194 protein-coding genes and 5 pseudogenes (1 of these 199 cut by a window edge) are annotated in these 230,686 nt (G+C 58.0%); 115 read left to right on the forward strand and 84 right to left on the reverse strand.

Going from position 1 to position 230,686, the window contains the following annotated elements:
• The 3 genes from HBO23_RS06745 to HBO23_RS06755 form a co-directional block, all read left to right on the forward strand.
• Positions 1 to 1,179, forward strand: a 1,179-nt coding sequence (locus HBO23_RS06745; RefSeq protein ID WP_170037079.1) for a HAMP domain-containing methyl-accepting chemotaxis protein, incomplete at its 5' end; no start/stop codon positions are given.
• Between the two features lie 34 nt (positions 1,180 to 1,213).
• Complete coding sequence (locus HBO23_RS06750) at positions 1,214 to 2,371, forward strand: hypothetical protein (protein WP_096143104.1); 1,158 nt, start codon at positions 1,214 to 1,216, stop codon at positions 2,369 to 2,371.
• A gap of 10 nt (positions 2,372 to 2,381) precedes the next feature.
• Positions 2,382 to 2,786 (forward strand): phosphate ABC transporter substrate-binding protein, encoded by a 405-nt coding sequence (locus HBO23_RS06755; RefSeq protein ID WP_096143105.1) that lies wholly within the window; start codon positions 2,382 to 2,384, stop codon positions 2,784 to 2,786.
• A 338-nt stretch (positions 2,787 to 3,124) separates the two neighbouring features.
• Here HBO23_RS06755 and HBO23_RS06760 read toward each other — a convergent pair whose 3' ends face one another.
• Positions 3,125 to 3,739 carry a TetR family transcriptional regulator C-terminal domain-containing protein gene (locus tag HBO23_RS06760; RefSeq protein WP_096143106.1) on the reverse strand — a complete coding sequence of 205 codons (615 nt, stop codon included), beginning with the start codon at positions 3,737 to 3,739 and terminating at the stop codon, positions 3,125 to 3,127.
• Between the two features lie 498 nt (positions 3,740 to 4,237).
• Here HBO23_RS06760 and HBO23_RS06765 point away from each other — a divergent pair, with 498 nt between their 5' ends.
• The 3 genes from HBO23_RS06765 to HBO23_RS06775 all read left to right on the forward strand — a co-directional run bounded on the left by HBO23_RS06765 (position 4,238) and on the right by HBO23_RS06775 (position 6,791).
• Positions 4,238 to 5,290, forward strand: a complete 1,053-nt coding sequence (locus HBO23_RS06765; protein WP_096143107.1) for an LLM class flavin-dependent oxidoreductase — start codon at positions 4,238 to 4,240, stop codon at positions 5,288 to 5,290.
• A 305-nt stretch (positions 5,291 to 5,595) separates the two neighbouring features.
• Positions 5,596 to 5,910, forward strand: a complete 315-nt coding sequence (locus HBO23_RS06770) for an EthD family reductase (protein ID WP_054895773.1) — start codon at positions 5,596 to 5,598, stop codon at positions 5,908 to 5,910.
• Positions 5,911 to 6,077: 167 nt separating this feature from the next.
• The gene (locus HBO23_RS06775) at positions 6,078 to 6,791 is read left to right on the forward strand and encodes a histidine phosphatase family protein (protein WP_096143108.1); all 714 of its coding nucleotides are present in this window, start codon (positions 6,078 to 6,080) and stop codon (positions 6,789 to 6,791) included.
• 113 nt (positions 6,792 to 6,904) lie between these two features.
• On the opposite strand, the pseudogene HBO23_RS06780 reads toward HBO23_RS06775, so the two are convergent.
• Positions 6,905 to 7,479, reverse strand: a pseudogene (locus HBO23_RS06780) (DNA/RNA non-specific endonuclease); the annotation flags it as partial.
• Positions 7,480 to 7,589: 110 nt separating this feature from the next.
• Here HBO23_RS06780 and HBO23_RS06785 point away from each other — a divergent pair.
• Positions 7,590 to 8,408: a CHAD domain-containing protein gene (locus HBO23_RS06785; protein WP_096143109.1), complete on the forward strand. Its 819-nt coding sequence runs from the start codon at positions 7,590 to 7,592 to the stop codon at positions 8,406 to 8,408.
• A gap of 64 nt (positions 8,409 to 8,472) precedes the next feature.
• Here HBO23_RS06785 and HBO23_RS06790 read toward each other — a convergent pair whose 3' ends face one another.
• Positions 8,473 to 8,655, reverse strand: a complete 183-nt coding sequence (locus tag HBO23_RS06790) for a hypothetical protein (RefSeq protein WP_096143110.1) — start codon at positions 8,653 to 8,655, stop codon at positions 8,473 to 8,475.
• A gap of 61 nt (positions 8,656 to 8,716) precedes the next feature.
• Positions 8,717 to 8,929, reverse strand: a complete 213-nt coding sequence (locus HBO23_RS06795) for a hypothetical protein (RefSeq protein WP_070413572.1) — start codon at positions 8,927 to 8,929, stop codon at positions 8,717 to 8,719.
• A 275-nt stretch (positions 8,930 to 9,204) separates the two neighbouring features.
• Here HBO23_RS06795 and HBO23_RS06800 point away from each other — a divergent pair, with 275 nt between their 5' ends.
• Together HBO23_RS06800 and namA are read left to right on the forward strand one after the other, a co-directional pair.
• Positions 9,205 to 9,555 (forward strand): winged helix-turn-helix transcriptional regulator, encoded by a 351-nt coding sequence (locus HBO23_RS06800; RefSeq protein ID WP_153332835.1) that lies wholly within the window; start codon positions 9,205 to 9,207, stop codon positions 9,553 to 9,555.
• A 168-nt stretch (positions 9,556 to 9,723) separates the two neighbouring features.
• Entirely contained in the window at positions 9,724 to 10,791 is a 1,068-nt protein-coding gene (gene namA / locus HBO23_RS06805; RefSeq protein WP_096143111.1) for an NADPH dehydrogenase NamA, read from the forward strand.
• A gap of 181 nt (positions 10,792 to 10,972) precedes the next feature.
• On the opposite strand, the gene HBO23_RS06810 is transcribed toward namA, so the two are convergent.
• The 3 genes from HBO23_RS06810 to HBO23_RS06820 all read right to left on the reverse strand — a co-directional run bounded on the left by HBO23_RS06810 (position 10,973) and on the right by HBO23_RS06820 (position 13,918).
• On the reverse strand, positions 10,973 to 11,410 hold the full coding sequence (locus tag HBO23_RS06810) for a LysR substrate-binding domain-containing protein (RefSeq protein WP_096143112.1): 438 nt from the start codon (positions 11,408 to 11,410) through the stop codon (positions 10,973 to 10,975).
• 159 nt (positions 11,411 to 11,569) lie between these two features.
• Entirely contained in the window at positions 11,570 to 12,838 is a 1,269-nt protein-coding gene (locus tag HBO23_RS06815; RefSeq protein ID WP_096143113.1) for a site-specific integrase, read from the reverse strand.
• 165 nt (positions 12,839 to 13,003) lie between these two features.
• Positions 13,004 to 13,918 (reverse strand): LysR family transcriptional regulator, encoded by a 915-nt coding sequence (locus HBO23_RS06820; protein WP_244972951.1) that lies wholly within the window; start codon positions 13,916 to 13,918, stop codon positions 13,004 to 13,006.
• A gap of 247 nt (positions 13,919 to 14,165) precedes the next feature.
• Here HBO23_RS06820 and HBO23_RS06825 point away from each other — a divergent pair, with 247 nt between their 5' ends.
• The 4 genes from HBO23_RS06825 to pgm all read left to right on the forward strand — a co-directional run bounded on the left by HBO23_RS06825 (position 14,166) and on the right by pgm (position 20,495).
• The gene (locus HBO23_RS06825) at positions 14,166 to 15,188 is read left to right on the forward strand and encodes a zinc-dependent alcohol dehydrogenase family protein (RefSeq protein ID WP_017135574.1); all 1,023 of its coding nucleotides are present in this window, start codon (positions 14,166 to 14,168) and stop codon (positions 15,186 to 15,188) included.
• Between the two features lie 720 nt (positions 15,189 to 15,908).
• Entirely contained in the window at positions 15,909 to 17,339 is a 1,431-nt protein-coding gene (locus tag HBO23_RS06830; protein ID WP_099549800.1) for a hypothetical protein, read from the forward strand.
• Positions 17,336 to 18,742, forward strand: a complete 1,407-nt coding sequence (locus tag HBO23_RS06835; RefSeq protein ID WP_170037082.1) for a PLP-dependent aminotransferase family protein — start codon at positions 17,336 to 17,338, stop codon at positions 18,740 to 18,742. Before HBO23_RS06830 ends, HBO23_RS06835 begins: the two co-directional genes overlap by 4 nt.
• A gap of 106 nt (positions 18,743 to 18,848) precedes the next feature.
• Positions 18,849 to 20,495: a phosphoglucomutase (alpha-D-glucose-1,6-bisphosphate-dependent) gene (gene pgm / locus HBO23_RS06840; RefSeq protein ID WP_099549798.1), complete on the forward strand. Its 1,647-nt coding sequence runs from the start codon at positions 18,849 to 18,851 to the stop codon at positions 20,493 to 20,495.
• Between the two features lie 115 nt (positions 20,496 to 20,610).
• Here the strand turns inward: pgm and HBO23_RS06845 are convergent, their stop codons facing one another.
• A complete protein-coding gene (locus HBO23_RS06845; protein WP_169985964.1) occupies positions 20,611 to 21,306 on the reverse strand; it encodes a pirin family protein in 696 nt (231 codons plus the stop codon).
• 220 nt (positions 21,307 to 21,526) lie between these two features.
• Between HBO23_RS06845 and HBO23_RS06850 the strand changes: the two genes are divergently transcribed.
• Positions 21,527 to 23,974 (forward strand): UvrD-helicase domain-containing protein, encoded by a 2,448-nt coding sequence (locus HBO23_RS06850; protein ID WP_170037084.1) that lies wholly within the window; start codon positions 21,527 to 21,529, stop codon positions 23,972 to 23,974.
• Between the two features lie 139 nt (positions 23,975 to 24,113).
• Here HBO23_RS06850 and HBO23_RS06855 read toward each other — a convergent pair whose 3' ends face one another.
• Entirely contained in the window at positions 24,114 to 24,386 is a 273-nt protein-coding gene (locus tag HBO23_RS06855) for a DUF1652 domain-containing protein (protein ID WP_026013572.1), read from the reverse strand.
• Between the two features lie 256 nt (positions 24,387 to 24,642).
• Between HBO23_RS06855 and HBO23_RS06860 the strand changes: the two genes are divergently transcribed.
• Genes HBO23_RS06860 through HBO23_RS06875 form a run of 4 tightly spaced genes read left to right on the forward strand, consistent with a single transcriptional unit; the run spans position 24,643 to position 28,413 of the window.
• Positions 24,643 to 25,449 (forward strand): helix-turn-helix domain-containing protein, encoded by an 807-nt coding sequence (locus HBO23_RS06860; protein ID WP_170037087.1) that lies wholly within the window; start codon positions 24,643 to 24,645, stop codon positions 25,447 to 25,449.
• Between the two features lie 49 nt (positions 25,450 to 25,498).
• Positions 25,499 to 26,905 carry an FAD-dependent oxidoreductase gene (locus HBO23_RS06865; protein ID WP_170037090.1) on the forward strand — a complete coding sequence of 469 codons (1,407 nt, stop codon included), beginning with the start codon at positions 25,499 to 25,501 and terminating at the stop codon, positions 26,903 to 26,905.
• Between the two features lie 26 nt (positions 26,906 to 26,931).
• Positions 26,932 to 27,273 (forward strand): cupin domain-containing protein, encoded by a 342-nt coding sequence (locus HBO23_RS06870; RefSeq protein ID WP_170037093.1) that lies wholly within the window; start codon positions 26,932 to 26,934, stop codon positions 27,271 to 27,273.
• A gap of 60 nt (positions 27,274 to 27,333) precedes the next feature.
• On the forward strand, positions 27,334 to 28,413 hold the full coding sequence (locus HBO23_RS06875; protein WP_170037096.1) for a polyamine ABC transporter substrate-binding protein: 1,080 nt from the start codon (positions 27,334 to 27,336) through the stop codon (positions 28,411 to 28,413).
• Between the two features lie 129 nt (positions 28,414 to 28,542).
• Here the strand turns inward: HBO23_RS06875 and HBO23_RS06880 are convergent, their stop codons facing one another.
• On the reverse strand, positions 28,543 to 29,328 hold the full coding sequence (locus HBO23_RS06880) for a helix-turn-helix transcriptional regulator (protein ID WP_017135586.1): 786 nt from the start codon (positions 29,326 to 29,328) through the stop codon (positions 28,543 to 28,545).
• A gap of 200 nt (positions 29,329 to 29,528) precedes the next feature.
• Between HBO23_RS06880 and HBO23_RS06885 the strand changes: the two genes are divergently transcribed.
• The 10 genes from HBO23_RS06885 to HBO23_RS06930 all read left to right on the forward strand — a co-directional run bounded on the left by HBO23_RS06885 (position 29,529) and on the right by HBO23_RS06930 (position 46,638).
• Positions 29,529 to 30,893, forward strand: a complete 1,365-nt coding sequence (locus tag HBO23_RS06885; RefSeq protein WP_170037099.1) for an APC family permease — start codon at positions 29,529 to 29,531, stop codon at positions 30,891 to 30,893.
• Between the two features lie 9 nt (positions 30,894 to 30,902).
• Positions 30,903 to 32,006 carry a P1 family peptidase gene (locus HBO23_RS06890; RefSeq protein WP_170037102.1) on the forward strand — a complete coding sequence of 368 codons (1,104 nt, stop codon included), beginning with the start codon at positions 30,903 to 30,905 and terminating at the stop codon, positions 32,004 to 32,006.
• A 370-nt stretch (positions 32,007 to 32,376) separates the two neighbouring features.
• Complete coding sequence (locus HBO23_RS06895) at positions 32,377 to 33,825, forward strand: serralysin family metalloprotease (protein WP_170037105.1); 1,449 nt, start codon at positions 32,377 to 32,379, stop codon at positions 33,823 to 33,825.
• Positions 33,826 to 33,874: 49 nt separating this feature from the next.
• Positions 33,875 to 34,243 (forward strand): protease inhibitor Inh/omp19 family protein, encoded by a 369-nt coding sequence (locus HBO23_RS06900; protein ID WP_170037108.1) that lies wholly within the window; start codon positions 33,875 to 33,877, stop codon positions 34,241 to 34,243.
• Between the two features lie 102 nt (positions 34,244 to 34,345).
• A complete protein-coding gene (locus HBO23_RS06905; RefSeq protein WP_138450830.1) occupies positions 34,346 to 36,103 on the forward strand; it encodes a type I secretion system permease/ATPase in 1,758 nt (585 codons plus the stop codon).
• Positions 36,100 to 37,413, forward strand: a complete 1,314-nt coding sequence (locus HBO23_RS06910; RefSeq protein ID WP_170037111.1) for an HlyD family type I secretion periplasmic adaptor subunit — start codon at positions 36,100 to 36,102, stop codon at positions 37,411 to 37,413. The genes HBO23_RS06905 and HBO23_RS06910 overlap by 4 nt, the downstream gene beginning before the upstream one ends.
• Positions 37,414 to 37,415: 2 nt before the next feature.
• A complete protein-coding gene (locus HBO23_RS06915; protein ID WP_170037114.1) occupies positions 37,416 to 38,750 on the forward strand; it encodes a TolC family outer membrane protein in 1,335 nt (444 codons plus the stop codon).
• Positions 38,751 to 38,780: 30 nt separating this feature from the next.
• Positions 38,781 to 41,738, forward strand: coding sequence for an autotransporter serine protease (locus tag HBO23_RS06920; RefSeq protein ID WP_170037135.1), 2,958 nt, complete (start codon positions 38,781 to 38,783; stop codon positions 41,736 to 41,738).
• 169 nt (positions 41,739 to 41,907) lie between these two features.
• A complete protein-coding gene (locus tag HBO23_RS06925; protein ID WP_170037154.1) occupies positions 41,908 to 45,015 on the forward strand; it encodes an autotransporter serine protease in 3,108 nt (1,035 codons plus the stop codon).
• A gap of 192 nt (positions 45,016 to 45,207) precedes the next feature.
• Positions 45,208 to 46,638, forward strand: a complete 1,431-nt coding sequence (locus tag HBO23_RS06930; RefSeq protein ID WP_169985975.1) for a lipase — start codon at positions 45,208 to 45,210, stop codon at positions 46,636 to 46,638.
• Here the strand turns inward: HBO23_RS06930 and HBO23_RS06935 are convergent, their stop codons facing one another.
• Positions 46,639 to 46,911: a hypothetical protein gene (locus tag HBO23_RS06935; RefSeq protein ID WP_017135597.1), complete on the reverse strand. Its 273-nt coding sequence runs from the start codon at positions 46,909 to 46,911 to the stop codon at positions 46,639 to 46,641. It abuts the gene before it with no gap.
• Between the two features lie 189 nt (positions 46,912 to 47,100).
• On the opposite strand from HBO23_RS06935, the gene HBO23_RS06940 reads away from it, so the two are divergent.
• Positions 47,101 to 47,265, forward strand: coding sequence for a hypothetical protein (locus HBO23_RS06940; protein ID WP_164487936.1), 165 nt, complete (start codon positions 47,101 to 47,103; stop codon positions 47,263 to 47,265).
• A gap of 127 nt (positions 47,266 to 47,392) precedes the next feature.
• Here the strand turns inward: HBO23_RS06940 and HBO23_RS06945 are convergent, their stop codons facing one another.
• Positions 47,393 to 47,617 (reverse strand): YgdI/YgdR family lipoprotein, encoded by a 225-nt coding sequence (locus tag HBO23_RS06945; RefSeq protein WP_017135598.1) that lies wholly within the window; start codon positions 47,615 to 47,617, stop codon positions 47,393 to 47,395.
• A 187-nt stretch (positions 47,618 to 47,804) separates the two neighbouring features.
• Here HBO23_RS06945 and HBO23_RS06950 point away from each other — a divergent pair, with 187 nt between their 5' ends.
• Together HBO23_RS06950 and HBO23_RS06955 are read left to right on the forward strand one after the other, a co-directional pair.
• Positions 47,805 to 49,448, forward strand: a complete 1,644-nt coding sequence (locus tag HBO23_RS06950) for a VRR-NUC domain-containing protein (RefSeq protein WP_170037157.1) — start codon at positions 47,805 to 47,807, stop codon at positions 49,446 to 49,448.
• The gene (locus tag HBO23_RS06955; RefSeq protein ID WP_170037160.1) at positions 49,445 to 51,706 is read left to right on the forward strand and encodes an ATP-dependent DNA helicase; all 2,262 of its coding nucleotides are present in this window, start codon (positions 49,445 to 49,447) and stop codon (positions 51,704 to 51,706) included. Before HBO23_RS06950 ends, HBO23_RS06955 begins: the two co-directional genes overlap by 4 nt.
• A 151-nt stretch (positions 51,707 to 51,857) precedes the next feature.
• Here HBO23_RS06955 and HBO23_RS06960 read toward each other — a convergent pair whose 3' ends face one another.
• The gene (locus HBO23_RS06960; protein ID WP_170037163.1) at positions 51,858 to 53,168 is read right to left on the reverse strand and encodes an MFS transporter; all 1,311 of its coding nucleotides are present in this window, start codon (positions 53,166 to 53,168) and stop codon (positions 51,858 to 51,860) included.
• A 196-nt stretch (positions 53,169 to 53,364) separates the two neighbouring features.
• Between HBO23_RS06960 and HBO23_RS06965 the strand changes: the two genes are divergently transcribed.
• The 3 genes from HBO23_RS06965 (at position 53,365) to HBO23_RS06975 (ending at position 56,302) form a co-directional block, all read left to right on the forward strand.
• The gene (locus HBO23_RS06965; RefSeq protein WP_170037166.1) at positions 53,365 to 54,471 is read left to right on the forward strand and encodes a sugar diacid recognition domain-containing protein; all 1,107 of its coding nucleotides are present in this window, start codon (positions 53,365 to 53,367) and stop codon (positions 54,469 to 54,471) included.
• 91 nt (positions 54,472 to 54,562) lie between these two features.
• Positions 54,563 to 55,708, forward strand: coding sequence for a glycerate kinase (locus HBO23_RS06970; protein ID WP_170037169.1), 1,146 nt, complete (start codon positions 54,563 to 54,565; stop codon positions 55,706 to 55,708).
• Between the two features lie 81 nt (positions 55,709 to 55,789).
• Positions 55,790 to 56,302: a GNAT family N-acetyltransferase gene (locus tag HBO23_RS06975; protein WP_017135604.1), complete on the forward strand. Its 513-nt coding sequence runs from the start codon at positions 55,790 to 55,792 to the stop codon at positions 56,300 to 56,302.
• On the opposite strand, the gene HBO23_RS06980 is transcribed toward HBO23_RS06975, so the two are convergent.
• Positions 56,299 to 56,991 carry an aspartate/glutamate racemase family protein gene (locus HBO23_RS06980; protein ID WP_170037172.1) on the reverse strand — a complete coding sequence of 231 codons (693 nt, stop codon included), beginning with the start codon at positions 56,989 to 56,991 and terminating at the stop codon, positions 56,299 to 56,301. The genes HBO23_RS06975 and HBO23_RS06980 overlap by 4 nt on opposite strands.
• Positions 56,992 to 57,162: 171 nt before the next feature.
• On the opposite strand from HBO23_RS06980, the gene HBO23_RS06985 reads away from it, so the two are divergent.
• The 6 genes from HBO23_RS06985 to xylB all read left to right on the forward strand — a co-directional run bounded on the left by HBO23_RS06985 (position 57,163) and on the right by xylB (position 63,823).
• Positions 57,163 to 57,657 (forward strand): hypothetical protein, encoded by a 495-nt coding sequence (locus HBO23_RS06985; protein WP_169985987.1) that lies wholly within the window; start codon positions 57,163 to 57,165, stop codon positions 57,655 to 57,657.
• Positions 57,658 to 57,872: 215 nt separating this feature from the next.
• Complete coding sequence (locus tag HBO23_RS06990; RefSeq protein WP_170037175.1) at positions 57,873 to 59,405, forward strand: sugar ABC transporter ATP-binding protein; 1,533 nt, start codon at positions 57,873 to 57,875, stop codon at positions 59,403 to 59,405.
• Positions 59,398 to 60,375, forward strand: coding sequence for a sugar ABC transporter permease (locus HBO23_RS06995; RefSeq protein WP_017135608.1), 978 nt, complete (start codon positions 59,398 to 59,400; stop codon positions 60,373 to 60,375). Before HBO23_RS06990 ends, HBO23_RS06995 begins: the two co-directional genes overlap by 8 nt.
• Before the next feature lie 33 nt (positions 60,376 to 60,408).
• Positions 60,409 to 61,341: an ABC transporter substrate-binding protein gene (locus HBO23_RS07000; protein WP_170037178.1), complete on the forward strand. Its 933-nt coding sequence runs from the start codon at positions 60,409 to 60,411 to the stop codon at positions 61,339 to 61,341.
• Between the two features lie 18 nt (positions 61,342 to 61,359).
• Entirely contained in the window at positions 61,360 to 62,361 is a 1,002-nt protein-coding gene (locus tag HBO23_RS07005) for a LacI family DNA-binding transcriptional regulator (protein ID WP_170037181.1), read from the forward strand.
• Positions 62,362 to 62,368: 7 nt separating this feature from the next.
• On the forward strand, positions 62,369 to 63,823 hold the full coding sequence (xylB, locus tag HBO23_RS07010) for a xylulokinase (RefSeq protein WP_170037184.1): 1,455 nt from the start codon (positions 62,369 to 62,371) through the stop codon (positions 63,821 to 63,823).
• A gap of 214 nt (positions 63,824 to 64,037) precedes the next feature.
• Here xylB and HBO23_RS07015 read toward each other — a convergent pair whose 3' ends face one another.
• From HBO23_RS07015 to HBO23_RS07025, 3 genes are all read right to left on the reverse strand, one after another.
• Positions 64,038 to 64,496: a transposase gene (locus tag HBO23_RS07015; protein WP_170037187.1), complete on the reverse strand. Its 459-nt coding sequence runs from the start codon at positions 64,494 to 64,496 to the stop codon at positions 64,038 to 64,040.
• A 270-nt stretch (positions 64,497 to 64,766) separates the two neighbouring features.
• Positions 64,767 to 65,624 carry an NmrA family NAD(P)-binding protein gene (locus tag HBO23_RS07020; protein ID WP_170037190.1) on the reverse strand — a complete coding sequence of 286 codons (858 nt, stop codon included), beginning with the start codon at positions 65,622 to 65,624 and terminating at the stop codon, positions 64,767 to 64,769.
• A gap of 101 nt (positions 65,625 to 65,725) precedes the next feature.
• Complete coding sequence (locus HBO23_RS07025) at positions 65,726 to 66,166, reverse strand: Lrp/AsnC family transcriptional regulator (RefSeq protein ID WP_170037193.1); 441 nt, start codon at positions 66,164 to 66,166, stop codon at positions 65,726 to 65,728.
• Between the two features lie 109 nt (positions 66,167 to 66,275).
• On the opposite strand from HBO23_RS07025, the gene HBO23_RS07030 reads away from it, so the two are divergent.
• Positions 66,276 to 67,181 (forward strand): DMT family transporter, encoded by a 906-nt coding sequence (locus HBO23_RS07030; RefSeq protein ID WP_138449487.1) that lies wholly within the window; start codon positions 66,276 to 66,278, stop codon positions 67,179 to 67,181.
• On the opposite strand, the gene HBO23_RS07035 is transcribed toward HBO23_RS07030, so the two are convergent.
• Both HBO23_RS07035 and HBO23_RS07040 read right to left on the reverse strand, forming a co-directional pair.
• On the reverse strand, positions 67,159 to 69,138 hold the full coding sequence (locus HBO23_RS07035) for a U32 family peptidase (RefSeq protein ID WP_170037196.1): 1,980 nt from the start codon (positions 69,136 to 69,138) through the stop codon (positions 67,159 to 67,161). The two genes, HBO23_RS07030 and HBO23_RS07035, sit on opposite strands and share 23 nt — an antisense overlap.
• A 195-nt stretch (positions 69,139 to 69,333) precedes the next feature.
• Positions 69,334 to 69,714: a RidA family protein gene (locus HBO23_RS07040; protein WP_017135617.1), complete on the reverse strand. Its 381-nt coding sequence runs from the start codon at positions 69,712 to 69,714 to the stop codon at positions 69,334 to 69,336.
• Between the two features lie 148 nt (positions 69,715 to 69,862).
• Between HBO23_RS07040 and HBO23_RS07045 the strand changes: the two genes are divergently transcribed.
• Positions 69,863 to 70,660, forward strand: coding sequence for a hypothetical protein (locus HBO23_RS07045; protein ID WP_170037199.1), 798 nt, complete (start codon positions 69,863 to 69,865; stop codon positions 70,658 to 70,660).
• Positions 70,661 to 70,738: 78 nt separating this feature from the next.
• On the opposite strand, the gene HBO23_RS07050 is transcribed toward HBO23_RS07045, so the two are convergent.
• Positions 70,739 to 72,061, reverse strand: a complete 1,323-nt coding sequence (locus HBO23_RS07050; RefSeq protein WP_170037202.1) for an OprD family porin — start codon at positions 72,059 to 72,061, stop codon at positions 70,739 to 70,741.
• Positions 72,062 to 72,762: 701 nt separating this feature from the next.
• Here HBO23_RS07050 and HBO23_RS07055 point away from each other — a divergent pair.
• Positions 72,763 to 73,398, forward strand: a complete 636-nt coding sequence (locus HBO23_RS07055) for a hypothetical protein (protein ID WP_017135622.1) — start codon at positions 72,763 to 72,765, stop codon at positions 73,396 to 73,398.
• A gap of 58 nt (positions 73,399 to 73,456) precedes the next feature.
• Here the strand turns inward: HBO23_RS07055 and HBO23_RS07060 are convergent, their stop codons facing one another.
• Complete coding sequence (locus HBO23_RS07060; protein WP_017135623.1) at positions 73,457 to 74,326, reverse strand: oxaloacetate decarboxylase; 870 nt, start codon at positions 74,324 to 74,326, stop codon at positions 73,457 to 73,459.
• A gap of 280 nt (positions 74,327 to 74,606) precedes the next feature.
• Here HBO23_RS07060 and HBO23_RS07065 point away from each other — a divergent pair, with 280 nt between their 5' ends.
• Positions 74,607 to 75,548, forward strand: coding sequence for a cupin (locus HBO23_RS07065; protein ID WP_170037205.1), 942 nt, complete (start codon positions 74,607 to 74,609; stop codon positions 75,546 to 75,548).
• Positions 75,549 to 75,685: 137 nt separating this feature from the next.
• Here HBO23_RS07065 and HBO23_RS07070 read toward each other — a convergent pair whose 3' ends face one another.
• From HBO23_RS07070 to HBO23_RS07085, 4 genes are all read right to left on the reverse strand, one after another.
• Positions 75,686 to 76,582 carry a LysR family transcriptional regulator gene (locus HBO23_RS07070; RefSeq protein ID WP_170037208.1) on the reverse strand — a complete coding sequence of 299 codons (897 nt, stop codon included), beginning with the start codon at positions 76,580 to 76,582 and terminating at the stop codon, positions 75,686 to 75,688.
• Positions 76,583 to 76,619: 37 nt separating this feature from the next.
• Positions 76,620 to 79,694: an efflux RND transporter permease subunit gene (locus tag HBO23_RS07075; RefSeq protein WP_099549768.1), complete on the reverse strand. Its 3,075-nt coding sequence runs from the start codon at positions 79,692 to 79,694 to the stop codon at positions 76,620 to 76,622.
• Positions 79,695 to 79,703: 9 nt separating this feature from the next.
• Positions 79,704 to 80,816, reverse strand: a complete 1,113-nt coding sequence (locus HBO23_RS07080; protein WP_170037736.1) for an efflux RND transporter periplasmic adaptor subunit — start codon at positions 80,814 to 80,816, stop codon at positions 79,704 to 79,706.
• A gap of 94 nt (positions 80,817 to 80,910) precedes the next feature.
• A complete protein-coding gene (locus HBO23_RS07085) occupies positions 80,911 to 82,491 on the reverse strand; it encodes an efflux transporter outer membrane subunit (RefSeq protein WP_170037211.1) in 1,581 nt (526 codons plus the stop codon).
• Between the two features lie 258 nt (positions 82,492 to 82,749).
• On the opposite strand from HBO23_RS07085, the gene HBO23_RS07090 reads away from it, so the two are divergent.
• From HBO23_RS07090 to HBO23_RS07120, 7 genes are all read left to right on the forward strand, one after another.
• Positions 82,750 to 83,721 (forward strand): ABC transporter substrate-binding protein, encoded by a 972-nt coding sequence (locus HBO23_RS07090; RefSeq protein ID WP_170037214.1) that lies wholly within the window; start codon positions 82,750 to 82,752, stop codon positions 83,719 to 83,721.
• The gene (locus tag HBO23_RS07095; RefSeq protein ID WP_170037217.1) at positions 83,718 to 85,025 is read left to right on the forward strand and encodes an LLM class flavin-dependent oxidoreductase; all 1,308 of its coding nucleotides are present in this window, start codon (positions 83,718 to 83,720) and stop codon (positions 85,023 to 85,025) included. The genes HBO23_RS07090 and HBO23_RS07095 overlap by 4 nt, the downstream gene beginning before the upstream one ends.
• A 172-nt stretch (positions 85,026 to 85,197) precedes the next feature.
• Positions 85,198 to 85,596, forward strand: coding sequence for a cytidine deaminase (locus HBO23_RS07100; RefSeq protein ID WP_026013575.1), 399 nt, complete (start codon positions 85,198 to 85,200; stop codon positions 85,594 to 85,596).
• Positions 85,597 to 85,650: 54 nt separating this feature from the next.
• Positions 85,651 to 86,916, forward strand: coding sequence for a NupC/NupG family nucleoside CNT transporter (locus tag HBO23_RS07105; protein WP_017135630.1), 1,266 nt, complete (start codon positions 85,651 to 85,653; stop codon positions 86,914 to 86,916).
• Between the two features lie 10 nt (positions 86,917 to 86,926).
• Positions 86,927 to 88,234, forward strand: coding sequence for a thymidine phosphorylase (gene deoA / locus HBO23_RS07110; protein ID WP_017135631.1), 1,308 nt, complete (start codon positions 86,927 to 86,929; stop codon positions 88,232 to 88,234).
• On the forward strand, positions 88,231 to 89,460 hold the full coding sequence (locus tag HBO23_RS07115) for a phosphopentomutase (protein WP_170037220.1): 1,230 nt from the start codon (positions 88,231 to 88,233) through the stop codon (positions 89,458 to 89,460). Before deoA ends, HBO23_RS07115 begins: the two co-directional genes overlap by 4 nt.
• A gap of 68 nt (positions 89,461 to 89,528) precedes the next feature.
• Complete coding sequence (locus HBO23_RS07120) at positions 89,529 to 90,137, forward strand: dTMP kinase (RefSeq protein WP_170037223.1); 609 nt, start codon at positions 89,529 to 89,531, stop codon at positions 90,135 to 90,137.
• Between the two features lie 97 nt (positions 90,138 to 90,234).
• On the opposite strand, the gene HBO23_RS07125 is transcribed toward HBO23_RS07120, so the two are convergent.
• From HBO23_RS07125 to HBO23_RS07145, 5 genes and pseudogenes are all read right to left on the reverse strand, one after another.
• A complete protein-coding gene (locus HBO23_RS07125; protein WP_346274608.1) occupies positions 90,235 to 91,278 on the reverse strand; it encodes a hypothetical protein in 1,044 nt (347 codons plus the stop codon).
• A 166-nt stretch (positions 91,279 to 91,444) separates the two neighbouring features.
• Positions 91,445 to 92,332 (reverse strand): nitrilase family protein, encoded by an 888-nt coding sequence (locus HBO23_RS07130; protein ID WP_138453791.1) that lies wholly within the window; start codon positions 92,330 to 92,332, stop codon positions 91,445 to 91,447.
• A gap of 95 nt (positions 92,333 to 92,427) precedes the next feature.
• On the reverse strand, positions 92,428 to 94,389 hold the full coding sequence (locus HBO23_RS07135) for an FAD-dependent oxidoreductase (protein WP_170037229.1): 1,962 nt from the start codon (positions 94,387 to 94,389) through the stop codon (positions 92,428 to 92,430).
• Positions 94,390 to 94,902: 513 nt separating this feature from the next.
• Entirely contained in the window at positions 94,903 to 95,604 is a 702-nt protein-coding gene (locus tag HBO23_RS07140; RefSeq protein WP_138453478.1) for a VIT family protein, read from the reverse strand.
• Positions 95,601 to 96,023 (reverse strand): annotated as a pseudogene (locus HBO23_RS07145) (FAD:protein FMN transferase); the annotation flags it as partial. The pseudogene HBO23_RS07145 and the gene HBO23_RS07140, both read right to left, overlap by 4 nt.
• 75 nt (positions 96,024 to 96,098) lie before the next feature.
• On the opposite strand from HBO23_RS07145, the gene HBO23_RS07150 reads away from it, so the two are divergent.
• Both HBO23_RS07150 and HBO23_RS07155 read left to right on the forward strand, forming a co-directional pair.
• A complete protein-coding gene (locus HBO23_RS07150; RefSeq protein WP_225932986.1) occupies positions 96,099 to 96,710 on the forward strand; it encodes a hypothetical protein in 612 nt (203 codons plus the stop codon).
• 96 nt (positions 96,711 to 96,806) lie between these two features.
• Positions 96,807 to 97,730 (forward strand): annotated as a pseudogene (locus HBO23_RS07155) (universal stress protein).
• 117 nt (positions 97,731 to 97,847) lie between these two features.
• On the opposite strand, the gene HBO23_RS07160 reads toward HBO23_RS07155, so the two are convergent.
• On the reverse strand, positions 97,848 to 98,417 hold the full coding sequence (locus HBO23_RS07160; RefSeq protein ID WP_128589179.1) for a GNAT family N-acetyltransferase: 570 nt from the start codon (positions 98,415 to 98,417) through the stop codon (positions 97,848 to 97,850).
• Positions 98,418 to 98,611: 194 nt separating this feature from the next.
• Here HBO23_RS07160 and HBO23_RS07165 point away from each other — a divergent pair, with 194 nt between their 5' ends.
• Positions 98,612 to 99,820 (forward strand): acetate/propionate family kinase, encoded by a 1,209-nt coding sequence (locus HBO23_RS07165; RefSeq protein WP_170037232.1) that lies wholly within the window; start codon positions 98,612 to 98,614, stop codon positions 99,818 to 99,820.
• A gap of 948 nt (positions 99,821 to 100,768) precedes the next feature.
• Here the strand turns inward: HBO23_RS07165 and HBO23_RS07170 are convergent.
• Positions 100,769 to 101,419 (reverse strand): response regulator transcription factor, encoded by a 651-nt coding sequence (locus HBO23_RS07170; RefSeq protein ID WP_170037235.1) that lies wholly within the window; start codon positions 101,417 to 101,419, stop codon positions 100,769 to 100,771.
• 311 nt (positions 101,420 to 101,730) lie between these two features.
• On the opposite strand from HBO23_RS07170, the gene HBO23_RS07175 reads away from it, so the two are divergent.
• From HBO23_RS07175 to HBO23_RS07205, 7 genes are all read left to right on the forward strand, one after another.
• Complete coding sequence (locus HBO23_RS07175) at positions 101,731 to 102,291, forward strand: fimbrial protein (RefSeq protein WP_133714348.1); 561 nt, start codon at positions 101,731 to 101,733, stop codon at positions 102,289 to 102,291.
• Between the two features lie 25 nt (positions 102,292 to 102,316).
• Positions 102,317 to 103,063, forward strand: a complete 747-nt coding sequence (locus HBO23_RS07180; RefSeq protein ID WP_138451070.1) for a fimbria/pilus periplasmic chaperone — start codon at positions 102,317 to 102,319, stop codon at positions 103,061 to 103,063.
• A 260-nt stretch (positions 103,064 to 103,323) separates the two neighbouring features.
• Positions 103,324 to 105,816 (forward strand): fimbria/pilus outer membrane usher protein, encoded by a 2,493-nt coding sequence (locus HBO23_RS07185; protein WP_225932987.1) that lies wholly within the window; start codon positions 103,324 to 103,326, stop codon positions 105,814 to 105,816.
• Positions 105,813 to 106,514 (forward strand): fimbria/pilus periplasmic chaperone, encoded by a 702-nt coding sequence (locus HBO23_RS07190; protein ID WP_138451073.1) that lies wholly within the window; start codon positions 105,813 to 105,815, stop codon positions 106,512 to 106,514. The genes HBO23_RS07185 and HBO23_RS07190 overlap by 4 nt, the downstream gene beginning before the upstream one ends.
• 97 nt (positions 106,515 to 106,611) lie before the next feature.
• Entirely contained in the window at positions 106,612 to 108,183 is a 1,572-nt protein-coding gene (locus HBO23_RS07195; protein WP_225933060.1) for a ShlB/FhaC/HecB family hemolysin secretion/activation protein, read from the forward strand.
• A 72-nt stretch (positions 108,184 to 108,255) separates the two neighbouring features.
• Positions 108,256 to 111,273, forward strand: coding sequence for a filamentous hemagglutinin N-terminal domain-containing protein (locus tag HBO23_RS07200; RefSeq protein ID WP_170037244.1), 3,018 nt, complete (start codon positions 108,256 to 108,258; stop codon positions 111,271 to 111,273).
• 239 nt (positions 111,274 to 111,512) lie between these two features.
• Positions 111,513 to 112,505: a fimbrial protein gene (locus HBO23_RS07205; RefSeq protein ID WP_225933061.1), complete on the forward strand. Its 993-nt coding sequence runs from the start codon at positions 111,513 to 111,515 to the stop codon at positions 112,503 to 112,505.
• Positions 112,506 to 112,574: 69 nt separating this feature from the next.
• Here the strand turns inward: HBO23_RS07205 and HBO23_RS07210 are convergent, their stop codons facing one another.
• Positions 112,575 to 113,336, reverse strand: coding sequence for a hypothetical protein (locus HBO23_RS07210; RefSeq protein ID WP_170037247.1), 762 nt, complete (start codon positions 113,334 to 113,336; stop codon positions 112,575 to 112,577).
• Positions 113,337 to 113,572: 236 nt separating this feature from the next.
• Here HBO23_RS07210 and HBO23_RS07215 point away from each other — a divergent pair, with 236 nt between their 5' ends.
• From HBO23_RS07215 to HBO23_RS07230, 4 genes are all read left to right on the forward strand, one after another.
• Positions 113,573 to 114,496, forward strand: a complete 924-nt coding sequence (locus tag HBO23_RS07215; RefSeq protein ID WP_170037250.1) for an ABC transporter ATP-binding protein — start codon at positions 113,573 to 113,575, stop codon at positions 114,494 to 114,496.
• Positions 114,493 to 115,227 (forward strand): ABC transporter permease subunit, encoded by a 735-nt coding sequence (locus HBO23_RS07220; RefSeq protein WP_170037253.1) that lies wholly within the window; start codon positions 114,493 to 114,495, stop codon positions 115,225 to 115,227. Before HBO23_RS07215 ends, HBO23_RS07220 begins: the two co-directional genes overlap by 4 nt.
• 4 nt (positions 115,228 to 115,231) lie before the next feature.
• Positions 115,232 to 117,049 carry a Gldg family protein gene (locus tag HBO23_RS07225; protein WP_170037256.1) on the forward strand — a complete coding sequence of 606 codons (1,818 nt, stop codon included), beginning with the start codon at positions 115,232 to 115,234 and terminating at the stop codon, positions 117,047 to 117,049.
• Positions 117,050 to 117,161: 112 nt separating this feature from the next.
• The gene (locus HBO23_RS07230) at positions 117,162 to 117,911 is read left to right on the forward strand and encodes a glucose 1-dehydrogenase (RefSeq protein ID WP_104912356.1); all 750 of its coding nucleotides are present in this window, start codon (positions 117,162 to 117,164) and stop codon (positions 117,909 to 117,911) included.
• Here HBO23_RS07230 and HBO23_RS07235 read toward each other — a convergent pair.
• Positions 117,908 to 118,828: an AraC family transcriptional regulator gene (locus tag HBO23_RS07235; protein ID WP_138450855.1), complete on the reverse strand. Its 921-nt coding sequence runs from the start codon at positions 118,826 to 118,828 to the stop codon at positions 117,908 to 117,910. The genes HBO23_RS07230 and HBO23_RS07235 overlap by 4 nt on opposite strands.
• A gap of 86 nt (positions 118,829 to 118,914) precedes the next feature.
• Between HBO23_RS07235 and HBO23_RS07240 the strand changes: the two genes are divergently transcribed.
• Positions 118,915 to 120,390, forward strand: a complete 1,476-nt coding sequence (locus HBO23_RS07240; RefSeq protein ID WP_138450857.1) for an aldehyde dehydrogenase family protein — start codon at positions 118,915 to 118,917, stop codon at positions 120,388 to 120,390.
• 449 nt (positions 120,391 to 120,839) lie between these two features.
• Positions 120,840 to 121,469 carry a response regulator transcription factor gene (locus tag HBO23_RS07245; protein ID WP_186354667.1) on the forward strand — a complete coding sequence of 210 codons (630 nt, stop codon included), beginning with the start codon at positions 120,840 to 120,842 and terminating at the stop codon, positions 121,467 to 121,469.
• Positions 121,470 to 121,480: 11 nt separating this feature from the next.
• Here the strand turns inward: HBO23_RS07245 and HBO23_RS07250 are convergent, their stop codons facing one another.
• Both HBO23_RS07250 and HBO23_RS07255 read right to left on the reverse strand, forming a co-directional pair.
• Positions 121,481 to 125,113: a transporter substrate-binding domain-containing protein gene (locus HBO23_RS07250; protein ID WP_170037259.1), complete on the reverse strand. Its 3,633-nt coding sequence runs from the start codon at positions 125,111 to 125,113 to the stop codon at positions 121,481 to 121,483.
• Positions 125,114 to 125,214: 101 nt separating this feature from the next.
• Positions 125,215 to 126,060 (reverse strand): EAL domain-containing protein, encoded by an 846-nt coding sequence (locus HBO23_RS07255; protein ID WP_138453511.1) that lies wholly within the window; start codon positions 126,058 to 126,060, stop codon positions 125,215 to 125,217.
• 294 nt (positions 126,061 to 126,354) lie between these two features.
• On the opposite strand from HBO23_RS07255, the gene HBO23_RS07260 reads away from it, so the two are divergent.
• Positions 126,355 to 129,492: a hybrid sensor histidine kinase/response regulator gene (locus HBO23_RS07260; protein WP_225933062.1), complete on the forward strand. Its 3,138-nt coding sequence runs from the start codon at positions 126,355 to 126,357 to the stop codon at positions 129,490 to 129,492.
• A gap of 1,486 nt (positions 129,493 to 130,978) precedes the next feature.
• Positions 130,979 to 131,857, forward strand: a complete 879-nt coding sequence (locus HBO23_RS07265; RefSeq protein WP_170037265.1) for a fimbrial protein — start codon at positions 130,979 to 130,981, stop codon at positions 131,855 to 131,857.
• 151 nt (positions 131,858 to 132,008) lie between these two features.
• Here the strand turns inward: HBO23_RS07265 and HBO23_RS07270 are convergent, their stop codons facing one another.
• From HBO23_RS07270 to HBO23_RS07295, 6 genes are all read right to left on the reverse strand, one after another.
• Positions 132,009 to 133,442, reverse strand: a complete 1,434-nt coding sequence (locus HBO23_RS07270; RefSeq protein ID WP_170037268.1) for an efflux transporter outer membrane subunit — start codon at positions 133,440 to 133,442, stop codon at positions 132,009 to 132,011.
• Between the two features lie 19 nt (positions 133,443 to 133,461).
• The gene (locus HBO23_RS07275; protein ID WP_170037272.1) at positions 133,462 to 136,554 is read right to left on the reverse strand and encodes a MexW/MexI family multidrug efflux RND transporter permease subunit; all 3,093 of its coding nucleotides are present in this window, start codon (positions 136,552 to 136,554) and stop codon (positions 133,462 to 133,464) included.
• A gap of 18 nt (positions 136,555 to 136,572) precedes the next feature.
• The gene (locus tag HBO23_RS07280; protein WP_170037275.1) at positions 136,573 to 137,688 is read right to left on the reverse strand and encodes an efflux RND transporter periplasmic adaptor subunit; all 1,116 of its coding nucleotides are present in this window, start codon (positions 137,686 to 137,688) and stop codon (positions 136,573 to 136,575) included.
• A 62-nt stretch (positions 137,689 to 137,750) separates the two neighbouring features.
• On the reverse strand, positions 137,751 to 138,968 hold the full coding sequence (locus HBO23_RS07285; RefSeq protein WP_170037278.1) for an MFS transporter: 1,218 nt from the start codon (positions 138,966 to 138,968) through the stop codon (positions 137,751 to 137,753).
• A gap of 223 nt (positions 138,969 to 139,191) precedes the next feature.
• Entirely contained in the window at positions 139,192 to 140,484 is a 1,293-nt protein-coding gene (locus HBO23_RS07290; RefSeq protein WP_170037281.1) for a filamentous hemagglutinin N-terminal domain-containing protein, read from the reverse strand.
• A 111-nt stretch (positions 140,485 to 140,595) separates the two neighbouring features.
• Positions 140,596 to 142,305, reverse strand: coding sequence for a ShlB/FhaC/HecB family hemolysin secretion/activation protein (locus HBO23_RS07295; protein ID WP_170037284.1), 1,710 nt, complete (start codon positions 142,303 to 142,305; stop codon positions 140,596 to 140,598).
• A gap of 91 nt (positions 142,306 to 142,396) precedes the next feature.
• Between HBO23_RS07295 and HBO23_RS33775 the strand changes: the two genes are divergently transcribed.
• On the forward strand, positions 142,397 to 142,798 hold the full coding sequence (locus HBO23_RS33775; RefSeq protein WP_262378164.1) for a P1 family peptidase: 402 nt from the start codon (positions 142,397 to 142,399) through the stop codon (positions 142,796 to 142,798).
• On the forward strand, positions 142,752 to 142,997 hold the full coding sequence (locus HBO23_RS33780; protein ID WP_253201687.1) for a P1 family peptidase: 246 nt from the start codon (positions 142,752 to 142,754) through the stop codon (positions 142,995 to 142,997). The genes HBO23_RS33775 and HBO23_RS33780 overlap by 47 nt, the downstream gene beginning before the upstream one ends.
• 34 nt (positions 142,998 to 143,031) lie before the next feature.
• Here HBO23_RS33780 and HBO23_RS07305 read toward each other — a convergent pair whose 3' ends face one another.
• Positions 143,032 to 143,244 (reverse strand): hypothetical protein, encoded by a 213-nt coding sequence (locus HBO23_RS07305; protein WP_170037287.1) that lies wholly within the window; start codon positions 143,242 to 143,244, stop codon positions 143,032 to 143,034.
• A gap of 222 nt (positions 143,245 to 143,466) precedes the next feature.
• Complete coding sequence (locus HBO23_RS07310) at positions 143,467 to 143,778, reverse strand: hypothetical protein (protein ID WP_170037290.1); 312 nt, start codon at positions 143,776 to 143,778, stop codon at positions 143,467 to 143,469.
• A gap of 878 nt (positions 143,779 to 144,656) precedes the next feature.
• On the opposite strand from HBO23_RS07310, the gene HBO23_RS07315 reads away from it, so the two are divergent.
• The 10 genes and pseudogenes from HBO23_RS07315 to HBO23_RS07360 all read left to right on the forward strand — a co-directional run bounded on the left by HBO23_RS07315 (position 144,657) and on the right by HBO23_RS07360 (position 153,485).
• Positions 144,657 to 144,953 (forward strand): response regulator, encoded by a 297-nt coding sequence (locus tag HBO23_RS07315; protein WP_170037293.1) that lies wholly within the window; start codon positions 144,657 to 144,659, stop codon positions 144,951 to 144,953.
• A 30-nt stretch (positions 144,954 to 144,983) separates the two neighbouring features.
• Entirely contained in the window at positions 144,984 to 145,979 is a 996-nt protein-coding gene (locus tag HBO23_RS07320) for a fimbrial protein (protein WP_170037296.1), read from the forward strand.
• Positions 145,980 to 146,257: 278 nt separating this feature from the next.
• Positions 146,258 to 146,794: a CS1 type fimbrial major subunit gene (locus HBO23_RS07325; RefSeq protein ID WP_170037299.1), complete on the forward strand. Its 537-nt coding sequence runs from the start codon at positions 146,258 to 146,260 to the stop codon at positions 146,792 to 146,794.
• A gap of 155 nt (positions 146,795 to 146,949) precedes the next feature.
• Positions 146,950 to 149,127 (forward strand): TcfC E-set like domain-containing protein, encoded by a 2,178-nt coding sequence (locus tag HBO23_RS07330; protein WP_222938105.1) that lies wholly within the window; start codon positions 146,950 to 146,952, stop codon positions 149,125 to 149,127.
• Positions 149,128 to 149,152: 25 nt separating this feature from the next.
• Positions 149,153 to 149,827 carry a pilus assembly protein gene (locus HBO23_RS07335; RefSeq protein WP_170037302.1) on the forward strand — a complete coding sequence of 225 codons (675 nt, stop codon included), beginning with the start codon at positions 149,153 to 149,155 and terminating at the stop codon, positions 149,825 to 149,827.
• Positions 149,827 to 150,876: a hypothetical protein gene (locus HBO23_RS07340; RefSeq protein WP_170037305.1), complete on the forward strand. Its 1,050-nt coding sequence runs from the start codon at positions 149,827 to 149,829 to the stop codon at positions 150,874 to 150,876. The genes HBO23_RS07335 and HBO23_RS07340 overlap by 1 nt, the downstream gene beginning before the upstream one ends.
• Positions 150,877 to 150,889: 13 nt before the next feature.
• A complete protein-coding gene (locus tag HBO23_RS07345; protein ID WP_170037308.1) occupies positions 150,890 to 151,378 on the forward strand; it encodes a hypothetical protein in 489 nt (162 codons plus the stop codon).
• A gap of 3 nt (positions 151,379 to 151,381) precedes the next feature.
• A complete protein-coding gene (locus tag HBO23_RS07350) occupies positions 151,382 to 151,927 on the forward strand; it encodes a hypothetical protein (protein WP_170037311.1) in 546 nt (181 codons plus the stop codon).
• 10 nt (positions 151,928 to 151,937) lie between these two features.
• Positions 151,938 to 152,660: a hypothetical protein gene (locus HBO23_RS07355; protein ID WP_202884311.1), complete on the forward strand. Its 723-nt coding sequence runs from the start codon at positions 151,938 to 151,940 to the stop codon at positions 152,658 to 152,660.
• A gap of 107 nt (positions 152,661 to 152,767) precedes the next feature.
• A pseudogene (locus HBO23_RS07360) lies at positions 152,768 to 153,485 on the forward strand (SDR family oxidoreductase).
• Here the strand turns inward: HBO23_RS07360 and HBO23_RS34090 are convergent.
• The 3 genes from HBO23_RS34090 to HBO23_RS07370 form a co-directional block, all read right to left on the reverse strand.
• Positions 153,482 to 153,721, reverse strand: coding sequence for a helix-turn-helix domain-containing protein (locus tag HBO23_RS34090; RefSeq protein WP_346274579.1), 240 nt, complete (start codon positions 153,719 to 153,721; stop codon positions 153,482 to 153,484). The pseudogene HBO23_RS07360 and the gene HBO23_RS34090 overlap by 4 nt on opposite strands.
• Positions 153,682 to 154,311, reverse strand: coding sequence for a cupin domain-containing protein (locus HBO23_RS07365; protein ID WP_346274580.1), 630 nt, complete (start codon positions 154,309 to 154,311; stop codon positions 153,682 to 153,684). The genes HBO23_RS34090 and HBO23_RS07365 overlap by 40 nt, the downstream gene beginning before the upstream one ends.
• Positions 154,312 to 154,372: 61 nt before the next feature.
• A complete protein-coding gene (locus tag HBO23_RS07370; RefSeq protein ID WP_170037314.1) occupies positions 154,373 to 154,699 on the reverse strand; it encodes a hypothetical protein in 327 nt (108 codons plus the stop codon).
• A 123-nt stretch (positions 154,700 to 154,822) separates the two neighbouring features.
• On the opposite strand from HBO23_RS07370, the gene HBO23_RS07375 reads away from it, so the two are divergent.
• Positions 154,823 to 155,932 (forward strand): P1 family peptidase, encoded by a 1,110-nt coding sequence (locus HBO23_RS07375; protein ID WP_170037317.1) that lies wholly within the window; start codon positions 154,823 to 154,825, stop codon positions 155,930 to 155,932.
• Here HBO23_RS07375 and HBO23_RS07380 read toward each other — a convergent pair.
• A complete protein-coding gene (locus tag HBO23_RS07380) occupies positions 155,923 to 156,705 on the reverse strand; it encodes a helix-turn-helix transcriptional regulator (RefSeq protein ID WP_170037748.1) in 783 nt (260 codons plus the stop codon). The genes HBO23_RS07375 and HBO23_RS07380 overlap by 10 nt on opposite strands.
• Before the next feature lie 307 nt (positions 156,706 to 157,012).
• On the opposite strand from HBO23_RS07380, the gene HBO23_RS07385 reads away from it, so the two are divergent.
• The 6 genes from HBO23_RS07385 to HBO23_RS07410 all read left to right on the forward strand — a co-directional run bounded on the left by HBO23_RS07385 (position 157,013) and on the right by HBO23_RS07410 (position 164,341).
• The gene (locus tag HBO23_RS07385; RefSeq protein WP_170037320.1) at positions 157,013 to 157,606 is read left to right on the forward strand and encodes a fimbrial protein; all 594 of its coding nucleotides are present in this window, start codon (positions 157,013 to 157,015) and stop codon (positions 157,604 to 157,606) included.
• A gap of 54 nt (positions 157,607 to 157,660) precedes the next feature.
• On the forward strand, positions 157,661 to 158,380 hold the full coding sequence (locus tag HBO23_RS07390; RefSeq protein WP_170037323.1) for a molecular chaperone: 720 nt from the start codon (positions 157,661 to 157,663) through the stop codon (positions 158,378 to 158,380).
• Positions 158,381 to 158,569: 189 nt separating this feature from the next.
• A complete protein-coding gene (locus tag HBO23_RS07395; protein WP_225932988.1) occupies positions 158,570 to 160,960 on the forward strand; it encodes a fimbria/pilus outer membrane usher protein in 2,391 nt (796 codons plus the stop codon).
• A gap of 3 nt (positions 160,961 to 160,963) precedes the next feature.
• Positions 160,964 to 161,989 (forward strand): fimbrial protein, encoded by a 1,026-nt coding sequence (locus tag HBO23_RS07400; RefSeq protein ID WP_170037329.1) that lies wholly within the window; start codon positions 160,964 to 160,966, stop codon positions 161,987 to 161,989.
• 372 nt (positions 161,990 to 162,361) lie between these two features.
• A complete protein-coding gene (locus HBO23_RS07405) occupies positions 162,362 to 163,177 on the forward strand; it encodes a carbon-nitrogen hydrolase family protein (protein ID WP_170037332.1) in 816 nt (271 codons plus the stop codon).
• 63 nt (positions 163,178 to 163,240) lie between these two features.
• A complete protein-coding gene (locus tag HBO23_RS07410) occupies positions 163,241 to 164,341 on the forward strand; it encodes a polyamine ABC transporter substrate-binding protein (protein WP_170037335.1) in 1,101 nt (366 codons plus the stop codon).
• A gap of 134 nt (positions 164,342 to 164,475) precedes the next feature.
• Here HBO23_RS07410 and HBO23_RS07415 read toward each other — a convergent pair whose 3' ends face one another.
• The 11 genes from HBO23_RS07415 to HBO23_RS07465 all read right to left on the reverse strand — a co-directional run bounded on the left by HBO23_RS07415 (position 164,476) and on the right by HBO23_RS07465 (position 174,343).
• Positions 164,476 to 165,474, reverse strand: coding sequence for a fimbrial protein (locus HBO23_RS07415; RefSeq protein ID WP_170037338.1), 999 nt, complete (start codon positions 165,472 to 165,474; stop codon positions 164,476 to 164,478).
• Positions 165,475 to 166,837: 1,363 nt separating this feature from the next.
• On the reverse strand, positions 166,838 to 167,443 hold the full coding sequence (locus HBO23_RS07420) for a hypothetical protein (RefSeq protein ID WP_262378166.1): 606 nt from the start codon (positions 167,441 to 167,443) through the stop codon (positions 166,838 to 166,840).
• A gap of 401 nt (positions 167,444 to 167,844) precedes the next feature.
• Entirely contained in the window at positions 167,845 to 169,065 is a 1,221-nt protein-coding gene (locus HBO23_RS07425) for a hypothetical protein (protein ID WP_170037341.1), read from the reverse strand.
• Positions 169,062 to 170,117: a zonular occludens toxin domain-containing protein gene (locus HBO23_RS07430; RefSeq protein ID WP_170037344.1), complete on the reverse strand. Its 1,056-nt coding sequence runs from the start codon at positions 170,115 to 170,117 to the stop codon at positions 169,062 to 169,064. Before HBO23_RS07430 ends, HBO23_RS07425 begins: the two co-directional genes overlap by 4 nt.
• The gene (locus tag HBO23_RS07435) at positions 170,117 to 170,404 is read right to left on the reverse strand and encodes a DUF2523 family protein (RefSeq protein ID WP_170037347.1); all 288 of its coding nucleotides are present in this window, start codon (positions 170,402 to 170,404) and stop codon (positions 170,117 to 170,119) included. Before HBO23_RS07435 ends, HBO23_RS07430 begins: the two co-directional genes overlap by 1 nt.
• A gap of 8 nt (positions 170,405 to 170,412) precedes the next feature.
• Positions 170,413 to 171,723 carry a hypothetical protein gene (locus tag HBO23_RS07440; protein ID WP_170037350.1) on the reverse strand — a complete coding sequence of 437 codons (1,311 nt, stop codon included), beginning with the start codon at positions 171,721 to 171,723 and terminating at the stop codon, positions 170,413 to 170,415.
• 179 nt (positions 171,724 to 171,902) lie between these two features.
• Positions 171,903 to 172,127: a hypothetical protein gene (locus HBO23_RS07445; RefSeq protein WP_170037353.1), complete on the reverse strand. Its 225-nt coding sequence runs from the start codon at positions 172,125 to 172,127 to the stop codon at positions 171,903 to 171,905.
• Positions 172,128 to 172,418: 291 nt separating this feature from the next.
• On the reverse strand, positions 172,419 to 172,712 hold the full coding sequence (locus tag HBO23_RS07450) for a propanediol utilization protein (protein ID WP_170037356.1): 294 nt from the start codon (positions 172,710 to 172,712) through the stop codon (positions 172,419 to 172,421).
• 13 nt (positions 172,713 to 172,725) lie between these two features.
• Positions 172,726 to 172,980 carry a hypothetical protein gene (locus HBO23_RS07455; protein ID WP_170037359.1) on the reverse strand — a complete coding sequence of 85 codons (255 nt, stop codon included), beginning with the start codon at positions 172,978 to 172,980 and terminating at the stop codon, positions 172,726 to 172,728.
• Positions 172,980 to 173,213 (reverse strand): hypothetical protein, encoded by a 234-nt coding sequence (locus tag HBO23_RS07460; protein WP_170037362.1) that lies wholly within the window; start codon positions 173,211 to 173,213, stop codon positions 172,980 to 172,982. The genes HBO23_RS07455 and HBO23_RS07460 overlap by 1 nt, the downstream gene beginning before the upstream one ends.
• On the reverse strand, positions 173,210 to 174,343 hold the full coding sequence (locus HBO23_RS07465; protein ID WP_170037365.1) for a phage/plasmid replication protein: 1,134 nt from the start codon (positions 174,341 to 174,343) through the stop codon (positions 173,210 to 173,212). The genes HBO23_RS07460 and HBO23_RS07465 overlap by 4 nt, the downstream gene beginning before the upstream one ends.
• A 129-nt stretch (positions 174,344 to 174,472) precedes the next feature.
• Here HBO23_RS07465 and HBO23_RS07470 point away from each other — a divergent pair, with 129 nt between their 5' ends.
• The 4 genes from HBO23_RS07470 (at position 174,473) to HBO23_RS07485 (ending at position 176,343) form a co-directional block, all read left to right on the forward strand.
• Complete coding sequence (locus HBO23_RS07470) at positions 174,473 to 174,856, forward strand: helix-turn-helix transcriptional regulator (protein WP_262378167.1); 384 nt, start codon at positions 174,473 to 174,475, stop codon at positions 174,854 to 174,856.
• 144 nt (positions 174,857 to 175,000) lie between these two features.
• Positions 175,001 to 175,213 (forward strand): type II toxin-antitoxin system MqsA family antitoxin, encoded by a 213-nt coding sequence (locus tag HBO23_RS07475; protein ID WP_170037369.1) that lies wholly within the window; start codon positions 175,001 to 175,003, stop codon positions 175,211 to 175,213.
• Between the two features lie 86 nt (positions 175,214 to 175,299).
• Positions 175,300 to 175,677, forward strand: a complete 378-nt coding sequence (locus tag HBO23_RS07480; RefSeq protein ID WP_170037372.1) for a hypothetical protein — start codon at positions 175,300 to 175,302, stop codon at positions 175,675 to 175,677.
• 504 nt (positions 175,678 to 176,181) lie between these two features.
• Positions 176,182 to 176,343: a hypothetical protein gene (locus tag HBO23_RS07485; protein WP_170037375.1), complete on the forward strand. Its 162-nt coding sequence runs from the start codon at positions 176,182 to 176,184 to the stop codon at positions 176,341 to 176,343.
• A 312-nt stretch (positions 176,344 to 176,655) separates the two neighbouring features.
• Here HBO23_RS07485 and HBO23_RS07490 read toward each other — a convergent pair whose 3' ends face one another.
• From HBO23_RS07490 to deoC, 3 genes are all read right to left on the reverse strand, one after another.
• Positions 176,656 to 176,910 carry a hypothetical protein gene (locus HBO23_RS07490; RefSeq protein WP_170037378.1) on the reverse strand — a complete coding sequence of 85 codons (255 nt, stop codon included), beginning with the start codon at positions 176,908 to 176,910 and terminating at the stop codon, positions 176,656 to 176,658.
• Positions 176,911 to 177,148: 238 nt separating this feature from the next.
• Complete coding sequence (locus HBO23_RS07495) at positions 177,149 to 177,664, reverse strand: cupin domain-containing protein (RefSeq protein WP_170037381.1); 516 nt, start codon at positions 177,662 to 177,664, stop codon at positions 177,149 to 177,151.
• Between the two features lie 78 nt (positions 177,665 to 177,742).
• Positions 177,743 to 178,426, reverse strand: coding sequence for a deoxyribose-phosphate aldolase (gene deoC, locus HBO23_RS07500; protein WP_170037384.1), 684 nt, complete (start codon positions 178,424 to 178,426; stop codon positions 177,743 to 177,745).
• A 127-nt stretch (positions 178,427 to 178,553) separates the two neighbouring features.
• Here deoC and deoR point away from each other — a divergent pair, with 127 nt between their 5' ends.
• Complete coding sequence (gene deoR / locus HBO23_RS07505) at positions 178,554 to 179,312, forward strand: DNA-binding transcriptional repressor DeoR (protein ID WP_017135707.1); 759 nt, start codon at positions 178,554 to 178,556, stop codon at positions 179,310 to 179,312.
• Here the strand turns inward: deoR and HBO23_RS07510 are convergent.
• From HBO23_RS07510 to rbsK, 3 genes are read right to left on the reverse strand one after another with little or no spacing between them, the layout of a single operon-like run.
• Positions 179,309 to 180,355 carry an aldose 1-epimerase family protein gene (locus HBO23_RS07510; RefSeq protein ID WP_138451775.1) on the reverse strand — a complete coding sequence of 349 codons (1,047 nt, stop codon included), beginning with the start codon at positions 180,353 to 180,355 and terminating at the stop codon, positions 179,309 to 179,311. The genes deoR and HBO23_RS07510 overlap by 4 nt on opposite strands.
• The gene (gene fucP / locus HBO23_RS07515) at positions 180,352 to 181,680 is read right to left on the reverse strand and encodes an L-fucose:H+ symporter permease (RefSeq protein ID WP_017135709.1); all 1,329 of its coding nucleotides are present in this window, start codon (positions 181,678 to 181,680) and stop codon (positions 180,352 to 180,354) included. The genes HBO23_RS07510 and fucP overlap by 4 nt, the downstream gene beginning before the upstream one ends.
• 28 nt (positions 181,681 to 181,708) lie before the next feature.
• Positions 181,709 to 182,629: a ribokinase gene (gene rbsK, locus HBO23_RS07520; RefSeq protein ID WP_170037387.1), complete on the reverse strand. Its 921-nt coding sequence runs from the start codon at positions 182,627 to 182,629 to the stop codon at positions 181,709 to 181,711.
• Between the two features lie 207 nt (positions 182,630 to 182,836).
• On the opposite strand from rbsK, the gene HBO23_RS07525 reads away from it, so the two are divergent.
• Both HBO23_RS07525 and HBO23_RS07530 read left to right on the forward strand, forming a co-directional pair.
• Positions 182,837 to 184,033 carry a multidrug effflux MFS transporter gene (locus HBO23_RS07525; RefSeq protein ID WP_017135711.1) on the forward strand — a complete coding sequence of 399 codons (1,197 nt, stop codon included), beginning with the start codon at positions 182,837 to 182,839 and terminating at the stop codon, positions 184,031 to 184,033.
• Between the two features lie 95 nt (positions 184,034 to 184,128).
• Complete coding sequence (locus HBO23_RS07530) at positions 184,129 to 184,986, forward strand: SDR family oxidoreductase (RefSeq protein ID WP_017135712.1); 858 nt, start codon at positions 184,129 to 184,131, stop codon at positions 184,984 to 184,986.
• A 196-nt stretch (positions 184,987 to 185,182) separates the two neighbouring features.
• Here HBO23_RS07530 and HBO23_RS07535 read toward each other — a convergent pair whose 3' ends face one another.
• Positions 185,183 to 186,097 carry a tyrosine-type recombinase/integrase gene (locus tag HBO23_RS07535; protein ID WP_099549753.1) on the reverse strand — a complete coding sequence of 305 codons (915 nt, stop codon included), beginning with the start codon at positions 186,095 to 186,097 and terminating at the stop codon, positions 185,183 to 185,185.
• 121 nt (positions 186,098 to 186,218) lie between these two features.
• Positions 186,219 to 187,037, reverse strand: a complete 819-nt coding sequence (locus HBO23_RS07540) for a hypothetical protein (protein ID WP_170037390.1) — start codon at positions 187,035 to 187,037, stop codon at positions 186,219 to 186,221.
• Between the two features lie 468 nt (positions 187,038 to 187,505).
• Between HBO23_RS07540 and arnC the strand changes: the two genes are divergently transcribed.
• The 12 genes from arnC (at position 187,506) to HBO23_RS07600 (ending at position 200,531) form a co-directional block, all read left to right on the forward strand.
• A complete protein-coding gene (gene arnC, locus HBO23_RS07545) occupies positions 187,506 to 188,540 on the forward strand; it encodes an undecaprenyl-phosphate 4-deoxy-4-formamido-L-arabinose transferase (RefSeq protein WP_099549751.1) in 1,035 nt (344 codons plus the stop codon).
• Complete coding sequence (gene arnA, locus HBO23_RS07550; protein ID WP_170037393.1) at positions 188,537 to 190,528, forward strand: bifunctional UDP-4-amino-4-deoxy-L-arabinose formyltransferase/UDP-glucuronic acid oxidase ArnA; 1,992 nt, start codon at positions 188,537 to 188,539, stop codon at positions 190,526 to 190,528. Before arnC ends, arnA begins: the two co-directional genes overlap by 4 nt.
• Positions 190,528 to 191,412 (forward strand): 4-deoxy-4-formamido-L-arabinose-phosphoundecaprenol deformylase, encoded by an 885-nt coding sequence (arnD, locus tag HBO23_RS07555; RefSeq protein WP_099549750.1) that lies wholly within the window; start codon positions 190,528 to 190,530, stop codon positions 191,410 to 191,412. Before arnA ends, arnD begins: the two co-directional genes overlap by 1 nt.
• Positions 191,409 to 193,064 carry a lipid IV(A) 4-amino-4-deoxy-L-arabinosyltransferase gene (arnT, locus tag HBO23_RS07560; protein WP_017135716.1) on the forward strand — a complete coding sequence of 552 codons (1,656 nt, stop codon included), beginning with the start codon at positions 191,409 to 191,411 and terminating at the stop codon, positions 193,062 to 193,064. Before arnD ends, arnT begins: the two co-directional genes overlap by 4 nt.
• A complete protein-coding gene (gene arnE, locus HBO23_RS07565) occupies positions 193,061 to 193,408 on the forward strand; it encodes a 4-amino-4-deoxy-L-arabinose-phosphoundecaprenol flippase subunit ArnE (protein WP_017135717.1) in 348 nt (115 codons plus the stop codon). Before arnT ends, arnE begins: the two co-directional genes overlap by 4 nt.
• Positions 193,405 to 193,818 carry a 4-amino-4-deoxy-L-arabinose-phosphoundecaprenol flippase subunit ArnF gene (gene arnF, locus HBO23_RS07570; protein ID WP_017135718.1) on the forward strand — a complete coding sequence of 138 codons (414 nt, stop codon included), beginning with the start codon at positions 193,405 to 193,407 and terminating at the stop codon, positions 193,816 to 193,818. The genes arnE and arnF overlap by 4 nt, the downstream gene beginning before the upstream one ends.
• Complete coding sequence (locus tag HBO23_RS07575; protein WP_017135719.1) at positions 193,815 to 195,194, forward strand: UDP-glucose/GDP-mannose dehydrogenase family protein; 1,380 nt, start codon at positions 193,815 to 193,817, stop codon at positions 195,192 to 195,194. Before arnF ends, HBO23_RS07575 begins: the two co-directional genes overlap by 4 nt.
• 4 nt (positions 195,195 to 195,198) lie before the next feature.
• A complete protein-coding gene (locus HBO23_RS07580; protein ID WP_170037413.1) occupies positions 195,199 to 196,821 on the forward strand; it encodes a phospholipid carrier-dependent glycosyltransferase in 1,623 nt (540 codons plus the stop codon).
• Positions 196,822 to 197,088: 267 nt separating this feature from the next.
• Positions 197,089 to 197,277 carry a type VI secretion system contractile sheath small subunit gene (locus HBO23_RS07585; protein WP_256349256.1) on the forward strand — a complete coding sequence of 63 codons (189 nt, stop codon included), beginning with the start codon at positions 197,089 to 197,091 and terminating at the stop codon, positions 197,275 to 197,277.
• A 164-nt stretch (positions 197,278 to 197,441) separates the two neighbouring features.
• Positions 197,442 to 198,155, forward strand: a complete 714-nt coding sequence (locus tag HBO23_RS07590) for an HPP family protein (RefSeq protein ID WP_170037416.1) — start codon at positions 197,442 to 197,444, stop codon at positions 198,153 to 198,155.
• A gap of 117 nt (positions 198,156 to 198,272) precedes the next feature.
• Positions 198,273 to 199,376: an enoyl-CoA hydratase/isomerase family protein gene (locus tag HBO23_RS07595; RefSeq protein WP_170037419.1), complete on the forward strand. Its 1,104-nt coding sequence runs from the start codon at positions 198,273 to 198,275 to the stop codon at positions 199,374 to 199,376.
• Between the two features lie 3 nt (positions 199,377 to 199,379).
• Positions 199,380 to 200,531 (forward strand): acyl-CoA dehydrogenase family protein, encoded by a 1,152-nt coding sequence (locus HBO23_RS07600; RefSeq protein ID WP_099549746.1) that lies wholly within the window; start codon positions 199,380 to 199,382, stop codon positions 200,529 to 200,531.
• A gap of 146 nt (positions 200,532 to 200,677) precedes the next feature.
• On the opposite strand, the gene HBO23_RS07605 is transcribed toward HBO23_RS07600, so the two are convergent.
• Genes HBO23_RS07605 through HBO23_RS07625 form a run of 5 tightly spaced genes read right to left on the reverse strand, consistent with a single transcriptional unit; the run spans position 200,678 to position 206,232 of the window.
• Positions 200,678 to 201,451, reverse strand: a complete 774-nt coding sequence (locus HBO23_RS07605; RefSeq protein WP_017138783.1) for an enoyl-CoA hydratase — start codon at positions 201,449 to 201,451, stop codon at positions 200,678 to 200,680.
• A gap of 11 nt (positions 201,452 to 201,462) precedes the next feature.
• A complete protein-coding gene (locus HBO23_RS07610) occupies positions 201,463 to 202,590 on the reverse strand; it encodes an acyl-CoA dehydrogenase (RefSeq protein WP_017138784.1) in 1,128 nt (375 codons plus the stop codon).
• 9 nt (positions 202,591 to 202,599) lie between these two features.
• On the reverse strand, positions 202,600 to 203,784 hold the full coding sequence (locus HBO23_RS07615; protein WP_138450501.1) for an acetyl-CoA C-acyltransferase: 1,185 nt from the start codon (positions 203,782 to 203,784) through the stop codon (positions 202,600 to 202,602).
• A 12-nt stretch (positions 203,785 to 203,796) separates the two neighbouring features.
• Complete coding sequence (locus tag HBO23_RS07620) at positions 203,797 to 204,564, reverse strand: SDR family NAD(P)-dependent oxidoreductase (protein ID WP_099549743.1); 768 nt, start codon at positions 204,562 to 204,564, stop codon at positions 203,797 to 203,799.
• A gap of 21 nt (positions 204,565 to 204,585) precedes the next feature.
• Positions 204,586 to 206,232: an AMP-binding protein gene (locus HBO23_RS07625; RefSeq protein WP_017138788.1), complete on the reverse strand. Its 1,647-nt coding sequence runs from the start codon at positions 206,230 to 206,232 to the stop codon at positions 204,586 to 204,588.
• Between the two features lie 227 nt (positions 206,233 to 206,459).
• Between HBO23_RS07625 and HBO23_RS07630 the strand changes: the two genes are divergently transcribed.
• The 4 genes from HBO23_RS07630 (at position 206,460) to HBO23_RS07645 (ending at position 211,903) form a co-directional block, all read left to right on the forward strand.
• Positions 206,460 to 207,353 carry a bestrophin family protein gene (locus tag HBO23_RS07630; RefSeq protein ID WP_170037422.1) on the forward strand — a complete coding sequence of 298 codons (894 nt, stop codon included), beginning with the start codon at positions 206,460 to 206,462 and terminating at the stop codon, positions 207,351 to 207,353.
• A 78-nt stretch (positions 207,354 to 207,431) separates the two neighbouring features.
• Positions 207,432 to 208,490, forward strand: a complete 1,059-nt coding sequence (locus HBO23_RS07635) for a HEAT repeat domain-containing protein (protein WP_017138790.1) — start codon at positions 207,432 to 207,434, stop codon at positions 208,488 to 208,490.
• 243 nt (positions 208,491 to 208,733) lie between these two features.
• The gene (locus tag HBO23_RS07640) at positions 208,734 to 210,236 is read left to right on the forward strand and encodes an ATPase domain-containing protein (RefSeq protein WP_017138791.1); all 1,503 of its coding nucleotides are present in this window, start codon (positions 208,734 to 208,736) and stop codon (positions 210,234 to 210,236) included.
• On the forward strand, positions 210,233 to 211,903 hold the full coding sequence (locus HBO23_RS07645; RefSeq protein ID WP_170037425.1) for an ATP-binding protein: 1,671 nt from the start codon (positions 210,233 to 210,235) through the stop codon (positions 211,901 to 211,903). The genes HBO23_RS07640 and HBO23_RS07645 overlap by 4 nt, the downstream gene beginning before the upstream one ends.
• Positions 211,904 to 211,929: 26 nt before the next feature.
• Here the strand turns inward: HBO23_RS07645 and HBO23_RS07650 are convergent, their stop codons facing one another.
• The 5 genes from HBO23_RS07650 to HBO23_RS07670 all read right to left on the reverse strand — a co-directional run bounded on the left by HBO23_RS07650 (position 211,930) and on the right by HBO23_RS07670 (position 218,497).
• Complete coding sequence (locus HBO23_RS07650; protein ID WP_003217591.1) at positions 211,930 to 212,307, reverse strand: response regulator; 378 nt, start codon at positions 212,305 to 212,307, stop codon at positions 211,930 to 211,932.
• A 78-nt stretch (positions 212,308 to 212,385) separates the two neighbouring features.
• A complete protein-coding gene (locus HBO23_RS07655; protein WP_017138793.1) occupies positions 212,386 to 213,579 on the reverse strand; it encodes a hybrid sensor histidine kinase/response regulator in 1,194 nt (397 codons plus the stop codon).
• Positions 213,573 to 214,172: a chemotaxis protein CheB gene (locus HBO23_RS07660; RefSeq protein ID WP_017138794.1), complete on the reverse strand. Its 600-nt coding sequence runs from the start codon at positions 214,170 to 214,172 to the stop codon at positions 213,573 to 213,575. The genes HBO23_RS07655 and HBO23_RS07660 overlap by 7 nt, the downstream gene beginning before the upstream one ends.
• Positions 214,169 to 214,984, reverse strand: a complete 816-nt coding sequence (locus tag HBO23_RS07665) for a protein-glutamate O-methyltransferase CheR (protein ID WP_026013819.1) — start codon at positions 214,982 to 214,984, stop codon at positions 214,169 to 214,171. The genes HBO23_RS07660 and HBO23_RS07665 overlap by 4 nt, the downstream gene beginning before the upstream one ends.
• A gap of 15 nt (positions 214,985 to 214,999) precedes the next feature.
• Positions 215,000 to 218,497 carry a response regulator gene (locus tag HBO23_RS07670; protein ID WP_170037428.1) on the reverse strand — a complete coding sequence of 1,166 codons (3,498 nt, stop codon included), beginning with the start codon at positions 218,495 to 218,497 and terminating at the stop codon, positions 215,000 to 215,002.
• Positions 218,498 to 218,762: 265 nt separating this feature from the next.
• Here HBO23_RS07670 and HBO23_RS07675 point away from each other — a divergent pair, with 265 nt between their 5' ends.
• The 3 genes from HBO23_RS07675 to HBO23_RS07685 all read left to right on the forward strand — a co-directional run bounded on the left by HBO23_RS07675 (position 218,763) and on the right by HBO23_RS07685 (position 224,541).
• Positions 218,763 to 222,278 (forward strand): hypothetical protein, encoded by a 3,516-nt coding sequence (locus tag HBO23_RS07675; RefSeq protein ID WP_170037431.1) that lies wholly within the window; start codon positions 218,763 to 218,765, stop codon positions 222,276 to 222,278.
• A 212-nt stretch (positions 222,279 to 222,490) separates the two neighbouring features.
• Positions 222,491 to 222,856, forward strand: coding sequence for a response regulator (locus tag HBO23_RS07680; protein ID WP_170037434.1), 366 nt, complete (start codon positions 222,491 to 222,493; stop codon positions 222,854 to 222,856).
• Between the two features lie 284 nt (positions 222,857 to 223,140).
• Positions 223,141 to 224,541, forward strand: a complete 1,401-nt coding sequence (locus HBO23_RS07685; RefSeq protein ID WP_099549738.1) for a DUF1254 domain-containing protein — start codon at positions 223,141 to 223,143, stop codon at positions 224,539 to 224,541.
• A 97-nt stretch (positions 224,542 to 224,638) separates the two neighbouring features.
• Here the strand turns inward: HBO23_RS07685 and HBO23_RS07690 are convergent, their stop codons facing one another.
• Both HBO23_RS07690 and HBO23_RS07695 read right to left on the reverse strand, forming a co-directional pair.
• The gene (locus tag HBO23_RS07690; RefSeq protein WP_099549737.1) at positions 224,639 to 225,307 is read right to left on the reverse strand and encodes a DUF3313 domain-containing protein; all 669 of its coding nucleotides are present in this window, start codon (positions 225,305 to 225,307) and stop codon (positions 224,639 to 224,641) included.
• A gap of 216 nt (positions 225,308 to 225,523) precedes the next feature.
• The gene (locus HBO23_RS07695) at positions 225,524 to 226,522 is read right to left on the reverse strand and encodes a succinylglutamate desuccinylase/aspartoacylase family protein (protein ID WP_170037437.1); all 999 of its coding nucleotides are present in this window, start codon (positions 226,520 to 226,522) and stop codon (positions 225,524 to 225,526) included.
• Positions 226,523 to 226,606: 84 nt separating this feature from the next.
• On the opposite strand from HBO23_RS07695, the pseudogene HBO23_RS07700 reads away from it, so the two are divergent.
• Positions 226,607 to 227,152, forward strand: a pseudogene (locus tag HBO23_RS07700) (TetR family transcriptional regulator C-terminal domain-containing protein); the annotation flags it as partial.
• Here HBO23_RS07700 and HBO23_RS33785 read toward each other — a convergent pair.
• The 5 genes in view from HBO23_RS33785 to HBO23_RS34045 are tightly spaced (at most 24 nt apart) and all read right to left on the reverse strand, a layout consistent with a single transcriptional unit that may run on beyond the window.
• Positions 227,108 to 228,106 (reverse strand): DMT family transporter, encoded by a 999-nt coding sequence (locus HBO23_RS33785; RefSeq protein WP_186616871.1) that lies wholly within the window; start codon positions 228,104 to 228,106, stop codon positions 227,108 to 227,110. The pseudogene HBO23_RS07700 and the gene HBO23_RS33785 overlap by 45 nt on opposite strands.
• Complete coding sequence (locus HBO23_RS07705; RefSeq protein WP_017138806.1) at positions 228,103 to 228,801, reverse strand: ABC transporter permease subunit; 699 nt, start codon at positions 228,799 to 228,801, stop codon at positions 228,103 to 228,105. The genes HBO23_RS33785 and HBO23_RS07705 overlap by 4 nt, the downstream gene beginning before the upstream one ends.
• A gap of 7 nt (positions 228,802 to 228,808) precedes the next feature.
• A complete protein-coding gene (locus HBO23_RS07710; protein WP_170037440.1) occupies positions 228,809 to 229,513 on the reverse strand; it encodes an ABC transporter permease subunit in 705 nt (234 codons plus the stop codon).
• Positions 229,513 to 230,367 carry a transporter substrate-binding domain-containing protein gene (locus HBO23_RS07715; RefSeq protein WP_170037443.1) on the reverse strand — a complete coding sequence of 285 codons (855 nt, stop codon included), beginning with the start codon at positions 230,365 to 230,367 and terminating at the stop codon, positions 229,513 to 229,515. The genes HBO23_RS07710 and HBO23_RS07715 overlap by 1 nt, the downstream gene beginning before the upstream one ends.
• Before the next feature lie 24 nt (positions 230,368 to 230,391).
• A protein-coding gene (locus HBO23_RS34045) for an aminotransferase class I/II-fold pyridoxal phosphate-dependent enzyme (protein ID WP_026013822.1) crosses the window boundary here: on the reverse strand, positions 230,392 to 230,686 show its 3' end. 1,700 nt of this gene lie beyond the right edge of the window; only the last 295 of its 1,995 coding nucleotides appear in the window; its start codon lies beyond the right edge, outside the window; its stop codon occupies positions 230,392 to 230,394.

The following is a 230,686-nucleotide window of genomic DNA, read 5'->3' on the forward strand; positions in this document are numbered from 1 at the left end:
CCGAAAAAAAGCCGAGGAACAAGCCGCATCGTGACCGATGCGATTACAATCCAGAACCCGCGCAACCGGGGTGGAAGCACCGGTCACGTATTAGCGAAACGCTCGGTCACGTTCACCGAAATCCGCAGTCTGAGCATAATCCTGGCTTTATTGGTAAGCATTGGTTCGGCAATGGTGATTCACCGAGTCATGAGCAACGTTCATGGCGTGATCACATCCCTTCGATCTATTGCCAGCGGAGACGGCGACCTCACTCGCCGCGTCAACGTCGAAACACACGACGAAATAGGAGTGATGATCAAGCTTTTCAACAGTTTCCTCGATAAGTTGCAGGTCACCATGCGGCAAATCATTGATGCTGCCGGTCCGTTGGAGCAAATGTCCAAAGACTTGTATCACCTGACCCAGGACACTGAAGAAAACGCACGCTCGCAAGAAGGCCACACCGACTCTATCAGCCGCGACATTTCTGCAATGACGCAAAGCATTCAGGAAGTGGCTCACCGCTCTCAGCAAGCCTCAGAAGTGGCGGCCGCTGCCTCCAAACAAGCAGAAACTGCACGGCAGAATATAGATAATTTGTCTTCCAGCATCAGTGACTTGGGCGGTAGTGTTTTGGGATCGGTGCAAGCGATGCAGCAGCTGGAAGAGGAGACGCAGCAGGTAGGCTCGGTACTAACAGTGATACGCAGCATTGCTGAACAAACAAATTTGCTGGCGCTCAACGCCGCTATCGAAGCTGCCCGGGCTGGCGAGCAGGGTCGTGGATTTGCCGTGGTGGCTGATGAGGTGCGCAATTTGGCCCAAAAAACAGCCATTTCAACGGCAGAAATTCAAACGATCATTCAGCGTTTGCAACTCAGTGCAAATGGTGTTTTGAACGTCATGACGCTCAACGGGGAAAAAGCTGAAGCGAGTATTGAGCGTTCCGTTGAGGCTACTCATACCCTTGAAGTCATCGCTAAATCCGTTCGTCAGATCGATGTGCTCAACGCAGGTATCGCTCAATTTACCCAAGAGCAGATCAGTCTATCTAAGTCGATTCAGAACGATACCGAAGTTCTTCAGACAGACACCCAAACAACCACCCATGGGGCCGACGCAATCGCGCGTTTAGGCGAGCAGTTAGTCAGCACCGGAAATGATTTGCGCGCGTCAACAGCGCAATTTCGTGTCTAACCTAACCCTTGCAATTAAAAAGAGCACCACGAGAATGAAAAGATTTCGGCTCCTCAACCTTGTAGCGTGTCTAGTGACTACTTCTTCCTACGCGCTGGAACAAGGTGAGTATCGACTAAACGGGTTTGGTAGCGCAGGTATCACCCATCTTGGCGGAGAGGAAAATGGACGTACTTATGGTGTCGCCGGGCAGACAAATGACTCGTGGCGCGGTGATCAATTGTCCAAATTAGGCGGCCAGATTCAATACGGCGTTACTGATACTATCGGATTGACTTTTCAAGCCACCGTCAAGCCCGAACAAGATAACTGGAAAGCTAATCTAGAATGGGCGTATATATCTTGGCAAGCGAATGACCGTTTGATTTTACGCGCTGGTCGCCTTCGTAACCCTGTGTATATGTACTCGGAAACGCTGGATGTTGGTTTTACCTATCCGTGGCTGCGTCTGCCGGACGAAGTCTATAGCCAAGTCCAGCTAAGCAACTACGAAGGTGCTGATGCCGTCTATACAATCCCGTTATCATTCGGGGCGCTGACTTTTCAAGTCGCGGGAGGGCAAGCCGTCAACCGTAATATTTTTGGGCTAGATAAACTTTTTGACATCGATTACAAAAAGATTTTCGCCTCCAATGTCAGTCTTGCTACTAATGGTTTTGGAACATTGCGTGTCGGCTATACTGAAGCAGATATTGACTCGGACTATAATGCCGTTGTTACGACTTCACCTGATGAGCGCTCAAATGTCAGCTTTGGCAGCTTAAATAAGCAAAAAGGTAAGTTTACGTCTGTTGGCTATCAATATGACAACGGCACCTGGTTAACCTCGAATGAGCTTACACGTCGCGTTATCGAAGCGGATGGTGAGGACGCCAGTAAAGCATTTTATTTAATGGGCGGGCGCCGTTTTGGCGATTTTCTGGTGCACACCACCTACGCACAATTGGACGAAGGTAAGGGGCGTCAGAGTTCTTGGACATATGGTTTGAATTACAACATCACACCTAGCGTTATTGTAAAAGGGGAGTATAAGCGAGTCGATACCAGCGGAAAATTCAATGGGGTTTTTAACGAAAGTGCTCAAGAGAGCTACGATCATGCGGCCTATGCCGCAACTAATGGGGTTTCGGGTAGCCCGTCACGAAACTATGATGGTGATATTATCAGCGTCGGTGTGGATTTTGTATTTTAAGGAGAGCTTCATGAAACTTTCTGTTATTGCTCTCAGCGTTTACAGCGTTATATTCGCTGCCAGTTCAGTATGGGCCGACGTCGCGGTCATCGTAAATCCAAACGTCATTACCGCGCCCTCTCAATCGGACGTGGCGAACGTTTTCTTGGGGAAAGACAAGACCCTAAAGGGTGTCGACCAAAAAGACTGGGGCCCCATCAAAGAAAAGTTCTACAGCGCTGTCACCAGTAAAAATGAATCGCAGTTGAAGTCATACTGGTCAGGCCTGGTGTTCACTGGAAAAGGTCAACCATTGACAAGCGTCTCTGACGACGCAGCTGTAATTGCAAAAGTTAGCGTGGAACCTGATACCATTGGTTATGTCGACAATACTTCTGTCACAGATAAAGTTAAAGTATTGTTCACGCTTCCCTAGACAGATTGATCCTGGCAATGTGGGCGGTTAAGTAAAGATCTTTGCCAACCATGTTGTCAGTTTTTACATTACTTCAGTATCGTGTGCCGTCATAAATCGCCAATGTGGAATCTTAAATTCAGGTTTGAGAATGCACCTGACGCACATACTTATTCCCTTGTTGCGAAACATATTGGAAAGGTGTTGATTAAGTTTTGAAGTTAAAGTTTGGGTTGTTGCGCCGCTATTTTGTTCTCTTTTGATCTGAACAAGGTGTGTGCATGCCACCGCCGCTATCTAGGTAGCGGTGCAATGCCATGTACACAAGTGAGCGGTCCTTGTTTTCACCTTTAACCCAGTCAAGAGCTTTCAATGAGCTGATAATCTTGCAGGATTTTTCCCATATGGGAGGCCACGACTTTCTTGAGTCGTGGTGTATTAAAATACTCTGGTTCAAGCACTGCTTGCAGACCTAATCCGTCGATAAGGCTGATCGTAAGGTCCGTCCACAGTCGCACATCCAGCTGAGGAGGTATCTCTTGGCTGCGCTGAGCCGCTCGCAAAAGACCATTAATAAGATTGCGCCACTCCGCGTAGCGGTTATGAAGCTCTTGGGCCAATGCTGTTTTGCCCAATGACTGCCCCCAGAATGCTATCCAGACGCGCCACTCGAGCCTGCGCTCATCATCTAGCGGCAATACTTCAAGGAGAACCGCATGTAGTGTCTTTAGCTGGGATCCGCTAGACAAATGCGATGCCATCCTTTTCGCTGCGGCAATATGTACCTGACGCAATGCCGCCACCAGGATGTCATCCTTGCTAGCGAAGTGATGCGTCACGAGGCCGGCAGTACAACCTACTTCTATCGCAATTCTGCGAATTGTCGCCGCTTCCAAACCCTCCGTTGCCACGACCTGCCAAGTGGCTGCCAGCACCTCGCTACGACGTTCCTCGTGATCAATTACCCTTGGCATGAATTACTCCAATCTGGTTTCGCAGAATTCTTCTTAAGATAAAAATTTGTATTCGACCACGCAGTGGCATGACCATATAACGCGAAAAGCGTGAAATTGATATTTTCGCTCAATTCAACAGTGATCACAAAAAGGCGTACCAAGGGGGCGGGTGCGCAAAATTTTGTCGTCGCAGCATACTGCATCCCCCGAGTTAGACGCTATCGCCCCTGTTCCTAGATCTCCACCCGGCAGCACTTCTGACACATTTTGGCCATTATACCTTTATGCGTTTTTAACAAAACAGATGTTGCGCAAAAAAAAGCACTGTGCAAGGATGCATAACAGGTGTTTTGCAAAAACAGCCGATTTCGGCGTTGTTATCTCACCTCCGCGTATTGGGGCAGAGGTGGGCCGCGATTTTGCGATTAGCCATTTTTTCTGCCCCGCGCTGGTGCGGCGGCCGCGTTAAGCAATTTTGGTCATCTCGACCTAAACCTAACAGTGCGAGGAACGTAAATGAAAATCGGCATACTCTCCGACGGTGCGTTGGCTGGTACACCGCCACAACAAAAAATGCATGACATGATCCGCGAGGCGGTACGTGCGGACGAGCTAGGTTTTTATTGCTGGGGCACCTCTGAAGCCCACTTCATTGATGGTCCGACCATCTCAGCCCCCGACGCGCTCTATGGCGCTGTTGCAGCGCTTACCAAAGACATCATTATTCGGTACATGGCTGTAACGATCCCATTCCACAATCCAATTACAGTAGCAGAGCGCCTGGCCACGCTTGACATATTGTCGAAAGGGCGGGCTGAGCTTTGTACGGCGCGCGGTAACAACAAGCTCGTAATGCAAGCATTCGGTGTCAAGCCGTCCGAGACTAGGGATCGGTGGAAAGAGGCCATAACCATTATTGGCCAGGCTTTGACAAAAGGCGTTGTGTCAAACTCTGATGGTCAGTATTGGCCTTTTGAAGAGGTTAAGGTTAACCCGAGGGCGTTGCAAAAACCTTCTCCCCATCTGTTCTCCGTAAGTTCTGGCCCCGAGTCTCACAAATTGGCAGCTGAGTACGGTGTTGGAATTCTTACCTTTGACAATTTTTTCGGGTGGGACTACGTGGACGAATGCATCGGTGCTTACCGCGATTCAATCGGAAGTGCTAAACCCGTGAATGGCCAAGTAAACAATTCTTATGGCTATTATGTACCAATCGTTCATTGCGCAAAAGATCGGGCGACCGCGATGGCGGAAGTACGGATGAGGGCTTACGGCTATGTCCAGTTCATTCTGGATATCTACTTGCCTCTGGCGAAAGAATCTTCATACGAATACTTTGGTGGTATCCAGAAGATTGAGGAATATAAGCGCAATCTTGAGAAGCTTATAGAACTTAGTCCATCCATTATGGTGGGCACGCCTGATGATATTATTGAATCTCTGAAGGCGCTCGAGAGACGCGGAGTGGATGAGGTCATTTTGACTGTTGATGCGATGACCCACGAACAGCACATGCAGACTCTCAATCTTCTGGGAGAGCACGTTCTTCCTCATTTTCATAAGAATTGAGTAGACCCCATCAGGTAAGAAAGTCTCGCGCCTGTTATTGGGGGACCTAGTTGCCACATCGATTTTCGAGTCAAGCTAAAGAGCTGAAATTTCTGGCTGCGTGCGCGGTTGTGTATAGGGTTCGCAGCGCTGTAAGGCAATGAGGTCGATGTGGAGTAAAGCGGTGATGTTATAAGGCGAAACTGGGCAGTTGACGGTCTTGAACAGTGCACGGGTAAGCGTTTATGCCCGAATACTGACTGTCAATGATCTTAAGGGAGCCGTTGTCATATAAAGATCTACCATTAATAGAGCGAGGATAATCCATGTACCAAATTATAGTGCTTTATGGCGTTCCAACGGATTCAGAAGCGTTCGATCAGTATTACAAAGATGTTCATATTCCACTGGTCCAGAAAATGCCGCATCTGAAAAGCTTCTCTGTTAGTGAGGGCCCTATAACCATCATTGGTGGCGGAGGTCCTTACTATCGTATCGCCTTGCTAGGTTATGAAGATCTCAAGTCGTTAGAAGACTCTCAGTACTCGTCTGAGGGGATGAAGGCATCAATGGACGCGGCCAATTTCGCAACCGGGGGCATGACTGCGTTGGTAATGGAAGTCAAAGATAGCCTTCAGTAACGAGCCAGACCGTGACCGCACTGAGCTTCTCTTCGGTGCGGTCATGTATTGGTGACTTTATTGCCGCTGCAATGTCCGATAGCGGTCAAACGTGGATCATGACCTGATGAGGGTTCAACGCGATCGGCGTTCTTGTCTCTAAGCATAAGCAATCACAGGGTGGCGCTATGAAAATCGACGCACATGCAGCCGAACATACTCCGGTCTACCCGGCGAATCTTCGCAGGAGACGTTGTTATCTAGTCATTAGCGGGGATGTGAAGCGGCTAAGCGATGACGGTATGGCGCTGGATCCTCGGAGTGTCGACCTGTCTGATAAAGGAGTTCGTCAGGCCCGAGAGCTCTCGGTGATGATGCAACATGTGGCTTTCGATCGGGCTGTGTGCTCCGATTATTCTTGTGCTCGACAAACCGCAAATATCTTGCTGGACGAGCAGGAAAGCATGCTTGAGCAAGCTAAAGCGTTTAGCGATATAAAAGCAGGTTGCTTCAGTAAAATCACCCCACAGCACCCTGATGACCGAGTATGCCAGGCCTACGAAACCATAGGCGAAGGTGATGGCACATTTTTGGGGGGAGAGCATTGGGACAGCTTTGAAAATCGGGTGCTTGAGCAATTTTTTCGGCTCATTGGCGAGCCAGCATGGAGATCGCTTCTACTCGTCAGCCACGACGCGGTTGGCCGTGTGTTGCTGGCCTGGGCTATGGGTTCAGATCGTCATATCATGAGTTCTCTGAAGCAGGACTCTGCATGCCTCAATATCATTGACCTCGACGTAGTGGGTACTCAGGTATTGAAGCGACTGGTGCGAGGAATCAACATAACGCCCTACGACCTTTGCAAAATCGCCGACTCACAGACGGTATTGACGGTTAGCTGACCACACCCGCGTTACTTATTGACGTCCGGTTCAAACTTGGCCCAAGCACCGTTCTAAGGCAAGTAGCCTGCATCACAGCACAGATAAGCTTTGTCCACCTGCGGCTATGTTGCTCAAAGCCGGATATCCTCTGTTCCTTGGATAAGCGCTTCAATGTGCGTGCCCGTCGCGCGTTCTTCGTTGCTGAACCCGTCATAGTCGGCCAAGTTGGCAAGACGAATACAGGCCATTTGCTCGATTTGCAACACGCTGCGGCGGTAGGTTCTGAGTTGGCCAAACACCGAGTCCAACTGATCGAGGTGACGGCTCTGGTCGATCATATAAGCGCTAGCGGAAGGTTTGCCGTCATCCCCCAAATAGGCCACCACTTTCCAGAATGCTTTGGGGATTTTGACACCACGGTAAACACGGTCATCTTCAGCCAGCACCGGGCTTGTAAATACAGTGGCTCGGGCCTTCCAGCGCCGTGTATTGTCGAGAATGTACTCCTCAAGTTCCAACCAGGTCTTCTGGTTGAACGCGCTCATCTGCGGCGAGCAGTTAGTGAAGTGAAAAGTGTCGAGGTTGGCGATGGTCGCTTCTTCGCCCCTATAGGGTCTTGCCTGCGCACCAAATGGCCACGGTCCAGGCCGTTGCTCGCGTAGAGCTCGTTGCCCACCTGGGCGCTTATAGGCACACGACCATCATAGCATTCAGGCTAGGTCATTGATGGCCTTATCAAATCGCGAGCAGGATCAATATTTGACGACTTGCGCTTCTGCTAAGCTCGTATCCATAACGCTTCAAAGAGATGACTGCATGTCCTTCGTTGACGAGTTCGTTGCTGAGATACTGACCCTTCAGATCGCCCTGTATCACTCCCGTGCACGGTTGGAAGCGAGGACTGACAGCGAGGCTTTGCATGACCTCAGAATATCTGTGAGGCGCATCCGGAGCCTACTCCGACCGATGCGTTCGATTAGCGAAGTCATGGCGCTGAATAATGTTGCGGCGGAAGTCGGAAGGCTAACCACGCCGGCGCGCGATCTTGAGGTGTTGATTGAGGAGCTAGAGGAAAGGGGCTTTCCTGACCTTGCGCAGTTCCGCAAAGCGCACTTGGATTATGACTATTCAAAGATTCTAAAAAGCCCGGCCCTCAAGAATCTGTTCACTCAGTTGGATGAGTGGCCTTCAATCTTTCGCTTGGCTGAGATCAACGGCGGTTTGCAGCACGTCCAGTCTCAAATTGAAAAATCACTGACTAAGCAGATCGACCGATTGCATGCGGCGGTAGATGACGCTGAATCTGATCGGCACGAGTTGAGAATCCTGGTCAAGCGAACTCGCTACCTGACAGAGGCTTTTCCCAAGCTGTCACCGCTTTCGGGTAAGGCGGCAAGCTCTCTCAAGGCCCTTCAATCGGCCCTGGGTGCCTGGCACGACCATTATCAGTGGTGTCAAAAAGCATTGGTCGAATCAGATCTACACCAGCTGGAAGAGGTCTGGCGGCGATGCGCCGCGACGGCGCTCGAGAAAGCTGACGCTCAGTTAGCTGACCTGGAGAAATTGCTGCCAAAGTCCTCAGGCAAAAAAAAGCCGCCTAATGTGGCAGCAGAAAAAACAGCAGGCGTTGAATAGACGCAGTATTACGGCTGGAGGGTTACAAAGCGATGACGTTTTTTGATCTGGCAACGAATTCTCTTCAAGACACTTCAGCCATAGGTCTACTTATGCTGATAGGTAAAGGGTGGGCTGCATTTATGCGACCCTCCAGCCTTTTGACGAAGGCTTCGGCTTCGGCATAACTGTGAAACTTAACGCGCCATGCATTCATCCACACGAGCCAGTCTTCGGGCGTCTCTGCCTCTTCGATTTTGATCAGCATCACGAGAATCCTTTCATGAGGTATCGATTCTCAAGCGATACAGAGAATGAGTAACTAGGTTTCATTTGGCGGTTTCTCTCGGTGGTTCAATGCCCTTTCTGACGGACTCGGCATTCAATTCGAGCGTGGTGATACCACCGAGGGCGGTGCTGGAAACGCCGATGGATCCCCTCTGATCTATCCACATTGCTATCGACTCAATGGCGTCGGCAAGCGCGAGTTCGTTTTCGTGGAGGGTTTCAAGTATGTCCGGTAATTGGGGAGGGGCTGACATGTCGACATTTCCTCGGAGTGAACTGGAAGACTAGCAGCGTCAGGTAGGGTGTGCTTAATCATCAACCTATCCCTTGTAGGTGGTGCAGCCGAGAGTAATCGGCCCAAGACGTGTTGGCCACTTCGGACGTGGTACAGTCACTGGGTCTTGTTAGAAAAACGCCATAAATTTGTAGGTAGTGCCATAAAGCGTACTGCCCTTTGGAGACCGTTGTGACCAAGCTTCGTAATTATGATGGTGCCCCTGGGTGCTCTATAGAGGCCGCACTGCACATCATGGGTGGAAAGTGGAAGGGCGTAATCCTTTATCACCTGCTACTGGATGGCACACACCGTTTCAACCAATTGCAGCGACGTCTCACTGGAGTGCCGCCTAGGTTGCTGATCAAGCAGCTTCGGGATATGGAAGAAGACGGTCTCCTAGTGCGAACTGTCTACCCAGTAGTACCGCCCAAGGTCGAATACGCACTTAGTGATGAGGGCCGAAGCCTTGAGCCTTTTATCCTGGGACTATGTGACTGGGGAGATGCGTGGTTGAAGCGTCGGGGCATGACCACTGCCGCTCAGATGAGGGCGGACGAGCAGCCACCTGGCGGAAAGTCCGACATCGCCCCCATGATTAGCTAGAAGCTTAAGGCCAGTTGCTCGGCCTCTTGCAGTACGCTTAAGCGTACTATATGCAAATTTTTGCAGTATTTACGTTTTTATTATCTTCGATAGCCTTGTTCAAAACGCGTAGAGAGCAGAAGCACGTGCCCCGCGCATTCTTGAGCAAACTATTGGAGTATCTGAATTTTGGCCGCAAAACTTTTTGAACCCGTAACCATTGGTGGGTTAACACTTCGCAACCGAATTGCAATGTCTCCAATGTGCATGCACTCGGCAAGCGAAGACGGATGCGTCACTGATTTTCATACCGTGCATTACGGTGCTCGAGCATTGGGCGGCGCAGGGCTCGTTTTTTTGGAAACCACAGCCATCCTTTGCAACGGCGTTATTGGCCCCGGCGATATCGGTATCTGGGACGATGCACAAGTTGAGGGGCTGGCAAGGCTGGTCAAAACCATTCAACGCTTTGACGCCAAGGCAGGCTGTCAGCTGGGCCACGCAGGTCGTCAGTTGGGCGTTCCGGGGCCGTCTATTGCCCCATCGGCTATTCCGTTTACCAAGGATTCGCAAGTACCTCAGGCGCTCGACCTATACGGCATCAAAGGCGTCGTTGAGGCATTCCGCCAAGGCGCACGTCGCGCCCGCGAAGCTGGTTTCGATGTTGTAGAAGTACATACCGCACATGGCTACCTCCTGAACGAGTTTCTCTCTCCGCTGGCTAACCATCGCACCGACGAATATGGCGGCAGTCACGAGAATCGTTATCGTATCGTCCGAGAAGTAATTGACGCTGTTCGCTCCGAATGGAAAGGCCCGTTGTTTGTCCGTATTTCTTCGACCGATTACACCGAAGGCGGCAATACTCCTGAAGATTTCCTGATCTACGGCAAGTGGATGAAAGAGCAGGGAGTTGACCTCATCGACTGTTCATCGGGTGGCATTGCAATGGTCAAAGTGAACGCTTTTCCTGCCTACCAGGTTCCTGCGGCTGAATTGCTGCGTCGTGAACTGGGCATCATGACGGGGGCGGTGGGCCTGATCGAAAGTGGTCGTCAGGCGGAAGAGATCGTCCAGAACGGTAGGGCAGACATAGTGCTGGTTGGCCGAGATATGTTGCGAGATCCCTTCTGGGCTCGCACTGCCGCCGATGAGTTGCGCACAGCTATCCCTGTGCCTCCGCAATACACCCGCTACGGTTCGGTGTGGCAGCGCAGTCAGCCGCCGTTGCCAGCAGCTCCTTTGACCGAAAACTGATGCGCCTAAAAACATAAAGGCTTGTTAAATTTACCCCTGATGCGCCACGCAGCGTCAGGGGTTTTACGATCCGTTTCTGCTCAGGCGAGGCGGTCAATCTTAGTCTGTTCAGTTTTACTGGGTATAGCGCCATCTTCGAGATCGGGCTCCAGGGATATTCAGTGTTTGAGGCTGTCAGCAATTACAGGCGTACGGATTTTGACGTGTGGGTAAGAAAGTCCATCACAGCTCTGATAGGAACCGAGCGTTTCAAATCGTGGTGAACCACTAGCCAGACGTCCCTTGAAAAGGGTGCGCCGTCATATTCGATGCGTTTCAGTCCTGGTTGTGCATCGCCGAGAAATCTTGGTGATCCAGCAATCCCAGCTCCAGAGCATGCAACCACCAATTGACTACTAACATCGCTTAGATCACATCCAATTCGACGCTCGCCAGCAATGTTCAGAAGCCACTGCTGTTGCGGCAGATCCACAAATTGTGCGTCGTAAACGATGAATGCCCACCTGTCTGGACTATCAAAGAATGTGTAGTTGGGACTGGCATGCAAGGCATACGGAATATGGCCAATTTTGCGCACAACATCATTGGGTTCTTCGGGACGGGTCAGGCGTAATGCCACCTAGCTTCGCGTCGGCTCAACGATACCTGTTGAGGCTGTGCAGACATCTAAAGTGTGATTTCTGGATATTTGGCCCGGAATTCAGGCAAGCGATGGGCGAGCAAATGGGCTATCAATATCGTTTCCAGCTCAAATCTTTTGATTGTTTTCGCTGTGTCGTCAGTCTTTCCTCACTTGAGCTGCGTTGTGCCGCAGTTGGTCTAGGTAGTCAGCCCATTGTTGAGCCGCCTCCCGGCGCTGTACCAGCAGTTGCGCGCGCGCATACACAGCTCCCAACGCGCCTGGCATACGGTGGGATAACGACAGTTCGAGCACGATGGGGTCTATACCCAAGTGCTCGTGGGCAATGGTCCGGTAGGTAGCGCGAAAGCCGTGGGCAGTGATGTCGTACTCAGGCCAGATACGCTGGAAGGACTTGAGCATGGAGGTAGGATTAATGGGGCGGCCTGGATAGACCGGCGAGACGAACACCCAGCCTTTGCCGTCTTCATCCACCACGCGGGTTTTATGTAGCTCTCGTAACAGGACCAACGCTTGCTCAGGCAGCGGCACGATGTGTTTGCTCTTGTCCAGGTGCTTGGTCTTGCTCACCACATAACGCCAATCGGCGCCCACCAAGTCGACATCTTCCCAGCGCATCTGCACCAGTTCGCCTGGGCGAACCGGCAACATGACCAGCAGCCGCATTGCTGCGGCTACGCTGCCGTCGTTGCAGTCATCAAGGCGTAGAAGAAACCTGCCTAGGTCGGACGGCCTTTCGATCGCCGGGTTGCTGGTCACGATGTGGCGAATCTTCAACTCCTCAATGTTGCTGAGCGCCACGTTGCGCTCCACCCAGCCGCGACCTTCGGCAAATCCCAGAACGGCACGTATGATGGTGCGCACGCGCCGGGCCATGGCCATGGTCCGCTGGCGGCGCAACTCAGTGATGATCGTAGTGATGTGCTCCAACTTGATCTCGCTGATCGGTTTTTTGCCAATGGCAGGCAAGATGTGGTTGTTCAGCGCTCCGGTAAAGCCCGAGATGGATTTGGTCACCAGTTCGGCAGACTTGAATGCCAACCATTGCTCGGCCACGTAAGCGAAGGTGCGCTCTTCATTGAGCAACTGTGCCTCGATCTTGGCGGTCTTGGCCTTGAGCGGAGCGGTGTGGTTAGCCACGTCGCGGCGTGCGCCGCGGGCAATGTCGCGCGCCTCCTTGAGGCTAATCTCGGGGTAAGCGCCGATGGAGAAGCGGTTTTCCTTCCCATGCAGCCGATACTTCAATCGCCAAACCTTGGAAGGAGATTTGCCGACCTTACTCGACGCCCTCACCTCCAAGTAGAGGCCAGGAACTTCGCCATCGGCGTGTTTGCCAGGTTCGGTCAGTGACCGGATCAAGGCATCGCTGAGTTTTCGTTTGAAAACAACCGCATTATCTGGGCGCATCGGTGGGGGCATCGGTGGGGGCATCCTTTTTAAGGAACCGAAATTTGCCCCCAATTATGCCCCCATGAGTCGTGGAATCCATTGGATTTAGACAGGCGGCTATGGACTTAAATAACCAATAACTTTTTGTTATTAAACGGTTTTATGGAATTTAGTGGAATTCCGTTACAGGCTATCGGGGTCCCCAAAAAACATCTGAATCCTCGACCTCAACCACCGCTCCCCCGGATCATTATCCTGCGACCCACGCCACGCCATATGCAGCTCAAACGTGCGCACCGGCAACGGTGGGTCCTCGGCGCGCAAACCGCCCGCCGAGGTCAGTGCTTCGGCGGCGTAATCCGGCACGGTGGCGAGGATGTCGGTGCCGGCCAGCAGTGTGCCCAGCCCGTTGAATTGCGGCACGGCCAATACCACGTGGCGTTTGCGATCGAGTTTTTCCAGCTCTTCATCAATAAACCCGCTCAGGTCGCCTGCGAAGGACACGAGGGCGTGAGGGCGGGCGCAGAAGTCGTCCAGGCTCAGGGAGCCGGGCACGCTGTCGGCGCGCAGCAGTTTTGGCAGGCTGCGGCGCAGCACTTTGCGCTTGGCGTTGGCCGGCAGGTCGGCGGTGTAGCTGACGCCGATGGAAATTTCCCCGGAGGCCAGCAGGCCCGGCATCAGGATGTAGTTGACGCGGCGCACCACCAGCACGATGCCAGGCGCCTCGGCGCGCAGGCGTTTGAGCAGTTGCGGCAGCAAGGCGAATTCAACGTCGTCGGACAGGCCGATACGGAACACGGCGGTGCTGGTGGCGGGGTCGAACTCGGCGGCGCGGCTCACCGCGGTGGAGATCGAGTCCAGGGCCGGGGAGAGCAGGGCGAAGATTTCCACGGCACGTGCCGTCGGCTCCATGCTGCGCCCGGTACGTACAAACAGCGGGTCATCGAACAGCCCACGCAGACGCGACAACGCCGCGCTGATGGCCGGCTGGCCAAGGAACAATTTCTCGGCAGCGCGGGTCACACTGCGCTCATGCATCAAGGTTTCGAATACGATCAAGAGGTTAAGGTCGACACGACGCAGGTCGTTACGGTTCATCTTGTGTCCTGGAAGAGTCAGCAAACTTGACGTGAGCGGCCACATGTAAACAATGACCGGCATGAATCTTACGGGGAAAGGCTGGTACTCTGCACCGGATAATTGAGTTTTCCTACGATACTTGAGGCAACTGCCTCAGTTGCGGAATCAATGACAGACATGTCGACTATTAATGGCGACCGGTGGCCTTACCTGGAAAGCCCAGATAGAGTTCATGGCATTAGAGGTTACTTTGACGAGGTTTGCGATGTCCCGCACGATCCGTTTTCACAAGTTTGGTCCGGCCGAGGTGCTCAAATGCGAAGAGCATGCAGCCGCGCAGCCCGCACCGGGCGAAGTGCAGGTGCGTGTCGAAGCGATTGGCATCAGCTGGTATGACATTCTGTGGCGCCAGAACCTGGCGTCCTCCCATGCACGCTTGCCGTCCGGCCTTGGCCATGAGATGGCCGGTGTGGTGGTGGCCCTCGGTGAGGGCGTGGATGACTTGGCGGTAGGCGATAAGGTGGCCAGTTTTCCGGCCGAAAGCCCCAATGATTACCCGGTATATGGCGAGCAAATCGTATTGCCGCGCTCGGCGCTGACCCGTTATCCGGATGTGCTGAGCCCGATTGAAGCCAGCGTGCATTACACGCCGCTGTTGATCGCCTACTTTGCCTATATGGACCTGGCGCGGGTCAAACCCGGCCAATTTGCCCTGGTGACTGACGCCAGCCACTGTGCCGGCCCTTCGTTCGTACAACTGGGCAAGGCGCTGGGCGTGCGCGTGATCGCCGCCACCAAGGACAGCGCCGAGCGTGAATACCTGCTGTCGCTGGGGGCCGAGAAGGTCATCGTCACCGAAGAGCAGGACCTGCTGATGCAAATCAACAAGTTCACCGATAACCGCGGCGTGGATGTGGTGTTCGATGGCTTGGGCGGCCCGCAGATGTCATTGCTCGGTGATGTGCTGGCGCCCCGTGGCAGCCTGGTGCTCTACGGTTTGCAAGGCGGTAACCAGACGCCGTTCCCGGCCTGTGCAGCGTTCCAGAAGAACATCCAGTTCTTTGTGCACTGTATCGGTAACTTCACCGGTAAGCCGGAACTGGGCATCATTCAGGACCACGTCGCCTTGCAACGCGCATTGCGTGACATCAACCAACTGACGGCCGATCGCGTGCTTGTGCCGCTGAAAACCACCGTGTTTGCGTTCAACCAGTTTGTAGAAGCACACCGTTACATGGACGAATGCCCGTGCCGCGAGCGCGTTGCGTTGCAGGTTGAGGCTGTTTGAGGTGTAGGAAGATTCGTAAATGAGTTTTACAAACCCTCGGCGCATGGGGCAAATGCGCCATTTGAAAGGGTTGAATCCGCGCGTTGTCTGAAACGCGCAACGGCCGTCCGGTCCCGCAAACGATGCCCTTTTTCCCGCCGCCGCCCTGAAATTCAGCGCGGCGTTGTTGTGTCTGCGCCCTGCGTATTTGGCCCGGCAACTATCTGAACTGGTTTTCGGCCAGCTTCTGTATCTGTTAATCATTATTTCAGCCCTGATAATTGGTACTTCACTTTCAACTCAAGGACTGAGTAATGAATGATTGTCTGATTCGTCAGCAGGTACTTCCTGCAACTACGCGTGACGCCATTGCTATCAGGACGCGAGGTGATCGGCACGCCAAGGACTGGTTCCGATCGATGCATGACCGGAGATTGAAAATTGACAAGTTTTATTTGTCAGATGGATCTTTAAATTCGAGGTTAAAGAGTTGTAGGAGCTTGTCTGAATATTCCTAGGAGCGCTGCTGAAAATCGCTGGGATGCTTGTGGTACGGCTGTTCGACGCCAGCGCTGCCGTGCAAGGAGCCCCCTACGCGGTCCTTATCGATTTGTTACCGGGTGCTAGTGTTTATCTGTCGCACACACTGCGCCGCAGGCAACGTTCTTACACATGCAATAGATCGGACAACTACGCTCGGTAGTTGTTTTGAACTGATATTTCAACTCAGGTAGTAGAACTATGAGCGCTATTCACGAGCAGGCCATGAATTATGTTTACCAGCAAGTTCAACAACGCTTGGTTGGGTATTTCACACGCGCGGAGCGCACCGCACTTCAATTATTGATTCAGCGTATTGTCGTGGCCGCCGGCGGCATGGAACAAGTAGGCGATTACAAAGTGCTGGTGGCCCATGGCGGTGGCGAAGTCAGCAGCTACACCTTGGCGCTACTGCGTGCCGCACAGTTGAGTATTGCCGCACGTGCGCCCAGGACCTTCCAGTTACGGGTGGCAACGTTACGCCACGCGGGTATGACGCAAGAAACCCTCGACGCGATTCATCGCGGTTATAGCCGGCTGTTTTTCCATGATGACGAGCGGGTCGAGTTGTTGATGGTCGAAAACGAACAGGTGTTGCCCTTCAACCATCAGCGTCCGGCCTCCAGCCGTGGCTGTGAAGCTCACCAGCGCAACATGTTGATGGTGGGGCACCTGACCTCCGGCGATGTTCGCGCCACGCTGTGTAACGATGCCTACCTGGCACTGGGGGACTTTTATCAGCGTGTCACCGCCTGGAACGGTGGCGTGCACGCGCTGGTCAGCGGCGATTCCGCGCGCAAACAGAGCCAGCTGCTGGCCTGGCTGAAAAAAGCCGCCCAGGCCAAAAGCGTCAAGGCTGCCAAGGGTATACCGACGTCGCTTGGCGGGTTGTTCACGCGCATGGATGAGTGGAGCGGCGACTTCTACCGTGACCTGTACGGCGAGCACTATGTGCCCAAAGCTGACGTCAGCCCAGGCGGGTATCGCCACCTGGCCTATATCGGCATTGCCGACTTGCTCGAAGGCATCGACCGCGCGACTGCGCCGTTGCTCATCGACTTCATGGCTTACACGCCAGATCCGTTGGGCTTTCACTTTAGCCACCCAAGCTTTGCCAACCCACCGTTGATGGCGCACCTGCGCGGCCTGCAGGCCGAATGCCTGCGCGAGTTGCATTACGAGGAGGGCGTGGAGGAGTTCCTCGGGCAGGCGCGCAATTACCTGCGGCGTCGGCAGGTGCCCGAAGAGCTGGTGAACCAGGTCGCCAATCGCGGGGAGCGTGCGTTGTCGAGCAGCCTTGCCCAACAATTTTTCGGTCTGGACGAGAACCAGTTGGTCTGCCTGCTGTTTTCGCCTTTCATTCATCATGGCGAACGGCTGGAAGGCTATTTGCGTCAGTGCCACCCTGGCATGCTGGTGGCGTTGCCCGAGTTGCACAAGGTTTTGCAGGGTAAACCGGCAGCCGAGATGCTGCAGCAATGGGTCGCCGATGCCAGTGGGTTGCCGTTGCCTTTGCTCCAGCATCTGTACCGCAAGCGGCCGATGAACCTGGCCCTCGGCGGTGCCCGCAGCGCGCCTGTGCAAAGGTCTCAAGCCCGTGATGGCATGGCCTTTCAGCTGTCTGGGCGATGACGCTGCGGGGCGCACGGCAGGCTGACTTTGCTTATCAGGCGGTCTACCGCTACATGATCAGCCTGATTAACGAGGTGAGCACGGATACGCGCGTAAAGCTGCCGTCATTGCGCCAGTTATCCCAGCGACTCAACGTGTCGATCTCCACCATTCAATATGCGTATTCGTTGCTGGAAAAGGAGGGCAGGGTGTATTCGGTGGCCAAGTCGGGGTACTACGCCTGGCCGCTCGCCGGTGGACCCGTGGCGTGTCCCAGCGGGGATCTGCTCGAGCGTCTCTATGTGGCGTCCCGGCGCCCGGGCATGACAGTGCTCAGCGGCGATGAACCGGCCTTGCTGGCATCATTGGACGGCACCTTGCTGCGCCTGGAGCGCGAGTTGGTGCGCCAGTATCCTGGGCATCTGCAGCCTTGGTCACAGCCCTGCGGGGTGTGGGAACTAAGAGCCGCACTGGCGGCTCGCTACACCTCATCACCCACCCGCTGCTGGCATGCTGATGACGTGTACATCGGCGCGGACTTGCGCGGTGTGCTCGACATCCTTATCGAGGTATTGGGCTTGCGCGGTGCCTCGGTGGTGGTCGAGTCACCCTGCGAGTGGTCGATCCTGCGCCTGCTGCAGGATGCCGGGGTACGTGTCCTTGAACTGCCCTGGGGCGAGGATGGCCGCCTGGAACTGGCATTGCTTGAAGGGATGCTGCGTCACGAATCAGTGCAATTGGTCGTGCTGTCGTCGTCGATCAGCTTGCCGTCAGCCTTTGCCTTGCAGCCCCAAGACCGCCTCGAGGTGGCGCAACTGCTCGATCGGTACGATTGCTGGCTATTGGAAAACGATACCTGCGGCGAACTGGGATTCAAGCCGGCACCGGTTACCCTGCGCGATCTGGTCAACCCTGAGCGGTTGGTGGTGTTTGCCTCTTTCGAGAAAATACTCGGGCCAGAGGCGCCGTTTGGCTACGCATTGTCGCGGCACTTAAGCGGTGAGTTGCAGCGCCAGTTCTTGCTGCGCTCGTTCCGGCTATCCTCAATTCGCCAGCGCGCGATTGCGCGCCTGTACCACAGCGGCAAGATCGACCAGCACTTGCACCACTTACGCCTTCTGCTGCGTGAGCAGGCGCGCGAAATGGGCGAACTTGTGGGTCGGCACCTGGGTGATCAAGTGACTTACCGAATGCCGGCGGGCGGGGCCACCTTTTGGTTGGGCGCCTCCCGGGCGGTGGACATGCGCAAGGCTTTCCACGCCTTGCTGGCCCGTCAGGTAGTCGTGGCGCCCGGTGAGTTGTTCAGCCTGTGCGGCTTGCATCACCAGCATCTGCGGTTGAGCAGCACCTTCCATGGGCAGCCCAACCTGGACATTGCCCTGGCCTTGGTGGGCGAGGCGCTGCGTGATGCACAGATCAGCTAGATGCATGAAATTTCTCTGTGTCTTGTAGGATCAATACCGTCGCGCAGTAGTCCAACTCTCAGTAAACTGTCATTTTTTCCGAATCCTTCTTTCTCGAGGTTTATGCATGACAATCAGTCCTTTTGCGGGCAAGCCGGCGCCAGCTCAGTTGCTGGTGGATATCCCGCGACTGGTCACGGCCTATTACACCGGCCAGCCTGATGCAGCGATCTCCACCCAGCGCGTGGCCTTTGGTACTTCCGGTCACCGTGGCAGCTCGTTCGAGCTGAGTTTCAACGAATGGCACGTACTTGCTATCAGCCAGGCTATTTGCCTGTACCGTGAAGCCCAGGGCATCAATGGTCCCTTGTTCGTCGGCCTGGACACCCACGCACTGTCGACTCCAGCGGGCGCGAGTGCCCTGGAAGTGCTGGCTGCCAACGGCGTGCATGTGATGCTGGCTGAAGGCGATGAATACACGCCGACCCCGGCCATTTCCCACGCCATCATTTGCTACAACCGTGGCCGTACCAGCGGCCTGGCAGACGGCATCGTGATTACGCCGTCGCACAACCCGCCACAAAGTGGCGGTTACAAGTACAACCCGCCCAATGGCGGCCCGGCCGATACCCACGTTACCAAGTGGATCGAAGCCAAGGCCAACGAGCTGCTGGCCAACAAACTGGCCGGGGTTAAACGCATTACCCATGCCCAGGCACTCAAGGCCGACACCACCCATCGCCATGACTACCTCAACAGCTATGTGGCCGACCTGGTCAATGTGATCGATATGGACGCCATCCGCAGCGCCGACCTGCGCCTGGGCGTGGATCCGTTGGGCGGAGCAGGGGTGCGCTACTGGTCGGCGATTGCCGAGCACTACCGTTTGAACCTGGACGTGGTGAACACCGAGGTCGACTCGACTTTCCGCTTCATGAGCGTCGACTGGGACGGCCAGATCCGCATGGACCCGTCCTCCAGCTATGCGATGCAAGGCTTGATCGGCCTCAAGGACCGTTTCGACGTCGCCTTCGCCTGTGACCCGGACCACGACCGCCACGGCATCGTTACGCCCTCGGGTGGCCTGCTGGCACCGAACAACTACCTCGCCGTGTCGATTGATTACCTGTTCCAGAACCGTGCGCAGTGGCGCGCCGATGCTGCGGTGGGCAAGACCGTGGTCAGCAGCGGCTTGATTGATCGCGTTGCAGCGCGTATCGGCCGTCGCCTGTTTGAGGTGCCAGTGGGCTTCAAGTGGTTTGCCGATGGCCTGTTCGAAGGCTCACTGGGCTTTGGCGGCGAAGAAAGCGCCGGCGCGTCGTTCCTGCGCAAGGACGGCACGGTGTGGAGCACCGACAAAGATGGCCTGATCCCGGCCTTGCTGGCCGCCGAAATGACCTCGCGCAAAGGCCAGGACCCAAGCCAGATCTACCGTGGCCTGACTGACGCGCTGGGCGAGCCGTTCGCGATTCGTGTCGACGCCAAGGCGACCCCGGCGCAGAAAGCGTTGCTGGGCAAGCTGTCGCCTGCGCAGGTCACCTCCACGCAACTGGCCGGGGAGAGCATCGAGCAGATCCTCAGCCACGCGCCGGGTAATAACCAGGCAATCGGCGGCTTGAAAGTGATGACCAAAAACGGCTGGTTCGCCGCACGGCCATCGGGCACCGAGGACATCTACAAGATCTACGCTGAAAGCTTTGTGGGTGAAGACCACCTCAAGCAGTTGGTGGAAGAGGCGCAGGTGCTGGTAGACGGCGCCATCAGTTCTAACTGACGCAATGTGGGAGCTGGCTTGCCTGCGATTGCATCAACTCTGTGTACCTGATGTACCGAGTTGTGCGCATCGCAGGCAAGCCAGCTGCCACAGTTGATTGGGTTCAGTCTGTAGGTCAGGCCAGGTCTACCAGGACGATTTCACTGTCTTCAACCGCGGTTACCCGCAACACCTGCTCATCTTCAACCGCCACACCGTCTCGCGCTTGCGCACGCAGGCCATTGACTTCAATCACCCCCGTCGCCGGCACCAGATACGCCCGACGCCCGCTGTCCAGCCGATATTCGGCGCTTTCCCCAGCTTTCAGGTTAGCCGCTACCAGGCGTGCGTCCGCCCGAATGCGCAAGCTTTCAGTGTCACCGGCCTTGCCGCTGGCCAGGGTCACAAAACCCTCGCGATTGCCCTTGGGAAACGGCTTGGCACCCCATGATGGCGGCAGCCCGGCTTCATTCGGGATGATCCAGATCTGGAAAATCTTGGCGGGCATGGCTTCCAGGTTGTATTCGCTGTGGGCAATCCCGGTGCCGGCACTCATGACCTGTACGTCGCCCGCTTCGGTGCGGCCTTTATTGCCAAGGTTGTCGGCATGGCTGATGGCACCTTCACGCACATAGGTGATGATTTCCATGTCGCGATGCGGGTGCTGCGGGAAGCCCGTGCCGGGCGCAATGATGTCGTCGTTCCACACCCGCAGGTTGCCCCAGTGCATGCGCTTGGGGTCGTGGTACTCGGCGAAGGAAAAGTGATGATGGGCGTCGAGCCAGCCATGATGGGCGCCGCCCAGGGTAGTGAAAGGTCGAAGTTCAAGCATGATGGGTCTCCTGTGGATGGTGGCTATCATCCAGCAGTACATGATCGATAAAAAGCGTAAAAAATGCCGGATTCCAATCTGTTTATTCGATTGATTGCTGGCGTTTTGACTTTTACTTCATCGCCTAACTGCATGACAACAAAGCAATTGGCTGGAACTGCGCGCCGATTCCGGCGACCATGGCACCTTCGCCAGAACCAACCTCATCGCTGGAGTCCGCGTGCCGCAACAAACCCCCGATCTGCCCCCCGAACTGCGTCCCCTGGCAGAAATGCCCCTGCTGAAACGGCTCGCCGCCCGTTTGTTTGGCCATGGCCTGACGCGTTTGCGTGCCCAGCATCGGTTTTCCTGGCTGCACGGCCAGGCGGACGGCTTTCGCAGCGGGCACGAAGCCGGCGTGGAATATGGCTATCGCGAAGGCAAGGCCGACGGCCTCGAGGAAGGTCGGCAGGTGTTGCTGATCCGCGACTTTCGCCCCGACGAGCACCGCGCACCGGGGGTGGATGACAGCTTGTTCGACGATTGGCGCTTGCCACTCACGGCCGACGTGAAGAAGCGCATGAAGGCTGACGTAGCACGTCTGCTACCGGCCCACGCCCAGCCCAGTGCCGCGCAATGGAAGATGATCTTCAGTGACACCCCATCGACCTCAGTGATTGCCGGTGCCGGGGCGGGTAAGTCCACCTCGCTGGTGCTGCGCATCCTCTTGCTTAACCACTATCTGGGCTTTGAGCTGAGTTCGATGACCGTGGTGACCTTCACCCGCGAATCGCGCAAAGACTTCATCAACAAGCTCATGGAAATTCTCGGCCTGTGGGGCCAGCCCCTTGGTTTCAAAGAAGCCCAGGCCGTGGTGCGTACCTTTCATTCGCGCATTCTGCCGATGGTGCGCAGCCTGCCGGGCTTCGAGCGGCTGCAAGCGTTTGAAAACCTCAGCAGCGGTTTCGACGATGCCGACAGCAACCCCTTCGACCTGCGTATCAGCGACGCCCAGCGCCAACAGATGAACACTTGTTATCACCGGCTGCATGGCCGCCATGCGCGCTTTCGCGAGCTGATCGCACCACTGGCCCGTCATGGCCTGCAACTCAAGGAACTGGAGCGCGACCACCCCGACGTGCAGAAACGCATCGCCGTCACCGAGTTGGCAGCCAAGCGCGATGAAGAACTTTGTGACGTGATCGAGGACCTGTGGTTTCGCGCCGGCGCCTGGCCGATCAAAGGCATAGAGCCCAGTCGCCAGACCTTCGAAATCAATGGTGCGCAATTTCACTGCCACGGCTACATCGCGGAACTGGATGCCTGGGTAGTACTGGGTTTTGATCCGCGGGAAAACGCTCAGACCAGCCGGCCGAATGCAAAGCTTTCGGTGCGGGCCGAATGGGCGGTAAAGCGCACCTTGTTTCAAGCTTTCTGTCGCAAGCCACTGATATGGCTAGATAACTACGAATCATCAAAGCGCCTTTTAAGCAGCCTGGCGGGCGATGCCAGCGCCGGGCCTGGCTTTGATTACAAGGTCAAGGGCGAGCTGGCCTCGGCGCCGCTGTTGGACAGTTTCGTGATGGCGGCCGGGTTTATCGAGAATCTCGGGTTGGATGTGCCAACGGCTGTGGGTCAAATGAGCTTCGCCAAGGACGACCCGGACCGGGGCTACTTTGAAGCCTTGAGCATTTTCTGGAAGGCGCTGGAAGATCATTTGCTCGATCAATCGCCGCCGATCATGACCTATAACCGCATGTTTTCGCTGTTCGGTGAGAACACCCCGGAGAACCTCAAGCTGCTCAGCGATCCACTGCTACGGCCGATGTCGCACCTGATGATCGACGAGTTCCAGGACGTATCGCCGCAGATCGTCTCGTGGATCCGCGCCAGCCTGCGCGAGATTCGCAGCCGTGGCCCGGCGATGCACGTAGGGCGCGGGGCGCAACGCTCGTCGTTGCTGTGCGTGGGTGATGACTGGCAGTCGATCTACGGCTGGCGCGGCAGTTCACCCAAGTACTTCATGGCGTTCAACCAGGAATTCCCGTCACCCAGCACCACCCGCGTGATGCTCAGCGAGAACTACCGCAGCCACCAGCACATCATCGACGCCGCCGAACATGTGGTGCGCGCAGCCCCGGCGATTCCCGGCAAGAAGGCCAAGGCCAGTGGCGAGCCCAAGGATTTGGAACCCGTCGTGGTACTGGAACGGGACGACGCCGCACTGGGGCGGCAGTTGCTGGAGCACTATCAGCGCGGTAATACAGTGCTAATGCTTTATCGAAAAAGTAGCGATAAGTTATTGATACAGGAGCATATTCAATCTGTAATTAATGTGGATTCTAGCTTGCAGCCACAGGATCGCCGACTCAAACAGCTGACTTATCACAGTGCCAAGGGCCTGCAAGCAGACGCGGTATTCCTGCTCGGGGATTGCCAGCACGTCACCAGCTCGCCTTACAAAAACCAGGTTTACCGCATGGCGGGCCTGGGCAAGGACGGCGACAGCGAGCCCTACGACAGCGCGCAGAAAGACGAAGTGCTGCGCCTGGCGTATGTCGGGATTACCCGGGCGGTGAGCCATTGCTATTGGTATGTGGAGAAGCCGGAAGGCCAGGGGGTGAACGTGCCAAGGGCTTCGGAGCGGGTTGATGGGCGCAAGGCGTTTTTTGATGACCGACGCAGCTAGCAGCTAAACACAGTACCCAATGTGTGGGCGGGCTTGCCCGCGATAGCAGTAGATCAGTTGGCAACTTTGCAAACTGACACTCCGCCATCGCGGGCAAGCCCGCTCCCATATTGGTTAAGATTTACCTGTTAAATCGGGTTCACGCCCGCAACGACAGCGGCGGCACAAAACACTCCAGCTCATCCTCCACCGCTTCGATGATGCGCTCCACATCGGCCGCATTCATCACCGTGGCGCAAGGAATGCCGGCAATCGCGATCAACGTCTCGCCGCTGGCCCGGTCGAACAGGCGCGCAACCATACTGCCGGGGGCGTCCATACTCCCCTCGAAGCCCATCGGATGAAAATGCCAGCGCATCAGCTGGCAGGCGTTGGGAAATGTCACTTTGTTCATGTTGCCCACCTTGTTCATTGAGCGCTTCCTTTAGCTCGCGGCAGGGGGCCATGGCCTTCACTGGTCGTGGCATCAAGACCTTCAAAATAGCATTCGTTCGCAAGCGCGCGGTGACTTTTTAGGGGCCGTTCGGCAGTTCTTTAGCGATCATATGACGTGGATCATTTCTTACTCAAAACCAGGCAAAAGGCCATTAGTCAGAAGTTCCAATTGACCATTGAATGCCGCCGGCAAATTCGGCAATCTCCCAGGCATTCCCGCCGCAGAGCCTTCCATGCAGCCCGTCTTGAGTGAAGAGTACGAACAAACCCAAGCCACCGGCGATCTGGTGTTGCGCCATCACCTGTGCTGGCGCCATCGCGACCTGGATGGCGTGATGTCCTACTACCACCCCGACATTCAGTACCACGACTTTTTCCAAAACCGCGTGGTGGGTCAGGCCGAGTTGCGCGAGTACCTGCAAGCCAGCATGCCGCGTGGCGCCGACGAGGCGATTGAGCACATCGACCGTATTCGCGCCGACGGCGATACCGCGTTTATCCAGTACCGCATTACGCTGCGCGGCGGCCAGGGCCTGGTGTCATTTCGCACCAGTGAGGCGATTACCGTGCGCGATGGGTTGATCTGGCGCGTCAACGAGTACGCCTCCCTGGTGCATGAGCAGCAGACCCAAACCCTGCGCCCTACAGTCAGCCGCCTGGGCCTGTCGCCCCAACAATTGGGGCATATGGCCAAAGATCTGCAGCAGTACTTCGAACTCAAGCAACCCTATCTCGACCCGGAGCTGGACCTGCAACGTGTGGCCAATGAGTGTGGCTACAGCCGCAACCAGATTTCCTACCTGCTCAACCAGGTGCTGGGGCAGAGCTTCTACCGTTACGTCAACCAGGCCCGGCTCCAACACCTGCTGGCTGCGCTGGACAAGGCTGTGCCGCCGATAAAGGTCGATGACCTGGCCTTTGCCGCCGGTTTTAATTCGCTGTCGGCGTTCTACAGCGCGTTCCGCCAGCACACCGGGCAATCGCCCAAGGCCTACGTCAAACAAATTTCTCTGCGTGCACGCGCGCAAGACAGCCCATAACGCCGCGCTCTAGGATCCAGCCTATCGAAATGAGGTTGGGGAGCTTGGCATGCCGGCATGGCGCAACATCAGTTTATGGATGGACCAGTTGGACGACCCGCTGGTGGCGCGGCCGTCCCTTGCGCACGACCTGGACGTCAATGTGGCGATTATCGGCGCCGGCTACACCGGGTTGTGGACCGCCTACTACCTCAAGCGCCAGGCTCCGGAGCTGAAGATTGCGATTATCGAAGCGCAGACAGCAGGCTTCGGTGCGTCTGGCCGCAATGGCGGCTGGCTGATGGGCAACCTGTTGGGCGAAGACCGCCTGCTGGCCGGCCTGTCAGCGCAACAACGGCGCGCCTCGTTTGACCTGTTGCATGGCATCCCCGACGAGGTCGCCCGGGTGCTGGCCCGTGAACGCATCGACTGCGACTACCGCAAAGGCGGCGTGCTGTACTGCGCGGCGCGTTACCCGGAGCAGGAAGGCAGCCTGCGCCGTTACCTGGACACGCTCCACGCCCAGGGCCTTACCGAAGCGGACTACCGCTGGCTGAGCCCGCAACAGCTGGCCGAGCAAATCCGCATCGCCAAGCCGTATGGCGGTATCTATGCGCCCCATGTCGCAACCATCAACCCCGCCAAACTGGTACGCGGCCTGGCGCGGGTGGTGGAGAGCATGGGCGTGACGATCTATGAGAACAGCCCGGTCACCCATTGGCAGTCAGGCAGCGTGCGCACGGCCAATGCCAGCGTGCGCGCCGCGTGGGTAGTGCCGGCGGTTGAGGGCTACGCCACCACGTTGCCGCCGCTGGGGCGCTATCAGTTACCGGTGCAAAGCCTGATTGTCGCCACTGAGCCGTTGCCGGCCAGCACCTGGGATGAAATTGGCTTGAGCCGAGGCCAGGCTTTTGGCGAAAGCAGCCGCCAGGTCACCTACGGCCAGCGTTCGGCGGATGACCGCCTGATATTCGGCGCCCGTGGCGGCTATCAGTTTGCCGGCAAGCTGCGCCACAACTTCGACCTGACCACCAGCGAAGTGGAGCTGCGACGCTACCTGTTCAGCGAACTCTTCCCACAGCTTAAACACGTCAGGATTACCCACTCCTGGGGCGGCAACCTCGGCATGTCGCGCAACTTCCGGCCGCACATGCTCTGCGATCACACCACCGGCATCGCGCTGTCCGGTGGTTATGGCGGGGAGGGCGTAGGTGCCACCAACCTCGGAGGCCGCACCCTGGCCGACATGATACTCGGCCTCGATACGCCGCTGACCATCCAGCCCTGGGTGATCCGCGAGCGTGGCCTGGACGCGCTCAAGGCCTGGGAGCCCGAACCCTGCCGCTGGCTGGGTTACAACGCGATCATTCGCAGTTTTGTCCATGAAGACCAGGTGCTCGCCAACCCCAACAGCGCGCCGTGGCGGCGCAAATTGGCGACCGGCGTGGCCGGGTTCATGGAAGGTTTCATGCATTAGGCCGTTTCACTCACACGGGAAAACCCATGAGCATCACTCACTTCAAAGACGCGCTGAATGCCCACCTGCCGGACTCGTCACCGGTGGCCGTGCCCTTGGGCGAGCCCATCGCCGTGGCCTCGACCTTAAGTGTTGAGCGCAACGATGGCGTCGAAACCGGCATCTGGCAATGCACCCCAGGCCGCTGGCGCCGACAGATCAAATCCCAGGAGTTTTGCCACTTCATCCAGGGCCGCTGCACCTTCACCCCCGACAACGGTGAAGTCGTTCACCTACAAGCCGGCGATGCACTGATGTTGCCGGCCAACAGCACCGGTATCTGGGACATCCAAGAGACCGTGCGCAAGACCTACGTGTTGATGCTGTAACGCTTTGATCCTTGATCGCCTGCCATAAAAACAGCCCTAAAACCGCCAGGAAATCGAACCATGAAAGCCATTGCCCTGTTGCCCTTGATGTTGGTGGCCGCTATCAGCCAGGCCGCCGAGACGGTGAAGATCTACAACTGGTCGGACTACATCGCGCCGGACACCACCAAGAACTTCCAGAAAGAAACCGGTATCGGTTTCACCTACGACGTGTACGACAGCAACGAAACCCTCGACGGCAAGCTGATGACCGGCAAATCCGGCTATGACGTGGTGTTTCCGTCCAACCACTTCATGGCCCGGCAGATCCAGGGCGGCGCGCTTAAAAAACTCGACAAGAGCCAGTTGCCCAACTGGAAAAACCTCAACCCGGTGCTGCTCAAGGCCCTGCAAAACAACGACCCGGGCAACGAGCATGGTTTCCCATACCTGTGGGGCAGCACCGGCATCGGCTACAACATCGACAAGGTCAAGGCGGTGCTCGGCGACAACGCGCCGGTGGATTCCTGGGACTTGATCTTCAAACCCGAGAACATGGCCAAGCTGCAAAAATGTGGCGTGGCGATTCTCGACAACGGCCCGGAACTGCTGCCGGCGGCGCTTAATTACCTGGGCCTGCCGCCCCACAGCAAGAAGGCCGAGGACTACAAAAAGGCTGAAGGCCTGTTGATGAAAGTGCGTCCGTATGTGGCCTACTTCCATTCCTCGAAGTACACCGCCGACCTGGCCAATGGCGACATCTGCGTGGCTGTCGGCTTCTCCGGCGACATCCTGCAGGCCGAAAGCCGCGCCAAGGAAGCCAGGAACGGTGTGAATATCGGCTACAACATTCCCAAGGAAGGCGCCGCGATCTGGTTCGATATGGTCGCCATGCCGGCCGATGCCCCGGATGAAAAAGCCGGTTACGCGTTCATGAACTACCTGCTGCGCCCGGAGGTGATGGCCAGCATCACCAACTACGTGCACTACGCCAACGGCAACGCGGCGGCTGACAGCCTGGTAGACCCTGCAATCAAGGCCGACACCAAGGTGTACCCAAGCCCGGAAATGATGGGCAAGTTGTTCGCCCTGGAAGCAATGCCGCTGAACATCGACCGGATTCGCACGCGGGTGTGGAACACCATTCGTACCGGACGCTAGGGGTTACACCGAGCCCCTGTAGGAGCTGGCTTGCCTGCGATTGCGACCTGTCCGTCGGCTAGTGGGTGACTGACACACCGCTATCGCGGGCAAGCCCGCTCCCACATTTTGACTGTGCAATGCCGGTTTTCAGGGGTTTTCCAGATCATGCCCCAACGACTGGATAAACAACGAAAACAGCTCCGGCTGCGACGAAATATCCAGCTTTGCGTACAGGTGCCGCCGATGCACCTTGACCGTGTCCGGCGAGATTTTCAAACGCTCGGCCATGGCCTTGGATGAGAACCCACGCAGCACCAGGCGCGCCACTTCCAGCTCGCGCTCCGACAGTACACCGCTGCCAAAATGGCTCAGCGCATCGCGAATCTGCGTGTCCATCGCCGGTACACGCTGGGTGCTTTGCTGCCAGTGCTGCTGCATCAGCGGCAGCACCCAGGCCGCCAGTGTGGTCATCAACCCGGTCTCTTCAAAGTTGAAGCGTCGCTGCATGCCCAGCGACAAAGACAGCGTGCCTGTACCCGGTAACTGCAGAATGAATTGCACCTCGTCTTCCAACACGTTGTCGTGGAAGTAGTTGAGGAAGTATTCACTCTGGCGAAAATGGTCCGGTGCCACTTCCTCCAGGCGATACACGCCGCTGGCATAACCTTCGCGGTACGCCTGGTAAAACGGGTCGATCAGGTACAGGCCATTGAGGTACACCAGCATCGAGGCCGGTTTACTGCTGGGCTGGGCGTCGTATTCTTCCAGGGCCACGGGCGGGCCATCGAGGGGGTAAAAAATCGCCAGGGCGTTATCGAACGGCAGGCATTGGTGCAGCAACAGCACCAACTGCTTCCAGAAGTGCTCGGTGCCCAGGTGTGCGACGGTGCGGCCCAGGCCTGCGTGCATGCCGACCTCTCTGAACAGGCTCATAAACACGGCTCCAGCCCTCAATAGATCAGCCAAGGGTTCGGCTTTTGCCGAGTATCGTCAAGGGGAGTACGCCAATAGGGGAATTGGCCCGCATAAACACAGCGTTTACTTTGCCGTCATCCAGCGAGAAACATATCTCGCAACCGCCCGACTTTTTTCGTTTCTGCCTCCTACCAAAAATAACGACAGAGGATAACGATATGAGTGCTTCCCCCGCGCCAGACGGCGTGCTCAAGCCAACGCTGAGTGTTTTCGATGTGGTGGCCATTACGGTTTCGGCGGTCACGCCGGCCAGCTCTGTATTCGTGATTGCACCGTTTGCCATCCAGCAAGCGGGCAGTGGCGTGTTCCTGGCGTTTGTGATGGCGGCCTTGCTCGCGCTGATGTTCGCCTTCTGTTACGCCGAACTCGGTCGCGCCCATAACAGCGCCGGTGGTGAATATGTGTATGCCAAGCGAGTGTTTGGCGGCATGGCCGGTTATGCGACGTTTCTGACGGTGCTGGTGATGCTGTTGTTTATCCCGCCGGTCTTGGCCACAGGGGCCGCGACGTACCTGAATAACGCCCTGGGCACAAAATTCGACTCGCAAACCGTCGCCCTGGTGATCGTGGTGTGCAGCTACGCCCTGGGCATCCTCAATATCAAGCTCAATGCCTGGATTACCGGCACCTGCCTGCTGTTGGAAGTGGCGGCGTTGCTGGTGATCGTGTTCATCGGCTTTGGTAATCCCGTGCAGCCCGCCAGCGTGCTGTTCCAGCCGCAGATCGTCGAAAACGGCGTGCTGCACCTGGCGCCCTGGGCCCTGGTAATTGGCGCCGTCGGCATCGGCCTGTTCTCGTTCAATGGGTATGGTCCTGCGGTATTGCTGGCCGAAGACATGAAGTGCGGTGGCAAAGGCGTGCACAAAGCGGTGCTGTGGTCGCTGGGGTTGGTGGTGGTGATCGAGCTGGTGCCGATCACGGCATTGCTGATCGGCGCGCCGTCGCTGAGCGCGATGATCAGCAGCCCTGACCCGATTGGCTATCTGCTGACCAGCCACGGCAATGAAACCCTGTCACGCCTGGTCAGTGCCGGGATCTTCCTGTCGGTGTTCAACGCGATTGTCGCCATCGTCATCCAGATTGGTCGAGTGGTGTTCAGCAGCGGTCGCGATGCGCTGTGGACGCCGCGCATCAACGCGCTGTTCACGCGTATTCACCCGCGCTGGGATTCCCCATGGCTGGCGACGCTGTTCCTGGCGGTGCCTTCGGCGCTGTTGAGTTTCAGCTCGAACCTGGCGGACCTGACGTCCTTCAGTGTATTGCTGATCATCCTGGTGTACCTGGTGGTGGCGTTGAGCGCGCTGATGAGCCGGGTGCTGCTGCGTGATCGCGAGCACCCTTATCGCATGCCGTTATGGCCGCTGCCGGCAGTGCTGGCGGTACTGGGCGCCGGTTACCTGCTGGTGACCCTGATCGCCGCGGCGTCGGTGCGCGACATCATGATCATCATCGGCTTGCTGGCCTTGTCGGTGATTTTGTATTGCATCACTGGCCGGACGAGTCCGGCGTTTCAGAAATTGTAAGGAGTGGGTATGCGAGCACGTCAACTGGGCATTACGTTAGGGCTGGGCACGCCCGGGAAATTGAATGCCATCACCGATGTTCCCGGTGTCCGGGTGGGGCACGCCACGCTCAAGACCAGCATCGGCGGCAAGCAGGTGCGCACCGGCGTCAGCGTGATCCAGCCGCGCGCCGGGGAGGCGCGACAGCAACCGTGTTTCGCCGGCTACCACGTGCTCAACGGCAATGGCGACGCCACCGGCCTTGAGTGGATCAGCGAAGCGGGGCTGCTGACCACACCCATCGCTATCACCAACACCCACAGCATCGGGATTGTGCGTGACAGCCTGATCGCCCTGGAGCGCGAGCGCCTGGCGGACCCGGCGGTGTACTGGTGCATGCCGGTGGTGATGGAAACCTACGACGGCCTGCTCAACGATATCTGGGGCCAGCACGTCAAGCCTGAACATGTGCGCCAGGCGCTGGACGCGGCCGAGGGCGGGCCGGTGCAAGAGGGCGCCGTCGGCGGCGGCACCGGTATGATCTGCCATGAGTTCAAGGGCGGCATCGGCACGGCATCCCGGCGTGTGCCAGAGGAGCAGGGCGGTTGGACCGTCGGCGTGCTGGTGCAGGCCAACCATGGCAAGCGCCAGGAGCTGCGCGTGGATGGCTACCCGGTCGGGCGCCAGTTGATGGACATTCCATCACCCTTCGCCGAGCGCGGCACGCCGGGCATGGGTTCGATCGTGGTGATCATCGCCACCGACGCGCCGTTGCTGCCCCATCAATGCCAGCGCCTGGCGCAACGCGCCTCCATCGGTATCGCGCGCACCGGCGGCGGCACCGAGGATTCCAGTGGCGACCTGTTCCTGGCCTTCGCCACCGGCAATCACGGCCTGCCACCGGCAGATTACGGGCGCAAGGACCTGGCACTCAGCAGCGTATTGCGCATGGTCAACAACGACCATATTTCGCCCTTGTTCAGTGCCGCCGCAGAGGCGGTGGAGGAGGCGATTATCAACGCGATCCTCGCGGGCGAGGACATGACGACGGAAGACGGCATCACGGTGCCCGGACTTGCCGACGAAGTATTAATCGGCGCGTTAAACAAGTGCGGCTGGAGTCTGTCCCGGTAATGGGGGGGGCACGCACTTTAATAGTGCGAGTGGTGGCTCTTTAATATTGAACTATGACACCGTGTCAATATATTGGATCCATTATTAAAGAGGGCCGCTCAGCAAGAGCGGCTTTACCGCTATTTAATATTTAAATAACAGTCGGCGGCGATTTGCGGCGCAAGCGCAATTACCCCCAGCAAACGCTGTGTGCGACTTCCTCAAGTTGAATCTACGTCACATTTTTGTTGCGGAAATATTTGTAGACGAAAGATTTCAAGTTGTGTCAGTTTCGATACGCCTTCAAAAGAGGCGAGTGATAGGACGATCCTCGCCCGCGAGGTTCCTATCGAACAAAGACTGATGCACTTGCAAACAAGGAAGTACGTTTATGTCAAAAGTAAAAGACAAAGCTATTGTATCTGCCGCGCAAGCCAGCACTGCTTACTCGCAAATCGATAGCTTCAGCCATCTGTATGACCGTGGCGGTAACCTCACGGTCAATGGAAAGCCCTCGTTCACAGTGGACCAGGCCGCCGACCACCTGTTGCGCGAGAATGCTGCGTATCGGGACATTGATGGCAACGGCAAGATCGATCTCACCTACACCTTCCTGACCTCGGCTTCCTCGGCCACCATGAACAAACATGGCATCTCCGGGTTCAGCCAGTTCAACACCCAGCAGAAAGCACAGGCCGCATTGGCCATGCAATCCTGGGCGGATGTGGCCAACGTCACCTTCACCGAGAAATCCTCGGGCGGTGACTTCCACATGACCTTTGGCAACTACAGCAGCGGCCAGGATGGCGCAGCGGCCTTCGCTTACCTGCCTGGCACCAATGCCAAGTACAACGAGAGCGGGCTGGACGGTACTTCCTGGTACCTGACCAACAACAGTTACACACCGAACAAGACCCCGGACCTGAACAACTATGGCCGGCAGACCCTGACCCACGAAATCGGGCACACCCTGGGCCTGGATCACCCTGGCGACTACAACGCCGGGACCGGCAACCCTTCGTACAAAGACGCGGACTATGGACAGGACACGCGTGGCTACAGCGTCATGAGTTACTGGAGCGAGAGCAACACCAACCAGAACTTCAGTAAAGGCGGGGTCGAAGCCTATTCGTCCGGCCCGCTGATCGACGACATTGCCGCGATCCAGAAGCTCTACGGCGCCAACTACGCCACCCGCGCCGGCGACACCACCTACGGTTTCAACTCCAACACCGGGCGTGACTTCCTCAGCGCCACGTCCAATGCCGACAAGCTGGTGTTCTCGGTATGGGACGGTGGCGGCAACGACACCCTGGACTTCTCCGGTTTTACCCAAAACCAGAAGATCAACCTCAATGAGGCCTCGTTCTCCGACGTTGGCGGCCTGGTGGGCAACGTGTCCATCGCCAAGGGCGTTACCATCGAGAACGCGTTTGGCGGTTCGGGCAATGACCTGATCATCGGCAACAACGCCGCCAACATCATCAAAGGCGGTGCCGGCAACGACATCATCTACGGCGGTGGCGGTGCGGACCAACTGTGGGGCGGCGCCGGCAACGACACCTTTGTGTACGGTGCCAGTTCCGACTCCAAGCCGGGTGCGGCGGACAAGATCTTTGACTTCACCTCCGGTTCGGACAAGATCGACCTGTCCGGGATCACCAAAGGTGCAGGCTTGAGCTTCGTCAATGCATTCACCGGGCATGCCGGCGATGCTGTACTGAGCTATGCCTCGGGTACCAACCTGGGCACCTTGGCGGTGGACTTCTCCGGGCACGGCGTGGCGGATTTCCTCGTCACCACCGTCGGCCAGGCAGTGGCCAGCGACATCGTAGCCTGATGTAAAGCGCGCGGCGCCCCGGCGCCGCGCTCTCAGGATGGAGCAGCAGATGCCGCGTTTTTCCCATTTGATCGCCTGTGCTTCACAGGTGTTGTTCGTTTCGGCAGGAGCCCACGTCATGGCGAGCAGTCTGGTTTTACCCACCACCGCGCAATTGGCCGGCCATTGGCAATTGCAGCAACAGGACCAAGTGTGTGCGCTCGACCTGTTGGATGAGCCCAACGCCGTGGCCGGTGATGTCGCCTGCGCCGAGCTATGGCTGAGGGAAAAGCCCCTGACTTGGTTGCCGACCCCGGACGGTATCTGGCTGTTTAATGCAGAGGGCAGCGGGATTATTCATTTGAATCGCGAGAAAGACGGTGAATACAAAGGGCGCACGCCTTCAATACCGGAAGTTGTGCTGCAACGAACACCCTAATTAAAAAGTTATAAGCTTATAACAAGAGTTTAATAGTTGGCCGCCCACTTCAGGGCACGGGCAACTATTGCGCGTCATTGGCTTCGGGGAAGAACAGACACTATGGCGAAGTCCAATGTGGTTGCGCCCTTATTCAGGGCGCTGGGTGAATACAAGGGTATTTTGATCAGCATCGGCTGCTTTACCGCCTTGATTAACCTGTTGATGCTGGTGCCGTCGATTTACATGCTGCAAGTGTACGACCGTGTGTTGTCCTCCCAGAATGAAACCACCCTGGTGATGTTGACGCTGATGGTCGTGGGTTTCTTTGTCTTCATCGGCACGCTGGAAGTGCTGCGCAGTTTTGTCGTGATTCGCATCGGCAGCCAGTTGGAGCGGCGCTTCAACTTGCGCGTGTACAAAGCCGCGTTTGAACGCAACCTGCAACGCGGGCAGGGGCATGCCGGGCAATCGCTGGGCGATTTGACCGTGATTCGCCAATTCATCACCGGGCCTGCGTTGTTCGCGTTCTTCGATGCGCCGTGGTTTCCCATCTACCTGTTTGTGATTTTCCTGTTCAACGTGTGGCTGGGCGTGTTGGCCACGGCGGGCGCTGTGTTGTTGATCGCGCTGGCGTGCCTGAATGAATACCTGACCAAAAAACCACTGGGCGAGGCGGGTGTTTTTTCCCAACAATCAACCCAGCTGGCTACCAGCCACCTGCACAACGCCGAGACCATTCAGGCCATGGGCATGCTCGGCGCGTTGCGTAAACGCTGGTTCGCCGTGCATTCGCAGTTCCTAGGGTTTCAGAACCGGGCCAGCGACACCGGCTCGGTGATTACCTCGCTGAGCAAATCCCTGCGCCTGTGCCTGCAATCCTTGGTGCTGGGCCTGGGCGCCTTTTTGGTGATCAAAGGCGAGATGACCGCCGGGATGATGATCGCCGGGTCCATCCTGATGGGCCGTGTACTCAGCCCTATCGACCAATTGATTGCGGTGTGGAAGCAGTGGAGTTCGGCCAAGCTGGCTTACCAACGCCTTGACGACCTGCTGCGTGAATTCCCACCCGAAGCCGAGCAAATGGCGTTGCCGGCGCCCAAGGGCCAGGTGAGTTTCGAACACGTCAGCGCCGGCCCGCCGGGGCGGCGTGTGGCGACCTTGCAACAGGTCAGTTTCAACCTCGGCGCCGGTGAAGTGCTGGGCGTGCTCGGTGCTTCGGGTTCGGGCAAATCGACCCTGGCCCGCGTGCTGGTTGGCGTGTGGCCAACCCTGGCCGGCACCGTGCGCCTGGACGGCGCGGATATCCATCGCTGGAACCGCGACGACCTCGGCCCGCATATCGGCTACTTGCCCCAGGACATCGAACTGTTCAGCGGCAGCATCGCCGACAACATTGCGCGCTTTTGTGAAGCCGACCCGGAGCTGGTGGTGAAAGCCGCGCAACAGGCCGGTGTGCATGAGTTGATCCTGCGTCTGCCGCAAGGCTACGACACCGTGTTGGGCGACAACGGTGGCGGCCTCTCCGGCGGCCAGAAGCAGCGGGTGGCCCTGGCGCGTGCGCTGTATGGCGCGCCGCGTTTGATCGTGCTGGATGAACCCAACTCCAACCTCGACACCGTGGGCGAGGCCGCCCTGGCCAGCGCCATCGTGCAGATGAAAGCCCAGGGCAGCAGCGTGGTGCTGGTCACCCATCGCTCCTCGGCGTTGGCCCAGGCCGACAAGTTGCTGGTGCTCAGCGAAGGTCAATTGCAGGCCTTCGGCCCCAGCCAGGAAGTGCTGCGCGCGTTGTCGGGCCAGCAACAGCAGGAAGCGCCACGGGAAAAGGCCGGTGTGAGCCTTAGCCGTCAGTACCAGACCGGAAGGAATCCAGGCGCATGAGCAGCCTTACTGTAGAGCCCCGCTTTAAAGAACGTGATGCCGGTTTTTTCGTAAAGATGGGCTGGTGGTTGACGATTGTCGGCGCCGGTGGTTTTTTCCTTTGGGCCAGCCTCGCGCCCTTGGACCAGGGCATCCCGGTGCAAGGCACGGTGGTGGTCTCGGGCAAGCGCAAGGCCGTGCAAACCTTCAGCCCTGGGGTGGTCAGCCGGATCCTGGTGAAGGAGGGCGAGTTGGTCAAACAGGGCCAACCGCTGTTTCGCCTCGACCAGACCCAGAACCAGGCCGACGTGCAGTCGCTGCAAGCCCAGTACCGCATGGCCTGGGCCAGCGTGGCACGCTGGCAGAGCGAGCGTGACAACCAAGCGGCGATTACCTTTCCCGCTGAGCTGAGCGCCAACCCCGACCCGGCCCTGGCCCTGGTGCTGGAAGGCCAACGCCAGCTGTTCAGCAGCCGCCGTGAAGCCTTTGCCCGTGAACAAGCCGGTATTCGCGCCAACATCGACGGTGCCACCTCGCAACTGAGCGGCATGCGCCGCGCCCGTACCGACCTGTCCGCCCAGGCGCAATCGCTGCGTGATCAACTCGCCAACCTGCAACCGTTGGCCGACAACGGCTATATCCCGCGCAACCGCTTGCTGGACTACCAGCGCCAACTGTCCCAGGTGCAACAGGACCTGGCGCAGAACAGCGGAGAAAGCGGACGCGTGGAGCAGGGCATTCTCGAATCACGCCTCAAATTGCAGCAGCACAGTGAGGAGTATCAGAAAGAAGTGCGCAGCCAGTTGGCCGACGCGCAACTGCGCAGCCTGACCCTGGAACAGCAACTGACCTCGGCGGGTTTTGATTTGCAGCACAGCGAGATCAATGCGCCAGCCGATGGCATTGCAGTCAACCTCAGTGTCCACACCGAGGGCGCCGTGGTGCGCGCCGGTGAGACTCTGCTGGAGATCGTGCCACAAGGCACGCGGCTGGAAGTGGAAGGGCATTTGCCGGTGCACCTGGTCGACAAGGTGGGTACGCACTTACCCGTCGACATTCTGTTTACCGCCTTCAACCAGAGCCGCACCCCGCGTGTACCGGGCGAAGTCAGCCTGATCTCGGCCGACCAGATGCTCGATGAAAAGACCGGCCAGCCTTACTACGTGCTGCGCACCACGGTCAGCGAGGCTGCATTGGAAAAACTTCACGGCCTGGTGATCAAGCCGGGCATGCCCGCCGAGATGTTTGTACGCACCGGCGAACGCTCCTTGCTCAACTACCTGTTCAAACCGCTGCTCGATCGCGCCGGTTCTGCGTTGACTGAGGAATGAGCATGCGCGTTGTGTTCATCACCTTATTATTGAGCTGCACCAGTGCCCACGCCGCCATGGGCCCGTTTGATGTGTACGAGCAGGCATTGCGTAACGATCCGGTGTTTCTCGGCGCCATCAAGGAGCGTGACGCCGGCCTGGAAAACCGCACCATCGGCCGTGCCGGGCTGCTGCCGCGGCTTTCGTACAACTACAACAAGGGCCGCAACAACTCCGAAGCGCACCTGCCGGACGGGCGCGGCGGCAGTTATCGCGACGACCGCAACTACAACAGCTATGGCTCGACCTTCAGCTTGCAACAGCCGTTGTTCGACTACGAAGCCTATGCCAACTACCGCAAGGGCGTGGCCCAGGCGCTGTTCGCCGATGAAAGCTTTCGCGACAAGAGCCAGGCGTTGCTGGTGCGGGTGCTGAGCTATTACACCCAGGCGCTGTTTGCCCAGGACCAGATCGACATCGCCCGCGCCAAGAAAAAGGCCTACGAGCAGCAGTTCCAGCAGAACCAGCACCTGTTCCAGCAGGGCGAAGGCACGCGCACCGATATTCTCGAGGCCGAGTCGCGCTATGAGCTGGCCACCGCCGAAGAGATCCAGGCGCTGGACGAGCAGGACGCGTCGTTGCGCGAACTGGGGGCTTTGATCGGCGTGCAAAGCGTCGACATCCACGACCTGGCGCCGCTGAACCAGAGCTTTGCTGCCTTCACCCTGACCCCGGCCAACTACGACACCTGGCATGAACTGGCGCTGAGCAATAACCCCACGCTGGCGTCCCAGCGCCAGGCCGTGGAAGTGGCGCGTTATGAAGTGGAGCGCAACCGCGCCGGGCATTTGCCCAAGATCACCGCGTATGCCAGCTCGCGCAAACAGGAGTCCGACAGCGGCAACACCTACAACCAGCACTACGACACCAACACCATCGGCGTTGAAGTCAGCCTGCCGCTGTATGCCGGTGGCGGGATCTCCGCCTCCACTCGCCAGGCCAGCCGTGGCATGGAACAGGCCGAGTACGAGCTGGAAGGCAAGACCCGCGAAACCCTGATCGAACTGCGCCGCCAGTTCAGTGCGTGCCTGTCGGGCGTGAGCAAATTGCGTGCGTACCAAAAGGCACTGACCTCGGCCGAAGCGCTGGTGGTGTCGACCAAGCAAAGCATCCTCGGTGGCGAGCGGGTCAACCTCGATGCACTGAACGCCGAGCAGCAGCTGTACAGCACCCGTCGCGACCTGGCGCAGGCGCGTTACGACTACCTGATGGCCTGGACCAAATTGCACTACTACGCGGGCAACTTGCGCGACACCGACCTGGCGAAAGTCGATGAGGCTTTCGGCCCGGTGAAATGAGCATCCATAAGAAGAATAAGGAGGGGTTAGATGATCACCCATTCACCACGTTTCAAACCGTTTACCGCAGGCTCGTTACTCCTGTTGTCCGTTGCGGCACAGGCGGCCTATACCGAAAACGGCCAAGCGGGTAACCCCGCCAGTTGGCGCTCCGCCGAGTTCCAGAGCGACTGGGGCCTGGGGCGCATGAAGGCGGATGAAGCCTATGCGGCCGGTATCACCGGCAGCGGGGTCAAAGTCGGCGCGCTGGATTCGGGTTTTGACCCCAACCACCCTGAAGCTTCCAAAGACCGCTACCACGCTGTCACCGCCAGCGGCACCTACGTCGATGGCAAGCCGTTCAGCACCACCGGCGCACTCAACCCCAACAATGATTCCCACGGCACCCATGTCACCGGCACCATGGGCGCAGCCCGTGATGGCGTGGGCATGCACGGTGTGGCCTACAACGCGCAAATCTACGTGGGCAACACCAACGCCAACGACAGCTTCCTGTTTGGCCCGACCCCGGACTCCAAGTATTTCAAGGCGGTGTACACCGCGCTGGTGGATTCCGGCGTGCGCGCCATCAACAACAGCTGGGGCAGCCAGCCCAAGGATGTCAGCTACCAGACCCTCGGCGACCTGCACGCCGCCTATGCCCAGCATTACAACCAGGGCACCTGGCTGGATGCCGCGGCGGATGTGGCCAAGGCCGGGGTGATCAACGTGTTCAGCGCCGGCAACAGCGGGTATGCGAATGCCAGCGTGCGCTCGGCCTTGCCGTATTTCCAGCCGGAACTGGAAGGCCACTGGCTGGCGGTGTCCGGCCTGGATAAAGCCAATAACCAGAAATACAACAAGTGCGGAATCGCCAAATACTGGTGCATCTCTACGCCTGGCGCGCTGATCAACAGCACCATTCCCGATGGCGGTTATGGGGTCAAGTCCGGCACCTCGATGTCGGCACCGCATGCCACCGGCGCGCTGGCGCTGGTGATGGAGCGCTACCCGTACATGACCAATGAGCAGGCGTTGCAGGTACTGTTGACCACTGCCACGCAACTCGACGGCTCTGTCACTCAAGCACCGAATACCATCGTCGGCTGGGGCGTGCCGGACCTTGGCCGAGCGATGCATGGCCCGGGGCAATTGCTTGGCAACATGAACGTCAACCTCGCGGCCGGGCAGGGCGATGTGTGGAGCAACGGCATCTCTGACCAGGCCTTGGTTCAACGCCAGGCCGAAGACCGCGCCGAGCACAGTGCCTGGCAGCAAACCCTGATCGACAAGGGGTGGCAGAACGGCGTGGGCGCGAATGCCAGCCAGCAGGACCAGACCGATTACGCCGTTGGCACTGCCCGTGATCAGGCCGCAGCCAACCGCGTGTATGAAGGCAGCCTGATCAAATCCGGCGCCGGCAGCCTGGTGCTCAGCGGCGACAGCACGTATCGCGGTGCCACCAGCGTGAATGGCGGCCTGTTGGCAGTCAACGGTTCGCTGACCTCGGCGGTGACCGTCAACAACAGCGGCACCCTCGGCGGCTCCGGGCGCATCGGCGCCTTGAGCGTCAACAGCGGCGGCACCGTGGCACCGGGTAATTCGGTAGGCACCTTGCAGGTAGCCGGTGATGTGAACCTGGGCGCAGGCTCCACCTATGCGGTGGAACTCACGCCCACCAGCAGCGACCGCATCGTCGCAGGCGGCAAAGCCGTGCTGGGCGGCGGCACCGTGACCCTGGCGCTGGAAAACAGCCCCACACTGCTCAGCCAGAGCCAAGTGCAAAGCCTGATCGGCCGCCAGTACACCATCCTCCAGGCGGCGGGCGGCGTTCAGGGCCAGTTTGGCCAGGTGCTGCCGAACTACCTGTTCCTCGGCGGCACCCTTGATTACGCCGCCAACGGCGTGCAGTTGGATTTGGGGCGCAATAACGCTGCGTTCGCCAGCGTTGCCGCCACGCGCAACCAGCGCAGTGTCGCGGCGGCGGCCGAGCAGTTGGGCGCCGGCAACCCGGTGTATGAAAGCCTGTTGCAGTCGGACTCGGTGGCCACGGCCCGCCAGGGCTTGCAGCAACTGTCGGGTGAGATCTACCCGGCGATTGGCGCGATGCTGATCAACGACAGCCTGCAACTGCGCGATGCTGTAGGTGAACGCCTGCGCCATGTGCCCGTGAACGGCGAAAGCAACCTGTGGATCAAGGCCCTTGGCGCCTGGGGCAAGACCGACAGCCGCAGCGAAACGGCAGGCTCGACCACCTCGATTGGCGGTTTGCTCGCCGGTGTGGACGGCGCGCTGGACGAGCAGACCCGCGTGGGTGTGGTTGCCGGCTACAGCGACAGTTCGCTGAACATGGGCAGTGGCACGCACTCGTCGGCGTCCATCGACAGTTACCACTTCGGCGCGTATGCCGGGCGTGAACTGGGCGACTGGCGCGTCAGCGTGGGTGGTGCCTACAGCTGGCATCGCGGCGACGTAAAGCGTGACCTGCAGTACGGCGAAGTCAGCGGCAAGCAAAAGACCAAGCTGGATGCGCGCACGGCGCAGTTGTTCACTGATGCTGCGTACCGCATTCACCTGCAACCGCTGGCGCTGGAGCCGTTCGCCAACCTGGCCTATGTACACCTGGACAGTGATTCCTTTCATGAAAAAGGCGCTGCGGCGGCGCTGGAACGTGGCAGCGATCGGCGCGATGCGGTGCTCAGCACCCTCGGTGTGCGGGCCTTGAAAACCCTGCCTCTGAATGACCATCAGCAGCTCGAACTGTCCGGTTCGCTGGGCTGGCAGCACAGCCTGACGGCGGTTGAATCCGAAGAACACTTGGCGTTTGTCGCCGGCGGGCCGTCCTTTGCCGTGCGCAGTTCGCCGTTGTTGCGTGATGCCGCGCTGGTCGGTGTGCAGGCCAGCCTGGCGCTGAGCAAGGCCACGCGGGTCAACCTGGATTACAACGGCCAGTTGGGTGGGCGTGCGAAAACCCAAGGCGTGGGGATGAGCCTGAACTGGCAGTTCTAAACACGCCGCAGCGATGATCGTTCCCACGCTTTGCGTGGGAATGCCTCTTGTGACGCTCTGCGTCACGCTTTGGACGCAGAGCGTCCTGGGCTGCATTCCCACGCGGAGCGTGGGAACGATCAGGTTGGATTTCCAAAAAAGTGCAATAAGAAAACTAAGGAAGGTCACCGTGAACAAACGCAAACCAGGGTTAAATACCGCCACTCACACAGGCCCGGGCTACCCGCTCAAGGCTTTGAGCTGCGTGCCATACGGCGCGTTGCTGTGCTGCCTGGCAAGTCTGGGGACCGCCCAGGCCGCACCCTATGTGGAAACCGGCAAACTGGGCGATGCCGCCAGTTGGCGCAGCAACGAGTTCAAGGCCGATTGGGGGCTGGGCGCCATCCATTCAGACACTGCGTATGCCGCCGGCTACACCGGCAAAGGCGTCAAGCTGGGCATCTTTGACCAGCCGGTGTATGCGCAGCACCCGGAGTTCGCCAGCCCCAACAAGGTGGTGACGATTGTCACCGAAGGCATCCGCCAATACACCGACCCGTATATCCCGGTGAAGGCCGGCGATGCGTTCCGCTATGACGGCACGCCGTCCAAGGACTCCAACGGCAAGCTGGGTAACCACGGCACCCACGTCGGCGGGATTGCCGCCGGTAACCGTGACGGCGGGCCGATGCATGGCGTGGCGTTCAATGCGCAGATCCTCAGCGCCGAAAACGGCGACCCAGGCCCGGAAGACGGGATCATCCTCGGCAACGACGGCGCGGTGTACAAGGCCGGTTGGGATGGGCTGGTGGCCAGCGGCGCACGCATCATTAACAACAGCTGGGGCATCGGCATTGGCGATCAATACGCCAAGGGCGGCCGCGATCCGGCGTACCCCAACTTCACGGTCAATGAAGCCCAGGCGCAGTTCAACAACATCCGGCCGATCCTCGGCACGCTTGCCGGCGGCGCCTACCAAGGCGCAATCGATGCCGCCCGCAGCGGCGTGCTGACCATCTTTGCCGCCGGTAACGACTACAACCGCAACAACCCGGACGCGATGTCGGGTCTTGCGTACTTTGTGCCGGAAATTGCACCGAACTGGCTGTCGGTAGCCGCCTTGCAGCAAAACCCGGACACCGCGAGTGCCAACCCGTATGTGATCAGCACCTTCTCGTCACGTTGCGGTTATGCGGCGAGCTTCTGTGTGTCGGCACCCGGTACCAAAATCTTCAGTTCGATCATCAACGGCACCGACCTGAGCAACCTGACCACCGACTGGGCCAACAAAAACGGCACCTCCATGGCTGCGCCCCATGTGGCCGGCGCAGCGGCGGTGCTGATGGAGCGCTTCCCGTACATGAGCGGCGAGCAGGTCGCCACCGTGCTCAAAACCACCGCCACCGACCTTGGCGCGCCGGGCATCGACGCGCTGTATGGCTGGGGCATGATCAACCTGGGCAAAGCAGTCAACGGGCCAGGGATGTTCGTGACCGCTGAGGATATTCCTGCTGAGTTCCGTATCGACGGCGCCTATGGCAGCAGCCAGTTTGTCGCCGACCTGCCAGGCATTGGTGCGGTGGTGGATGCCGGTAAACCGACCCAGCGTCTGTGCACCGACGTGCATTGCGGCCTGGATGTGTGGAGCAATGACATTTCCGGCCATGGCGGCCTGACCAAGCAGGGCATCGGTACGCTGGTGCTGAGCGGCACCAACACCTACAGCGGGCCGACCCTGGTCAACCAGGGCTTGCTGGCGATTAATGGTTCGGTCACTTCCGACGTCACCGTCAGCCAGGCCGGCGTGCTCGGTGGCTCGGGCCGTATCGGCTCGCTGACTGCCAAAAGCGGCGGCACCGTGGCGCCGGGCAACTCCATCGGCACCTTGAATGTGGCAGGCAATGTCACCTTTGATGCGGGTTCGACCTACGCGGTTGAGCTGTCGCCCACCAGCAGCGACCGCATTGTGGCCGGCGGCACCGCCACGCTCAATGGCGGTACTGTGACCCTGGCCCTGGAGAACAGCCCGACGCTGCTAACCAACGCCCAGGCGCAAAGCCTGATTGGCCGCCAGTACAACATCCTGCAAGCCGCAGGCGGTATTACCGGCAGCTTCGGCGCGGTGCTGCCGAACTACCTGTTTATCGGCGGCACGCTGAACTATGCCGCCAACGGCGTGCAACTGGACGTGGCACGCACCAACAGCTTCGCCAGTGTGGCGGTCACGCCGAACCAGCGTGCGGTCGCGGCGGCGGCGGACCAATTGGGCGCCGGCAATGCGGTGTATGAAAGCCTGTTGCTGGCGCCCAATGCGGCCTCGGCCCAAGGCGCGTTCCAGCAGCTCTCCGGCGAAATCTACCCGGCGCTGCAAAGTGCGTTAATCAACGACAGCCGTTACGTGCGCGAAGCCGTTGGCGAACGCCTGCGCAATGGCGAGATGGGCGCCAGCAGCGAAACCATCGACAGCCGTGGCAACGTGTGGGTCAAGGCCTTGGGCGCGTGGGGCAAGACCGACAGCCGCAGCGACACCGCGGGCTACACCACGTCGCTGGGCGGCATGCTCGCCGGTGTGGATGGCGCACTGGATGACTCGACGCGTATCGGTTTGGTCGCTGGCTACAGTGACACCTCCTTGAACATGGGCAACGACACCCATTCCCGTGCCTCGGTCGACAGCTACCACTTCGGTGCCTATGCCGGGCATGAAATCGGTGCCTTGCGCCTGAGCGGTGGGGCGACCTACAGCTGGCATCGCGCCGATGTGAAGCGTGACCTGCAATACGGTGATGTGGCCGGCAAGCAGAAGGTCAAAGTGGACGCGAGCAGCACCCAGGTGTTTGGTGAGGCGGCTTACCGCGTCAACCTGCAACCGCTGGCCCTGGAGCCATTCGCCAACCTGGCCTATGTGCATCTGGACACTGATGGGTTCACCGAAAAGGGTGACGCCGCCGCGCTCAAAGGCCATGACGACACCCGCGATGTGGTGCTGAGCACCCTGGGCGTGCGCGCCTTGAAGACCTTTAACGTGAACGATCACCAGCAACTGGAAGTGTCCGGCACCCTGGGCTGGCAGCACAACCTGAGCAGCACCGATTCCGAGCAGCACCTGGCGTTCGCCTCGGGCGGCCCTGCGTTCGCAGTGGAAAGTGCGCCGATGGTGCGCGACGCCGCGTTGGTCGGTGCGCGGGTCAGCCTGGCGCTGAGCAAGGATGCGCGGGTCAATTTTGATTACAACGGCCTGTTGGCCAGCAAGGACAAGGTCCACGGGGTGGGGTTGAGCCTCGACTGGGCGTTCTAAAAGGCTTCACACCTTGTATGGGTTTGGGCTTATGTGGGAGCCGGGCTTGCCCGCGATGCAGACACCTCGGTCGGTCAGTTGTACCGAGGTGAGGCTATCGCAGGCAAGCCAGCTCCCACATAGGCTCACTCACTACGAGGGCCACACGTGTTTTCGCTTTCTCTACAAATCCAACAACAGAGAGGCACTACCATGGGTATCTTTGACTATAAAAACCTCGGCACCGAGGGCTCCAAAACACTGTTCGCCGATGCCATGGCGATCACGCTGTATTCCTACCACAACCTGGACAACGGCTTTGCCGTGGGTTATCAGCACAACGGCCTGGGGCTTGGCTTGCCGGCCACGCTGGTGGGGGCGTTGCTGGGCAGTACTAATTCGCAAGGGGTGATCCCGGGGATACCCTGGAACCCTGACTCGGAAAAAGCCGCGCTTGAGGCGGTGCAAAAAGCCGGCTGGACGCCTATCAGCGCCAGTGACCTGGGCTATGGCGGCAAGGTCGATGCGCGCGGCACCTTCTTTGGCGAAAAGGCCGGTTACACCACCGCCCAGGTCGAGGTGCTGGGCAAGTACGATGACGCCGGCAAACTGCTCGAAATCGGCATCGGCTTTCGTGGCACGTCGGGGCCACGGGAAAGCTTGATCACAGATTCCATCGGCGACGTGATCAGCGACCTGCTGGCGGCCTTCGGCCCCAAGGATTATGCAAAGAACTATGCGGGCGAAGCCTTTGGCGGCTTGCTCAAGAATGTCGCCGACTATGCCGGTGCGCATGGCCTGAGCGGCAAGGACGTGGTGGTCAGCGGCCACAGCCTGGGCGGGCTGGCGGTCAACAGCATGGCGGATTTAAGCAACAACAAATGGTCGGGGTTCTACAAGGACGCCAACTACGTGGCCTATGCCTCACCGACCCAGAGCGCGGGCGATAAAGTGCTCAATATCGGCTACGAAAACGACCCGGTGTTCCGCGCGCTCGACGGCTCATCCTTCAACCTGTCGTCCCTGGGCGTGCACGACAAACCCCACGAGTCGACCACCGACAATATCGTCAGCTTCAACGACCACTACGCCTCGACGTTGTGGAATATCCTGCCGTTTTCGATCGTCAACCTGCCGACCTGGGTCTCACATTTGCCCACCGGTTATGGCGACGGCATGACGCGCATCCTCGAGTCCGGCTTTTACGACCAGATGACCCGCGACTCCACAGTGATTGTCGCCAACCTGTCCGACCCGGCACGGGCCACTACCTGGGTGCAGGACCTTAACCGCAATGCCGAACCGCACAAGGGCAACACCTTCATTATCGGCAGCCACGGCAATGACCTGATCCAGGGCGGCAAGGGCGCAGACTTTATCGAAGGTGGCAAAGGCAATGACACAATCCGCGACAACAGCGGGCATAACACCTTCCTGTTCAGCGGCCATTTTGGCAATGATCGGGTGATTGGCTACCAAACCACGGACAAGCTGGTGTTCCAGAATGTGGAGGGCAGCACCGACCTGCGTGACCATGCCAAAGTGGTCGGCGCAGACACGGTGCTGACCTTTGGCGCCGACTCGGTGACCCTGGTCGGCGTCGGGCACGGCGGCCTGTGGGCGGATGGCGTCAGCATCGGCTGATCAGTGCCAGTGTTGCCCCCGCCAGCCACCGCCCCAATACGGCCGGTGGGGGTAGCCGTAGCCATAGCTGTAAACATGATGTGGGTAGTAATAAGGCCGTGGGGCGTAACCCCAATGCCCGTAATAAACCGGCGGCGGCGGGGGAGCAACCACGATGACCCGCGGCGGCTGACGAATGATGATGGTATCGGCAAACGCCGGCGCGCTGGCCAGCGCCGCCAGGCTCAGGGGGATGAGTAACAGCGCGCGTACCGTCCGGGACATGAGTGCCATGGCCGTCTTTCTCCGTTCTACCGTCTTCGAAGATGAAGGCGGCTTATCGGTTGAACGCCGGGTTGGCGAAAATCCTTCGGTAAATAAATCTTCACCGACCAGCGGCGCAACGCTGCGACGGGTCCGGCAGGCCTCACGCGTTTAATCACTACCCGCGAGCTGTTTCGCGCGTCATGTGAGGAACCGAACATGTCCCGACTTCGATTGCTGCTGTGCGCCTTGGTGCTACTGGGCTTGGGCGGGTGCGCGGTGTACCCGGCCTATCCTGGCCCATGCTGCTACCGGCCGTACTACCACTCGTATTACTACCATCCCTACTATCACCCGTATTACCACCCGTACTACCGGTACTGATCGTTCCCATGCTCTGCGTCACGCTTTGGGACGCGAAGCGTCCTGGGCTGCATTCCCACGCGGAGCGTGGGAACGATCAAACAAAAAGCCCCGCATTGCGGGGCTTTTTATGTTCAGGCGATTGCTTTCACTTTTCGCTGCGTACCGTCGCAACGTCATCAGCCTTGATGCGGATGTGCTTGCCGGCGATGTCGGTGAATTCATAGAACCCATCGGCTGTCTTGGTCTTGGGGGTGTCCTTGGTCAAATACTGCGTGCCATTTTGCAATGTCACTACGGTTTGCGTGGAGCAACCGGCCATTAGCAGAAAAGTGAGTGCAACCAGCGGCAGACCCAAATTCTTCATGTTCATTACCCTTACCTTTAACCCTGAAAAGTCCCGCGCCTAAGGCTTCGGGCCACAAATGTTACGCCATCAACTGTCCTATCTGATCACTTTTATACAAAAAGTTGCGTGGGCCATTTATCTATTACTGATTGCAACAGCCCGCCGCTGGCGGCACTCTGTATGCATAACCAGTATTTGATCAGTGCGCGACATGGCCAATCCCCTCGACGATCCCTTGTATTACCTGCATAACTTCCGCCAAGTCCTGCTGTGGCTGGGGCAGCGTTATGCCGATTTGCTCGACCCGGATGAAATGCAGTTTATTCAGCAATTTGACAGGTTACCGCAGCCGTCCCAGGCGTTATTGGTGCGCATGGTGATGCGCAAGGGCGCGCATTTTCGTGCGAGCAAACTCAATTACCTCGAAATTGGCTGCACTCACGCGGCGGCGCTTGCACTGGTGCAGCAGGGCTGGGTGGCTCAGCAGAGCCAACTGGGTTTTGATGAGCTGTTCGCACTGCTGCAAAAAGGCGAAATCCTCGCCGCCTTCGCGCCGTGGATTGACCAGCCCAAAGGCAAGAAGGCCGACTGGCTGGAAGGGCTGGCGGCGCAGTTCACTGAGTCACGCAGCTTTGCCCAGTGGTGCCCCGAACTGAGCGACACGCTCTACAGCCTCACCGTGATGGACCTGTGCGACCGCCTGCGGCTGATGTTCTTCGGCAACCTGCACCAGGACTGGTCGGAGTTCGTGCTGGCTGACCTGGGCATCTACACCTACGAAAAAGTCGAGTTCTGCGCCGAATCCCGTGGCCTGCGCAGCCGTGACGATGTGCACGGTTTTCTGTTCCTGCACCAATGCCAGCAGGCCTTCGAAGCCGGCCAGGCGTTGGACGAGGTACTGGCGCAGATCGTGCTGCTTGCCACCGATAACCCGTGGCTGGAAAAACGTCGGGCCAAGTTACTGTTCCAGATCGGCCACTATTGCGAACGCAGTGCCGAGCTGGAATTGGCGGCGCAGATCTACCGTGATTGCACCTATCCCGGCGCGCGCTCGCGGTTGATTCGCGTGCTCGAACGCCAGGAGGATTACGCTCAAGCCATGGCCCTGGCGTGCGCGGCGCAGCAAGCACCGCAAAGCGCTGCCGAACAGCAACACCTGCTGCGCGTGCTGCCACGCCTGCGGCGCAAGCTCGGTGAACCGGCGCTGCCCAAGGTTAAGCCGCGTGAGGTCTCGCGCCTGGACCTGGCGCTGGTGCAGGCGCCGCTGATGTCGGTGGAATCCTGCGTGCAGGCGCACCTGAGCGCGCCCGATGCGCCGGTGCATTACGTCGAAAACGGGCTGATCAATTCGCTGTTCGGGCTGTTGTGCTGGGAGGCGATTTTCGCGCCGCTGCCAGGGTCGTTTTTCCACCCGTTCCAGCGCGGGCCGGTGGACCTGCACAGCGAAGACTTTCATCAACGTCGGGCTGTGTTGTTCGCCGCGTGCTTCGAACAGCTTACGGATGAGCGTTACAAAACCACCATCCGCCAGCGCTACGTGGACAAATGGGGCATCCAGTCGCCGTTCGTGTTCTGGAACCTGCTCAGCGAAGAGCTGCTGGAGCAAGCCCTGACGTGCCTGCCGGCCGAACACCTGCGTTACTGGTTTGAACGCCTGCTGCTGGATATCCGCGCCAACCGCGCCGGCATGCCGGACCTGATCCAGTTCTGGCCGGCGCAAAAGACCTACCGCATGATCGAAGTCAAAGGCCCTGGTGACCGACTGCAGGACAACCAGCTGCGCTGGCTGGAGTTCTGCGGCGAATACCAGATGCCGGTGACTGTCTGTTATGTGCGCTGGGCGCAAACCGCTTGAGCTACAGCGTTGCGGTGCGCGCGCTGTGCGAGTTCACGGCCAAGGTCGGCGACCTGGACCTGCGCTTTACGCCATCGCCCAGCGCCCAGGAAGGCATTATCGGCCATCGCACGGTGGCCTCACGACGCAGTGCCCATTACCAGAATGAAGTGGCCCTGGAAGGCGAATACCAGCAGCTCAAAGTGCGGGGCAGGGCAGACGGCTACGACCCGGACAGCAATCGCCTGGAAGAAGTCAAAACCTATCGCGGCGACCTCGACGCGCAACCCGCCAACCATCGCCAATTGCATTGGGCGCAGGTCAAGGTGTACGGCTGGCTGATGTGCCACAAACTCGGCCTGCAAGAGATCGACCTGGCGTTGGTGTACTTCGATATTGTTGGCGAAGGTGAAACCTTGCTGAACCAGCGCTTTCAAGCGGCCGACCTTGAGCAGTTCTTTAACCAGCAATGTGCGCTGTTCCTCGGCTGGGCACGCCAGGAAATGCAGCACCGCGCGGCGCGCAACGACGCCGCGCGGGCGCTGGCGTTTCCCCATGCGCAGTTTCGCACCGGCCAGCGTGCGTTGGCCGAGTCGGTCTACAAGGCCGTCAGCACGGGCCGCTGCCTGATGGCCCAGGCGCCTACCGGCATTGGCAAGACCGTCGGCACGATCTTCCCGCTGCTCAAGGCGTTGGCGCCGCAGCAGCTGGACAAGGTGTTCTTCCTCACCGCCAAGACGCCCGGGCGCAAGTTGGCCCTCGACGCCGCGCACGTGCTCTACACCAGCAGCCCCGATTTGCCGCTGCGCGTGCTCGAACTGGTGGCGCGTGACAAGGCCTGCGAGCACCTGGACAAAGCCTGTCACGGTGATTCCTGCCCGTTGGCCAAGGGCTTTTATGATCGCTTGCCGGCGGCACGCGTGGCGGCGTCCAAGGTGCGCCTGTTGGACCAGCGCAACCTGCGCGAGGTGGCGTTGGCCCATGACGTCTGCCCGTATTACCTGAGCCAGGAAATGGCGCGCTGGGCCGACCTGGTGGTCGCCGACTACAACTACTATTTCGACTTCGGCGCCATGCTGTTCGGCCTGGCCCAGTTGAACCAATGGCGCGCCGCCGTGCTGGTGGACGAAGCCCACAACCTGGTGGAGCGCGCCCGCTCGATGTACAGCGCCAGCCTTGATCAGTACAGCCTCAAGACCCTGCGCGACAGCGCGCCTGAGCCGTTGAAAAAACCGTTGCAGCGCCTGAACCGCGAATGGAATGCCGTGCACAAGGACCAAGTCGCACCGTACCAGGCCTACGCCAGCAAACCCGACAAGCTGCTGCAGGCCTTAAGCCTGTGCACCAGCGCCATGGGCGATTACTTCAACGACCACCCCGAGGCCCTCAGCGGCGACCTGCAAACCTTCTATTTCGAGGCGTTGCAGTTTGCCAAGGTGGCGGAGCTGTTCAATGAACACTTCATCTTCGATATCAGCCAGCGCCAGTTCGGCAAGCGCAGCGCCTCGACCCTGTGCCTGCGCAACGTGGTGCCCGCCGAATTCATCCGCCCCAGGCTGACCGCCGCCCGCAGCAGCGTGCTGTTCTCCGCCACCCTGAGCCCGCGCCACTATTACGCCGACTTGCTCGGATTGCCTGCCGATACTGCGTGGGTCGATGTGGAATCACCGTTCCAGGCCGAGCAACTGCAGGTGCGCATCGTCGATGCGATCTCCACGCGTTTTGTGCATCGCCAAGCCTCCTTGGCGCCGATTGTCGAGCTGATTGCCGAGCAATTTGCCACGCAACCGGGCAACTACCTGGCGTTTTTCTCAAGTTTTGATTACCTGCAACAAGTGGCGCAGTTGATGGCCGAGCGGCACCCGCAGATTGTGCTGTGGTTGCAGTCACGCGGCATGGCCGAAGCCGAACGCCAAGGGTTTCTGGACCAGTTCACCCAGCACAGCCGGGGCATTGGCTTTGCCGTGCTGGGTGGCGCGTTTGGCGAAGGCATCGATTTGCCCGGCACGCGCTTGATTGGCGCTTTTATCGCCACACTGGGCTTGCCGCAACTGAACCCGGTCAACGAGCAAATGAAAGCGCGCATGGGCGCGATTTTCGGCGCGGGCTATGACTACACCTATTTGTATCCGGGTATCCAGAAGGTCGTACAGGCGGCGGGACGGGTGATCCGCAGCCAGCAGGACCAAGGCGTGGTGATGTTGATCGATGACCGCTTTGGCGAAGCCCGTGTGCGGCAGTTGTTGCCGCGCTGGTGGGCGGTTGGGCGAGGCGCATAACTGGTATTGGGGTAACCGCGGCGTAGAGTTGCGCCATCACCCCAATAACGGTTATGCCTCCCACTCTTGCGATAGAGCAGCCCAGCCGAGGCCAAGACTTACCTAGATACCCACGCGCATCCCAGGCAAGCCAGCCCTCAAAGAGACCGCGTTATGCCTTCAAGGTACGGGTCATGCGCAACGCCAACACACTGCCGGCCACAATCACCGCCGCCAGCAGGTACAGCGCCATGTCCGTGGACCCGGTGGCATCCTTCACAAAGCCGACGATATACGGGCTCAAGAACCCTGCCATCTGCCCCATGGAGTTGATCAGCGCCAGGCCGCCAGCCGCTGCACCCGCGCTGAGCAGGGCAGTGGGTACTGGCCAGAACATCGGCAGGCCGGTAAGGGCACCCATGGTGGCGATGGTCAGGCCGAGAATCGCAAGCGCCGGGGTGGTGGCGAAGTTCACCGCAATCACCAAGCCAATCGCACCCATCAACATCGGCACCACCAAGTGCCAGCGACGTTCCTTGCGCAAGTCGGCGGAGCGGCCCACCAACAGCATGAACACGGCGGCCAGCAGGTACGGAATCGCACTCAGCCAGCCAATCACCAGGTTATCGCTGAAGCCCAGGTTCTTGATGATGGATGGCAGCCAGAAGTTGATGGCGTACACGCCGCTCTGGATACAGAAGTAGATCAGGCCGAACGCCCAGATCGCTGGGTTCTTGAACACTTCGCCGAGCGAATCGGTGGTGGTTTTCGGTTTGTTGGCCAAGTCCGTCGCCTGATCGGCTTCCAGCACTGCACGTTCATGGGGCGTGAGCCACTTGGCGTTGGCAAAGCTGTCGCTGAGCAGGAAGTAGGCGAGGGCGCCCAGGATCACCGTGGGAATGCCTTGCAGCAGGAACATCCACTGCCAGCCCGCAAGGCCGCCCTGGCCGGCGGCGAAGTGGTTGAGGATCCAGCCGGAAAATGGGCTGCCCAGCAGGCCGGACACCGGAATTGCCGACATGAACAACGCCATGATCCGCCCACGGCGAAAGGTCGGGAACCACTGCGAGAGGTACAGCACCACGCCGGGGAAGAACCCGGCTTCTGCGGCACCGGTCAACAGGCGCAAGCCGTAGAAGTGGCTGGGAGTGGTGACGAACAGCAGGCAGGTGGAAAGAGTGCCCCAGACGATCATCATCAGTGCAATCCAGCGCCGAGGGCCGAACCTGGTCAGCGCCAGGTTGCTCGGTACACCACACAGCACGTAGCCGATAAAGAAGATCCCGGCCCCCAGGCCGTACACGGTCTCGCTGAATTTCAACGCATCGAGCATCTGCAACTTGGCAAAGCCAACGTTCACCCGGTCCAGGTAGTTGAACAAGTAGCAGATAAAAATGAAGGGGATCAGGCGCAGGGTAATGCGCTTGTAGATGGCGTTTTTATCGTCATCGGTGGCCAGTGTGGCAGCGGCGCTCTGTGACATGGCAGTCTCTCTTTATTATGATTTTTCGCGATGCGAGGGTAACGTTGATCGCCCAAAGAGTCTCGGCCACCTTGCTGGGTGCTGTCTTTGTGCCCGCGCACAGTCAAGCAGGCTTTGCGCTGTGCCTCTGAACAACAGCATGAACAACAGCATGAACACCCCATGAACAACCGCGCCTTTCAAGGAACTTAGCCTCATGTTCGAGCTCGATCATGACCTGGCGCAGGATATCGTCAATCGCACCATGGCGATCCTGCCCTATAACGTCAACGTCATGGACAGCCAGGGGCTGATTCTGGGCAGTGGCGAGCCGGAGCGAATCAACACTCGCCATGAAGGTGCGCAGTTAGTGCTGGCCAATGGTCGCGTAGTGGAGATCGACGGCCAGACCGCCAAACACCTGAAGGGCGTGCAGCCCGGTATCAACTTGCCGTTGATGCACGACCAGCGCCTGATCGGCGTGCTGGGCATTACCGGCGAGCCGGCGTTGCTGCGCACCTACGCGCAACTGGTGCGCATGACCGCCGAAATGCTGGTGAGCCATCGCCATCAGCAAGCCGAGCAGCAATGGCGGCGCCAACGCTGTGATGACCTGCTGGCCTTGCTGCTGGCCGACAGCGGTAACTCGCCGCGCCTGGTGGATGAAGCCCAGCAGTTGGGGCTCAAGCCTCAGCTGGCCCGCACGCCCTACCTGTTCGAGTTGGGCGCAGGCCAATCGGCGGAGGCATTGAGTGCCTGGCTGACCAGCCGTTACCCGGACAGCTGGTGCGTGAGTTCCGCACAATTCTCGTTGTTGTGGTGCCGGCCTGCGTTGGCTCAAGTGGATAACCCAAGGCTGCTGGAAAAGCTTCAGGGTCTGGGCTGGAATATCTTGCGGGTCGCCGTCGGCGGGCAGGCCGATGGCCTCGCCGGGCTGCGTCGTTGTTACCGGCGTGTGGGGGATTTGCTGGCCTATGGTCGCGATATCCTGCCGCAATCGCAGCTGTTAACCCTCAATCGCTACCGCCTGCCGGTGATGCTCTGGCGTCATCGCAACGACGATGCCTTGGACGAACTGCTCAACCCCTTGCGCAAAGTCCTGGCCAAGGACACCAACGGCCAGCTGTTGGCTACTTTGCGCAGTTGGTGCGAACACGATGGTCAAAGCCAGGCCTGTGCCGATGCCCTGGGCATTCATCGCAACAGCCTGCGCTACCGCATGGAACGCATTGCCGAACTCAGCGGCGTCGACCCACTGACCCTCGACGGCATGCTTTCGTTGTACCTCGGCGTACAGCTATTGCCCCAGGCTTTGTCGCAATGAACAACAAACCTCACCCGTACTTGTGCATCGGACCGGCGTCATTGCCGATGGCAACTGGCAGCATGGGCGTTATAAAAACCGGAGAAAGCCCATGAAAATCATCATCGCCCCCGACTCATTCAAGGACAGCCTGAGTGCCGAAGGCGTAGCCCAGGCGATTGCCGACGGGCTCGCGCAGGTGTGGCCGGATGCACAGGTAGTCCAGTGCCCGATGGCCGACGGCGGTGAAGGCACGGTGGACTCGGTTCTCGCCGCCTGCCATGGCGAGCTGCGTCGCGAAACGGTGAGCGGGCCACTGGGCGAGGCGGTGGAGGCACGCTGGGGCTGGCTTGCCGACAGCCATACCGCGATGATCGAAATGGCCGAAGCCAGTGGCTTGCAACGTGTACCGACGGGCCAGCGTGATGCTTGCATCAGCAGCACATTCGGCACCGGCGAGCTGATCCGCGCCGCCCTGGATGCCGGTGCGCAGCGCATCATCCTGGCGATTGGCGGCAGCGCCACCAACGACGGCGGCGCGGGTGCGATGCAGGCGCTTGGCGTGCAGCTGCTTGACGCCCAAGGCCAGGCACTTGCACCGGGCGGGTTGGCTCTCGCAGGCCTGGCGCGGATCAGCCTGGAGCAACTGGACCCACGTTTGGCCCAGGTGCGTTTTGAAATCGCGGCCGACGTCAACAATCCACTGTGCGGGCCGCAGGGCGCCTCTGCCATTTTCGGCCCACAAAAAGGCGCCAACCCACAGCAAGTCGAACAGCTTGACGCAGCGCTTGGGCACTTTGCCGATCACTGCGCCCAGGTGCTGCCCAAAGACGTGCGCGATGAACCGGGCAGCGGCGCGGCAGGCGGTTTGGGGTTTGCCGCCAAGGCCTTTCTCGGCGCACAGTTTCGTGCGGGCGTGGAGGTGGTCGCCGAGCTGGTCGGCCTGGACTCGGCCGTGCGTGGTGCGGACCTGGTCATCACTGGCGAAGGCCGCTTCGACGCCCAGACCTTGCGCGGCAAAACACCTTTTGGTGTGGCACGGATTGCTCAACGTCATGGCGTGCCGGTCATCGTGATTGCCGGCACCTTGGGCGAAGGCTATGAGCAAATGTACGCCCATGGTGTGGACGCCGCCTTCGCCTTGCCATCAGGCCCGATGAGCCTGGAACAGGCCTGCAGCGAGGCGCCGCGTCTGTTGCGCGAGCGCGCGGCGGACATAGCGCGGGTATGGCGCACAGCGTTCAGCCAGCGCAGTTAACAAGCCAGCTCCCACCCTAGCCAGCATGCAACCTTGCCGCCTACACTGGCCGGCCACTTGTCTTTCATAGGATGAAACGCAATGCACACACCTGAACCCCATATCGTGATCCAGCGCTTTACCGAAGCCCACCTCGAAGGCGTCGCTGCGCTCTATAACGAACCGGCCGTGTGCCGTCAGGTGCTGCAAATGCCTTACCAATCGGTGGAGGCCTGGCGCAACAAGCTGGCGTTGGATAATGAGCGGCGGCTACAGCTGGTGGCGGTGCATGGCGGCGAGGTCATCGGCCAGCTTGGCCTGGAGCAGACCCTGCGGGTGCGGCGCAGCCATGTCGGCTCGTTCGGCATGGGCGTGGCCACGGCCTGGCAGGGCAAGGGTGTAGGTTCCAGGTTGTTGGCGGCCGCGCTGGACGTGGCGGACAACTGGATGAACCTGCACCGCGTGGAACTCACGGTGTACGCCGACAATCAAGCCGCGCAAGGCCTGTACCGAAAGTTCGGCTTCGAAGTCGAAGGCCTGTTGCGCGATTACGCTTTGCGTGATGGCAAGTTTGTCGACACCGTCAGCATGGCGCGCCTGCGCCAATCGGCCTAATCCGCCAGTGCAAACGCCACCGCAGCCTGCGCATGCAGCTCGGTGGTGTCCAGCAACGGCAGGTGGCTGTGTTGTGGCTTGATCAGCAGGCCGATTTCCGTACAGCCAAGAATGATCGCCTGGGCACCCTGTGCCGCCAATGACTCGATCACGCGTTGATAAACCTGGCGCGAAGCCTCGCTGATCACCCCGACACACAACTCCTCATAAATGATCCGGTGCACGGCCTCACGCTCGCGCGCGTCGGGCACGAGTACGGTCAAGCCCTGCGCGGCCAGACGGGCCTTGAGAAAGTCCTGTTCCATGGTGAACGCGGTGCCCAGCAAGCCGACCGTCAGGGTGCCGGCTTCGACCGCTGCCGCTCCCGCCGCATCGGCAATATGCAGGAACGGAATCGACACCGCCGCCTCGATACGCGGCGCCACCAAATGCATGGTGTTGGTACACAGCACCACACAGTCGGCGCCACCCGCTTGCAGGCGGCGCGCGGCGTCTTCAAGGATCAGCGCGGTGTCATCCCAGCGCCCGGCGTGCTGGGCTTGTTCCACCGGACCGAAGTCCACGCTGTACATCAACAGTTGCGCCGAGCGCAGCGACCCGAGCTGGTCGCGCACGCGCTGGTTGATGATGCGGTAATACTCGGCGCTGGACTCCCAGCTCATGCCGCCGATAAGGCCGATGGTGCGCATGCGATGCTCCGGAACAGAAATGTTGCCTCACCTTACCCACAGGCCACGGATTAGTCATACGCAGTTGCCGGCGAAATCACCGGTGCAGTTGCGCAGGCGTTAATCAAACGGTCAGCCGCCGCATCTGCCATGATCACCGCTCGCAACCTGGTTAACCCAAGGAAAATGGCAATGGACGATGTACAGCAACTGGGCGAGATGCTTCGTCATTACGCCGACAGCGAAGCGCATAAAAAACAGCAATTTGACCTGCAGTCAGCGCGCTGGGCACAAAAGCTCGGTGAGTTGTTCGGGCAGATCGAACAGTGGCTGGAACCGGTCAAGCGCGTTGGTTTGCTCGAGGTTCAGCGTGAAGCCTACGTCGCCAGCGGCCCGGGCCTGCCGGCCGAGAGTTCGACCTTCAAGACCGAAAAACTCACCGTGCATATCACCGGCAAGCCCGTGGAGTTTGTCCCGGAAGTGATGGGGGCCGGTGGTTTGATATCGGTGTCGGTGATGGGCCTTACCGCTGCTCGGCACGGCAGTGTGTCGCTGGTGCTGCCGGCCGATAAAAACGATTGGCTGTGGAAGAAAACCAATGGTTTGAAAGACCCGGACACCTTTGCCTTCGATGCCAACTTCCTGGCCACGCAACTGCAGAGCCTGATCCCGCGTGAGCGCGGCTGAAGGCTATTGGCTCGAGCCGGTCAAATGTGGGCGTGGAGCGCCGGCGTGATCGGGTAATCATTTTCGGGCGCGCAGGGCGAATTTCTTCGTTTTGCGCTTGATGAAACGTTTAATCAAACAAAAAAATGCACGCGCAAGCGCTTGCGTACGGAAATGCATCTGGCATAGAGTCGGGAACACTCGATTACAAAAATAATAAATCCAGGAGCTCATCCATGAGCCTTGAACTCTTGCTTGAGATGCAGGGCATCAGCAAAACCTTTAATGGTTTGCGCGTGCTCAAGAATGTCGGCCTGAAGGTTTACCCCGGTGAAATCCACGCCTTGATGGGTGAGAACGGCGCCGGTAAGTCAACCTTGATGAAAATCCTTTCCGGCGCTTACCAGGCCGACCCCGGCGGCGAAATCCGCATCGACGGCCAGCCCGTCGCCACCTTCGACCCCGCCACAGCCAAGACCCTCGGCATCGCCGTGATCTACCAGGAACTGAGCCTGTGCCCAAACCTAAGCGTGGCCGAGAACATCTACCTGGGCCGCGAACTGCGGCGTGGCTGGACCATCGACCGCAAAGGTATGCAGGAAGGTTGCATCGAAGTGTTGCAACGCCTGGGCGCCGAGTTCAAACCCGCCACGCCCGTCAGCAACCTGTCGATTGCCGAGCGCCAATTGGTTGAAATCGCCCGCGCCCTGCATGCCCACGCACGCATTCTGGTGATGGACGAGCCGACCACGCCGCTGTCATCGCGCGAAACCGACCGCCTGTTTGCCTTGATCAAACAACTGCGCAGCCAGGGCCTGGCGATCATCTATATCAGCCACCGCATGGCCGAGATCTACGAGTTGTCGGACCGGGTCTCGGTGCTGCGCGACGGCCAGTACATCGGCGAACTGACTCGCGATGCGCTGTCGGCCGAAGTGCTGGTGAAGATGATGGTCGGCCGCGATCTGTCAGGCTTCTACAAGAAGGAACACGCCCCGTACAACCCCGGCAACGTGGTGATGCGTGTGCGCGACATGGCCGACGGCAAACGCGTGCGCCAGTGCAGTTTTGACCTGCATGCCGGTGAAGTGCTGGGCATTGCCGGGCTGGTCGGGGCAGGGCGCACGGAACTGGCACGGCTGATCTTCGGCGCCGACCCGCGCACTTGCGGGACCCTGGAAGTGGTCGGCAAGACCGTCACCCAACTGCGAAACCCGGCGGATGCGATTCGCGCAGGTGTCGTCTACCTCACCGAAGACCGCAAGGCTCAAGGCCTGTTCCTGGACATGAGCGTGGCCGACAACATCAACGTGTGCGCCTGTGTGCCGGATGCGCATGCCGGTGGCGTGCTGGACCGTGGGCACGCGGCGCAACGTGCCAATGATGCGATCAAGTCACTGTCGATTCGCGTGGCGTCGGGCAAGGTCAATGTCGGCGCACTGTCCGGCGGCAATCAACAAAAGGTGCTGTTGGCGCGGCTGCTGGAGGTCAAGCCGCATGTGCTGATCCTCGACGAGCCGACTCGCGGCGTGGACATCGGCTCCAAGTCCGAGATCTACCGCATCATCAATCAACTGGCGCTGGCCGGTGTGGGCATTGTGGTGATCTCCAGCGAGCTGCCGGAAATCATCGGCACCTGCGACCGTGTGCTGATCATGCGCGAAGGCCAGTTAGTGGCCGAAGTCGGCGGGGCTTCGGGCCACGTCATTTCCCAGGAACGAATTATCGACCTCGCCACTGGTGGCGATCAGGTGGCTGCCCATGGCTGATTCAATGATTGCAACAACTGGCAAGGCCGAACGCGTGCGTGAGCTGATGCGCACCGTCGGCATGCTGCCCGTGCTGGTCTTGCTGCTGGTGGGCTTTGCCCTGGCCAGCGAAAACTTCCTCACGGTGCAGAACCTGTCGATCATCACCCAGCAAGCCTCGGTGAATGTGGTGTTGGCGGCGGGCATGACCTTTGTGATCCTGACGGCGGGTATTGACCTGTCGGTGGGCGCGATTCTGGCGGCGTCTGCAGTGGTGGCCTTGCAGGCATCGATGTCGCCGCAGTTCGGCATGTTCGGGATTGCGGCGGGCATTGGTTTTGGCCTGTTGCTGGGCTTGGTCAACGGCGGGCTGATCGCTTTCATGCGGCTGCCGCCGTTTATCGTCACCCTGGGGGCGCTGACCGCCATGCGTGGCCTGGCGCGGTTATTGGCCGATGACAAGACCGTGTTCAACCCCGACCTGCCGTTTGCGTTTATCGGCAATGACTCCGTGCTCGGCGTGCCGTGGCTGGTGATCATCGCCGTGGCTGTGGTGCTGCTGTCCTGGTTCATATTGCGCCGCACCGTGATGGGTGTGCAGATCTATTCGGTGGGCGGCAACCCGGAGGCGGCGCGGCTGTCGGGCATCAAGGTGTGGAAAGTGCTGCTGTTTGTGTATGCCATGTCCGGCGCTTTGGCCGGGCTTGGCGCCGTGATGAGCGCCTCGCGCCTGTTCGCCGCCAACGGCCTGCAACTGGGGCAATCCTATGAGCTGGATGCCATTGCGGCGGTGATCCTGGGTGGCACCAGTTTTACCGGCGGCGTGGGCACCATCGGTGGCACGCTGATCGGCGCACTGATTATCGCGGTACTCACCAACGGCCTGGTGCTGCTGGGGGTATCGGATATCTGGCAGTACATCATCAAGGGCATCGTGATCATCGGCGCGGTGGCGCTGGATCGCTATCGCCAGTCCGGCGCACGAACCTGATTCACCTCAACAACAATCCCAAGAGAGACCGGTATGAACTTCAAACGTATCTTTCCCGTTATGGCCTTGGCTGCCCTGATGTCCCATGGCGTCGAAGCCCGCGAACTCAAAGCCCTGGGCATCAGCATGGGCTCGCTCGGCAACCCGTATTTCGTGACCCTGGCCGACGGCGCCACTGCGCGGGCCAAAGAGCTGAACCCTGCTGTGAAGGTCACCTCGGTGTCGGCCGACTATGACTTGAGCAAGCAGTTTTCCCAGATCGACAACTTCATCTCATCCAAGGTTGACCTGATCCTGCTTAATGCCGTCGACCCATCGGCCATGGCCTCGGCGATCAAGAAAGCCAGGGATGCCGGCATTGTGGTAGTGGCGGTGGATGTGGACGCCAAAGGCGTAAACGCCACGGTGCAAACCGACAATGTCGAAGCTGGCAAGCTGGCCTGCCAGTTCCTGGTGGACAAGCTGGCGGGCAAGGGCAATGTGATTATCCAGAACGGCCCGCAAGTGACCGCCGTGACCGACCGCGTCAAAGGCTGCAAGGCGGCATTGGCCGGTGCACCGGACATCAAGGTGCTGTCCGATGACCAGGACGGCAAAGGCTCACGCGAAGGTGGCTTGAATGTGATGCAGGGTTACCTCACGCGTTTCCCGAAAATCGACGGCTTGTTCGCGATCAATGACCCACAAGCCATCGGCAGCGACCTGGCGGCCAAACAGCTCAAGCGCAGCGGCATCATTATTACTTCGGTGGACGGTGCGCCGGATATCGAAAACGCGCTGAAGACCGACACCCAGATCCAGGCCTCTGCCAGCCAGGACCCTTGGGCCATGGCCCAGACTGCCGTCAACGTCGGCAATGACATTCTCAATGACAGAGCCCCGGCCGAAGCGGTTACCCTGCTCACGCCAAAACTGATCACCCGCGACAACGTTGCGACGTACAGCGGCTGGTCGAGTAAACATTGAGTTAAAGGGGAAAGCGTCGTGGTCACCATGGATGACGTGGCAAGCCGGGCCGGGGTGTCCACCTCGACCGTGTCCCACGTGTTGAACGGCACCCGCAAGGTCAGCCCGGCCACGGTGCAGGCGGTGCAGCGCGCGATTCAGGCGTTGGGCTATATCCCCAATACCCTGGCGCGCTCGCTGGCGCGTTCGAGCACCAATACCATTGGCGTGGCGATCTCGGCGCTGTCCAATCATTACTTCAGCGAAACCGTGCAAGCGATTGAAACCGAGTGCGTGCGCCACGGCTACATGATGCTGTTTGCCGACCCGCACGACGACCCGGAGCAGGAATTGCGGGTGGTCACGGCGCTGCATCACCGGCGGGTCGACGGGATTTTATTGGCGCCGTCGACCGGCTCCAGCGCGTTGGAATATCTGCAGGCCAACGAGATGCCGACGGTGCTGGTGGACCGCATGATGAGCGAGCAGTTTGATCAGGTTGGGGTGGAGAACACCCAGTCCACCCAGGCGCTGGTCGCACACTTGATTGAACATGGGCACCGGCGCATCGGCTTTATTGCCGGGCGCGAAGGGCTGAGCACTACCGATGAACGCGTGGCCGGTTACCGTGCGGCTTTACAAGCAGCGGGGCTGGTGTTCGACCCACAGTTACTGGTCAACGGTGGTTCCAACAGCGAGCCTGCGCGACAAGCAACCGCGCAGTTGTTGGCGTTACCGGTGCCACCCACGGCAATCATGGCCGGCAATAACCTGATGACGCTCGGCGCCATGCACGCCCTGCGTGATGCACGCATTGAGGTGCCCGGCCAGATGGGCCTGGTGGGGTTTGATGATTTTGACTGGGCGGATTTCTTCGTGCCACGCCTGACTTTGATCGCCCAGCCGGTCAAGGAACTGGGCGCCCGCGCGGTGCATATGCTGCTGCAACGCATGGCCACGCCCGGCGCACCCACCCAAAGCGTGCGCCTGGCGCCGAGCCTGCAACGGCGTGACTCCTGTGGCTGTATTGAAGTGGAATAACTGACGTATGCGCAACCCTGTTTCCCTCGGCATTGACCTCGGCACGTCAGAGCTCAAGGCGATTTTGATGGACGTCGACGGCAGCGTGCTGGCCCACGTCGGTGTGCGCCTTGGCGTTTCACGGCGCCACAGCGGCTGGTCCGAACAGGCCCCCGAAGACTGGTGGCAAGCCTGTTTGCAAGCGCTGGCGCAGCTGCGCGAGCATGCGGCGTTTGCCCGTGTGGCGTGCATCGGCCTGTCCGGGCAGATGCATGGCGCGGTATTGCTGGGCAAATATGACCGCGTGTTGTACCCGGCCATCCTGTGGGATGACGCGCGCGCGGTGGCCCAGGCCGCGCAACTGGGTAGCGGGTTTGCCGAAACCACCGGCAGCCTGCCAATGGCCGGGCTGACGGCGCCCAAACTGCTGTGGCTGCAACAGCATGAACCCGAGGTATTCAAGGCGATTGAGTGTGTGCTGTCGCCCAAGGATTACCTGCGGTTACGCCTGACAGGCGAGCGCATCAGCGATATGTCGGATGCCGCCGGCACCCTGTGGCTGGACGTCGCGCAGCGCGAATGGTTTGCGCCGATGCTCCACGCCACCGGCCTGACGTTGGCACACATGCCCCGGCTGGTGGAAGGCGGTGCGGCGAGCGGTGTACTGAATGTAAGCGGGTTGGGCCTGTTGCCCGAGGTGGTGATTGCCGGTGGTGGTGGCGATAACCCGGTGGCGGCGGTCGGCATCGGTGCGGTCAATGCCGGTGACGGCTTTATCACCTTGGGCACCAGCGCGGCTATCGTCGCCATCACCGACCACGCCGCCGGCAACCCGGCCAGTGCCGTGCACAGTTTCTGCCACGCCTTGCCCAACCGCTGGTACACCATGGGCGCCATGCTCGCCGGGGCCAGTTGCTTGCGCTGGGTGACGCGCTTGACCGGCCAGCCGGATGAACAAACATTGCTGGATCAGGTGCAGGCGCAGTTGCCCATCGAGCAGCCGGTGCCGCTGTCGACGCCGTTGTTTCTGCCGTACCTGGCCGGTGAACGCACGCCGCACAACGACCCGTTATTGCGCGGTGGGTTTATGAACCTGGGGCATGACTGCACCCCGGCGATGCTCGGTTATGCGGTGATGGAGGGCGTAGGTTTCGGCTTGCTCGATGCGCTGCGTGCGGTGCAATCGACCGGTGCCGACGTGACCGCCTGCGCCTTGGTCGGCGGCGGGGCCCGGAGTGCGTATTGGGCGCAGTTGCTGGCCAATATCCTCCAGCGGGAGATCTTCACGCTGCACGGCAGTGAATTGAGCGCGTCTGTGGGGGCGGCGAAGCTGGGGTTTATGGCGATTGGCATAGACCTGTTGGCGGCAGGGATGAGGGTGAAAATGCGCTACATCCCGGATACCCGGCAACAAATGACGCTGAAGGCCCGATACTGCAAATTCCAAGGCTTGCTGACTGCTGCAAAAGCGTTGCACGACTAACACGACGAACACAGCTCTTGTGGCGAGCAGGCTTGCCCTGCGCTGGGGCGCGAAGCGGCCCCTATACCTGACGATGCAATACACCTGGAAATACGCGGTGACTGTTTTGGGGCTGCTGCGCAGCCCAACGCAGGGCAAGCCTGCTCGCCACAACAAGCCTGCTCGCCACAGGGAGCCTGTTTGCTAGAACAGGTCGGTGCATCCAGTAAGCTTTTTATAACCAGGCCGCATCCCATAACGGATAATCGCCAATGTGTTCCACCAGCCCGGCTCTTAGCGGGTTAGCAATGATATAGCGGGCCATTTTCAGAACATCTTCATCGGCTCGAACGGCGCGGTCATGGTAACCACGCTGCCAGAATCTTTCTCGACTGCCTCGGGCTCGATTGATGCTGAGTGTGCTGCGCGACTTGGTCTGGCGCATCACATCGCGCAGAGTTGAGTTGTTCAGGTCGAACAACCAATGAAAATGATCCGGCATCACCACCCACGCCAGTGAGTTGACCTGGCCCGCTTCGTGAGTTCGTTTAAATTCTGCGACCAACAAACGGCCTAGCTGGAAATCCCGAAACAAGGGCAGACGCTGATGTACCACGGCAGTGACCAAATAAGCACGACCGGTTTCTGAATAGCGGCCACGACGTAACAGATGGGAGTTGGGTTGAGGAGACACGCCGTTGTTCCTTGCATGAATAAGAGACTTTGACGCTAGCAGCGCAATTGGCCCAGCCCGGGAGACTTGCGTGTCCCGATATTTCTACCCCCATCCCCCTGTGTTGAATTGGCGTGTTGTGGCGAGCAGGCTTGCCCTGCGTTGGGGCGCGAAGCGGCCCCTGCATCTGACGATGCAATACACCTGGAAATACGCGGTGACTGTTTTAGGGCTGCTGCGCAGCCCAACGCAGGGCAAGCCTGCTCGCCACGGGAAGCCTGTTTGCAATACTCAGTGGGTGTTATCCACCAGCTCGCGCAGTACGGTCAGCAACGATGTTTCCCCCTTAAGCACCTGCTCATGCTCAAAACAGATCCAGCCTTCATTGAACCCATCGACCATGCGCATACGTGGCAGTGGGTTCTGAGCGCCCTGGGCGCGCAACAAGGCTTCCCAGGTGTCACGCGCCACCCCTTCAGCGTGCACGTCGCGGCCGAGCACCTGTGACAAGCCTTGGGCGATGTCGTTGGGGCTGACCCATTGGCCTTCCAGTTCAACCACCCGATGGCCGGCCCACGCCTGTTGCAGCAACTGCGCGGCGAGGGTGCCGATATCCGCCGTGGCGATCATCGGCACCGACTTGTCCAGAGGTTGCAGAAAGCTGTGGATCACGCCGGTTTCACGCGCGGTGATCACGTCGTACAGCGCATTTTCCATAAACCACGCGGGGCGCAGGAAGGTGACCGGGAGGTCCAGTGCGCTCAGGGCCTGTTCCATCAGGGTACGCTGGGTCAGCAAGTTGACCTCAGTAGCCTGGGCACCGATGGTCGAGAGGCACAGCACCTTGTTCGGCGCAGCTGCCTGCAGCGCTTGGCTGACTGCGGCAATCACCGCACGGGCTTCGGGAAAACCCGGCTGCGGATCAAACCCGGGAGGCGGCAGGATAAACACGCCGGTTGCGCCCATGAACGCTTCGGTTAATGCCTGTGCGTCGTCCATCTGCGCAAACACTACTTCGCAACCTTGATCGGCCCAAAAAGCTGCTTTGCCCGCATCGCGAATCACCGCGCGCACCGGCTGGCCAGCTTTGATGAGGTTACGCGCGAGTGCGCCGCCGACTTTGCCGGTAATACCCGTAATCACATACATGAGCTTTATACCTGTGGTTTCCATTGAGTGGAGCCCAGCATAAAGATCGGCCAGTGATGACAGAATAGCGACTGCGTCACTGCTTTAATGACGCAAAATCACTAATCGGCGAGAGGCGGCAAACGGCGTTTTACCGGGGTTTTCTTGACGATGGCCGTGTTGGTTTCGGCATACACGTTAAGGCGGTCGAGCAGGCTGTCGAGCTGGTCCATGGTGCGCACATGCAAGCGTGCGATAAAGCAGTCGTCGCCGGTGACCTTGTCACACTCGGTGAATTCGGGGATTGCCTGGATCTGGCGCTCCACCTCCTGCAACTTGCCGGGCAGGGGGCGGATACGCACGATGGCTTGCAGCAGGTAGCCGAAGTGTTTGGGGTCAATATCTACCGTGTAGTGGGTGAGCACGCCGCGCTCTTCAAGGCGCCGCAAGCGCTCGCCGACACTGGGCGATGACAGCCCGGTAATGCCCGCCAAGGTCTTGAGCGACAGGCGCGAGTCGTCCATCAAGGCGCTGATCAGTTGCTGGTCGATGGTGTCAATCATGCTGCCTGCCTAATAACAAAAGGTGAATAAAGGGTTTTGCCTTTTTTAGTCGCTGGAGCCGCTGACCAGCAGATTGCCATAATTGCGCCTCACTTGAGGAGCTTTCATCGTGGACACATCTATCCGTCGCGGGTCGTGGGAAATGGTCGCCGCCATGCTGATCTCGGGCACCATTGGCTGGTTTGTATTGGTCTCTGGTGTATCGGTGATCGAGGTGGTGTTCTGGCGCTGCGTGATCGGCGCACTGGCCTTGTTGCTGGTCTGCGCATTGTTGGGTTATCTGCGCCTGGAATTGCTCACCTGGGCCAAGTTCGGCTTGGCGATGCTCAGTGGCGTGGCCATCGTCGGCAACTGGCTGCTGTTGTTCGAATCCTATTCCCACGCCTCAATTGCCATCAGCACGGCGGTCTACAACGTGCAGCCGTTTATGTTGGTGATGCTGGCCGCGGTATTTCTCGGTGAGAAAATCACCGTGCAGAAAATGGCGTGGTTGAGCGTCGCGTTCCTCGGCATGTTGGCGATTGTCACCGCCCATGGTGAGCAGCAAAGCGGTGGCGAGGCTTACCTTGCGGGTATTGCGCTGGCCTTGGGGGCGGCATTTTTGTATGCGATTGCCGCGCTGATCATCAAGCGCCTGAAGGAAGTGCCGCCGCATTTGATGGCGTTGATCCAGGTGACAACCGGCGCACTGTTACTCGCGCCGCTGGTGCCCTGGAACAGCCTGCCTGTGTCAACCAATGCGTGGGCTGCACTGGTGACGCTTGGGGTGGTACACACCGGTTTGATGTACGTGTTGTTGTACGGCGCGATCCAGAAACTGCCCACCGCCATCACCGGGGCACTGTCGTTTATCTATCCGATTGCGGCGATTTTTGTTGACTGGATTGCGTTCGGCCATCGCCTGGGCTGGCTGCAATGGCTGGGCGTGGCCGCAATCCTGCTGGCGGCAGCGGGGTTGCAGCGGGGCTGGTGGTGGCCCCGCGCCCCAAGGGCTAGTGCGTGCCCTGAAAGATGATGTTTTCCGGGTTGAAATGCTCCACCTTACTGCCCGGCTGCGGCAGCCCAAGGATATGCCCCTTGATCTTGCCCACCACGTGCATCTCGCATGGCTTGCAGTCGAACTTGAGGGTCAGCACTTCGTCGCCGTGAATCAACTGCATCGGCGCCACCTTGGTTTTCACGCCGGTCACACCCTTGGCCTGTTTAGGGCACAGGTTGAACGAGAAACGCAGGCAGTGCTTGGTGATCATCACCGGCACCTCGCCGGTTTCTTCGTGGGCTTCGAAGGCCGCGTCGATCAGCTTGACGCCGTGACGGTGATAAAAATCACGGGCCTTCTGGTTGTAGACGTTGGCCAGGAACGACAGGTGCGCTTCCGGGTAGACCGGCGGCGGTGAGGTTTCAGCTTTGCGCCCGCCACGCGGGTGCGCGGCAACGCGTGCGGCAGTCAGTGCTTCGATCACTTCACGGCGCAAGGCCTTGAGCTGCGAGTTGGGGATGAAGAACGCCTGCGGCGCATCCAGCTCGATGTGCGTGGCGTGGTATTCGGTGGTGCCGAGTTGGCCGAGCAGATCGCGCAGGGTGTCGAGCGCCTGTTCCGGCTTGTTGGCCACGCCAAACGGGCCGGGCAGGATGACGCTGGCGCTGATGCCTTCTTCGCTGGTGGCGGTGACTTCAAGCTGGTCTTCACGCAGGCGTGCCACCCAGGCCAGGCCGATGCGGCGCTCGGCGGAGGTTTTGAGCAGCGCTTGTTGCCAGTTATGGTCGAGGTTGCGGTTCAGCGGATGGTTCGGGCGCAGTTGATGCAGGCCGGCCGGCATTTCATTTGGCTCGACGCGGTAGCGATAGCGCTTCTGGCCGTCTTCCTCGAACTCGCCCTTGGCTTCGGCGATGTTGGCACGGAAGCCCACCACTTCACGCTTGATCAGCACATTGAGACCGTCGCCATTGGACAGCGGCTCATGGGTGACCACCTGCAAGTCGCGCTTGCCGGCTTTTTCCACCACACCCACCGGCAGGCCGGTAAAGGTTGGGGTGTCGAAGGCGCCGATGTCGATCTTGCGGTCGCTGACGAAATAGTCGGTGCTGCCACGGTGGAAGGTTTTTTCCGGGTCGGGCAGGAAGAAGTGCGCGGTACGGCCGCTGGAGGCACGGGCCAGGTCCGTGCGGTCTTCGAGCACATCATCAAGGCGCTGGCGGTAATAGGCGGTGATGTTCTTCACATAGCCCATGTCTTTGTAGCGACCTTCGATCTTGAACGAACGCACGCCGGCTTCGACCAGGGCGCGGATGTTGGCGCTCTGGTTATTGTCTTTCATCGACAGCAGGTGCTTTTCAAAGGCCACGACGCGGCCCTGGTCATCTTTCAAGGTGTACGGCAGGCGGCAGGCCTGGGAGCAGTCGCCACGGTTGGCGCTGCGGCCATTTTGTGCGTGGGAGATATTGCACTGCCCGGAGAACGCCACGCACAGCGCACCGTGAATGAAGAACTCGATGGCGGCATCGGTCTCGTCAGCGATGGCGCGGATCTCTTGCAGGTTCAGCTCACGGGCCAATACCAACTGCGAGAAACCGGCCTGGTCGAGAAACTTGGCGCGGGCCAGGGTGCGGATATCGGTCTGGGTGCTGGCGTGCAACTCGATGGGCGGAATATCCAGCTCCATCACGCCCAGGTCTTGCACGATCAAGGCATCGACACCAGCGTCGTAGAGCTGATGGATCAGCTTGCGCGCAGGTTCCAGCTCGTTGTCATGCAGGATGGTGTTGATGGTGGTGAACACGCGGGCGTGGTAACGGCGGGCGAATTCCACCAGTTGAGCGATATCGCTCACCTCGTTGCACGCATTATGGCGCGCGCCGAAGCTTGGGCCGCCGATGTAGATGGCGTCGGCGCCATGCAAGATAGCCTCGCGCGCAATGGCGACATCACGGGCAGGGCTGAGCAATTCCAGGTGGTGCTTGGGCAAGGACATAGTTTTTTTAGTCAGGCTTGTCACGGTTGAGGCGCGCATTGTAGCTGTGAAATGCCTGACCGGCATCTACCGCAGGGCTGTCATGTAGGAACTGGCTTGCCTGCGATGCAGGCAACCCGGTACATCAGGCATACCGAGGTGATGCCATCGCAGGCAAGCCAGCTCCCACAGTGGATGTGTGCTGAGGCTTGGAACTCAGGCTTTGGCGGCCATCGCGGTGACTTCCACGCGCATGCCTTCTACCGCCAAGGCAGCCACGCCAACGGCGGCACGAACGGGCCAGGGCTTGGCGAAAAAGCGTTTGTAGACTTCGTTGAATGCCGCGCGGTCAGCCATGTCGGTGAGGTAGATGGTCAGGTGCATCACCCGGTCCATGGAGCTGCCGGCTTTCTCCAGCGCGACCTTCAGCGCTTGCAGGGTGCATTCGCTTTGCAGGGTGATATCGCCCAGTTCCAGGCTGCCGTCGGCGTGCGTCGGGATTTGGGTGGAAACCAGGATGCCATTGAAGCCGATGACGTCGCTGGAGATGGAGTCGGCATCCGGGTCGGGGGTGAAGGACAGGTCGTGGTTGGCCATGGGCGCCTCATAAAAGTTTGAACGAACGTTGGCGCGCAGTTTAAACACAGGGGACGGCAAGGTCACGGCGTCCGTTGCGGTGGTCGTTCACAACGTTGATGGGTAAGCTGGTGTGCTAAACAACGTTAAGTGAACGGAAGCACACCTAATGGCAAAAGAACTGATGACGGTGGCAGTGTGTTGGGACATGGATGCGAAGGTGTCAGCCAGCTTTGCCCATAGCGACAGAGAACTCTTCTATTTTTGCGATTGTTGCCTCGAAGAAGTTGTAGCTTCAATTTCGAAAAGGAATAACTTTTTTTTCAAAGCCCTGAATTCACACGAGCCGGGCTGCGCCCACGAAAAGGAGAAAACTCAAGCGTCCGACGTTCCTGTGCAACTCACTCCAAGACCTGCCCATATAGCGCCGCCGTTGATTCCCAGTCATCTGGGCAAACTGGCCAAGCGACGTAAAGGAGCCAAGCCTTCGCAGATGCAAAAGCAGGCTTTGGTAGCGCAGGTAAGTAAGGCGCCTGCCATGCACCCGGGCACATTGGCCGAAGTGGTCGACGCATGGTCCGCAATGTCAGTGAGTAAACATCAGCAAGTGCCGTTATCGATCGCCGGGCAACAACTGACTTACTTCGATGCTTTCGCTCAGATGAACGCATCCCAAAAGAACATTGCGCTGCTGGGATGTGATCAGAAGGTCATGTATGCCCAAGCGACTGCCACTGTCCTGGACAAAGCCATCTTGGTCGTGACTTGGCTGAAGTTCGAGACAGCCAATAAGCCCGTGCCCATCCGTGTGAAAATCAAACCCAATGACCCTGTGGCTGAAGGCTGGACCAGTGGCCAGCACGTGAGATTATTCCTGCATGGTCCTGTTCCTACGCTCAATGCTCAGCAGACTTACTATGAAATGCAGCCGTCCACCGATTACAGCGGGTTCATTGTCAGGTCGTGAGACGTTTGAAAACGTGCTGCACAGCCCCAGACCGGTCTGCGCGGGCCACGAAACCATCGGCCCGCGCATCCAAGTCACTTACAACAGAGTAAACGGATAGTCGACGATCACCCGCAGCTCATTCAACTTGCCGTCGCGTTGGTCGGCGTTGGATGAAACCATGGCGTCACGCACACGAAACGACAGGTTCTTCGCCGGGCCGCTTTGCAGCACGTATTTGGCTTCCACATCGGTCTCGTGGTGGTCGCCGCCGGCGCCATAGTCGCCGGCGTAGGCACTGTTGGTCGGGGTGTGGGTGCCATTGATGTCCGAGCCGTTGACGTAGCGGGTCATGAAGCTCAGGCCCGGTACGCCGTAGCTGGCCATGTTCAGGTCATAACGAATGCCCCACGACTGTTCACCCGGCCCGTTGAAGTCGCCCCACTGGATCGAGTTGGCCAGGAACACCGAGTCGCCGCCTTCGCCCGCGCCATTGTTGCCGGTGCCGATGTAGTCGAACGGCGTGTCGCCGTGGACTTTCTGGAACGACAGCGTCAGGGTATGCGCCGCCAGGAACGAGTAGGCCGCCGCCACCGAGTAGGTGGTGTTGTTGATGGCCCCGGCCTTGGCGCTGCCGGTGTCGAGGGTGCGGTACAGGTTGCCGTCCAGCGCGAGTGACTGGTCATGCCCCAGTGGGATCACGTAGTTGAGGTTGGTGTAGTACTGGCGCCAGATGTCTTCCAGCTCACCGGCATACAGGGTCGCGCTCAACGATGGGGTAAAGGTGTATTTGCCGCCGACAAAACTTGCGCTGTTGGCCGCCACGTTGGCGTAGGTCGCGTAGATATCGTGGTCATGGTTGCTGGTCATGCCGCTGTTGGTGCTGGTGAAGTGCCCGGCTTCCAGGTCCAGGCCTGCGATTTCGCTGCTGGTCAGGTCAAACCCGGTGGCGGTCTGCGGCAGAATGCGCGTGCCGCCGGTGGCGAATACCGGCGCGGTGGGTTGCATGTCACCGAATTTAAGCTGGGTCTTGGAAACCTTGATCTTTACCGCAGCGCCCACTGAGCCATAGCCATTTTCCGGGTCGCCATTGCGGTTGGTCGGTAATTCACCGGTGCCGGCATCGGCGTGGGTGGCGTCGAGTTTCATCGCGCCGTAGGCGTAGGCATCCACGCCAAAACCGATGGTGCCCTGGGTAAAGCCCGAGGCGTAGTTGAGCATCGCGCCTTGGGTCCAGTCGCGGTTGTCGGCCTTGCCACTTTGGCGGTCGCGGTCGAAGTAATAGTTGCGCAACAGCCCGGTAATGCTGCTGCCGTCGATAAAACCTTTGGAATCGGCCTGGTCACTGACTGACTCGGCGAGGGCCGCTTGGCTGATACTGGCGCACACCGCCAGCGTTAACAGGCTCCACTGTTTGATCATGTTGTTAGTTCCCCGGAATAATTAACGCGTGCACAGAAACACCGCATGCTTGGATTGCGCTTAAGGTTGTATGGCAGATGTTTCAGGTGAGCGTAATGCTGTTTTTATTGTGCTCGACGTGGTTGTCGAAGCTGATTTTTATCATATTTTTCGAGGGCAGCAGCGGTGCCGAGGATTAAACTCGATTAATTAAACTTCACCTCTTTTAATGTCCCATGGGTGTAGCGTTGACAGGGTCTTAGCCGCTCTGCTTCGACAAAACCTTTGGTTTGCCGCCGCAGGCTCTGCGGCGGATTTTTTAAGCTGATATCAATAAATATATATCCATGTTGATACTTTTAAGTCGCCATCAGTAGTGGCGATTTGCTTGCGCGCGCCTAATTATTTGTTTGTAACAAGACAGTTTCAGTTGCGCTCCAATAATCCTTCCCAGAGTGGCGTGAAAGACACACTGCGCGAAGGTGGACGTGGGAAATCCCAACGCCAATTACTGACTCAAGGCGCAACACCATCACTGTGGCGAGGGAGCTTGCTCCCGCTGGACTGCGCAGCAGGCCCGTTTTTCAGGGACGCTTAGCGCCCCAGCGGGAGCAAGCTCCCTCGCCACAATGGTTGCCTGTTTTACTTGGGTTGCAGTTGCGGCGCAGAACCCATGCCCTATCATGGCGCCCATCATCCTCTCTGAAAGGACCAGAGGCCTCATGAAAAAAGCGTCATGTATCCTGCTTGCTACCGTTTTATTGGGGCTTAGTGCCTCAGCGCTGGCGGCCGAAGGTTTTATTGGCACCGGCATCAATACAGGGAACGGTTATGAGCCGGACGGCCACGGCGGCCTTAGAGGTACCGGGGGAAACCTGGGCGGTGACTACGCGTTGCAAGAAGATGGATCACTCAGGGGCACTGGTAAAAATATCGGCAAAGGCTATATTCCCGCTGATGACGGTGGTCTCAGAGGCATCGGCTACAACAATGGCCGCGGGTTCAGCCCGGACGGTTCGGGCGGGTACAAGGGCACAGGTTTTAACTCAGGTGAGGATTACCGGTCTGACGGCAAAGGCTATTTCCGTGGCGACGGCAAGGCCTCAGGCGCCAGTTGGCGCTCCGATGGCAACGGCGGGTATGAGGGCACCGGCGAGTACCGCAAGCGTGGGTACAAGTCCGATGGTCGGGGCGGCTATGTAGGCACCGGCAAGAACGAGGGCAGGGGGCTTGAGTCCGATGGTCGCGGTGGCTTTATCGGCACCGGCTTGAATGCGGGGGGCGGCTGGGAGCCGGATGGAGACGGCGGCTACAAAGGCACGGGTAATAATCGCGGGGAACGCTGGAGGATTGATTGAAGCAGCCCTCACCGTGAGTATCCGGTGCTGATTGCAACAATCAGCACCGTTGCGGCAATTACTCTTTAACGTCCATGAACTCTTCAGCCCACGCCACATAGCTTTCCGGCAACGTGTAGGTATGGGTCAGCTCCGTAGCGCTGAGGTTGGACGTGCTGCTGGTCAGTTTGCGCTGGGCGCGCAGGCTGTCGTAAGTGGCCTTGATCGACGCAAAGTAGGCGCCGTGGCCGGCCACCACGATGCGCACGCCCAGGGCCGCCAGACGCTCACTGTCATTGAGCTGCGGGTTGCCGTAGGTCACCAGCATCAACGGCACCGTCAGGTTGGCGGCGATCTGCTCAAGGTGGTCGAAGTCTTTGACGCCAACCATGCAGATGCCGTCGGCGCCGGCTTTCTCATAGGCCTTGGTGCGTGCGATCACATCTTCGGTCGGCAGCACACCGGCGTTGGTGCGCGCGATGATCGACAGTTCAGGGTCGACACGCGCTTCAAGCGCCGCCTTCACTTTGCCGATCCCTTCTTCGACGGAAATCAGGTCGGTGGATTTGCGCCCGAACTGCGCCGGCAACAGCGTGTCTTCAATGGTCAGCGCGGCCACACCGGCACGCTCAAGCTCTTCGACGGTGCGCATCACGTTCAAAGCGTTGCCGTAACCGTGGTCGGCGTCGGCAATAAACGGCAGTTGGGCGACGCGGCCGATGCGGGTGGCCTGTTCAACGAACTCACTCAGTGTGATCAACGCAAAATCGGGGGCTGCAAGTACCTGCAACGAGGCGACCGAACCACCGAGGATACCGACTTCAAAGCCCAGGTCGGCGGCGATGCGCGCGGACATGGGGTCGAAGACGGAGGCGGTTTCAACGCAGATTTGTTTTGCAAGCAGTTCACGGAAGTTGCGGCGCAACGCTGAGTGAGAAATCTTTGGCATGTTCTTTCCTGGCTTTGGTCATCGTCATGTGACGATCAATGTCTATTCGTGGTGGCGCCAAGATTACCACGCAGAGGAACCTGGGATTATGACGTTTGAGCATGAGACAGGCGCCGAACACATGGATCATCGGTTCACGCTCAGGCGCTGGACAGGCCGATTGCACCGTCGCGGGGCAAAGCCGCCCCATCCTGCACAACTGCTGTGCCGGCGGAGTGCTTAATCCCCGCAAGCGCAATGCCTATAGTGGATTCAAACCCGCCCAAGCCTGAGGTGAACCATGAACAGCGAGTTCAAACCCGACCTGACCGATACAGTGCCAAACGAGCAAGTGGACGCCGAGTACTTCGAGTACAGCAAGGCGGCCAACCCGATCAGCGCCAACCTGATTACCCGGATTCCCTACCACAGCTTCCCGGCCTCGCTCTACGACAGCGGCGCCTCGCGGGTGGTCGCGCTGGACCTCAGCCAAGCGCTGGGCTGTGAAGGCCCGGCGACCGGGCCAGGGTTGTGCGCAAATTTTATCCGGTTGAACGCCGGTGACGCCCTGGACCTGCACCCCAATGCGACCTCACAGGTGTTTTATGTCATCGCAGGCGAAGGCCGCGTGGTGCAGGGCGAACATGAGATCCAATGGTCCAGCGGTTGCTTTATCGCGCTGCCTGGCCTGCAGCCCGCGCGTTTCAGCGCTTCACAGGATGCACGCCTGTACTACGTGCATGATGAACCGCTGTTGCGCTACCTGGGCGTGACCCGCAGCACTGATCGCTTCGTGCCGACGTTGTATCCCGCCGCGCTGGCCAACCAGAAGCTGCGGGAAGCAGCGGATGACCCCCGCGCCCAGGACCGCAGCCGCATCAGCATTTTGCTGGGCAACCGCAATTTCCCCCAAACCCGAACCGTCACGCATGTGCTCTGGGCCATGTACGGCATTCTGCCGGCGGGCTCGATCCAGAAGCCGCACCGGCACCAGTCGATTGCGCTGGACTTTATCATCAACTGCCCCGAGGGTTGCTATTCGCTGGTGGGCACGGAGCTGGACGCTGATGGCCAGATCCGTAATCCGGTGCGGGTGGACTGGTCGCCGGGGCTGGCGTTCGTGACACCGCCGGGTTACTGGCATGCGCACTTCAATGAGTCAGACACCGAGGCATTCCTGATCCCTATCCAGGACGCCGGGCTGCAAACCTACCTGCGGGCGCTGGATATCCGCTTCAGCTGACAGTATTCGGTCAAAATGTGGGAGCTGGCTTGCCTGCGATTGCATCAACTCGGTATGCCTGATGTACCGAGGTGCTTGCATCGCAGGCAAGCCAGCTCCCACAGGTTTTGCTTTAGTGCCAGCCGCTCAGGTCGGCCTTATTTCCAATAGGGCGTTTCACCCAGTTGCTCGACGACAAAGTCGATAAAACAGCGCACCTTGGACGACACGATCCGCTTGGGCGGGTAGACAAACCACACCGCAAACGCCTGTTCAGCCCCCAGAATGCTCCAGTGCGGCAACCAGACCTGCAACTCACCCGCCTCAACGCTTTTGCTCACCAGCCAATCAGGCAGCAAGGCAAAGCCCAAGCCTTGGCGTGCAGCGAGCAACTGCGCGTCCAGGTCGTTGATGCGGATACAGTCGCCGTATACCAGCGGCAGGACTTCACCACCGGCCTCGAAGGCAACATCATGCGTGCTCAGGATGGCGGGCAGGCCGGCCAGGTCTGCCGGAGTCGACGGGGCCGCGTGCTGCGCACAAAACCCCGGGCTGGCCACCAGCAGGTACTTTCCCGCGCAGATCTTGCGCGCCTTGAGCGTGGAGTCGGGCAGGGCGCCAATCCGAATGGCCAGGTCAACGCCTGAATGAATCAGGTTGACTTGGGCGTTATCCAGCACCAATTCCAGCTTGATTTGCGGGTAGCGCGCCAGGAACACGTTCAAGACCGGCAGGATATGGTGCCGGGCAAACGCCGGTGGCAAATTGAGCTTGAGTACCCCTCGAGGTTGCTGGTTGAGCGCCGAAGTGGCTGCCTTGGCTTGCTCCAGCTCATCCAGCACACGGCGGGCGTGCAGCAGAAACGTCTGGCCGCCTTCGGTCAGGTGCAGCGTGCGTGTCGAGCGATTGAACAGGGCGATGCCCAAGTCCTGCTCAAGATCCTTCACATAGCGCGAGACGGTAGACGCCTTGATGCCCAGTCGCTCAGCCGCCCGGGAGAAATTATTGCCTTCGGCGGCCTCGACAAAGGCGGTTAGCGCAGCGAAATAATCCAAGTGCCGCCTCGGTGGTCAGCGTGGGTGAGCGCTCAGGTTACCGGCTGTGGTCAGGCACCGCCACGGGCACGGATCCCGGTTGTTCGACGTCCTTATGATGGGTTTCACCAATAAACATATACATCGCCGGCACCATAAACAGCGTCAGCAACGTGCCGATCGACAGCCCGCTGAAGATCACCAGGCCCATATCATGCCGCCCCGCAGCGCCAGCGCCCGACGCCCACACCAAGGGCACCACGCCCAACACCATGGCGGCGGTGGTCATCAGGATCGGCCGCAGCCGCACCGCCGCCGCTTCTTCAATCGCCTCACGCTTGCTGTGACCAGCGCGCTGCAATTCGTTGGCAAACTGCACGATCAGGATGCCGTGCTTGGTGATCAGCCCCAGCAACGTCACCAAACCGACCTGGGTGTACACGTTGATCGAGGCGTAGCCCATGGTGATAAAGGCCAGGGCGCCGAACAGGGCAGGCGGCACCGAGAACAGAATCACCACCGGGTCGCGAAAGCTCTCGAACTGGAACGCCAGCGCCAGGTAAACGATCAGGATCGAAAACAACAACAGCCCGACGAAGCCGCCAGACTCCTGAATGAACTGGCGCGACTCGCCGGAGAAATCCGAGGTGTAGCCCGACGGTGCCACGTTGGTGAGGATGGTATTGAGCTTGGCCAGCAACTCGCCCTGGGCCACGCCGCTGACGCCCGATAGCGTTGCCGAGTTGAGTTGCTGGAAGTGGTTGATCGATTCCGGCTGGGTCGAGGTCTCGATGTGCGCCACCGTGCGCGCCTGGATCATGCTGCCCGATGGCGTGCGGATGTAGTAATCGAGAATCTGGTCCGGGTTGAGGCGGTCGACTTGCAGCACCTGGGGAATGACTTTGTAGGAGCGCCCGGCGGTGGAGAAGTAGTTCACATAATTGCCACCCAGTGCCGCCGACAGCGCGGCACCTACATCGGCCTGGGTCATGCCCAACGCGGCGATTTTTTCGCGGTCCACCACCAGCTTGGCTTGAGGTTTGTCGAGTTTCAAATCCATGTCGGAGAACCAGAACAGCTGCTGTTTCTGTGCCTCGGCCATCACCGCCTGCGCCACTTCGTTGAGGTTTTCCACCGAATCGGTGGTGGTGATCACAAACTGCACCGGCAGCCCTTGGGCGCCCGGCAGCGAGGGCAGCGGGAAGGCGGCAATGGTGGCGCCCGGCACCTGGTTCCACTTTTGCTGCAAATCCAGAATCAGTTGGGCCTGGGAGCGTGTGCGCTCATCCCAGGTTTTAAGCAGCACGCCGCCCAGGCCCTGGTTGAGCGCGGGCAGGCCGGTGAGCTGGAACATCTGCGCGTATTCCGGCTCTTTATTGGCGATCTGGAAGGCCTGGTCGGCAATCCGCTCCATCTGCTGCGGTGAGGCGGTGGGTGGGCCTTTGATCTGCATAAACACCAGCCCTTGGTCCTCGGTGGGCGACAGCTCACTCTTGGCCGTCATGCCACTGGCGGCCACCAGCAAGAACAGCACAAAACCGAAGGTCACCAGCACCGGCCAGATATTCAGGCCGCCCGCCAGCACGCGGTGGTAACGCTTGCGCAACCAATCAAAATAGTCATCGAGCTTGCGCGCGAAACGACCTTCTTCCTGCCCTGGTTTGAACAACTTGGAGGTCATCATCGGTGAAAGGGTCAACGCCACCACGGCCGACACGGTCACAGCGCCCGCCAGCGAGAAACAGAACTCCTTGAACAATGCGCCCGTCAGCCCGCTGCGCAGCCCGATCGGCACATAGGCGGCAATCAGCACCACAGTCATCGCGATGATCGGCCCGCCCAACTCCCGCGCCGCCACCAGCGCGGCCTCCAGCACGCCTTTGCCTTCTTCCTTGATGTGCCGGTCGACGTTTTCCACCACGATAATCGCGTCGTCCACCACCAGGCCGATGGCCAATACCAGTGCGAGCAAGGTCAGCAGGTTGATCGAATAGCCCAGCAGGTACATCACAAAGAAGGTGCCGACCAACGACAACGGGATCGCCACCAACGGCACGATCACCGCGCGGAACGAGCCGAGGAACAGGTAGATCACCACCGACACAATGATCATGGCCTCGACCAGGGTCTTCACCACCTCGTAAATCGAGGTGTTAATAAACGCGGTGGAGTCATACACAATTTCGCCGCGCACGCCGGCCGGCAGTTGCGATTGCAACTCGGGGAAGGCTTCGCGCACGCTGCTGGCGACGGTGAGGATATTGGCGGTGGGCGCCGCCTTGATGCCAATAAACACCGAGCGCTTGCCGGAAAACGCCACGCTGCTGTCATAGTTCTCGGCGCCAAGGGTGACGGTGGCCACATCCTCCAGGTACACCAGCGCATCGCCTTTCTGCTTGATCACCAGCCGCTTGAACTCATCCACCGTGTGCAAATCGGTGCCGGCGGTGAGGTCGACCGTCACGGTTTGCCCGCGTGTCGAACCAACGGCCGACAGGTAGTTATTGTTGGCCAGCGCCGTGGACACGTCCTGCGCGGTGACGTTATGCGCCGCCAGTTTGTCCGGGTCCAGCCAGGCGCGCAGGGCGAACTGGCGCCCACCGAGGATCTCGGCGGTTTGCACGCCCTGGATCGAGTCCAGCTTGGGCTTGACTACCCGCACCAGGTAGTCGGTGATGTTATTGGTCGGCAGCGTGTCGCTGTAAAAACCCAGGTACATGGCGTCGGTGGTCTGCCCCACGGCAATGGTCAGCACCGGCTCCTGGGCTTGCGCCGGCAACTGGTTCTTGACCGAATTGACCTGTGTGTTGATCTCGGTAAGGGCTTTGCTGGCGTCGTAGTTCAGCCGCAGCGTGGCGGTGATGGTGGAGATGCCGGTGATGCTCGACGAAGCCAGGTAGTCGATGCCCTGGGCCTGGGCAATCGCCGATTCCAGCGGCTGGGTAATAAAACCGGCGACCGTGGAGGCGTCGGCGCCGTAGTAGGAGGTGGTGATGGTGACCACGGTATTTTCGGTGCGCGGCCATTGATTCACCGGCAGTTCAAAAATCGAGCGCAGCCCCAGGATCAGAATGAACAGCGAGACGACGATGGCCCACACCGGTCGCTGGATAAAGGTATCGGTAAGCTTCATGGGACACCTTTAATGTTCTTGGGGCGTCGGCGCCGGGTCGTTCAGCGGCGCGGCGCTGTTGTCGACCTTCACCGGCGAGCCGTTCTTGAGCTTCATCTGGCCGCTGGTGATCAACAGATCGCCTTCCTTGACGCCCGACAGGATCGCGACCTGATCGCCACGGGTCGGCCCGGTCTTGATAAAGGTCTGTTGCGCGGTGAGCACCTCGTCACCCTTGTCATTCTTGCTCGAGGTTGCAATGAACACCGTGGTGCCATACGGGTTGTAGGTCACCGACGTTTGCGGGACGGTGAGGTAGCGTTGGGTGGCGCCCGAGCTGACCACGGCACGGGCAAACATGCCGGGCACCAGGTTTTGCTTGGGGTTCTCCACGGTTGCTTCAACGGTAATGTTGCGCGTGGTGGCATCGAACTGGGTGTCGATGGTGCTGATACGGCCCTTGAACGTCTGGTTGGACAGGCCGTCAGCCGTTACCGCGACGCTTTGGCCAATGGCGATGGCTTCCATCTGCGTCTGCGGTACGCTGAAGTCGATATAGACAGGATCAAATGTCTGCAACGTGGCGATCTTGTCGCCGGGGTTGAGGTATTGGCCGGGGTTGACGCTGGTGATACCGATGCGCCCGGCAAACGGTGCGCGAATGGTCTTTTTCGCCACCAGCGCACGCTGCTGCTCGGCGGCGGCAAGCTTGGCCTTCAAGTCGGCGGTGTCGCTGTCGACCTGGGCCTGAGAGATTGCGTTGACCGCCAGTTGCGCCTTGTCACGCTTGAGCACGATGACGGCGAGGTCGGCTGTGGCCTCGAGCGAGTGCAGTTGCGCGATGTCGGAGTCGGCATTCAACTGCACCAGCAGTGCCTGGGCTTCGACATCCTGGCCGGGTTTGAACCCGATGGTGCGCACGATGCCGCCCACTTCCGTGGTCACATCCACGCCGCGCACTGCCTTCATCGAGCCCACCGCCGAGACGCTGGGTTGCCAATCGCTGAATGGCACTTGCATCGCCGTCACCACCGCTGCAGGCAAGGGCTGTTTGGACTGGGCGATCAGCGCCGAAATCTGCACGAACTTCACCCCGGCAATGATCGCGACAATCACCAGCACCACCACGATCATGATCAGCATCGGCCGCCACAGTCGCCGCTTGCGCGGACCATTGGGGGCCGGTGGTGGGGCAGACACAGGGGTGACTTCAGCCATGGGGTTTCTCACTGTTGATTCAGTTGAGCCGCGCGGCATCGGCCGGCGCGGCTTTGCTCTTGGCCGGCATGATTTCCTGCCACGACGGCAGGCCGAAGCGATCCGGGCTGCCCTTGGTGTCCGGGTTTACATCCGCACGGTTCCACCAACCGCCACCCAGGGCCTGGAAGAGGGCGGTGGTGTCGCTGTAGCGGGCGGCCTGGGCCTTCACGCGTGACAGTGCAGTGTTTTGATAGGTCTGCTGGGCCGTGAGCAGGTTGATATAGGCCACCGCGCCGAGACGGAACTGGGCCTGGACCAGATCCAGGTTGGCCTGCGCGGAGCGCTCTGCCACGACCTGCTGGTTGAGCGCGTCGGCGTCGGCTTCCAGCGCCCGCAGTGCGTTGGCCACGTCCTGGAAGGCGGTCACCACCGTGCCGCGATAACGCGCCGCCGACTCGTCGTAAGCGGCCACGGCTGCGCGTTTGCGGTGTTCGAGTGCGCCAGCGTCAAAGATCGGCTGGGTGATTGAACCCGCCAGGCTCCACACGCCGGAGCCCGATGAAAACAGCTTGGTGCCGCTTGCCACCGTGGAACCCAGCGAGCCGGTAATGCTGAACTGCGGCAACTGGTTGGCGACGGCCACGCCGATATTGGCGCTGGCCTGATGCAATTGAGCCTCGGCTGAACGCACATCCGGCCGCTGGCCAACAATGGCCGAGGGCAGGCTCACCGGCAGTTCTTCGGGCAGCCGTAAAGACGCCAGGTTGAAGCGTTCGCCCTGGTCCTGATTCGGGAAGCGCCCCAGGTAGGCCATCAACTGATTGCGTGTCTGCGCCAATTGCTTTTGCAACGGCGGCAAGGTCGCACGGGTTTGCGCCAGTGCGGTTTGCTGGGTCAGCACGTCGGAATCGCCAATCGCCCCCAAACGCCGCTGGGCTTGCAGCAGGTCAAGCTGGCCGCCCTGCAGGCGGATGATTTCCTCGGTAGACGCGATTTGATCGCGTACAGACGCGAGGCTGATGGCGGTATTGACCACATTGGCAGTCAGGGTCAGGTAAGTCGCCTCCAGCTGGAAGCGCTGGTATTCGGCCTGCGCCGTGGTCGACTCGATTTGCCGGCGCGTACCGCCAAACACATCCGGGGCATAGGAGACGCTCAGCGACGCTGAACTGACGGTCAGTATTGGCGATTGCGGCACGCCGGAGGTGACCCCCGAGACTTTCTCACGGGCCTTCTGCACATTGCCGCTCACCGACGGGAACAACGAAGCTTGATCGGCATAGATCAGCTCGTTGGCCTGGCGCAACGCGGCTTGCGCGGCGCTCACATCCGGGTTGGCCTTCAAGGCTTCTTCGACCAATGCGTTCAAGGCGGGCGAACGAAACAGTGTCCACCATTGCCCGGGAATATCCATCCCGGCGATCAGCCGCTGCGCGGCGCCACCGGTGTCGATATCGGCGTGGGCGGTGGTGGTGAGTTTTTCTTTTGAATAGTCGGCGTTCGCGGCCACATCGGGTCGGGCGAAATCCGGCCCGACGGTGCAGCCGGCGAGGGCCAGGCACAGGAGGCTAAGCGGAGCGAGAACGTGTGATACACGCTGCCGAGGCTGCTCTTTCATGTTGACTCTATTAATCAGTTGGCTAACTGTTTTTTTGTTGAGCAATGACTGCAGGTACATCAGGGACGCTGGACTCAAACCAGTGTAGGTGGTGCCGGGCGCTATGCAATGTCGCCCCCTGAGTTTCCGATGCACTGATGGCTATAAAATGCATATCCCGCATTCTTGTAGAATTAGGATATGCATAATCAGTATTTTACACTGGATGATCAGTCCCTCATCTTCTCCCTCCTTATAAACAGGCTTCTGGAGAAAAACGTGCGTTACCTGACAACACTGACGGCCGGGATGACCGCCGCCTTGCTATGCCTGACTGCGCACGCGCAAACGCTGGTGGTAGGCGACCAAAGCTACAACGCCCAGGCCGTGATGGAAGCAGCGGGGGTGCTCAACGACCTGCCCTACACCCTGGAATGGAAACAATTCACCGCCGGCTCGCCCGTCGCCGAAGCGCTGAATGCCAACAGCCTGGACATCGGCCTGCTGGGGGATGCGCCGGTGTTGTTCCTGGGGGCACTCGGCGCGCCGATCAAAGTGATTGGCATCAGCCGACAGAACCTCGAAGGCGTGGCGATTCTGGTTAGAAAAGACTCCTCGATCCACAGCCTTGCCGACCTTGCCGGCAAGCGCGCGGCCATCTGGAAAGGCTCCTGGAGCCAGCAACTGCTGCTGACGGCGCTGGACAAAGCCGGCGTGCCACATGACTCGCTGGAGCTGCGTTACCTCAGCGCTCTGGATGCTTCCCATGCGTTGGAAGGCGGCTCGGTTGATGTGATCGCCACCTGGGAACCCTACGTTACCCAGCAGGAACGCCAAGGCGCACGGGTGCTGGCAACGGCTGAGGGGTTGATACCTGCGCAGAGCTTTATTGCCGCCAACACCAAGGCCTTGGAGAGCAAACGCGCACCCATCAGCGACTTTCTGCAGCGCTTGAAGAAGGCCCGCGACTGGACACGCCAAAGCCCGGCCAATGCCGATGCGTATGCGGATGCCTGGGCCAAACGTACCCGCGCCGATGCCGACATCGCCCGCGCCTGGTTTGCCCGCGCGCGCACCACGGTTGAGCCGGTCACGGCCCAGTCACCGGTGGAAGCGCAAAAGACCGTGGACTTTTTTGCCAGCCAAGGCCTGGTCAAGTCCTATTCGGCGGCCAGCCTGTTCGACGATTCATTCGCGGCCGCCTTGCAACCCGCCGTGGCCAAAACGCTTCAAGGAACACTGAACAAATGACTAAAAGACAGCTGAAACTTGGCGCCCTGACGATGGGCTGCGGCGGCCCCGGCCGCCATAACCTATGGCTTGACCCCGAGTTACCGGCCGATGCCAGCGTCAACGTCGACTGGTACATCGACATTGCCCGCCAGGCGGAGGCCGCACTGTTCGACTTGATGTTCATCGTCGACAGCCAGTTCATCACGCCCGGCTCGCCGTCCCACTACCTCAATCGCCTGGAGCCGCTGACCCTGTTATCGGCATTGGCCGTCAGCACACGGCATATCGGTTTGGTCGGCACACTGACAACGTCCTACAACTCGCCCTACAACGTGGCACGGCGCTTGGCCTCCCTGGACCTGATCAGCAAAGGCCGCGCCGGCTGGAACGTGGTCACCAGCGGTGACGCTGGCACCGCCGGCAACTACAGCCGTGACGAGCATTACGACTACGACACCCGCTACGGCCGCGCCGCCGAACATGTTCAGGTGGTACAGGGCTTGTGGAGTTCCTATGAGGATGACGCCTTCGTGCGCGACCGTGCGACGGGCCAGTTTCTCGACCCCAGCAAACTGCACAGCCTGAACCACAAGGGCGAGCACTTTTCAGTGGTCGGCCCGCTGAATATCCAGCGCTCGCCCCAAGGCCAGCCGGTGATCTTCCAGGCCGGTGACTCGGAACAAGGCCGCCACCTGGGCGCCGCCACCGCCGATGTGATCTTCACTCACGCCGCCAGCATCGAGCAGGGCCGGGCGTTTTACCGGGATATAAAGGGCAGGGCGCTGCAACACGGGCGCGACCCGGAGCAGTTACTGGTGATGCCCGGCGCGGAAATCTATGTAGGCGATACCGACGAGCATGCGCGTGAAATCGAGCAGTATTACCATCAGGCTGACCATAGTTTTGAGCTGGCACTGAAGGAGTTTGGGCGTAATTTCGGCTGGCATGATTTCAGCCAATACGACCTGGATGCGCCGTTTCCGCAGGAGAGTCTGGAGGCTGCACGCAGCAGCTTTTTTACCAATGCCAAGCGCATTGCTGATCAGGCGCGGGAGAAGGGGTTTACCTTGCGTCAGACGGTTGAATTTGGCCGGCAACTGCGGCCGGGGGCGTTTGTGGGGACGGCGGATACTGTCGCGAAAAAAATGGCCGATTGGCTCCAGGCGCGGGCGGTGGATGGGTTCAATATTTATATTGGGCATCCGGGGCAGTTCACGCGGTTTACGCAGGAAGTCATACCGTTGTTGCAAGAGCGCGGGGTTTATCGCGCGGCGTATGAAGGCACGACGTTGCGCGAGAGTTTGGGGTTGGGAGTTGCATAGAGGGCGTTTGGCGCGTGTGGCCTGTTGCAACTATCGGCGCAGGCCAAGCCCACTTTCGCTCACGGCTAAAAATAAAGATTGAGTATTCACATCAAATGTTATTTTAATAACACCCATAAGAGCGTCACGACCTTCCTGGACGTGCTCGCAAGAAAATGGGATGCCCCTGTAAATGACAATTGAACAGCGTTTGATGGAAGAGGCCAAGCGGGCGGCCGAGCGTACGTATTCACCTTATTCCAGGTTTCCGGTCGGCGCGGCATTGCTGACCGCCGATGGTGAGGTCGTACTGGGCTGCAACGTGGAGAACATCTCCTACGGGCTGACCAATTGTGCCGAACGCAGCGCCTTGTTCAGTGCCATCAGCCAGGGCCATGCGCCGGGCAGTTTCAGGGCCATCGCGGTTTACGCACCCAACGTTTCACTGATAAGCCCTTGCGGTGCCTGCCGCCAGGTGATGCTGGAGTTGATGGCCAAGGATGCAGTGGTGATTTGCCAGGGCAGTGACCCTGCCACCACGCGTACCTGGACCCTGGCGCAATTGTTGCCGGGCGCCTTCGACGCTTTCTAACCCTGGGCAGGCCAATTGGCCTGTGTCCGCTCGGTCCATTATTGAGACGCCTGCATGATCAGTCTTGTCGGAATAGCGACCCTTATTGTCATTGCCATTGCTTTATCCCACCAGCGACGCTCGATCAACTGGCGCACGGTTTCGGTCGCCTTTGTGATCCAGGTCCTGATCGGCGCTTTTGCGCTGTACGTGCCCTGGGGCCAGACGGTGCTCGCCGCGCTGTCGGGCGCGGTAGCCTCCCTGCAGCTCTACGCCAACAAAGGCATCGAGTTTCTGTTCGGCGGTTTGAGTTCTCCGCATATGTTTGAAGTGTTCGGAAATGGCGGGTTTGTATTCGCTATCCGGGTGTTGCCGATGATTGTGTTCTTCGGCAGCTTTATCTCGGTGCTGTATTACATCGGCGTGATGGGCTGGATTATCCGGTTGGTGGGCGGCGGCCTGCGTCTGCTGCTGGGCACCAGTCGCGTCGAGTCGATGGTGGTGACGTCGGCGATTTTCATCGGCCAGTCGGAGGTGCCGCTGGTGGTACGGCCGTTCATTGCCAAGCTGACGCGCTCTGAGTTGTTCGCGGTGATGGTCGGCGGTTTTGCCGCGGTAGCAGGTTCGGTGCTGCTCGGTTACGCCGGGCTTGGGGTGGAACTCAAATACCTGATCGCCGCATGTTTCATGTCGGCGCCGGGGGCGTTGTTGATGGCCAAGCTTATGGAGCCTGAAACCGAAGCGGCGCGCACCGACGAGGTGATTGAAGAGCTGGGGCAGGCCGAGAATCGGCCGACCAATATCATCGACGCGGCTGCCGAGGGCGCGCAGGTCGGCTTGCGCCTGGCGTTGGCGGTGGGCGCGATGCTGCTTTCGTTTATCGCGCTGATCGCCTTGTTCAACGGGCTGCTCGGTTGGGCGGGCAACTGGTTTGGCTACCCGCAGCTGACCTTGCAACTGGTGCTCGGGCACGTGTTGGCGCCGATCGCTTTTCTGCTCGGGGTGCCGTGGCATGAGGCAGTGCTGGCCGGCGGTTTTATCGGGGAAAAACTGGTGCTCAACGAGTTCGTCGCCTATGCCGACCTGGCCAACTACCTGACCGCGGACAAGGCCGCCGCAGCCGGGGTGCCGCTGTTGTCGGCACACACCCAAGTGATCGTCACCTTCGCCCTGTGCGGTTTTGCCAACCTGTCCTCGATTGCCATCCAACTGGGCGGCCTCACGGGTATCGCCCCGCAAAGGCGTCAAGAACTGGCGCGGCTGGGCCTGCGGGCCATGATCGGCGGTACGCTTTCGAACCTGATGAGCGCGGCGATTGTCGGCTTTTTCATTTCGCTGTAAGGAGCACAGTATGTGGTTGCCACAAGAAGTGATTCGCCGTAAGCGCGACGGGCATGCCCTGGCCGCTATCGACATTCAACGGTTCGTCGCCGGCATTGCCGACGGTAGCCTTAGCGATGGGCAAGTGGCGGCGTTCGCCATGGCGGTGTTCATCAAGGGCATGGACGTGAGCGAACGCATCGCCTTGACCGAGGCAATGCGCGATTCCGGCCAAATACTGAAGTGGGAGCTGCCAGGGCCGATTGTCGACAAGCATTCCACCGGCGGCGTCGGCGACATGATCAGCTTGTTGCTCGCGCCCTTGCTGGCGGCCTGTGGCTGTTACGTGCCGATGATCTCCGGGCGCGGCCTGGGGCATACCGGCGGCACCCTAGACAAGCTCGAAAGCATCCCCGGCTACGACTGCCAACCCAGCACCGAACGCCTGCGCGCGGTGGTGGCTGAAGTCGGCTGCGCGATCATCGGCCAGACCGCCAACCTGGCACCCGCGGACAAGCGCTTGTACGTGATCCGCGATGTGACTGGCTCGGTGGAGTCGATAGACCTGATCACCGCGTCGATCCTCGGCAAGAAGCTCGCCGCCGGCCTCGATGTGTTGATCATGGATGTAAAGACCGGCAACGGCGCCTTTATGGCTGAACCTGAGCAGGCGCGAGCTCTGGCCGCCAGCATCGTCGCAGTGGCCAACGGCGCCGGAGTCAACACCCGTGCCCTGATCACCGACATGGACCAGCCGCTGGCCCGCAGTGCCGGCAATGCCCTGGAAGTGGCTGAAGCGGTGGCTCTGCTCAAAGGCGAAGTGCGCAGTGAACGCCTGTGGGCGGTGACGTTGGCGCTGGCCACACAGGCACTGACGATGGCCGGCCTGGCGAGGGACGAGGCCCAGGCCCGTGATCAATTGCTTCAAGCCTGGCAGAGCGGCGCGGCCTTGCAGCGATTTGAGCAGATGGTTGTTGCGCTGGGCGGCCCGCAGGGTTTTACCGACAAACCCGATGAACATTTACCCAAGGCGGTCGTGTCGGTGCCGGTGTGGGCCGAGGAGGAGGGCTGTGTCACCGAGATCGACACCCGCGCCGTGGGGTTGGCGGTGGTGACATTGGGCGGTGGACGCAGCCATCCGGACGACGTGCTGGACCTGTCCGTGGGCTTCAGCGAGTTGGCCTTCGTCGGCGAACAGGTGAATGCAAAACGGCCCCTGGGCTGGGTTCACGCGCGCACCCAAGAGCAGGCCGGGCAGGGCGCATCCGCCTTGCGCGCAGCGTATCGGCTGGGCGGTGAACGCCTGGCCTCGCGCGAATTGATCCAGGCAATCCTATGAGCAAGGCCATCGTATTAGTGCTGGATTCATTGGGCATCGGCGCGAGTGCCGACGCCGCGCTGTTTGGCGATACCGGCGCCGACACCTTGCGCCATATCGCCGAAGCCTGTGCCCGTGGTGAGGCCGATGGGCCATTGCGACGGGGACCTTTGAACCTGCCGAACCTGGGCCAGCTGGGATTGGGCGCCGCAGCGGCGGCCAGTGGTAATGGCCCGCTGCCAGGCAACTGGGGCGACGCGACACCGATCGGCGCCTTTGGCCATGCGCGCGAGCAATCATCCGGCAAGGACACGCCGTCCGGGCATTGGGAAATGATGGGCGTGCCAGTGTTGTTTGACTGGGGTTATTTCGAGCAGCCGACCGAGTCCTTTCCACCCCAACTGCTGGCCGACCTGATCGAGCGGGCAGGGTTGCCGGGCATCCTGGGCAATTGCCATGCCTCGGGCACCACGGTGCTGGACGATTTGGGTGAATTACACATCCGCAGCCAGCAGCCGATTTGCTACACCTCGGCCGACAGCGTGATGCAGATCGCCGCCCATGAAAGCCACTTCGGCCTTGAAGCACTGTATCGAGTGTGTGAAATCGCCCGTACTTTATGTGATGAATACACGGTCGGCAGGATCATTGCCCGACCGTTCACCGGCGAGCACGCGGGCCAGTTCCGGCGCACCGGCAATCGCCGCGACTACACCGTGCCGCCACCGTCAGCAACGCTGCTTGATCGCCTCTGCGACGTCGGCGGCACCGTGCACGCGGTGGGCAAGATTGGCGATATTTTCGCTCACCGAGGCATCAGCCGGTTGTACAAGGCCGATGGCAACGACGCGCTGTTCGATGCCACACTCAACGCCTACCGGGAAGCACCCGACAACAGCCTGGTGTTTGCCAACTTCGTCGACTTCGACATGCTCTACGGGCACCGCCGAGACCTGGCCGGCTACGCTGCCGCGCTGGAAGCCTTCGACCGCAGGCTGCCGGAATTACTGGCATTGATGGACCCGCAAACGTTGTTGATCATCAGCGCCGACCACGGCTGCGACCCCTCGCGCCCGGGCAGCGACCATACCCGTGAGCATGTGCCCGTACTGGCTTATGGTGCAGGCGTGGCGGCGGGGTGGTTGGGCGAGCGAGCCAGCTTTGCCGATATCGGCCAGAGCCTGGCGGTGCACCTGGGGTTGGAGCCGTTGGCATGGGGCACGTCTTTTTTGCTGCGTGAGCCATAGCATCGACAAGCGTCATCGGCTTCAAACTACGTTAAGGTGCTCATCACTTATCCATCATTACGTGAAGCATGAATCGTCCATTATTTGTCTCCCTGGATGGGCCTAAAGGCACGGGGAAAACCACGCTGTTGGAAGCCGTTACCCAAGCACTGCGGGCAGACAACAAAAAGGTGATCCGTCTTTGCGAGAGAAAAAGCGATCCCTACAGGGCTGAAACCATGGCCCTGGTCAACGCACACGCCAGAAACCCCACCGATGATTCGGAGTGGAGAGTGTGTGAGCGCTTTGCGGATAGTCGGCTCTGGATTTCCCGCCACGTGCTGACTAAACAGCCGCCCGACAGCATTATCCTGATAGACCGTTGGTACCCCTCAGATGCCGCGTTTCGCCGGACAGTCCCGTTCGCAGACATACTGCAGTTAAACCTGGACCGACACGTACGAGTGCCAGACCTGCATGTGGGCGTTATCACTGACCCCGAGATTTCATGGTCAAGGGCAGCGCAACGACGGCGCGGGTTGGGCAGTACGTTGATCCATACGCTGCAGGAGCATGTCGAATGTACCCAGGCGTTTTTGCGAGCGGCGGGTGATCAGGGCTGGGTTTTGTGCCGTAATGAAGGGGCGATTGAACAGGCGACGGGGCAGGTGGTTGCTGAGATTTATGCTGTTCTTTGAGGTGTTTTTTTGTGGCGATCCGGTTGGTTGATGCCTCTGTTTCCACCAGAGATGCAGATGGGCGAGCCTCACTAAGATACTCGCCCATCTGCATGGATTAATCCGCGATCAGTAAGCCGATGGCAGGAACAATCAACGCCGTACTGATCGCCATCGACAGCACATTACCAATATACGGATGCAGGTAACTCGGCAACCGGCCCGCAATCGCGCACGCCAACGGCGGCGCAATCAGCGCGCCCAGCACCGCGCTGAGCACAATGACCGTCATGCTACCGCCATAGGTCAACACAGCAGCAGGCACCACCGACACCAAGGGCACATAGGTCGGATACCAACCGCGCTTACGCCATTGCTGTCGCCACAGCAGGATGCCCAGCAGTGAGGTCAGCGCCTGGCCTGCCACCAGATGCAGTACCCAGCCCGACCCATAGGCGGGGCTTAGCGGATTTAAGGAGTAGGCCAGCAGCACCCCAGCGAGCAACCCCAGACTGGCCCACTCATTGCCGAAAAAAGGCGCTTCGGAAAAGTCTGCCAGTACACGACGTAACGTCCAGCGTAGGCCGTAATCGGGTGTTTTCAGAGGTGCAGCGGGAGGAACGCCGGCCTTGGCCTCAGGTGCACGACTAACCAGCACCGGTACTGCACGACACAGTAAAAACGCCACGACGCTACCTAGGGCCATGCCCAATACATTGCCAATCACCACCGGCAAGCCCAACGGGATGCATAAGAAGTTGACCATCAACAGGCAGCTTGGCGTCACCAGGAGCGCGCCGAGCAGGGCACCATTGAGCGTGACCTTCCAACCCCCGCCAAACAACAGCACCATGGCCGCCGGCAGTGATACAAAGGCGGCGAACGTCGGTTGCCAAGCGTCGGCCGTCAGGGTCCAGCCCCAGAGTGCATTGCTCAACAACAGCCCCAGCAATGAGCTGGTCACCAACCAAGGCCAAAGCCCCGTGCCGTAGGCGATGCCGAAACCTTGCCAACCTTGGGCATAACGACTGGTCCAGTAACCGAAAGCGCCACCGAGCAACAAGCCGATTGACGCAAACTCGTGTTTGTAAAACGCCACTTCACTGATATCGCCGACCACCCAGCGCAACCACGCGGTCGGTGCGGGCAGGCTGGCCATCATGTCGTTGTAACTGGGCCAGAGTACTGGCGCCGAAGTGGAGTAAGCCACTGACAATCCCGTGAGCGACACGACCAGGGTGAGTGAGGCCAGGATCAGGATGAAAAGGTGGCGAACCGATGAGTCAGACGACGTTTTTGTTGGTTTGACGTCCATATTCCCACCCCCGTCAGCGTGGCAGGCACGGGTGATGGCGATAGCCGAGCATGCTGTCATAGAGGTCCGCCCGACGATCGCGCTGCAGGTCGTTCAGGCTGTTCCAGATCGGTGCGCTGCGGGCGCTGGAGAGGTCGATGTCCGCGTAAATAATCGCTTGCTCGTTGGGTGAGGCGACCTTGCCGATAGGCCAGCCATTGGTGCCGGCAATCAACGAGCAGCCGAGGTAACGCGCGTCCTGTTCTTCACCGATGCGGTTGGCGGCCGCAATAAACACGTTGTTGACGTGGGCGGCAGTCATGGTCAAGTACGAGGCCATGCATTTGCCGGCTTCGTCGAACAACGGCGGCGGCGTCCACACCCAGTTGTTCAGGCTGCAAATAATATCGGCGCCTTGCTGGGTCAATATGCGTGGCACTTCGGGGAACCAGATGTCCCAGCAGATCAGCAAGCCAATGCGGCCGATGGGTGTTTCGAACACTGGGAAACCGAGGTTGCCGGGAGTGAACCAAAGCTTTTCCTTGTTCCACAGGTGGGCCTTGCGGTACTTACCGATCAGGCCCTCTGGCCCCAGCAGCACAGCCGTATCGAACAGTTGCATGCCGTCACGTTCAGCCAGACCGGCCACCAGATACACCTGGTGAAACTGTGCAAAATCCATCCAGGCCTGGATGCTGGGGCCGTCTGGAACGGATTCGGAATGGAGATACGCATCCTGGCGACTGTTGAATAAATACCCGGTGTTGGCCAACTCGGGTAGCACTATCAGGTTGGCGCCATTGTTCACCGCTTGCAGCGCAAGGCTGAGGCTGGTCTCCAGGTTGGTGGGGCGGTTTTGTGTGCCAACTTGCGGATCGAATTGCACAACGGCGACGCGTACGGGACTTGTAGAGTCGTTCATGTTTTAGACCTCTTTTTATTGTTATGAGCCCACCTGTAGGGGTGGGCGTTTAATAGGAAGTCTTTTTTGCTTGTGCGTCAGTAGGTTGTTTCCGTTTAAAACGTAGGCCGTTGCTGTATTGGCGATTGCCCCTGATAGCGTGGGTAATCGTCCAGGCTAAACCCTCCATTGAAGGCTGCTTGGGTGGTGTGGCAGAGGTTGATCACCGCATCGACGGCGCCACGCAGGCAAGGTTCGGTCCAGCCGGCATCCACCGAGAAGGATTCTCCCGCCAGATACAGCCCGGAAACAGGGCTGTAGTCGCGGTTGTACTGCATCAAGCTGACCGCGTCGTAATAAGTGCCTGCGCGATACAGCTTTGCGCAGCCCAGCGCGTTCTTGTCAGTCATCCAGCGTTGAACGACGGCGTTTTTTGTGTCGATGTAAGGCGATATCGGCGTTTTGATATTGGCGCTGCGCAACAAGATACGGTCCAGTTCCGTGATGCATTTCTTGATCAGCGTTTGATCGTCAAAGGCGGCCAGTTTGGTGGCGTCATCCTCCCAGGTGTAACTGAGCAAAATGCAGTCATAGGGATAGGTGTCGTGGTAGCGGTAGGTGTACACATCGTGGATAAAACTGTCGGTGACCATGATCTGCGGGATCTTTTTGTTTTTCGACAGAAAGCTCTTTTTCAACGGCGCGTAGACCTTGCAGCTGGTTTCCCAGTGAGCGGTTTTGTAAGCGTTGGTGACGGTGTACGGCAGCATGGCCTGATTGAAGTTCTCCAGTTGAATATGGGTTTCGATGATCCAGGACGGCAGCGTCATGATCACGGCGTCGAAGTCTTCATGGCGTTCGGTTTTGCCGGTGGCACTGCTGGCGCGCCAGTCGTAAGTCACACGGATTTGGCCGTTTTCCAGCTTGGTCAGTCGTGTCACCGAGCTGTCGGTGAGAAAACCTGCGCCGCGTTGCCGGCTGTGATCATAAAAGGACTGGCCGTTGACGTTGGTTTCCATAAACAGCAGACACTCATCCAGCGCAGCCAGGCCAAGGTAACGCGGCGCTTCGAACGTCAAGTCACTGCAGTCTTTGAGAGTGGTTTCCCCCAAATACGGTGACGGCGCGGGGTTGCCGTTAACGCCAACACGCCCATGCACCAGCTGCAGTTGACTGCTGAAACCAAAGATCGCCGTGCGTAAAGGGTAGAGGCAGCACACGTCATAAAACGCGCCCCAACTGCCATCGCCGATACCGATTGAATAGAAAAGGGTGGACTCTTCCGGGGTCATGCCGAGCCCGCCGAAATCGCCGGGAGTCGATGGCTTCCACGCAATACTTGCCAGTGTCACCAAGTCACGAAAGGACAGCTTCTGGTAGCGAGTGACGATGGCGGACCATAGGGATTCCCACTGCGGTGTGCCATAGCTCTGCGCGACTTGTCGGGTCATCTGATCAGCGAATTGGCGCCATTTGGCATACACCTGCTGCAATTGTTCTGTGGGGGGCGGTGTGTGGCCTTGAGGGTTTTTCCAGATCAGCATTTGCGGCTCAGGCTGCCCCTCAAGCAACCCTTCACGCAGGTAAATACCGGTGCTGCGCACATGCGGTGTGCCTGGGTTGGGGAAATCGGATAGCCGCAGTTCAAAGAGTTTGCAGTAGTAGGCCAGCAGGGATTGGCCGTCTAAAGGCGATTCACCGACCTGATTGAAAAGTGGCATGCGCATGGCACCCATCTCAAAAGGTGTCTGCCCCAGCAGGGGTGATTGGCCTAAGTTGAGCACCGATAGATGGCGCCCACCAATGCGATGGGACTGTTCCAGTAAGGTGACGTTAGTGAACCCGCAGCGAAGCAACTCACGCGCAGCAGTTAACCCGGTGACGCCAGCGCCGACGATGCAGATCTTGTAGTCGGGTTGGGTCGCTTTGGCGATGCCAAATTCCTGCTCGACCAATTTCCGATAGTTGAAGCACAAGTCTGGCGGACTGGGGAAACGGCCTCGCCAAGAGGATGTGTCATGTGTCGGAAGGTGCTTGGCGGCGAAGGCGGGGTAGTCGTAGGTGGATCCGATGGTCATGGCTCACGCTCCAGAGTCTGCTCGGTCGGGTGAAGGGACCGTTGGCAATGGCGGGTGAATGTAGTGAAGCGAGGAGGCGGTGGGGTGGTAGATCTTTGTGGTGACCGCTAGTTGGGTTAATGATGAAGGCCGAGTAGCTCTCGAAGTCGGTTCGCGTCCAATCAAGCAAACAGCGATTGTTCGCGAAGCTCCAGTTGTGTATGTGTGACTCATAGTTTAGATCGATAAACGTGCAGCGTGACGACTTTTGTTGTCGGCGAGTATTTATTTTAGGTTTCTGTTAATCAGATTAAGTATTGCTTTAATGTGCCTGAATAAAACCAAGTGACGAAGTCAAAAAATGGAATAAGTAATGGAGTCGCGATGGCTTTTTTACCGTACTGCTGGCATTGATTTGGGGGATGTTCGTCGTTCGGGTGGCGCTGAAGTTTTTAGGCTGAGAAATGCCTTCAAGGCGGCACGTCGCAGCGCTGGAACTCCAGGCCCCGTCTTCGCGCCCAAAAAACGCGCTAACTAAACTACCGCCCCGAACAGCGCCCCCACGGCTGCCGTAATGCCCATGGCCAACGCCCCCCAAAGGGTTACCCGCCAAGCGCCGATCCCTATTTTTGCCCCCCCGGCTTTGGCTGCAATGGCGCCAAGGCCAGCAAGAAATACCAGCGACATGCCGGATATCCACGGCACAACACTGTGGGACGGGGCGACGAAAATGACCGCCAGTGGCAGGGCGGCGCCGAGCACGAAACTGGCGGCCGAGGCGAGGGCGGCTTGCAGCGGTTTGGCCGTGAGTGCTTCGCTGATGCCTAGCTCGTCTCGGGCGTGTGCACCCAGTGCATCGCGTGCCATTAATTGATCGGCCACCTGATGGGCCAGTTCGGGGGATACCCCCCGTCGCATGTAAATGTGGGCAAGCTCGCTGTGTTCGGCTTTCGGGTTGCTAGCCAGTTCGGCCCGTTCCCGCGACAAGTCAGCCTGTTCGGTATCGGCCTGGGAGTGCACGGAAACGTATTCACCCGCCGCCATGGACATGGCTCCTGCCACCAGCCCGGCCATGCCGGTGACGATCAGCGTGGAGTGGGTGGCGTTGGCAGCGGCGACGCCGATCAACAAGCTGGCGGTGGAGACGATCCCGTCATTGGCGCCCAGTACCGCGGCGCGAAGCCAGCCGATACGGTCGCTGCGGTGTAGCTCGGTGTGCCTGTGCATGAATTTCATGGGTTAGCGCGACTCAGGTTATTGACGGGGTTGGATCCTTCGGCTTCAGCCTGCGCTTGCAGTTTGCCGCCGACAATCGATATTTCCTTTAGCTCTTCACCGTTGCGCACCACGAACAGTGCGTCCATCCCGCGCTCCTGCGCCAAGCGTGGGCCTTCTATTTCTCCCAGCACCATCAATGCCGTGGCCCAGGCATCGGCGAGCATGCACGAACCCGCCACGACGGTGACCGCTGCAAGTGCGTTGCGCAACGGTGCACCGGTAACGGGGTTCATGGTGTGGGCGCAGAATTGCCCATGCACCTCCACCCAGTGGCGGTAATCCCCGGACGTGGCGATGGCGGCATCGATGAGTTCCATTGCGGCCATGACTTCCCGTACGCCCCGGCAGGGTTTTTCAATGGCCACGACCCAGGGTTGGGCAGGATCGAGCGGGGTGGGGCACCTATTCCCATTGGTTTGGAAACCAAACTCCAGCGCATGGACGTACTGCACATGGTCGGATTGCACAGTGCCATCGAAAAGGCCAGTGGGCTGTTGGGTAAAATCGCCCGGCCCAGCACGGCAACCGATTTGTTAACCCTGTCGTTGGGGATGATACTTGGCTTGCTGATCGGTCTGATTCAGGTACTCGCGTATGGCGCATCGGTGGGGTTAGGCAACGCAGGTGGCCTGTTGGTCTCGGGCATTATTGTGTCGTCACTGGTCTCGCGGGTTCGATTTTTCGGCAATACACCCAATGCTGCTCGCAACATTCTTGAAGACATGGGGCTGATCTTTTTTGTCGCCATCGTCGGCGTCAACGCGGGAGCAAACCTGGTCTCGCAACTAAACGGAATGATTGCGTTGAAAATCTTTCTGTTGGGGTTTGTCGCTTGCACGATTCCGCCCTTTATCGTCTGGGCTGTCGGTTTCCATATATTCAAGATCAACCCGGCGATCCTGATGGGCGGTGTTGCAGGCGCACGCAGCCATTCGGGCCCTGCGCGCGAGGCCGCCAAGGAAGTGCAGAGCAGCGTTCCCTGGATCGGCTTTCCTGTGGCTTATGCCGTGTCGGGCATATTGCTGACGGTCTTTGGTTACTTTGCGATGGTACTGGCTCACTAGCGGTTCGACTCCTGCGCCCGGATAACTGACAAGGATCAAGTTATCCGGGCCAGAAACGCTCAGTCTGGAGTCTTATTCATGCAGCCGAGGTGCACCATGTCCTATACACAGCGCTTACTGTTGATTGCCCCGGCTGCCATCATCCGAACGGCAGCGTTCGACCGGGCGAATGCGTTGGCTAAAGCCATGCAGCTACCGTTGCATATCGTCGCATTTGATTATCTACAAGCCTTGGCGGTAGCGGGACTGTTCGCTCCCGAACAAATAAACCAGGCAAGGGATGGGTATCTGTAGACCCGTGGCCAGTGGCTGGAGAAGCAAGCCGAGCAGGCACGCCAGCAGGGCATTCATGCCACAAGTGAAGTGATCTGGATTAAACACCCATACGAAGAAATCCTGCAATTTGTCAACGAGACACAACTGGCCCTGATTATCAAAGATGCCGAGGAAGAGTCTGTGTTGAAGCGCATCTTCTTCACACCGCTGGACTGGCAGCTGCTGCGCAATTGCCCCGCGCCGGTTCATCTGGTGACCAACAGTCTCAACCCACTCCCACGCAATGTGCTTGCTATCGTTGATCTGTTGCGCAGCGAAGAACAAGACATTGTGTTTAACGACCAGATCGTCGACGCCGCCGTGAAGTTGGCCGACCAGTGTGATGCCAGACTTGAGTTGGTCCACGTGTATGACTGGACGGCTGTATACGCCCAAGACATGGGCTATGGCGCGCTACCGTTGGCCACCGGGATTTATGAAGCGTTGGGCGTGGCCCAGCGTGAGGCGTTCGCGGCCCTGTGCGAGCGGCATGGTGTACCTGTGGAATGTCGCCACTTCATCGAGGGCATGCCACTGATGAACATCTGTGAGTTCGCCACCGACCATCATACCGACGTCATCGTGATGGGAACCGTGCAGCATAGAGGGCTGAAAAAACTCTTGGGAACCACCGCCGAACAGCTCTTGCATCAGGCGCCGTGCAGTGTGCTGGCGGTAAAGCCCGGGCGAGTATTGCAGTCATGAATGCTACTTGACCCGGGGCGTCGTTGTGCTGGACGGTGCCATGGACGATGCAATCACCTTGGCCGGCAAGGACTTGCCGACCAACCCGCTCTTTGCAGCGACGACCGGCTTGAATGCTCAGTTCAGCGCTAATCGATACACGACTTGCGTCGCATCCAGCGGGTCGCGATGACTGTCAAAGCCCAGTTCTTGCGCCAAACCGCGCATGTGAGTGTTCACGGCTGAGTCCATCGACATCATGGACTCAAAACCATTGAGGCGTGCCGCATCGATCAAGTGTTGCATCAGCCGTTTGCCCAGGCCTTTGTTTTGCCATTGATCGGCAACTACTACCGCCGATTCGCACTGAGTGTCGCCCTCGGCCGAGGCATAACGCGCGACGCCGATCTCGATCAAGTGCCCACCGTCCATGAACAGTGCGACATACGCCATCTGTTGCGGGCTGTTGACGGCCATCAATTGATTCATGAGGGCGTTACCCGGCTCAGTGATGCTGCATAGAAAGCGAAAATGCCGTGACTCGGGAGAAAGGTTCTTGATGAAGGCGAATTCGCGCTCTCGATCTTTGGCTTCCAACGGGCGAATGAGTACATGGGTACCGTCCTTCAAAGGATCGATCCAGTGATCGGTTTGAACGTCCGACACGGTGGGGGTGCTGTTTGAGGCGTTATGGGGTAGGGCGGTCATGGTGAGATTCCTCGTCAATCGTAAATACCACTGAAGCGAAGCTGCCTCTCTTGTGTACCCCTCGGATGTCGGGTGTTTCTGATCCAGGTCAAGACTGCCAGCTTATTGGCGATCAGACTGACCATTGGTTGTTCGAGCGTGCCGTTGTCAGGCGTTGGCGGCTTGGGTAAGAGGGTTCATTCACGAGGTGCTTCATGACTGACGATTCACACCATGTGCTGCTGGTCCTGAATGCGGGGTCGTCGGGTATCAAATTTTCGCTTTACCAGACGGACATTGTTACCTGGCGCGGACCTGAATGCCTGGGCAGCGGGAGTTTCAACGTTCATCAGGATACCGAGCACCTGATCTTCAAGCGCACGGGCGCCCAAACCCGAAAGGAAGAACAGTGGCCACGCAACGCCGCCACGCCGCCAGGCGGAACCTTGTTCAATCTGATGGACTGGATTGAGCGTCATTACGCTTGGCAAATCTGTGCAGCGGCCCATCGTGTGGTTCATGGCGGAGATCGTATTGAGGTGGCGCAACGGGTCGACGACTCGGTGATGGCTGAACTCCAAGCGCTTATCCCGATGGCGCCCCTTCATCAGGCCCAGTGCCTGGCGCCAATCATCTACCTGGCGCATGAGCACCCAGGCCTGGCGCAGTTCGTGTGTTTCGACACTGCATTCCACCACACCCTCGACACGGTGGAAGTGACCTACGGACTGCCCCGGGCGTTGACCGCGCAAGGCCTGCGCCGCTATGGCTTTCATGGTTTGTCCTACGAATACATCGCCAGTATTCTGCCCCGATACGACAAACGAGCGGCGAAGGGCAAGACCATCGTCGCCCACCTGGGCAACGGTGCCAGCCTGTGCGCGATGCATAACTGTGTCAGTCAGGCAACGAGCATGGGCTTCTCCACACTGGACGGGGTACTCATGGGCACTCGGCCTGGGCATCTCGACCCGGGCATCCTGCTCTACTTGATGCGTGAACGCGGCATGAGCGTATCGTCCCTGGAACACCTGCTGTATCACGAATGCGGGCTCCTGGGTGTGTCAGGGGGAATCTCCAGCGACATGCATGTATTGCAGGCCAGTGAAGCGCCTGAAGCCAAAGAGGCGGTTGCTTTGTTCGTACGCAGCGTTGTGCGTGAGATTGGAGCGTATGCGGCCGTATTGGGCGGGGTAGATGCGTTGGTATTTACGGGAGGCGTCGGTGAAAACGCCACCCCGGTGCGCACCTCGATTCTTGACGGTTGCCAATGGCTGGGGGTGCAGCGCGATAAGAGTGAGGCAAATAAGTTATCAGGCTGCCTGTCGATGCCTGGCAGCCCTGTGTCGGCCTGGGTCATACCCACTGACGAAAATCTGATCATGGCCCGACATGCCTTGCGACGGCTGCACAACCTTTCCTGAATCCTTACCAGGAATTGCTTCCGAGGACTAATGTGTTGTCCTTAAGGAGTGGACGTAATGGATATGGATAGCCTGATACATAATTTTACAAGTGGGCGATGTCATTTGTTCATGGGCGATCCTTACATCAATCAATGCCTGAGTTTTTCTACGAGTTGTGGAGCCTGATGTTCACAGATTTATGTTCATGAGGGCCTCTGGCTTATCTGTAGAAGACTCCTAGGGATTGTCGGCCGCCTCAAGCACCGAGGTGCTGACAGCAGCGCTTTGCACGATGGAATCAAGAAGGTGTTTTGGCTGGACGGATACGATCAATCCGCTGGAACACCTGGCCTTTCTCGATCCCGGCAACTGTTATCCGGTTGATGATGGTGAGTGCAGGCGTGTGGAACGTGGTTGCTTCGTGTCTTGATGGTCGATGTTCATTGACCCTCGGTATCAGGCTCACGCATGTTGAAGGTCACCCGATAAAGTATGCGAGCGCTAGCCTTAAATCGCCTGAACAGCGAAATTCTCTTACGTTGCGTACGGAGGGCACTATGGCTGTGTTTACGTTTGGTCATCCACCGCACGTCTTTTGATATTTGAAAATGCGAAAAAACGAATACGTTCTCGGTTTATTCTTGCGTAAGCGCAATAAGATATAAATCTATATACAGTCAGGGTAAAGACGCCCGATGCACTTCCCGTTTTCTTCTAAAAAAATTAAAGCAAAAGCCACAGTAACGAGTGGCTTTGTCTTTTCTGTGATGTAAAAAATAGGCACTTTGGCGTTTTTCTTTGTTTTGCGAGATTTTAATTGCGGCAACACTTGAAAACGCGTTGGCCGGTACGGCCTTCACATCAGTAATCGCTTGGAGCTATTATTTGCACATCGTGAAATGAGCTGCGGATCCAAATTGCAGATGCGCGGTTTAAAATTGATAAATACTGATCATGGACTCGCTGTTAGAGTATCGTTAAAGTCTTCGCGATATGGCCGCCTCTGCGCGCCGCGTCAATCATACCAAGCAGATTGGAAGTATTGAACTTATATAATAGTCTGAGTTTGTAAGCGCTCGCAGTCTTATGGCTGATCATTAAAAGCTTAGCTATCTCCTGATTGTTCATTCCCTTTGCCAAAAGTGCCAGGATATCGGTTTCGCGCCTTGTCAGCGTTACTGGCTTTGTTGAGTGCGATGAGTAGTTGTGATTAATGGCCTGTTGCATTTTTTGTGTGATATATGGGAAGTGACTCTTGCCTCTTAGCAAGTCTTTGATAGCACATTGTATTTCACTCAGTTCAGCAGTTTTTGAGACAAAGCCGGAGGCGCCGGCTTTCAAACAGCGGATTAAATAATTCTCGGCATCATAGGCAGTGAATGCGAGTATTTTGCTTGAGCAATTACCCAAGGTCAGTAAAGAGATCACGTCCAACCCGTGTATTTTTGGCAGGTCGAGTTCCAGGATGAGCATGTGCGGCTCAAGCCTGTACACCATGTGCAGAGCTTCTTGCCCATTTTCAGTTTCGGCGACGACAGTGTGGCCACTCTGTTCCAGAAGTCTCTTGACCGAATAACGCATCAACGCATGGCGGTCTGCGATAACAATGGTGCTCATTCGTAAAGTCCTTTTCCGAGTAACGTGCCCGATGCTATAGGGGGCGAGCCCATCGCAAGTAAGGCAGGCCTCATTCGATGATGGCAGCACTTAGTTAAATATGGTTTTGGAGGTGCTGGCAAAAAAATTATCGTCAGTGCGAAATGTCTTTAGCCATTGTAGGAAAGATCTATAAATAAACCGCAAGAAAGTCCTGTATCGTCGTTTCGGTCTTCTGGTAGTTATATTGGAAGGTGCATGTCGAGATAGTTGCGCCTTAATGGGGTGTCTGCTAGTTGAGCGGTGGCAAACTTAATTAATAAGGATATGGTATGAAAAGTGTTTCTTTGAAGAAACTGATTGCATCTAGTTTTCTTTGCGCATTGGTTGCGCCTTCGCTGGCCTATGCGGCGGATGGGATTGTAAACTTCTCGGGCAGCATCACAGATGTGACCTGTGACATTAACGGCCAGGGGCCAGGCGACGGCAACGTGACCAATGTGGAACTTGGCCGGATCGCGCCAGGTACATTTGCCGCGATTGGCAACGCGTCACCGTTTGTGCCGTTCAAGCTGCAATTGTCGGGTGCGCAATGCACTAACGACGCCAAGGTTTCGATCGATTTCGATCAAGTTGAGAACATCGATTCGGTCACCGGTAATCTCAAGCTGATTGGCAGTGCACCTGCAACAGGCGTGCAGATTCAAGTATTCAACGATACGGCCAATGGCAAGAAAATCCAGCTGGGCCAAAGAGAAACAACGCCTCAGGTGGCAGTGGTCAAAGGCAATACTGCGACCTTGTCCTACAAAGCGTCTTACGTATCGACCGCGCCTGCTGTCACTCCGGGTTCTGGCATTTCGTTCGTACGCTACACGCTGGCCTATCAATAACCGCTGACGATGCAGGAGGTGGTTCATGGCGCCGATAGCGCGTACGTATTCTCTCGCCATCGGCGCTGTGTTCCTCGGGCTGTTTGTGCAAGCGTCCCAGGCAGCCATTGTGGTGCAAGGCACTCGAGTCATTTTCCCTGCCGGTGTGGATGACGTGACGGTCAGGTTGGCAAATACCAGTAGTGAGCCAGTACTGGTGCAAAGCTGGGTGGATGATGGACATGCAGAAATGGCCCCTGAGGATGTTCAGGTTCCCTTTGTTGTCGCGCCTGCGGTCAGCCGGATTGACCCCAGTGGTGGCGCGGTGTTGAGGATCAGTCGAACCCAATCCATTGCTGTCACCGACCGCGAATCGCTGTTCTGGCTCAATGTGCTGGAAACTCCGCCGCGCAGGGCTTCGGATGATGCGGTGTTGCAGTTTGCCTTCAGGACGCGACTCAAGCTGCTTTACCGCCCGACCGCGCTTGCATCGGGCGTAGACGCTGCTCCCGAGCAGCTCAAATGGACGGTTGTAGCGACGCCCAAAAGCACGGGTGCGACGAACCTGGAGGTGGCGAATCCGACGCCGTATTACGTGTCCTTCGGCCATGTCGAAGTTGACTGCGATGGCCAGGCGTTTCCCGTCAAAACCGGGATGGTTGCACCGTTCGGCAAGACAGTGCTCACAACCTCAACCCGCTTTAACTGCCACGCTAGTGGGCCAAAAGTGCGTTACGAAGCCATCAATGACTATGGCGCAAGGCGGATGTTCGAGCAGCCCGTAGACAAATAACGCCACAGGCCTCGCGCTTCTTTCCGGTTCCGGCACACAGCCGTGGCATGGGACTGACTATGTTTTTACCTGTTCGATTTCGACCGAGAGCATTCGGTGGTCTGGCTATGCCATGGGCGAATGAAAGTCGTCCTTGGGCACTGTTTTTATTCATTGCCGTCCTGTTGGGAGGGCAACTTCAGGCATGGGCTCAGGATGTGCCAACGGAAACGCCTGTCACGCCCAGCCAGCTTGATGAACCGATCATTTTCGATTCACAGATGTTAATGCAAGGAGCGTCCGGCATGGCCATTGATACCACCCGTTTTGAACAGCCGGACCGCAATGTTCCTGGGACTTATCGCTTGGATATCCTGATCAACGGCCAATGGCGTGCGATCCAGGAGGTCGAGTTACGGGCAGTCGCCGGGCTTGCGGATGCACAACCATGCTATAGCGCCGAACTACTCATGCGTGTCGGCATAGACCTTGAGCGTAGTCGCAGAGGACGTGGCAGCGATCAACAGAGCGCGGTCGTCCCGCAAGGACTGACCTGCGACAAGCTTGAGCGTTTCGTGCCGGGCGCTGCCATCAGTGTTGACCTGCCCGAACAGAAACTGCGCATCACCGTTGCGCAGTACTACCTGCAACGGCCCGCCACCAGCACCTATGTCGACCCGTCCAGTTGGGACAGTGGCGTAACAGCCGGCTTGCTGAACTACGACGCCAACCTGTTCAGCGCTCAGAGCCAAGGGCGCCGAGACACGCATGCTTATTCAGGGTTGAACATGGGCCTGAACCTGGGGGGTATCAGGCTGCGGCATAACGCCAGCCTGACCTGGTCGCCCACATTGGGTGGGCGTTACCAGCGCGGTTACGCCTATGGTCAGGTCGACCTCACGGGCTGGAAGTCGCAGTTGCTGTTCGGCGAGAGCACTACCAGTGGTGAGTTGTTCGATGCGGTGTCGTTTCGCGGCGTCCAGCTCGAAAGCGACGACCGCATGTTGCCTGATACGCAGCGCTACTACGCCCCAGTGGTACGTGGCACCGCGACCTCCAATGCCAAGGTTTCGATCTATCAGCGTGGGTACCTGGTCTACGAAACAACTGTAGCGCCCGGCTCCTTTGAAATCGCCGACTTGCAAGCAGCGAGTTTTGGTGGCGACCTGCGGGTAACAGTCACCGAAGCCGATGGTCGCGAACACGGGTTCGTCGTGCCATTTGCTACGACGGTGCAATTACTCCGCCCAGGCTCAACGCGCTACAGCCTGGTGGCCGGTCAGTTGGTGGATCCCGGTTTGCACGGCCGACCTCCGCTTGTCTTGCAAGGCACCCTGCAACGCGGCCTGGACAACAACCTGACCGGTTACGGCGGCACCGCACTGACCCCCGGCTATGTATCCGGCTTGGCAGGCATGGCGCTTAATACCCGGTTCGGCGGTTTCGCCGCCGACCTTACTGCAGCCAGCACCGAACTCCCCGCAGGGCAGACCCAGCAGGGTTCCAGTTTGCGCCTGTCGTACAGCAAGAACCTGCCCAATAGCCGCACGAATTTCTCGTTACTCGCCTATCGCTATTCAACCTCAGGGTACTTGGGGCTTCACGATGCGGTAGCGCTTCAGGATCGGATGCGCAACGAGTCCGGGCGCGCCACCGACTTCGCCCGTGTACGCGCTCGGTTCGACGCCAATATCAGCCAGGGGCTGGGCACCGATGGAGGCAACGTATATCTCAACACTTCCTCAAGCCAGTACTGGCAGCAAGCGGGGCGGACCCTCAGTTTCTCCATGGGCTACAGCAATCAGTGGCGCGGTAATTTCTACTCGATCGCGGCCCAGCGTAGTCATAGCGCATCGCCAGGTGGGCTGCGACATGCAAGGGATCAAGACGACACGCAGCTCACCTTCACGCTGTCGATTCCCTTGGGCCGCGATGGGCATGGCGGTGCGGTGATCAACAGTTATGCCAGCCATGACCGTCGCTCAGGCCGGCAGATGTCTACCGGTATATCCGGCGCCTTCAGTGAGCGCGGCGATGCGTCCTATGCCGTTTCGGTCGCCCATGCCGACCGGCAGCGCGGTGCCTCCAGCAATGCCAGCGTCAACTACCGCCTGCCTCAAGGTGCGTTCGGTGCAAGTCTTTCTCAGGGGGCGGATTATCACCAGCAGTCACTCAGTGCATCGGGCGCCGTAGTCCTGCACCCGGGCGGCATGACGCTTGCGCAAACCCTTGGCGAAACGGTAGGTGTGGTCAAGGCGCTTGACGCTGAAGGCGCAAGGGTCGGTTACACAGGGGCGAGCGTTGGTAAAGATGGCTACGCGATCGTCTCTAGCCTGAGCCCTTATCAACTCAACCAGGTTGATGTCGACCCGCAAGGCGTACCCAATGACATAGAGCTACAGGTCAGTTCACGCAGCGTTGCGCCTCGCGCAGGCGCCGTGGTGATGCTGGATTTTCCGACGCGTAGATCCCGCCCGCTGTTGATCGACAGCCGACGCAGCAATGGCCAACGCCTACCGTTTGCTGCCTCAGCCATTGATGTGCAGAGCGGCCAAGTGATTGGTGCGGTGGGGCAGGGCAGCCGGCTGGTGGTACGCAGTGACAAGGATCGTGGCTCGATTCGCGTGGAGTGGGGCAGCGATGCCGACCAGCAATGCCAAGTGGATTATGCGTTGCCCGAGCGCCACGCCCGCGAAGGCAGCGCGTTCGAGTTGCTCAATCTGGTGTGTCACGACATAGACGCCCGGCCTGCAGGTAAGGAGCGCGGGTTGTGAGGTCGCTTTATGCCGTGTGCCTGCTGATTTGCGCGCATGCCAGTAGCAGCCAGGCAGCGTTGACGGTGACGGGAACTCGCTTCGTCTACGCAGCCGATGCACGTGCGCTGACGGTACGAATCAGTAATGGCGGCGAAGCGCCGATCCTGGCCCAGAGCTGGTTGGACCGTGGCCAGATCAATCAAGACCCCTCAGGCCTGTCCGTGCCGTTCGTAGTCAGCCGTCCGTTGTTGCGCTTGGACCCTGGGCAGCGCAGTGCGCTTGAAGTCCGCTACACCGGCGAAGCGCTGCCCGCCGACCGCGAGTCGCTGTTTTGGCTGAACTTCCTTGAAGTGTCACCGCTGCCGCCACGCAGTACGCATCTGCTGCGGCTTTCGTATCGGTTGCGCATGAAGCTGCTGTTCAGGCCGGTGGGGCTGGCGGGTAGCGCGGAAGAGGCGGGCCGACAGTTGACTTGGCGCGCACACCGCAAGGTCCTTGAGGCCTGCAATAAGGCACCGTTTTTTGTCTCGCTCACTGCGCAGCGACTGGAGCCGGGAGCCGCTGACGAGGTTCAGCGCAGCGCCACGATTGCGCCATTTACCTGCGCGGATTTCCCCCTTACAGGGGCGTCGGCGACACCCACTTTTATCCATTACCAATTTGTTGCAGACAGGGGAGGAATGATCGATGCACGGGCGCCGGTTCACCATGATTAACGGTTTCGCGACGAGGCCTTTGCTCGCCGTCGGTGTCGCGCTGGCGCTCTCTGGCGTGCCCTCGGTGTGGGCACAAGTACCCAGTGCGGGGCAGGTGATGCGTGACATTGAATCTCTGGCACCGGCACCCCTGCCTTCTGCGCCGGTGCAGGTGGATATGCCCCCGCCTTCAGCACCGTCTCAGGCAACGCCTGGCGGCGGTATGCAGTTGCAAGTGAAAGGTTTCGAGATCGACGGCAACCGGGTCTTCAATCGCGAGCAATTGCTTGAACTGCTGGCCGATTTGCCGGGCCAGTCGTTGGACCTCGCCGGGCTACGCGCCGCTGCACAACGCATCACACAGTATTACCAGGGCCACGGGTATGCACTGGCGCGGGCTTTTTTGCCCGCCCAGGACATCGATCAAGGCATCGTGCTTATCCAGGTGCTGGAGGGGTATTACGGCCGCATCGAGTTGAACAATCGCTCCCGCGTGATCGATGCTGTGTTGCAGCAACCTTTGTCGGCATTGCGTCCGGGTGGAGCGGTCTACGACTCAGATCTGGAGCAAAGCCTGTTGTTGCTCAGCGATCTTCCAGGCGTGGCAGTAAAGGGCACCTTGCGCCCCGGATCGCTGCCCGGCAGCACCGACTTGGTGGTCGATGCCGAACCTGGCCCCTTGTACGCCGGCACCTTGGAAGCCGACAACTACGGCGACCGCTACACCGGCGAATATCGCCTTGGCGCCAGCCTGGTTTTAAACAACCCGCTGCGCCTGGGTGATGCCCTCACCATGCGCCTGCTGCAAAGCGATCAGCACCAACGTTACTACCGCTTCGGCTACAGCCTGCCCGTGGGCCCGTGGTCGACCACCCTTGGCACCTCTTATTCGCGCATGAGCTACCAACTGGGCAAGGACGTAGAAGTGCTAGAAGCAAAAGGCCAAGCCACCGTGCGCAGCCTCTTTGCTTTGCAACCCTTGATTCGCAGCCGCACCTTCAACCTCAGCGCGCAATTGCAGTTCGACGACAAGCAACTGCAAGACGATATCGACCTGTTCGACCTGCGCAGCCCCAAGCATGTGGAATTGTGGACCCTGGGTATCAATGCCAGTGGCCAGGACCGCTGGCTGGGCGGTGGGCAAAGTTTTGCCTCGCTCAGCTACAGCGCCGGGCGCCTGGGTATCGGCGAAGCCATCGATCGCACCATGGATAGGCTAAGCGCCGGCGCCGCGGGGCATTTCACACGCGCAAATCTGAGCCTCGGCCGATTGCAGTACCTGAGCCCGCGCTGGCAGCTGTACAGCCAATTGAATGCGCAGTGGGCGGGTAACAACCTCGACAGCTCCGAGAAGTTTGGCCTTGGTGGCCCCAATGGTGTTCGTGCCTACGCGTTGGGTGCCGGCAGTGGTGACCAGGGCTGGCAGGCCAGCACCGAGCTGCGCTATCTGGCGGCGCCGGGCGTGCAGTTGAGCGGCTTCGCCGACCGGGGCGTGATCACGGTCAGCAAGCAACCCTGGACCGCGCAAAGCAATCAGCGATCACTCACGGCCGCAGGGGTTAGCGCCAGTTGGCGCGGCGCCGGGCAACAGCTCAGCGTCACCGCAGCATGGCCCGTCCACGGCACTGAGCAGAACGACGCACCGCATCAGGACCCGCGCGTGTGGTTCAGCGCCATTCAGTATTTCTAAGCACATTCGTGCCTGGAAGCAGTACCGCCTTGCAACGCTATGCAAGGCGTCATTAAGGAAGAGGAAATTCATGTGAACAAGGTTTACTCACTGGTCTGGAACCACGCGATGAGCTGCTGGAAGGTTGCTCACGAAGGAGCTCGCCGGCATTGCAAGACTGGCGCCAAATGTTCGGCCATCGGCACGCTGGCGTTGTTGGGCGCTGCACCGGCATTCGCTTTGCCGTTAGGCGGTACGGTAGTCTCCGGCAAGGGCGACATATTGGGATTCGAATCCAACTCGCAAATGTCGATCAACCAGCACAGCGACAAGTTGATTACCAACTGGACGGACTTCAGCGTTGCCGCAGGACAAAAGGTGGTATTCAACCAACCGAGCGCCACTTCCATTGCGCTCAACAGGGTAATCGGTACTAACGTCAGTAGCATCAAGGGGCAAGTGGACGCCAATGGTCGCGTGTTTCTGGTCAACCCCAACGGGATCGTGGTCGGTCAAGGCGCACAGATCAATGTCGGAAGCTTGATTGCTACCACCAAGGACATCAAAGACGCGGATTTCCTCGCTGGCAAATACACCTTCAGCGGTGTTTCCAATGCAGAAATCAGCAACAGCGGCACGATCAACGCGCAGCAGGGCGGCAGTATTGCGCTACTTGGCAACCAGGTGCGCAACGATGGCGTTATCCAGGCCCAGATGGGCCAGGTTGCGTTGGGCGCTGGGAATGATTTCACGGTCAATTTCGACGGCAACCAACTGCTCAATCTTCAGGTCACCGGTGATGCGATCAACGCCCTGGCGCAAAACGGCGGCTTGCTCAAGGCCGACGGTGGCCAGGTGCTGATGACCGGTAAAAGCGCCAATGCGATGTTGCAAACGGTGGTGAATAACCAGGGCGCCATCGAAGCCAAAACCTTGAGCGGCAAAGCTGGCCGTATCACGCTGGATGGCGGCGATGCAGGTACGGTCAAGGTCGGCGGTTCGCTGCAGGCTCACGCCCAAAATACCTATGGCAGCGGTGGCATGATCGAGGCCAAGGGCGCCACGGTCGAGACCCAACTGGGAACCCAGGTCAATACACTGGCCACCAATGGTCAGACCGGTACGTTTAAAGTCAGCGCCAAGACAGTCCAGATTCAGCCAACTGCAGCATCAGCGGGGAAGACCGCCTACTCCGACACGTTGTCGCGCAACTTGATCAGCACCAATATTGAGCTGGTCAGTACCGACGGTGATTTGAACCTGGCTGGGCCGATAGCCTGGAACAGCGCCAATGGTCTGACCTTGAGCGCGACCGGGAACGTCAACCTCGACGGTAACGTGGATGCGACCGGTAGCGGTGCGCGTGTAGCGCTCAACGCCGGTGGTGATGTGAACGTAAACAGTAAGGTTTCACTGACCGGGCTCTTCAGCGACCTCACATTGAATCACGTAGGGGATTCGGTATTAGGCACGGGCGGTCAGTTGACCTTGTCTGGCGCAGGGGCGACGTACGCCTCCAATGGTGATCGATACACCGTGATCCAGAACCTTGCGCAGTTACAGAACATCAACGCGAACCTCAACGGCCATTACGTGCTGGGTAATAACATCGTTGGCCGCGAGGCTCAATTCAAGGCGATTGGCGATAAATCCGTCTTCGGAGGTGTTTTCGATGGTTTGGGCAACACAGTGAGCAACTTGTGGGTCTCCAGCACCGGCAGTAACAGCGGGCTGTTTGCGGTCTCCTCAGGCACGATCAGCAACCTGACACTGGCGAGTGCGACTATCAATAATGGTGGGTCGCAAGCCTATGGGTTTGCAGCGATCGGAGGGCTGGTGGGGCTGAACGTCGGTACATTGTCCAACGTGACTGCCCGCAACCTCTTGGTCAACGCTGGCAGCAGCGGGGCGAACAGCGTCGGTGGGGTTGTTGGGCAAAACTACGGTGGCACAATCAAAAATGCCGTGTCCAGTGGGCGCGTGGCGGGCAACGCGTATACGCACGCCATCGGCGGTATAGCCGGTGAAAACGTTACGACCTCAGCCGGTACGGCACGGTTAGACCATGTGGTTTCAAATACCGTGGTGGGCGGCGCCATGCAGCGAGACGCCATGGGTGGCGTTGGCGGGCTGGTGGGTGCCAACCAGGGTGGCGTCATCACTGATGCCATCAGTACCGGTTCGACAAATGGCAACGGCGCCGGCGTCAATGTTGGCGGCCTGGTGGGTTTCAACTCCAGCGGTTTGCTTGAGCGCACGGAGTCATCGGGTGAGGTACGCGGCACCGGTGCCGGTAATGTGGGCGGTCTGGTAGGCTTCAGCAAAAACGGCGACATCATCCAGTCAACCTCTACCAGCAAAGTTACAGGGTCCGGCGCCATCGGTACCGGAGGCTTGGTGGGAACTAGCCAGAATAGCAGGCTCAAAGAGGTCAAGGCTGGCGGCGATGTATGGGATAGCGCTGGGGAGAATGTTGGTGGTTTGGTGGGGAATAATATTTCCGGCACCATTGATACAGCACAAGCCTTGGGCACTGTCACAGGCGGGCGCAATGCTCGGGTTGGCGGTCTGGTGGGGAACAACTATGAGGGCACCATCAGTCATTCTGTGGCTCGCGGAAAAACCAGCGGGTCGATTTCAAGTCAGGTGGGAGGCCTGATAGGGGCCAATGCTGGCGAGTTGCAATCGGTTGAAGCCAGTGGCGCGGTGGTGGGTGGGGAAAGCAGCTATGTCGGCGGCCTTGTCGGCACCCACGGCAGCAACTTCAGCAGCCATATTGAATCGGCCATGGCCAGTGGCACCGTTCAGGGGGGCGTGCGTGCAATTGTGGGCGGCTTGGTCGGTTTAAACCAGAGCTCTATCACCAACTCATCGGCAACTGGCGGGGTCAGTGGTGGCACCAATGCCACCCTGGGGGGCTTGGTCGGCATGAACGCCGGAAACGTTCGCCTGTCTGTCGCCACTGGGAAGCTCACCGTGTTATCGCCTTATTATGGCCAGACCTTTGGTGGCTTGGTCGGGGCTAACTTCGGTGATATGGCATTCAATGGCGTCTCCGGAGAGGCTGCGCTTGTGCCTTTGTATGGCATAAATTTTGGCTCCATTCGTTGATCGTTAACCTTTCCTTCTAATCCCAGACGGCCTGACGCAGGTGATGCGTCAGGCCGTCTGTTGACTCTGCGATGCCTGATATGAATTCAATACTAAATGTTCGGCGTTCAAGGTCGGCCATAGCGTGCGTCGGCATATGGCTGTTTATATATGGCGTGGCGGCTGAAGCCGGGACGTTGGTCGACAGTGTTGCGACGTCTTGCACATTCAGCAACGGTATGGGCAGGCCGTGGTCACAAGTGACACCTTTGACGAGTAATACGCCCATTGGCTCGGTGTTATGGGAGCGCGCTGTAGCGCTGAATGCCAACTACAACTTTGCCCCGGCTGCCGGCATTGCCCATGAGTTGGTTTCTATGGCCTATTGGGGACCCGGTACACCGCTGACAGACGGAATTGCCCCCACCAACATTGACGGCATTGGCCTGAAAATATATGTGAACTCATCGGACGGTCAACGTCGACCGCTGCTGCAAACGCCACTGCCGATCGCGATGGAGAAAGAGCGCGTTCAATATGATTCGTCCGCAGCGCAAACGCGTGGTTCAACGATGGTTACCAACTACATGCAACAGTTGATTCTAACGGTCGCATCCAGCCAACTTCCTGCCGGAAAACTGATCGTCGATCGCGTTGCCGGCAGTTCTCAACTCATGCTTTATGCGGTGGATCTACCCAGGGGCAAAGCTGCTTTTGGCAGTAGTGTGGAGGTACCTACAGACAACATACCGATTGGCATCTGTCGCGCGCCTTACCTGCTGATGGGGCCCGCTGCTATCAATATGGGGAATGGTGGCCCGATTGAAATTCCAAATACCTGTGACGTGCAAACCTACCAGACGATACCGGTGCAACTGGGGCGCATGAGCCTGAACGATTTTCCTCAGGTGGGTGCGACTTCAATGCCTGTGCACTTCGCCATCGAGTTGAGCCAATGCGCGGCCAACGCCAAGCCAGAGATTACATTCACTGACAAGTACGGGCCGCCTGCGGACCCCACGATACTGACTCTTGAACCCTCTGCGACCAGTGCCCAGGGTTTTGGGATAGTCATGATCAATGAGTTGACGCATCAGGTGGTTCGTTATGACGGCGCTGCTTATCCGATGAAACGGGCTGGTGATGGAGCCAAAATACCGTTGAGCGCACATTACGTTCGCCAGGGGCATGATGAGACGTTGAAAGCGGGCGCCGCGAATGGAGCGGCGGAGTTTACCTTTACTTTTCCTTGATGGAATACAGCAGGTGACGGATGTCGATTCTTTAAATAACCAATACGCTTTGTTGTCTTGCTGGAATTTTCATCTGTCGAGAAGTGCATCGAGTTGTTCTTCTGCTGCCTGTAAGGAACTGATGCTGGCCAGTAATTCATCCTCACGCTGGTTTAGTGCCTGTTCGCGGATGAGTAATTGCTGCTCTCGTTGTTCGAGTTCGCGTTGAAGCTCATCGAGCTTTACATATTTGCCCAGTAATATTTCCTTGTGGTGGGTGATGCTGGCGACAAGTGATTTTATGTTCGCGTCAATCTTTGACGAAGTTGTCTGTACGTTGCATGTTGCTACCGACTCAACCGTCACACTGCTCGCCTCGCGGATTGCCAGGGGCGCGCAACTGCTCGTGTCTTTCGACTGCAGGGGCAGGGCACTGGCCTCGGACGGTGGGTCGTAATGCAAGAGATTCATGAGCCACGCGTCACTGATCTTGAGGCTGTAGTGAGTATTTACAGCGCTGCACTCAATGTCGGTGTCGGTCAGGTCCATCAATGCATAAGTATTTTCGGTTTGTCTTGGAACGGTCGCGCAGGCATCGCGCAAAACATCCTTCAGTACTTGAGCCGCCGCCGTAAGTATCTCAGGCGGGGCATCGCACATGCGCAGCGTTTGGTCCTCGCCTTCAAGATACGTCAGGTAAATCTTCACCAGTTCGTCGCCCGATTTTTCATTGAGGCTATAAACCAGAAACTGTCGATGGAGACCGGTGGCGGTGAAACCGCACAGGACCACGGCGTTGAGCAATTGACCATGGGCATCGGGTATTTCAAGCGTTCGCAATAACATGAGCAATCCGGCTCCGTGAGGCTGAAGGGGGTAGCGGTGAGGTGAGCAGAATAGCCAGCTGGACCTAATAGCGTTGTCAGATAAATCCTACTCGCCAATGGACAGTTCGATTCGCGCCAAGGAACAATCGGATTCACCGCTGATGAGGTTTCAGGATCCGTACCCTATCGATAAGGTGCGTCGCGAAACGAAGCGTGCACTCTCAGACGCTTCGCCGCGTCTGAGCAGGTAACTGGGAAACCATGATCGATATAACGCATTTGACCAAACGTTTCGGCAAAGCCCTGGCAGTAAACGATGTGTCTTTCAAGGCCACCTCGGGTGAGGTGCTGGGGATGCTCGGCCCCAACGGCGCGGGAAAGTCCACCACCCTGCGTATGCTCACCGGGTTCATGTCGCCCACCTCAGGCACCGCCAACTTTTTCGGTTTTGATATACGCCGTCAGACGCGCCACGCTCAACGTCTGATCGGCTACGTTCCTGAAACAGCGGCTTGCTATAACGAAATGTCCGTCGCGAGTTTTTTAGGTTTTATTGCTCAAGTGCGCGGCTTGCGTGGGCGCGAAAAGACGGCGCGGGTCACGTCCATGCTTGAGCAATTCGAGCTGATGGAAGTACGTGGCCAGACCATCGATACCCTGTCCAAGGGGTTCCAGCGCCGCGTCGGATTGGCGCAAGCGATCCTGCATGATCCCAAGATACTGATCCTCGATGAGCCCACCGATGGTCTGGACCCGAATCAGAAGTACCGCGTGCGCGAGCAAATCAAGGAGTTGGCCCGCGACAAAATCGTCATCATTTCTACCCACATCCTCGAAGAGGTCACCGCATTGTGCAGCCGCGTGCTGGTTATGGATAAAGGTCGGCTGTTGGTCGACAGCACCCCGCTGGAATTGGAAAGTCGTTCGCGCTATCACCAGGCAGTGACGTTGTACGCCACCCGGCCTCTGGATGTAATGACACTGGGCATGCTGCCAGGCGTTTCAGGCATAGAGGCGGGGCCTGAACCCTATAGCGTGCGGGTGCTGGCACGCGCTGGAGCGGTGATATTACCGGCTATCAATTCGCTGATTGTGAGTCGCGGCTGGGATGTGCCACGCCAGGAAGTCGAGCGAGGCTCTCTGGGGGAGGTCTTCCGGCTGCTGACCCGGGAGCAACAACCATGAGGACGTTCTGGCCGGTGTTCAAGCGCGAACTGTGCAGTTATTTCCTCACTCCCGTCGCGTATGTGTTTACCCTCTTGCTACTGCTGCTCAGCGGTATCAGCACTTTTTACCTGGGCGACTTCTACCAGCGTAACCAGGCCGACCTGGCACCGTTCTTCGACTATCTGCCGTGGCTATATGCGTTGCTGCTGCCGACCCTTGCCATGCGCATGTGGTCCATCGAGCGGCAGAGCGGATCAATCGAGTTGTTGATGTGCCTGGCCGTGGGTACGGCTGAGGCGGTTGTGGCCAAGTTCCTCGCTGCCTGGGCGGTCAGCGGGTTGGCGCTGGCGTTGACGTTTCCACTGGTGATTACAGTCAACTACCTGGGGGCGCCGGACAACGGCGTCATCCTTTGTGGCTATCTGGCCAGTTGGTTACTGGCTGGCAGTTGCCTGGCCATTGGCGGGTGCCTGTCGGCATTGACCAAGAACCCACTGATTGCCTTCCTTACCGCAATGGCGCTATGTCTGGCATTCATGGCCTGTGGCTTCCCGGTGGTATTGGATGTCTTGCATGGTTGGTCAAGTTTGCCCTGGCTCGATGGCGTGGCTTCGTTGAGTTTCCTCACACATTTCGAGGGACTATGCCGAGGTGTGATCGACCCACAGGACGTGTTGTATTTTTTCAGCCAGATCATAGGCTGGCTCGCCGCTACCGTGATTGCGGTTGAATTGAAAAAGGCAGTGTGACGCCATGTCATTCAAATCGATGACACGTACCTGCTTGCGCCTCGTGGTCATTATCGCTGGGTTCGTGGCGGTCAACTTCGAGTTGGCACCACGTATGGCGTCCATGCGGTTGGACCTTACCGAGCAGCAGCTTTACACCCTCAGCCCGGGGTCGCGTCAGATCATTCAGGCCGTGTTGGAACCCACCGATCTGTACTTCTACTTTTCCAGCCAGGCCGCCAGGGACCTTACGGTCATGCGCGGTTACGCGGTGCGTATCAAAGCATTGCTGCGTGAATATGAGCGTGTGTCAAATGGCCGACTACGGGTGCACATTATTGACCCTGCTCCGTTTTCAGCAGACGAAGCCCGCGCAGTCGAACTTGGTTTGCAACCAGCCCCCATCGGCAAGGCGGGTGCGGCGGTTTACTTTGGTTTGACCATCGTCGACGCACAGGCGCACCACGCCAGCATCGGTTTCTTTGCGCTTGAACAACAAACGTTCCTTGAGTACGACATCAGCCGCACATTGCAGACGTTGACTCGGTCTGCGCGGCCAGTGATTGGCCTGATGTCTTCGTTGCCGTTGGCAGGTGGCTTCGATGTGCAGTCGGGGCGAACGCGACAGCCTTGGCGGATCATGCAGGAGATCGACAATGCGTTTGAAGTGCGCGAGCTGGCGTCCGATGTCGACACCATCGACAGTGCACTCAATGTCCTGATGCTCGTGCATCCCAAGCACTTATCTGCGCCCACGCTGCGCGCCATTGATCAGTTTGTGCTGCGCGGCGGGCGTTTGCTGGTGTTCGTCGACCCCTATAGTGAGCAGGATCGCGGCGATTATTATTTTGGGATACCCAGCAAAGACAAGTCTTCCGACCTCGCGCTTTTGTTCAAGGCGTGGGGCATCAAGCTTCTACCTGATCGCATGTTGGGCGACGGCCGCTACGGTCAGTTTGTGGCAATGGCCCAAGGCGCAGAGCCGGTCTGGCAACCGACCGCCCTGGGGCTGTCACCCTCTGCGATGAATGAAAAGGATGTGATTACTGCTGGTATTGGCAGCCTTAACCTCACAACCGCCGGTATCTTGAGCGCCGTGCCGGGTGCAACAACTACTCTGACACCGCTGCTGCACAGTTCGGAGCAGGCCATGCCCTACAAGACGGCGCTTCTGAATCATCTGGAAAGTCCCGACGCGCTGTCCAAGAGCTTCAAGGCTACAGGCGAGCGTTATCTGATTGCGGTACGCCTGCAGGGGGCGGCACGCTCGGCTTTTCTGGACTCTCCCGGAGCGCTTACCTACGCGCAGAATATCAACGTCGTGGTGGTGGCAGACACAGACGTATTGAGCGACAACCTGTGGGCGGATGTGCAGCAGCAAGGGGATCGTGCAGTCACGGTGCCATGGGCTGACAATGCGGTGCTGGTGCTCAATGCGCTGGACAGCCTGTCCGGGTCGGATGCCTTGATCAGCTTACGCTCACGGGGACATTACAGCCGAACGTTCACTGTGGTCGAAGAGTTGCAGCAGCAATTCCGCGAGCGTTATCGCAGCATGAGCGGTGAGCTGCAGGGAAAGCTCGATGAAGCTGAAAAACATCTCGCGCCTTTGGCCGCAGAGCAGGGGCGAGATATGCCTCTGACGGCGGAACAGCAAACCGCCCTTGCACAATTTAACGCTGAAAAAGCGGGCGTTGAAATGCAGATGCGCCTTGTAGCGCGAGAACTGACCCTTCAGGTTGAGCATCTAGGCCTGCTGCTCAAGGCGCTCAACATCCTGGCAATCCCATTGCTGCTTTCACTGATCTGCTTTTGCATATTCTTATGGCGCGGGCGATCGTGATGAAGGCAGGACGATTACTAAGCTTTTCTGGAGCATTGGCTATTAACCGGTTCACGGCATCCCCTTAAGCTGGATTCACTGAGTTTCAACCAGCAATAGAAAGGAAGTGAACATGAAAAGGTTGCACAAGAAAGTCGCGCTGGTGACCGGCGCTTCCAAGGGCATTGGCGCGGCCATTGCCAAACAATTGGCCCAGGATGGCGCCACCGTCATCGTTAACTACGCCAACAGCCGCGAGGACGCTGACCGGGTGGTTGAACATATCCTGCAAACCGGCGCCAGGGCACATGCAGTGCAGGCAGATGTCTCCAACAGCGCCGACCTCAAGGTGCTGTTCAAGACCATCGTGCATGAGCATGGTCACCTCGATATTTTGGTCAACAATGCCGGTGTCTACTCGACCAGCGCCTTGGCCGACATTACTGAGGCGGAGTTTCATCGCCAGTTCAACCTCAACGTCCTGGGACTGATCCAGTGTACCCAGGCAGCAGTTGAAGTGTTCAACCCTAAGGGCGGCAGCATCGTCAACATCAGCTCCAGCGTCACCTCGTTCACACCGGCCAATTCGGCGGTGTACACCGCCTCCAAGGCTGCGGTTGACGCCATCACCCGTACCCTGGCCAATGAATTGGGGCCCAGAAATATCCGTGTCAACTCAGTGAATCCCGGACTGGTTGTCACCGAGGGTGTGCACGCCAGTGGCTTTTTCGAAGAGGCGTTCCGGCAAAAAATTGAAGCTATTACACCGCTGGGGCGCATCGGTCAGCCCGAGGATATTGCACCCGCCGTCGCCTTCCTGGCGTCGTCGGATGCAGGCTGGATCACCGGTGAAACCCTGATAATCGGCGGCGGCCTGCACTAAACCTGGGCGGCGTGCTCGCGCACATAGTGGCGGGGCGACTGCAACATGACGCGCTTGAATGCCGTGCTGAATGCGCTTTCGGACTCATAACCCAATGAGAACGCGATGGTGGACACCGAGTCATCGGAGTTCTTCAACCGATCACTGGCCAGCAACATGCGCCAGTACGTCAGATACTCCATGGGTGCTGCGCCGACCACCTGTTTGAAGCGCAGCGCGAAGGCCGAGCGCGACATGGTTGCCAGTTGCGCCAGTTCCTGGACGCTCCAGCGATGGGCCGGGTCGGCGTGCATCGCGCTAAGGGCAACACTGAGGTTGCGGTCGGCCAGGCCGTAAAACCAGCCGATGCCGCTGCTTTCCAGGGTCGCCAAGTGAGTGCGCAAAACTTCGACCAGCATCAGGTGCGCCAAGTGTTCGTTCATCAGCGAGCGGCCTGGGCGCTTCTGCTGCAGCTCCGAGGTGAAGCGCTCAAGAGCCCAGCGTAGGAGCGATGCCTGGGGCTCATTGGCCTGCACGTGAACCAGCGAGGGCAGGCTGCTGAGCAGTAACTGGGTAGGCACGCCGCTGAAGTCAAAGCGGCCACCGACCAACTGCGTGTCATTGCCGCCGTAATGCAAGGCCAGTTCGTCCGCCGCGAGGGTTTGAAAGTGACCGTCGGAGTTCATCACCGGCTGGGACATATCACTGTAGAGCGAAAAAGGCATGCCACGGGTCATCAGGAAACAATCACCCTGGTGCAGGCGCTGCGGCTGCTGTTCGCCATCCACTTGCAACCAGCAACTGCCCTTGACCACCGCGGTGAACTTGATGCCCTCACGTTCAGGGAAAGTGAAGGCCCAATCACCGCCCAAGGAGAGCGTGGCTGAGTGGTAATTACGGATTCTCAGCAAGGAAAGAACGTCGGACAGAGGATCCATATATCACCTGGGTGGACGGAAAATAAAGTAATCGGGATTTTATAACAGAGCTCATCCAGATTTCACGTTTAAATATGAGGTACACCATGCAAATCAATTTCGATAAGTCTTATGGCCCACTGATAAATGGGGTGTTTGAAACTGACGATAAAGCGCGCTCTTTTGCTGCGGTCGACCCTGCCACGGGCAGGCACTTAGCCTACATCCGCTATTGTGACGCCAAGGATGTCGATCGCGCTGTAAAGGCTGCGCATGCAGCGTTTCCCGCCTGGCGTGCCCTGGGTCAGCAAATGCGCGCGCGCCTGATGAACCTGCTGGCTGACGAGATCGAAGAGCACAGCGAACGCCTGGCCATGATCGATGCCCATGACGTGGGGCGCTGCATCAGCGAAGTACGCAAGGATTACCTGACCGCCGTCCGACACTATCGCTATTTCGCCTCGGTGATCATGGCTCATGAAGACACTGGTCGGGAAATCGACGGTGGTTACGCCATCGCCAAGCGTGAGCCTTTGGGCGTATGCGGGCAGATCATTCCCTGGAACGCGCCGGCGATCATGGCCGCGTTCAAGCTCGCACCGGCACTGGTCGCCGGTAATACCGTCGTGCTCAAGCCTGATGAAAATGCTTCGTTGTCGACGCTGGAGTTGGGCAAGCTGATCCAGAAGATCTTTCCCGCCGGTGTGGTGAACATGGTCACTGGGCGGGGTGACATCGTCGGTGCAGCGTTGAGCGAGCATCCTTTGATCAGGAAGCTATCGTTCACCGGCAGTACCGAAGTCGGCCGTACGGTAGCAGGTGTCGCAGCCCGACGTCTTGTGCCCTCAACACTCGAACTGGGTGGCAAGAGCGCCAATATCGTGTTTCCGGACATCGACGACATCGATGCGGTGGTCGACAACACCACCTTCGCCGCCATTCATAACAATGGGCAGTCGTGCCTGGCGGGCACGCGTTTGTTCGTGCATGCATCGATTGCCGAACAGTTTCAGGAAAAACTGATAGCCGCGTTCAAGCGCGTGAGAGTCGGATCACCCTTGGCTGAAGAATCACGGGTCAGTTGCTTGGTCAATGCGCAACAAGGTGAGCGCGTGTTGAGCTACATCATCATGGGCCTGGAGGAGGGCGCCAAACTGCTCGCAGGTGGTGGTCGAGCATCGGTTCCAGGTTGCGAGCACGGTTACTTCATACAACCAACGTTATTACTGGCACGTAACGATATGAGCATCTGTCAGGAAGAGATTTTTGGCCCGGTGCTTTCGCTGATCGTGTGGGACGACTATGAAACGATGATCGCCCAGGCCAATGGAACTGAATACGGTTTGGCCGCCGGGATCTACACAAGCAACCTGCAGCACGCTATGGAGACCGCTGCGCGGCTGGAGGCAGGGTCGGTGTGGATCAATCGCTACTCGAACATTACCGATGGGACGGCGTTTGGCGGGTATAAAAACAGTGGTATAGGCCGTGAGTTTTGTCGGGAGACGCTGAATGCTTATACACAGATAAAAACCATCACGATGCAGGCGCGTGCACCGCTGAGCTGGTTTACAGGCGTGTAGATAAACGGGGGCCGCGTGCAGTCAGATGGTGCGCGCGGACCCGATAGCATGATTTTACCGATTATCTTTGGTTCGATTGGTTGGAAGATGTGTTCAGTAGAGAGAGGGCACAAACAGCGTCTGACGCCAAGAAAGCTTTCTGGTCAACTATACTGTTGTAGGAATTATCCTGCCTGCGCAAAGGATATATCTATGGTGGCATAGAGATTCTTGCGGTTTGCGCTGCGAATAAGTTGAGTATGATTGCCGCCTCTTGCTAGCGTCCTCGGCGACGGCGCCTCAACAGCAGGTTGCCGAGTGTTCGCAATAACTTATGCGTTTCTCGGTACGTCATGCCGCAAAACGCAGATTGCTTCGAATACTTTGGGTTGCGATTAGCTGCTCAGTTGTTCCCTTGCATAGACTATACCGTCATCGCTACTCAAATCGAACTTCAGGAATAATTAATCATGGGCACCATAGTCATCGTCGACGACCACCCCCTGATGCGCATGGCTGTGCGCGTGATGCTCGAGCAGGAAGGGCATTCGATTGTCGCCGAGGTCGACAACGGTGTAGATGCGGTAGAAGCCATCCGCAAACTGCTCCCGGACATGATCGTTCTTGACTTGAGCATCCCGAGAATGGACGGCCTGTCAGTCATTGCGCACCTCAAAGCTATCGGTATTTCTACCCGAGTGCTGATCCTTACCTCCGGCGACACTCGAAACTTCGCTATGCGTTCGTTGCAGGCTGGTGCAGCGGGTTTTGTCTGCAAGGATGACAACCTGGACGAACTGGTCGGTGCGGTGAAGGCCGTGTTGTCGGGTTACAGCTATTTTCCGGCCAACACCATTCACCAGTTACGCGACAATACCCAGGCCGCCAGCGAGGAAAGCCTGCTGATTGCACAATTGTCCGATCGTGAGATCACCGTGTTGAAGCTGCTGGCTCGCGGCATGGGCAATCAGGCCATCGCCGATGAGTTGATGATCAATCACAAGACTGTGAGCACGTACAAAATTCGACTTCAACGCAAGCTGAGTGTAGAAAACCTGATTGCTCTGGGTGAGCTGGCCAAGCGCAATGGCTTGGCGTAGTCGCTTTCTGCCTAGGGTTCGAGCATGTGTTGAATACGCCGTAACTCCTTCTTCACCTGCCTGACCTGCGCCGGTACGTCCTCGGCGCCGGTTCGGCAGCCATGCTCCAGTTCCTTGCACAACTCAAGCAGATAATCATTGCACATTAATGCCGCGCTACCCCTCAAACGGTGAGCCAGCTGCGCAATGCCAGCGAGGTCCCGTGTCTCACTAAAGTCACGCAATTGCTCGATATCCTGTTGATTGCTGCGCATCAATTCAGCTTGCAGTTGTTGAATGATTGCCGGGTTGCCACCGGTAATCGGCTTGAGCAGGTTCATGTCGAATTCAGGCCGATGCTGCGCCGGTTTGCTGACTTTGTAGCCTGGCTTATCCGCAGGCTCCAGTAATGCCAGGCGCTGTTCGAGGATGGCCAGGCTGATCGGTTTGATCAGGCAGTCGCCCATGCCGGCGTTAAGACAACGGTCCATTTCTTCCTGCTGGGCGTCGGCTGTCAGCCCCAGAATCGTCAATGCACCGCTGTCGCGTTGCTGTTCTTCCTTGCGGATTGCCAGTGTCAGTTCTACTCCGTCCATGACCGGCATGTGGTAATCCGTGATAAGCCAGTCAACCGCAAACGCACGCCACGCCTCCAATGCCTCCAGTCCATTGCTGGCTTCAATCACTTTGCAGCCCAGGTACTCCAGCTGTGCGCGCAACATTTGACGGTTCAAGGTGTTGTCGTCTGCGATCAGCACTCGCATGGCCCAGCTTGGAGTGGCCTCGGAGGACGCGGGCAGCGGCAGTTTTTCTTCAGGCAGCGGTTCCAGAAGCTTGAGCTTGAGGGTTACGTTGACCGTTGTGCCTTGCCCCAGCGTGCTGGTCAGATCCAGACGGCCACCCATCATTTCACACAGCGAACGCGACACCACCAACCCGAGCCCGCTGCCGCCATGGACCGAGAGGTCTGACTGAGTCACTTGCGCGAAGGGGCGAAACAGCGTTTGCCGATCTGCCTCACTGATGCCTATACCCGTGTCATGCACTTGCAGATGCATGTTGAGTGTTTGCCCATTCACCACGCGGCATACCAAGCGGATGACGATACGGCCGCGTTCCGTGAACTTGATCGCATTGCTCACCAGATTGGACAGTACTTGTTTGAAGCGCAGAGGGTCGATGGAGACGTCCAGGGTGGTGCCGGCGTCGATTTCCAGAATCAGGTCCAGTTTCTTCTTTCTCGCCAGCCCTTCGAATACCCGCGCCACCATCTCCACCAGATTCTTGAGGTTGGCCCGGCGTGGGGAGAAGCTCAAATGCCCGGATTCAATGCGTACGATATCCAGCGTATTGCCCAACAGCTCAAGCAGGTTCTTGGCGGCCGTGTAGGCCACGTCGATGTTCACTCGATCCAGTACGCCGTGGTCGGCGCGTTTGAGCGCCAACTCCAATGTGCCGATTACCGCGCTCATGGGCGTGCGGATCTCGTGGCTCATGGTCGCAAGAAATTGGGTTTTGGCGCGGCTGGCCTCGTCGGCCTGGGTTTTGGCCTGCTGCAGTTGTTCGATCAGGTGATGATGTTGCGAGACGTCTTGCCAGCCGCAGATCACCCCTGCGATCGTGCCATTAGAATCACGAAACGGCTGAATCCAATGCTCGATGAAGTGGGATTGTCCCTCGATGGTGATCTGCAGTTGCTGTTCGATGGCATTGCCATCCTCCATGGCTTGCAGGTAACTCTGGTGGAGCGAGGGCGCCAGTTCGATATCGCCATGGTTCGTTTGCAAAGCAGTTTTACCCAGCACCTGGGATTGGCACAGTTTCATGACGTGCTCATAGCTGCGGCTGCATGACAGCAGGCGTCCTTCGCGGTCGCGTACATACACGGGAACGGGCATGGCATGGTTCAAGGTTTGCAGAAACTCCAGCTGATCATTCAGGGCTTTTTCAGCTGCGACCCGGCGCCGGATCTGACGGCGCAGTTGCACGATTCGGATGATCGAAATCAGCAGCACCAGCAATGCGCAGCAGATGATCTGCAGGATGACCAGTTTGTAGTCGCGCCAGTTCTGGCCACTCATGGCCGCATTAGCGCGCCAGCGAATGGTGATTGCATTAAGCTCGTCAGGTGGGATGCTCAGCAGAGCTTTATCCATGATCGACTGCAGCTCGGTTTCGCCACGGCGCATGGCGAAGTTGGCGGTGGCCGCCTGGCCGTCGACGACACCGGCCACGCGCAGTTCTTTTTCATAGAGGCGCGCGGTGTAGTAACGAGCCATGGACAGGGTCATCAACACAGCGTCGGCGTCGCCATTGACCACCATGCGCATGGCCTCAAGGTTGTTTGTTGGGGTAATCAACTGCACCGTGGGAAAGCCTTTGCGAATGCTGTCGATCAATACATGCCCCTGGACAATGGCCAGGCGCTTGCCGGCCAAAGCATTGAGACTCGAACGCTCTCGGCCCGATTCAGCAGTCGACGCGACCAGCGCAAACGAGCTGGTTGCGAATGGATGGCTGAAACGGAAATGGTTCAGCCGCTCCGGGCTGGCCGTCAACACGGCTAAATCAGTATCGCCGTCGCGTAAAGCGTCCTGAATGCCTTCAAAACTGGAGGCGCGTTGAATCTCGAACTTGAGCCCGGTGCGTTGGGTGATGATCTCGAACAAATCGGATATCACACCGTTGAAGCGGCCCTTGGCGTCGAAAAATGCCGAGGGTGCCATGTCATCGTTAATCATGAAGCGCGCCACTGGGTGCTGGGCCAGCCAGCGTTTTTCCTGGGCGTTCAGATGCACATTATCGTCCGGCATTACCGTGCCGCCGCCGGTCCAGCGCTTGATCAGGTAGCTCATGCGCAGTTGGCCGAATGTGGTCAGCGAGGCATTTAGAATGCGTAGCAGGCGTTGATCTTCCTGCTTGAGCAGAAACCCATAGCCGCCTGCGTCGACTTTCACAAACTGGATAAATTTGAGATAGCTGAAAAAGCTATGGTTGACCAGGTAGTGGGTGGTTACCGAGTCGCCCAAAAACACGTCGATGTTCTGGAACGCGACGGCGGCCAAGGCTTGCGCGGTGGTGTCGTAGGTAAAAAACTGTGCATGAGGATAGCGGTCGGTCAGTAGCGCGTATGGCAGGTAGTCCTTGGAGACTGCTACGGTTAGCCCATTGAGATCTGAGGGAACCGCAATGTCGCTGTCCTGGCGTTGATAGAGTACGGGGGCATTGACGCTGTACGGCAGCGTCACCACCGTGTCAGAAGAGTCGCGATCATAGTCGCTGGACCGGCTGATCAAGTCGATTTCGCCGGCTCGCAAGGCGGCCATCGCTTGCCCACGGTCAGCAAACCCGACGACTTTGATATCCAGGCCCAGTTGTTGCTTGAGCATTGTCGCCACGTCAGCGCTGATGCCCTCGTAATCACCGTTGCCGTAGACCATGTCGAAGGGCAGGGTGAACGGTGCGACCACGCCCAGGCTGAGGGCACGCCGTTGGCGCAACCAGGCCCAGTCGGCTTCCGGTAATTGCAGCTTTTGTGGTTCCTGACTCACTTGGCTAAGCAAGTGCAGGGGCTGTTGCGGCATGGGTATCGTTGCGGCAGCGCCGTACGATACCGCCGGCAGCAGTACGGTGAAGAAAGCCACGAAGGCTTTGAGCGTGGACATGAAACGTATACCTGACTGCAAAATGCAAAGTACGCCGCGCTGGCCGGCTCAAGGTCGGCCACGGACGTGGCGGGTGGGGGAGTAAACGCTGTGAATGGGGTTCAGACTGACGTCAGCACTACCTGTGAGTCCGCAATGTATTCAAGGATGTAAGGCAGCAGCGCGGTATCCGCCATCGGCGGGGCGATGGCATATCCCTGCACAATGGATACGCCCAGGGTTTTGAGCCGCTTGAGCTGGGCCGGGGTCTCGACACCCTCGATCACCAGCGACACACCCAGGCTGGCTGCCAGGCTGACGGTATGGGCGACAATGGCGGTGCAGGCCGAGTGCGTGTCGAGTTTGTGTACGAAACCGGCGTCGAGTTTGAGCTCGGTGAAAGGCACATCACACAAGCGCTCCAGTGACGAGAAACCGGTGCCAAAGTCATCCATGGACAAACCGCAGCCCAGCAGCTTGAGTTGCAACAGGTTGTTCATGGCGACACTGCACGGATTGAGCGTGCCGGTTTCGGTGATCTCGAGGATGATGCTTTGGGCAGGGCACTCATGTGCACGCAGCAGCACTTTAATCGCCTGGCTCAGTATGGGGTTGCTGAGTTGAGACGGCTGAAGGTTGAATGACATCGTCAATGGCAGGTTCAGGCTGGCCAGTTTCTGGCGCAGGATCAGCCCTTGCTCGAAGAGGCGCAGGAACAGCTCATCCATCAGGTCGTGATGCTCCAGTGCTTGCAGGAAATACCCGGGCGTCAGAAGGCCTTTCTCGGGGTGCCGCCAGCGCGCGAGCACTTCCAAGCCGCAAATCGTGCCCGTTTTCAGCGAAAGCTGAGGTTGGTAGAAACCCACAAACGCGTGATCCGCCAACCCTTGGCGCAGCGCCTGTGCGTCTGGCTCTAGAAACTTTGGGGGGGCTGCCTGACTGAGGCTGAGTACGGCTGAGGTTTTCATGTAATGCCCTGCAAGGGATGACCATGAGTCAATTTTGCAGGATGTGAGTAACCATAAACGTCAGCTCTTTCGAGCGGATACGTAGGACTAATCTTACTGACTAATGAAAAGCCTATAGACTCACCCGAGTAGACGGTTGTTCGGTAACCGCACCTGAACTTTCAAAGGCCAGAAGTCCGCTTATGAACACTGCAAATGGCATCGCTTATGCGCTATAGGCAATCGAGCGTTGGCAAGCTTGAAAAAGTCTCGCTTCGGTTGGGTTTCGGCTTGTTGGTGTCTTTTTTGTTACTAGTGTTCTTCGCCGTGGCCGGGTATTGGGTGACCTACAAGGTCATTCGCGGGGAAGTGCTCAAAGTCGATTATCACTTTATGCGTTTTGTGGGCCGAGCCTACGACCATGAAATATTTCTGCTACGGGCCATCAAAGCCAGCAGCCAATTGGAATACAAGCCGGTATTTAGCCCTGGAGCCTATGTGGTCAACCAGACCATCCAGGGCAACATGCGTATTTATGAAGGCCAGGCATCCCAGGTAGCGACGACGTTTTCCGCGGCACTACCCATCAAAGCCGCTGATGCGAATGATGGGGTGCGGGATCAACAACTGCAACTTGGGGTTGCGCTGGCGAATGTGTATGGCGACTTCTGGAGCGGTTCAACCTTCGCGTCGCCGCAAATGTTCGTGTTTGATCTGTCGAGCGATTTCGACATCGCGATTCCTGCGATCAGCCCCCAGTCTCAACCAGGCCAGCGGAATTTTTCCCAGGTATTGGATGAGGTCAAGCAATCCGCGCGTCAGCTACCGCCCTTGAGCAGTGACTTGTTGGTGCGCTGGCGGCCTAGTCATTTCTTTTTGGGCGGTGAAGACATTCAACAAATACTGGGCTATGTCTCAGGTCGCATCGAAGAGGATCAGTGGGCGCGAAAGGGTCCACCCAGGGAATTGATTGCCGCTACCTTGCTGTATTGGGACGAATTTGACGCACCCGGGGTAAGGATAGAAAAGCAGTTTTTTGATCTGCCGTTGTACAGCAACGTCGACATCGCCGCGCCGGACGGCACGCGTGTAGTGGGGGGCAAGTCGCCACAGATCTACCAGTATGAAAGCGGCTTCCATTTCACTACCTCAGGGCTACTGATCAAGCGCAGTGCCGGGGACATGGGCGCTTGGCAGGCCCTGTATCGTATCCCCTACAAACAACTGATCCTGGATGCACGTTGGCAGTTGCTAGGACTGCTCGGCTTGCTGGGCTTATGCATCATCAGTGGCTGGTCGGTCATCCGATGGTATCGACGGCGCATCGTGGTGCCAGCGAGTAATGACTTTCGGGAGTTATTGGTCAACCATGACTTCAACCTGTCTTTGTTGCAAACGGTGCCGCTGGCTTTGTGTGTGGTCAAGGGGCCGCAGATCGAACTGGTGACGCAGAACAGTTTGTATACGCAATGGTTGGGCGAGCCGACCGAGTTTGCACAAATGATGGCGCTATGGCCGCTGTTTGAGCAGGATAAACCCCTTACCGGTGAAGGCTGCCTGCTGCTCGATCAGCGGGTCTTGCATGTGCGCTATACACCCACCGAGTATCTTGGCGACAGCGTGTTGCTGTGTACCTTCACTGATATTTCTTCCCACCGCGAAGCATCCGCATCGTTGCTACTCGCCCGCCAGGCGGCGGATGCGGCGAATGAGCAGAAAAGCAACTTCGTCGCCACCCTGAGCCATGAACTACGCACGCCGTTGTACGGTGTGCTGGGCACGCTTGAACTGCTGGGCATGACCTCTCTGGATGAACGCCAACGTGGTTATCTGCGTACAATCGATAGCTCATCCGCGGTATTGATGCATTTGATCAGCGATGTGCTCGACCTGTCCAAGATCGAAGCGGGCCAGCTGGTTCTGGAGTCCGTGGCGTTCCAGCCTCTGGAAATGCTTGAAGAAACCGTGCGCGGGTTCTCGGCGGTGGCGGCGAACAAAGGGCTGGCGCTTTACTGCTGCGTTGACCCGCGCGTGCCGAACCTTGTGCAGGGTGACCGCCTGCGTATCCAGCAGATCGTAGGCAACCTGCTCAATAACGCGATCAAGTTCACCCAGAGCGGGCATGTCGCAGTCTTCCTGTCGCCTATCGGAGTCTGCGCAGGCGAAGTGAGCCTGCAATGGTGCGTGATCGATAGCGGCCCAGGGATGTCCGAAGCGGTGCAGGCGCAACTGTTCGAGCGCTTTTACCAGGCTGACAGCAAGCATCACACCGTCGCCGGCACCGGGCTCGGGCTGCCTATCTGCTCCCATCTCAGCCAGATGATGGGGGGCGCATTGAGCGTGAACAGTGTGCTAGGCGAGGGCAGTACCTTCATATTCGAGTTGGCCCTGGAAATTCTAGAGGCCCGTCAATCTTCACTGCCGCAGTTATTAGGCAAGTGCATCGATGTTCGCACCCCCTATGCAACCTTGTCCGATAACCTTTGCGCCTGGCTGGAGTGGCACGGGGCACACACTACCGTGATGGGCGATGATGCTCGCGGAGCGCCTGATGCCGTGTTGACGGTCATGCCGCAAGAGGTTGAGGTGGCAAGCTCAGGCGCGATTAATGTCTTCGCCCAGCATGATTTCAGTAGTACGCCCCAGTTTATCGGCCAGGACGTGGTGGTGAACCAGAACAGCGTCGGGTCCATTTGCCGTGCGTTGGTGATGGCGATCACTGGCGAATCGGAGGCACCGTTACCGCAACCACCGGTGACGCATCTGCAACTGGAGCTGAATGTGCTGGTGGCCGAAGACAACCCGGTCAACCAGGTGCTGATGAAAGAGCAACTGGAACGTATCGGCTGTACGGTGGATGTCGTGCCCGATGGCGTCCAGGCGTTGCTGCAGTTGGAGTTGAAGGCTTACGACGTACTGCTGACGGATGTGAACATGCCGCTCATTGACGGCTATGAACTTGCCGATACATTGCGCCAGCGCGATGTGGATATGCCGATTATCGGCGTCACCGCCAATGCGCTGCGCGAGGAGGGCGAGCATTGCATCCGCGTGGGCATGAACAGTTGGTTATCCAAACCGATGGATATCCAAGGGCTTTATCTGTGTTTGCGCAGTGTGCTTGATCCTACGTTGGTCCAGGCTTCCAAGGGTGCTGCACAGGTAAACGATCTAGACGAGATAAATGTGCCGGAGCGCATGCTAGAGCTATTTCTTGAGACCATTTCCCAGGATTTGGGCGAGCTTAAGAGGCTGGGGCCGGGGCAGCGCAGTCATCAGGTAACCCTGTTACTGCACCGGATCCGGGGAGCGTTGGCTGTAGGCAAGGCGAAAACCCTGATTCGGCTGTGCCGCGACTTGGAGGCACTGGTCACCCGGAATGGGTTGACCCACACACATGAAGATGTCGCGGTATTTGTTCGGCGGGTCGAAGTAGCCATCGCTGGTTTATAAGCGTGCCATGTCGTTATGGATAAAAGGGAATAGAGGGGATAATGCTCGCCAACTTTTCTAAGCGATAACTCAGCGTAAAGTTGGCCTGGCCGGTAACCGTGCCTGGAGTGACCTTTGGTCCTGTTTGAATATATCTTGCACGAAGAGGGATTTTAAATGTGGGCACCCCAGGTCGTATGTCGCCAGATTTCCACTGGTTAGCACTGCGGTAGAGTCAGGGCCGAATTTGACGATGCCCTTTTCATTACTCATCTGAATGCCGAGTCCCGATGTACTCGATTGCGGACGCAATGATAATATGTCAGAGAAATTTCCGGGAGTTGAAACGTCCGTCAATGTGACATACGAACCGACGCCAACCCCTGGATCTCCTCCTGAGCAAGTCAGGTTTATGGAAAATAATACGGGGGCGGAACGGGCATCAACTCCGTTGAAAGCGGTGGTAGATATTTACCCAGATCTATCCGAGGTACGGGGTTAGAGAGTGAGCACTTGGGTACAGCTGCTGCCGAACTGACGCCAGCGACCGATACGGCCTATTGGTTGGAGCACGGACAGTAGTACACGACTTCGACATTTGATGCGATCGACAACTTGCCTTGCTGGATCGAGCCTGTCTTTATAAGCTCCACCCAAATGGTTTGGGTGTCAGCAAAGCTAGTAATATACTTGCCCAGTTCAGCGCGATTGCCAGGTTCTATGATTTCGGTGTAACCGTTTGGAATGGTTGGCCCTTCCAGATCGCCCACCACCTTATACCAATGCTAGGAATATTGGTTGAGTAAGTACCTTGCCCATAGGAAGATAGGGTGCTGTTATTCATACTCACATATATATTGATCTGCCCTGATAGGGTTGCCGTAACATCGGCAGATGTGATGATGGGGGGGCGATTTTCATATGGTTTGCCCTATTTGAATGTTGCTTGATACATTCGGCGTCGTTGGTAGTTGAATGGCGGAGCTTGCGGGTATGTACACTCCGTCCGCTGTTGCTCTAGTTGAAAGTGTTAATTGCTGTAGGAAAATAATAGTACGTGTCATTAGGTTGGTCTATAAGTCTCGATAGTTTTAATTGTTCGGCCTTTAAATGGGTTGGGGATGTGGGGATATTCACTTTCCGGTGTAAGATATTTCTACGAATCTTAAGGGGTTTTCGCGTTTATGCAAAGGATAGAAGATGCTATCAAAGCTTATAAATAAGAACTTCTCCCGCGGCGCTGGCTTGTAGGATAAGTCGCGCAAATCAAGAGATTTGTCGTAGCCTGGAGGTGGCTTTTACTGATTGAGCAGGTGATTGATCGTGTTAGGCTAGCTAATGATTAATTTTTAACCCGGGTAGGCTAAATTTGAATTTTCAGTCGAGATATAAACTAGGTGGGGTTTCGAAAAAACAATTCGCCTATGCGGCTCTTGCGGTGTTGACTGCTGTTTGTAGTAGAGAGTGCAGTGCGGTTACATGCGATGCAACGGGGGACTCTACAAATATGGCTATTGTCAGCCCTGCAGCGATTCCTAGTGTCATGGCACAAAATAGTGATGTTTGGAGGCCGGCGAACCCGACAACCATCACCCTGAGATGTTGGGCAGAAAGGACCACATATTCTGATGAATATATATACTTTTATTTAAACCCAAAGGCGGTGGAACTAGGGTCTGAGGTGGGCTTGGGTATAGAGTTTATGGGGCAATATTATAGATATCCAGAAACCAAAAAAATCAAAACAGACCTAATGGTCCCCAGGTGTTTCAGAGCTACCGGATGTCCAGAAAGTACTTACTCTGCGGTCCTGACCTATTCGGTATTCTTATATAAGAAAACGCTACCTGCAACGCTGAAAACAGGAAATCTATCCACGACTAATAATGTGATTGCATTTCAATTCGACGGTGCTGGTGGCCTAGGCTCCCCTAGGACAGTGGCGCCAACACTGAGCGGAATTAGCGGGCTCAAATACGAGCCCTGTGAGTCAAGGCTGTCAATCAGTCCTAATAATATTGACTTCGGGAAAGTATATCTTAATAACTCAAAGCAGGGTGAGGTGGTTAAAAGTGTTGCATTTACTATCACTGAAAATCGCGCGTGCAGTTCAGCCTATGGTGTGAACTTGTCGATAAATGCTATTGATGGCGTTGTGCAGGATTTGAATGTGTTAGTGCCGGATAGCAATAAGTCGGTTGGGATAAGTGTTTTTGATGTTTCGGCGAATAAGCTAATAAATTATGGTTCCCCATTTATTTTTTCGAATAAAGAAAGTGCTTTGTCCAGCTCTAAAGAGTATGAGGCTCAGTTGAAGTGGGTCTCGCCTGCAGCCAAGGTCGGGAAGTTTGCTGCAGGTGTAGTGGTTAATATCATCTATAATTAGCTTTCCGGTATCACTTGAAAAATGTCTGTAGGTGACTAACTCGTATGCTTCTCTATCAGTATTTTTCCTAAAGCTAATAACGTACGGTTAATACGACTATTCGCTCACCAGGATGAAAGCTGCCAACCAGGATGGGTGGCAGCAGATTCTCTCAGTTCGATACGCTTGATTGAGGTGCAAGCCAGCCGCCACCCAGCGCTTTATAAAGCTGCACTACATCGAGATACGACGCGGTCTCCGCCTGCGTCAGCGCGTCCTGAGCATTCAGTTGCGTACGCTGCGCGTCCAGCTCTACCAGATACGCCGCACTACCTGCTTCATAACGCGCATGTGCCAGTCGAGCCGCACGCTCACTTTGCGCGGTAGCCTCAGCCAGGCTGCGAACCCGTTGCTGCGACAGGCTATAGGTCGTAAGCGCGCCCTCGGTTTCCTCAATCGCATTCAGCACCACTTGCTCATAACGCGCCTGACTACCCACCTCTCGCGCCTGCGCCCCGCGCTGCCTTGCCTTGACACTGGCCAGGTGCAGCGCCGGCCAACTGACCGAAGGCATCACGCTGAACGCGCGGCTGCCGCTGTCGCCCAAATCCCCACCGCGCAAGGCCACAAAGCCGAGAAAGCCGCCCAGGTCGATCCGTGGGTAAAGCTCGGCCGTCACCGCGCCAATGTCCGCATTCGACGCCGCCAAAGCGCGTTCGGCGCTGGCGACATCGGGACGCTGGCGCAGCAAGTCGCTTATCTGGCCAATCGGCAAGCGTGTGACCAGTGCCGGCAAGGGTTTCAGGTCGGTCAGCGCTTGCAGCTCATTGGGACGCGAGCCCGTGAGTACGGCGAGTCGATAACGGCTGAGCGCTTGACGGGTTTCCAGACTCGGCAATGTGGCTTGCACCCGTGCGCGCTCGGCCAGGGCGCTGGCCAACTCGTCGGCGGTGCCGCGCCCGGCATTCACGCGGCCCTGGACCAGCGCCACGGTTTTTTCCTGATTACTCAGGTTGGCCTGGGCCACCGCTAACTGCCGTTGCGCGCCGCGCAGTTCAAAGTAGTGACGCGCCACGTCGGCGGTCACTACGATGCGGGTTTGTGCCAGGTCCGCCGCGACGGCCTCGGCGCGTGCCGAAGAGGCCTGCGACAGGCGCTGCAGCCGGCCGAACAGGTCCAGCTCCCACTGCGCATCCAGGCCGGCCTGATAGGTCTTGGCCAGGTTGCGCTCACCGCTCGGGCCGGGGTTGGCTTGGGACAGGCTACGGGAATAAGCCCCGCTGGCGGTCACCGTTGGCAGTTGGTCCAACTGACGCTGATCCAGCACCGCGCGCGCCTCCAGCAAACGGGCCTGGGCGATGCGCAGGTCATGGTTACGCGCCAGCGCTTGATCGATCAGCGCATCCAGTTGTGGGTCCTGGAATTGTCGCCACCAATCCTGTTGCACGCGGGTGCTGCTATACAGCGCGGTATCGGGGCTTTGAGTCAGCTCTACTACGGGCTCGTTACTGGCCCGGTAGTCCGGGCCAACGGTACAGCCCGTCATCCAGGCCGAGCAAACCAGCAGCGCGAGCGGGCGAATCACGAAGGTATTGATAGGATGCATGTGTGTCTCCTTACACCGACTAAGCCGTGGCGGCGTCGGCTGCATCGGCAGCGGCCAGCGCACGGGCGCGCGGTGTGGTGGCCGCCATACGATGGTCGACGGCAATGAATGAATACATGGTCGGCAAAACCAGCAAAGTGAACAGCGTACCCACCAACATGCCCACCACGATCACCAGGCCCAGGTCATAACGGCTATGGGCACCGGCACCGGAGGCGAACAGCAGGGGAATCAAGCCCGCCACCATCGCCGCCGTGGTCATCAGGATCGGCCGCAAGCGCATCTTCGCCGAGTGCAGAATCGCCTCACGCCGGTCCAGGCCCTGCTTGACCTGCATCTCATTGGCGAACTCCACCATCAGGATGCCGTGCTTGCTGATCAGGCCGATCAGGGTCACCAGGCCGATCTGCGTGTAGATATTGATGGTCGCCATGCCCAGGGCCAGTGGAATCAATGCACCGCAAATCGACATCGGCACGCTGATCAGAATGATCAACGGGTCACGCAGGCTTTCATACTGCGCAGCGAGTACCAGGTAGATCACGATGATCGCGAACAGGAACGCCATGACCAGCGCGCCGCTTTCCTGATGGTATTGGCGTGCATCCGAGAGCCAGTCGTAGGTGAAACCCGGCGGCAGCAGTTTGGCTCGCGCCTCGAGGAACTTCACTGCATCGCCCATGGCCACGCCTGGGTTGGGGATCGCCTGGAAGATCGCCGAATTGAGCTGGTCGAACTGGGTCAATTGATTGGGCTCGACTCCGGTGGAGACGCTGACCAGATTGGACAGCGGTACTTGCCCACCCGTGGCGCTGGTCACATAAAAGCGCGACAGCGCTTCGGGCGTTAGCCGTTCACCGCGCAGGCTCTGCGGGATCACATCGTAGGAGCGGCCGTCCATGGCAAAGCGGTTGACGTAGTTTTCGCCTACCAGCACCGCCAGGGTGTCGCCCAGATCCTTCATGGTCACGCCCAGGCTATTGGCCTTGGTGCGGTCGACTTTGATTTTGATCACCGAGTTGTTGTAGTCCAGGTCGCTGTCGACCACCATGAACAAGCCGCTTTCACGTGCGGCGTGCTTGAGTGCTTCCATCGCCTCATAGACCAGGCTGTAGTCACCGGCACTCTTGATCACCATCTGCACCGGTAATCCACCGGTCGAGCCCGGCAATGAAGGTAGCTGGAAGGCAAAGACGCTGCTGCCCTCGATGGTGTTGGCGCGACTTTGCATATCGTTCTGAATCTGGTCGGCATTACGCTCGCGTTTTTCCCAATCGACGAAGTTGACCCCGCCGATGCTGTTGGATACGCCGTTGCTGCCGTTGATCAACCACAGGTTGCTCTGCTCCGGCAAGGTCACCATGACGTCGTTCCATTGCTTGCCGAACTTCTCGACGTAGTCGATGTTGGCATTCTGCGGCGATTTGATGGCCGTCAGGACGGTGGACTGGTCTTCGGTGGGCGCCAGTTCGGTTTGGGCAAGGCTGTACAGCCACGGCACGCTGATCAACACAATGACCGCAATCGTGAACGTGACCCAACGGTGATGCAGCGACAGATCCAACACGCGTCCGTAAGCGCTGCCGAGGCGATGGAAGAAGCTCTCGGCCTTGCGGGCCATCCAGCCTTCGTTCATCTGGCTGTTGAGCAGCAGTGAGCTCATCACCGGCGACAGCGTCAGCGCGATGATGCCGGAGACCACCACCGAGCCGGCCAAGGTGAAGGCGAACTCTTTGAACAGCGAGCCGGTCAGCCCACCCATGAGGCCGATGGGGGCATACACCGCCGCCAGTGTCAGGGTCATCGCAATCACCGGCGCTGCCACCTCACGTGCGCCCAGCAGGGCTGCATAAGTGGGAGACTTGCCTTCTTCGATATGACGGTGAACGTTCTCCACCACAATGATCGCGTCATCCACCACCAGGCCGATGGCCAATACCATCGCCAGCAAGGTCAGCAAGTTAATACTGAACCCGAACATCGACATGAACGCGGCTGCACCCAGCATCGAGAGGGGAATGGTGACCACCGGAATAATCACCGCCCGCGCCGAACCCAGGCTTAGGAATATCACCAGCACCACGATGGCGATGGCTTCGCCCAGCGTACCGAGTACTTCATCAATCGATGCGCTGATAAAACGTGCCAGCTCAAACGGCACAGCGACTTTCACGTCTGGCGGCAGGTTGGCGCGGATGCCCGGCAGCAGTTCGTTGAGTTTCTTGACGATCACCAGTGGGTTGGCATTGGGGGCGGCATTCAAACCGAAAAACACCGCTTGCACGCCGTCCATGGTGGCGCTGGTGTCGGTCGACGCCGCGCCCAGTTCCACCGTGGCGATATCGTTCAGGTGTACCACCCCGGCAGGGCTGGACTTGACCACCAACTGGCGAAACTCGGCGACATCGACCAGGTCGGTGTTGATCTGGATATCCGATACCACATACAAACCCTTGGCCTGACCGGGCGCAGCCTGCACGTTGTTATTCAACAGGGCTTGGGCCACATCGCTGCCGGAAATCCCGTGGGCGGCCATGCGATTGGCATCCAGCCAAATGCGCATGGCCATTTTCTGCCCGCCGTTGAGGTCAATGCTGCCGACCCCTTCGATGGAAGACAGTTGCGGTTGCACCACGCGCTGCAAGTAGTCCGAGAGGGCTGCAGTGGACAGGATCGGGCTGGAAAAACCCACATAGGCCACGGCTGTGGCTTCACCGGAGGATTTCACAATCACCGGGTCGTAAGCCTGCTCCGGCAAGCGGTATTTGACCTCGTTGACCTTGGCCATCACCTGGGTCATGGCCTTGTTGGAGTCGGCGTTGAGCTTCATGCGCACAGTGATCACGCTTTTGCCCTGGGTCGACGTAGAACTCATGTAGTCGACGTCTTCCACCGTAGCGACAGATTGCGCGATGGCCTGGGTGACGAAGCCCTGCATCAGTTGCGGCGAAGCACCGGGGTACTGGGTGGTGATCGTCAGCGTGGAGCTTTCCGTCAGGGGGTACTGACGAATCGGCAGGTTGTTTATGGCCAGCAGCCCCATCAATAAAATCAGGGTGCTGACCACCAGCGCCAACACCGGGCGCCGCACGAACAAGTCGGTGAATTTCATTTTCAGATCCTTGGTGTATCAGCGGCTCGAGGCCTGGTCGAGCCCTACGGTGTCCTTGAGCGCGATGCGTACCAGGGCGCCGCTGCTCAAGCGCAACTGACCGGAGGTGACCACGCGATCACCGGCCTTCACGCCGTCAAGCAGCACGACCCGGCCTTCGGAGCGTTCGCCGGTCTTCACGTAGACCTGGCGTACCGTGTTGGTCAGCTGCGTATCGGCGCCCTCGAGCACGTAGACAAAGTCACCGTAGGCGCTGTAGCTCACAGCCGTTTCGGGCACGCTGATGACATCTTTTTTGGCTGGCAGATGGATTTCGCCATTGGCGTACATGCCGGGTGACAGCAGGTTGTCCGGATTCGCTAGCGTGGCCTGGACCAGCACCGTGCGGGTGCCCGGGTCGATACGTGGTTCGAGGGTACTGACGTGGCCCTTGAACAAGCGCTGGGGGTACGCGTCTACGCTGACGCTCATCTCCTGGCCCGTTTTGAGCTGTGCCAGGGCACGTTCGGGCAGGGTGATATTGGCGTACAGCGTCTGTGCGTCGGTCAGCGACACCATGGCATCGCCGGCCTGCACGAACTGGCCCAGGTTGACCTTGCGCACACCCAGCACGCCGGTGAAGGGCGCCTTGATGCGTTTTTGATCGATCAGCGCCTTGATCCGCACGATATCGGCCAGCGCCTGGGAGTAGGCGGACTGCACTTGATCCAGTTCCTCTTGCGTCGCCGCCTGCTGAGGCAGCAAACGCTGGGTTCGCAGTAACTGGGCCTTGGCGTTGGCGGCCTGGGCCTGAAGCCTGGCCAGTTCGCCTTGTTCCGGCGCATCGTTGAGCTGCACCAGGGTTTGCCCGGCTTTCACCCGCTCGCCGGGTTGGAATGCAATGGCACGTACCAGGCCGCCGCTTTCGGCGGTGACCATGACTTGGCGGGTGGCTTCCAGTTCACCGATACCCGCCAGCGAGTTAGGCATATCGGCTTGCGTGGCGGTGGCGACGGCCACCTGGATGGCCGGCGCAGCCGTTCCGGCCGACGTTTGGGTAGGTTGGGCAGAGGTGGACTGCCGGTACAGGCCGACGGCGCCGCCAATGGCGAGCACCGCAGCAATCGTGACGCACACTTTAAGTTTTTTATTCATGATTCCGGTACTGACGTAAGGCAAAAAATTAAGAACCCTGAGGGTTCAACGGTGACGAGCGCTCAACCGGGTTGTTGATGCGCATGAGGGAATCGGACCCGCGTAGCCAGAATCGCCAGCACGGCACCGAGCCCCTGAAAGAGGACCAAGGCGGCGAGCACGCTCGGGGCAAGCCCAATCGAGTCCACCAGCAGCCCAAGTGGAATAGGCACAGCGTTGAACAGGTAGATGGTCATATAGAAATACGCCACCAACTTGGCGTGGCAGTTGGCGGGAGCCAGCTGATTGATCAGCCGCGCACTGCCGACAAAAATGGCGCCATAGGCGTAGCCGCCGATTACCAGGGCCAGCGCCGCGAGCGTCAGCGAATGGACCGAGAAGGCCGTCAGCAGGAGCAGGAAGGCTGCACACTGGGCGAGCAACCCAGAACGCAATGCACGCGCTGCATCCAGGCGTTTGCAATACAGTTGGCTGGCCCCGGCGATCAACAGGTACACCGCCATGCTGTAGCCAAACATCCCGCGGTCACTCAAGCCCAGTTGCTGTTCGGCTGCGCCAGGGCCAATCACGAAAACGCAGGCCGTGAACGACCAGCTGAAAAACACCGACCATGCGCACAAGTGGAAGGGCCGACCAATACCCCGCAGGCCTTCACGTAGCGACGCTTGTACTGTATGAGCGGCGGTTTGGGCCTGGAGGGTATGGCGCGGCCAGAGCGCCAGTACGCCGAGGGCGGCGACAGCGACCAGGGCCATGATCGACCAGAAGGGCAGGCTGGCCGGGTACAGATTCAGTTGCAGTGCCATGCCACTGAGTACCGGGCCGAAAGCCAACCCCAGGATCATTGCCAAGGTGGCCAGCGTCGCCGCCAACTTGCCGTTGTCGAGTGGGCCGAACCGTACCAGCGTCACGTTCACCGCGGTGGTCATGATCCCTGCGCCAAGCCCCGAGATGGCACGGGCTACACACAGCGCCCACAGCGAATCACATTCAGCGCACAGCCAGGCGCCGATCAGCACCAATGCAATGGCTGGGAGCAGCAAAAAACGCTGGTCTTTGACATGGCCGGCGATGCGCGCCAGAGTCGTCAAAGCCAGCAAAACCCCGGCACCGTAGGCGCCGAATATAAACGTCAGGTCCACAGCTTTGATCTGCAGATGTTCTTGGTAAAACGGGTACAGCGGCGTGGGTGCGCTGCTGTTCATGAGCGCTGCGGTCAGTGACAGCGCGAGAAAAAACATCAAGCCTTTTGAGCCGTGTTTAGTGATATCGACGGACATGAGTCTCCCAGCCCAGTGCTCAGGGCTTTTGCCGAGTGAATGTTTGCAAGCGGGATGTGGATGCGGTTTCGAGGGCTTTGCCCATTGGCAAATGATACGGACCGGGGCGATTGGCACCATGCCCGAAACCCCAGGCTTCATTCGTCATCGTCCAGGGAGCAGTAACAGCGGCGCTTACGGGATGACCGGGCGGGTATGACCCACCGCGCCCGGCTAAAGCGCTTTACCAGTAGCGTGGTTGAGGAAGGATGCGGGTCGGTTGTTTCAGGCCTGTCGCAGTGTTAAAGGCAAACGACGGATAGGCGCTCCAGTTGAACGCTGGGTAGCTCACCACCGGCTTGCTCCATACAGGCGGCGCGACGACATAGGAAGGGCGTGACGCGACCGGGCGATTGATCACCACACCTATACCATTTTGAGCGCCTGTGGAGGCGGCTCCGCCCGTCACTATAGTGCCAGGCTTGAGATTGTTAACCGACCCAGCCGTGCCGCCGAAGTGAATCGGACCCTGGATGTCGATGTTGCCGACCAAACTCAACGGGCCGCCATTGCGCAGCACGCCCTGATTGCTCAGATCGCCAGCGATCGACAGCGCCTGCCTGGCGTCCAACACGCCCGTGGAAGCGATCTGTACCTTGCCATCGGCGGTGACCTTCAAGTCGCCGGTCAGGGCCTTGACGTTGCCTTGAACGTTCACGCCTACGCCGGCTGACTTGCCGAGCAGGCGAATCGAGTCTGCGTGCATGCTGCCCAATTGGGCCACATCAATAGCGATGTCGGCTTGGCCGTCGGCGCCAAGGTGCTTGAGCACAGTGGTTGGGTTCATCGCGTCGACTTCGCCTTTCAAGGCCACGGCGTTGAGCTTGTTGGCTTGCAACTGCGCATTGATCTGCAGGGTACGTGCGACGAGGTCGACCTCGTTGGCACCGGACGCGTCAAGGCCAGCACCTTCCACGCGGATCTGGCCGTGGTCGGTTTGCAATCGAGCCACCTGGCCGTTGGCGTCCAATACCGCCATGCCCGCTACCAACGACACGCGATTGGCGTTGATAAAGCCAGCACCGCTGGCGGTGATGCCATTGGGGTTGGCGATAATCACGCGGGCGCTCGGCCCTGCGACTTCAATCGTGCCATTGAGACTTGAGGCGGTTTTACCGGTGACTTCATTGAGAATGACGCCGGCAGAGGTTCCGTTGAGCAGGCTGTTACCGGCAATGGCGCCGCCCAGGGTGGTTTGGGCGCCTGCGGTGCTGTTGTTGAGGATCAGCCCGGACGCGCCGACATTGAACTCGGTGAAGCGGTTGTGGGATACACCTGCGGCGTTCGCAGCGACGATGTTGACCACGGGCGTGTCGTTGATCTGCGACAACGCGGCGTTTTGGGCTGCGCTTGGATCCAGCGTCAGTGCGGGTTGCGCTTGGGCATTGTGTTGCAACAGCGGCAGGCTGCCCATTAATGCGAGGGCCAGCAGCGTGCGCTTGGATGGGCGCCGAGTTGGTTGGATCATTGGGTTCATACAGACCTCGAGAGTTGAAGGTTAAAGAGGCGTCCCGCAGTAGCGACTGCGGGCGCCGGGTGAGTGCACTGGGTGGCACTCGGATTCCCATCCCTGGGAAAAAGTGTTCGCCTAGAAGCGGCTGCTCAGGGAGAAATCGAGGGTTGGCGTGGTGGTGTTCATCTCGTCGTTGCTCTTGATCGGCATGCCCAGGGCCAGGTCGTAACCAAAGCGGCTGACATTGCCGCGCAAACCGACAGCTGCGCCGATCAATGGCTGTCGACCTTGCTGCTGGCCGCCCACCGGCGACGCCGCACCGGCATCGAGTGCCGCATACGCCTGGCTGCCACTGAAGGCGGTGATGGACAGCTCATTGCGCAGGGTCCAGCCGGTGGGGCCGGCGAGGGTGGTGTTACCGTCAAAGCCGCGCACGCTGTAGCGGCCGCCGATCTGCATGTATTCGGTCGACGGCACCGGCACCGGCGCATATTGGTAGACCAGCGCGTTGCGATAGCCCAAACGCATTGCGCCCAGGTCAAACGGAATCTCAAACGCCGCCTTGGCAGTGAACAGGTGATAGCGACCGTTCCAGTCCTGTTGCTCATAGAGCGCGCCGGGCGTCTTGCTGAGTCCGGGCAGTGAGCCGCGCGCACCAGCCTGCGCCGTTAGTTTGCCAAAGCGCAGGTTGGCGCGGTGGGTCAGGCCAAGTTCATAGCTGGTGATCTGCCGGTGCAATTGCTGCAGTTCGGTGGAGGCAACCCAGGCGCGATCCTCACGATTGACCAGGCGAGCGTTGAGCACACTTTTGCTGCGATTGGAGCGACTCACCACGTAATCAAGCCCGGCATCGACGCGTCGGGTGCGCGAGCTGAACGCAATGCTGCTCCCCCCGAAGTCTTCGAATAAGGCTTGCTTGCTGGTCCACTCGCTGGCGCTGAACGACAGCAGGGCATAGCCTGCGGGCACGTTCCAGGCCAGGCTTTTAGCCGAAGACCCACGGGTGTGGTTATTGAAGTCGGTGTCGGTGCTGTAGGTCAGCAGCAGTTGGTCGTAAAGCCCGGCCGGCGAGTCGATGGCGACAATCCCACCGAGTTGGTGACGGCCCGTGGCGTCGATACCGCTGTTATCGACGGTCAGCAAGCCGAACACCCGACGTGCCTGCGGCGGTTGCTGGATGATCACATCGCTTTCACCCAGGTCGGCGCCCGGAATCAGATTCAGCGCCGTCGCTGCCTGGCCTGGCAGACGGCGCACATTTTCCAACGCCTGGTCCAGGTCACGTACGTTCAGTAGTTCGCCTTTGGCTGCGGGAAAGGCCATGCCTGGCCAGCCAAGCGATTCCGGTTGCTGATCAATCTTGCCCATGCGCCCAGGGATAAGTTGGACGATCAAGTGCCCGCTGCTCAGGTCTTGAGCCGGTATCAACACCTGGGTAGTGATGTATCCGCGCGCCATCAGTTGTGCTGCTAACCAACGGCGATAAACCGTCAACCCTTCGCCACCCACACAGTGCCCCAGGATCGCTGGCGCGCGCTCCAGCCAGTCGAAATCATCTGCACCTTTCCACTCCACAGTGCGGATAACGAAACAGGGTGATTCTTCCGGCAGCTTAAGCGCATTGGCGAAGGGCAGGGGCGTTGCGGTCAGTGCATCCGGCTTTCCAAGTGCCTGGGATTGCAAGCTTTTCAGTTGGAGGTCTTGCTGGCGTTGAGTGCTGGTGACGGTATCGATCGGACTGGCCGCTCGCGCGACCTGAATCGCCGTAAACAGCCATAGTGTCGTTACATACAGGGTGGTCGTGATACAGGCGTGGAAGCCGAGCGTGCCGGGCGTTGATTTCATCCGCCTATGCTAAGAAGGCCGAGCGCAAGAAAAAATAAGATGAAGCTCGGCGACCCAAGGACGTTACTGACGATGGGGAGGTCGCTGTCGTATGGGTGCTGCGATAAATCGTACGACCATCATCGAGCCGCGCCCGGTCGCGGCCCATCTGGCGCCGTGTTTCGCTGGCGTGCACGTACTGAACGGCAATGGCGACGCCACCGGCCTGGAGTGGATTTGCGAGGCAGGTTTGCTGACCACGCCCATTGCCTATACCAACACCCATAGCGTTGGCGTGGTACGTGATGCACTGGTGGCCGCCGAGCGTGAAACGGGCAAGCAGCACACCTACTGGTGCATGCCGGTGGTGCTGGAAACCTACGACGGCATCTTGAGCGATATCTGGGACCAGCACGTCACATGCCAAGCATGTGCATGCAGCATTGGCGGATGCACACAGCGGGCCGGTGCAGGAAGGCTGCATGGGCGGTGGCAACGGCATGATTTGCCATGAGTTCAAAAGTGGAATTGGTACATCGTCTCGCGTGCTGAGCGCCGAAGAGGGCGGCTGGACGGTGGGCGCATTGGTGCAGGCCAACTACGGCGTGCGCAGCGCCTTGCGCGTTACCCGGTTGGCAGCGTATTGCAATACACGCCTTCGCCTTATGACGGGTCGGTTAATGTCGGCGTACCTGGCATGGGTTCTATCGTGATCACCATCGCCACCGATGCACCCTTGCTGCCCCATCAATTTCGGTGGGTTTTTGCCAGTTGAAGGTGAAGTCCAGGCGCACGCCAGCGCAGCGCCCAGGGCGGAGCCAACCCCTGGCGGCAATCGAGCTTGGTCAGTTTATACAGGCGCGGGGAGTGGTGCGGTTGCCATTCAAAGCCAAAGCCTAAAAACACCTGCTCCGGTGCCGGGCACCACTGCGCCAGTTGCTGCGTGTTCAGTTGCTGCATGGCATGACCGGCCAATGAAGCGCGCAGCGTTAGCACTCGCAGCGCCTGACTTAAGCGGCACACGGCCATGAGCAGACCGACCGCATTGAGCGGCCAGGCCAGGGGGCCGGTAAAACGCCCGCCAGATGGGCTCCCAGCAATCACAGCAGTGCGCCGCCCCAGGCCATGGCCGCGTACAGTCCATAGGCGCGACGCCAGGGCATTTCATAGGGACGCAACATGTCATGAGCCCGCTTGCACTGCGGTCATCGGCGTCAGTCCCGCGATAAACCGTGGGTCGAGGATCACGCCAGTGGTGGTATGGCCATCGACTTCGCGCGTATGAGTGGGCATTTGGTGCTGCGTCGAGCGAATCAGCATCGACACCTCACTCAGGGCGCGGATAGCGGTGGCGGCCTTTATGCCCTGGCTTTTGAGTACGTGCAATGGCACAAACAGGCCTTCGGCGACGGGGCAGGCCTGAGCAGTGTAGAGGGTGTTGATCACGGCATGCTGCACGGCCGGGTTAAGGCGCAGTGGGGCATGTAGCGTCAACGGTGCTGGGCTTTCAGCCTGTTGTTCGGGGGGGAGTGAATGGTGCTTCGGTTTCCAGCGGCAACACCAGTTGCGGGGCCGAGGTGGCGGGAGAAGTCGTTATTGCCAAACTCAGGTTGAGGGACTTGCTGTTAGCCGCAAGCAGGTCAAGCACGCATGGCGAGTCGAGCAGTATGAGGGCGCTGAAGGTTTTTGTCTGGCTCGGCGGGTTGATGGTCCACAGGGCATTCGCCTCTGGGTGTACCTGCACCCATTCCGCCTTCGGCCTTGCGCGATCACGTGAACCATCTCCGCCGGCAGGGCAATACTGATTTTCTCGGCTGTGCTCATGGCATAATCTCCAGATATTCCTACTGCGACCATAATCCGCCTTCACTTGGCTGTAATGCGCCCAGCCGCGGGTGGCGCAAGTTAAAACCATATATGTCGTTCCACGAGACAGCCGATTGTACTGCTTCGGCCCTAAGCAGGTAGCGGTCAATACTCAAGCCACTTCGCCATTGCCGCATACGCACATTACTGAAAGCGATCCGGTGCAAGCCACCCTGAGCGCATTATGTGTGCCGTGGTATCGGGGGGAACTGTCGGTGTTAACGGGATAGAGCCCACATACAGCATGAGCTGCTGATGTCTGCGGGTCTGCGCGTGTTTTGAGTGGGATTAATCCTACGCTGATTATGGTTATATCTGATGCACTACTAAGATTCCTGCGGTGGTAGCAGTCGCTGATCCGGGTAGACTTTTCGAACTCTTTGAGCGATGGTTTTTTATTATCTTTTTACACAGTACAAGGGAATGCAATATTCCGCCGCGCAGCATGTTTGGTGGCGGGGTATCAAGTTTAGATTGTTATCGGCATCTCTTTGAAAGGTAAAGTAATGGGTAGCATAGTAGTTGATCGACGATCATCCGTTGATGCGCATGGCGGTAAGGGTAATGCTCGAGGGGAAGGGTACAGCATCCTGGCTGAAGCCGATAACGGTGTTAACGCGCTGGAGGTCATTCGTAAATTACTGCCTGACCTTGTCGTACTGGATTTAAGTATTCCCAAAATGGACGGTTTGTCGGTCATCTCTAATCTGAAATTGATTGGTATTTCCAGCAAAGTGCTGATTCTGACCTCTGGTGACTCACGTAATGAAATGGTCTTGTGTGAATTTGTAACGTTCGTCTGAGGGCTGCCAAATTTAATAAGGAGTTTCCTCGTGAGAATTCTACAACTGTGTATCGGCCTGGCTTTAATTATGTTCGGCTGGCAAGTCAAGGCGGCTACGAGCTGCACTTACAGTAGCTTGAGTTTGAAGTTGCCCGTCAGCTTCGCTCATGATTCCGGCCAGCCGGGGATGATCTCGTCGAGCTGGCACGAAGCAAGTAGTCCAGCGCTTATGACTTGCGATTTGACGAGCTCCGGGCAGTACTCCGTCACGGCTAGCAGTGCTCTGCCGGTGAGCGGTATGTTTTCCTTTGAAAATACCTTCTATGCGCTACTTAATACTTCAGTCCCGGGTATTTCATTGATTATGGCGGTGGCGGATACCAAAGGGCAGTGGCTGCCTTATCAGGGCATAGAGTTGACTACGTATAAGGGCGATGCCCCTGTATACAGCTCATATGGAATTAAAGTCAGGGTCCGCCTGGTAGCGACAACAAGGCTGGACTCGGGTTCGTATAATGTCTCTGCCGAGACGCTGCTGAGTACCGGCATTACTAAGGATGCAGTGTATACAGGGTCGGCATTTACATCGCTAACTGGAACAGTTGTCACTGCAAAAAGCCCAGCGTGCAAGTTGTATCTATCCGTCACGACGATTGCACTTCCTAAAATAAAACTCGCTGATATTCCTGTGGCTGGCGCGATTGCCGGCACAACGCCGGTGGTGTTTGCTGCCGTGTGCGAGGGTGCTGCCTCTGCTTACAATGTAAAATATGCTCTCCTTGATATGAATGACTGGTCGGCAACCGACAAGTATGTCGCGCTCCGTCCTGCATCGGGTGGCGGCAATATCGGTTCAGTTGCTCTACAGATTGCCGAGGGTTCGACGGTTATGAATATGGGTACTTTTTATTCCCTGGGGCTGATTCAATCCCAGGGTGGCTTTTTTTCAAAGACCCTGGACGTAAGCTATGTACGCCGCTCCATGGTAGCCCTTAACCCTGGAAAGTTTGTAGGCGCAGTATCGATTCTTCTATCTTATGATTGATGTTGAGTAGATGTGCAATCTGAGCGTTGTGCTCGAATCTTTTGATTTTTCGTGCGTGGCATTTCTGTCAGTTTCAGTCATGTGTATGGGGTTGTTGAGTTGTAAATGGTGGTGCGCCAGATAAGTCGTCGTGGTTGTAGGATATATCTTATTGTGGGTTGTTTGTGTGCGGCGCATTATATGGGCAGACAGTAAGTCTGTCTGTTTCCTCTCTCTTTCAGTCGTGCCGCCTGATCAGGGGTGGGTACGTTTGATAAATACTAGTCGTGGATCTGGTTATGAACTTTAAAGTTGCTTTAATTGCTGTTGGTCTGAGTAGTGTGTTGGCGGGTATGGCTCAAGCTGCTACGGTGCCTGACAGCACCGTTTCGAAAAAAATAACCCTGACAGCGCAAATCAACGATGCGATGTTTGTGTCCAAGTCAGATGGTTCTACCTGGTACGGCACTGAGGACTTGGAGCCTCTCGATTACACCCAGAAAGCCTTCACCAAGGTACTGCCTGTTCGTGTCTGGACCAAAGGCAGCGAGTTCAATGTGTCGCTGGCACAGCCTTTGAAGTTGTCCAATGGTACTTATGAAATGACCGGGGCAAAAGTCACTATCGCTCACTCCGGTGGGGACAGTGCGGTGACATTTGGGGCGCCTCTGAAAGTTACCCAGACGATCACGGGTAATGGTGGCTATGACGAAATTCATAACTTGAAAATCGATGTCAATGCGCCGGTTAAAACAGCAACCGGGCCGAGCACCAACGGCAGCTACAGCGGTGATCTGGTCATGCTGTTCGAGCCTGTTGCTGCTGTCGGGCCGTAATCGGACTGTTGTCAGTAACTGGTGTCAGAGCCCCGTGAGGGGCTCTTCTTGGTCATTAACGGATACTCAGGATGTGCCCGCATAAGATTCCTTTTCCGGTTTGCATGCTCGCGGCCTGCCTTGTTGCAGTTGTTTCATCCCGGACGCTCGCTCAAGTGAAGATCTCCTACGGAACCCCTGAGGGTTTCAGTGCGGTTGAAATGGATAACACGGCGCGTTATGTCGCTACTTATAACGGGAAGACTTTGCCGGGTTTTATCAGTTATTCGTTGGTGCAGAACGGTCTTGTGTTTGATGCGACCCTGTACCGCAAAAATGATGTTGCGCTTGCAGACAGGCAGTCTATTGAAAAGGTGTTATCGCGTATTGATTATAAACAATGCAAAGGTGGCTGTGATTTGCGTGTAGCCGATCACTATGTCACCCTCGATAAAGCCCGCCGCACACTCAGTATTCGCAACACCCGGGATGATTATCTGGCACCTAATACTTCGTGGGGGCTTATCAATAATCAGTCTGTGGATATACGCGGCTCTTCGGACAGTTACCGTGCCATGAATATCAACGGCAATACCTGGTTCGGGCTGCCCGGTCGCAGTTTTGCTTATATGAACTGGTATGCCAACCAGAGCCGAAGTATGGGGCAGAGCAGCAAGGATCAAGGGATCTCATCCTATTACCTGCAAAAGAACTTTGCTGACACCTATGTGCGCGCCGGCAAGCAAAACAGCATCGACTTTGGTTCCGGCTCGGTGAGCACGGTGTTATCCCCCAGTTTTGACCAGTTTATAACCCTGGGCAGTCAGGGCTATTTGCGTGCGAACCGTGATGCGGGGTCGCTGGTGCTGTTTTCCACGGCTGAAGGTAACTATGAGTTTTACCGTAACGGTCGACTGATTTTGAAGCGACCGGCGATGTTGGGCCGTAATGAAATCAGCTTTATGGATCTTCCGGGTGGTTATTACCCCATCGAGATTCGTTTGGTGGACCGTAACGGCAACCTGGTGAACCAGGAAACCCGCGACGTCAATAACCTCAACTTTACCGGTGAAGCGGCCAACTCCTGGCGCGTGACTGCGGGCCAGGATATGGACGAAGGCGGTCAGCTATTTGAAGCGGCCATGGGCCGCAACTTGAGCAACCTCTATTTGAATGCGGCAATGGTCAGCAGCGACAACTCCAGCTGGGCTTCTGAAGTGAATATGTCCCGGCCTTCCACATTAGGCACCTTGCATTTGTCACCGACGGTGGGGGTGTTGAGCGGCGAGGACGGTACCGGGGGCTACTTCAACCTGAATATGGATGATCCGCGATTGGGTAATCTTATGCTCAGCCGCTACGAAAATACGTCTGTGTCGCGTTTTTATTATGGAACACCCAGTACCAGCCTTTCCTATAGCAAGAACGTGGGCGGGGTGATGCTTTCCTATAACTATCGAAACTTCAGCCGCAGTGAATCGCAACAGGTTGAAGTGCGCTGGAACTATCGGCCCAACGGCCTGTGGTCGGCGGTATCGGCCGGTGTGCAAAAAGGTGGCTCGATGCCGGGCAGCAGTGATTACACGTTCTACGTGAATATGAGCTGGACCCTGGACAAGTCGCAAGCGAGCCTGCGTGCTGCACAGTATGGCGGCCAGACCCAGCTGAGCGGTGATTACCGCAAAGACTTCCAGGACAGTTATGGCACTTCATCCAGTGGTGTAACGGTCAACCGTATTGATGGGCAAAACAGCCTCAATGTTTATGGCAGCCGCTCCGGAACACGTGGCGATGCCTCGCTGAACGTAGGGCATAGCGATTTTGCCGATAACGCCGACTTCAACTACCGCGGCATGCTCGCGGCCAATGCCGACGGTATTGCCATGGGGCGTTACAGCAATGGTGGCAGCGCCATGTTGCTGGAGACTCCCGCGATTGAGGGTAGCCCCTACGGTTTCAGCGTTGAAGGCCAGCCAGTAGCCGGTGGCAGTACTTACGCCGTGCCGCTTGAGGCATACGGGGATGTGCCATTTGCACGCGTTATCAGCGAAAGCGAAAACATGGACATGAATATTGAAGTGCCGGCCAACATCATCCGGGCCCACCCTGGGCAGGTCTACAGCGCCAGTGCCAAGGTGGATATCAACATGATTTACAGCGGTCTGCTGGTGGACGCCCATGGCGCGCCTGTGGGCGGGAAAATCATCGAAACTGGCGATGTTGCCTACCCTAATGGCCTGTTTTCGATCGCGAGCAAGGCAGTACTTGCCCGTATCTCGGTGCAGGATGCAGGCCGCCAATACATCTGCGACCTGACTCGCACCGTCAAACCCAGCCAATACCAGTGCCAGTAAGTGCATGCCCGATCAGGAACCCGCTATGAGATTACCTACGTTGTTATTGAGCTTGATATTTCTTGGCTCAAGCCTTGCCCGGGCCGAAGGCGAATTGATGGTCATGCCGGCCAGTCTCAAGGTGTACAACAATCACGAGCATATGGTTAACGTGAGAAATGTCGGTGATGAGTCGATGTACTTGTCCATCACTCTGCAGAAAGTGATAAACCCAGGCATCGAACCGGAAGAGAAGCTGGCAATGAGCCAGATCGATCATCCGACCCTGCTGGCCAGCCCCGACAAGCTGACCCTGGGGCCGGGGCAGAGTCGCTCCATCAGCCTCAAATCACTTGTCGAGCCGTCCGTCGAAGCCTTGTACCGCCTGTATATCGTGCCTGTGAGAGCCATGCAGGTGGAAAATGCCCCGAAGGACAAGATTACGGCTCCGATGTCGGTATCGGTGGGGTACGGTGTACTGATCCGCCATATGCCGCCGCCTGAGCTGCAGCGTACAGGCTGGACGCATCATTGCGCTGGCGGGGGCGTTAGCCTGGAGAACACCGGTAATGTTCGCATGGTGCTGTCGGACGTTGCTGTAGGTAGTCATTTGCCGATAAGGAGCAAAGTTGCCCTGTTTCCAGGGACGCCCCAGTTGTTTGCAGGAAAACATGTAAGTTTATCAATTAATGATGTTCAGCAGACGCTGGATTGTAATTAATGAACATTCAGTGTGGGGTGTTTGAAAGGATTAAAAAGATAGCTGGCGTATTCAGCGGGTGTGTCCTGAAACAACTGTGCGGACTGTTTTTGGTCGGTTTATCACTTGCCGCTGGCGAGGCGTCGGCCTATGTAATGCGCTATAGTGATTTAAGTAATGGTTACAGTAATTGTAGTTTAAAAGATAACGGTAATGGTACCTCTACGGCGCGAGTGGACTTTGACTATAAAGCAGCAGCTGGGCATCATCCGACGGCTAATTTTCAATCCAGAGGCGTGATTGTTTATACCTATGGGGCCGCTGGCCAGCTTAATGAAAGTTCTAGTGTTGGCATCAACTCGGTAACCCTTGGGGGGTTTGAAAAGGAAACTATTTTTGGTGGATATCGGTACGCTATGTTCTCTAATCGTTATAATAGTCAATGGATTAATCGATCTCCATTTAGGGCTGCTGTGGTCGTGCAGTTTAATAATTCAATTATTGCTAAATGGCCTGCGATTGGTATTCGTGCGGGTATTTTTACATCGGGCGATGATTATGGTGATAGCGCCGGTCTTGCCTATATAAGCCCCGCCACCCAAAACGGCATTTGCACGTTGCTTGTAAATCCGGAGCAGCCACCGCCGCCGATGGATGTCACCTTGACCATGAACGCGCCAGACTGGGATATTGGCGAACTGTCAAGGGGGGAGGAGACACTGAAAACCTTAAGCGCTGCTAATGATCAGCTTTGCTTTACTTATGAAGGCTCCAAGTTTGTTACTTTTCAGAAGTACATCATCAATGCAACCAATTTGAATGGTCTGTCAAGCAATGGTCGTTATCTGCTCAAGAGTCTGGAAGACAGTTCGAAAACAGTGCCGTATAGCCTGACGCTACAAAATGCCAACGCCACGATGTTGTTGCCCAACGCCAAGAACACGGGCTTCAACCTCAATGAGAATGGGCGGACATGCTTTACGCCCACGTTCACGGCGCTTGCGGAAAAGAAATCTCCAGGCGGGGCTTACAGTGATGTACTGACCTTTACCGTTGTGGCCAAACCCTAGGCCGAGGTGCCCGATGAATTATCCGCTGTTTATGGTTATGGGCTGGTTGTTGCTGTGGTCGTGCCCCGGTATGGCCAGCGGGGTATTGAAATTGTCAAGCATCGAGTTGCGATTGGCTCCCGATGAGCGCCAGGGCGAACTGTATGCGCAAAACACCGGGGACAGCACCTTGTTTCTGGATGTGCAGCAAGCGCTTGTGCTCAATCCCGGAGACAGGCCTGAGCGGTTGCTGCCGATTGGCGAGGTGATGCACCCCGCCTTGCTGGTGACTCCTGCGCGGCTGGTGCTGGCACCCGGGCAAAAATACCGGATGAACTTGCAGCAGCTGACGCCGCCGCGCAGCAACCAGGTCTGGCGCGTGACCTTTCGGCCCAGAGAGCATTTGATCGTGCAGGCCAGCGATGCAGATAGCCTGCCGGCTCCGCTGTCGGTCAGTGTCGGCTACGGCATGGTGATTTATCAGAAGGCCGCCAATGCGAGCGTTTTTACCGAAAAGGAGTAGCACATGAACAAGGTAGCATTTGCTTGCCTCCTTACTGCCGTAGCGACTCTACCGGCGCTGGCGATGGCGGATCTGATTCTCGAAGGCAAAGTCAGCAGCAATGTCAGCGCCTACGTGAAGCCCAATAACAATTTGTTCGTGACTGACGACAAGGGCAGCTGGTTCGATCAGGGCCTGGAAATGTCGCAGTTGGGTGGTTGGGACATGCCTTATGAGGTGCAGGCACGGCTGAGGGTTGTTTCCAGCACCGGAGTATTTCAGGTGCGCCTGGATGAGCCGCTGCAGATTCGTAATGCAGGTAATGTTACCCAGGTGTTTCAGCGTCCGAAAGTGGATTTCATGGCCGAAGGTGAAGCGCCCAAAACCCTGATGGTGGGCCAGGGGACGGAGTTTAAAAACCCTCCCCGGACTGTGCCGGGTGAGGACACTTCTGGCTATTACGGACTGACCGTTGCAGCCTATCCGCCGGAGGGGGATTTCAAGCAAACCGCGGGGGCGTACAGCGGTGTGCTGTCGCTGACCTTTGAACCGGTGATTACCGATCCTTGATTGCGCCCACGTGTTGCACGGCTACCTGCCGCTCGTTGGCATACCCCAGAACTGCTACAGGAAACCTATGAAACCTTTTGCCTGCCTGGTGTTTTGCGCGGTGTGCGGTGTTGCGCCGATATCATCCGCATTTGCGCTGATCAATATTCAGCCGATGGTGTCTGAGGTGAGGGACAAAGCCGTCACGGTTGAAATCTCCAACACTGGCGACCGTGCGGAGTATGTGTCCATTGCCTTGTCGCGGGTGCTCAACCCCGGCGTGGAGTTGGCAGATGAAAGCCTGGAGTCCATCGGCAAAACCCTTCAGCCAAAGCTCTACGTCGCGCCTTTCAAGTTGCAGCTTGCTCCGGGCCAGAGCAAGACCATTACCTTGAAGCCCCTGGTGAAGATAGAACAGGAGCAGGTGTATCGATTGGACATAAAGCCGGTTGTGAGTCTGCTGGACCCCAAGCTCAAGACCATTGCTGGCAATGTGGTGGTCAACCTTGCCTTCAGCGCACTGGTACGCCATATACCGGTTCAGGAAACATCCACGCTGACGATCAAATGCGAAGCCGGGGGTGGCCGTTTTTTTGCTACCGGTAACACCCGAGCCCATGTAGAAGGAGTAACCGTTAACGGTGAACCTATTGATCCATTCAATGTGTACCCCGGTGTCCCGCTGTTGCTGAAGGGAGCCCGGATCAGTGTTCCGGATCAGCCGGAGTGTATTGCCGCTGGCCCGGCGCGCTGAAGGCTGGACGATGGCGAAGCTTTTCTGGCGGGCTGATTATTAACGGGCCGCAGCGTTCCTCCTAAGCTGGCTCTACTGATTTGAGCCAGCAATAGTAGGAAGCGAGCATGAAAAAGCTGCAAAACAAAGTTGCACTGGTTACCGGTGCGTCAAAGGGCATTGGGGCGGCGATTGCCAGGCAATTATGTCCGTAGCCGCGAGGATGCCGACCGGGTGGTCTCGGACATTGTGTAAAACGGGGGCGTGGCCTTTGCGCTGCAGGCGGATGTCTGCAATAGCGTCGACGTCAAGATGCTGTTCAAGATCATTGCTCTGGAGCATGGCGCTCTCGATATTCTGGTCAACAACGCCGGTGTCTACTCGACTGACGCACTGGCTGACATCACCAAGCATGAGTTTTACCGCCAGTTCAACCTCAATGTCCTGGGAGGGATCCAATGCACCCAGGCGGCGGTCGAGGTGTTTAACCCAGCGGGTGGCAGCATCATCAATATCAGCTCCAGCGTCACCTCTTTCACGCCTGTCAACTCTACGGTCTATACCGCTTCCAAGGGCGCAGTGGACGCTATCACCCGCACCCTTGCCAATGAGCTGGGGCCGAAAAAAATCCGCATCAACTCAGTCAACCCAGGGCTGGTGGTGACCGAAGGTGTACACGCCAGCAGTTTTTTTGAAGACGCATTTCGCCAGAAAATCGAAGCGATTACGCCATTGGGCCGTATCGGCCAGCCTGAGGATATGGCGCCAGCGGTCGCTTTCCTGGCGTCTGCAGACGCTGGCTGGATTACCGGCGAAATACTAGTGATCGGCGGTGGCCTTCATTAACCACAGGTGGCGTGCTCGCGGACATAATGGCGGGGGAATTGCGCCATGAAACGTTTGAAGGCCATGCTGAATGCGCTCTCTGACTCGTAGCACAATGAAAACGCGATGGTTGAAACCGTATCCGCAGGATGCTTTAGGCGATCACTTGCCAGCAACATACGCCAGTGCGTCAGGTATTCCAATGGTGCTGCACCGATCACCTGTTTGAAGTGCAAGGCAAACGCCGAGCGTGACATGGCAGCCAGCCAGGCCAGCAAACCAGCCGCTGGCGCTGTTGTCTAGGGTAGCCAGATGGGGGCACAGAACTTCCACCAGCAAGGTGTTCATTGAACTGTGATCGGCCAGGGCGTTGATGCTGCAGTTCCGCTGTAAATCGCTGCCGAGCCCAGCGCAGGATCGACGCCTGCGGCTCATCGCCCCGCACATGGACGAGCGAGGGCAGTGTGCCGAGCAATAACTGCGCGGGAATGCCGGTGAGGTCAAAACGGCCACCGACCAGTTGTGTGTCGTCGCCGCCATAACGCAGAACCAGTTCGTCCGCCGCCAGCATTTCAAAGTAAGCGTCTGAATCCATGACCGGCTGGGACATATCACTGTAGAGCGTGAATGGCATGCCTAGGGTCATCAGAAAACAATCGCCTTGATGCTGTTGTCTTAGCTGTGGCTCTCCACTCACTTGCAACCAGCAACTGCCCTTGATGACGGCGGTGAACTTGATGCCTTCGAGCTTCGGAAAGTTGAACGCCCAGTCGCCTCTTAACGTAAGCGCGGCCGAATGGTAATTACCAATTCTCAACAATGACAGGATATCGGACAGAGGATCCATGTGTCGAAACTCCGGGCAGCTATTGTCACGGCGGGCTTTCAGCAGGTTTGAGGTTTGATTTTTAGGCATTTTTTAGCATTGCGTTGAGTCGCGCTTGCGCTGCATCCAGCGCATCAATACCCGCGAGCAGTTCGTCTTCGCGCCTGGCGACGCAAAGTTCTCGAATTGCCAGCGCATGCTTCCGTTGTTCGAGTTCACGCAGGCGCTCATCGAGTTTGACGAATTTCTCCAGCAACATTTCCTTGTGGCGGGTCATGTTTGCAGTCAGTGACTTGAGGTTGGACTCGATTCTTTGGGCGGCAGTGGCTTTATTTGGCGGTGTTTCATGCCCAGGCACATAGTGAGTTTGCGTGTTCAGGCCAGGTGGTGTGAATCGCCCCGGCTTCATTTGCCATCGTCCAAAGCGGGGCCGACCTAACTCATCGGGGGTAACAACTGTGGGTTATCGTCAACGGCTGGCAGTCTACCTAGACTTGGGCCAATTCTTCACGGGCTTATCGAGAGTAAAAACATGCGCTTACGAGACCTGGGCATCACCATTGGCACGGGCACACCCGGGGCGTTCAACGCCATCACCGACGTGCCTGGCGTACGCGTCGGCCATCACACCCTCACTGCCGAAAGCTTGGAGGGTTCAACGCATACTGGCGTGACCATCATCGAGCCGCGCCCGGTCGCGGCCCATCTGGCGCCGTGTTTTGCCGGCGTTCACGTACTGAACGGCAATGGCGATGCCACCGGCCTTGAGTGGATTCGCGAAGCCGGTTTACTGACCACGCCCATTGCCTACACCAACACCCATAGCGTTGGTGTGGTGCGTGATGCACTGGTGGCCGCCGAGCGCGAGATGGGTAAGCAACACACCTATTGGTGCATGCCGGTGGTCCTGGAAACCTACGATGGCATTTTGAGCGATATCTGGGACCAGCACGTCACCGCCGAGCATGTGCACGCCGCATTGGCGGATGCACGCAGCGGCCCGGTGCAGGAAGGCTGTGTGGGCGGCGGCAACGGCATGATTTGCCATGAATTCAAAGGTGGGATTGGTACGTCGTCTCGCGTGCTGAGCGCCGAAGAGGGCGGCTGGACCGTAGGTGCATTGGTGCAGGCCAACTACGGCGTACGCAGCGCCTTGCGCGTGGCGGGTTACCCGGTGGGCAGCGTATTGAAGGACACGCCTTCGCCTTATGACGGGCCGGTGAATGTCGGCGTGCCAGGCATGGGTTCCATCGTGATCACCATCGCCACCGATGCGCCTTTGCTGCCCCATCAATGCACCCGCCTGGCACAGCGTGCGAGTATCGGCTTGGCGCGGGTCGGTGGCGGCACAGAGGACGACAGCGGCGACATCTTCATTGCGTTCTCGGTGGGCAATACCGGCTTGCCGGTTGCCAACCTCGGGCAACCCGGCCCGCCGACCACGGCCTTGCAGATGGTAAACAACGACTACATCTCCGCGTTATTTGTGGCCGCGGCAGACGCCGTCGAAGAGGCAATCCTCAACGCTCTGTTGGCCGCCAACGATCTTAAGGGCCGCGGCCGGCAAGCGCTGGCGCTCAAGCCGGAACAACTGCTGGCAGCGATGGCGAAGGTGGGCTGGACGGCCACGGTTCACTCCTGAGCCTGAAGGAACAACAGGAACAGCTCGGACTGGGATTTGATCCCCAGCTTGTTGTACATATGCTTGCGGTGAACCTTGACCGTTTCGGCAGAGATCGCCAGCTTGCGGGCGATCTCTTTGTTTGAGCAGCCGCTGAGCATCAGTTGGCCCACTTCCATTTCACGGGCAGATAATGAAGCGCTGATCTGTCGCGTGGTTGCGTGGAGGCGCTCCTGCCAGTCAGGAGCCTGCTCCGGTGCGTCCTTCAAACTCTGTTCGAACGAGCACCGTTGGCGCATCAAGCCCGCGACCCATGGCTGTACCAGGCCCAGCAACGCGATCTGCTGCTGGCTGAAGCGGCTACTACTGCCTAGCGACAAGCTCAAAGTGCGGCTAGTATCCAGTTGCACATTGATATGAATCTCGTCGGCGACGACATTCAATCGAAAGTAGCGCTGGTAATACTCTGTCTGCTCAAAGCACTCTGGGGCGACGTCGCCTAACTGGAACAGGCCGCTTTGTGGTAACTCGCGGTTGGCCAGGTAGAACGGGTCTAGCAGGTACAGGCCTCTGAGGTAATCCTGGAAGAGTGAGTCGGACTCGTTACCCTCTGCGGCAGACTCAGCAAGTACCTGCGGCCTGCCCGTGCTGAATATCAGCACCACCCAGTTATCCACCGGTACGTAGCGCCCCAGCAAACGCGTCAACGAACGCCAGAAGTCAGGACGGTCCAGGGCTTCGATCAGCTTGCCGACCGCGTCATGCCAAGCTACATCCTGCAGCGTCAGGTTCATTTCACTGCCCATCGATGCTCCCTTTGACATTATTGCTTGCCCTTGGTCGTGCGCCACTGGCTCGTGTCACGCGTGCACATCCCGTGTAATACAGGTCAGTCTACAGACCGTATTCGCCGTTGTATCAAACGTTATGTGAGTAACGGTTAATTTTGTAGGATCTATCTGATGCCTTGTTAGGATTTTTCCAGGGCTAGGCATGGATTCTTGCGGTTGTTGCTGAGGGTGTACTGGGTAAACTTAGCCGACTCTTTTATAGGGTCGATTACAAGTATTAACCTCCTGTACAACCTAAAGGAAATTGATTGTGGCTATCCAAAAAAGGCATATTCTGGCAGCGGCTATCACCGCATTGATTACAACTTCCGCTTTGGCGGCAGACGGGACTATCAATTTTACCGGTGAAATTACTGCCGCTTCCTGCAAAGCCTCTTCCGGCGCCGGTACCAGTGTGGGTGGAGGCGCTGGTGCGCAGGTAATTGAAGTGCCGATGGGCAAGGTCAGTATTGACTCCCTGAGCACCAAAAATCCTGGGATTGTTTCGGGCACGGCGATTAATATCAATCTGGACTGTGGTAATACCGCTGCTGGGTTGACCACTGTTAAGGTAATGTTCGACCCTAACTCGGGTTCCGGTGTGGATGGGTCGAATAATAACTTGCTCAAAACCACCGGTGCTGCGAAGGGCGTGGGTATTGGTATCTTCGATAGCAGTAATAACTTGATCAACCTGGCAGGTAACGGCTCTTTTGATGCGCCGTTAGTCAAGGCTGGTACTGATCCAGCTTTCACGTATACCGCAAACTTGAACATGCGCGCCTCCTATGTGGCCAATGGTGTTACGCCCATCGTGCCTGGCCAAGCCAATGGCACATTGCCATTTACTCTGACTTACCAATAAGTCTTTCATTAGAGAAGCATATTCATGCTTCTCTACTTTACCGCAGGTAATTAAATGAAGAACGTGTACTCCAGGTACTGTCTGGCGGGGATTATTTTGCTCTTCAGTGGTATCGCACAGGCCGGTATTACATTGGGCGGCACGCGAGTTATTTACCCGCAAAAGCTCAAGGAAGCGTCGATCATGGTCAAGAATGACGCCGACAGGGACATCATGATTCAGTCTTGGTTGGAGCCGGACTCTAAAAAAACTGATCAGGATGTACCGTTTGCGTTAACCCCTTCGCTGAGTCGCCTGGGCGGCAATAAGCAACAAAGCCTGCGCATTTTTTATGCGGGGAAAGGTTTGCCCTCAGACAAAGAGTCGGTGTTCTGGCTCAGCGTGCAGGAGATTCCCCAAAAGTCCGAGACCGATAACACTTTGCAGATTGCAGTGCGCCAACGGATCAAGCTGTTTTATCGGCCGACGGGTTTGTCCGGTACGCCTGAAGGGGCTGTCAAGTTGTTGAAGTGGCAGTTGGTGAGTGAAGGCGGAAAACGCTGGCTGTTGGTCTCCAATAACTCTGTTTATTACGCATCCTTTGGCGCTGTGTTCCTTGAGTATAAGGGCGCTCGTCACCCGGTCAACGTAGAGATGGTAGCGCCCGGTGCGACCGGTAAGTTTCTGGTGGAAGGCGCAGGTGCAATACCTGCTAATGCTCAAATTGTCGTTGAGTTTAATGCCATTAATGATTATGGCGTCCCGGTTAAGAATCTCGCCAATATTTCAAGCTGACGGGCTTTTTAAAAGAAGGCAGGCAGCTCTGCATCTGAAGTAAGTCAAGCAGTAACGATTGAGTAATGAGGCAAGATTCTTATGTGGGCATTTTGTTTTGGGAGTTATTCTGGTACCCGTCCGTTTGGTCGTTTTGGCGCCTCTAGTCTAGTGCTGGCAAGTGCTTCCCTGCCACTTGCGGCCCATGCTGTGGAATTCAATGATGCTTTTTTGAACAAGCATGGCACCACGGCCGAATTGAAGTACTTTGAGCAAGGAAGCACGATCGCCCCTGGTAAGTACAATGTCGATATTTACCTCAATCAATTTTTGATACTGCGTGAGTCCATCAAGTTTGTCGTGCAGGACGGATCGGAGGTCAAGCCGATCATACACCTGGGCCTACTCAAGGCGATTGGGGTGAACACTGCACGGCTTGAACAAGAGGGTGTCATCACTGCGGGCAGTGCCGACGATACCGTGATTGATCTGTCGGCGCTGGTGCCAGGTGCCGATATCGAATTCGATGTAACCGCGCTGGCGTTGCAGATCAGCATGCCTCAAGCTTACATAAAGCGACAGTCCAGTGGTTATGTCGATCCGTCTTTATGGGATAACGGCATCACCGCCCTGTACACCAATTATCAGACTAACTTCAGCCGCAATATCAGCCGTGGTTACAGTAGCGACTACCGCTATATAGGTCTGCGTAACGGCTTCAACCTCGGTGCCTGGCGCTTTCGCAATGAGTCGTCGATCTCCGGGGGCACCGGTATGCGCGACACATTCAACAGCAACCGTACCTATGCCGAGCGTGACGTCGTCAGCCTAAAGAGCAAACTGGCGGGGGGCGAGTTGTACACCCAGGGCGATATCTTCGACAGTGTGCGTTTTCGCGGCGCTCAATTGACGTCGGAGCTCGGCATGCTGACCGATGATGAAGTCGGTTTCGCACCAGTGGTGCGCGGTATCGCTGAAACCAATGCAACGGTGGAGATCAGCCAGAACAACTACGTGATCTATTCGGCCAGCGTTCCTGCGGGTGCTTTCGAGATCAGCGACATTTACCCCAGCGGCTCCAACGGTGACTTGAGTATCAAGATCATCGAGGCCGATGGGCGCGAGCGTCAATACTCCCAGGCCTACTCCTACTTGCCGGTAATGACACGTCGAGGCAGTACCCGCTACAGCCTGGCCGCCGGCCAATACCAGACTGAAGGGCAGGCGGCGCCCAAGTTTACCCAAGGCACGCTGGTGTATGGCGTGACCGACAACTTCACCGGCTACGGCGGGTTACTCGCTTCCCAGGCCTACAACGCGTTGAACCTGGGCATCGGGGTTAACTCGCCGTGGGGCGGTGTATCGTTTGACGTCACCAACAGCAACTCCAAGGATGCGTCCGGGCGCAAGAACGTGGGCCAGAGTGCGCGTTTTTTGTATTCCAAGACGCTAAGCAGCACCGATACCACCTTCACCATGGTCGGCTATCGCTATTCCACCGAGTCTTTCCGCACGTTCAGCCAACATGTGGATGAACAGGATCGCTTCGCCACCCCTTATTACGGCCGACAAAAAAGCCGTTTTGACATGAACGTCAACCAGTCCCTGGAAGGGCGTGGGTCGCTGTTTCTGAGTTTGGGCGAAACCAGTTACTGGAACGGCCAGGGCAGCACGCGGCGTTGGCAGTTCGGCTACAACGGCAGCTATGCCGACACCAGCTACAGCTTTGCCGTGTCCCGTACAGAGGGGCAGGGTGGCAGTCAACGAATCGATAATCAGGTGTCTGCGTCCTTCAGTATTCCGTTCGGTGACAATCGTCGCGCGCAACGGCTTTACACCAGCGCTACTTCATCGTCCCAAGGTGAGACGTCGATTCAAACGGGCCTGTCAGGCAACATCGACGAACAGAACACCTTGAGTTATTCGGTACAGGGCAGCAAAAGCAAAACCAGCGGTGCCTCCGGCAGCGTCGGTATGAATTGGGACACGCCTAATGCGAAAGTCAGTGGCAACTATGGGCAGGGTCGGGATAACAAGCATTTTGACGTCGGGGCGAGTGGGTCGGTGGTGGTACACCGCGACGGGGTGACGTTGGGGCAACCGGTCGGTGAAACCTTCGCATTGGTTGAAGTGCCCGATACCAAGGGCGTCGGCGTCGAAAGTGGGACTGCTGTGCGTACCGATAAAAAAGGCTATGCGGTCGTGCCCTATGCGCAACCCTATCGTTACAACTGGATCAACTTGGATACCAATACCTTTGGTAGTGATGTCGAAGTCGCAGAAAGTTCGCAGCGGGTGGTGCCGACGCGTGGCGCTGTGGTGAAGCGTCGGTTTGAGGTTGAGTCGGGGCGCAGGTTGCAGTTTTCGTTGAAGTTGAACGATGGTGAAAAAGTTCCATTTGGTGCTCAAGTTTATGGTGAGAGCGGAAGTATGCTTGGCGTGGTTGATAATGTATCAAGATTGCTGGTTTTTGGAGTCAAGGATAAAGGCGTGTTCGATGTTGTGTGGGGCGGTGGGAAATGTAGTTTTAGTTATGATGTGCCGCCTGCAAAAAAAGAGCTCATGTATGAGAGCTTTGATGCTGTCTGTGTGAGGGGGTGACGTATGATCGTATTTTTTAAAAGCGTGTGTCTGTTCATTCTTTTTTCTGTAAGTGGTCTTGTTTGGGCGTCTAGTAACTGTCAACTTGCTTATGTGGATTCAGGAGCGAGTGTGACTTTAAAGGTGCAGCAAGCCAAGGGGCAGACTGGGGTACAGATGATTTCAGATGTGTGGCATGAAAGATCTATACCTAATTTTATGAATTGCTCATATACTACTCTAAACGTGCCTCTTTATATCGTTTTCTTTTTTTTTAAGTCTAGAGTTGGTGTGTATGATTTTAATGGGAGGCAGTATGATTTGCAGTCTACAAGCAATCCCAATATTGGTGTGATTTACGAGCATGCTTTTTTAGATGGAGATTACATTCCCATATTCGATCCTGGTTATGGGAAAATTGATTTTTTAGGTGTTGGTGGGTTTTTGAAAAAAGGTTACAAATATCGATTTCGTTATGTTTCTCTTGCTCGACTGCCGGTTGGTCAGCTAGTAGTGCCTAGTCAAGCTTTATTTTTTTATAATCGAGTATTTGAGGGGTCGACTCAAGCGGGAGCATCTAATGGAGGCTCGCCTTCAGTTAGTCTTTCCGTGAATAATACGTCCTGCACGCTAAGCGCGCCGTCCGAGGTGAGTCTAAAAAAGACTAACTTGTCGTTGCTCTCGTTAGTCGGTGATACGACCGGAAGAGTAAATTTTTCGCTTGGCGTAACGTGCGCGGCATCCTATGCGCCATACAAAATTCTTTATTCATTGGAGGATGTGAACGCCCCGGGCAATACGACTTCAAATCTAACGCTGAATTCGGCAGTCAACTCGGCCTCAGGTGTGTCGCTGCAAGTGCTTGATGGCGAGACGCCTGTGGTCTTTGGATCTCAAACTTCGGCTTCTACACTCAAAGGAAAGTTGGGGGATATGGGGGTTCAGGGCGGAACTATCAGTAAACCCTTTGGTGTTCACTATATTCGTACCGGGAAAATGACACCAGGAACAGTAAACGCTGGAGTCACCGTAACGCTCTCTTATGAATAATTTTTATCTGCAGTTCGCATTGGCGAGAATAACCGAGCAGGCCTCAGGCGTGTGGTTGCAGATCATGGTGGGGGGTAATGGCCGTGACGATCGGAGGCTGCTTCCCCGCGCACGTTAGGCGCTATGCCTAAAGGCGCTGGGTCGATCAGTAAGCCCCTAAGCGTGCGCTACATTTGCACGGCCGTGAACGCACACTCAGGGCGCGGTGAGCGCGGGTGTAACGATGATATTGTCTTATGAGCGGTCTGCTTTGATCTGAGTGTTATTTGATCTCACTACCCCCACGGGGGTACCCCTTCGACGTGATGTTTCGCTTCGTTAGCGCCGCCCATACTCTTTCAGAACTTGCTGAACTGCGCGGAAGGATCACTGATGAAGATTGAATTGATGCAGTTAGCCGGCCGCGACGGCGATACGGCGTACAACCTTGCACGTGCTTTGGCGGCCATCACCAACTGCAACGCGGACACCGACCTGCTGGTATTCCCGGAAACCCATTTGATGGGCTTCGTCAGTGATGAACAACTGGCCAACGTCGCCGAGCCCCTGGACGGCCCGACACTGCGAGCCGTGCAACAGGCGGTGCGCGAGCGCGATGTGTCGGTTGTTATCGGCCTGGTCGAATGTGATGCCAGCGCCTACTACAACACTTCGGTCTTGATCACCCCCGACGGCATCGCCCTGCGCTATCGCAAAACCCATCTGTGGCCCTCCGAGCGCGCCGACATCACGCCAGGCGATCGCTTTGTCACCACGCTGTGGAACGGCGTGCGTGTCGGCCTGCTGATCTGTTACGACATCGAGCTGCCGGAAACGGCGCGGGCACTGGCGCAGTTGGGGGCTGAGTTAATCATCGTTACCAACGGCAACATGGACCCCTACGGTCCGGTGCACCGCACCGCGATCATGGCCAGGGCCCAGGAAAACCAGCTGTTCAGCGTGATGGTCAATCGCGCAGGGCAGGGCGACGACGGCCTGGTGTTTGCGGGCGGCAGTGCGGTGGTCGACACGTTTGGTCGCGTGCTGTACGAAGCCGGGCGCGAAGAAACCCGCCATGTGATCAGTCTGGACCTTGCTCAAATCAAGGCGGCCCGCAGGGATTATCACTACCTCAATGATCGTCGACTGCAACTGCAAGAAGAGGCTGTCGAGCACCCCGACGGCCGCCGTGAACTGCTGATTCGCTGACTGCGCTTATACCCTCCATAACAATAATCAGCTGGCGCGCAGGTGCCGACCCAGGAGTTCGTGATGATCACTATTCGATGCATGCAATGGGGGCTGGCTGCCGTTATCAGCGGCGCAATGGCATGTGCTCAGGCCGCGGAGCCGAAGGTCAATATCTATAACTGGTATGACTTCATCGCACCCAACACGCTGAAGGATTTCCAGGCGCAGACCGGCATTCAATCGGCCTACGACGTGTTCGACAACAGCGAGGTCATGCAAAGCAAACTCATGGCCGGGCGTAGCGGCTATGACGTGGTAGTCGCTACCGGCGACCTGTTGCCGAACCTGATCAAGGCCGGTGTACTCAAGGAACTGGATCGCTCGCAACTGCCCAACCTGTCCCATCTGGACCCGGACATCCTCGCCAAGGTCAACAACAACGATCCCGGTAATCGCTTTGCGGTGCCGTATTTGTGGGGCACCACCGGCATCGGCTACGACGTGGCCAAAGTCCACGCGCTTCTGGGTAACGACGCACCGGTGGATTCCTGGGATCTGATTTTCAAGCAGGAAAATCTCGCCAAGCTGGGCGAGTGCGGCGTGGCCATGCTGGATGCGCCCGCTGAAATTATCCCGATTGCCTTGCACTATCTGGGATTGCCCTACAACAGCCAGAACCCGGACGACTATGTGAAGGCCCAGGCCCTGCTGTTGAAACTGCGCCCACACATCCGCTACTTCGACTCCTCGCGCTTTATCACCGATCTGGCGAACGGTGATATCTGCGCCGTCGTCGGCTGGGCGGGTGGCGTGATGGACGCTCGCAAAGCGGCCGACGCAGCCGGTAATGGTCGCCGGATTCAGTACAGCATTCCCAAGGAAGGCGCGCCGATCTGGGTGGAAAACCTGGTACTGCTCAACGATGCACCGAATCTCCAACAGGGTTTGGCGTTTATCGATTACATGCTTCGCCCGCCGGTGATCGCCGCATCGTCCAACTACCTCAGCTATGCCAATGCCAACAAGGATGCCACGGGGCTGGTGGATGCGAAGGTGCGCGATAATCCGGGGGTTTATCCTTCCAAAGCAGTGCTGGATACGCTGTTTGCGCTGGAGCCGCTGCCCTTGAAACTGGAGCGGGTGCGCACGCGGGTCTGGAGTAAGGTCAAGAGTGGGACCTGATGACGATGACTGGAAGCGTTTCTGTCTGGCCAGCCACCTAGAGCCTAGGGAATGCCCTCCGGTGAGCTGCAAATAGTGTCGTGGTCAGGAAGGTGGGTTGGCCGGACGCTTGCGTGTGATAGTCCAGAAAGCAATCAGTCATAAGTAAAGGTCACGGTGACAGCCGCGTTGGCTTTTCCAGGCGTCGCGATCTTACCGGTCCGTATGTATTGCACGGTCATAGGCTGACTGATCGTACCGCTCCTCAAGTTGCCCATTATGGTATTGGCTGAAGGGGCGAAACTGATGGCGTTAGTCCCATTCAACACTTGTAATGCGATACCCGCCGCTCTCGTGGGCTCATCGGCCAGGCTCAGATAGGAAGAAAGGTTCGAAGGGTGGTTGTACACGTCCGACATGGAATAACTCACTTGAAATGCAGGTGCATCCGTGCTGCATTTCAGGCCCAGTACAAATGCACCGCCGGCGATGCTGGACCCGACTGAAGGCATATCGACCATGCTCACTTGCTTAAGCTTAATATTGGCCGGCGTGGTTAAGGTGCAGGAGGTACCCTTGGCCACGAACGTGAATTTATCAGTGCGCATCGTCCATATACCGTTGTAGACCCCGGGTTTAGTATGGGTAATTTTGCCCGTGATGACGTCCAATGTATTGATGGTGCGCAGGCCTGAGGTCATGCTCTTTTTGGGGCTGTAAAACCTTATTTTGACCGTCGAACGCATTGTAAAGTCGAAGACGCGGCCGCTGCTGCCGCTGAAGCCTATCTCTCGCACGGTTTCGTAGACGTTGGAACTCAATCCGTGCTCCGCCCCACCATCGACAGAAGAAGTCCCAAAGTAAAATACGTCACTCTCGTTCGTCTGGTAGAGGTTGTAGGACGCACCATCAAACTCGACGGATGCTCCGGCAGGCACGCCTGTAGCACCCATCGTATTCGTATAGGTGCCTGAGGGCATCTTCGTGCAGATGAGCGACATGGTTGCCGAGTGCCAAACGGACGAGATCATCCCTCCGCTGTCAGTGGGCACATCCGAAATCGACGGCACGATTTTATTGCCGCTCGCCGCGCAGCCCGCCAGGGCACTGGCTGGTAATGCTAGCAGACCGCTAACTACACAGACAGTGGCCATGACCTCCCGATACCTGCGGGTGCGTCTGCGCCAGAGCCCGCTAAGGGCGAACAACGAAAGAGGCAAACAGCGCATCATGCGATATTGACCATTTGTACCTGTATAGCCAATAGCTCAGCCTTCATATTCAATGGGCGCGCAACAAGGCGTATGTCCTTTTTTAGGGCTGGCTTTTCAGCGCTGAACTGTTCAAAGTTCATATATTGCTCTGTCGTCATACGATTTATCTCAATCCGTGATTTTCGACTTTTGCATTTTACGTTACACCGAAACCGCAGTCTGCATGCCATGAGGCATCAATCATAGCGAATCAGATTCGTCCTTCTAGCGTGTGGAAATAACAGATAAAAAGCGCGAATTATCTGATAGGGTTTTGTGAGGACATACTTACTCCTCGCTGAATATATTCTCACGAGGCAAGACGTTTCAGCCGCTACATAGCGGAAGAACGCTTTTACCGGCCCTCAGATTTTTGCAGGCTTATTAAGTAGTTAACGGCGGGAGGCGATTTCGGAAATTACGATGTATATAGCGAGCCCCCTGACTTTTCGGCGCAGATAGACCTCCCCATTTCCGCCAATTCTGATAGGAGGAAATCGGGATCAAAGAGGAGGGCGGTCATCCCCTTTAAAAGATGCATGAAATTGGCCCCCCTCCGAAGCGTTTAACACGTATTCGACTGCTGACACCCGATGATAGGATTATCAAAATCCTGCTTCCCGCGTGAAGGAGTAGAACCATTGAGCACTTCAGCACCTGAGCGGCGCCAAAATGGAAAGCATGAGAGGTTGCGTAACTTAGGGAACGAGGAGTTTTGGGCCTTCAGTTCCGGTCGCTTCGCACTGAGGGGTTCTGAACGACTGGCCCAGATCAAGAACGGATTTCCAGCCCATCTTTTTCAGGCCATGCGCCGAACCTTTGACCTTCAAGAACGCGCCTTGAGTGTTCTCCTCATACCTCGATGACAACGCTTGAACGACGAGTTCGTGAGCACCGAGCCCTTGATGCCGCCGTGTCCGAGCGCATAGGAAGTGAAAAGTTGGTCTCGAGTTCGAGGAGAAGTAAGAAACCAATCGGCATGAACTTTGGAAGAGAAAAATCGACACGGTGTGAGCTACGACATTTTGGCCCGATGTGCGCTCAAGGCTCCGAAGCAATTCGTTGGTCCCGTGTAAAACGCGTCAGTTCTCACGATATAGTTTCAAATTCGCGGAGTCACAAGAAAGCAGCGGTGCACGCTGCCAAGAAGAGAAACGGCATTTCTGACGTGGCGCACGATTTAACATAATATACATTATGCGAACCTTTCTATGCAGGCTGGGGGGCTCTGGTAGTCAGATTTCGAACCTGGACCAAGCCTCGATCATGACGCGCCGCTGGGCTCGACAAAACGCTTTTCGATGAAGTCGGCCAACGTCAAGCCACTGCTCTTAAAATCTTCGGTGTATACGACCCGGCCACCATTGATAGCTGCATCATGGATTGGACCTTTCTTTCCTAGCTTTGCACCTTTCTTCTGATCAACCGTGATCAGAACCGAGCTCAGTGAGGCCACAGCCAAAGAAACATCAGCTTCATTTGGGCCCAGAACCGTGGATGCACGCTTGGTGCTGCTACGGAGAAAACGCTGAGTTTCTTCTCGCTGACGCCAATCTCGCTCAATGTCGGATTCGAAAGTGCCTTGGCCAAAGCCGCCATAACGAGCCGGCTCCCCAGGAACGTTTGCCTCAGAAAATCCAAAAAAGCAGCTGGTTTCAACGTTACGAAGCTGAATACTTGTACGGATGTAATCCTTCAACGGACGCTTATCAACACCCTGAGACTGGTCGGGAATCTGATCCAGCTCTAATTCAACCTCCCTGGTAATGAACAGAGAAAATCTCTCGGGAGGTAATTCGACGCAGAGGTCATACTCATTGTCGAAGAAGAAATTCCACGCACAGCTATCAATGGTTACTGAAATGGTCATTATGCTCTCGACATGTTTCGGTTCTGACTGACACGCACTGTAACCCTCCTCGCCTTGCACCGTAATAACCCTAGAGAATAACTAAACTAAATAGTCATTTAGTTTAGTTATAATAAGTCGTTCGGTTTTCAGCAAGAACAGCCTGAAATTTAGCTGCTAAATCGAAAAAAGGTGCTTGGGGAATGTACGCGACTCGACGTCGCAGCCCCGTCCTCGCGCTGACGCGCTGCGGGCGTGTCCGCTCCTTACGAGCCCTTACTGATAGCCTACGTGTCTTTGAATATCAAGGAACTGACGCGCTGCGCTTGTCGGGTCGAACAAAACAGCGCAGCAAGCTGCCCTGCCCTGTACGACCAAAATTTAACGCCGGAGGTAGAGGCTGAAATTTCGCAAAAGAACAATCACATCTTAATCATCTGGAGAACCAGCAAGATTTCCGACCTGCTCGACTCAGTAACTTTGGAACGGAAAATCGACGGCAGGAAAGATAGGCCAGTTTGCGTTTCTGAGGTTTTTTCCTCGGTCAATCCACCCAAAATAACCACCTCGGCGTTGCGCATCTGGACGCTTGTAGTCAATTGCCGCTTAGTCAAAGTCGGGCTTCCATTCACGCCGGTAGTGGTCTGCACGAAGTTGGAAAGCTGCTGATCAATAGTCAGATCGACAACAGCCTGGCGCACCTGAGGGGTAATGGTAAAAATCACGCCGGAGTTACGATATTCGACCGACTGGACAGCTTGGCCAGCACCTTGCGGATACGACAAGGCACCCAACACCGGCACTTCCGCACCGACGTTTATCGTCGCTTCTTTACCTGATCGCACACGCAAACTCGGCTGACTGACCACCTTAAAACGCGAATCGGACGACAGAGCCGACAGAACGGCATTGAAGTCACCGGTACTAATGCTGACGGAGTTATCGAGCGGATTACCGGCTAAGTTGAGCGACACTTTGCCCTTGAGCAGCGAGGCTGCAAGGGAAAAAGCGGAACCGTCACGGTCGCCAGTTTGAACCTCATAAACTGCACTACGAAGCATAACTTCGCCCATCTCGATATCGATCTGAGGTAGCAAAGAACGCAGGTTGGCAATTTCGGCTTTGCTGCCAACAAAAACCAGCTGATCAGCATCACGATTTAACAGGCTAGCAGCAGATCCACGCGGAGCAGATCCAGTCATCGGCGTTTGACCAGGAACAGAAATCCCGCGATCAACACCAAATTTTCCCTGGAACAATGGCGCGAGAGCTTCCGACAGATAGGCCACATCGCGGTAAAGCGGTCGGTACAGAAAGTATTCACCTGGTGGAGGTGCCGGCTCTTTTTTCGGCATGACATGCTCGACGCCGTTGCGCTGAATCACCGAGTAGCCAAAAGCATCAAGAAGGCGGACGAAATCGGCACGCACCTGGACGGCGGAACCCTGAACACGCAACGAGACAGGCCGACCGTCCTCGAGCACTTCCGGCGACAGGATGTAGGGCTTACGAAAGGCATCGGCATAGAAAATTTGAGCCACTTGGCCAATCGGCAAGCCGGTCAGGTCGAACTGATACGGCGCCTGCTTATCGGCAGCAATCGCGGAAAATGACAACAGGCACAGCAACAAAAACCGGATCATGGATTTTTACCAGGGAGAGGAACGGAAGACGTGGCCGGAGGCTTACCACCGCTGAAGGTGCTGACGCGTTGGCCGTCGAGTTGACCAGTCATGACGCGGCCTGAATTCTGAAAGTTGCTCGGATGCTCGTAACGAATCACGCCGTCAGTGTTGACCAGGACAACTTGTGCCTGACCATCAACGACAATTTCCCCAGCAATACGCCATTCAGTGGAAAGCACCTGAGAGGGAGCAGGAGGCGCAACATTAGGCGCTGACTGCGCAGCGCTTGCGGGTTGCTGAACGACCGTAGCGGGAGCAGCACCGCGGTTGAAGAAGTGCAGGACACCCCAGACCGACCCGACACCGCCGAAAACAATCATTAACAGGAAAAACCAGACCTTCGGGTTTTTCAGGATGTTCTGTCGGTCATCCACCTGGACTTCTTTACCGTGACCGCCTGAGTACGACGAATAGAGCGGGAAAATCTCCGGGTCATACTTTTTGTTCATCACGTCAACACGTGATTTGGCCGTCTGTTTCCAGCCCTCCCACATCTCAACCCGGTAGATTTTATTCAAACCCAGCGACTTAATTTTGGTGGTACGAAACGACAGCTCGACCACCGTTTTCAAGATGCGGTGAAGGTCGGAAATGTCCTGAACCATAAGCACCAGGTCACAGGTCACACCGGTTTCAGCGTGCGCATAGTGACGATGCTCGCGGAAGAAAATCCGGTGTTCGGTGCCGATCTTCGAATCAGAACCCCAAAATCGCCAAGCTTCGTCAATGCAGATCAAATCACCAGGCTGGCAGAACGTGTCCACCGGCTGGCCGTGAGGCAAAAAATCAGCCTTGAAAACGTCTTCGTTTTGACAGTGCACCACCTCGCCGAGTTTTTCCAGAGCAATGCCCTGCTTCTCATTGATGTATGCACGGATGGCATCAGAATCGATACCGTCGACGTTTGTCACAACACGGCGACCTTTAGCGACCGCTGGGACGATAACGGAGACGACACACTCAAAGCTTTTGCCCGAGCCCATCAGCCCGGTATAGGCATTAATAGGCATCAGCCAATTACCGGAATACGGCGTATGAGAAAACGCGTAACTAGTGCCGCGATGAGCAAAGGCACGCCGTTCGAGAACGCAAAGAGATCAAGAAAGTACCAGGTGGCAGCACTAATGCCGCCAAACGCAGAAGTAAGACCAGCTCCATTTGGAAGCCATGACGCCATGACGCCAACCAGCTCAGCGACGATCCAGTATAAAGCGGTCATAACAACAAATTTAACAAGAACACCACGAACCAACCAACCCAGCAACGCGTTACCAGCAGAAAGCAAAATACCGAACATAAATCACCTCAAGCCGAGAGAACGATAAACAAAGCAGCAATGAGCCAAGCAACTAAACTACCGTTATAAAGCGGACCACGAACACCTTCAAACAGAGTGCAATGAGCATCCATAGTGACACGAGTATGCAAAACAGATATGTCAAATACTGGTTTCGGACATTCACCCTGGTGAGAAGGAACCTGAAAATTCTTAAGATCAGGCATCAACCCAGTAATGGGCGCTAGTATCTGCGCACCTGTAGGAGTTGATTCAAGGGTTGGTGAACCAATACCTGGATCAATCCCGAAATCTAACTTAGGTGTACCTTCAGGAGCAGTAGGAATGCCAGGGGTTGGATTAACACCCAGAGAAGGAGTTGTAACAGGAACAGAACCGGTAGAAGGATTAACAGCAGAAGCTAAAGCGTCCCCAACAGAAGGATATGAAGAAGGATTAGAAGCACGCCAAGCTTCAACATCTGCAACTGTAACCGGATCCGAGTAGCTATAAGGCAAGCCTTGATAATTAGGTGTATTTGAAGCGTGCAACCATGCCTGATTAGCTATGTCAGCTAAAACCTTTGGATTTAGAGGAGCAGCCTTCTGAGCAGGAGTTAAATCATCAGCAGCTAAATCAGGCTTCTTAGTAAACTGCCCAGAAGGAGAGGTACCAGCAAGTGAAACGCAAACATTATTAACCGACCCCTGCCCCGCTGGACAAGAGCCAACAAAATTAGAGTACTTATAGACATCCTTATAAGAAGAAGGACTACCTGAAGCCCCGTAACAATGAGCAAAGTTACCAGCAACATCACATTGAGTAAAAGAAAAGTTAAAGCCGGAACCTTTAATAAAAAGATTCGCAGCAAGTAAAGGGGAACCTGCGATGTAACGGCCAGCCCCAGAACCAGACGAACTATAACTAGACCAGTAGAGACCGCCATTAGTTAATTGGCCACCATCATCAGCAGAAACAACCGTATAAGTAACAGTCCCATCAGAATTAAAGATCCAATTCACCGTGGCATCAATAGCAAGGCTAATTGCCCCTGCCGCCAATGCTCCCAAACCAATCGTAACCCAAATAGGCGCACCAGAAACCGCAACTACACCAGTAGCTGCAGCAGTCAAAACAGCAGCAGTCGCATTAAGAGCCGCAGAAAAGCGGGGATCATTAGCAGCAAAACCCCGCTGAATAGCTTTCCGCTCCATTACACCACCTACAGCCTGACCAACTTTCGCTGAAAAAGCAGGAGCTGCGGAAACAAAGACAGGCATAAAAAGCAGAGCAAACAGAAAAGCTTTCTTAGCGAAGAAGAAATAAACGATTTTTTTCATATGTCATTATCCGCAAAGCCAGTGATTACCGCCCAGGCACACATAAGGCCAAAGACGAACATGAGTAAATACCACGCGTCATTGGTGGTCATGAACATAAACTCCGAAGATAAAAGTTTCCTGCTTACTAAAGACGAAAAAAAGGGGCACGCCAAAGCAATGCCCCTAGATACTTGCAATCAGCGACCGCGAATCATGCCCAGAACCATCGAAGCTGCTTTTGAAGTTGCATAGATTGTCGCCAGAACAGCACCGATAGCCAGAATGCCAGCGACAACGTCAGCAGCAGTAAAAGCACCAGTAATGGTGGTCAAATCGATAGCAGCAGAAGCAGTTTGCGAAGCAGTGGCAGCAACGACACCGGCAGTTAAAACGGTAGCGGACAGCAGTTGTTTCAGTTTCATGGTTGTTACCCTTTCTTAATAACCGGCATCCGGCCGGTACGGCTTTCCTCACCGATGACGTATGAGGTTCAAGATGGTGCCCACACCGCGAGACACCAACCAAAAAAGCAATGTTGTACCGAACGCAAACGACCAAAAGGCAAATGCCTGTGTGTAGTCGAACGGCGCAGCAGCTGCTTGAACGGAAGCAAACTCAGAAGGTGTGAGCATGACAAATGCAGAGCAGATAGTTTCTTTTGTGGATATTACAAAGCCGTTCGCATCTAAAAGCGTACAAACTGCCATGTCTATTTATCCAGCTTTAGGTGCAGACGCTTGGGTTGAACTAGAGTTAACCCGACGCGCTTGACGAGGATCAACATCAAAAGTTAAACGGCCATCACGAACATCTGCGATAACGTCACACTCATAAGTGCCAGGCTGCGGAACTTGGTTAGGCAGCTCGGCATAAAAGGAAGCTTTCTGAGGGTAAGGAACATTCGGAAGATGAACATACGCCTCATACATGCAGTAAGGTTTTCCGGACTTAGAAGCTGTGCCAGTACGGTTAATTCCGGTAACCTCAACAAGAATTACATTCGACATAGTATTGCCCTCATTACAGTGTTGGAAGTCGGGAGCTTATGCCCGGCTTGCGATAGGCCCAACTGGGCGCTGTTGTTTCAGGATTACGCCTGAAAGTTAAAAACTGTCGGTTATTGCGTTGCCGGTTGACAGCTTGAGCTGCAAAGTCAGTCAGAATAGTTCGCATAACATCGTTAGCGATGCTTTTAATGAGTGTTTCATCAGTAACATGATTACGAATATCAGATTCGACATTCCAACGCAGAACTTGAAACTGCTTTTTGTCCATTAGAAACCCATCCATTCGGCAACACAGGTTGTTCCTGTTTCTTGACGCTCTAAAAGCCAAATACGCTCAGGTTTAATGCCCTGCTCTTTTCTAGCCTCTACAGCTTTAAGCGTTTCTTGAACTTGCTGCTCAAGAATGGGATTTATGAACGCGTGCTTCAAGCGCTGCTGAAGTTCAAATCTACGACGCTGGCCACTAGTAAGCTGATCGCCTTGAAAACTAACTGTTCTCATGCTGCAACCTGCTGTAGATGGTTTGGACGTTGGTACCAAACAGGAACAGCTAAAGTGCTTTTAGTGACTTCACGACACTGACGAACAAAAACAGGTGCAAAGCGGCTGGTATCGCAGGCGTTACGGATATTTATGCCGATGCGGTTAAGAAAAGCGGCATGTTTTTTAACTTGAGACTTTGAAAAGTCAATATTAGATGTTCCAGACATCCACTCAAGAGCATAGCTAGCCGTAGTACGAGCAGAACGTAGAGTAGGACAAACACCCTCAGCAACCAACTGTTCGGCAATGCTCACAATATCCATGGCTGTCACCTTTAACTTTTCATCTATTTTAAGAAACTCACAGTGGAGTTCGGCCAGACGCCTTTCATCAAATAAACCCCAATAGCAGAGGGCTTCACGCTGTAAGTATTCGCTTTTAAGCTCTTGTTCCATACGGACTACGCCTTCTTGTGAGCAGTAGTTTCTAACCCGCTGAACATATTTGTACTCTTCCGAATCTTCGCCAAAGACGCGTTTTATCTTAGGTAAACAGTTCTGATCCATCTCAAAGGCTTTGTCATAAGCCTTTCGGTACTGAAGACGCCCGCCTTTACCGTTGCCTTTAGGCGTCCAAGCAACAGTTCGCCCGTTGGGGTACAGAAAACCGATGGAATGACCGATTCGCTGACTAGAAACACCGCGCAGATAGGCAAGGACATTGCCCTCCCCCAACGAAACATTGGTGGTTAGGTCAATCCGTTCAATCTTTGCACCATCGGCAATACGGTCACCAGACTTCGCACCGGATTCACCCTGCCGAATATCAAGGCGAGTACAGCGGGTGAACCCAGGAAGCCCATACTCACGCAGCAACGCGTTGTAAACCGACACGCATTGCTCGATAGAAGCAAATCCAAAAAGGTTATCTAGCCGCCCTACTCGGCTAGGATTTCCTTCCACTCGAACTTTCCGGCCCTGAACGTGAACAGTGACCGAAGTCGAAAAACTGGCTTCGTGTTTGAAACGTGGCTGACGGGTGCTGAGAATCTCATTGGTATTTGCGTCCACCGTCAAGGTAAAGATGCCGCACACGATCGGTAGATCATGCTGATGCTCCTGCGAAATCGTTAACCAATCAATGAACATATGAAATCCTGTCAACCCAACACATAACGTGGCTTAGACTAAGCTATCTCGCAGGTAAGACGCAAGGCATACTTGTTGGGTCAAGCAAACACATGTGTGTGCTGTATGAAAACACAGGGGTTAAAGTAGATGCATCAGAGTCAACCGGTTGAAGACGAAATGAGCATCGGTGAAAACATCAAGAAAAAACGAGAAAAAATCGGGGTCTCGCAAAAGACGCTGGCTGAAGCGCTTGGAATAGCCGAGAACACGGTGGCGAGCTGGGAGAAAGGAAAAAACATCCCGCCCAGTGATAAAGCGATCGACATGGCAAGGTTCTTCAAATGCTCAACTGACGAAATCTTGTTAGAAGAAAGCGAGCGTGAAGTAGTAGACGAAATGAAGGCTTTATTCAGGCGATTCAGTGACTTACCCGACTATGTCAAGCCCATGGCACGCAACATAATTAGCGGTATGCTTTCGAGCTTAGAGCTCGAGGACTACTTTCGAGACCTTGGCGGGCCCCGAAGGTAGAGTGTCGGTGTAAAGGTGCGCTATTTGGGTATGAGCAGGAAGCCATGAGATACGTTTACCGCCCCCAAACCCCTGCCGTCCGGGCCTACCTGAAACTCACTGTGATCGAGGACGTATTGGTCGTCTCGGTCAAGAGGTTATGACATGAAATGTCATATTTGTGGCGGCGCCGACCTGGTGGTAGACACCAGGGACTTACCGCATACCTACAAAGGCGAAACTACGGTTATCGCTGGTGTGCATGGCTCTTTCTGCCCTGCATGCGGGGAGGCGATTCTTGACGCGGCCGAGTCGCAACGCGTAAGCGTGGCCATGGTGGTGTTCAACAAGAGCGTAGCCAAAAGCGGGACGTGTTAAGGCTTGAAAGTATGGAAAACCATACCAAAGTGGGGGTGTAACAGCACCCCCACCCGCTTCGCTCCCGTACAAGCCAGAGAATCGATATGCAGCAAGAAAGTCAAAACGTCACTGCGCTACGAACAGCAGTGAAAATCCTGAAAAAATGGCAAGCCTCAGAAGAACAGATTGAGGCCGTCTTGAAGGTGTCTGAAAGCATCTATAAGGGCGAAAATCAGGACGACGAATCAGCTACGGACCTGGACAAAAATCAGTTACAGCGCATCAGCATGGTGCTGAACATCCACGCAGCTCTACGCACAGTGTTTGAAAATCCCAAAAACCTGTATGCCTTCCCAAGCATGAAAAACGACAACACCTTTTTTAATGGGAAAACGCCGCTGGAAGTAATGTCTCAGGGTGGCCTTGCAGATCTGCAAGGCACGCTAAACAGCATCGAATCACTAAAAAATGCAGCCTGGTAAGCGACTGACGCGCTGCGCTTGTCGGCCATATCTGTGCACCTGACTAACTCGTCACGTTGTTCCTCATCTAGCCAGGCACACAGCTGCGGCTGAGACCAAAAATCATTTTATAAAACAAAAAAACCAGAGTTCAAAAGAACACTGGGTGTGATTTTTCGCATTGCGAAATTTCAGCCTGATCGATGAAAAATGCGCCTCGCATAATGGACGTTATGGCTAAATTCAGCGCCGGGGCTTCGCGATTATCCCGGCGCTAAATTCGTCGATTCCGACGGCATAGCTACCATAACGTCACAGAAATTATACGTAACACGATGTTACTTAATCAGGAGCAGTACGCGTCAGATTTTGAGTCAGCGTCTCCAGGCTTTTCCTCCTCTCACTGATCATCACCACTCAGTTGCCAGTACGCCGCAACCTCATCGTTTTCACCCACCACATGGCAACGCCCTCAGGTTTGATCTTTACTCGTCCCAACGCCACCCGTGCTCAAGGAAGATCTGCATGAAGCTCTATGCCGCCGTATTGCTCACTGCTGCGTTGCTCGGCGGCTGCGACGTCAGTAAGCGCTGCGTCTCGATCTGGGTTCTTTACAGGCGCGAAAACCCGAAAGCATTGGCTTTATTGTTGATCTGCCAGATGCATCTGCGGGACTCCAAGCAGTGATCAAATTCGCCTCGACGATACTGCAGGCCGGTACGGGATTCCGTACTAAAGTGGGGGTGTAACAGCACCCCCCCCCCCACTCCAATCACCAAGAATGCGAATCCAGTTTGTAGGTTTGATTGACCGCGCCTGTGAAAGACGCTTTGGGGAAATCAGAGGCTCAAGGTGAGATAACATCTCTAGCATTCGTCTCGCGAAGAAAAACCCCAGAGTTCTGGTGATCTCTGGAGTTTTCCGTCTGGGTTGAGATCAGCCGGCTTAGCCGGTTACCGGCGCGGATGTTGATTTTCCTGACTGTCAATCAGGTGGCGGCTATTGCTTTGCGGGCAGGTCGAGGTTTTCTGAAAAGTTCAGGTCCTCATCTGATTGGTACATCTCCTCTATTTCTTTGGCGTACTTCTGTGAGACCGTTATAACCTCATCCATGGTGCTCCAATCGACGGGATTAGTTTCCCGTTCTCGCTGCTCGCGCAGTAATTCGTCTCGCTTTTTCAATTGCTGTGATGTCAGATTTATCAGTTTTTCTTTAGGAAGATCTAAGAGTTGTTGTTCCGTGTAATCGGGCATGGGAGTTCTCCTTGTGTAGAAAATACAGCATTCCAACAATCCCCATACTTCGGTAATCAACTCTATTTTTGTACTGTTAGAAATAACAGGGTTTTAGACTTTTTTACGTTAATCGTCATTCAGAAAAATCATAAAAAATCCTCTGATATGGACGTTCTGGATAAATCTTCACCGGAACTTCATCATTTTCCCGACTACGCTTTCCCTCCAACCTGATAATCCATTGAATCCGCATCCCTCAATCCTCATCCCGCGTCAGCTTTTCAATCAACGCTCGATGCTGTGGAAACGCTGTCGTGAGCTTATGGCGATTTCCCATCTCCATGTCGGCAAAATCAAATCCTGGCGAAACCGCTTCACTGATCAATCCAAATCCGTTTGTCCCGTCCAGCAATCGTGATGATTTCCAGATGCCACCCGGTACGTGCAATTGCAAACACTGTTCTGCGAGAACATCGTTGCCCATGATGACTGTCTGCAATGAACCGTCCGCATGGATCAGGCTGTATTCGAGTGCGTCGCCCAAGTGGAAATAATGCAGGATGTCAGACTGATTGAAATGAAACTGGCCCACCGCTGATTGCTCGGTCAGCAGATAGTAGATCGACGTCATCAGGTAACGCGGTCCTGCAGCGGTTTCGAGCCAGTCGCGATGGTCCGCCTGATAGGTTCTGCGAAAGTAGCCGCCTTCGAGATGCGGTTCGAGATCCAGCGCATTGATTACGTCTTGTGCGCTTGCTTTACGTTGAATCATCGCCCGCTCCCTTGATTTTATGGTGGTTTTTTATAGCTCAACTAAATGTCTATTTAGTTGAGTTATATAAGCAGCGTTTTAATAACCACCCACCGCCGCCATTTCCCCACCCACAATCGCAACCCCCGAACTGCTGCCCAAACGCGTAGCCCCGGCCTCAATCATCTTCAGCGCCGTCGCATAATCACGTACGCCACCGGAGGCCTTGACCCCAACCTTGGCACCCACGGTTTTACGCATCAGTGCCACGTCCTCAACTGTGGCACCACTGCGGCTGAACCCCGTGGACGTCTTGACGAATGCCACGCCCAAATTCCGGCAGATTTCGCAGGCCTGGACCTTTTGTTCGTCGCTGAGCAGGCAGGTTTCCAGGATCACCTTCAATGGCACGGCGCCGCAGGCTTTATGCACCAAGGCTATGTCTTCGCGCACGGCTTCAAGCAGGCCTTCCTTCAGCCAGCCGATATTGAGCACCATGTCGATCTCCCCTGCCCCGGCGGCTATCGCCCGTTCGGCTTCAAAGGCCTTGGTGTCGCTCAGGCCGGCGCCCAACGGGAAGCCCACCACCGCACAGATCACCACGCGATCGTCGGTCAGGCAGGACGCGGCGTAAGGCACCTGCCCCGAGTTCAGGCATACGGAATAAAAGCCGTGCGCCTGTGCTTCTTCGCACAAGGTGCGAATCTGTTCACGGGTGGCATCGGGGGCCAGCAAGGTGTGATCGATGTACTTGGCCAATGCTGCGGGTTGAAGCGTATTCATATAACGTGCCCTTGCCTGTATGTTGCCAATGGTGGTGTGCCGCGTGTTGCGGCGCTCACATTAAACGTTACAATATTCACAATTAATGTTACTTAGTTAACACAAACAATCAAGCCCTGGAATGCCCGTGGACAGTAAAAAAGCCGAGCGACTCAAGCTTATCCAGCAAGCCCTGCAGGACCAGAGCGCCATTCACCTGCGGGAAATGGCGGCGCTGCTGGATGTTTCCGAGATGACCCTGCGCCGCGACCTCAGCCACTTCAGCGAGCATTTGCGCCTGCTCGGTGGCTACATCACACGGGTCGGCAGTGAGGCCGGTGATTACCGGGTCGCCGACCAAGGCACGCGTCACGTCGAAGAAAAACGCCGCATCGGCAAACTCGCTGCGCGGTTGATACAGCCCGGCGACACGGTATTTTTTGACTGCGGTACCACCTCGCCGTTTGTGATTGATTTCATCCCCGACGAGTTGGAGTTCACCGCGGTGTGCAGCTCGTTGAACGTGTTGCTCAAGCTGCAGAACAAGCCCAACTGCCATATCGTGCTGTGCGGCGGCACCTTTCACCGCAAGAACCAAGTGTTTGAAAGCAGCGCCGAAAGCAGCATTCTCGACAGCGTGCGCCTCACGTGGGCCTTTGTGACGGCGGCGGGCGTCAGCCAGGAATTTGGCGTGACCTGCTTCAACTTCAATGAAGTCGAGGTCAAGCAAAAGGTCCTGCGCCAAGCCCAGCAGCGCGTGCTGCTGGCGGACTTCAGCAAGTTCGACACGGTGCGCACTGCGCACTTTGCCAGCCTTGCAGACTTTCAATACGTGGTCAGCGACAAGAAAATCCCCCAAGCGTACAAAGAAGCCATCCAGGCCAGCGGCGCGCAATTGCTGGTTTAACCCAGCAACGTTTGGCGCTCCCGCGCATTCAAGTAGCCGGTGGTCACGCTGAACGAAGCGCTGGCCCCGGCCGCCAGCACACGCACGTGACCTTTGGCTTTTTCGGCGTTATAACCTTCGGGTTCACAGGTTGACGGCAGTACGAACGCCGCCACTTGCTGGTCCGGTGAGTGCAGGATCCAGCGTGCGGCGTGCTCGAACTCCTTGGGGCGATAACGGGTGTAAAACGCCGCACCATTCGGGTGGTCCAGCAGAAAATGTGCATGGCCGCTGGCGTCTGTGCCCACGTCGTCGAAGAAAAACACGATTTCAGGGTCGTACAACGCCGGTGTGTCGAGACACGCCAACTGCGCCGGATGCTCGGCCAGTTGCGCCATATAGGCGCTCCAGTCAGGCGTGGGCTTGACGTGGTCCGGCACGCTGGTGCGCAGGCGCAGGCGCTGCATGCCCAGCGGCTCGACAAACCGCGCGCCGGCCACATAGGCGTAGTTCATATGGGCCATGTACATCAGTTCCATGGGCTTGCCGGCCAGGTTGGTGACGTCCATATCGATATCGAACAGGGCTGAATCGGCGCGCAGTGTCACGCTCGGGGTTGCCCTGTATCGATCGCCAAAGCCCTTGGCATATTGGTAAGTGCCACCCAGGCTCACAACGCCCTCGCCTATTTCCAGCCAAGCTGTGTCCATGGGCGCGCAGGGCATTTCGCCGTGCAAGGCATGGGTGTCATCCGGCGCCGGGCAACCGTTGCGCAGCAGGCCACTGTGAAACATAAAGCAGCCATAAGTATCAATGACGGTCGGGCTGGGCCTTGGCTGCTCGAACAGGTTGGTCATGGTCAGGTCGCAGCCGTCGAACACCGCCGACCAGATCATCTGCCCTTGATAAGGCAACACCACCAGGCGTCCACGGCTGTTCTCCAGGCCCACGGCCAGCACGCCGGACGGGTAAACCCAGGCGCTGACCTTGAAGTCTTCGGACTGTAGCAAGACCTTTTCCTGCTCGCTGAACAGCACCGGATACAGCGGGATACGCGTGTTCATGAGGCCACCGCCGCCGCACCCGACGGCACGCTGTCCGACTGGCGCATGCACTTGAGCGCATACATCACGATCACGATAAAGCACAGCAACGGCACGCTGTAGGCCAACTGCATGTTGCCACCGCTGGCGTCAGACAACAGGCCCTGGAAGATCGGAATCACCCCGCCACCGACAATGCTCATCACCAGCAGTGAACCGCCGACACCGGTGTCCTCACCCAGGCCATCGATGGTCAGGCCGTAGATGGTTGGCCAGCACGGTCCGAGAAAAATGCTCACGCCAACCGCCGCATACACCGCCGAAATATTCGGCACCAGGATGGTGTAGGCCAGCAGCACAATGCACAGCACGCCGTAAATCGCCAATACCCGGGCCGGGTGCAGGCGGCGCATCAGCAGGTTGGCGATCATCTTGCCGACAAAGTAGGCGGCAAAGGTCGTCAAAAGGAACCATGAAGCGCTGCGCTCATTCATGCCGCCCATCTGCATGGCCAGGCGAATGGTGAAACTCCACACACCAACCTGCGCGCCCACGTACAGAAACTGCGCGAGTACACCAAAGGTAAAGCGCGGGTTGCGCCACAGTCGGCCCAGGCTTTGGCGCAGGCTGCCGGATTTATTGTCGACGGGCTTATTGCCCTTGCAGGCCGGGAACCGGGTGATGGCGATCAGGATAAACATCAGCACCAGTACGGCGATCATCCATTTGTAGGGCAACAGCGTGGACTGGATCATCTGCAACTGCTGCACCGCCGCCTCGGAGGCGCTCATCTGCGTCAGTTGCTCGGTGGTGGCATCGGTGTCCTTGAACATCACAAAGCTGCCCACGTACACCCCGGCCATGGCGCCGAACGGGTGAAAGGTTTGCGAGATATTCAAGCGCCGCGTCCCGGTTTCCCTTGGTCCCATCAGGGTTGAATAGGTATTGCACGCGGTTTCCAGGAACGACAGACCGGCGGCAATCACAAACAGGGCCAGCAGGAACATGCCGTACTTGGCGGTGGACGCCGCAGGAAAAAACAACAGGCAGCCCAGCATGTACAGCAACAGGCCGATCAGAATGGTGCTTTTGTAGCTTAAGCGGCGCACCACCATCGCGGCCGGAATCGCCACGAAAAAGTACCCCAGGTAAAACGCCGACTGCACAAAGGCGGTTTGGAAATCGCTGAGCAGGAAGGCTTTCTTGAAGTGCGCGATCAGCACGTCGTTCATGCTCGCCGCTGCAGCCCACAATGCAAAAATGCTGCACAGCAGGATAAACGCGAACCAGGGCGTGCGGTTCAGATAGAAGCCATCGGGTGTCTGTTGCAGCGCAGGTTTGTTCATTATTGTTCTCCGGGCTGGGTTGAGAGTCTTACCGCTGTTGCTGGAAACGGGCGAACGCTTCGGCGTCGGGATAGGAGGTCTGTGTACCCAGCGCTGTGACCGAACAGGCGGAATACGCCACCGCTTGCTCCATGGCCTGGCGAATAGCGCCGTCGCGGCTCCAGTGCTGGATGAAACAACCGATAAACGCATCACCGGCGCCGGTAGTGTCGCGGGCCACCACCCGCTGGCCGGGCACCTGGAACTCGCCCTCCGCGCCCACGTACAGCGCGCCGTGCTCGCCGAGGGTGACGATCACGTGGCGAATGCCGCTGGCCACCAACGTACGCGCGGCGCTGCGGGCCGAGTCCGGCGAGTCCACGACGCGACCGGTGATCAACGCCAGTTCCGATTCGTTGGGAATCAGGAAATCCAACTGCGCCAGGTGCTCGGCACTCAAGTCGGCCAGGGCCGGCGCCGGGTTGAGCAGCACCGTAATGCCATGACGGCGGGCAAATTCGATGGCGTAGTAGACCGTGTCCAGGTTGATCTCCAGTTGCAGCACGATCAGCGTGCATTCACGCAGGTCGGCAGCGGCCGTCTCGATGTCCGCTGGCAACAAATGCGCATTGGCACCTTTGACGATCAAAATGCTGTTATGGGAATCGGCGCGCACAAAAATCGGCGCCACGCCGCTGGAGACGCCCGGCACACGCTGCACGTAACGGGTGTCGATACCAAAACGCTGGAAGTTGGCCAGGGTGTTGTCGGCGAACATGTCGTCACCGACTTTACTCAGCATCAGCACCTGCGCCCCAAGCTTGGCTGCCGCCACCGCCTGGTTGGCGCCTTTGCCGCCACACCCCAGGGCAAAGCCCGGCGCTTCCAGGGTTTCGCCCTGGTCCGGCATGCGGTCGATGTAGGTAATCAAATCCACCATGTTGCTGCCGATGACTGCGATCTTGCCCATTGCTATCTCACCTTGTTGCGGCACGACCAGGCAGGTCGTAGCGCTCTTGTTTTGTTATTTAAATAACATTAAGTGTGATTATTCAATCTTTATTTTATGAAGATCAGTCAAGCCGCAGGAAAATGTAGCGTCTGTGTAAGCATCATCTTGTGTGCCCAGGTACAGCTCACTAAGCTGGCCGATCTTTTGCTGTGACCCGGAACCCCCATGTCTCGAAGTATTGCCCACCTCGCCTTGTTGCTCGGGTTGATCACCGCCATCGGCCCTTTCGCCATCGACAGCTATCTGCCTGCGCTACCCACCCTGGGTGCCAGCCTGCAGGCGTCGCCGGCGGCCGTGCAGATGAGCCTGACGGTGTTCTTCATGATCATTGGCGTGTGCCAGTTGTTTTACGGGCCGATCAGCGATGTGTACGGTCGCAAGCCGCCGATTTACGCGGGTCTGGCGATTTTTGCGGTGGCCAGCGTCGGCTGTGCGCTGGCGCCGACGATTGAAGTGCTGATTGGTTTTCGTGCCCTGCAAGCCTTTGGCGCCTGCGCCGGCATGGTGATCCCGCGGGCGGTGGTGCGTGACCTGTACACCGGCCACGAAGCCGCACGGTTGATGGCCCTGCTGATGCTGGTGATGAGTGTTTCGCCGATCCTCGCGCCCTTGGCCGGCAGCGTGGTGATTTCACTCTGGAGCTGGCGTGAAGTGTTCGTGGTGCTCGCAGTGGTTTCGCTGTTGTGCCTGGTGATGACCTTTGTGCAACTGCCCGAAACCCATCCTGCCGAACGCCGCCTGGGCAAGACCCTGGGCAGTGCGATCGGCAGCTACGGCGCCTTGCTGCGCGACCCGGTATTCACCGGCCTGTCGGTGGTGTGCGGGTTTGGCTTGGCGACGTTCTTTGTGTTTATCGGCAGCGCGCCGTTCGTGTACATCGAGTATTTCGGCCTGACGCCTACGCAATTCAGCCTGTGTTTTGCAGTAAACGCCGCGTCCTTCTTCGCCATGAGCCAACTGACCGCACGCCTGAGCGCGCGTTTTGGCCTGGCGCCGCTGATTCGCGGGTCGGTGATCGGCGTGGCGGTGGTTATGAGCGCGCTGGCCGTCACCACCTTGTGGAGTGACAACCTCGCCTTGATGATGGCACTGCTGTTTATCGGTTTCGGTTTTCTCGGCCTGTTATTGCCAGCCGCGGGGGTGTTGTCCATGGAGGATCACGGCGCAGTGGCAGGTTCTGCCTCGGCGCTGCTCGGTGCTATCCAGATGATCACGGCGGCCGTGTCCATGACGCTGGTTGGCGTGTTTGCCGACCATACACCTGCGCCCATGCTGGTCGGCATCGCGCTGTGTGCGGTGGCGGCGATGCTGGTGACCTTATGGACCCTGCGTCGTTTGCCGGCTCACCTGGCGCGTGATTGACGCCATTCGTCGGGGGCGTGGCCCATCCATTACAACTATCGCGGGCGGCAAAACACCTAACTCCATAGCACCTTTGACGTTCTATGGAGTTAGACATGACCGACTACCCTCGCCCACCCTTCGCGCCTCAAGCCCAGTCCGTACCGGGCACCCAGAAGAAAATGGACCCGTACCCCGACTGCGGCGAGAAGAGCTACAAAGGCTCCGGCCGGTTGGCCAACAAGATCGCCCTGATCACCGGCGCCGACAGCGGTATCGGCCGCGCGGTGGCGATCGCCTTTGCCCGTGAGGGCGCCGACGTAGCCATCGCGTACCTGGATGAGCATGAAGACGCCCAGGAAACCGCACGCTGGGTCGAAGAAGCGGGCCGTCAATGCCTGTTGTTGCCGGGCGATATCGCGCAAAAAACCAACTGCCAGGCGCTGGTGGACAAGACCGTCGAGCAGTTTGGCCGCATCGATGTGCTGGTCAACAACGCCGCGTTCCAGATGACCCACGAAACCCTCGAAGAGATCGAGGATGAAGAATGGGTCAAGACCTTCGATATCAACATCACCGCGATGTTTAGGATCTGCAAGGCGGCCCTGCCGCATATGAAAGCCGGCAGCTCGATCATCAACACCAGTTCGGTTAATTCCGATATGCCCAAGCCAACCCTGTTGGCCTACGCCGCCACCAAAGGCGCGATTGCCAACTTCACCGGTGGCCTGGCGCAGTTGCTGGGTGACAAGGGTATTCGCGTCAACAGTGTGGCACCAGGGCCGATCTGGACGCCGCTGATTGTAGCGACCATGCCCGACAAGGATGTGCAGAGCTTTGGCAGCGAAACACCGCTCGGGCGGCCAGGCCAGCCTGTGGAGGTGGCACCGATCTATGTGCTGCTGGCCTCGGACGAAGCCAGCTACATCTCCGGCTCGCGGTACGCGGTCACTGGCGGCAAACCGATTCTCTAACTCATTGCGACTGTGTGGCAACGGCATTCTTGTGGCGAGCAGGCTTGCCCTGCGTTGGGATGCGAAGCAGCCCCAAACTCAGAGACTGAGTTCTTTCAGGAGAAATTCAGTACCTTTACTGGGACTGCTTCGCAGTCCAACGCAGGGCAAGCCTGCTCGCCACAGAGGGGCTCCAAAATCTTTGCTGTGTTAAGAACTACAAATCAAACCTGTCCACCGCCCGGCGCCGCTCATTGTCATCGCGCACGTCATAACTGGCGGTGGTCTGGATATTGGTGTGATGCGCCAGTTTCTGCGCAATCGACAGGTCGTGTTCTTCAATCACCCGCGTGATGAACGAGCGTCGGAAGTCATGGGGCATGATCTTCACGCCCACCTGCTCACCGCGTTGACGGGCGATGTAGTAAATCGCGTGCTTGGTGATGCGTTCACGGGTGATATGGCTGCCACGGCGAATACGATTGAACAGGAAGCTATCGTCCTGCTCGCCTTCCTTGAGCTGCTCGCGACGAAACGCCAGCCAGGCCTGCAACTTGTCAAACGCCCAGGCTGGGGCGTACTTGATCAGTTCTTTGTTGCCTTTGCCAATCACACGCAAGCTGCGTTCATCGAAGTTGATCTGCGCCAGGTCCAGGTTGACCGACTCCGACTTGCGCATGCCTGAACCATACAAAATGCCGATCACGGCGGCATCCCGCAGGCCTTGAGGGCGTGGGTCGGCGGCACAGACTTCCATCATTTCGCGGATCAGGGTGCGGCGCAGGTTACGGCCCTGGCTGAGGCGTGTGCCTGGCGTGGCCTTGACCGAGCGCATCTTCAACAGGTGGTCCTGGCTGATCAGGCTCATTCGCCAGGCCTCGTTCATCACCCCGCGTACCGCATTCACATACAGCGAAGAAGTGTTCGGCGCGCAGCCGTCCTCGCGCAATGCGCCGACCAGCGCAATCACCTGTTCGGGTTGCAGCAGGTGCCAGTCGATCTCTTCCAGGTTGATATCTTCATAGCCCAGGCGGTCGGCGGCATCTTGCAGCACGTAGCGCATGGTCAGTTGGCTGGAGGGCGCCAAGCGGGTGAGGTAAAGGGTCAGTGGGTTGCGGATAGACTCAGTCAAGGTAGATCAGCCTTTGGATTAAATACCTCATTCAAGCCTTTGTTTAATCAAGGTATTTAGTGAATTGGCGAAGGTCGAGTCTAACTCAGGACCGGGCTTGGCACCAAATCACGGCACAACATCACGGCGCCGATTCGTCGTCCTCGGTCGGGTTTTCAGCCTGAGGTTGCGCCTGGGATTGGCTCCAGTCGGCATCCTGTTTGTGCATCAGTGCAAACCAGTGCTGACGCATGAACGCCAGGTAGCTTTCCGGCGCTTTCGCAAAGTCGCTTTCATCGCCATAACAGCCCGGCAGCGGCAACTCGGTGCCCTGCTCCTTGTACTGGCTGACCAGTGCCTGCTGTGCGGCAACGCTGCAGTCAGTAGGCAGCGGCATACCTCGCAGGGCACCGGCATCCTCGTCCCACCAGCTTGCACCGACGCGATCGACACCGCGCAGGCGGTACTTCTGGGACTTGCCGACATGCATGATCAGCTTGAACTCACGCGGGCTGACATCGCTGGTGCAGGTGCGCGAGTAACCCACCGTGGCCTGGGTAATGCCATCGCCGGCAAGGTCAGTGACCTTGGTTGCCGCCCTGTCAAAACGCAGCCCTGCATCGAATTCGCAATGCTGCACATCGTCATAGAGCATCCAGACACGCTTGGGGCGGTCGCCGCCGAGCAAATACTGGGCCGCGTAGACAAATGCCGACTGGGTACCGTCGTCATCACGCTCGCTGACTTGCTCGGCGAGTACCAGCAAGTTCTTGCCTTGGTGGTCGTCCCAGGTATAGGCCGCGACCTGTTTGCCGCGCACTTCCACGCCGTCCGGCACCTGCTCGATGCTGGTAAGCGCCACGCCATCGTCGGCTCGAACGGTGGTGACACAGGCCACCACCATCAACAAGCCCATCAATGCAGGCCGCAACTGGCCGTGCAAAATCCGCACACTATTCATCCGAGTACCCTGGCAAGAGATGGCTTACTTTACCGGCACTTGAGGGCCATTGCAGAGAAGTTTGTTGAATTACCTTACGCGCCTGCGCAGTGGTGCAGAATCCGTCGCGGTTTTGCCTGCAGAACCAATCCCCAGGCGCTTCAGCGGTTTAGCTGAACCCTACCTGTCTACCTGTCAAATAAACGAGTTTTTCATCCGCCTTTCATATTCGTTCAACAATTTTCCGCTTAATCTTGACCGCAGGACTTGAGAACGAACCGCGTCTTCCCCGACTAACCTGTTGATTACGCTTTACCTTTCATAGTTTTCGTCTTTACTCTGCTAGCCCATGGAAGAAACCGTTGCCCGTCCTCAGGAAAGTCGAACGAATGCCGCACACCCACGCTACATTTAATCGGCCGGCGTTGTTGCCGACTGATTACTGCTGTTTTCACGCTCCAATTGTTCTAGCCCCGAGGTCATGAATCTTTGAAACCCTACCCTATTCATTGCGTGTCGATCGTTATCCCGGTCTACAACGAACAAGAGAGCCTGCCTGAATTGCTGCGTCGCACGACTGCAGCTTGCAAGCAATTGGCTTACGAATACGAAATCATCCTGGTGGATGACGGTAGCCGCGACAACTCGGCCCAATTGCTGGAAGACGCTGCCGCAGAAGACGGCAGCAACGTGGTGGCGGTGATTCTCAACCGCAACTATGGCCAGCATGCCGCGATCATGGCCGGCTTCGAGCAGTGCCGTGGCGAGGTGGTCATCACTCTTGACGCCGACCTGCAGAACCCGCCCGAAGAAATCCCGCGGCTGGTCGAGCAAGCCGCCCTGGGCTACGACGTCGTCGCCACTGTGCGTAACAACCGTCAGGATTCGGCCTTCCGCCGCTGGCCTTCGCGCCTGATCAACCTGGCCGTGCAACGCTCCACCGGCGTGGCCATGACCGATTACGGCTGCATGTTGCGTGCTTACCGACGCACCATCGTCGACGCCATGCTCGCCTGCCGTGAGCGCAGCACCTTTATTCCGATTCTGGCCAACGGCTTTGCCCGGCACACCACCGAGATCCTGGTGCACCACGCCGAGCGTGAGCATGGCGAGTCCAAATACAGCGCCATGCGCCTGATCAGCCTGATGTTCGACCTGCTGACCTGCATGACCACCACCCCGCTGCGTCTGCTGAGCATCGTCGGCTTCAGCCTGGCGGCACTGGGCATGCTGTTTGCCTTTGCGCTGGTGTTCCTGCGCTTGGTCTTCGGCGCCGAATGGGCCGGTTCAGGCATGTTCGTGCTGTTCGCGGTGCTGTTTGTGTTCACCGGCGGCCAATTCATCGGCATGGGCCTCTTGGGTGAATACCTGGGCCGCATGTACAGTGACGTGCGTGCCCGTCCACGGTTCTTTATTGAAAAGGTGCTGCGTAACCAACCCGCAGAGCCGGCTCCGGTCGTCGTGGTCGACGGCCTTACAACTTCCCACTCTCCTACTTCTCCTTCCGATCAGGTTTCGTCATGAATTCAAAAGCTGTTGTCTTCGCTTACCACGATATTGGCTGTGCAGGTATTGAAGCCCTGCTGACCGCCGGCTACGACATTGCTGCCGTGTTCACCCATGCCGACGACCCCAAGGAAAACAATTTCTACGGCTCCGTCGCCCAACTCTGCGCACGCAACGGCATCCCGGTACATGCTCCGGAAGACGCCAACCACCCGCTGTGGATCGAGCGTATTGCCAAGCTGAACCCGGATTTCATCTTCTCGTTCTACTACCGCAACCTGCTGAGCGAAGCCCTGCTGGCCACTGCCAAAAAAGGCGCGTTCAACCTGCACGGTTCCTTGCTGCCTAAATACCGTGGCCGCGCTCCGGCCAACTGGGTGCTGGTCAACGGCGAAACCGAAACCGGCGTGACCCTGCACCGCATGGTCAAGCGTGCCGATGCCGGCGCGATCCTGGCCCAGCAAAAAGTCATTATCGACCGCACCGACACCGGCCTGACCCTGCACGCCAAACTGCGTGATGCGGCCACCAACTTGCTGCGTGATGCCCTGCCACACCTGGCCCAAGGCAAATTGGCCGAAACGGCCCAGAACGAAAGCCAGGCCACCTACTTCGGTCGCCGCACTGCCGCTGACGGCAAGCTGGACTGGAAAAAACCGGCTGAAGAGCTGTTCAACCTGGTTCGTGCCGTGACCCAACCGTACCCAGGCGCATTCTGCGCTGTCGGCGAGCACAAACTCATCGTTTGGCAAGCTGAAGTGGTCAAGGGCAACGAAGGCCTGGCGCCAGGCCGTGTGATCAGCGTCAACCCGCTGCGCATCGCCTGCGGTGAAGATTCCCTGGTGGTCAAGTTCGGCCAGCGCAACGAAAACGGCCTGTACCTGGCCGGCCCTTCCCTGGCTGACGAACTGGGCCTGGTCGACGGTTCCGTGCTGCGCGGCGCCGAGTCCGGCCGCAAGCCACGTCGCACTCGTGTACTGATCCTGGGTGTGAACGGCTTTATCGGTAACCACCTGTCCGAGCGCCTGCTGCGTGACGACCGTTATGAAATCTACGGCCTGGACATCGGCTCCGACGCCATTGAGCGCCTGCGCAGCCACCCGAACTTCCACTACGTGGAAGGCGACATCAGCATCCACTCCGAGTGGATCGAGTACCACATCAAGAAGTGCGACGTGGTCCTGCCGCTGGTGGCCATCGCTACGCCAATCGAATACACCCGTAACCCGCTGCGCGTATTCGAACTCGACTTCGAAGAGAACCTGAAACTGGTTCGCTACTGCGTCAAGTACAACAAGCGCGTGATCTTCCCGTCGACCTCCGAAGTCTATGGCATGTGCCAGGACCAGTACTTCGACGAAGACACCTCCAATCTGGTGGTTGGCCCGGTCAACAAGCAGCGCTGGATCTACTCGGTCTCCAAGCAACTGCTGGACCGCGTGATCTGGGCTTACGGCGACAAGGGCCTGAACTTCACCCTGTTCCGTCCGTTCAACTGGATGGGCCCGCGCCTTGACCGTCTGGACTCGGCACGTATCGGCAGCTCCCGTGCCATCACCCAGTTGATCCTGAACCTGGTGGAAGGTACCCCGATCCGCCTGTTCGACGGTGGTGAGCAGAAGCGTTGCTTCACCGACATCGCCGACGGCATCGAAGCCCTGGCACGCATCATTGATAACGACAACGATATCTGCAACGGTCAGATCATCAACATCGGCAACCCGGAAAACGAAGCCAGCATCCGTCAGCTGGGCGAAGAACTGCTGCGTCAGTTCGAAGCTCACCCGCTGCGCAGCAACTTCCCTCCGTTCGCCGGTTTCCGCGACGTAGAAAGCAAGGCGTTCTACGGTACCGGTTACCAGGACGTGGCGCACCGCAAGCCAAGCATCGAAAACGCCAAGCGCCTATTGAACTGGGAGCCAACCGTTGAGATGAGCGAGACCATTGGCAACACGTTGGACTTCTTCCTCAAAGAAGCCATGCTCGAAATCGCGGACAAGAAGTAATGCAGGCAGGCTTGCGAATCGACGTCGACACCTACCGTGGCACCCGTGAAGGTGTGCCGCGGTTGCTCGAATCCCTGGATGAAGCCGGGGTAAAAGCGACGTTCTTCTTCAGCGTCGGGCCGGACAACATGGGGCGCCACTTGTGGCGCCTTATCCGCCCGCAATTTCTGTGGAAGATGCTGCGTTCCAATGCTGCCGGCCTGTATGGCTGGGACATCTTACTGGCCGGCACCGCCTGGCCAGGCAAGCCGATCGGCCGTGACCTGGGGCACTTGATGCGCCAGGCCAAGGCCGCCGGCCATGAAGTCGGCCTGCACGCATGGGACCATCACGGTTGGCAAGCCAACACCGGGCGCTGGAGCGACGCACAGCTGGTCGAGCAGATCCGTCGTGGCGTGGACACCCTGAGCGACATCCTGGGTGAACGCATCGACTGTTCCGCAGCCGCCGGCTGGCGTGCCGATGAGCGCGTGGTGCAAGCCAAGCAAGGTTTCAACTTTCGCTACAACAGTGATTGCCGGGGCACCAGCCTGTTTCGACCAACCCTGGCCGATGGCAGTGCGGGCACCCCACAAATTCCGGTAGACCTGCCGACCTTCGACGAAGTCGTCGGGCCGGTGGTGGCTGCCAAAGATTTCAACGGCTTCATTCTTGACCGGTTCGCCGAGTCGAAGCTGAACGTCTATACGATCCACGCAGAAGTAGAAGGGATTCTGATGGCTGAAGATTTTCGCCAACTGCTCGCCCAGGCCGGGCAGCGCGGCATTGACTTCAAACCCTTGGGCGACCTGTTGCCCGCGGATGTGACCACCCTGCCCCAGCAACAGCTGGTACGCGGCGCGCTCAGCGGCCGCGAGGGTTGGCTCGGAGTACAGCAGGCATGATCCGGCGCTGGGCATTGCCCCTGCTCCTGTTGGCGTTTGCTGTGTTCTACCTGTTGCCACTGGCCAGCCATGGCCTGTGGATCCCGGATGAAACCCGTTACGCGCAGATCAGCCAGGAAATGCTGCTGACCGGCAAATGGGCCTCGCCGCACTTCATGGGTATCCGTTACTTCGAAAAACCCGCTGCCGGCTACTGGATGATCGCGCTGGGCCAGGCGATTTTCGGGCAGAACCTGTTCGGCGTGCGCTTTGCGTCGGCCTTGAGCACCGGGCTGAGTATCCTGCTGGTCTATCTGGTCTCGCGCCGGCTGTGGAACAACCCGCAAAAAAGCCTGGTCAGCAGCGTGCTGTACATGAGCTTTGTCAGCGTGGCGCTGCTTGGTGGTTACGCCAACCTGGACCCGCAGTTCACCTTCTGGGTCAACCTCACCGGCGTTGCGCTGTGGTTCTGCTTCGACAGCACCACGCGCAACGGCCGCTTGGGGTCTTGGGCCTTGCTCGGCTTTGCCTGCGGCATGGGCTTCATGACCAAAGGGTTTCTTGCCTGGCTGCTGCCAGTGTTGATCGCCCTGCCCTACGCTATTTGGCAGAAACGCTTTCGTGAATTGCTTGGCTATGGTGTGGTCGCTGTGGCCGTCGCAATTATCGTCAGCCTGCCGTGGGCACTCGCCGTGCACCTGCAAGAGCCGGACTACTGGAACTTCTTCTTCTGGCATGAGCACATCCAACGCTTTGCCGGCGATGACGCCCAGCATGCCGAGCCGTTCTGGTTCTACCTGCCGCTGATGGTTGCGTTCTCGTTGCCATGGATCGCCCTGCTGCCGTCCACGGTCAAACAGGCCTGGCTGGAAAAGCGCCTGCCCAAGACCGCGTTCCTGCTGCTGTGGCTGTTGATGCCTCTGGCGTTCTTCAGTTTGGCCAAAGGCAAGCTGCCGTCCTATGTCATGCCGTGCCTGCTGCCCTTGGCCCTGCTGATGGGGTCGACGCTCAGCGACAAGTTGGCCAAGGGCCATGGCCGCGCCTTGCGCATCAACGGCTGGTTGAACCTGGCTATCGGAATCGTGGCGTTGCTGGCCATCAGTTGGTTCCAATTGAAAAAACCGGTGTATGAGCCGGGTCAGGAGACTTTCAGCCTGGTGCTGGTGTTTACGTTCCTGTTCGGCTGGATCGTGGTCAACCTGCTGCAAGCTGCACGCCCATTGAAGCTATGGGCTGCGCCGGCCATCGGCAGTTGGTTGCTGGTGGCCCTGGTGCCGGCTGCGCTTCCGCATTCGGTGGTTTATAACAAGACCCCGGACCAGTTCATCATCGACCATTTGCCCGAACTGCAACCCACCGCGGCACTGCTCAGCAATGACCTTGGCGCTGCCTCGGCGCTGTCGTGGCGCCTGGGCCGCCCAGACGTTGCGCTGTACAACACGGTCGGTGAAGTGAAGTACGGCATTGCCTATCCAGACACTGCGTATCGCAAGATCGGCACCGCCGACGTCCAGCAATGGATGAGCGAGGCGCGTAAAAAAGGCTCGGTTGGCGTCGTCATGCGGGTCAAGGGCGACGATGAAGTGGCCGAAGTGAACCTGCTGCCCCAAGACGGCAAGCGCTATGAGCAAGGCAATATCGTCATCCTGATCTTCCCACAGGCTGCGCAATGATCACCTTGCTTCTCCTGTTGAGCGCCTGTCTGCTCACCTGCATGGGCCAGGTTTCGCAAAAGTTTGCGGTAGAAAGCTGGCGTGACCAGCCCGACGGTTGGGCGCCGAAACTGCGCTCGCCGTGGCTGTGGTCGGCGCTGGTGTGCCTGGGCCTTGGCCTGCTGGTATGGCTGCTGGTGTTGCAGCGCCTGGAAGTGGGCATCGCCTACCCCATGCTCAGCCTCAATTTTGTGCTGGTGACACTGATGGCGCGGTTTGTCTTCCATGAGCAGATCGATGGCCGTCATTGGCTGGGTGTCGCGCTGGTGATTGGCGGCGTTGTGCTGCTAGGGCGTCACGTATGAGCCGCACACAAGGGTTTGCCCTGGCCTTGGGCAGTGTTGGCCTGGTCAGTGCTGCTCAATTGGGCATGCGCTGGAGCATGACGCGCCTGCCGTTGCCCACTGAGTGGCTCAATGCGTTTAACAGTCAATCGATTGATCTTGGCGCCCTGGGCGTGGTGATCCTGGCGATCATCGCCTATGCGCTGTCGATGCTGTGCTGGCTCGGCGCGCTCAAGCACTTGCCCCTGGGCCGCGCCTATTCGCTGCTAAGCATCAGCTACGCGCTGGTGTACCTGCTGGCGGCCAGCCTGCCGGTGTTCAACGAACATTTTTCGCTTTCAAAAACCCTGGGGGTGGCCTTGGTCATTCTCGGTGTTCTGGTTATTAACTCTCGTCGTGCTAGCGTTGCAAGCCCCAGGAATGCCCCATGAAAATCAGTGTATTTGGTAGCGGTTACGTCGGTCTGGTACAGGCCACCGTATTGGCCGAAGTCGGTCACGATGTGATCTGCATGGACGTGGACAAGAGCAAAGTCGAGTCGCTGCAAAAAGGCCACGTGACCATCTTCGAGCCAGGCCTGGCGGCCATGGTCAAGGAAAACCTGGAAAGCGGGCGCCTGCACTTTACCTATGATGAAAAACTCGCCGTAGAACACGGTGAGGTGCTGTTTATCGCCGTGGGCACGCCGTCGGACGAAGACGGCTCGGCCGACCTCAAGTACGTGCTTTCGGTGGGCGATGCCGTATCCCGCCATCGCGTGGAACCGGTGATCCTGGTGGAAAAATCCACCGTGCCGGTCGGTACGGGCGACACCCTGCGTGCCCATATCGAAAAAAACCTGCACATTGCCGGTCGCCACCTGGAGTTCGATATCGTCTCCAACCCCGAATTCCTAAAGGAAGGCTCGGCCGTTGCCGACTGCCGCCGCCCGGACCGCATCATCATCGGCTGTGAACGCGAAGAAGTGCGCGAAGTGATGCGTGATTTGTACGCGCCGTTCAACCGCAACCATGACCGCATCATCTTCATGGACCTGCGCAGCGCCGAACTGACCAAGTACGCCGCCAACTGCATGCTGGCCACCAAGATCAGCTTCATCAACCAGATCGCCGAGTTGGCCGAACACTTGGGCGCCGACATCGAAGCCGTGCGTTTGGGCATTGGCGCCGACTCACGCATCGGCTACCACTTCATCTACCCGGGCTGCGGCTACGGCGGTTCGTGCTTCCCCAAAGACATGCGCGCCCTGATCCACAGCGCCAAGGAAGCCAACTGCTCCAGCGACCTGCTCGAAGCGGTCGAAGCGATCAACCAGCGCCAGAAGAGCAAGCTGTTCGAGCGTATCAATGCGTATTTCAAAGGCGAACTGCAAGGCAAGACCTTCGCCTTGTGGGGCCTGGCCTTCAAGCCCAACACCGATGACATGCGCGATGCCCCAAGCCGCGTGCTGATGGAAGCCCTGTGGGCGGCCGGCGCCAATGTCCGTGCGTTCGACCCCGAAGCCATGCAGGAAACCCAGCGCATCTACGGTGACGAGTCGCGTCTGACCCTGCTGGGCACGCCGGAATCAGCCTTGAGCGGCGCCGATGCGTTGATCGTGTGCACCGAGTGGCAGCAATTCAAGGCGCCGGATTTCGAACTGATCCACGCCCGCCTGAAAAACCCGGTGATCTTCGACGGTCGCAACCTGTACGACGGCGAGCGCCTGGCGCGCAAGGGCTTCAAATATTTCCCGATGGGCCGTGGCGACTCCTGCGAGCTGCCGATTCCACAGCAAAACTGGGTAGCGCCAGCCAAGGAAGACTAAAGACGTGAACAAAGCTCAATCGCCGCTGCTTACAGCAACGATCCGCAATCAGTCGCTGGGGCTCGGGCTCCTGGCGCTGGTGCTGTTTATTGTCGGCAACTGGCACCAGGCAATCATCGGCTTTGACTCGCGTTTCGTGGTGTTTGCCCAGGAAATGCTGCGCCATGGACCGAGTTTTTTCCCCACCACCTATGGCCAGCCTTACGCGGACTACCTGGCGACCTCGACCCTGCTGACCTGGCTGTTGTCCCTGCCGTTTGGCGAGGTCAGCAGCCTCACCGCGTGGTTGCCTACCTCCATCGCCTCGGCGGTGATCGTGGTGCTGGTGTATCGCCTTACGGCGCCCTACTCCACGCGCTGGGGTTTGCTCAGCATCGCGATGCTGCTGCTCAGCAGCACCTTCATCAGCGAAACCCGCGCGGTGTCGCTGGACCAGATGCTCGCGGCCATCGCCTTGACCGTGTTCTATCTGGGCTATGCCCATGACCACTTCGGGGCAGCCAAACGCTTGCATTGGCTGTTTTTGCTGCTGATCCTGGGCTTTGCGGTGCGTGGGCCAATCGGCCTGGTGATCCCCACTGGCGTGCTGTGCAGCTATTACCTGATCAACCGCCAATGGCGCCAACTGTTCACCTTCGGCTTTATCGCGCTGGCAGTGCTGTCGGCGTGTGTCGGCCTGTTGTTGCTGCTGGCCAAGCTCAGTGGTGGCGAGGACTTCATGCAGGACGTGATCCGCATGCAGTTCCTGGGGCGTATGGACGGCACCGAAGGTTCCAGCGGCGTGCTGTATTACTTCACCAGTTCCATGGGCAACTACGCGCTGGCTTATCCGCTGGCGTTGCTGGTGCTCCTGGCAATCGCCATCGGCGGTCGTCGGTCACCCGACCCGGCACTGAAACTGGTGCTGTATTGCGCGGCGGCAGGTTTGCTGGTGATGCTCGGCCTGTCGGTCCCTCAGGCCAAGAAGGCACGTTACATCCTGCCGATGCTGCCCATGGCGGCGATCATTGCAGCCTACCCGTTCCAGGTCAGCCAAGGGCGGCTGTTCGCCTGGCTGCGCGGCTTGATGCTGGGCATCTGGACACTGCTGCCGGCGCTGCTGATAGTCGGGCTGGTGGTGGCGCGCAAGCGTTACCCGGCACAGCTGGACAACCTGGGCGTGGTCTTCGGCGTGCTTGGCGTGCTTCAGGTCGTGTCGCTGCTGTCACTGCTCAAGGCGCGTCTACGCCCGCTGGGGTCGGCACTCGCGGCGGTGCTGGCGCTGTGGTCGACCTACATTGTGGTGGTCGAGCCATTGGAGCGTACGCTTTACGACACCCGCACATTCAGCCTTGGCGTCAAAGAACAGATCATGCAGCAACCGGCCCCCGTGGTGCTGCATGGTTTGGGCAAAGATGCAAAAGCCATCAAGTTCATGGTCAACTTCAACTGCGATAAGGTGCCGCTGTTTACCCAGTCGGCTGCAGACCTGGCGCCACTGCAAGGTCCGGCATGGCTGGTAATGAGCACGAAAGACTTCGAAAATCTGCAGGATCCGCGCTTGCGTTCGATCACCCCGACACTCACCGGGGAGTTCGACAAAGACCCGTATGTGTTGCTCCATCTAGAGAAAGTCAGCGCGCCGTAATTACGCTGACAGTGGTCTGACGGAAACAGCGCCCACTCCTTCAAGAGTGGGCGTTTTTCGTTATGACTGCCCGGAAAGCCCCTACATGGCTATGCGTAAACGCTGGCGCACTTTGCCTTTCGATGCCCGGAACCCAAATGTAGACTCCTTTGTCATGTGCGTTAACTATCTACTACCGGGCGCCGTCAGCCTTCCACGCACACAGACCTGCTTGATCAAAAGGGCAATGCCGTGCCAGAAGACCTGTTGCTTATCCCTGCGCCGAGGCTGGATCGATTGATGGCATTGCGCGATGCCTTGGTGGCATTGAAGGGGCCTTTGGCCGACGACCCTGCCTTGCGGGAGAACCTGCAAAGGCAGCTGTTCAACGAAGAGGCTGATAGCCGCGTGCTCGGACGCATCAGCACGCCGCTGCCGCAACCGACGCATCGCATCACCTATGACGAGGGACACTAACTGCATTATTTTTGCATTTAACCCTCATTAATATGCATTGGCGCCATAGCATCAAGCTCGGCACACTGCACAGGTTCCTCCCCCAAATGTTGGAACGTTCAAAGGGCTTATCCGGGCAACCAGGCGAGCCTTTTTTTTCGTCTGCTGCTTTATGGATCGTGTCGATGCTCGCTCGCTGGTTACCCGCTGCAATCAGTACCCGCCCCGCCGAATGGAGCCGCGCCGCCATTGGCATGGCCTTGGGCACGCTATTGAGTGTCTGGGTGTGTGCCCAGGTATTCGGTATGGAAGTCGCCTTGCACCTGCTCGGCCCGCTGGGGGCATCGGCGGTTTTGCTGTTTGCCGTGTCCTCCGGTGCGTTGGCACAGCCCTGGTCGATTATCGGCAGCTACTTGTGCGCTGCCATTGTGGCTCTGCTGGTGGCGCGGGTGCTTGGCCGCACGCTGGGCAGCGCATGCCTGGCTGCGGGCATGACCGTCGTGTTGATTTGCTGGCTGCGCTGCCTGCACCCGCCCGCCGGTGGCTTGGCCATGACGCTGGTGCTCGCCGATCCGGCCTCTATCGCCCTCGGTTGGCAGGAAGTGGGGCCGGTGATGCTCGGGGCTGGCGCGCTGCTGGCCGGTGCGCTGGCCTATAACAACGTGACACGCACGCGTTACCCCAAAGGCGCGATCGAATCGCCCGCCGTGGTCCTGGGCAGCACAGCGCCGGTGACAGATGCCGCCATCACGGCAGCCGATCTGAAACTGGCCCTGGCCGAGATGGAGCGGTTCTTTGATGTGGAGCCGACGGAGTTGGAGCAACTGATACACGCGGCTGAAGGGCATGCCCGGCGCCGCAGCATCGGTGAAGTGCTGGGTGGCCGCAGCGCTGCATAAATGCAAAAACGACCTGCATGATTCCGGGTTGTACTGGGCAAATTTGCACTGGTACGATCGCGAGATAGTTCGTGCGCGAACATCTTGATAAAGAACAATAAAAGCAGGGAGTTAGTGATGACTGCTCAGGTTTCATCCGAAGCAAGCCACACCAGGATTCTTCAGGGCGAGGTGCTGGCCGAAGTCCGTAACCATATTGGCCACCTCACCCTCAACCGCCCCGCTGGCTTGAATGCCATCACTCTGGAGATGGTCCGCAGCCTGACCACACAACTGCTGGCTTGGGAGAGCGATCCGCAGGTGTATGCCGTGGTCCTGCGCGGTGCCGGTGAAAAAGCGTTCTGCGCCGGTGGCGACATTCGCTCTCTCTACGACAGCTTCAAGCAGGGCGACAGCCTGCACCAGGACTTCTTCGTCGAGGAATACGCCCTCGACCTGGCGATTCACCATTACCACAAGCCCGTGCTGGCCCTGATGGACGGCTTTGTCCTCGGCGGTGGCATGGGCCTGGTGCAAGGCGCCGACTTGCGTGTGGTGACCGAGCGCAGCCGCCTGGCGATGCCGGAAGTGGCCATTGGTTATTTCCCGGACGTAGGTGGCAGCTATTTCCTCTCGCGCATCCCTGGCGAGCTGGGGGTTTACCTGGGTGTCACCGGCGTGCAGATTCGCGCCGCCGATGCGCTGTACTGCGGGCTGGCGGACTGGTGTATCGACAGCGCGAAACTCGCCGAACTCGACCAGAAGCTCGACCACCTGCAATGGCAGGATTCGCCGCTCAAGGACCTGCAGGGCGTATTGGCAAAGCTCGCGGTACAACAATTGCCCGACGCCCCGCTGGCCGCGCTGCGCCCGGCGATCGACCACTTCTTTGCGTTGCCGGATGTGCCGAGCATGGTCGAGCAACTGCAGCAAGTCACTGTCGCCGACAGCCACGAATGGGCGCTCAGCACCGCCAGCCTGATGCAGACCCGCTCGCCGCTGGCAATGGCCGTGACCCTGCAGATGCTGCGCCGTGGCCGGCGCTTGTCGCTGGAGCAGTGCTTCGCGCTGGAATTGCACCTGGATCGCCAGTGGTTCGAACGCGGCGACCTGATCGAAGGCGTTCGCGCGTTGATTATCGACAAGGATAAAACCCCGCATTGGAACCCCGCGACGATCCATGAGTTGGACGCCAGCCATGTCGAGAGCTTCTTCAGTGACTTCAAGCAGAGTGGGAAATAAGCCATGCAAGATATTGAATACACTGAAGAACAAGTGATGATTCGCGACATGGCGCGCGACTTTGCCCGTGGCGAAATCGCCCCGCATGCGCAAGCCTGGGAAAAAGCCGGCTGGATCGATGACGCCCTGGTCGCGAAGATGGGCGAACTCGGCTTGCTGGGCATGGTGGTGCCGGAAGAATGGGGCGGCACCTATGTCGACTACGTGGCGTATGCCCTGGCCGTCGAGGAGATTTCCGCCGGTGATGGCGCCACCGGCGCACTCATGAGTATCCATAATTCAGTCGGTTGCGGGCCAATCCTCAACTACGGCACCGATGCGCAGAAACACACCTGGCTGGCTGACCTGGCCAGCGGCCAGGCCATTGGTTGCTTCTGCCTCACCGAGCCTCAGGCCGGTTCCGAAGCCCATAACCTGCGCACCCGCGCCGAGCTGCGCGACGGCCAGTGGGTGATCACCGGTGCCAAGCAGTTCGTCAGCAATGGCAAGCGCGCCAAGTTGGCCATTGTGTTTGCGGTGACGGACCCGGAACTGGGCAAGAAAGGTATTTCTGCCTTCCTGGTGCCCACTGACACACCAGGCTTTGTGGTCGACCGTACCGAACACAAGATGGGCATTCGTGCCTCGGACACCTGCGCCGTCACGCTGAACCAGTGCACAGTACCCGAAGCCAACCTGTTGGGTGAACGCGGCAAGGGCCTGGCCATCGCCCTGTCCAACCTCGAGGGTGGACGCATCGGCATTGCCGCCCAAGCGTTGGGCATCGCCCGTGCAGCCTTTGAGGCGGCGCTGGCGTATGCGCGTGATCGGGTGCAATTCAACAAGGCGATTATCGAGCACCAAAGCATTGCCAACCTGCTGGCCGACATGCAGACCCAGCTCAATGCCGCCCGCCTGCTGATCCTGCACGCCGCACGCCTGCGCAGCGCCGGCAAGCCGTGCCTGTCGGAAGCCTCCCAGGCCAAGCTGTTTGCTTCGGAGATGGCCGAAAAGGTCTGCTCCTCGGCGATGCAGGTCCATGGCGGGTATGGGTATCTTGAGGACTACCCGGTGGAGCGCTACTACCGGGATGCGCGGATTACGCAGATTTACGAAGGCACCAGCGAGATTCAGCGGATGGTGATTGCCAGGGAGCTGAAGAACTACCAGCTCTAAAAGCCACACAAGACCAATGTGGGAGCTGGCTTGTCGAATCGTCGCACCGCTGCGATAGCATCACCTCGGTCTAACCGATAAACCGAGGTGTCTGCATCGCAGGCAAGCCAGCTCCCACATTTTGATCTTCAGTGTTTACAGCCGGGTTACTGGTCCTTGAACTCCGGCGCGCGCTTGGCCACAAACGCCGCCATGCCTTCCTTCTGGTCCTGGGTGGCAAACGCGGCATGGAACACCCGCCGCTCAAAGCGCACGCCTTCAGACAGGCTCACCTCAAACGCACGGTTCACGCTTTCCTTGACCATCATGCTGATCGGCACGGACTTGCCGGCAATCAAGGTCGCGGTTTTCAGCGCTTCTTCAAGCAGGTCATCGGCCGGCACAATGCGCGCCACAATCCCGCAGCGCTCAGCTTCAACGGCATCAATAAAGCGCCCGGTCAGGCACATTTCCATGGCCTTGGCCTTGCCCACGGCGCGGGTCAGCCGTTGGGTGCCGCCCATGCCCGGCAGTACGCCGAGGTTGATTTCCGGCTGGCCGAACCTGGCGCCGTCACCGGCCAGGATAAAGTCGCACATCAAGGCCAGTTCACAGCCGCCGCCCAGGGCGAAACCGTTGACCGCAGCAATGATCGGCTTGCGGCGGTTGGCGACGCGGTCGCTGTCGCTGAACAGGTCGTCGAGGTAGATCTGCGGGTAGGTCAGCTCGGCCATCTCTTTGATGTCGGCGCCGGCGGCGAAGGCTTTTTTCGAGCCGGTCAGCACGATGCAGCCGATCTGCGGGTCGGCTTCCAGGCCGTCCAGTGCCTGGTTCAACTCGCTCACCAACTGGGCGTTCAAGGCGTTCAGGGCTTGCGGGCGATTGAGGGTAATCAGCCCGACGCGGCCCTGGACTTCGAGCAAAAGGGTTTCGTAACTCATGTATCGGCTCCTTAAAGGTTGCGTGAGATGACCATGCGCTGAATATCGCTGGTGCCTTCGTAAATCTGGCAGACCCGCACATCGCGGTAGATCCGCTCCAATGGGAAGTCGCTCAGGTAACCGTAACCGCCCAGGGTTTGCAAGGCGGCCGAGCAGACTTTTTCGGCCATTTCCGAAGCAAACAGCTTGGCCATCGACGCCTCGACCAAGGCCGGCTTGCCGCTGTCACGCAGGGCTGCGGCGTAATGCACCATCTGCCTGGCCACCGCGATTTGCGTGGCCATGTCGGCCAGACGGAAGGCCACCGCCTGGTGTTCGATCAACGCCTTGCCAAAGCTTTCGCGCTCACGGGCATAGTCACGCGCGGCTTCGAAGGCGGCGCGGGCCATGCCCACCGATTGCGAGGCGATGCCGACGCGGCCGCCTTCGAGGTTGGCCAGGGCGATCCTGTAGCCTTCGCCCTCCTCGCCCAAACGGTTGGCGACTGGCACTTTTACGTCTTCGAAGAGGATCTGGCAGGTGTCGGACGCATGTTGGCCGAGTTTGTCTTCAACCCGCGCCACCGTGTAGCCCGGCGAGTCGGTCGGCACGATAAACGCGCTGATCCCACGCTTGCCTGCGGCCGGGTCGGTGACGGCAAACACAATCACGATCCCGGCGTTCTGCCCGGAGGTAATGAACTGTTTGCAGCCATTGAGCACGTAATGGTCGCCCTCAAGGCGTGCGCGGGTTTTCAGGCTGCTGGCATCGGAGCCTGCCTGCGGCTCGGTCAACGCAAAGGCACCGAGCATGGCGCCACTGGCCAGCGGCGTGAGGAACTGCTGTTTCTGCTGCTCGTTACCGAATTTGAGGATCGGCACGCAACCCACCGAGTTGTGCACACTCATGATGGTCGAGCACGCGCCATCGCCGGCGGCAATTTCTTCCAGGGCCATGGCGTAGGCCAGGTAGCCCGTGTCGCAACCACCCCACTGTTCCGGTACCAGCATGCCGAAAAAGCCCAGCTCGGCCATTTCGCCAATGGCTTCCTTGGGGAAACGGTGCTCGCGGTCCCACTCGGCGGCGAAGGGTTTCAGGCGTTCCTGGGCAAATTGCCGGGCCGCTTCGCTGATTTGCAGTTGTTCGTCATTGGGCAGCATGTTGAGTCCTTAATACAGGCATTCGACGGCCATGGCCGTGGCTTCACCGCCGCCGATACAAATGGCGGCAACCCCGCGCTTGAGGCCTTTCTGGCGCAGGGCCGAGAGCAACGTCACCAGGATGCGCGCACCGGAAGCACCAATTGGATGCCCCAAGGCACAGGCGCCGCCGTGAATATTGACCTTGCTGTGGGGGATTTCCAGCTTGCTCATGGTCACCAGGCTGACCACCGCGAAAGCTTCGTTGATTTCAAACAGGTCAACGTCGCCCAGGTTCCAGCCGGTCTTGCTCATGAGCTTGCGAATCGCACCCACGGGCGCCACCGGGAACAGCCCCGGCTCGTCGGCAAAGGCCGCATGCCCGTGGATCACCGCCAAGGGCTTGAGGCCACGCTGTTGCGCCTCGGACTGGCGCATCAACAGCAACGCCGCCGCACCATCGGAAATCGAGCTGGAGTTGGCCGCCGTCACCGTACCGCCCTCGCGGAACGCCGGTTTCAGGCTGGCGATCTTGTCCAGCTTGGCCTTGGGCGGTTGCTCGTCATGCAGGATGGTCTTTTGCTCTTTGCCGACGGTGACCTGCACCGGGACGATCTCAGCAGCAAAGCTGCCATGGGTGATGGCCTCTTGCGCGCGGGTCAGCGAGGCAATGGCGAAGGCGTCCTGGGCTTCACGGGTGAAGCCATTGTGCTCGGCGCAGTCTTCGGCAAAGGTGCCCATCAGGCGGCCCTTGTCGTAGGCGTCTTCGAGGCCGTCGAGGAACATATGGTCAAGCACCTTGCCGTGGCCCATGCGGTAGCCGCTGCGCGCGCGGTCGAGCAGGTACGGCGCGTTGGACATGCTTTCCATGCCGCCGGCGACCACCACGTCGACACTGCCGGCCAGCAGCGAGTCGTGGGCGAGGATGGTCGCTTCCATGCCCGAGCCGCACATCTTGTTCAAGGTGGTGCAGCGCGTGGCCTTGTCCAGCCCGGCGCCCAGCGCCGCTTGACGCGCAGGCGCCTGGCCCAGGCCCGCGGGCAGCACGCAGCCGAACAGCACTTCGTCCACGGCATCCGGGGCAATCCCGGCGCGTTCGACGGCGGCGCGGATCGCGGCAGCGCCCAGTTGCGGCGCGGTCAGGCCCTTGAGGTCGCCCTGGAAGCCGCCCATGGGTGTGCGCACGGCGCTGACAATAACAATCGGATCGTTCATGGGGTGTTCTCCTTACTTGGCTGCCATACGCAAGGCGCCGTCGAGACGGATCACCTCGCCATTGAGCATGCTGTTTTCAATGATGTGGCGTACCAGCGCGGCGTACTCGGACGGTTTGCCCAGGCGTGGCGGGAATGGCACACCCGCGGCCAGGGAATCGCGCACTTCGGGGGTCATGCCGGCCATCATCGGCGTTTCGAAAATGCCCGGGGCAATAGTCATCACGCGGATGCCAAAGCGCGCCAGTTCGCGGGCAGCGGGCAAGGTCAGGCTGGCGATGGCGCCTTTGGAGGCGGCATACGCCGCCTGGCCTATCTGCCCGTCAAAGGCGGCTACCGACGCGGTGTTGATGATCACGCCGCGCTCACCGTCGGCGTTCGCCGCGGTTTCAGCGATGGCGGCAGCCGCCAGGCGCAACAGGTTGAAGCTGCCGATCAGGTTGACGTTGATCACCTGGGCAAAGCTGGCCAAGGCGTGTGGGCCATTTTTGCCGAGGATTTTTTCGCCGCGTACCACCCCGGCGCAGTTCACCAGGCCGTGCAGGCCGCCAAAGGCTGCAACGGCGGCGTGTACGGCCGCTTCGGCGGCGGCTTCCTGGCTGATATCGGCCACAGCGCTGCGGGCGTTATCGCCCAGTTGCTTGGCTTTGGCCGCCACAGCGTCGGCGTTCAGGTCGACCAGCATCACCTTGGCACCAGCGGCAATCAACATCTCAGCGGTGGCCGCGCCGAGGCCCGAAGCACCGCCGCTGACCAGGAATACCTTGTTTTCAATCTGCATCATTGTTTCCTTAAAAGTGGATCAGGCGATGGCCTGTGCCTTCGCAATTTCCTGATTACGCAAAATAAAACGTTGCAGCTTGCCGCTAGGGGTCTTGGGCAAGTCGCTGACAAATTCGATTTCCCGTGGGTAGGCGTGGGCCGCCAAACGCTTGCGCACGTGCAGACGCAGCTCCTCGGCCAGCTCGGGCGTAGCGCGGTACTGTTCGTTGATCACCACAAAGGCTTTGACCAGCTCGGTGCGCTCCGGGCAGGGTTTGCCGACCACAGCGGCTTCGATCACGGCCGGGTGCTCGACCAGTGCGCTTTCGACATCGAATGGCCCTACGCGGTAGCCGGATGTGGTGATCACATCGTCACTGCGCCCGACAAAGCTGATGCTGCCGTCCGGGTTGAGCTCCACGGTGTCGCCACTGAGGTAGTACTTGCCGACAAACGCCTTGGTCTTTACGCCGTCGTAGCCGGCGAACCAGCACATCGGCGACTGTTCACGGTCGATGGCGAGAATACCGGGCTGGCCTGCCGGCAATTCCTGGTTCTGATCATCGAGCACCACAATGCGGTGGCCCGGTGAGGCAAAGCCTGCCGAGCCGACGTGCACGGGGTGTTCCAGGCCGTGGTGGTTGCACAGCACCATGCCCAGTTCGGTCTGGCCGTAATGGTCATGAATGGTCACGCCCAGGTTGTCGGCAAACCAGCGGATCACTTCCGGGTTCAGCGGCTCGCCGGCGCTGCTGACGATACGCAGCTTGCCCTTGATAGCGCGCGCGAACTGTTCGCCACCGGCAATCAGCAGGCGGTAAGCGGTGGGCGAACCGGTGAGGTTGGTAATCCCATATTTATTGATCACCCGGCAGGTGCTTTCCAGGGTGAACGGCCCATCGTAGAACGTAATCGGGTGGCCCATGGACAACGGCCCGGTCACGCCAAAATAGATGCCATAGGCCCAGCCCGGGTCGGCGACATTCCAAAACGCGTCTTCGGGGCGCAAATCCACCGCGTCGCGGGTGTAGCTCTGGAAGGCGACAATGGCCTTGAGCGGCACCGACAGGGCTTTTGACGGGCCGGTGGTGCCCGAGGTGAACATCAGCAGGAACGGGGCTTCTGCGCCCAGCAGCACCGGTTCGCAGGTATTCGAATAGTTCGGCAGTTCAGCCCAGAAGCTGTAGTCGCCGCGCACGATGCCTTCGCCCTTGTCCCCGGCCACCGTGACGATGGTCGGGCAGCCTTCGACTTCAGCCAGCTTGGGGCGGTTGACCGCATCCGTGACCACCAGTACGGCGCCGGAGCTGTTCAGCCGATGCTCGATGGCCTTGGGTCCGAAGGCGGTAAACAGCGGCTGATACACCGCGCCGATACGCCAGGTGGCGAACACCACCACCAATAACTCTGCCGTGCGTGGCAGCAGCCCCGCCACCTTGTCACCCTGTTGCACGCCTTGGGCCAGGAGGAAATTGGCAAAGCGCGCCGCCTGGTCCTGCAATTGGGTGAAGGTCACACTGGCGCTGCGCCCATCCTTACCTTCCCAAAACAACGCAATGCGCCCCGGCAGCGCGTGGCGATCGCAACACTCCACACAGGCATTCAGGGCTTGCAGGTTGCCGGACAGGGCGGCGTTGACGGTGTGCTGGTAGTCGAAGGCAGTGGTGGCAGCCAAATACTCACGCATGGTTCCAAATCCTTGTGTGTTTTTATTTTCAGGACATTTTTCACGACGAGAATCGCTGAAATAGTCGCTCTAGAGCGCTTTGGCGGCAATGGTCAAAGCCTTCAACTTGGCTGACTGGTTTGGCCAATCATTGATCCGGCTTATCAGCCGGTCAGCCGCAGTGATTGGACGCTCTGGGCGCAAACTCCTAATCTCCAGGCCTGCGCCGCCAAAGAAGCCGTGTCCCGATGATCGTCCGCCCCAAACCCAACCTAATGGGTATCCTGTTTTCCCTTAAAGGTTCGATTGCCAAGCGCATTGCCTTGCGCAGCCTGATGGTCACGTTGCTGGCTTCAGTGATCGTGCTGGTGGAGACCCTGCACCCGGCCTACTTCTCCAAGGTCAATGCCACGCCGTTCACCTTGCTCGGGTTGTCGTTGTCGATCTTCATGAGCTTTCGCAACAACGCCTGCTACGACCGTTGGTGGGAAGGCCGCAAGCAGCTGGGGCAGATGATCATTGAGGTGCGCTCGCTGATCCGCGAAACCCAAGTGCTGGGCAACTCACCCGAGCGCGCCAGCCTGCTGCGTGGGGTGTGCGGGTTTGCCCACGGCCTGGTCGCGCACCTGCGCCATGAAGACGAGGCCCGCGTTATCACACCCTGGATAACTGTTGACCGGGCGCATCCCAATCTTCCCGACAACGTGCTGCAACAACTGGGCGCGCGCTTTTCGCGGCTGGCCGAACAGGGTGTGATCAGTGAATGGCGCTACACCCAGCTGGAAACCCGGCTGGTCAGCCTCAGCCTGGTGCAGGCCGCCTGCGAGCGGATCAAAAGCACGCCACTGCCCTTCCCTTACACGCTGCTATTGCACCGCACCATCTACCTGTTCTGCATTTTGCTGCCGTTCGCCATGGCCGAACCGCTGGGCTGGTTGACGCCGGTGTTCACCGCCATCGTCAGCTACACGTTCTTCGGTTTGGATGAAATCGGTGATGATCTGGAAGACCCGTTCGGTTTCGATGAAAACGATCTGCCCTGCAATGCGATAGTGCGCACCCTGGAGCGCGAGATTCTCGCCGCCCTGGGCGAGATCAATCTGCCTCCTGCCCTGGAACCAGTGGAATACGTGCTCGGCTGATACGGGTTTGACACTCGTCGTGGTCTGACCGAAGCTTGAGGCTTTGCGATTAGCTGCCCCCAGCTTTTGGACGCCTGCATGTCAAAGTCACGCCGTTACTCCATCGTCGGCCTGTGCGCCCTGTTGTTGCTTGTCCTGGTCACCTGGTTTTTCTCCCGCTCCACTCCGGTGGCCGTGCCGCCGGCGATCGCCCATGGTTACGCCAAGGCGTTGAAGCAAGCACGTAACGGCGAACCCGGCGCCGCCCGTGTGCTGTATCAACAGCTGGGCCGCCCGGACTTGTCGCCTGAACGTCGCGCCGCATTGCACGCCGAACTGCCCAATTACCCAAGCCCTCAGGCGTTGAAGCTGGCGGATAAAGACCTGGCTGATGAGTCGCCGTTGGTTCGTGAAGCGGCGATTCACAGTATTGTTGGCCTGGTGCCCAGCGGCCAACGCACCTTACTGCTTGGCCCGGCACTGGACGATCCTGAACAAGCCGTGCGTTTTGCCGCCGCCAACGCCCTGCTCGGCCTGTCGCCGGATACCCTGGGCCTGTATTTCGGGCCTTTGCAGCAAGTGCTCGATGAGTTTGTGAAAAAGCTCAAGGCTGAGCCCGAAACCGCCGAAGGCTGGATTCAGCTCGCGCGCTTGTACATCCACAGCGCCCTGCTGCCGGACGCGCAACATGCACTGGAGCAGGCCATGCGCCTGCAACCGGACAACCTGCAAGCTGTGGTCGCACAAATCGAATTGCTCGATAAGCAGGGCAAGACCGATGAGTCCCGCCAGTTGCTGGCGCGGCAATTGGCGGCACATCCGGAGTCGGCCTACCTGCAACACGCCCTGGGCATGTGGCTGTTGCACCATGGGGAGCGGCCATACGCGTTGCTTGGCCTGTCCAAAGCCGTGGAGCTTGAGCCTGACAATCAGGATTACCGCTTCGACCTCGCCACCACGCTGCACGACCAGGAAGAGGTGGACGCCGCCCAGCGTCAGCTGGAAGAAATCGTCCAGCGCCACCCCGCCAATCGCAAGGCGCGTGTGTTGCTGGTCAGCTATTGGAAGGAAACCGGGCAGTTGCAGAATGTGCAGGTGCTACTGGCGCAGCTGGAGCAGCAGAATCCGGATGATCCGGCATTGCAGCAAGGGCTTTAGTTTCGCGCGCTATGTGGGAGCTGGCTTGCCTGCGATGCAGACACCTCGGTCTGACAGATAAACCGAGGTGATGCTATCGCAGGCAAGCCAGCTCCCACACAAAAGCAGCGCTTTGGCGCAGGTCACAAATCCACCACGATTTATACGACAGGTTGAACCGCCACAACCCGCTACGGTCAAGTAAATATGGCGCGTCCAAGCCGACGCGCCTCCCTTTACTTGTACGTGACCCGAGGGCACTTCTTGTCTACATCCAAAGAGCTGTTCAGTGAAAAGGCGGCCACCGGCATCGAAGGTCTTGATGACATTCTTTCCGGGGGGCTATCACGCAGCCACCTGTTCCTGCTGGAAGGCGAACCCGGCACCGGGAAAACCACCGTAGCGCTGCACTTTCTGCAAGCCGGCGCGAAAAACGGTGAGCGATCCTTGTACATCACCCTGTCAGAAACCGAACGCGAGTTGCGTCAGGGCGCCAAGTCCCACGGCTGGGACCTGGACGACAACATTCACATCTTCGAGCTAACCCCGCCAGAAAGCCTGCTCAACGCCGAGCACCAGCAAAGCCTGCTGTATTCCTCCGACCTGGAGCTGGGTGAGGCAACCCGGCAGATTTTTGAAGTGGTGGAACGGATCAAGCCCACTCGCGTGGTGGTCGACAGCCTTTCGGAAATCCGCCTGCTGGCGCAAAGCTCGCTGCGCTATCGCCGCCAGATCCTGGCGATCAAACACTACTTTGTGCGCTACGACGCCACCGTACTGCTGCTTGACGACCTGACCACCGAATCCCTGGATAAAACCGTGCACAGCGTGGCCCACGGCGTGATTCGCCTGGAAGAGTTGACGCCCACCTACGGCGCTGAACGCCGCCGCATCCGCGTGGTGAAGTACCGTGGCCAGAAATACCGTGGTGGCTTTCACGACTTCACCATCATGCAAGACGGCATCCACGTGTTCCCGCGCCTGGTGGCCGCCGAGCATCGTGGTGGTTACGTGCGTCAGACTTTGAGCAGTGGCATCCGTGAAATGGACGCCTTGATGGGCGGCGGCGTAGAAACCGGCTCCAGCACGCTTATCCTCGGCCCGGCCGGAACCGGCAAATCCTTGATCTCGATGATATTTGCCGCCGCCGCAGTGTCGCGTGGCGAAAAAGCTGCGCTGTTTATTTTCGATGAAGAGCTGGGCCTGTTGTTCGAACGCATGAAAAATATGGGTATCGACCTCGCTGCGCTGCAAGACACCGGCAACCTGCTGATCGAGCAGGTGGATGCGGCAGAGCTGTCACCTGGCGAATTCTCCCACCGAGTCAGGCGTTGCGTCGATGAACGCGGGATCAAAACCGTGGTCATCGACAGTATCAACGGCTACCAGGCGGCGATGCCTGAGGAAAACTCTCTGATCCTGCATATGCATGAGTTGCTGCTGTACCTGAACCGTCGCGGCGCGGCGACGTTCATGACGGTGGCCCAACATGGGTTGGTAGGCGACATGCAGGCCCCCGTCGATATTACTTACCTGGCTGATACCGTGATCCTGTTGCGTTATTTCGAAGCACTCGGCAAGGTTCGCCGGGCCATTTCGATCATCAAGAAACGTACCGGCAGCCACGAGTCCACCATTCGTGAATACCGTATCGGCGGCAGTGGTTTGACAGTGGGCGAGCCGCTCGACAACTTCCAGGGCGTACTGCGCGGTATCCCGACTTATATGGGCGCCGGTTCCCCACTGCTCAAGGAAGAGGGCGTGTGACCGGCCTTTCTCCCCTCTCCGAGCGCGCAATTATTCTCGCGCCACTGGGCCGTGACGGCTCCCTGGCGCTGATGATGCTCAAGGAAGCCGGCTACACCGGCATGGTTGCCGGGAACCTGACTGAACTCTGCGAAGCACTTGGGCAAGGCGTCGGTATGTTGGTGATTGCCGCTGAAGCCCTGCGCGGTGTCGATCTGGAGCCCCTGCTGCATTACCTGCATGAGCAGCCGGCCTGGTCCGATTTGCCCATCGTGCTGATGACCCACCATGGCGGCCGTGAACAGAACGGCTCATCCCACCTGAGTGGCCTGCTGGGCAACGTGACCTTCCTGGAGCGCCCTTTCCATCCAGTAACCCTGATCAGTCTGGTGAGCGCGGCCCTGCGCGGCCGGCGCCGGCAATACGAAGCGCGTGACCGCCTGATCGACTTGAGCGAGAGCGAGTTGCGCCTGCAACGCACCCTGGAAACCCTTGAGCAGCAGGTTGAAGAGCGCACGGCGCAACTGCGCAACAACGAAGATGCGCTGCGCCAGTCACAGAAAATGGAGGCCGTCGGCCAGTTGACCGGCGGTATCGCCCATGACTTCAACAACATGCTCACCGGCATTATCGGCAGCCTGGAGCTGCTGCGCAGGCGGGTGGCCCGCGGCAAGTTGGACGACCTGGACAGCTTGATCGACTTGGGCGTGACCTCGGCCAACCGCGCTGCCGGCCTGACCCACCGCTTGCTGGCGTTTTCACGGCGCCAGTCGCTGGACCCCAAACCCGTAGAGATCAACCAGTTGGTCAGTTCCATGGGTGAACTGCTGCAACGCAGTATCAATGAAAGCATCGCCTTGGACATGCGTCTGACCGATGAACTCTGGACCGCCGAGGCCGACCCCAATCAGCTGGAAAGCGCCCTGCTCAACCTGGTGATCAATGCGCGCGATGCCATGCCCAGCGGCGGTAGCCTGACCGTTGAGACCACCAACCGCCACCTCGACAATGTGTTCACGGCCGCCTATGGCACCTTGCTGCCAGGCGATTACGTGGAACTGAGCGTCAGCGACACCGGCTGTGGTATTCCCGAAAGTCTGTTGGGTCGCGTCTTCGACCCGTTCTTCACGACCAAGCCAATCGGCCAGGGCACCGGCCTCGGCTTGTCGATGATCTACGGCTTTGCCCGCCAATCCCATGGCCATGTCACCATCCATAGTGAAGTCGGCAAGGGCACGACAGTCAGCCTGTTCCTGCCGCGTTTTATCGGTGAGCGCGTCGCGGACGCCGTCACCAACCCGGCACTGCTGCCATTCGCCAATGCCGGTGAGACAGTATTGATCGTCGAAGACGACGCCGCCGTACGCGTGCTGGTCAGCGCAGTGCTCAAGGAATTGGGCTATGCCTTTGTCGAGGCTGGCGATGCCAATACCGCCGTGCCGATCATCGAATCCGACCAACGCATTGACCTGTTGATCAGTGATGTGGGCTTGCCCGGCATGAACGGGCGACAGCTGGCAGAAATCGGGCGGCAATTGCGCCCGGAGCTCAAGGTATTGTTTATCACTGGCTACGCCGAGCATGCGGCGGTGCGCGGCGGGTTCCTGGACCCAGGGATGCAACTGATCACCAAGCCGTTCACCTTCGACCTGCTGACGGCCAAGGTGCGTGAGATGATCAAGCAATAGGGCTGCTGCGAGGCAGCCCTATTGCTTCAGGCCAGCAGGCGCTGGATATGCTCTTGCAAGGTGTCCAGATCAAACGGCTTGGCCAGGATTGGCGCGTTGCGCGTGATCGGGCTGTTGCAGTCGAGTATTTCTTGCGGGTAACCGCTGATAAAGATCACTTTCAATTCAGGTCGCAGCTTGATCGCAGGCTCAGCGATCTGCACCCCGGAAATCCCGCCCGGCAGGCGGTAATCCGTGACCATCAGGTCCAGGTGCGGCTTGGTCGCCAGAATCTCGAAGGCCTGCTCCCCATCGATCGCCTTCAGCACCCGGTAGCCCAGGCCTGCCAGGTATTCACCCAGCACAAACATAATGGATTCGTCGTCTTCGACGATCAGTACGACATCTTGTGCATCTTCACTCATGGGAAGCCTTTGTCCGGTCAGTTGCTGCAAGTACGACCATGGGGTCACGCAGAGGTTGCGTCGAGGCGACGATTGATTTCATTGCGGCTCGCCAAGTGGCAGGCACACCCTGAACAACGCGCCCTCGCCTATCTGGCTTTCCACCTCGATGGTGCCGCCATGGGCCGTCACGATCTGCTCGGAAATAAACAGCCCCAAGCCCAGGCCTGCCGCTACATGGCTGGCCGAAACGCGTTCGAATTGCTGGAAAATGCGCTTCTGGTTGTCTGCGCTGATGCCGATGCCACGGTCACGCACCTCGACGCGCGCCTCACCGTGCTCGGTGTACACACGCACATCCACTGGGCTTTTGGCACCGTAACGCAAAGCGTTGGTGAGCAGGTTGGTGACCACTTGCTCAATACGGAACTCATCCCAATTGCCCTCCACAGGTTCATCGGCAACCAGGTGCATCGAAGAACCGGCGGATGCCACTTGCGGGGCGAAGTTTTTCACCAGGTTGCGCACCAGTTGCGCCAGGTCGAAGCGCGCCGGACGAATCGACAATTTGCCGGTGCGGATGCGCGACACGTCGAGCATGTCCTCGATCAGACGGATAAGGCTCTGGATCTGACGCTCGTCGCGGTCAACCATGGCGTGCATCTTGTCCAGGGTAAACGCGGCGGCGTTATCCCGAGCCAGGTGCATCTTGCGCAGCTGCGTTTCCAGAATCAGCCCGTTAAGCGGTGTGCGCACTTCGTGAGCGACGATCGACATGAAGTCGTCACGCATGCGCACGGCCTGTTCAAGCTCTGCCTGGGTGGCCTGCAGGCGCGTCAGCAGCAGCTCCTGCTCGCGGCGGCTGCGCTCCAGGGCTTCGACCTGCTGTTTCATGGCCTTGCTCTGGCGGTACAGGTCGACGAACACATTGACCTTGCTTTTCACCGCATGGATATCCAGCGGCTTGTGCAAAAAATCCACCGCACCGCTTTCATAGCCTTTGAAGGCATAGTTGAGTTCGCGGCCGGCGGCGCTGACGAACACAATCGGGATGTTCTTGGTCTTTTCGGTGCCGCGCATCAGTTCGGCCAGCTCGAAACCGTTCATGCCGGGCATCTGCACATCGAGAATCGCCATGGCGAACTCATGCTCCAGCAACAGTGACAAGGCCTCGTCAGCGCTCAAGGCCTTGAAAACCTGCCGATCTTCGCGCTTGATCAGCGCCTCAAGGGCCAGCAGGTTTTCCGGCAGATCGTCGACGATCAGCAGTTTGGCCTGGACAGTACTTAACATGGGGAAGATTCCAGGGAAGCCAGCAGTGAGCCAATCCGGCTCAAGGTGAGAATATGATCAGGTGTGTGCAAGGCCAGCGCCGCCAAGGGCATCACGGCGATACGTGCTTCTGTGGGCTCTTGGACGATGGTGGTGCCACCCGAGTCTTTGACGTGGGCAAGGCCACGCGCGCCATCCTGGTTGGCGCCGGTCAGCAGAATCGCCAGCAGGCTGTTGCCGTAGGTGTCGGCAGCCGAGGCGAAGAGGTAATCGATGGCCGGCCGCGAATGGTGCACGCGGTCTTCCTGGCTCATCGACAGGCTACGGTCGCTTTCTACCGACAGGTGATAGCCGGGGCCGGCGAAATACAGGGTGCCTGGCGTAATCGTTTCCTTGTCGCGTGCTTCTTGCACCGGAATGCTCAGGCGCCGCGCAAAGACTTCGGCCAGCTGGCTGCGGCGCTCATCCGGCAGGTGCAACACGGCAATAATCGGCAAACTGAAGGTGTCAGGCAACGTACCAAAAATCGTCAGCAACGCCTCAACACCGCCGGCGGAGGCGCCGACGACGATGGCTTCAATCCCGCGTGGCGGGTTAGTTGCGGCCTCGCTCATGATTTTCGGTAGATCCGTTCCTGTTTGACCAAGGGTTCGAATTGCTTGCTGTAGGCGGAGAAATCCAGGGTTTCCTTACTGCCCAGCACCAGGAAGCCGCGATGGCACAGCGATTCATGAAACAACCCAAACGCTCGATCCTGAAGCTTTTTATTGAAATAAATCAGTACGTTGCGACATGAAATTAACTGAGTTTCTGAGAAGACGCTATCGGTTGCCAGGCTGTGATCGGCAAAGGTCACGTTCTCGCGCAGCGTCTTGTCGAAGATCGCGTAATCGTAAGCCGCTGTGTAGTAGTCGGCAAATGAACGTTGGCCGCCCGCCTGCTGATAATTGGCAGTGTACGCACGCACGTTCTCCAGGGAGAAAATCCCTTGCTTGGCTTTGTCCAGGGACGCCGGGTTGATGTCCGTGGCGTAAATGATGGTGCGCTCCAGCAAACCCTCTTCGCGCAGCAGGATCGCCATGGAGTACACCTCCTCGCCCGTGCTGCACCCGGCGATCCAGATTTTGATCGAGGGGTAGGTCTTGAGCAGCGGCACCACTTCCCGGCGAATCGCCAGAAAGTGCGACGGGTCGCGAAACATCTCGCTCACCGGGATCGTCAGAAACTGCAGCAACTGCATGAACGCCGTCGGATCATGCAACACCCGCTCCTGCAGCGCAGAAATGGTCGCGCAATCGAACTGGCGCAGTGCGTGGGCCACGCGGCGCTTGACGGACGCGCCGGAATAGTCGCGAAAGTCGTAGCTGTACTTGAGGTAAATCGCCTCAATCAGCAGGCGCAGCTCAATGTCGCTGCTTTTTTCCAAGAAAACTTGCTCCACTTAAATGCGTTCCATCTTTGGCAGCCATACGCGAATCAGCGAGAACAGCCGGTCCAGGTCAATCGGCTTGGCCAGGTAATCGTTGGAGCCCGCCGCGAGGCAGCGTTCCTGATCGTCCTTCATGGCTTTGGCCGTCACTGCAATAATCGGCAGTTTCTTCCAGCGTGGGTCCTGGCGGATCAAGGCAGTCGCCTCGTAACCGTCCATCTCCGGCATCATTACGTCCATCAGCACCAGGTCGATGTCCTCGACTTCATTGAGTTTGTCGATGGCTTCATGACCGTTACGCCCGATCACCACCACCGCGCCTTTGTGCTCCAGGGCACTGGTCAGGGCGAAGATGTTGCGCACATCGTCGTCGACCAGCAGGATCTTGCGCCCCTCGAAGACCTTGTCGCGGCTGCGGGCGGTCTTGAGCATCTTCTGGCGGTCATGGGACAGCTGGGATTCGACTTTGTGCAGAAACAGTGTCACTTCGTCCAGCAAGCGTTCAGGTGAGCGCGCGCCTTTGATGATGATCGAGCGCGAATACTTGCGCAGCTCGGCTTCTTCATCGCGGGTCAGGTTACGCCCGGTGTACACGATCACCGGCGGGAACGAGCAGATATCCTCGGTGGCCATGCGCTTGAGCAGCTCATTGCCGAGCATGTCCGGCAGCTTGAGGTCGATGATCATACAGTCGTAGACGTTAGTGCGCAGCAGGTCCAAGGCGGCCTGCGCGTAGCCGACGTCGGTGATTTCGATGTCATCGTCGCCGATCAGGCGGGCAATGCTGTCGCGCTGCAGGTCATCGTCCTCCACCAGCAACACGCGCTTGACCTTCTGGGTCAGCTTGGCTTCCAGGCGCGCAAACACGTCCTTGAGCTCTTCGCGGGTGGTCGGCTTCACCGCATAACCGATGGCGCCCATGTGCATGGCGGCTTCGACGCGGTCTTCAACGGAGATCACATGCACGGGAATGTGGCGGGTATTGGCGTGCTCCTTGAGGCGTTGCAACACGGTCAGCCCGGAATGGTCGGGCAGGCGCATGTCCAGCAGAATCGCGTCCGGGATGTACTCCTCGGCCAGACTGTAGCCTTCGTCTGCGCCGTGGGCGACCAGGCAGTTGTAGCCCAGTTCGTGGGCCAGGTCGTAAAGGATGCGGGCGAAATTGGGTTCATCTTCCACCACCAGGATGCAGCGGGTAGCGAACGGTGCCTTGTCGCGGTCGTCGGCAAAGCGCGGAATCTGCTTGGCATCGGCCACCGGCAGCGGCGAGATCGCGATGGGCTTGGGTGCAGGTGCCGCCACCACTTGGCGCGGCGGCTCGATCGGCGCGGCACCTTCCTCGCGCTCTACATATTGCTCCGGCAGTACCAGGGTGAATACGCTGCCCTTGCCCGGTTCGCTGGTCACGCTGATATAGCCGCCGAGCAAGGTCGCCAGATCACGGGAGATCGACAGGCCCAGCCCGGTGCCGCCGTAACGGCGGTTGGTGGTGCCATCGGCCTGGCGGAAGGCTTCGAAGATACTTTCCTGCTGGTCTGGCGCGATGCCAATGCCCGAGTCGCGCACGGTAAAGGCTACGCCCTCCCCTAGTGCACGGGATACCGACAGGCTGACATCACCCTGCTCGGTAAACTTGACCGCGTTGGACAGCAGGTTCTTGAGGATCTGCTCCAGGCGCTGGCGGTCGGTGAACAGCATCGGCGGCGCATCCGCTTGAATGTCCACCTGGAAGCCCAGCTTGCGGTCAGCCGCCAGCGGCTCGAACATCCCGCGCAGGCCATCGACCAGGCGCGCCACGCTGGAGTTTTCCGGGCGCATTTCCAGCTTGCCGGCTTCGACCTTGGAAATATCCAGAATATCGTTGATCAGGTTCAACAGGTCGTTGCCCGCCGAATAGATCGACTCGGCAAACTTGACCTGCTCGGTGCTGAGGTTTTCCTGCGGGTTCTCGGCGAGCAATTTGGCCAGAATCAACGAGCTGTTGAGCGGCGTGCGCAGCTCGTGGGACATGTTGGCGAGGAATTCGGACTTGTACTTGCTGGAGCGCTGCAGCTCGTCGGCACGGTCTTCCAGTTCCAGTTGAGCCTTGTTCAACTCGACGTTCTTGCGATCCATGGCGTCGCGCTGTTCGGCCAGGGTCTGGGTCTGTTCGGCCAGTTGCTCGTTGGTCTGCTCAAGCTCAGCCTGCTGGGTTTCCAGATGGGCCTGGGACTCCTTGAGGATACGTGACTGTTCTTCGAGCTCTTCGTTGGCGGTTTTGAGTTCTTCCTGCTGCACTTGCAGCTCTTCGTTGAGCTGCTGGGTTTCGGCGAGCACTTCCTGCAGGCGTTGGCGATAGCGCGCCGCTTCGATGGAGGTGCCGATATTGCCGGCAATCAGCTCCAGCAGCTCGACGTCACGATCATCCAACGGGCGCAGGAAGCCGAGTTCGATCACGCCGTTGACGCGATCATCGTCGCTGGTCGGTACCACCAGTACGCTGCGGGTCGAACCTTCGCCCAGGCCGGAACTGACCTTGAAGTAATCCACCGGCACATCATCCAGGCGAATCAGGCGATCAAGCTGGGCGGCCTGCCCGACGATGCCCTCGTCGCTGTAGATCGCCTGCTCTTTTTGCTCCTGCTCACGGGAGAAGCCGTAGGTGGCCACGCGCTTGAGGCCGCCGTGCTCTTCGCGCACATACAGCGCCGCTACCGCCGAGCCCATGTATTGGGCGAAAAACTGCAGGATATTGCGCCCAAGCATGTTCAGCGTCAGTTGGCCGAGCACCTGTTCGGCCAGTTCGGTCTGGCCGTTACGCAGCCAGGCTTGTTGCTCCAGGCGCCGGGCGATCTTCTGTTGTGACGCGAGGTTTGCGCTGTAACTCTCTGATAATGCAATTAAATTCTTTCTACCGATGTAGGCCAGAAAACCGCTCAGTCCAAGCACGAAGGCCAGGTACAAGGTCACGCTGATGATCGTGGTGCGGGTGACATCGGCATTGCGCGTGACACGGAACGCTTGCTCCATCGCCACCGCATCCGTGTATTCGTTGCGAATCGCGTCGGTCAGGCTCTTGCCGCGGCCGGCCTGCACCGCCCCGCGGTAATCGCCACTGCTGCGCTGCAAGTCGATCATCGATTGGGCGTACTTGTTCCACTCGTATTGCATGGACTCCAGACGCTTGAGGCGGTCGACCTGCTGTGGGTTGTCCGCCACCAGCTCCTGCAGGTTGCGCAGGTCACCAATGATGCGGGGCTTGGCCACTTCGTAAGGGTCGAGGAAATGCTCGTCGCCAGTGATCAGAAAGCCACGCAGGCCGGTTTCCAGGTCCACCGTCAGCTTGGATGACTCATTGAGGTTATTGATAACCCGGTCGGTGTGCTCCACCCACTGGATAACCGACAGCAAATAAGTGATCAGGCAGACGAAAAACACCGCGCTGAGCACGCCGACGCCCAAGGGTAACGCGACGTTTCGGCTCAACAGGGTACGGAAGCTCTTTTCATCGACGGACGACGCGGGAGTCATGGGCATGCCTTGGCCAAGTGCGGAAAAAGGGGGAGTTTGCCCGAATATCAGGGGGCAAGGCTATGTTTGTGCGTTGTTTTGAAGCGCTGGCCTACAGGCTGCGAGTGAGTTACACGCCAATTCGGGCCGGTTTCATCAGACCCCTTACATACGTGCATACAGATGCGGCGGAACGTAGGTGAAGGGTTGCGGCACTCAGGACAGCGCCTCACGAACACGGAAGATCTTTTGGAAGGCGTCTTTTTTGCCCCCCAAGGTACCCCCAATGAGCATAACCGCCCCTACCCGCACACTGGCAGACAACCCCAGCGCCTTTGTCGTCGAAGCTCCCGCGCCGGTTGCGCAAGACGCTTCACACACGTTCACTACGACCGCCTCAGATTCCCCACGCGCGGGTCAAACACCTGCCCCCGCCACCTTGCGCACACAACTGGCAGACCAGCAGAACCTGCGCAACCTGGCCGAGCAACTGCGCGGCATTGATACCCGGACGTATGGCAAGCCCGTTACCCCGGACAATGTCTCATTCGGGTTGAGCAATAGTCGTCTGACGCCCCATAAAGACTCGGCGTACGCCCACGTGCAGCCGGCAGCGCAAACCCTGGCGACAGTGATCACGCACTTGGGTTTTGAACTGCCGCGCACGGTCGATGAGATGGCGGCACTCGCGCAGAAACTGGAGCAAAAGGCCTTACAGCACCCCCTGGGTGATTTCGGTGGCGCTCTCACCTGGCCAATTCCCATGGCGAAGGCGGACCAGCACAGCATTCGCGCCTTCCTCAAATCCGACACAACAGGTTTGCCAGGTTTGCCGTTGCCACCCCATGGCAATGGCGTACTGACCTATCTGCTGAGCGGCAGTTCGGTCAGCCAAAGCGACTTGCAAGACCCGACCGTGACGATGCAAAAGCTGCTCGACTCGCCTAAGGCCCGAGCACTCGGCCTGGCTTTGCAGGCCCACCTGCAGGGCGCGGCCACGGACAACAGCCTCTACGACTACGTATTAGCGGCGATTCACCTGGGGCTCGACCCGGAGTCACTCAGGGCACCTGAGCGCAACAAAATCGCCGAATGGCCTTTGCATGCCCCTGATCACTGGGGGCAGCGACCCTCAGAGGTTACGGCGTGTTTGAGCCGCCATCTTGAGAAAAATGGCCGCGCCAATTCCAGCACGGTCAAACTCGCTACCCATCTGTTGCTGTCCAGGGTAGCGCCGCAGTTTCTGATTAAAGATATTCCCGACAGTGTAAAAATCGGCAGCGTGGCGTGGTTCAACCTGACGGTTGCGGCCGCGGCTATCGAAGCCGAGCGGCCAGGTACCGTCGCCAATATGACCTTTGCCGAGGTCATGTGCGATGCACAAAAATGTGCACCATCGGCTGCGAATGCGCACGCTCAGACCCGCGCACTGGTGGATTGGGGAGTCGCCAACGGTGTATTCGTTGCAAATGCAGAGGACAGCTATAGCCCCGAACGACTCAATACCCTCAAGGATGCATTCAACAGACAAGTCAGCAAGCGGTTGGTTGCCAGCCAGACATTGGACAAAGCACTACCCACGCGAGAAGGTATTGCGCGGACCAAGCTCATCGAGCGATTTGGCGACCTCGGAGCGCTTTTCGACTTGAAGGTGCTCGGTACAGACCCGTATCGCGGGGAGCCTGGTCAAGTCGGGCTGGGCGGCATGCATTCGCTATTGGACATCGCCATGATGGACATGCCGAATCTGCGCCCCTTTATGTCAACTGACCCGCGTATCCCATTGGAAGCCTTGAACAGTAACCCAAGGTTTGGCGTCCAGGAGGCGTTCGATCAGCAATTTGCACGCGCAATCGCTGATAAAAAGGACGCGGTCGCTACGACCGTTCAGCACATGATCTCCCAACTTCTCGTAGAGGACCGAGAAAAATTCGATTTCGGGAAGCTCGAGTTTTTTTATGAGCGCACATCCAGGCTGTCGACCGGCTTCTGGGGCAGCACGCCAGATAAAAATCAACCGGAACTGTTGGTCAAGGTTGAGCTGGAGGGGCAGATAACTACCTACGAAATCGACCTGAACCGCGGCACGATTGAAGAGGTGCCGCTGTCCAGGATCACGCAACCCAAGCCAATGATTGCCAACAGGGTATTTACCGTCAATCAGGTCAAGCTCGAGGGGGCAGACAGTCGTCTGAGCACGGAGCAACCGGTAAAGGACGGCCCCTTGGATAGCTTCAATAGCGAGCGCTCCCATCGCATAGGCACAGTATTTGCCGAACACCTTGAACTTGACGACCCCGCGATAAAAGAACAGGCGCGCGGCCAGACCACCCTGGATACATTGCAGGGCGGGCCAAAACCACTGAGTAATTTCCTGTTAAATCTGATTCCTTTCAGATCAGCTGTCATCAACTTCCAGAACGGCAACTATGGCGATGGAATATTCGACCTGACACTGGATATCTTCGGGTTCCTGAGTGCCGGTGCCGCCACCGCAGGAAAATTGATCAAGATAGGCGGCTCGGCTCTTTCCACGGGCGCCAAGGGGTTAAAGGCCGTCCAGATTATCGGCGCCTCCACGCTCGGCCTGCTCAACCCCGTGAGTGGTTTGGGTGATTTGGCGGTTGGAGGCCTCAAGCTATTGGGTAAAGGCGGCAATTACCTGTTGTCCAAAGGTGCCGATGCTATCAGCGCGCTCAAGGCAGCCAGTAATACCCACGGCATAGTGGCGACGGGGACCTTCAAACGTACAGGGCGGGTTGTTGAAGAGGCGGCGGTGTTTCAAAAGGGCAAGTGGTATAGCTATAACCCTGGCACGCAACAACCGTATGGTACCGGGCTCACCGATTTCAAACCTGTAACCGTCGCGGCCAATGGTGAAATAAACAACAACTTCATAGATTGGCTGGCCACTTATGTGGCTCCCGTACCACAGGCAACCGGAGATCAGTTCAGGCAAGCCTTACAGGCAGCGCAACAAAGCAACCCAGTTGCTTACGCTCGAGGTCTTTCCGGGGTTGTCGACGATATCCCGGGCTATCACTCGAGCATGAGGGTCTCGCAGATAAAAAGCTTGGCCGTCAGCAAGGCCGGGAATCCCGAAGCCATCGGCACATTGGCCAAAGAGATAGAAAAGCGCATGGCGATCCAGAGTCTTGAGAGCTTCAAGACGTTTGAAGCGGAAGTACTGGCCGAAGGTGGCAAGGCCTACATCATGCCGCAGAACTTCTATCTCAGCCAAACTGACCTGGCGTCCAATGGTGAGTGTGCAGCCCTGGTGAATACGATGGCGCTGGCCATTCTTAACAACCGCAGGGACGCCTTCATCAATAACTTTTTCAAAGCCGCCAGGAATGCTAACGACACCAAGGTTCGGGCCTTTCGCAAAGAGCTGAACGAAATGCATCAGGTGCTCCGCGAACAGTTTCACGGTATTCAACGCGTCAGCCAAGTGCCGTATACCGACGTTGCTGCGCGTTTAAGTACCGCAAGCCCTCCCACGCTCCTGAAGATCAGCACCCAGAACCATGGGCTTCTGGCGGGCGTCACGCTCGATAAAAACAACCAGAAGGAATGGTTTTTCTTTAATCCAAACTTCGGTCTTGCAACTTTTCCAAATGAAGCCTCAATGCGAAAAGGCTTGGAAGTCTCCTTGAACAGCGGGAAGACGGCGGGCACCCTTGATCCAGTGGCTGTGACCAAAGGTGTGCCGGAGTACCACATCAGCGAATTCAGTGATGGAGACTTTGTTATGACGGTGCCCTACAACAAACCGTATGCCCTGTTTAACACCACACTTTGACTTTCGCTTGCCCCCCTGGTGTCAATGGCCCGCTTGTAGCGTGTCATTGACGCATTGCCCGCTCAGCACACCGCCTCCATGCCACGCGACATTTGCCCCCTTTCCCTTCACAATGCCCCACCAATGGAACTTGCCGAGATGGCCGTGACTCAGTAGAGAACGGTCTTACAACCGACAGACACCTGCCCTTCCATTTTTCAGGAATTCCCCCTATGTGCGCTGCCCCCTCCACCATCCTTGTAGTCGAAGACGACGCCATCGTGCGCATGCTGATCGTCGATGTACTCGAAGAGTTGGAGTTCTCGGTGTTTGAGGCTGCAGACGCCGAAGAGGCCCTCAAGTTGGCTGAAGATGCCGACAAGCATATCGACCTGATGATGACCGATATGGGCCTGCCAGGCATGAGCGGCAAGGATCTGGCCACCCAAGTACGCGTGCTTCGCCCTAGCCTGCCGATCCTGTTCGCCAGCGGCTATGCCGAAAACATCGACGTACCCGCAGGTATGCAGGTAATTGCCAAGCCGTTCTCCATTGATCAACTGCGTGACAAGGTCAAATCGATGTTGCCTGCCGCTTGAGGGCACTGCCTCACAGGCAATGCCCACAACTGCGGCGCTCAAAACCGTGAACACCCCCACATCCACTGCATTCCCATCGACTGGGCACGGGCACGGCCTGGAAAGCCGGCAGTCATATCCTTGGCGCTTTTGACGAACCGCCATGGACAGTGGCACGCAAGGCCGACGGAGTCACTCAGTTCACGTTGTTTGCAGGGATTAACGTGACGTTCGGCCAATAAAACAGGAAACTCTGGGCTTTGATCCCACGCCCTCTAAAAAGCACTCAGGAAGGACGCAACAACATGATTGGAAAACCGACGCGTCTGCTGTTGGCGAGCCTCTCGATACTCATGAGCACCGGCGCCTGGGCCGATTTCACGGCGACCCCGACTGAAGCCCGGGCCATTGCCAAGGAAGCCTACCTGTATGGCTACCCGGTAGTGGAGATGTACAAGACGCTCTACACCCAGGCCGTTGATAAAGGCGGTGCCAACTACAAGGCACCGTTCAATCATATCGGCAACACCGCCCAGGTGTTCACACCCAGGGACACCGCATTCGTCACCCCGAACTCGGACACACCCTACTCTTTCGTGTGGATGGACCTGCGCAAAGAGCCGTTGGTGCTGACCCTGCCCAAGATTGAAGACAACCGTTACTACTCGGTGCAGTTGATCGATCTATACACCCAGAACATCGCCTACCTGGGCACCCGCAGCACCGGCAACAATGGTGGCCACTACATGATCGCCGGGCCGGACTGGAAAGGTCAGCAACCTGTCGACGTCGATCGCGTGATCTACAGCGAAAGCAACATTGCCTATGCGCTGTACCGCACGCAGCTGTTTGATGAAAAGGACTTGAACAAGGTCAAGCAGATCCAGAATGGCTACAAAGTGCAGCCGCTGAGTGCCTACGTGAAACAGCCTGCGCCGGCCAAAGTAGCGAAGATCGAATGGCCCAAACCCATGGCAACCATGACCGAAGGCCCGCAGCTGTTTCGCTACCTCAACTTCATGCTGGCCTTTGCCGCGCCTCAGGACAGCGAGAAAGACCTGATGACGCGCTTTGCCAGGATCGGTATCGCCCCCGGCGCGCCCTTCAAGGTCAAGGACCTGACCGCTGAACAGCGCAAAGCCCTGGAAGACGGGATTGCCGATGGCCGCGCTGAGTTCGCCGCGTTCAAGAAAGACAAAATCGACACTCACCAAGTCACCAGCAGCGACCTGTTCGGCAGCCGTGACCGCCTGAAAAACAACTACCTGTACCGCTATGCCGGCGCAAACATGGGGATTTTCGGCAACTCCACCGACGAAGCCATCTACATGAGCTACTTCGTCGACAGCGAAGGCAAACCGGCCAACGGCGCACGCCACAGCTACACCGTGCACTTTGCCAAGGACCAACTGCCACCGGCCGAAGCGTTCTGGTCGCTGACCATGTACGACGCCAAAACCAAGCTGCTGGCGCCCAACCTCAAGAAGCGCTACCTGATCAACTCAGCGATGCTGCCCAACCTCAAGCTGGACGCCGACGGTGGCCTGACCTTGGCCTTGCAGCATCACGAGCCGCCAAAGGCCGAACAGAGCAACTGGTTGCCGGCCCCGCCCGGTCCGTTTTACGCCGTACTGCGGATTTACCTGCCCAAGCCTGAGGTGGGGAATGGCCAATGGAAGCTGCCGCCACTGACCCCGCTTAAATAACGCTCGGGTGAAAGCAGCGTGCCCGTACGCAAGGGCGGGCACGCGCCTGAAGACATCAGGCCAACAAGGGTGCTTGCGCCCTTGCCACAGTTAGTAGTCAGGGCTTTTTGAGCTTCACAAAGGACTGATGCAAGTCCGACGCCCAGCCGTCAATCACGCTTTTTACGTCATCGGCCTTCATCACCTGCGAGTCGTTGGACAACGGCTTGCCGGTGCCTTTGCGCACCACCTGGGCAATTACTTTGCCGCTGCCACCGTCGAGGAACTGCGCTTCAGTGCCCAGGGTGGTTTCCTGGTCACGAATGCCGGTGCCGGTGCTCACTGCAGCAGCCACCAGCGCCACAGGGACATACTCGTAGGGCTTGAGACTTTCGGTCTTGCTGCTGACGGCGGTAATGGCCGCGCGCACCACGATCACACCTGGGCCTGGCGCGTTGGCCAGCGGCAGCGATTTGGCCAGCTCACGCTTGAGCGCCTGGTTGTAATAGGTGTTGATGCCGTTGAGGGTGCTGTCGGGAATTTTCGCGGTAGCTTGGGGCTTGGGGTAAAACTGCGTCGGTTCGATGAACACCGCCGTGAAGTTATTCAGACTCAGCTCGGGATCAACCCAACGCATCACCTCGGCCCCTGAAGGCGACTTCGCCTCTTTGAGGTGGCTGTAGTCCGCGAGAAAACCTGAATATTCGTCCGGTTGCGTTACCTTGCTGGCACAGCCGAGCATTGCGATTGCAACGCACAGCGTGCTGATCATTAGCCTTGATTTCATCATTGAACTCCCTGGCAGTCATCGTCGATGGTCCTGAACTGTAGGTATAGCCCACTTATCCATTGATCGAAGGCGACCTGGTTGCCGATTACGAGGGTAAATTGTGGGAGCGGGTTTGCTCGCGAATGCGGTGGGTCAGTCTACACGCCCTTCTCTAGATACTCCGCTTTCGCGAGCAAGCCCGCGCCCACAAGGGTTATGTGTAGGTCTGGGGATCTAAGGGTCCAGCACACCGCCGCTGTAGCTGTCCGACAACCGTGTGCCAGTGAATTTGGCCACCACCGCCCCCTGGGCCACCCGGCGCTCACGGTGGCGTGTCACCATGCGGCCGGTTTGCGCTGCCTGCAAAAACACTTCCGAAGACGGGTCGCCAGGGCAGCCTATAATGCGCGCGAAACGCTCGCCCTCTTCAACCAGGTCACCCAGGCTTTTTTCAAACACCAGCACGCCGGCACAGGGCGCGAGGACGGTTTCCATGCAGCCCATGTCCACCACTTCGCCCTGCCATTCGCTGATCGTGGCGACTTCATCAATCACGCCATTGATGCACAGCCACGCCCACAGCCCGTCGGCGTCTTGTTGCGCGAGCGCATCGCTGACATCGGCCTGCCCGCGCAATTCGACAGTCGCGGCCAAGCGCGGCGTGCCATGGTTGATGATGGTTTCTTCAAAAGAGCCGTCACCGCCTTCATCCCAGACAATCACCACCTCGACCTGCAACGCGGCCGCCAGTGCCAGGCCTTGTTCAGGCCAGAAACTGCGATGAATGTAAAGGTACGGCAAGGCCTCATCGTCGGTATGCAGGTCCAGCACCAGGTCGGCGTCGGACGCCAACTGCACTAAACTTTTTTGCCAGTGCGCCAGGTTGCTCGCCGGGCGTTCCATGGCCAGGGAATGATCGAAAGCACGGTTGAAATTCTGCCCGGTGGCCTCATGAAAACGCCCGAGCAATTTGCCCTGGCGAAACTGGCCAATGCCAAAGGGGTTGGCCTGGGGCACCACGGTCACACTGCCGCGCAGGCGGCCCTGGGCCTGGCATGCCTGCAAGCGCGGCAGCAGTTGGTGCAGCACCAGCATTCCGGCGATTTCATCGGCGTGTACACCCGCTTGCAGGTGCACCTTGGGGCCACTGCCGTCGCCTTCAAAGCGCCAGGCGCCGATGTGCAGTGTGTTGCCGGCATCGCCTGGCACCTGCCACGAAAGGTCTTTTGCCATGCCTTGCCCTCCTCTGATCATTTAATCGCTAGAGATTGAACACACGTTCAATTAACCTGAGCACCCTGGTCTTTTATCAAAGGCATGCCCGTGACCATCGACCCTCCCAAACTGCGCCGCGCCGACCCCGATGAACGCCGCGACTTATTGGTTGCCGCGACCCTTACCTGCCTGGCCCGTGACGGCCACGCCGGGATTTCCGTGCGCCGCATTGCCGCCGAAGCCGGCGTTTCGGTGGGTTTGCTCAACCACCATTTCGGCAGCATCGACGCATTGATCGCCGAGACTTACCACAAGCTCGCCAATGAGCTGACCAGCGCGTTATGGGCGCAAGTCGAGCTGGCCGAAGGCGCCGCTGCGCGCCTGGACGCGTTTCTTAGCGCGTCGTTTTCGCCACGGGTGATGGACCCCGACCTGCTCGGCGTGTGGGTGGTGTTCTGGAGCCTGATCCGCCACTCGCCCCACGTAAACCAGTCCCACGAAAACAGCTACCGCGCCTACCTGGCGCTGATCCAACAGCTGCTGGACGACCTGGCCCGCAGCGAAAACCTGCTGATCCACGACAGCCACCTGGCCGCCATTGGCCTATCGGCGATGCTCGACGGGCTCTGGCTCGAGGGGTGTCTGAACCCCGGTACTTTCAGCCCCGCCAACGGGCTGCACATCTGTCGTTGCTGGGTACAGGGGTTGCGTTACGGAGCATTCGGCGCCGACCACATCTTGTGATTCCGAGTGGCGGGCGCTGAGCATGGCCAGGGTGCCGCTGACCGCGATCAACACGGCGCCGATGATCAGCGACACATCCATTGACGTGCCCCAGATCAGGCTCGAAAGCAAAAACGCCCAGATCAACCCGGTGTATTCGAACGGCGCCAGCAAGGTCGCCGTGGCCCGGCGGAAACTCGCAAACAACAGGAACTGACCTATGCCGCCGACCAGACCTGCGGCCAGCATCCCCAACCAGGCGGGGGTCGGCGCTGGCGTGTGGGTCCAGGGCAAGGTCAGCGCCATACAACCCACGAACACCACATTGGTGATCAGCATCTGCTCCAGCACCGAGGTTGCCGGGTCGACCTGGCGCAGCTGGATATAGGTGAACGCCCAGCACAACGCGGCCGCCAGGGTCAGCGCGATAGGCATTGGATCGAGCATGTTGCTGGGGCGACAGGCGATCACCACACCCACAAACCCGATGATCAGCGCCACCCATTGCCCACGGCTGGCGCGCTCCTTGAGGATCAGCGCAGCCAGCAGCGTGACCATGACCGGCGCGGAGAAATACAAGGTGGTCATTTCCGCCAGGGTCAGGTCCTTGGCGGCGGTGTAATACAGCAACCACGCCAGCAGCGAGAGCAGCCCACGAATGATCAGCAGCTTGCGGCTCACCGAGCTCCACGCCCGACGCAACAAGCCCATGCGCCCGGCGATCACGCACGCACCGACCACCACCAGGCTGCGCCAGAACAGAATGCTGAACACCGAATAATCGGCCACCAGCCATTTGATCACCGCGTCCTGCAACGCCAGAAACGCGTAGGCCAATGAGCACAGGGCTATCCCTTGCAGCGCGCGGTCCTGTTTCATCCCGCCGACCTGCGCAGCGGCGTGCCGCGCCGTTCGGCGATGGCGTAGACGCCCTCGATGAGGAAGGTCAGGCACAGGTAAACACCGGCCACCAACAATAAGGGTTGATAGATCTGCAAGGTCTGCGCACGTACGACGTTAGCCGCGCCCAGCAGGTCGACCACGGCGATGGTCGATGCCAGCGCGGTGGATTTGAGCAGCATCACCGTCTCACCGGCCAAGGTCGGCAACAGCAGACGCATCGCCCGTGGCAAGCGCACCCGCAGCAGGGCCTGGCGCGGGGTCATGCCAAATGCCGAAGCGGCTTCCATCTCGCCCTTGGGCACCGCCAGCAGGCCACCGCGAATCACTTCACCGACGTAGGCGCCCACCGACAACACCAGGGCGAACACGATGTACCAGTAGCCGTCACGCAGGAACGGCCACAAAAAACTGCCCCGGATCATCGGGAACTGGGCAAACAGGCTGCCCAGGCCGTAGTAGAAAATGTAGATCTGGATCAGCAGCGGTGTACCGCGCAGCACACTGGTGTAGGCCAGCGCACCGCGCGCCAGCCATTTGCGCCGTGATAACCGCGCCAGGGCCACCAGCACCGCGAGGGCAAAACCGAGCACGGCGCTGATCAACAGCAATGACAAGGTGGTCTGCAAGCCCTTGGCGATCAGCCCGGCGTAGTAACTTATCCACTCAGGCATGCGCGCCTCACTCGACAACCGGCATCCAGCGACGAATACGTCGTTCCAGGCGTCCGGACAGGTAGTTGGAAGCCAGCGTCACCAGGTAATACAAGGCGGCGGCCGTGAGGTAGAACAGCAAGTAATGACGGGTGGAACCCGCCGCCTGCTTGGCGGTGTACAGCAGCTCATTGGTACCGACCACGCTGATCAAGGCACTGTCCTTGATCAAGTTGATCCACAGGTTGGACATCCCCGCCAGCGCATACGGCGCCATGATCGGCAAGGTCACCCGGCGAAACAGGCCAAAGCCGCTCAAGCCAAAGGCCCGCGCCGCTTCGATCTGGCCGTGGGGAATCGCCAGGATCGCCGCGCGGAAAATCTCTGACGCATAGGCGCCCTGTACCAGCCCTAATACCAGGATCGCCACCAACGGCCCGCTGATGTTGACCTGGGCAAAACCCAGCCACAGCATCAACGCGTTGAGGCCCATGGCGCCTGCGTAATACAGCAGCAGGATCAGCAGCAGTTCCGGCACCGCGCGAAACACCGTGGTGTACCCGCGCATCAACAGCGCAATCGGGCGCGGCGCACTGAGCTTGGCGCAGGCCACCACCAGGCCGATCAGCAAGCCCACGGCAAACGCGCCAACGGAGATTTGCAGGGTCATCCATAACCCTTTGAGCAGTGCGTTGCCCCATCCTTGGTCACCAAAGCTGAGGAGATCGAGCATTATTCGGTCTTCTGGGCGATTTGCTGATAGGGGCTGTCACAGGTCTTGCTCACAAAGGCCGGCGTGTCACCGCGCTTGCACGGGCTGACCGACAGGCCGAAATAGTGCTGGGACAAGTCGTCATAGTCCTTGCTCACCAGCAGTTCGCCGATGGCTTTGTCCAGGCGTGTCTTGAGCGCTGTGTCTTCCTTGCGCAAACCAGCGCCGACGCCACGCCCGATGATCGGGTCGTAGGGCACGCTGGCGATATGCGCCAGGCCGCTGGCTTCCGGGGTCTTGACCATCATGGCGATGGCGGTGTCGTCGGCCATCATGTAGTCGATACGCCCGGCGATCAGGTCGGCATTCGCCGATTCCTGGGTGTCGTAGTACTTGAGGTCAGCAATGTTCTCGTAGTACTTCTTCAGGTAGTTGGCGCTGACCGTGGAGATCTGCACGCCGATCAACTTGCCCTTGAGGCCTTCGGGGGTGATGTCCACCGTAGCGCCTTTGGGGCCTGCCACGCCCAGCAGTGAATCGTAATAGGCGCGGCTGAAGGCGATTTGTTTTTCACGTTCATCGGTGACCGACATCGAGGAGAAAATCACGTCGATTTTCTTCGCCAGCAACGACGGAATGATGCCGTCCCACGCCACTTCCTTGATCTGACATTCGGCTTTCATGCCTTCACACAGCTTGTGGATCAGGTCCACTTCAAAGCCCGACCACTGGCCGTTACCGCCTTTTACGGTGAACGGCGGATAGGGTTCGGCCGCCACCGCGAACACGATGGGTTTTTCTGCCGCCAGGGTAAAACCTGCGGTCAACATCAACACTGCACTGCCCAACCACGTTGCCATGCGTTTGCATTTCATGATTTGCCCCGTCTTTTTCTGGAGTTAGCGAGTTTGATGCGCGTTGACGAACTGTCGGCAACGCTCACTGCGTGGGTCGAGGAACACCGCGTCCGGCGTGCCGGTTTCTTCGATCAAGCCTTGGTGCAGAAAAGCCACTTTGGAGGACACATCCCGGGCGAAGGCCATTTCATGGGTGACCAGGATCATGGTGCGGCCTTCTTCGGCCAGGGAGCGGATCACACGCAGCACTTCGCCCACCAGTTCGGGGTCGAGGGCTGAGGTGGGTTCGTCGAACAGCATGACTTTGGGGCGCATGGCCAACGCGCGGGCAATCGCC

Source organism: Pseudomonas sp. WS 5532 (assembly GCF_012985445.1).
Classification (GTDB): Bacteria; Pseudomonadota; Gammaproteobacteria; order Pseudomonadales; family Pseudomonadaceae; genus Aquipseudomonas; species Aquipseudomonas edaphica.

Bases quoted from the DNA above. Each gene is read 5' to 3' on its own strand.
- HBO23_RS07430 (WP_170037344.1), bottom strand. From the start codon at position 170,117: ATGCCTATTAATGCCTATACCGGGCTGATGGGCTCGGGCAAAAGCTTT.
- fucP (WP_017135709.1), bottom strand. From the start codon at position 181,680: ATGAACAAACCTGCGCTGCAACAGACACCCGATGGCTTCTATCTGAAC.
- HBO23_RS06800 (WP_153332835.1), top strand. From the start codon at position 9,205: ATGGGTGGAAAGTGGAAGGGCGTAATCCTTTATCACCTGCTACTGGAT.
- HBO23_RS07175 (WP_133714348.1), top strand. From the start codon at position 101,731: ATGAAAAGTGTTTCTTTGAAGAAACTGATTGCATCTAGTTTTCTTTGC.
- HBO23_RS07370 (WP_170037314.1), bottom strand. From the start codon at position 154,699: ATGAAGCCGGGGCGATTCACACCACCTGGCCTGAACACGCAAACTCAC.
- HBO23_RS07685 (WP_099549738.1), top strand. From the start codon at position 223,141: ATGATTGGAAAACCGACGCGTCTGCTGTTGGCGAGCCTCTCGATACTC.
- HBO23_RS07240 (WP_138450857.1), top strand. From the start codon at position 118,915: ATGCAAATCAATTTCGATAAGTCTTATGGCCCACTGATAAATGGGGTG.
- HBO23_RS06880 (WP_017135586.1), bottom strand. From the start codon at position 29,328: ATGAGCCTGTTCAGAGAGGTCGGCATGCACGCAGGCCTGGGCCGCACC.
- HBO23_RS06775 (WP_096143108.1), top strand. From the start codon at position 6,078: ATGAAAATCGACGCACATGCAGCCGAACATACTCCGGTCTACCCGGCG.
- HBO23_RS06930 (WP_169985975.1), top strand. From the start codon at position 45,208: ATGGGTATCTTTGACTATAAAAACCTCGGCACCGAGGGCTCCAAAACA.
- HBO23_RS07675 (WP_170037431.1), top strand. From the start codon at position 218,763: ATGAGCATAACCGCCCCTACCCGCACACTGGCAGACAACCCCAGCGCC.
- HBO23_RS06795 (WP_070413572.1), bottom strand. From the start codon at position 8,929: ATGTCAGCCCCTCCCCAATTACCGGACATACTTGAAACCCTCCACGAA.
- HBO23_RS07455 (WP_170037359.1), bottom strand. From the start codon at position 172,980: ATGGACAAAAAGCAGTTTCAAGTTCTGCGTTGGAATGTCGAATCTGAT.
- HBO23_RS06855 (WP_026013572.1), bottom strand. From the start codon at position 24,386: ATGAACAAGGTGGGCAACATGAACAAAGTGACATTTCCCAACGCCTGC.
- HBO23_RS07400 (WP_170037329.1), top strand. From the start codon at position 160,964: ATGATCGTATTTTTTAAAAGCGTGTGTCTGTTCATTCTTTTTTCTGTA.
- HBO23_RS07265 (WP_170037265.1), top strand. From the start codon at position 130,979: ATGGCTATTGTCAGCCCTGCAGCGATTCCTAGTGTCATGGCACAAAAT.
- HBO23_RS06785 (WP_096143109.1), top strand. From the start codon at position 7,590: ATGTCCTTCGTTGACGAGTTCGTTGCTGAGATACTGACCCTTCAGATC.
- HBO23_RS07055 (WP_017135622.1), top strand. From the start codon at position 72,763: ATGAAAAAAGCGTCATGTATCCTGCTTGCTACCGTTTTATTGGGGCTT.
- HBO23_RS07250 (WP_170037259.1), bottom strand. From the start codon at position 125,113: ATGTCCACGCTCAAAGCCTTCGTGGCTTTCTTCACCGTACTGCTGCCG.
- HBO23_RS06830 (WP_099549800.1), top strand. From the start codon at position 15,909: ATGAGCGCTATTCACGAGCAGGCCATGAATTATGTTTACCAGCAAGTT.
- HBO23_RS06750 (WP_096143104.1), top strand. From the start codon at position 1,214: ATGAAAAGATTTCGGCTCCTCAACCTTGTAGCGTGTCTAGTGACTACT.
- HBO23_RS07060 (WP_017135623.1), bottom strand. From the start codon at position 74,326: ATGCCAAAGATTTCTCACTCAGCGTTGCGCCGCAACTTCCGTGAACTG.
- HBO23_RS07460 (WP_170037362.1), bottom strand. From the start codon at position 173,213: ATGAGAACAGTTAGTTTTCAAGGCGATCAGCTTACTAGTGGCCAGCGT.
- HBO23_RS07000 (WP_170037178.1), top strand. From the start codon at position 60,409: ATGAACTTCAAACGTATCTTTCCCGTTATGGCCTTGGCTGCCCTGATG.
- HBO23_RS06845 (WP_169985964.1), bottom strand. From the start codon at position 21,306: ATGCTTGAACTTCGACCTTTCACTACCCTGGGCGGCGCCCATCATGGC.
- HBO23_RS07635 (WP_017138790.1), top strand. From the start codon at position 207,432: ATGTCAAAGTCACGCCGTTACTCCATCGTCGGCCTGTGCGCCCTGTTG.
- HBO23_RS07105 (WP_017135630.1), top strand. From the start codon at position 85,651: ATGATCAGTCTTGTCGGAATAGCGACCCTTATTGTCATTGCCATTGCT.
- arnA (WP_170037393.1), top strand. From the start codon at position 188,537: ATGAATTCAAAAGCTGTTGTCTTCGCTTACCACGATATTGGCTGTGCA.
- HBO23_RS07655 (WP_017138793.1), bottom strand. From the start codon at position 213,579: ATGTTAAGTACTGTCCAGGCCAAACTGCTGATCGTCGACGATCTGCCG.
- HBO23_RS07345 (WP_170037308.1), top strand. From the start codon at position 150,890: ATGAATTATCCGCTGTTTATGGTTATGGGCTGGTTGTTGCTGTGGTCG.
- HBO23_RS07670 (WP_170037428.1), bottom strand. From the start codon at position 218,497: ATGACTCCCGCGTCGTCCGTCGATGAAAAGAGCTTCCGTACCCTGTTG.
- HBO23_RS07195 (WP_225933060.1), top strand. From the start codon at position 106,612: ATGCGTGACATTGAATCTCTGGCACCGGCACCCCTGCCTTCTGCGCCG.
- HBO23_RS07625 (WP_017138788.1), bottom strand. From the start codon at position 206,232: ATGCGTGAGTATTTGGCTGCCACCACTGCCTTCGACTACCAGCACACC.
- HBO23_RS06900 (WP_170037108.1), top strand. From the start codon at position 33,875: ATGCCGCGTTTTTCCCATTTGATCGCCTGTGCTTCACAGGTGTTGTTC.
- HBO23_RS07325 (WP_170037299.1), top strand. From the start codon at position 146,258: ATGAACTTTAAAGTTGCTTTAATTGCTGTTGGTCTGAGTAGTGTGTTG.
- HBO23_RS07085 (WP_170037211.1), bottom strand. From the start codon at position 82,491: ATGAAAGAGCAGCCTCGGCAGCGTGTATCACACGTTCTCGCTCCGCTT.
- HBO23_RS07115 (WP_170037220.1), top strand. From the start codon at position 88,231: ATGAGCAAGGCCATCGTATTAGTGCTGGATTCATTGGGCATCGGCGCG.
- HBO23_RS06870 (WP_170037093.1), top strand. From the start codon at position 26,932: ATGAGCATCACTCACTTCAAAGACGCGCTGAATGCCCACCTGCCGGAC.
- HBO23_RS07180 (WP_138451070.1), top strand. From the start codon at position 102,317: ATGGCGCCGATAGCGCGTACGTATTCTCTCGCCATCGGCGCTGTGTTC.
- HBO23_RS06990 (WP_170037175.1), top strand. From the start codon at position 57,873: ATGAGCCTTGAACTCTTGCTTGAGATGCAGGGCATCAGCAAAACCTTT.
- HBO23_RS07045 (WP_170037199.1), top strand. From the start codon at position 69,863: ATGGCAAAAGAACTGATGACGGTGGCAGTGTGTTGGGACATGGATGCG.
- HBO23_RS07230 (WP_104912356.1), top strand. From the start codon at position 117,162: ATGAAAAGGTTGCACAAGAAAGTCGCGCTGGTGACCGGCGCTTCCAAG.
- HBO23_RS07695 (WP_170037437.1), bottom strand. From the start codon at position 226,522: ATGGCAAAAGACCTTTCGTGGCAGGTGCCAGGCGATGCCGGCAACACA.
- HBO23_RS06765 (WP_096143107.1), top strand. From the start codon at position 4,238: ATGAAAATCGGCATACTCTCCGACGGTGCGTTGGCTGGTACACCGCCA.
- HBO23_RS07245 (WP_186354667.1), top strand. From the start codon at position 120,840: ATGGGCACCATAGTCATCGTCGACGACCACCCCCTGATGCGCATGGCT.
- HBO23_RS07080 (WP_170037736.1), bottom strand. From the start codon at position 80,816: ATGCTGATCATGATCGTGGTGGTGCTGGTGATTGTCGCGATCATTGCC.
- HBO23_RS07375 (WP_170037317.1), top strand. From the start codon at position 154,823: ATGCGCTTACGAGACCTGGGCATCACCATTGGCACGGGCACACCCGGG.
- HBO23_RS07615 (WP_138450501.1), bottom strand. From the start codon at position 203,784: ATGAACGATCCGATTGTTATTGTCAGCGCCGTGCGCACACCCATGGGC.
- arnT (WP_017135716.1), top strand. From the start codon at position 191,409: ATGATCCGGCGCTGGGCATTGCCCCTGCTCCTGTTGGCGTTTGCTGTG.
- HBO23_RS07410 (WP_170037335.1), top strand. From the start codon at position 163,241: ATGATCACTATTCGATGCATGCAATGGGGGCTGGCTGCCGTTATCAGC.
- HBO23_RS07530 (WP_017135712.1), top strand. From the start codon at position 184,129: ATGACCGACTACCCTCGCCCACCCTTCGCGCCTCAAGCCCAGTCCGTA.
- HBO23_RS07160 (WP_128589179.1), bottom strand. From the start codon at position 98,417: ATGACCGCCCTACCCCATAACGCCTCAAACAGCACCCCCACCGTGTCG.
- arnE (WP_017135717.1), top strand. From the start codon at position 193,061: ATGATCACCTTGCTTCTCCTGTTGAGCGCCTGTCTGCTCACCTGCATG.
- HBO23_RS07575 (WP_017135719.1), top strand. From the start codon at position 193,815: ATGAAAATCAGTGTATTTGGTAGCGGTTACGTCGGTCTGGTACAGGCC.
- HBO23_RS07715 (WP_170037443.1), bottom strand. From the start codon at position 230,367: ATGAAATGCAAACGCATGGCAACGTGGTTGGGCAGTGCAGTGTTGATG.
- HBO23_RS07610 (WP_017138784.1), bottom strand. From the start codon at position 202,590: ATGCTGCCCAATGACGAACAACTGCAAATCAGCGAAGCGGCCCGGCAA.
- deoC (WP_170037384.1), bottom strand. From the start codon at position 178,426: ATGAATACGCTTCAACCCGCAGCATTGGCCAAGTACATCGATCACACC.
- HBO23_RS07075 (WP_099549768.1), bottom strand. From the start codon at position 79,694: ATGAAGCTTACCGATACCTTTATCCAGCGACCGGTGTGGGCCATCGTC.
- HBO23_RS06985 (WP_169985987.1), top strand. From the start codon at position 57,163: ATGGACGATGTACAGCAACTGGGCGAGATGCTTCGTCATTACGCCGAC.
- HBO23_RS07335 (WP_170037302.1), top strand. From the start codon at position 149,153: ATGAGATTACCTACGTTGTTATTGAGCTTGATATTTCTTGGCTCAAGC.
- HBO23_RS07020 (WP_170037190.1), bottom strand. From the start codon at position 65,624: ATGTATGTGATTACGGGTATTACCGGCAAAGTCGGCGGCGCACTCGCG.
- HBO23_RS07035 (WP_170037196.1), bottom strand. From the start codon at position 69,138: ATGTCCTTGCCCAAGCACCACCTGGAATTGCTCAGCCCTGCCCGTGAT.
- HBO23_RS07540 (WP_170037390.1), bottom strand. From the start codon at position 187,037: ATGAATAGTGTGCGGATTTTGCACGGCCAGTTGCGGCCTGCATTGATG.
- HBO23_RS06815 (WP_096143113.1), bottom strand. From the start codon at position 12,838: ATGCGCCCAGATAATGCGGTTGTTTTCAAACGAAAACTCAGCGATGCC.
- HBO23_RS07490 (WP_170037378.1), bottom strand. From the start codon at position 176,910: ATGCCCGATTACACGGAACAACAACTCTTAGATCTTCCTAAAGAAAAA.
- HBO23_RS33785 (WP_186616871.1), bottom strand. From the start codon at position 228,106: ATGAAACAGGACCGCGCGCTGCAAGGGATAGCCCTGTGCTCATTGGCC.
- HBO23_RS07425 (WP_170037341.1), bottom strand. From the start codon at position 169,065: ATGATCCGGTTTTTGTTGCTGTGCCTGTTGTCATTTTCCGCGATTGCT.
- HBO23_RS07130 (WP_138453791.1), bottom strand. From the start codon at position 92,332: ATGAACGACTCTACAAGTCCCGTACGCGTCGCCGTTGTGCAATTCGAT.
- HBO23_RS06860 (WP_170037087.1), top strand. From the start codon at position 24,643: ATGCAGCCCGTCTTGAGTGAAGAGTACGAACAAACCCAAGCCACCGGC.
- HBO23_RS06890 (WP_170037102.1), top strand. From the start codon at position 30,903: ATGCGAGCACGTCAACTGGGCATTACGTTAGGGCTGGGCACGCCCGGG.
- HBO23_RS07305 (WP_170037287.1), bottom strand. From the start codon at position 143,244: ATGCAGCAACTGAACACGCAGCAACTGGCGCAGTGGTGCCCGGCACCG.
- HBO23_RS33775 (WP_262378164.1), top strand. From the start codon at position 142,397: ATGGGTGCTGCGATAAATCGTACGACCATCATCGAGCCGCGCCCGGTC.
- HBO23_RS07445 (WP_170037353.1), bottom strand. From the start codon at position 172,127: ATGAAACTGAAACAACTGCTGTCCGCTACCGTTTTAACTGCCGGTGTC.
- HBO23_RS07705 (WP_017138806.1), bottom strand. From the start codon at position 228,801: ATGCCTGAGTGGATAAGTTACTACGCCGGGCTGATCGCCAAGGGCTTG.
- HBO23_RS07525 (WP_017135711.1), top strand. From the start codon at position 182,837: ATGTCTCGAAGTATTGCCCACCTCGCCTTGTTGCTCGGGTTGATCACC.
- HBO23_RS07140 (WP_138453478.1), bottom strand. From the start codon at position 95,604: ATGAAATTCATGCACAGGCACACCGAGCTACACCGCAGCGACCGTATC.
- HBO23_RS07350 (WP_170037311.1), top strand. From the start codon at position 151,382: ATGAACAAGGTAGCATTTGCTTGCCTCCTTACTGCCGTAGCGACTCTA.
- HBO23_RS06940 (WP_164487936.1), top strand. From the start codon at position 47,101: ATGTCCCGACTTCGATTGCTGCTGTGCGCCTTGGTGCTACTGGGCTTG.
- rbsK (WP_170037387.1), bottom strand. From the start codon at position 182,629: ATGGGCAAGATCGCAGTCATCGGCAGCAACATGGTGGATTTGATTACC.
- HBO23_RS06970 (WP_170037169.1), top strand. From the start codon at position 54,563: ATGAAAATCATCATCGCCCCCGACTCATTCAAGGACAGCCTGAGTGCC.
- HBO23_RS06760 (WP_096143106.1), bottom strand. From the start codon at position 3,739: ATGCCAAGGGTAATTGATCACGAGGAACGTCGTAGCGAGGTGCTGGCA.
- HBO23_RS07365 (WP_346274580.1), bottom strand. From the start codon at position 154,311: ATGGATCCTCTGTCCGATATCCTGTCATTGTTGAGAATTGGTAATTAC.
- HBO23_RS06965 (WP_170037166.1), top strand. From the start codon at position 53,365: ATGTTCGAGCTCGATCATGACCTGGCGCAGGATATCGTCAATCGCACC.
- HBO23_RS07465 (WP_170037365.1), bottom strand. From the start codon at position 174,343: ATGTTCATTGATTGGTTAACGATTTCGCAGGAGCATCAGCATGATCTA.
- HBO23_RS07295 (WP_170037284.1), bottom strand. From the start codon at position 142,305: ATGAAATCAACGCCCGGCACGCTCGGCTTCCACGCCTGTATCACGACC.
- HBO23_RS07480 (WP_170037372.1), top strand. From the start codon at position 175,300: ATGCAGCAAGAAAGTCAAAACGTCACTGCGCTACGAACAGCAGTGAAA.
- HBO23_RS07170 (WP_170037235.1), bottom strand. From the start codon at position 101,419: ATGAGCACCATTGTTATCGCAGACCGCCATGCGTTGATGCGTTATTCG.
- HBO23_RS06960 (WP_170037163.1), bottom strand. From the start codon at position 53,168: ATGTCACAGAGCGCCGCTGCCACACTGGCCACCGATGACGATAAAAAC.
- HBO23_RS07495 (WP_170037381.1), bottom strand. From the start codon at position 177,664: ATGATTCAACGTAAAGCAAGCGCACAAGACGTAATCAATGCGCTGGAT.
- HBO23_RS07285 (WP_170037278.1), bottom strand. From the start codon at position 138,968: ATGTCCGTCGATATCACTAAACACGGCTCAAAAGGCTTGATGTTTTTT.
- HBO23_RS07590 (WP_170037416.1), top strand. From the start codon at position 197,442: ATGCTCGCTCGCTGGTTACCCGCTGCAATCAGTACCCGCCCCGCCGAA.
- arnF (WP_017135718.1), top strand. From the start codon at position 193,405: ATGAGCCGCACACAAGGGTTTGCCCTGGCCTTGGGCAGTGTTGGCCTG.
- HBO23_RS07100 (WP_026013575.1), top strand. From the start codon at position 85,198: ATGACAATTGAACAGCGTTTGATGGAAGAGGCCAAGCGGGCGGCCGAG.
- HBO23_RS07680 (WP_170037434.1), top strand. From the start codon at position 222,491: ATGTGCGCTGCCCCCTCCACCATCCTTGTAGTCGAAGACGACGCCATC.
- HBO23_RS07690 (WP_099549737.1), bottom strand. From the start codon at position 225,307: ATGAAATCAAGGCTAATGATCAGCACGCTGTGCGTTGCAATCGCAATG.
- HBO23_RS07025 (WP_170037193.1), bottom strand. From the start codon at position 66,166: ATGATTGACACCATCGACCAGCAACTGATCAGCGCCTTGATGGACGAC.
- HBO23_RS07165 (WP_170037232.1), top strand. From the start codon at position 98,612: ATGACTGACGATTCACACCATGTGCTGCTGGTCCTGAATGCGGGGTCG.
- HBO23_RS07660 (WP_017138794.1), bottom strand. From the start codon at position 214,172: ATGAGCGAGGCCGCAACTAACCCGCCACGCGGGATTGAAGCCATCGTC.
- HBO23_RS07380 (WP_170037748.1), bottom strand. From the start codon at position 156,705: ATGAACCTGACGCTGCAGGATGTAGCTTGGCATGACGCGGTCGGCAAG.
- HBO23_RS07710 (WP_170037440.1), bottom strand. From the start codon at position 229,513: ATGCTCGATCTCCTCAGCTTTGGTGACCAAGGATGGGGCAACGCACTG.
- HBO23_RS07095 (WP_170037217.1), top strand. From the start codon at position 83,718: ATGACTAAAAGACAGCTGAAACTTGGCGCCCTGACGATGGGCTGCGGC.
- arnD (WP_099549750.1), top strand. From the start codon at position 190,528: ATGCAGGCAGGCTTGCGAATCGACGTCGACACCTACCGTGGCACCCGT.
- HBO23_RS07405 (WP_170037332.1), top strand. From the start codon at position 162,362: ATGAAGATTGAATTGATGCAGTTAGCCGGCCGCGACGGCGATACGGCG.
- HBO23_RS07125 (WP_346274608.1), bottom strand. From the start codon at position 91,278: ATGATGGCCAGCCTGCCCGCACCGACCGCGTGGTTGCGCTGGGTGGTC.
- HBO23_RS07220 (WP_170037253.1), top strand. From the start codon at position 114,493: ATGAGGACGTTCTGGCCGGTGTTCAAGCGCGAACTGTGCAGTTATTTC.
- HBO23_RS07440 (WP_170037350.1), bottom strand. From the start codon at position 171,723: ATGAAAAAAATCGTTTATTTCTTCTTCGCTAAGAAAGCTTTTCTGTTT.
- HBO23_RS06755 (WP_096143105.1), top strand. From the start codon at position 2,382: ATGAAACTTTCTGTTATTGCTCTCAGCGTTTACAGCGTTATATTCGCT.
- HBO23_RS34090 (WP_346274579.1), bottom strand. From the start codon at position 153,721: ATGTCACGCTCGGCGTTTGCCTTGCACTTCAAACAGGTGATCGGTGCA.
- HBO23_RS06905 (WP_138450830.1), top strand. From the start codon at position 34,346: ATGGCGAAGTCCAATGTGGTTGCGCCCTTATTCAGGGCGCTGGGTGAA.
- HBO23_RS07415 (WP_170037338.1), bottom strand. From the start codon at position 165,474: ATGGCCACTGTCTGTGTAGTTAGCGGTCTGCTAGCATTACCAGCCAGT.
- HBO23_RS06885 (WP_170037099.1), top strand. From the start codon at position 29,529: ATGAGTGCTTCCCCCGCGCCAGACGGCGTGCTCAAGCCAACGCTGAGT.
- HBO23_RS06910 (WP_170037111.1), top strand. From the start codon at position 36,100: ATGAGCAGCCTTACTGTAGAGCCCCGCTTTAAAGAACGTGATGCCGGT.
- HBO23_RS07510 (WP_138451775.1), bottom strand. From the start codon at position 180,355: ATGAACACGCGTATCCCGCTGTATCCGGTGCTGTTCAGCGAGCAGGAA.
- HBO23_RS06790 (WP_096143110.1), bottom strand. From the start codon at position 8,655: ATGCTGATCAAAATCGAAGAGGCAGAGACGCCCGAAGACTGGCTCGTG.
- HBO23_RS07475 (WP_170037369.1), top strand. From the start codon at position 175,001: ATGAAATGTCATATTTGTGGCGGCGCCGACCTGGTGGTAGACACCAGG.
- HBO23_RS06875 (WP_170037096.1), top strand. From the start codon at position 27,334: ATGAAAGCCATTGCCCTGTTGCCCTTGATGTTGGTGGCCGCTATCAGC.
- HBO23_RS06980 (WP_170037172.1), bottom strand. From the start codon at position 56,991: ATGCGCACCATCGGCCTTATCGGCGGCATGAGCTGGGAGTCCAGCGCC.
- HBO23_RS07135 (WP_170037229.1), bottom strand. From the start codon at position 94,389: ATGACCATCGGATCCACCTACGACTACCCCGCCTTCGCCGCCAAGCAC.
- HBO23_RS07225 (WP_170037256.1), top strand. From the start codon at position 115,232: ATGTCATTCAAATCGATGACACGTACCTGCTTGCGCCTCGTGGTCATT.
- HBO23_RS06995 (WP_017135608.1), top strand. From the start codon at position 59,398: ATGGCTGATTCAATGATTGCAACAACTGGCAAGGCCGAACGCGTGCGT.
- HBO23_RS07275 (WP_170037272.1), bottom strand. From the start codon at position 136,554: ATGAAATTCACCGACTTGTTCGTGCGGCGCCCGGTGTTGGCGCTGGTG.
- HBO23_RS07290 (WP_170037281.1), bottom strand. From the start codon at position 140,484: ATGAACCCAATGATCCAACCAACTCGGCGCCCATCCAAGCGCACGCTG.
- HBO23_RS07340 (WP_170037305.1), top strand. From the start codon at position 149,827: ATGAACATTCAGTGTGGGGTGTTTGAAAGGATTAAAAAGATAGCTGGC.
- HBO23_RS07435 (WP_170037347.1), bottom strand. From the start codon at position 170,404: ATGTTCGGTATTTTGCTTTCTGCTGGTAACGCGTTGCTGGGTTGGTTG.
- HBO23_RS06820 (WP_244972951.1), bottom strand. From the start codon at position 13,918: ATGAACCGTAACGACCTGCGTCGTGTCGACCTTAACCTCTTGATCGTA.
- HBO23_RS06915 (WP_170037114.1), top strand. From the start codon at position 37,416: ATGCGCGTTGTGTTCATCACCTTATTATTGAGCTGCACCAGTGCCCAC.
- HBO23_RS07630 (WP_170037422.1), top strand. From the start codon at position 206,460: ATGATCGTCCGCCCCAAACCCAACCTAATGGGTATCCTGTTTTCCCTT.
- xylB (WP_170037184.1), top strand. From the start codon at position 62,369: ATGCGCAACCCTGTTTCCCTCGGCATTGACCTCGGCACGTCAGAGCTC.
- HBO23_RS06920 (WP_170037135.1), top strand. From the start codon at position 38,781: ATGATCACCCATTCACCACGTTTCAAACCGTTTACCGCAGGCTCGTTA.
- HBO23_RS06975 (WP_017135604.1), top strand. From the start codon at position 55,790: ATGCACACACCTGAACCCCATATCGTGATCCAGCGCTTTACCGAAGCC.
- HBO23_RS07185 (WP_225932987.1), top strand. From the start codon at position 103,324: ATGTTAATGCAAGGAGCGTCCGGCATGGCCATTGATACCACCCGTTTT.
- HBO23_RS07280 (WP_170037275.1), bottom strand. From the start codon at position 137,688: ATGAATAAAAAACTTAAAGTGTGCGTCACGATTGCTGCGGTGCTCGCC.
- HBO23_RS07050 (WP_170037202.1), bottom strand. From the start codon at position 72,061: ATGATCAAACAGTGGAGCCTGTTAACGCTGGCGGTGTGCGCCAGTATC.
- HBO23_RS06950 (WP_170037157.1), top strand. From the start codon at position 47,805: ATGGCCAATCCCCTCGACGATCCCTTGTATTACCTGCATAACTTCCGC.
- HBO23_RS07470 (WP_262378167.1), top strand. From the start codon at position 174,473: ATGCATCAGAGTCAACCGGTTGAAGACGAAATGAGCATCGGTGAAAAC.
- HBO23_RS07605 (WP_017138783.1), bottom strand. From the start codon at position 201,451: ATGAGTTACGAAACCCTTTTGCTCGAAGTCCAGGGCCGCGTCGGGCTG.
- HBO23_RS07255 (WP_138453511.1), bottom strand. From the start codon at position 126,060: ATGAAAACCTCAGCCGTACTCAGCCTCAGTCAGGCAGCCCCCCCAAAG.
- HBO23_RS07040 (WP_017135617.1), bottom strand. From the start codon at position 69,714: ATGGCCAACCACGACCTGTCCTTCACCCCCGACCCGGATGCCGACTCC.
- HBO23_RS07120 (WP_170037223.1), top strand. From the start codon at position 89,529: ATGAATCGTCCATTATTTGTCTCCCTGGATGGGCCTAAAGGCACGGGG.
- HBO23_RS07620 (WP_099549743.1), bottom strand. From the start codon at position 204,564: ATGCAGATTGAAAACAAGGTATTCCTGGTCAGCGGCGGTGCTTCGGGC.
- HBO23_RS06935 (WP_017135597.1), bottom strand. From the start codon at position 46,911: ATGGCACTCATGTCCCGGACGGTACGCGCGCTGTTACTCATCCCCCTG.
- HBO23_RS07235 (WP_138450855.1), bottom strand. From the start codon at position 118,828: ATGGATCCTCTGTCCGACGTTCTTTCCTTGCTGAGAATCCGTAATTAC.
- HBO23_RS07650 (WP_003217591.1), bottom strand. From the start codon at position 212,307: ATGAGTGAAGATGCACAAGATGTCGTACTGATCGTCGAAGACGACGAA.
- pgm (WP_099549798.1), top strand. From the start codon at position 18,849: ATGACAATCAGTCCTTTTGCGGGCAAGCCGGCGCCAGCTCAGTTGCTG.
- HBO23_RS07595 (WP_170037419.1), top strand. From the start codon at position 198,273: ATGACTGCTCAGGTTTCATCCGAAGCAAGCCACACCAGGATTCTTCAG.
- HBO23_RS07215 (WP_170037250.1), top strand. From the start codon at position 113,573: ATGATCGATATAACGCATTTGACCAAACGTTTCGGCAAAGCCCTGGCA.
- HBO23_RS07315 (WP_170037293.1), top strand. From the start codon at position 144,657: ATGGGTAGCATAGTAGTTGATCGACGATCATCCGTTGATGCGCATGGC.
- HBO23_RS06945 (WP_017135598.1), bottom strand. From the start codon at position 47,617: ATGAACATGAAGAATTTGGGTCTGCCGCTGGTTGCACTCACTTTTCTG.
- HBO23_RS07600 (WP_099549746.1), top strand. From the start codon at position 199,380: ATGCAAGATATTGAATACACTGAAGAACAAGTGATGATTCGCGACATG.
- deoA (WP_017135631.1), top strand. From the start codon at position 86,927: ATGTGGTTGCCACAAGAAGTGATTCGCCGTAAGCGCGACGGGCATGCC.
- HBO23_RS06895 (WP_170037105.1), top strand. From the start codon at position 32,377: ATGTCAAAAGTAAAAGACAAAGCTATTGTATCTGCCGCGCAAGCCAGC.
- HBO23_RS07270 (WP_170037268.1), bottom strand. From the start codon at position 133,442: ATGCATCCTATCAATACCTTCGTGATTCGCCCGCTCGCGCTGCTGGTT.
- HBO23_RS07390 (WP_170037323.1), top strand. From the start codon at position 157,661: ATGAAGAACGTGTACTCCAGGTACTGTCTGGCGGGGATTATTTTGCTC.
- HBO23_RS07485 (WP_170037375.1), top strand. From the start codon at position 176,182: ATGAAGCTCTATGCCGCCGTATTGCTCACTGCTGCGTTGCTCGGCGGC.
- HBO23_RS07150 (WP_225932986.1), top strand. From the start codon at position 96,099: ATGGTCGGATTGCACAGTGCCATCGAAAAGGCCAGTGGGCTGTTGGGT.
- HBO23_RS06770 (WP_054895773.1), top strand. From the start codon at position 5,596: ATGTACCAAATTATAGTGCTTTATGGCGTTCCAACGGATTCAGAAGCG.
- HBO23_RS06835 (WP_170037082.1), top strand. From the start codon at position 17,336: ATGACGCTGCGGGGCGCACGGCAGGCTGACTTTGCTTATCAGGCGGTC.
- HBO23_RS06825 (WP_017135574.1), top strand. From the start codon at position 14,166: ATGTCCCGCACGATCCGTTTTCACAAGTTTGGTCCGGCCGAGGTGCTC.
- HBO23_RS06865 (WP_170037090.1), top strand. From the start codon at position 25,499: ATGCCGGCATGGCGCAACATCAGTTTATGGATGGACCAGTTGGACGAC.
- HBO23_RS07420 (WP_262378166.1), bottom strand. From the start codon at position 167,443: ATGACCATTTCAGTAACCATTGATAGCTGTGCGTGGAATTTCTTCTTC.
- HBO23_RS07450 (WP_170037356.1), bottom strand. From the start codon at position 172,712: ATGTCGAATGTAATTCTTGTTGAGGTTACCGGAATTAACCGTACTGGC.
- HBO23_RS07065 (WP_170037205.1), top strand. From the start codon at position 74,607: ATGAACAGCGAGTTCAAACCCGACCTGACCGATACAGTGCCAAACGAG.